This is a genomic window from Candidatus Eremiobacterota bacterium, from assembly GCA_031082125.1.
Taxonomy (GTDB): domain Bacteria; phylum Vulcanimicrobiota; class CADAWZ01; order CADAWZ01; family Ess09-12; genus Ess09-12.
Genome location: JAVHLM010000013.1, coordinates 1 through 174240 on the forward strand (window position 1 = coordinate 1; position 174240 = coordinate 174240).

The 174240-nt window shown below is 55.5% G+C and carries 135 protein-coding genes and 2 pseudogenes; 64 read left to right on the top strand and 73 right to left on the bottom strand.

What is annotated here, in order from left to right; translation table 11 throughout:
- The first annotated feature begins 134 nt into the window (after nt 1-134).
- The 5 genes from RDV48_15205 (at nt 135) to RDV48_15225 (ending at nt 6973) form a co-directional block, all read left to right on the top strand.
- Nucleotides 135-890 carry an NYN domain-containing protein gene (locus tag RDV48_15205; GenBank protein MDQ7824148.1) on the top strand — a complete coding sequence of 252 codons (756 nt, stop codon included), beginning with the start codon at nt 135-137 and terminating at the stop codon, nt 888-890.
- A 12-nt stretch (nt 891-902) separates the two neighbouring features.
- Nucleotides 903-1514, top strand: coding sequence for a phosphate propanoyltransferase (locus RDV48_15210; GenBank protein ID MDQ7824149.1), 612 nt, complete (start codon nt 903-905; stop codon nt 1512-1514).
- A 168-nt stretch (nt 1515-1682) separates the two neighbouring features.
- Nucleotides 1683-4292, top strand: a complete 2610-nt coding sequence (locus tag RDV48_15215; GenBank protein ID MDQ7824150.1) for a hypothetical protein — start codon at nt 1683-1685, stop codon at nt 4290-4292.
- Nucleotides 4293-4402: 110 nt separating this feature from the next.
- Nucleotides 4403-5056 carry a Crp/Fnr family transcriptional regulator gene (locus RDV48_15220; protein ID MDQ7824151.1) on the top strand — a complete coding sequence of 218 codons (654 nt, stop codon included), beginning with the start codon at nt 4403-4405 and terminating at the stop codon, nt 5054-5056.
- Between the two features lie 6 nt (nt 5057-5062).
- Complete coding sequence (locus RDV48_15225; GenBank protein MDQ7824152.1) at nt 5063-6973, top strand: tetratricopeptide repeat protein; 1911 nt, start codon at nt 5063-5065, stop codon at nt 6971-6973.
- Here RDV48_15225 and RDV48_15230 read toward each other — a convergent pair.
- Nucleotides 6954-7433 carry a 3-hydroxyacyl-ACP dehydratase FabZ family protein gene (locus RDV48_15230; protein ID MDQ7824153.1) on the bottom strand — a complete coding sequence of 160 codons (480 nt, stop codon included), beginning with the start codon at nt 7431-7433 and terminating at the stop codon, nt 6954-6956. The two genes, RDV48_15225 and RDV48_15230, sit on opposite strands and share 20 nt — an antisense overlap.
- Nucleotides 7434-7611: 178 nt before the next feature.
- Between RDV48_15230 and RDV48_15235 the strand changes: the two genes are divergently transcribed.
- The 13 genes from RDV48_15235 (at nt 7612) to RDV48_15295 (ending at nt 23011) form a co-directional block, all read left to right on the top strand.
- Entirely contained in the window at nt 7612-8679 is a 1068-nt protein-coding gene (locus RDV48_15235; GenBank protein MDQ7824154.1) for a glycosyltransferase family 9 protein, read from the top strand.
- Nucleotides 8680-8739: 60 nt separating this feature from the next.
- Complete coding sequence (locus tag RDV48_15240; GenBank protein MDQ7824155.1) at nt 8740-9894, top strand: glycosyltransferase family 1 protein; 1155 nt, start codon at nt 8740-8742, stop codon at nt 9892-9894.
- Entirely contained in the window at nt 9895-10854 is a 960-nt protein-coding gene (locus tag RDV48_15245; protein MDQ7824156.1) for a hypothetical protein, read from the top strand.
- A gap of 23 nt (nt 10855-10877) precedes the next feature.
- On the top strand, nt 10878-11885 hold the full coding sequence (locus RDV48_15250) for a PfkB family carbohydrate kinase (GenBank protein MDQ7824157.1): 1008 nt from the start codon (nt 10878-10880) through the stop codon (nt 11883-11885).
- Nucleotides 11886-11927: 42 nt separating this feature from the next.
- The gene (rfaE2, locus tag RDV48_15255; GenBank protein MDQ7824158.1) at nt 11928-12410 is read left to right on the top strand and encodes a D-glycero-beta-D-manno-heptose 1-phosphate adenylyltransferase; all 483 of its coding nucleotides are present in this window, start codon (nt 11928-11930) and stop codon (nt 12408-12410) included.
- A 37-nt stretch (nt 12411-12447) separates the two neighbouring features.
- Nucleotides 12448-14583 carry a glycosyltransferase gene (locus tag RDV48_15260; protein MDQ7824159.1) on the top strand — a complete coding sequence of 712 codons (2136 nt, stop codon included), beginning with the start codon at nt 12448-12450 and terminating at the stop codon, nt 14581-14583.
- A gap of 3 nt (nt 14584-14586) precedes the next feature.
- Nucleotides 14587-15483, top strand: a complete 897-nt coding sequence (locus RDV48_15265) for a glycosyltransferase (GenBank protein ID MDQ7824160.1) — start codon at nt 14587-14589, stop codon at nt 15481-15483.
- A 12-nt stretch (nt 15484-15495) separates the two neighbouring features.
- Complete coding sequence (locus RDV48_15270; GenBank protein MDQ7824161.1) at nt 15496-16554, top strand: glycosyltransferase family 9 protein; 1059 nt, start codon at nt 15496-15498, stop codon at nt 16552-16554.
- Nucleotides 16539-17468 (top strand): glycosyltransferase family 2 protein, encoded by a 930-nt coding sequence (locus tag RDV48_15275; protein MDQ7824162.1) that lies wholly within the window; start codon nt 16539-16541, stop codon nt 17466-17468. Before RDV48_15270 ends, RDV48_15275 begins: the two co-directional genes overlap by 16 nt.
- Entirely contained in the window at nt 17465-18529 is a 1065-nt protein-coding gene (locus tag RDV48_15280) for a glycosyltransferase family 9 protein (protein ID MDQ7824163.1), read from the top strand. The genes RDV48_15275 and RDV48_15280 overlap by 4 nt, the downstream gene beginning before the upstream one ends.
- Nucleotides 18504-20291 carry an aspartate--tRNA ligase gene (aspS, locus tag RDV48_15285; protein ID MDQ7824164.1) on the top strand — a complete coding sequence of 596 codons (1788 nt, stop codon included), beginning with the start codon at nt 18504-18506 and terminating at the stop codon, nt 20289-20291. Before RDV48_15280 ends, aspS begins: the two co-directional genes overlap by 26 nt.
- Before the next feature lie 126 nt (nt 20292-20417).
- Nucleotides 20418-21194, top strand: coding sequence for a hypothetical protein (locus RDV48_15290; GenBank protein ID MDQ7824165.1), 777 nt, complete (start codon nt 20418-20420; stop codon nt 21192-21194).
- 68 nt (nt 21195-21262) lie between these two features.
- Complete coding sequence (locus RDV48_15295; GenBank protein MDQ7824166.1) at nt 21263-23011, top strand: PEGA domain-containing protein; 1749 nt, start codon at nt 21263-21265, stop codon at nt 23009-23011.
- A 943-nt stretch (nt 23012-23954) separates the two neighbouring features.
- Here the strand turns inward: RDV48_15295 and RDV48_15300 are convergent.
- Both RDV48_15300 and RDV48_15305 read right to left on the bottom strand, forming a co-directional pair.
- Nucleotides 23955-25385, bottom strand: coding sequence for a histidine kinase dimerization/phosphoacceptor domain -containing protein (locus RDV48_15300; protein MDQ7824167.1), 1431 nt, complete (start codon nt 25383-25385; stop codon nt 23955-23957).
- A 104-nt stretch (nt 25386-25489) separates the two neighbouring features.
- Nucleotides 25490-25912 carry a hypothetical protein gene (locus tag RDV48_15305; protein ID MDQ7824168.1) on the bottom strand — a complete coding sequence of 141 codons (423 nt, stop codon included), beginning with the start codon at nt 25910-25912 and terminating at the stop codon, nt 25490-25492.
- A gap of 161 nt (nt 25913-26073) precedes the next feature.
- Between RDV48_15305 and RDV48_15310 the strand changes: the two genes are divergently transcribed.
- From RDV48_15310 to RDV48_15325, 4 genes are all read left to right on the top strand, one after another.
- Nucleotides 26074-26481, top strand: coding sequence for a type II secretion system protein (locus RDV48_15310; GenBank protein ID MDQ7824169.1), 408 nt, complete (start codon nt 26074-26076; stop codon nt 26479-26481).
- A 75-nt stretch (nt 26482-26556) separates the two neighbouring features.
- On the top strand, nt 26557-28290 hold the full coding sequence (locus RDV48_15315; protein ID MDQ7824170.1) for an NAD+ synthase: 1734 nt from the start codon (nt 26557-26559) through the stop codon (nt 28288-28290).
- A 51-nt stretch (nt 28291-28341) separates the two neighbouring features.
- Complete coding sequence (locus RDV48_15320; protein ID MDQ7824171.1) at nt 28342-28881, top strand: hypothetical protein; 540 nt, start codon at nt 28342-28344, stop codon at nt 28879-28881.
- A complete protein-coding gene (locus RDV48_15325) occupies nt 28878-29375 on the top strand; it encodes a hypothetical protein (GenBank protein MDQ7824172.1) in 498 nt (165 codons plus the stop codon). Before RDV48_15320 ends, RDV48_15325 begins: the two co-directional genes overlap by 4 nt.
- An 8-nt stretch (nt 29376-29383) precedes the next feature.
- Here the strand turns inward: RDV48_15325 and RDV48_15330 are convergent, their stop codons facing one another.
- The 11 genes from RDV48_15330 to RDV48_15380 all read right to left on the bottom strand — a co-directional run bounded on the left by RDV48_15330 (nt 29384) and on the right by RDV48_15380 (nt 40972).
- Nucleotides 29384-30463, bottom strand: coding sequence for a tetratricopeptide repeat protein (locus tag RDV48_15330; GenBank protein ID MDQ7824173.1), 1080 nt, complete (start codon nt 30461-30463; stop codon nt 29384-29386).
- Between the two features lie 46 nt (nt 30464-30509).
- Nucleotides 30510-31046, bottom strand: coding sequence for an O-acetyl-ADP-ribose deacetylase (locus tag RDV48_15335; protein ID MDQ7824174.1), 537 nt, complete (start codon nt 31044-31046; stop codon nt 30510-30512).
- 189 nt (nt 31047-31235) lie between these two features.
- On the bottom strand, nt 31236-33785 hold the full coding sequence (locus RDV48_15340; GenBank protein ID MDQ7824175.1) for an HAD-IC family P-type ATPase: 2550 nt from the start codon (nt 33783-33785) through the stop codon (nt 31236-31238).
- Between the two features lie 124 nt (nt 33786-33909).
- Nucleotides 33910-34485: a hypothetical protein gene (locus tag RDV48_15345; protein ID MDQ7824176.1), complete on the bottom strand. Its 576-nt coding sequence runs from the start codon at nt 34483-34485 to the stop codon at nt 33910-33912.
- Nucleotides 34485-35651 carry a double-cubane-cluster-containing anaerobic reductase gene (locus RDV48_15350; GenBank protein ID MDQ7824177.1) on the bottom strand — a complete coding sequence of 389 codons (1167 nt, stop codon included), beginning with the start codon at nt 35649-35651 and terminating at the stop codon, nt 34485-34487. The genes RDV48_15345 and RDV48_15350 overlap by 1 nt, the downstream gene beginning before the upstream one ends.
- Nucleotides 35652-35665: 14 nt before the next feature.
- On the bottom strand, nt 35666-36598 hold the full coding sequence (locus tag RDV48_15355; protein ID MDQ7824178.1) for a hypothetical protein: 933 nt from the start codon (nt 36596-36598) through the stop codon (nt 35666-35668).
- 30 nt (nt 36599-36628) lie between these two features.
- A complete protein-coding gene (locus RDV48_15360) occupies nt 36629-37243 on the bottom strand; it encodes a hypothetical protein (GenBank protein MDQ7824179.1) in 615 nt (204 codons plus the stop codon).
- A gap of 15 nt (nt 37244-37258) precedes the next feature.
- Nucleotides 37259-38134, bottom strand: a complete 876-nt coding sequence (locus RDV48_15365; GenBank protein ID MDQ7824180.1) for an ankyrin repeat domain-containing protein — start codon at nt 38132-38134, stop codon at nt 37259-37261.
- Nucleotides 38135-38229: 95 nt separating this feature from the next.
- A complete protein-coding gene (locus RDV48_15370; GenBank protein MDQ7824181.1) occupies nt 38230-39228 on the bottom strand; it encodes a WD40 repeat domain-containing protein in 999 nt (332 codons plus the stop codon).
- 189 nt (nt 39229-39417) lie between these two features.
- Nucleotides 39418-40353, bottom strand: a complete 936-nt coding sequence (locus RDV48_15375) for a YiiX/YebB-like N1pC/P60 family cysteine hydrolase (protein MDQ7824182.1) — start codon at nt 40351-40353, stop codon at nt 39418-39420.
- A 190-nt stretch (nt 40354-40543) separates the two neighbouring features.
- Nucleotides 40544-40972, bottom strand: a complete 429-nt coding sequence (locus RDV48_15380) for a pyridoxamine 5'-phosphate oxidase family protein (GenBank protein ID MDQ7824183.1) — start codon at nt 40970-40972, stop codon at nt 40544-40546.
- Nucleotides 40973-41326: 354 nt separating this feature from the next.
- Between RDV48_15380 and RDV48_15385 the strand changes: the two genes are divergently transcribed.
- The 3 genes from RDV48_15385 (at nt 41327) to RDV48_15395 (ending at nt 44358) form a co-directional block, all read left to right on the top strand.
- Entirely contained in the window at nt 41327-41764 is a 438-nt protein-coding gene (locus tag RDV48_15385) for a RidA family protein (GenBank protein ID MDQ7824184.1), read from the top strand.
- A 63-nt stretch (nt 41765-41827) separates the two neighbouring features.
- A complete protein-coding gene (locus RDV48_15390) occupies nt 41828-43072 on the top strand; it encodes a terpene cyclase/mutase family protein (GenBank protein ID MDQ7824185.1) in 1245 nt (414 codons plus the stop codon).
- Nucleotides 43073-43083: 11 nt separating this feature from the next.
- Entirely contained in the window at nt 43084-44358 is a 1275-nt protein-coding gene (locus RDV48_15395) for a prenyltransferase/squalene oxidase repeat-containing protein (GenBank protein ID MDQ7824186.1), read from the top strand.
- A 52-nt stretch (nt 44359-44410) separates the two neighbouring features.
- Here the strand turns inward: RDV48_15395 and RDV48_15400 are convergent, their stop codons facing one another.
- Both RDV48_15400 and rnhA read right to left on the bottom strand, forming a co-directional pair.
- Complete coding sequence (locus tag RDV48_15400; GenBank protein ID MDQ7824187.1) at nt 44411-45439, bottom strand: tetratricopeptide repeat protein; 1029 nt, start codon at nt 45437-45439, stop codon at nt 44411-44413.
- Nucleotides 45440-45645: 206 nt separating this feature from the next.
- Nucleotides 45646-46143, bottom strand: a complete 498-nt coding sequence (rnhA, locus tag RDV48_15405; GenBank protein MDQ7824188.1) for a ribonuclease HI — start codon at nt 46141-46143, stop codon at nt 45646-45648.
- Between the two features lie 125 nt (nt 46144-46268).
- On the opposite strand from rnhA, the gene RDV48_15410 reads away from it, so the two are divergent.
- The 8 genes from RDV48_15410 (at nt 46269) to RDV48_15445 (ending at nt 53343) form a co-directional block, all read left to right on the top strand.
- The gene (locus RDV48_15410; protein MDQ7824189.1) at nt 46269-46871 is read left to right on the top strand and encodes a hypothetical protein; all 603 of its coding nucleotides are present in this window, start codon (nt 46269-46271) and stop codon (nt 46869-46871) included.
- Nucleotides 46872-46873: 2 nt separating this feature from the next.
- On the top strand, nt 46874-48115 hold the full coding sequence (locus tag RDV48_15415; GenBank protein ID MDQ7824190.1) for a serine/threonine-protein kinase: 1242 nt from the start codon (nt 46874-46876) through the stop codon (nt 48113-48115).
- Between the two features lie 166 nt (nt 48116-48281).
- Nucleotides 48282-49136 (top strand): hypothetical protein, encoded by an 855-nt coding sequence (locus tag RDV48_15420; protein ID MDQ7824191.1) that lies wholly within the window; start codon nt 48282-48284, stop codon nt 49134-49136.
- Nucleotides 49137-49163: 27 nt separating this feature from the next.
- On the top strand, nt 49164-49631 hold the full coding sequence (gene gspG / locus RDV48_15425; protein ID MDQ7824192.1) for a type II secretion system major pseudopilin GspG: 468 nt from the start codon (nt 49164-49166) through the stop codon (nt 49629-49631).
- Nucleotides 49632-49769: 138 nt separating this feature from the next.
- Nucleotides 49770-49934, top strand: a complete 165-nt coding sequence (locus RDV48_15430) for a hypothetical protein (GenBank protein MDQ7824193.1) — start codon at nt 49770-49772, stop codon at nt 49932-49934.
- 201 nt (nt 49935-50135) lie between these two features.
- Complete coding sequence (locus RDV48_15435) at nt 50136-51335, top strand: transporter substrate-binding domain-containing protein (protein MDQ7824194.1); 1200 nt, start codon at nt 50136-50138, stop codon at nt 51333-51335.
- Nucleotides 51336-51473: 138 nt separating this feature from the next.
- Nucleotides 51474-52565, top strand: a complete 1092-nt coding sequence (locus RDV48_15440; protein ID MDQ7824195.1) for a type IV pilus twitching motility protein PilT — start codon at nt 51474-51476, stop codon at nt 52563-52565.
- Between the two features lies 1 nt (nt 52566).
- On the top strand, nt 52567-53343 hold the full coding sequence (locus RDV48_15445; GenBank protein MDQ7824196.1) for a class II aldolase/adducin family protein: 777 nt from the start codon (nt 52567-52569) through the stop codon (nt 53341-53343).
- Here the strand turns inward: RDV48_15445 and RDV48_15450 are convergent.
- Nucleotides 53340-53777: a hypothetical protein gene (locus RDV48_15450; GenBank protein MDQ7824197.1), complete on the bottom strand. Its 438-nt coding sequence runs from the start codon at nt 53775-53777 to the stop codon at nt 53340-53342. The genes RDV48_15445 and RDV48_15450 overlap by 4 nt on opposite strands.
- Before the next feature lie 330 nt (nt 53778-54107).
- On the opposite strand from RDV48_15450, the gene RDV48_15455 reads away from it, so the two are divergent.
- The 4 genes from RDV48_15455 (at nt 54108) to RDV48_15470 (ending at nt 59017) form a co-directional block, all read left to right on the top strand.
- Nucleotides 54108-55196 (top strand): hypothetical protein, encoded by a 1089-nt coding sequence (locus RDV48_15455; protein ID MDQ7824198.1) that lies wholly within the window; start codon nt 54108-54110, stop codon nt 55194-55196.
- 76 nt (nt 55197-55272) lie between these two features.
- Nucleotides 55273-55869 (top strand): hypothetical protein, encoded by a 597-nt coding sequence (locus RDV48_15460; protein ID MDQ7824199.1) that lies wholly within the window; start codon nt 55273-55275, stop codon nt 55867-55869.
- Nucleotides 55866-57812, top strand: a complete 1947-nt coding sequence (locus tag RDV48_15465; GenBank protein ID MDQ7824200.1) for an OPT family oligopeptide transporter — start codon at nt 55866-55868, stop codon at nt 57810-57812. The genes RDV48_15460 and RDV48_15465 overlap by 4 nt, the downstream gene beginning before the upstream one ends.
- A 65-nt stretch (nt 57813-57877) precedes the next feature.
- Entirely contained in the window at nt 57878-59017 is a 1140-nt protein-coding gene (locus RDV48_15470) for a hypothetical protein (GenBank protein MDQ7824201.1), read from the top strand.
- 49 nt (nt 59018-59066) lie between these two features.
- Here RDV48_15470 and RDV48_15475 read toward each other — a convergent pair whose 3' ends face one another.
- Both RDV48_15475 and RDV48_15480 read right to left on the bottom strand, forming a co-directional pair.
- Nucleotides 59067-59894 (bottom strand): hypothetical protein, encoded by an 828-nt coding sequence (locus RDV48_15475; protein ID MDQ7824202.1) that lies wholly within the window; start codon nt 59892-59894, stop codon nt 59067-59069.
- A gap of 22 nt (nt 59895-59916) precedes the next feature.
- A complete protein-coding gene (locus tag RDV48_15480) occupies nt 59917-62751 on the bottom strand; it encodes a sugar phosphate nucleotidyltransferase (protein ID MDQ7824203.1) in 2835 nt (944 codons plus the stop codon).
- Between the two features lie 495 nt (nt 62752-63246).
- On the opposite strand from RDV48_15480, the gene RDV48_15485 reads away from it, so the two are divergent.
- Nucleotides 63247-64839, top strand: coding sequence for a hypothetical protein (locus RDV48_15485; GenBank protein MDQ7824204.1), 1593 nt, complete (start codon nt 63247-63249; stop codon nt 64837-64839).
- Between the two features lie 2 nt (nt 64840-64841).
- On the opposite strand, the gene RDV48_15490 is transcribed toward RDV48_15485, so the two are convergent.
- From RDV48_15490 to RDV48_15505, 4 genes are read right to left on the bottom strand one after another with little or no spacing between them, the layout of a single operon-like run.
- Complete coding sequence (locus tag RDV48_15490; GenBank protein MDQ7824205.1) at nt 64842-66194, bottom strand: hypothetical protein; 1353 nt, start codon at nt 66192-66194, stop codon at nt 64842-64844.
- Nucleotides 66195-66243: 49 nt separating this feature from the next.
- On the bottom strand, nt 66244-66858 hold the full coding sequence (locus RDV48_15495; GenBank protein MDQ7824206.1) for a hypothetical protein: 615 nt from the start codon (nt 66856-66858) through the stop codon (nt 66244-66246).
- A 21-nt stretch (nt 66859-66879) separates the two neighbouring features.
- Nucleotides 66880-69096: a transglutaminase-like domain-containing protein gene (locus tag RDV48_15500; GenBank protein MDQ7824207.1), complete on the bottom strand. Its 2217-nt coding sequence runs from the start codon at nt 69094-69096 to the stop codon at nt 66880-66882.
- Nucleotides 69097-69108: 12 nt separating this feature from the next.
- Nucleotides 69109-69627: a hypothetical protein gene (locus RDV48_15505; protein MDQ7824208.1), complete on the bottom strand. Its 519-nt coding sequence runs from the start codon at nt 69625-69627 to the stop codon at nt 69109-69111.
- Between the two features lie 478 nt (nt 69628-70105).
- Between RDV48_15505 and RDV48_15510 the strand changes: the two genes are divergently transcribed.
- From RDV48_15510 to RDV48_15525, 4 genes are read left to right on the top strand one after another with little or no spacing between them, the layout of a single operon-like run.
- Complete coding sequence (locus RDV48_15510; protein ID MDQ7824209.1) at nt 70106-70681, top strand: sigma-70 family RNA polymerase sigma factor; 576 nt, start codon at nt 70106-70108, stop codon at nt 70679-70681.
- Nucleotides 70678-71253 (top strand): zf-HC2 domain-containing protein, encoded by a 576-nt coding sequence (locus RDV48_15515; protein ID MDQ7824210.1) that lies wholly within the window; start codon nt 70678-70680, stop codon nt 71251-71253. The genes RDV48_15510 and RDV48_15515 overlap by 4 nt, the downstream gene beginning before the upstream one ends.
- Nucleotides 71254-71261: 8 nt before the next feature.
- Nucleotides 71262-72059, top strand: coding sequence for a hypothetical protein (locus RDV48_15520; protein ID MDQ7824211.1), 798 nt, complete (start codon nt 71262-71264; stop codon nt 72057-72059).
- A 3-nt stretch (nt 72060-72062) separates the two neighbouring features.
- The gene (locus RDV48_15525; GenBank protein MDQ7824212.1) at nt 72063-73439 is read left to right on the top strand and encodes an FAD-dependent oxidoreductase; all 1377 of its coding nucleotides are present in this window, start codon (nt 72063-72065) and stop codon (nt 73437-73439) included.
- Here the strand turns inward: RDV48_15525 and RDV48_15530 are convergent.
- Nucleotides 73424-74110, bottom strand: coding sequence for a GGDEF domain-containing protein (locus RDV48_15530; protein MDQ7824213.1), 687 nt, complete (start codon nt 74108-74110; stop codon nt 73424-73426). The two genes, RDV48_15525 and RDV48_15530, sit on opposite strands and share 16 nt — an antisense overlap.
- Before the next feature lie 354 nt (nt 74111-74464).
- Between RDV48_15530 and RDV48_15535 the strand changes: the two genes are divergently transcribed.
- The gene (locus RDV48_15535; protein ID MDQ7824214.1) at nt 74465-75919 is read left to right on the top strand and encodes a PQQ-binding-like beta-propeller repeat protein; all 1455 of its coding nucleotides are present in this window, start codon (nt 74465-74467) and stop codon (nt 75917-75919) included.
- Between the two features lie 13 nt (nt 75920-75932).
- Here the strand turns inward: RDV48_15535 and RDV48_15540 are convergent, their stop codons facing one another.
- The 31 genes and pseudogenes from RDV48_15540 to RDV48_15690 form a co-directional block, all read right to left on the bottom strand.
- Nucleotides 75933-77492, bottom strand: coding sequence for a M14 family metallopeptidase (locus tag RDV48_15540; protein MDQ7824215.1), 1560 nt, complete (start codon nt 77490-77492; stop codon nt 75933-75935).
- Between the two features lie 13 nt (nt 77493-77505).
- On the bottom strand, nt 77506-77958 hold the full coding sequence (locus RDV48_15545; GenBank protein MDQ7824216.1) for a hypothetical protein: 453 nt from the start codon (nt 77956-77958) through the stop codon (nt 77506-77508).
- A 403-nt stretch (nt 77959-78361) separates the two neighbouring features.
- Complete coding sequence (locus tag RDV48_15550) at nt 78362-78613, bottom strand: hypothetical protein (protein ID MDQ7824217.1); 252 nt, start codon at nt 78611-78613, stop codon at nt 78362-78364.
- Between the two features lie 104 nt (nt 78614-78717).
- Complete coding sequence (locus tag RDV48_15555; protein ID MDQ7824218.1) at nt 78718-79422, bottom strand: ABC transporter ATP-binding protein; 705 nt, start codon at nt 79420-79422, stop codon at nt 78718-78720.
- Nucleotides 79423-79424: 2 nt separating this feature from the next.
- Nucleotides 79425-80630, bottom strand: coding sequence for an FtsX-like permease family protein (locus tag RDV48_15560; GenBank protein ID MDQ7824219.1), 1206 nt, complete (start codon nt 80628-80630; stop codon nt 79425-79427).
- Between the two features lie 60 nt (nt 80631-80690).
- Nucleotides 80691-81506 (bottom strand): hypothetical protein, encoded by an 816-nt coding sequence (locus RDV48_15565; protein MDQ7824220.1) that lies wholly within the window; start codon nt 81504-81506, stop codon nt 80691-80693.
- A gap of 313 nt (nt 81507-81819) precedes the next feature.
- Nucleotides 81820-82176: pseudogene (locus tag RDV48_15570) on the bottom strand (arsenical-resistance protein).
- Between the two features lie 46 nt (nt 82177-82222).
- Nucleotides 82223-82609, bottom strand: coding sequence for a metalloregulator ArsR/SmtB family transcription factor (locus RDV48_15575; GenBank protein ID MDQ7824221.1), 387 nt, complete (start codon nt 82607-82609; stop codon nt 82223-82225).
- Nucleotides 82610-82791: 182 nt separating this feature from the next.
- Complete coding sequence (locus tag RDV48_15580) at nt 82792-85002, bottom strand: hypothetical protein (protein ID MDQ7824222.1); 2211 nt, start codon at nt 85000-85002, stop codon at nt 82792-82794.
- Nucleotides 85003-85205: 203 nt separating this feature from the next.
- Nucleotides 85206-85538 (bottom strand): PIN domain-containing protein, encoded by a 333-nt coding sequence (locus RDV48_15585; protein MDQ7824223.1) that lies wholly within the window; start codon nt 85536-85538, stop codon nt 85206-85208.
- An 80-nt stretch (nt 85539-85618) separates the two neighbouring features.
- The gene (locus RDV48_15590; protein ID MDQ7824224.1) at nt 85619-85777 is read right to left on the bottom strand and encodes a hypothetical protein; all 159 of its coding nucleotides are present in this window, start codon (nt 85775-85777) and stop codon (nt 85619-85621) included.
- 13 nt (nt 85778-85790) lie between these two features.
- Nucleotides 85791-86210 (bottom strand): arsenate reductase ArsC, encoded by a 420-nt coding sequence (locus RDV48_15595; GenBank protein MDQ7824225.1) that lies wholly within the window; start codon nt 86208-86210, stop codon nt 85791-85793.
- 11 nt (nt 86211-86221) lie between these two features.
- A pseudogene (arsM, locus tag RDV48_15600) lies at nt 86222-86959 on the bottom strand (arsenite methyltransferase).
- Nucleotides 86960-87127: 168 nt separating this feature from the next.
- Nucleotides 87128-87337 carry a hypothetical protein gene (locus RDV48_15605; protein MDQ7824226.1) on the bottom strand — a complete coding sequence of 70 codons (210 nt, stop codon included), beginning with the start codon at nt 87335-87337 and terminating at the stop codon, nt 87128-87130.
- A 239-nt stretch (nt 87338-87576) separates the two neighbouring features.
- Nucleotides 87577-88269, bottom strand: coding sequence for an aromatic aminobenezylarsenical efflux permease ArsG family transporter (locus RDV48_15610; protein ID MDQ7824227.1), 693 nt, complete (start codon nt 88267-88269; stop codon nt 87577-87579).
- Nucleotides 88269-88706: a nitrophenyl compound nitroreductase subunit ArsF family protein gene (locus tag RDV48_15615; GenBank protein ID MDQ7824228.1), complete on the bottom strand. Its 438-nt coding sequence runs from the start codon at nt 88704-88706 to the stop codon at nt 88269-88271. The genes RDV48_15610 and RDV48_15615 overlap by 1 nt, the downstream gene beginning before the upstream one ends.
- Nucleotides 88707-88766: 60 nt before the next feature.
- A complete protein-coding gene (locus tag RDV48_15620) occupies nt 88767-89003 on the bottom strand; it encodes a thioredoxin family protein (GenBank protein MDQ7824229.1) in 237 nt (78 codons plus the stop codon).
- Nucleotides 89004-89017: 14 nt separating this feature from the next.
- Nucleotides 89018-89806, bottom strand: a complete 789-nt coding sequence (gene arsM, locus RDV48_15625) for an arsenite methyltransferase (GenBank protein MDQ7824230.1) — start codon at nt 89804-89806, stop codon at nt 89018-89020.
- An 81-nt stretch (nt 89807-89887) separates the two neighbouring features.
- Nucleotides 89888-90772, bottom strand: coding sequence for a putative zinc-binding protein (locus tag RDV48_15630; protein MDQ7824231.1), 885 nt, complete (start codon nt 90770-90772; stop codon nt 89888-89890).
- A complete protein-coding gene (locus RDV48_15635; GenBank protein ID MDQ7824232.1) occupies nt 90769-91056 on the bottom strand; it encodes a 4Fe-4S dicluster domain-containing protein in 288 nt (95 codons plus the stop codon). Before RDV48_15635 ends, RDV48_15630 begins: the two co-directional genes overlap by 4 nt.
- Entirely contained in the window at nt 91049-91441 is a 393-nt protein-coding gene (locus RDV48_15640; protein ID MDQ7824233.1) for a hypothetical protein, read from the bottom strand. The genes RDV48_15635 and RDV48_15640 overlap by 8 nt, the downstream gene beginning before the upstream one ends.
- Nucleotides 91441-92136, bottom strand: a complete 696-nt coding sequence (locus RDV48_15645) for a putative zinc-binding protein (protein ID MDQ7824234.1) — start codon at nt 92134-92136, stop codon at nt 91441-91443. The genes RDV48_15640 and RDV48_15645 overlap by 1 nt, the downstream gene beginning before the upstream one ends.
- Complete coding sequence (locus RDV48_15650; protein MDQ7824235.1) at nt 92126-92548, bottom strand: putative zinc-binding protein; 423 nt, start codon at nt 92546-92548, stop codon at nt 92126-92128. The genes RDV48_15645 and RDV48_15650 overlap by 11 nt, the downstream gene beginning before the upstream one ends.
- A gap of 60 nt (nt 92549-92608) precedes the next feature.
- Nucleotides 92609-93706, bottom strand: a complete 1098-nt coding sequence (gene arsB, locus RDV48_15655) for an ACR3 family arsenite efflux transporter (GenBank protein ID MDQ7824236.1) — start codon at nt 93704-93706, stop codon at nt 92609-92611.
- 70 nt (nt 93707-93776) lie between these two features.
- Complete coding sequence (locus tag RDV48_15660) at nt 93777-94127, bottom strand: metalloregulator ArsR/SmtB family transcription factor (protein MDQ7824237.1); 351 nt, start codon at nt 94125-94127, stop codon at nt 93777-93779.
- A gap of 66 nt (nt 94128-94193) precedes the next feature.
- Complete coding sequence (locus RDV48_15665; protein MDQ7824238.1) at nt 94194-95087, bottom strand: hypothetical protein; 894 nt, start codon at nt 95085-95087, stop codon at nt 94194-94196.
- Nucleotides 95084-95593, bottom strand: a complete 510-nt coding sequence (locus RDV48_15670; GenBank protein MDQ7824239.1) for an anti-sigma factor — start codon at nt 95591-95593, stop codon at nt 95084-95086. Before RDV48_15670 ends, RDV48_15665 begins: the two co-directional genes overlap by 4 nt.
- Nucleotides 95590-96162: an RNA polymerase sigma factor gene (locus RDV48_15675; GenBank protein MDQ7824240.1), complete on the bottom strand. Its 573-nt coding sequence runs from the start codon at nt 96160-96162 to the stop codon at nt 95590-95592. Before RDV48_15675 ends, RDV48_15670 begins: the two co-directional genes overlap by 4 nt.
- Before the next feature lie 60 nt (nt 96163-96222).
- Nucleotides 96223-96663: a hypothetical protein gene (locus RDV48_15680; protein ID MDQ7824241.1), complete on the bottom strand. Its 441-nt coding sequence runs from the start codon at nt 96661-96663 to the stop codon at nt 96223-96225.
- Nucleotides 96664-96826: 163 nt separating this feature from the next.
- Complete coding sequence (gene fliF / locus RDV48_15685) at nt 96827-98467, bottom strand: flagellar basal-body MS-ring/collar protein FliF (protein MDQ7824242.1); 1641 nt, start codon at nt 98465-98467, stop codon at nt 96827-96829.
- 577 nt (nt 98468-99044) lie between these two features.
- Complete coding sequence (locus RDV48_15690; protein MDQ7824243.1) at nt 99045-101399, bottom strand: hypothetical protein; 2355 nt, start codon at nt 101397-101399, stop codon at nt 99045-99047.
- A 377-nt stretch (nt 101400-101776) separates the two neighbouring features.
- Between RDV48_15690 and RDV48_15695 the strand changes: the two genes are divergently transcribed.
- Nucleotides 101777-102379 (top strand): Rpn family recombination-promoting nuclease/putative transposase, encoded by a 603-nt coding sequence (locus RDV48_15695; protein ID MDQ7824244.1) that lies wholly within the window; start codon nt 101777-101779, stop codon nt 102377-102379.
- Nucleotides 102380-102397: 18 nt separating this feature from the next.
- Here RDV48_15695 and RDV48_15700 read toward each other — a convergent pair whose 3' ends face one another.
- The 3 genes from RDV48_15700 to RDV48_15710 form a co-directional block, all read right to left on the bottom strand.
- On the bottom strand, nt 102398-102601 hold the full coding sequence (locus RDV48_15700) for a hypothetical protein (GenBank protein MDQ7824245.1): 204 nt from the start codon (nt 102599-102601) through the stop codon (nt 102398-102400).
- 101 nt (nt 102602-102702) lie between these two features.
- Nucleotides 102703-104943 carry a hypothetical protein gene (locus tag RDV48_15705; protein ID MDQ7824246.1) on the bottom strand — a complete coding sequence of 747 codons (2241 nt, stop codon included), beginning with the start codon at nt 104941-104943 and terminating at the stop codon, nt 102703-102705.
- A gap of 585 nt (nt 104944-105528) precedes the next feature.
- Nucleotides 105529-105783, bottom strand: coding sequence for a hypothetical protein (locus RDV48_15710; GenBank protein ID MDQ7824247.1), 255 nt, complete (start codon nt 105781-105783; stop codon nt 105529-105531).
- A 355-nt stretch (nt 105784-106138) separates the two neighbouring features.
- On the opposite strand from RDV48_15710, the gene RDV48_15715 reads away from it, so the two are divergent.
- Entirely contained in the window at nt 106139-106948 is an 810-nt protein-coding gene (locus tag RDV48_15715) for a PHP domain-containing protein (GenBank protein ID MDQ7824248.1), read from the top strand.
- Between the two features lie 57 nt (nt 106949-107005).
- Here RDV48_15715 and RDV48_15720 read toward each other — a convergent pair whose 3' ends face one another.
- From RDV48_15720 to RDV48_15735, 4 genes are all read right to left on the bottom strand, one after another.
- Nucleotides 107006-107596, bottom strand: coding sequence for a Uma2 family endonuclease (locus RDV48_15720; protein ID MDQ7824249.1), 591 nt, complete (start codon nt 107594-107596; stop codon nt 107006-107008).
- 78 nt (nt 107597-107674) lie between these two features.
- Nucleotides 107675-110044, bottom strand: a complete 2370-nt coding sequence (locus RDV48_15725; GenBank protein MDQ7824250.1) for an endonuclease MutS2 — start codon at nt 110042-110044, stop codon at nt 107675-107677.
- A gap of 17 nt (nt 110045-110061) precedes the next feature.
- Nucleotides 110062-110838 (bottom strand): 5'/3'-nucleotidase SurE, encoded by a 777-nt coding sequence (surE, locus tag RDV48_15730; protein ID MDQ7824251.1) that lies wholly within the window; start codon nt 110836-110838, stop codon nt 110062-110064.
- Between the two features lie 47 nt (nt 110839-110885).
- Complete coding sequence (locus RDV48_15735) at nt 110886-111107, bottom strand: hypothetical protein (GenBank protein MDQ7824252.1); 222 nt, start codon at nt 111105-111107, stop codon at nt 110886-110888.
- 148 nt (nt 111108-111255) lie between these two features.
- On the opposite strand from RDV48_15735, the gene RDV48_15740 reads away from it, so the two are divergent.
- On the top strand, nt 111256-116952 hold the full coding sequence (locus tag RDV48_15740) for a tetratricopeptide repeat protein (protein MDQ7824253.1): 5697 nt from the start codon (nt 111256-111258) through the stop codon (nt 116950-116952).
- Here RDV48_15740 and RDV48_15745 read toward each other — a convergent pair.
- The 3 genes from RDV48_15745 to RDV48_15755 all read right to left on the bottom strand — a co-directional run bounded on the left by RDV48_15745 (nt 116921) and on the right by RDV48_15755 (nt 121388).
- Nucleotides 116921-119125 (bottom strand): ABC transporter permease, encoded by a 2205-nt coding sequence (locus RDV48_15745; protein MDQ7824254.1) that lies wholly within the window; start codon nt 119123-119125, stop codon nt 116921-116923. The two genes, RDV48_15740 and RDV48_15745, sit on opposite strands and share 32 nt — an antisense overlap.
- Nucleotides 119115-120137: an ABC transporter ATP-binding protein gene (locus tag RDV48_15750; protein ID MDQ7824255.1), complete on the bottom strand. Its 1023-nt coding sequence runs from the start codon at nt 120135-120137 to the stop codon at nt 119115-119117. Before RDV48_15750 ends, RDV48_15745 begins: the two co-directional genes overlap by 11 nt.
- Before the next feature lie 132 nt (nt 120138-120269).
- The gene (locus tag RDV48_15755) at nt 120270-121388 is read right to left on the bottom strand and encodes an ADP-ribosylglycohydrolase family protein (protein MDQ7824256.1); all 1119 of its coding nucleotides are present in this window, start codon (nt 121386-121388) and stop codon (nt 120270-120272) included.
- 115 nt (nt 121389-121503) lie between these two features.
- On the opposite strand from RDV48_15755, the gene RDV48_15760 reads away from it, so the two are divergent.
- Nucleotides 121504-121989 (top strand): tetratricopeptide repeat protein, encoded by a 486-nt coding sequence (locus tag RDV48_15760; GenBank protein ID MDQ7824257.1) that lies wholly within the window; start codon nt 121504-121506, stop codon nt 121987-121989.
- A gap of 34 nt (nt 121990-122023) precedes the next feature.
- Here RDV48_15760 and RDV48_15765 read toward each other — a convergent pair whose 3' ends face one another.
- Both RDV48_15765 and RDV48_15770 read right to left on the bottom strand, forming a co-directional pair.
- Entirely contained in the window at nt 122024-123067 is a 1044-nt protein-coding gene (locus RDV48_15765; protein ID MDQ7824258.1) for a DHH family phosphoesterase, read from the bottom strand.
- A gap of 12 nt (nt 123068-123079) precedes the next feature.
- Nucleotides 123080-123631 carry a flavin reductase family protein gene (locus RDV48_15770; protein ID MDQ7824259.1) on the bottom strand — a complete coding sequence of 184 codons (552 nt, stop codon included), beginning with the start codon at nt 123629-123631 and terminating at the stop codon, nt 123080-123082.
- Between the two features lie 175 nt (nt 123632-123806).
- On the opposite strand from RDV48_15770, the gene RDV48_15775 reads away from it, so the two are divergent.
- The 9 genes from RDV48_15775 to RDV48_15815 all read left to right on the top strand — a co-directional run bounded on the left by RDV48_15775 (nt 123807) and on the right by RDV48_15815 (nt 160889).
- Entirely contained in the window at nt 123807-125645 is a 1839-nt protein-coding gene (locus RDV48_15775; GenBank protein ID MDQ7824260.1) for a transglutaminase domain-containing protein, read from the top strand.
- Nucleotides 125642-127138, top strand: a complete 1497-nt coding sequence (locus RDV48_15780; protein MDQ7824261.1) for a radical SAM protein — start codon at nt 125642-125644, stop codon at nt 127136-127138. The genes RDV48_15775 and RDV48_15780 overlap by 4 nt, the downstream gene beginning before the upstream one ends.
- Nucleotides 127131-128351 carry a hypothetical protein gene (locus RDV48_15785; GenBank protein ID MDQ7824262.1) on the top strand — a complete coding sequence of 407 codons (1221 nt, stop codon included), beginning with the start codon at nt 127131-127133 and terminating at the stop codon, nt 128349-128351. Before RDV48_15780 ends, RDV48_15785 begins: the two co-directional genes overlap by 8 nt.
- 9 nt (nt 128352-128360) lie before the next feature.
- Nucleotides 128361-129491, top strand: coding sequence for a clostripain-related cysteine peptidase (locus RDV48_15790; protein MDQ7824263.1), 1131 nt, complete (start codon nt 128361-128363; stop codon nt 129489-129491).
- A 107-nt stretch (nt 129492-129598) separates the two neighbouring features.
- Nucleotides 129599-130633, top strand: coding sequence for a hypothetical protein (locus RDV48_15795; GenBank protein MDQ7824264.1), 1035 nt, complete (start codon nt 129599-129601; stop codon nt 130631-130633).
- 198 nt (nt 130634-130831) lie between these two features.
- Nucleotides 130832-139864 carry a hypothetical protein gene (locus RDV48_15800; protein ID MDQ7824265.1) on the top strand — a complete coding sequence of 3011 codons (9033 nt, stop codon included), beginning with the start codon at nt 130832-130834 and terminating at the stop codon, nt 139862-139864.
- A 270-nt stretch (nt 139865-140134) separates the two neighbouring features.
- Nucleotides 140135-157420 (top strand): hypothetical protein, encoded by a 17286-nt coding sequence (locus tag RDV48_15805; GenBank protein MDQ7824266.1) that lies wholly within the window; start codon nt 140135-140137, stop codon nt 157418-157420.
- 27 nt (nt 157421-157447) lie between these two features.
- On the top strand, nt 157448-158971 hold the full coding sequence (locus RDV48_15810) for a radical SAM protein (protein MDQ7824267.1): 1524 nt from the start codon (nt 157448-157450) through the stop codon (nt 158969-158971).
- A 91-nt stretch (nt 158972-159062) separates the two neighbouring features.
- Nucleotides 159063-160889 carry a hypothetical protein gene (locus RDV48_15815; protein MDQ7824268.1) on the top strand — a complete coding sequence of 609 codons (1827 nt, stop codon included), beginning with the start codon at nt 159063-159065 and terminating at the stop codon, nt 160887-160889.
- Here the strand turns inward: RDV48_15815 and RDV48_15820 are convergent.
- Entirely contained in the window at nt 160886-161326 is a 441-nt protein-coding gene (locus RDV48_15820; GenBank protein ID MDQ7824269.1) for a GtrA family protein, read from the bottom strand. The two genes, RDV48_15815 and RDV48_15820, sit on opposite strands and share 4 nt — an antisense overlap.
- A gap of 196 nt (nt 161327-161522) precedes the next feature.
- Between RDV48_15820 and RDV48_15825 the strand changes: the two genes are divergently transcribed.
- From RDV48_15825 to RDV48_15835, 3 genes are read left to right on the top strand one after another with little or no spacing between them, the layout of a single operon-like run.
- Nucleotides 161523-162467, top strand: a complete 945-nt coding sequence (locus RDV48_15825) for a glycosyltransferase family 2 protein (protein ID MDQ7824270.1) — start codon at nt 161523-161525, stop codon at nt 162465-162467.
- A 7-nt stretch (nt 162468-162474) separates the two neighbouring features.
- Nucleotides 162475-163233: an SDR family oxidoreductase gene (locus tag RDV48_15830; GenBank protein ID MDQ7824271.1), complete on the top strand. Its 759-nt coding sequence runs from the start codon at nt 162475-162477 to the stop codon at nt 163231-163233.
- Nucleotides 163233-164267, top strand: a complete 1035-nt coding sequence (locus tag RDV48_15835; protein MDQ7824272.1) for a radical SAM/SPASM domain-containing protein — start codon at nt 163233-163235, stop codon at nt 164265-164267. Before RDV48_15830 ends, RDV48_15835 begins: the two co-directional genes overlap by 1 nt.
- A gap of 48 nt (nt 164268-164315) precedes the next feature.
- On the opposite strand, the gene RDV48_15840 is transcribed toward RDV48_15835, so the two are convergent.
- Nucleotides 164316-165407, bottom strand: coding sequence for an N-acetylneuraminate synthase family protein (locus tag RDV48_15840; GenBank protein ID MDQ7824273.1), 1092 nt, complete (start codon nt 165405-165407; stop codon nt 164316-164318).
- Nucleotides 165408-165564: 157 nt separating this feature from the next.
- On the opposite strand from RDV48_15840, the gene RDV48_15845 reads away from it, so the two are divergent.
- Complete coding sequence (locus tag RDV48_15845; GenBank protein MDQ7824274.1) at nt 165565-167376, top strand: thiamine pyrophosphate-binding protein; 1812 nt, start codon at nt 165565-165567, stop codon at nt 167374-167376.
- A gap of 12 nt (nt 167377-167388) precedes the next feature.
- On the opposite strand, the gene RDV48_15850 is transcribed toward RDV48_15845, so the two are convergent.
- From RDV48_15850 to RDV48_15865, 4 genes are all read right to left on the bottom strand, one after another.
- Complete coding sequence (locus tag RDV48_15850; protein MDQ7824275.1) at nt 167389-168270, bottom strand: NAD(P)-dependent oxidoreductase; 882 nt, start codon at nt 168268-168270, stop codon at nt 167389-167391.
- Nucleotides 168271-168300: 30 nt separating this feature from the next.
- Complete coding sequence (locus RDV48_15855) at nt 168301-168828, bottom strand: hypothetical protein (GenBank protein ID MDQ7824276.1); 528 nt, start codon at nt 168826-168828, stop codon at nt 168301-168303.
- 37 nt (nt 168829-168865) lie between these two features.
- Nucleotides 168866-169708: a hypothetical protein gene (locus RDV48_15860; protein MDQ7824277.1), complete on the bottom strand. Its 843-nt coding sequence runs from the start codon at nt 169706-169708 to the stop codon at nt 168866-168868.
- A gap of 148 nt (nt 169709-169856) precedes the next feature.
- Complete coding sequence (locus RDV48_15865; protein ID MDQ7824278.1) at nt 169857-170591, bottom strand: hypothetical protein; 735 nt, start codon at nt 170589-170591, stop codon at nt 169857-169859.
- Between the two features lie 228 nt (nt 170592-170819).
- Between RDV48_15865 and RDV48_15870 the strand changes: the two genes are divergently transcribed.
- The 4 genes from RDV48_15870 to RDV48_15885 all read left to right on the top strand — a co-directional run.
- Nucleotides 170820-172604, top strand: a complete 1785-nt coding sequence (locus tag RDV48_15870; protein MDQ7824279.1) for a hypothetical protein — start codon at nt 170820-170822, stop codon at nt 172602-172604.
- The gene (locus tag RDV48_15875; protein MDQ7824280.1) at nt 172601-173128 is read left to right on the top strand and encodes a hypothetical protein; all 528 of its coding nucleotides are present in this window, start codon (nt 172601-172603) and stop codon (nt 173126-173128) included. The genes RDV48_15870 and RDV48_15875 overlap by 4 nt, the downstream gene beginning before the upstream one ends.
- Nucleotides 173129-173153: 25 nt before the next feature.
- Complete coding sequence (locus RDV48_15880) at nt 173154-173573, top strand: hypothetical protein (protein ID MDQ7824281.1); 420 nt, start codon at nt 173154-173156, stop codon at nt 173571-173573.
- Between the two features lie 273 nt (nt 173574-173846).
- Nucleotides 173847-174240, top strand: a 394-nt coding sequence (locus RDV48_15885; protein MDQ7824282.1) for a hypothetical protein, incomplete at its 3' end; no start/stop codon positions are given.

A 174240-nucleotide genomic window follows, 5' to 3' on the forward strand; every position in this document is an offset into this window, starting at 1 on the left:
TTGTGTCCACAATCTCCCACAGGCATTTTCATTGCGAGTTATGCAGGGCTCTCTTACTATTCTTTTTGCAAAAGAACCTTTCCCATGCTATAATAGGGAATACTATCCTACACTCTTACAGGAGGTCTTCACCGGTGGAGCATGCAAACACGCTTGCCCTTTTTATTGATTTTGACAACATCGCCCTTGGTTTTGAAAACCGGAAGAAAAAGTTTGATATTGCCAAAGTTCTTGAGCGCCTTGTGGAGAAAGGCAAGATAATCGTCAAGAGAGCCTATTCAGACTGGGCCCGCTACCCTGATCAGAAAAGGGATCTCCATGAAGCGGCCATTGAGCTCATTGAGATCCCGAAACGCTCAAGAGTAGGCAAGAACTCTGCCGATATAAGACTTGTTGTTGACGCGATGGACCTTTCTTATTCCAAGGAGCACATTGACACCTTTGTCATTATGTCAGGCGACAGCGATTTTTCGCCCCTGGTGAGCAAGCTCAAGGAAAACGGGAAACACGTAATCGGCATCAGCCTTAAGGAGTCAGCGTCGAACCTGCTCATCTCCAACTGCGACGAGTTCATCTTTTACGAGGACCTGGACCTGCCCAAGGATATCCCTTCTGGAATAATCAAGGACCTGCCCGAGAACAAGAAGGAGGCCTACCAGCTCCTTATCGACTCCGTCGTCGCCCTTATGAGGGAGAACAAGGAGATCATCTACTCCTCGATGGTCAAGGACACCATAAAGAGAAAGAAGCCGTCATTTACCGAGTCGGCTCATGGGTACAGGACTTTCAGCGATCTACTCAAGGACGCCGAAAGAAGGGGAGTGCTCCAGCTCTCAGGGGATTCCCGCAGCAGGACCCTCATCATCACCGGATTCGGCAAATCCAGCTAGAAAGGAGGCACCATGGATGAAGATCTGAAAATCCCCATCAGCATCAGCGCCCGCCACATCCATCTCACGAAGGAGCATGTGGCGACTCTTTTCGGAAAAGACGCACGCCTCACGGTGAAGGCCCCTCTCTCACAGCCCGGCCAGTTCGCCTGCAACGAGACTGTCTCGCTTACAGGGCCCAGAAGCACCATCCAGAACGTGAGGGTCCTGGGCCCTGAAAGGAAGGAGTCGCAGGTCGAGATATCAAGAACCGACGAGTTCGCCCTCGGGATAGATGCTCCTGTCCGCCTCTCCGGGGACACCTCTGGAACGCCCGGCATCAGGCTCATCGGGCCCGCCGGCGAGGTGGCCCTTGACCACGGGGTCATTCAGGCGAAGCGCCACATCCACATGACTCCCCCGGACGCGCAGCGTTTTGGCGTGGAGGACGGGGAATGCGTGATGGTGAAGGTAGGCGGCGAGCGGGGCATTGTCTATGATGACGTGATTGTTCGTGTCAGTAATGATTTTATGCTTGACATGCATGTAGATACTGACGAGGCAAATGCCGCCGAGCTCCGCCAGGGTGCAGGCGGCATTCTCATCAAAGGCCCCACGATGGTGAGGCCCGACGGGGTCCAGTAACCGGGCGGAAGAAGTCCGGGGTACCGGAAATGTAACAAAATGGCAAGACCTTTCATATAGACATGGGCGTCCCTCCCATGGTACAATGACATATGGCATATTCTTGCCTTTTGGAGTCAAAGAGCAGGCTTCATCCCCGGGGAAGCCTTAGGAGAGGGGGATTTTCTGATGGATTCTTCAGAGATTGGGCGGTTTCAGCCTTCCTTTGTAAGCCATGATCCCAAAAGACAGCCGCCGGCGAAGAGCAGTGGGCCGCCGCCTGGCGACAGTGTGCCCTGTGACGGCTTTGCAGGGTCTGTGCCTTCCGGTAAGGAGTCAAAGCTCCAGCGAGGAGCTTCAGAGGTAAAAATGTCACCGCCTGCTGAGCCGGAAAAGCAGGAGCAGGTCAATCCTCTTCTGTCGGCCCTTGAGATCCGTGAAAAGCTCGAGAGCCTCACGGGTGCCGAGCGGACCGAATTCATCAGGGACTTTCGGGAAAAGAACGCCGGCAAGATCTTTGTCTCCATCGATCTTCACGATCACCAGCCTATCTATCGCCCCGGAGTTCACCCCGCCGACACTCCCGAGTACAACAATTATGTTCTGGGAACGGGCGATGCGGAGAACCGGAGAGAAGTATACCGCGATGCCGAGGCTTATGCCGTTGAATCGATGAAAGGGAAGCCCGACTATCCCCATTTCGGGATCCAGGTCTCCTTTTCAGGCTCTCTCATGGAAAACATGGAAAAGTCCGCCGAGCGCGGGCTCTGGCCGGGCAAGGACTGGAGCAGCCATTACCGGAACCTCCGCAAGGATTCCTTCACCTCGGAAGGGAACCCGCGACTGGATTTCGTCAACATCGGCTATCATCATCCCCTCATGGGGCTTATCGCCACGGGCCACACTGATGGCGGCGTCAACAGCGACAAGGATATAGAGCTCCAGATCAAGATGCACCAGCATGCCGTTGACAAGCTCTTCGGCGGCCCCATTTCCAAGGGATTCTTTCCGCCGGAGATGGCTTTCAGCGAGCGCATGATACCTGCCATCAAGAAGGCGGGCATTGAATGGACCATGGTGGACAACCTCCACTTTGACCGTGCCAACGAGGATTACCACAACACGGCCGACGGCCTCAAGCCGCCCAACAAGGCTGACAGAAGGAACCCAGGCACTCATACCTATGAGACGCTTCCCAATGACCTTGCCAAGGTCCACCTTGTGTCGCCTGAGGCCCTCAAGCCCCACTACGTGAAACATGTGGACCCCATGACGGGCAGCGAGGAGCTCATGGTCGTAGTCCCCGAGGAGCGCTCCCTCTCGTCGTATATCCAGAAGGATCGTGACGGGAGCAAGATCCAGGACGTCATCACCAAGTTCCAGAAATACAATACCGATCCTGCCCATCCCCTCTTCGTGCTTTTCGCCACCGACGGCGACAACAACGGCTCAAACAGCGGGGAGTTCCACAGGAACGTCCCCATAGATATGGCGACGCGGTACCCGGGCCAGGTGGTCTTCACTACCATCTCGGACTACCTGGAGCTTTTCCCTCCCGAGAAGCCGAAACTGGTCTCGGGCCAGGGCGAGCCGAAGCACTACGAAGGAGGCGACGTGATCCATGTAGAGGACGGCGCCTGGTGGGGAGCCAACCTGGGCGATCCCCAGTTCTCGAAATGGATGGACGACCCCGCTTATACAGGCTATTCGCCTAAAAAGAATTCATGGGCCACCCTTACGGCAGCCAAGAACGAGGTCCTCACCGCCGACAGCCTCGAGCCTGCCGGCCTGACAAAAGAAAGCATCGGCAATATCATAGCCGGGAGCGGCACCGATACTGAGAAGGCCTGGAACAATCTCCTCGTGGGCCAGACTTCCTGCTATGAATACTGGAACCCCGACAATGTCCTCTCCTATTCGTCGGTGACGGGCGCCAACAGGGCCGTGGAAGATGCCCGCAAGGTCATCGACCGCCATGGCAAGGACAAGGACGCCGTGGGCCCAAGCATATTCCTTCCCATGCACTACCCTTACAACCCCAAGGGCATGCCTTCGAGCTTCAACGTGGTGAGCTATGTCTATGACGTGAACAACGTGAAGTCCGTGGAAGTGAAATACCGGACCGATGATGACGGCAAGCTCGACAGATCCCAGGATTTCATGTTTGAGGGGACAGGCGTCAAGCCCTGGAAGAGCGGGCATGCCATGACAAAAATGCCTTTCCCGGACCTTCCCAACAAGCCCGATGTGTGGGTGGACCCCAAGGTGAGGGCCGATGAGTACAGGACCAAGGTGGAGCTTGAAGTCCCCCAGGGCAAGGAGGGCGAGCTTGTTCAGTATTACGTCGAAGCCGAGGATATGAAGGGGAATATATCGCGGTCGCCTATCCAGCACGTCTATGTTTCAGCGGCAGGGGCGCCTGCCGAGGTGACCAACGAGGAGCTCCATAACCAGCTCAAGTCGGGCGATCCCGACACACAGGCGACGGCGGTGGCCTTTGTGCTCACCACGGGGAGAAATGATCCCAACATCTTCAACCATGTCTTCTTCCGCCTCGAGCAGGCCGATGAGAAGCTCCTGAAAAGCCTCGAAAACCTGGCCATCAAGGAGAAGATAAAGCTTTCCGCTGATCCGAAATTCAGGGATGAGTACATCACCAGGCTTGACAAGCACCTTGTGAAAGAGGAGAATACGGCGAAGATAAAGTCTCTGCCCCATCTCTCATATTTCATGTCCCATCCTCTCGCGGACATGGCAGGTGATCCCCGCGTGGCGAGGATTCTTGCCAAGCTTTCATGAAATTGGGCGCCGTCAGGGAAAACAAGTGTCGAGGCAAGGGGAGCCCTTGCCTCGCTCAGCGTACACCCCATGCAGGAGGAACCTCCTCAGATGAGAGGATCCTCACCGATGTGCCCCTTTTCTCAGAGCTCGGCAGCAAGGAACTGGAGGATCTTGAGGGAATCGCCGTCTCAACAAGGTTTCACAAAGGGGAGTATATTTTTTTTCAGGGAGAAGAGGGGGGCGCTTTTTTTATAATTATCTCGGGAAAAGTGAAGATTGTAAGGGACTCTCCCAGCGGGAGGGAGATCACCCTCGCCGCCCTTTCAAGGGGGGATTCCTTCGGCGAACTCTCGCTTCTGGACGGGAAGTCCCGCTCAGCATCGGTCGTGGCCATTTCCAAGGCGGAGGTGCTCGTGATTTTCCGCGGTGACTTTGAAGAATACCTGCGCACTCATCCTGAGGTGGCTATAAAGCTTCTCACCGTGTATGCAGGCCGCCTTCGTGATGCCAACAGGCGGATTGAAGACCTGGCATGCCATTCGGTGAGGGGGAGGCTTGCCCAGATGATGCTTGACAGCGTGGCGGGAAATGGAGTGATATGCGAGGAAGGCGTCGTTTTTCAGCTTCCCTCTTCACATAAGGAGATCGCCTCGCAGCTTGGCACAAGCCGCGAGACTGTCTCGAGAACTCTTGCCGCCCTCTGCAATGAGGGATTTATCAGGATGATGAAGAGCCAGGTGACCGTACCCTGCCTGGAATCGCTCAGGTCACTTGTGCTGTGAGGGATCATGGCTGCTTTTGAAGGTCTCAGAGAAATTCACCGGGAGCCCCTGTCCCTTCTTGAAGGGGGGCAACCCCGGGAGGCCGCTGAATATCTTTCACGCCTGCTGAAAAAGAGGAAAATCACTCCCATTGAGAGAGCCTTCCTGTATTTTCACCTTGCGAGGGCTTACGGGAGACTGGCCCGTTTCAATGAAGCCGAGAGATGTCTCCGTCTGGCCATCAGCCACTGCACACCCGGGGCCCCGGAGGAGCTGGTCGCCCTGTATCAGGAGCAGGCTCTCCTGTGGTACAGGAGAAACCATCTCACGAGAGCCCGGAGAGCCCTTGCCAGGAGCGCTTTGCTGCTGAAAGGCCTGGAGAGAACAGCACCCTTTGCAAGATACCTCCATTACCGCGGCCTTTGCTTCTCCAAAGCCTCCCTGAGGGTTGAGGCCATGGAGAGCCTGAAGCAGTCCCTCGCGCTCTACCGCGCACTGGAGCTCCCGGCCGAACAGTCCCAGGTCCTTGATACCATGGGGATGATCTTCACCGAGATGGGGCAGGTCGAGGAGGCCCTCGGCCATTACCAGGAATCACTCCGCCTCAAAGAGCGGGAAGGCGATGAATACGGAATTGCCATCACCCTTGGAAACCTGGGGAGATGCTCTCTTCAGAACATGGAATTCCGCAAGGCGATTGATTTTTTTCAGAAGGACCTTGCGCTCTGCGAAAAGCTGCAGGACTCCCATGGCCTCATGGTGATGTGCAATAACCTCGGGAGAGCTTTCACCTCCCTGAAGGAGACCGGCAAGGCCTCGGGGTACCTAGAGAGGAGCCTTTCAATGGCCCGCGAGGCAGGAAACGAGATATGGAGCGCAATCAATGAAAAGGACATCGCCTATAATCATCTCAGCTCGAGCGAGCTCGGTGAGGCATCGGGGAAGCTGACCGGCGCCCTCGAGACCTTCCGGCGCTTTGATGCGAGGCCGCTCGTGGCCGAGGCCTTGAAAATCCATGCCATAGTGCTCAGGGCTGAAGGCCGCTTTGAAGAAAGCATGAAACGCTTCCACGAAGCGCTTGAGCTCTATCAGGGGCTTTCCATCCCGTTTCAGACTGCCGAGGTCCTTTTTCAGATCGGCCTGCTCTATCACAGGATGAATGACAAGCCTCAGGCAGTGTCCTATCTGGAAAAGGCGATAGAGATAGCAGAAAAACTCAATGCTCAATGGCTTTTGCAGAAATTTGAGAGTCTCCTTGCCGAATTGCACGAGGGAGAATGGCTCAGGCTCTGCCTGAAGCGTTATGTCGGCGAAGATCTCGTCGATACGGTGCTCTCAGAAACTTTTCAAACAGGAAAAAGGATGAGAGCAACGGTACTCTTCCTTGACCTGAAGCCGGGAAGGCTCTTTTTCGAGAGGGCTCTCGCCGAGGAGGTAGTCTCCCTCTTTAACGATTATTTCAGCAGGTTCTCCGAGATTATAGCCAGGGAGAGCGGGACAGTGGAAGGATTCATCGCCCAGGAGATGATGGCCTATTTCGGCGTGACGGGGCACTCCGATGACAACGCCCTTCATGCAGTGAGAAGCGGCTGCCGTATCATGGAGGCCTCTCTTCAGCTTGCCCAGGCCCGTGAGAGAAGGGATCTCCCCGTTCCCGGCATCGCCGTGGGCATCAACACCGGAGAGGTTTACGCCGGCAACGTGGGCACCTATCTCAGAATGCAGTTTAAAGTCACGGGAAGCACCGTGAATCTGGCTTCCAGGATTCTCCACAAGGCCAGGGCGGGGCAGGTGCTTCTGAGCGAAAGCGCGTTCTGCGAGGTGAGAGACCATGTCACGGCGAATCCCCTCAAGCCTCTGGTATTGAAAGGGGTCAGGGAAGAGCAGCCCGTGTGGGATGTTGACTGGAAGAGCACGATTAAATGGGCATCCCCGTGATGATGCCCTCAAATACCACTTTGCCTTTTACCACGCCCTGGGTTTCAAAGATAGCGATCCTGCTCTTCAGCTCCGTGTTCTTTGCTATCAGTATGAGCCTGTCACCGGGAAGGACGGTGCCGCGGAACTTCACCTTGTCGAGGCCACCAAAGCCGAGGAACCTCCTGGGATCGTCGTTGAGGGCGATCTTATAAAAATAAGTGCAGAGCTGCGCAGCGGCCTCGATGATGAGGACCCCGGGGAAAATGGGGCGTCCCGGAACATGACCTTTAACCCAGAACTCGCTGTCAGAGACGTCCTTGTAGCCTATGATGAATTTGTTCTGCCGGTCAATGGTGAAGATCCCCGAGAGCTGCTCCATGTCGAAGCGCTGCTGGTTGATCTTCCGGATCTCCTCGATGGGGATTTCCGTTCTGGATAAATCGAGAGCTGCGAGATCATAAATGAGTCTGGCTGCCATAAAGCCCTACCCTCCGGGAGTCCTGACCCATGCCAGGAAATTGTTTTCTCATGATATTACGGGCTTTTCCCGGGGAAATCCTTCCATGGAGAGGAGTCCGTGCTGATAGGATTCAAGGGCGCAAAGTGAGAATTATCTTCTTTCATGGAAGGGCCCATCGTTGAAAGGACCGGATCACATGGGGAAAAAGATTCTTATTATCCATCTTGCGGGAGGACTGGGCGATCTTCTGCTCTCCACGGCGCTCCTTGAGCCTCTCAGGCATCATTTTCCCCGCTCGTCAGTTACCATGATGGTGCGTGATGAGCTCAGGGAAGCTGTGGAAGGCCATCCAGCCCTCGACGGCGTGATAGGTGTCCCGGGGGGGAACCTGAAAGGGTGGGGAAACCTCAGCCGCCGGGCTGAAGCCCTCAGGAAGGAGAGCTTTGATACAGGCATTGTGCTCTGGAGCAGGGTGGAGGAAGCGTGGCTGCTCTTTCTCTCAGGCATTCCCACGAGGGTCGGCCAGGACTCCAGGCTTTTTTACAGCTTTCTCTATACCCACCGGGTCAGGGTCAGATCGGAGCATCACGATACCACGAGCCACTGGGTTGATATAATGCTTGATTATGCAAGGATACTGGGCTGTGAGGCTGAGGCACCTGAAGTGGCCATCCATGTTGACGGAAAATCAGAAGAGCGGGCGGGTGCCATACTTGCCCGCGCAGGATGGGATGGAAGCTCACCGCTTATAGGCTTTCACGTCGGCAAGGGGCTCCCTCTCGATGAGAAACGTTGGCCTGTCAACTTTTTCGCGGGCCTGGCCGATGCAGTCGCCGGGCGCTTCGGAGGCAGGGTCCTTCTGACCGGCAGCGGCATGGAGAGGGGACTTGTGAATGCCGTGGCCACCCTTATGAAGCAGAAGCCCCTTAATATTGCAGGCGAGACCTCTATCAAGGAGCTCGCGGCGGTAATTTCCCGCTGCCAGGTCTTTGTCTGCCCCGATTCGGCTCCCATGCACCTTGCTGCGGCGATGAAGGTGCCCACGGTAGGAATCTTCGCCCTTGCAAGCGATTTTCCCTCAAGATGGCGGCCTTATGGAACGGAATACGAGGTCGTTCTCCCCCCGGGCAGACGCTGCGCGAAAAAATGCGTGAAAGAGCACTGCAATGACTTCTCCTGTTACCATGACATACCGGTGGCTGATGTGCTTGACGCCATTGAGAGGCTCACGGGCAAAAGGAGGAAATTTAATCAAGTCCCCTAATAATTGTAAGGTGCACCTCGCCGGTCATACTATAAAGGCGCGTCCGGAAGGAGATTTACCTTGAAGATAGGAATTGATGCCTCTTTTCTTGCACGGGACACAAGGGGAATGGGAAGGGCTACCCGCAGCATAGTCGCCCGGATGCTTGGCCTGTTCAACCACGAGTTTTATTTCATAATGGTCAAGCATAAATCTGATGAGAAAAGTATTCAAAAGCACTTCCCCGAGAAGAAGCTCGATTTCATGACCGTAAAGGACTCCAGGATTTCCATGCTCGATGTCATATGGTTTCCCTGGAGCAGGATAGATTTTTTCCCTTCGGCACGGAGAGCCGTGACCATTCATGACCTGGCCCCTTATCGCTATTCGCACAAGAGAAAGGGAAGCGAAGGCTATAACGACAGGAAAAGGATCAAGGAGGCCTGCGAGGCCGCCGACATGATAATCACCCCGTCGGATTTCTCACGGAGCGAGATTTGCACGTTCCTTGAGATACCGCAGGAGAAGATTGAAGTGATCCCCCATGGAGTCGAGGAGATCTTCAAGCCCCAGGAGCTGGAGAGGGAGAAGGCAGCGCAGTACCTTGACCGCTTCAGCAAAGGGCTCCCCTATATTCTCTTCGTGGGCAACGTGGAAAAGCGGAAGAACATTGATGTGCTCCTCTATGCCTTTGAAAAGGCGAAGAAGGAGTATACCTTTCCTCATAAGCTTATCGTGGCGGGAAAATGCCCGGGGACCCTCGTGGGAAGCAACGGCACAACGGGATGGTCCCGGAAGCTCTTGTCCCGTATCGGGATCCCAAAGAAAACCACGAAAAACTCAATTGTATCGCTGGTGGAGAAGCTCTCCGTAAAAGAGGATGTGGTGTGGCTGGGGGAAGTGACTGATGAAGACCTTCTGGCCCTCTACAACCTGGCGAAGCTCTTTGTCTTTCCCTCCTTTTATGAAGGCTTCGGCCTCCCGATCCTGGAGGCGATGGCGTGCGGCGTGCCATGCATAGTCTCGGAAATACCTCCATTCGTGGAAGTGGCCCAGGATGCCGTGGCATACTTTGATCCCAAGAATGCCGCCGATCTCGCCGAAAAAATGTGGCTCATCATCTCAGATTCGGACCTCACGGCGAAGATGAGGAAGAGAGGATTTGAACAGGCTCAGAAGTACCAGTGGGATGTCTCGGCTCACAAGCATATCAAGGTCCTGGAGGAGCTCCGCTAAATGCCCATGCACTTTGAGCCTCTTGATTTCTCGCGGATCCGCACCTACTCGATTGCCGCGAGGAAAAACAAGGTGTCATGTCAGGGGTTTGCCAGGCCCTACCGCGAAGGCTCCACCTTTGCCGATTTTATTGCGACAATCCCGTCGATCCTCGCAGGCGGTGAGTACCGGGAGATCATAGATTCCATCGTGAAGGCCCATCTTTCCCGCCGGCTCGTCCTTCTTACCATGGGAGCCCATGTGATAAAGGTGGGATTATCACCCATTGTGATAGACCTTGTGAAAAGGGGCATCATCAATGCAATAGCCTTCAACGGCGCGGGAAGTGTCCATGACCTGGAGATTGCCCTCGTGGGCGAGACATCGGAAAATGTGGCCGATGGAATCAGGGAGGGCACATTCGGCATGGTCCGTGAAACGGGTGATATACTTAACGAATGCGCCCTCAGGGCTTACGAGGAAAAGAGGGGATTCGGGGAGGTAATAGGCGAGCGCATTTCGGAAGCACCTTTCGCCTCGATGAGCATATTCGCAGAGGCCCGGAAGGCCGGCGTACCCACCACTGTCCACGTCGCACTGGGAAGCGATATCTTTCACACCCATCCCGCAGCCCGCGGCGATGCTATCGGCGCCGCATCCTTCCATGATTTCAGGCTGCTGTGCGGGATCATCTCCCAGGCCACCGAAGGGAGCGTCATCATGAACGCCGGTTCGGCCGTGGTGCTTCCCACCGTCATTGAGAAGGCCATAGCCGCGGCCAGGAACCTGGGCTGCAGGGTGGAAGGCTTTACCGGCATCAATATCGATTTTCTCAGGCAGTACCGCTCTCTCAACAACCCGGTGAACCGGGCGAAGGAGCTTGGAGGAAAGGGGTACAGCCTCACGGGCCACCATGAATTCATGATCCCCCTGATTGCCGCGGGAGTCATAGAAGAGCTCCGCAGGACAGCGGGCAACTGATTCCAGGATCGAGGAGATACCATATGATGCTTATTGAAAGGGAAAGAGCAAGGGAGCTTATTTTCAACTTCAGGGAAATCAGCATGCTGGTCCTTGGCGACAGCATGCTGGATCAATGGATCTGGGGGAAGGTGAACCGCATATCCCCTGAGGCCCCTGTACCCGTCGTGGAGGTTGATTATTACTCCTATTCACCGGGAGGGGCGGCAAACGTGGTAAACAACCTCTGCTCCCTCGGTGCCAGAAGCTCCATTGTGAGCATTATCGGTGAAGACGAATACGGTGTGAGGCTGAGACAGGAGCTTTCAGGGAGAGGCGTTGATGTCACGGGACTGGTAACAGACCCTTCAAGGCCCACAACGACCAAGTCAAGAATTATAGCGAACCATCAGCAGGTATGCAGGACTGATATCGAGAAACGCGACAGGATAAACGGTGGGATGACAGAGAAGCTCGGCGCGCACCTTGAAGAGAGCCTTGAAAAGCACAAGCTCGTGGTGATATCTGATTACAACAAGGGGCTGCTGAACGACGGGCTTGTTGGCAGGATAATGCAATGGAAGGCAAGAACGGGGGGCAAGGTCGTTGTGGGCCCGAAGCCGGAAAACATCGGCATCTTCAAGGGTGCCACCCTCATCGCTCTCAATGAAAAAGAAGCGGTGAGCGTTGCCGGCGAGAAGATTAACGACCAGGAGAGCCTTGGCAGGGTGGGGCAGACGATCCTCAGTGAATTCAAGAACGAGGCAGTGCTGATCACCAGGGGGGAGAAGGGAATGGCTCTCTTTACCGATAAAGGCGAAACTGCCAGCGTATCAGCCCTCGCAAGCGAGGTATTTGACGTGAGCGGGGCGGGCGATACGGTGCTCTCAGTGGTGGCCCTCTCGCTCCGGGCGGGCGCCTCGTTCAGGGAGGCCATGATCCTCTCCAATTTTGCCGCCGCCGTCGTCGTGAAGAAGGTAGGCACCGCCACCGTCTCAATCTCCGAGCTTATCGACGTGATTGACAAGCAGCATCTTTCAACCGCTTTCTGACAGGTGGCCCGGCCCCGGCGGCCAGGAGCGAGGTTTTTCCTTATGGGTAAAGAGAAGCTCAAGAGCCTCGAGGAACTCTCGGAGATTGTGGCCCGCTTCAAAGGTGAAGGCCTGAAGGTGGTCTTTACCAACGGCTGCTTTGACATACTTCATGTGGGCCATGTCAGGCTTCTTGCGGCGGCAAAGACCTTTGGTGACATCCTGATCGTGGGCCTCAACAGCGACAGCTCAGTGAAGCGCCTGAAAGGTGAAAAGAGGCCCATAGTGAGCGGTCCCGACAGGGCTGAGGTGCTCAGTGCCATTGAATCGGTGGATTATGTGGTGCTCTTTGAAGAGGACACCCCTGTAAGAGTGATAGGCGCCTTGAAGCCCCATGTGCACGTGAAGGGCGGCGATTATGACCTCGAGAAAATCCCTGAAGCGGAAGTGGTGCGCTCCTATGGAGGAGAGCTCAGGGCATTTTCCCTCGTGGACGGGCGCTCTTCCACAGATATCATAGAAAAAATCGGGGGGACGCTCATCTGAGGGCCCCCTGCCTTCCCGCAGGCTTCCCATACGGTATATGAATAAAACTGAGAAGCGCATATATGTCCTTGCCAACAGCCCCGGCGAGATAGCGGGGTGGCTCAGGCCTTCCGTAAAGGTGCTGAAAGAGCTTCTCCCCGAATACGGTATATCTGTCGTGCTCCTCCCCTGCGTCTTTGCCTCAGGCGGTGAAAAGTCCGTGGTCCAGGCCATCCCCGGAGTTGACGAGGTCATTCCCCCTGCCGGGTATCCCGCCCTCCTCCTCGACAGGAGCGGCAAGTCCAGCGCCGAGCTTCTCCATCTGGGCGGGGAGATTACCCTCACAGCATTCCTCGCCAGGTCATGGGAAGCCCCTGCATGGGCTTATCAATGGGGTAAGAAAAGCGTTGATCAGTACTTCCACGGCTATTTTGTCAAGACCGAGAGCGACAGGGAGGCCCTTGTCCGGAGCGGCATAAGCGGGAACAAGGCTTTTGTCGTAGGTGATCTCCTCGTGGACTCCGTGAAGGGTGCCCTCAAGGGAGACACCGTTCCCCGCGAGGAAGGCCCGGTTGAAGAGATATGCTTCATGGCGGGAAGCCGCCTCAAGGAGCTCCGCACGCTTCTCCCCTTTTACCTGGAGATTTCAAAGTACCTGAGGGAGAAATTCCCGGCCGTGAAGTTCAAGGCCCTCATCTCTCCCTTTGTGGACTGGCAGCAGTTTGCCGGGGACCGGGAACTTCTCCCTGTGAGGCAGTTCGGGGGGCTGAGGGGAATCATTGACGAGAAAGAGGAATACCTCCGCTCTGATGAGGGCCTGGCCATCCGCCTTGTGAGGGAGAATCACCTTGACGAGCTTGCAGGCTCCGATTTCGTCATCACCATTCCCGGGACCAAGACCGGCGAGGCGGGGTGCCTTGGCAGGCCCATGGTGGTCCTCCTTCCTCTTAACAGGCCTGAGGAAATTCCCTACATAGGGATTGTGGGGCTCCTGGACTGGCTTCCTCTCCTTGGGCGCCTCCTGAAAGCTCCCCTTATCAGGAGAATTGCAAAAACCCTGGGAGCCGTGGCCCAGCCCAATATCCTGGCGCGCCGCGAGATCGTGCCAGAGATCAAGGGTGTCCTCGAGGCCCGCCAGGTTGCCGGGCAGGTAATGACCTTGATGGCTGATCAAGAGGCTCTCGCAAAGATGAGAGGAGACCTCAAGGAGCTTTACCGCCCCTTTGAAGGGGCCACTGAGCGCATGATAAGGATATTCGCAAAGTCAGCGAGACCTGACCTGGACAGTGAGACTCCCTGTTTCTCCCTTGTCATCTGCACAAGAAACAGGAAAGAGCTCCTTGAGGGTGCCATAAAGACCCTTGATGACCAGAAGTTCCCTTCCGCCGGCTATGAGATACTTGTCGTCGATGACGGCTCCGAGGATGGCACCGACGAGCTGGTCATGACGATGAAGACCCGGTGTGCACTCAGGTATCTCAAGCGTACATGGGGCGGAAGGGCTGCCACAAGGAATTACGGGATACAGGAAGCCCGCGGCGACGTCATAATCTTTGTCGATGACGATATTCTTGCGCCGCCGGACTTCATCGCCGAGCATGCAAGGTTTCACAGGATGTTCCCCAGGGCTGTCGTGAGGGGACCTATCATCAATATAGACAGGTACGAGTTTCCCCGCGACATCAAGGCGGGCCTTACCGATTTCTCTCAGGCTTTCTTCTGCACCTGCAACGTCTCTGTTCCCAGGAGAGAACTTCAGGATGTGGGGGGGTTTGATGAGAGCTTCGTAGAATATGGATATGAGGACAATGAGGTGGGCTGGCGCCTCCGCCAGAGGGGGCTCAAAGCCAGGTTCAACACGAAGGCCATCATTTATCATTACAAGCCGCGGAAGAGGGAGGAGGATCTCCCGGCGATGATCAGGACGGCCCAGGAGCTTGCCCGCTCGGCGGTGATGTATTATGAGAAGCATCCCGACCTGAAGGTGCGGCTTGCCACAGGCATCAATTCGCTCTATTTTCTGAAGCAGTCACTTTTTGCAGGCCCTTTTTTCAAGAATCGATGGGTCAGGAAATGGAAAAAGCTCGTGCATGGCGGCACGAACAGCGAAATGCTCGCCGTGGAGAAGAAGATTTTCGGCTATTATTACGCGGAAACCCTCAGGGAGGAACTTAAAAAGAAAGGACTGTTATAAGCGATGAAAGTCTCGGTGCAGATTTGTTCCAGAAACAGGGAGGATCTTCTCAAGAGATCGCTTGTGGCGCTCTTTAAACAGAATTTTCCAAAGGACCAGTATGAGATTATCGTGGTCGATGACGGCTCTGAAGACGGCACCTCTGATATGGTGAGGTCCCTCAGCGGGCCCTGTTCTCTCCGCCTTATCACCCAGGGTCATGACGGGCTCTCAATCGGAAGAAACCGCGGCATTAAAAGCGCCGTGGGCGATTACGTCCTTTTCATCGATGATGACATAATAGCCGACGAGAACCTCATAGCGGAGCATATGCGCTTTCACCGCATACATCCCCGCAGCGTGGTGAAAGGGTGGGTCAATCACACCTCAGAGCTGGACAGGAAGGTGCCGCAGTTCACCATTGCCGATTTCTGCACCGCCTTCTTCTGGACGAGCAATGTTTCCATCGCAAGGAAATATCTGCTTGAAGTGGGCCTTTTCGACGAGGATTTCAGGGAGTACGGGTGGGAGGACCTGGAACTGGGCCTGCGCCTGAGAAACTACGGCCTCGTGAGCCGCTACAACAAGAAAGCCATAGTCTTTCATTACAAGAGCAAGTGGAAGAAAAGCGACATTCCCCGGCTGATAGAGCAGACGAAGGCGAAGGGGAGGACGGCCCTCATATTTCTTGCCAAGCATCCCGGTATGCGCGTGCGGTTTGCCACGTCGCTTTACGGCTCGCGCCTGCTGATGAACGACCTTTTCAACTGGCAGGACAAGGGCATCGATTTCTGCGAAAGGGTGATATCGGAGCAGGACGACGGCAAGGAGCTCACAGGCTTCGCCCTTATGTGTGCAAGAAACCTTGTGAGCTTTTACTACTTCAACGAGATCAAAAAATCCCTTACCCCGGGAGGGTAGGAAAGGGAGAGAGTGGCCATTAACCCCCTGCCCAGGAACATAGCGGTGGTGAGGCTTGATGCCCTGGGTGACACCATACTCACCATCCCTCTGCTGGACAGCCTCAGGAAGCTCGTCCCCGGGGCCCGGATCGTGGTCATCGCCTCACCAAGGGGATACCCTGCCCTCAAGGACAGCCATTCTGTTGACGAAGTCCTTGTCATTGAGCCTGGAGAGCTCACCTGGACAAGGATGAGAACTGTTGCGGGGCAGCTCAGGGAGAGAAACATAGCCCTTTCCATAAATGTGACGGAAAAACTGGGAGGCTACCTCATCCCCTTCATGGCCCCCGTGCCCGCCAGGATAGGCTTCAATCCCGGATTTATCCAGCCAGTCAAGGAGTGCATCTGCCAGGCTCTGCTGACCCATAAGATCCATTATATGAACGATCCCTCCAGGCCCGGGGGGGAGCATGAAATAGAAAGGCAGCACAGGCTTCTTGAGCCCCTTGGCGGGGAGGGGAGCCCCGGTCCCTACCGTATTGCCATTGACGAGGAGCACGGGAAGTGGGCCAGGGAGTTCCTTGGCGCCGCCTGCGGCGGCGCGGCAGTGCCGGTAGCGCTCCATCTTTCAAACAAGTGGCTTGATGACGGCGGGAGCGATGACTTCCTGAGAATTCTTGCCGGGGAGCTGCAGAAAATGAGCCATCTTGTCCTCACCTATGGCCCTGCGGAAAAAGCCTGGGCAGAGCCCTTTGCGGCCTCTCTCGGCCAGGAGCGCCTCACGGTGTTCCATGATCCTTCCTATCTGAGGTGGGCGTCGGTGCTCTCCCTCACCAAGGCGCTTGTCACCATGGATACCTCTGCCGGCCACGTGGCCGCCGGTGTCTCTCTGCCTGTCGTGGATGTCTTTCCTTCCCTTTACTTTGCCCATTGCACGGAAAGGTGGCACCCTTGGAGGGTTGCGCATAGATTGGTCGAAAAGAAATCATTGCAGGAGGTAAGCGGCAGGGAAAAAGAGGAGAGGCAGGAGGAACTGCTTGCCCATATCATGAAAGCCCTTCAGGAGCTTCTGCAATGCCAGAATTCATAAGCGTAGTCATCCCCACCTTCAACAGGAGGGAGACCCTCAGGGTGATCCTCCCTGCTCTTGCCATGCAGACCTATTCCCGTGACCTCTACGAGATTATCCTGGTTGACAACGGATCCAGTGACGGCACCGATGAGATGATCCACGCCCTGAGGCTGCCTAACCTCCGATACATCGTCCAGGAGAACAGCGGCCGCTCGGGAGCGCGGAACAGGGGCATAAGGGAGGCACAGGGCACCCTGGTGCTTTTCACCGATGCCGATATCATTCCCGACAGGCGCCTTCTCGAGAGCCATGCCCGCTTCTACGATTCCCACAGGAATTCGGCCGTGGTGGGCTGCGAGGTTCAGGTCAACACGCTTGAGGAATACGAGGCTGTCAGGGATCACAGAGGCCTCTGGAGAACCCTTCACCCTGACCGCAGAACCAGGCTCTCGTGGCTTTATTTCCTCACGGGGAATGCCCTCGTGGAGAAAGCCACCCTTGTCAGGGTGGGGATGTTTGATGAGAATTTCACCGGGTACGGCCATGAAGACCTTGAGCTGGGCTACCGGATAGAAAAGAGCGGGACTCCCATCCTTTATAACCATAAGGCCGTGAATTATCACTGGCATCCCGTGTCATTCGATGAGCAGTGCAGCAAGATGCACCTGGCAGGCATCTCTACAGTACGCTTTCACCGCAAGCACAGGGACTTTCAGATCAAGCTCCGGCTCGGCATGACGCCTCTCTCCCTGGGCATGCACTCCCTTTTGGCCGGCGACGGCTGGCTTATGAAAGCCTGCGAGCGGAGCAAGGGCTCATCGCCTCTCTGCAAGGACATTGTGCTTCAGCATCATTATCTCAATGGCATCAAGGAGGCGCTCTCCCTGGAGGCTGCTGCCGGGCCGTTTCCCCGTGACGGGAGCCGGGAATGACGGCTTCTGAAAAGGAACAGTTCCAGAATATTCTTGTCATCAGGCTTGACAAAGTGGGCGACCTGCTCCTTTCCACGCCCTTTCTGCGCAACCTCCGGGAATGCTATCCCCACTCGCACATTGCCGTGCTGGTGAAGCCCTATACGAGGGAGGTGCTTCTCGGCAACCCCCATGTCGATGAAATAATAGTCCACCATCATGGTGACTCCCTGATTCGGGCTCTCATGGCGGCATCGCCTCTCAGGAGCAGGCCCTGGGACATGGCCGTGGCTCTCTCTCCCACGGTGATCTCCTACGTGACGGCAATGCTTTCCGGCGCCAGGGAGCGTGCTGGCTATACCTACTCAAGAAGAATCGCTGCCCGGCTCATAGCTGCTGCTACGCTCACAAGCTACAGGGTGCTTGCCATAGATGAGGCTCTCGCCGGTGGTGAAGCGATCCCCCATGAAGTCCGGCAGACCTTTACCATTCTCGAGGAAATGGGGTGGAATCCCGGCGATTATCCCCTGGAAGTCTATCCAGGCAGAGAGGCGGGCGATTATGCCGCCGGGCTCATAGGAAAATCCGCTCCGGGAAAGAAATTAATAGGAATCCATCTCTCCTGGAAGTGGCTCACCCCTCCGTGGACCGCTCATGACATGCTCACCTTCATAAGGAAGGTGGCGGCTGACTATAAGGAATACGGCGTCCTGGTAACTTACGGCCCCGAGGAGGAGCATGTGGCGGAAGAGATGGAGAGGGACTTCCTCAATGAGGGGAATGTGTTTTTCGCAGGGGGCCTGGCCTTCAGGCAGTGGGCTGCCCTTATAGGCCGGTGCAGCATATTTTTCTCGACCGATACGGGCTCCCTTCACTGTGCCGCAGCGATGGGAGTCCCCACGGTGTGCCTTTATGAAAAGAGGACCTTTACCCACTGCTCACAACAGTGGGCGCCCTGGAAAATTCCGGCAGTGATTATAGAAAAGGATGACCCTTCGGGTACCATAGAAAGGCTGATTGAGGGATGCAAAAAATTACTCAAGGAGACTGTAAGCCATGAAACAAGACGCGGAGAAATATAAGAGAACCCATACCTGCGGTGCCCTTGCAAGAAAGGACAGCGGCGGTACTGTCACGCTTGCCGGATGGATCAACCGGCGCAGAGATTTGGGAGGGCTCATATTCATTGACCTGCGGGACCGCCATGGCATGACCCAGGTGGTTTTCAACCCCCAGCAGAATGAGGAAGTCTTCCGGATGGCGGAGAATCTCAAGGCGGAATATGTCATTGCCATAAAGGGCACCGTTACAGATCGCCCCGAGGGGACCTGCAACCGCAACCTGGCAACAGGCGAGATAGAAGTGCATGCCACGGAGCTCTCCATCATAAACCCTTCCAAGGTGCCTCCTTTTAACATGGCAGAGGGCCTGAGCCTTGATGAGACTCTCAGGCTGAAATACCGCTATCTCGATCTCCGAAGGCCCGGCATGGTTGCGCGGATGGTGCTCCGCCACCGCGCCGCCAAGGTGGTGAGGGACTATTTTGACGGCGAGGGATTCCTGGAAATAGAGACTCCCATGCTGGTGAGGAGCACTCCTGAGGGCGCAAGGGACTACCTTGTACCGAGCCGTGTCAATCAGGGGAAATTTTATGCCCTTCCCCAGTCCCCCCAGCTCTTCAAGCAGCTCCTGATGGTGGGCGGGATCGACAGGTATTTTCAGATTGCCCGGTGTTTCAGGGATGAGGATCTCAGGGCTGACAGGCAGCCCGAGTTTACTCAGATTGATATGGAAATGTCCTTTGTCACACGGGAGGATGTCTTTGACACCATAGAGAGGATGCTTTTCCAGGTCTTTGAAAAGGCAAAGTCAGTGGAGCTTCAGACTCCCTTCCCCCGTATCTCTTATACCGATGCAATCAACCGCTACGGCACAGACAAGCCCGATCTGCGGTTCGGTATGGAGATAACGGACATCACCTCTGTGGTGTCCGGTGTGAAATTCGAGGTTTTTGAAAAGACGCGGGAGGGAGGGGGAAAGGTAAAGGCCATCAAGCTCCCCGGCCATTCCCATCTTTCAAGGAAGGAAATAGAGGAGCTGGTGAACATGGCGAAGACAGCAGGCCTCTCAGGCCTGCTCACCATAGCCTTTACGCCGGGCGGGGTGAAGTCCTTCCTCACCAGGTTCATCGATCCTGAATGCATGGAGTCTCTCAGGAAGGCCATGGGTGCCGTTGAGGGCGACCTTCTCCTTATTGCCGCCGGTGAGACAGCAAAGGTTTCCGAGGGCCTTGGAAAGCTCAGGCTTGACATGGCGGCAAAGTATAAGCTGAAGCCGGTGGTTGACTTCAGCTTCCTCTGGGTGGTGGACTTCCCCCTTTACAAGTTCAACGCCGAAGAGAACCGCATTGAGGCGGAGCACCATCCCTTCACGTCGCCGCTCCCGGAGGATGTGCACCTTATGGACACTGATCCTCTCAAGGTGAGAGCTAATGCCTATGATATCGTTCTTAACGGCGTGGAGCTGGGAAGCGGGAGCGTCCGCATCCATAACCGCGAGATGCAGGAGAAGGTCTTCAGGATAACCGGAATCTCTGAAGAGGAGGCTTACGAAAAATTCGGCTTTCTTCTCTCGGCTTTTGAATTCGGCGCCCCTCCCCATGGCGGCATTGCCCTTGGATTAGACAGGCTTGTGGCAATCATGGCAGGTACTGAGAGCATCAGGGAGGTTCTCGCCTTTCCCAAGAACCAGAGCGCCATCTGCCCTCTCACGGGGGCTCCCGTAGAGGCGACACCCGATCAGCTCAAGCTCCTGAAAATATCGGTCTGTGAGCCATCTTCTTAAGAAACAGCGGACGGCTGCCCTTGAGAGCGGCGGCTCCTCGCACCGTTCCCTGGAGGATATCAATCCCGGGAAGAGAACTCTCTCATGTCCCGGAATTGAGGAGCACATGAAAAGGAGGGCATAATCATGAGAAAGGGAAAGCTTGCAAAGCCGCTGCTGCTTTGCTCCATGTTGTGTATATGCGCGTTATGGGTGAGCGGGTGCATAGAGATCAGCCTGAAGACCAAGATAGAACCCAACGGGAAATGCACGGAGAATATTCAGATATCCACAAGCGCCATGTTTGCCGATGGTATCAAGACCGAATTGAAAAAGAAGGACTTCGCGAAAGAGGGATACCAGGTTGAGACAAAGACTGACGGGGACAAGGTGAATATCATATTCAGCAGGCAGTTTAACAGCATTGCTGAGATGTACAGCGCCAAAAGGCTCGATCCGGTATCAGGCGTGGAAGGCGGGAAAGATGAATCGAAGGCTATAGGCGAATTTAAGGTCCAGGATCTCTTCTTTGTAAAGACCATGACCTTCAAGGAGACTACCCCCAAGGTTGAATCCAAAACCCCCAAGGATGATAAGGAAAAGCAGATGGAGGAGATGGGCAAGCAGTTCGCGCAGAACATGTTCTCCTTCAAGAGGGTTGTGGTGATGCCAGGCCCCATAATATCCGGGAATGCCAGCGCGATAGAAAAAGAGACCAACACTGCCACGTGGAACATTCCCATTGACAAGGTGCAGGATGGCTATACCTTTGAAGTGACTTCAAGAATCATCAATTACCCGGCCATAGGTGCCGTGAGTGTCATTCTCATTGTGATCATAGTAGTGGTGATAATGGGTATCGCGAAAAAAGGCAAGGGTGAAGCACCTGCAGAGGTGGCCGAAGCCGAGACGCAGCCCTCCTGAGGTTTTTCCCCGGAGGATTTGGCATGCTGCACAAGCCCCACAAAGATGCTTGATTCAAGGAGGCCGATATGCCCTACGATGAAGATGGAAACCTCATAGATGAACACGGAAACCTCATCCCCGGCTCTGGAGAGCCCCGGGAAGACCAGGAAACCCCGGAGGAGGAGGATTTTGTAAAGGAATTCCAAGAAGGCGACAACTTCAAAGAGGAAGCAAAGGAAGAGCAGTCAGAGGCAGACCTTGACGATGAGCTGAAGGCGGATCTGAAAAAGTCCCTCGAGGAAGCTCCGCAAGGCCCTGAAAAAAAAGTAAAGATCGATACGCTCAAGACGAAGAGCCCTCTCCCCATAATTGGCGCTGCCGTCCTGGTGATCCTTGTCCTTGTCGCCGTGGGCTATATTCTTTATCTCCAGCAGAAGGGGGCCGATCCGAAGAAGCTTACCATCGTGTTCACCCTCTCGCCGCCGGGAACAGAAGTGACGGTCGATGAGCAGAAAGTGGTGCCTGTCACAAGGAAAGACGGCCAGCTCGGGATCACGGGGCTTGAAGCAGGCAAGCACACCCTTGCCTTCAGGAATAAAGGCCATAAGCCCCTCACCATGAAAGACGTGGTGGTGTCGGAAAAGACGGCCACCCTTCTGGGGAGCGTGAAGCTGGAAAAGTACCCTTCAGGCTCTATCACCGTGAAGATTGAGCCTGCCGACGTAAAGCTTTATATTGACGGTGCCGAAGTGAAGGTCGTGAAGCTTGACGACGGCAGCCTCCAGGTGACAGGAGTTCCTGAGGGAAAGCACTCTCTCAGGGTCGAGAAAAAGGACTTGGAGAGCTGGAAAAAGGATGATATCCAGATGGCCAAGGATGACTGCCTTGAGCTTGATCCCTTGACGCTCAAGCAGAGGATATGGAAGCCCATGGAGATAGATGTGTCTCCCGTTGCTGTCAGCGTGTTTGTTGACAGGAAGAAGGTCGGCACCACGGTGAATGCAAAGAATATCGTCATCACTGACTCCCTCGATCCCGGGAAATACCGGCTGGATATCTTTGCCGATGGCTACGAGAGCTGGAGCATGAAGGAAGTGGAGGTCTATCCCGACCTTTCCACCACCGTGGGCCCCGTGAGATTGAGCCTCCTCAAGAGCGGCAAGATCATCCTTGACTCCGAGGAGAAGCCAGATGTAGAGCTGGACGGGAAGAAGGTTGAGCCGGTCCTCCGCTCCGACGGGCGTTACGAGGTGGACAAGGTCAAGCCGGGGACCCACTCCCTCAAGGTGAGCCGCGAAGGCTTTCATGAGCTTATATGGGACAAGATTGCCATGCCCAAGGACCGGCCTCTTGAGCTGGCCAATATTCCATGGAAACAGATGAAGGGAAAGACAGTCATCCTCTCCACTGATCCCGGCGAGGTGAAGATTTACCTGGAAAACGAGCTTAAAGGCACCACGCCTCCAATCCCGGGGACAAGCTTTGTGATAACCGATCTGAAGGCTGAGCGGTATACATTGCGTGCTGAAAAGGAAGGCTATAGCACATGGAAAGACGAATCAGTGATCGTCGAGGATGACAAGCCAACGATCATGCCCCTCATTGCGTTGACCAAGCCTTCCTCCTTAAAGATTACCGGCACCCCTGAAGAAGTGGAAGCCAGGATTGAAGGGCGGGAAGGAACTGTCACCGCTCCGGGAACATTGAGCGATCTTGCTCCCGGCACTTACAAGATTACCCTGAAAAAGAAAGGTTTCAAGGACAAGGTGATGATGGCGACTGTGGCGGCAGGCAAAGAGACGGAGATCACCTATAAGCTGGAAAAGAAGAAATAGGGGAAAAATACCCGGAAGAGAGAAAATCCCATGAAATAAGGCTTCTGACCCCCAGAAAAAGTCTGCATGCAAAACCCTTGACTTTTTGAACAAATGTATCCTATAATGATTGTGTAAATAAGAGTAGATTTACCTTGCCATGGAAAGGTACAATCTCCCTCCTATTTACTCCACTGATCGTCCCCGAAGAACCCTCCATTCTTCGGGGATTTTCACATCGGGGGGAAATATATCCCCGCAGCCATCAGGAAGGCCCGTCACCATGAGGTAAAGTGGCCTTTTGTTTTTCCTCCCAGATGGTCCGAAACAATCCAAATTGACCCACTTTTTCAGAAATCTTGGCAAGATTTGGATACACCCCTACAGGGCAGAAATCTATATTACATGCTATTCTGGAAAAAGCCAGGGGAGAATGTCCCCATCTTGACCCATGACTGGAATTTGTCCCGAAACTATTGACAAGTTCTGCTCTGCGGGAGGAGCTAAGGAATAGTGGCTCATTGACCTCCTCTTCACCTTATCTTCATACTCCATTCACTGTCTTTTCATACTACTTTGTTATAATATGCTCAGAAGATGAAGAAAGGAGGCGATCACCATGATTACAAAAGTGTTTGCGGGAAAAGGTAACGATATCACGCAATGTCCATCAATGTGCGTAATAGAACTTGCTTTGGTTACAATGATGGCAGTTGCACGTTAACTGCATAAATGATCCTGATATGTCGATTGTACTGCGCCCCATTTGTCCAGACAGCTCAGTATCTGCAATGCGGATGGCTGAGCAGCTGGCTTCTCGGGTTTTTGACACTACATTTCATAAAATCACTCAGGGCTTCTTTGGCCCAGAGAGGCTGCAAAAGATTCATGCAATAAGCCGGGGAATAATTCCACAGCAGGAGAGCCCGGGAGCAGCTTCAAAATAAGCGAAGATCTCGCTTCTTCATGCTTTAAACTCCACGATGAACTTTGCCCCCTTCTGCCGCTCAAGCCTTATGGTTCCACCGAGCTGCTCTGCCAGCATGCCGACAAGCTGCAGCCCGAAACCTTCTGGTGCTGCAATATCGATTGTTTCTGAAACACCTATGCCGTTGTCCTCAATGATGAGTGTCCCCTCATTGTCCTTTTTCGAGAGGGAAACAGTGATTATTCCCTTGTCTCTGCCGGGAAAGGAATGTTTCATTGCGTTTGTCAGGAGCTCATTGATAATCATGCCGAGGGGAGACAGGATCTCTGAGTCGAGGACGAGGTCGTCAATGTGCTTTTCAATTGTCAAGAATCTCCTGGCGGGAAATATGCCTACAATTTCATCAATCAAGGCGGAGAGGTATTCCCTGGTGGATATCTTTCTGAAATCAGATGACCGGTAAAGCTTGTCATAGAGAACCATCATGCTCTGGACACGGCTTCTCGCATCCTCAAGGGAGGAAACGGCTGATTGATCCTTGAGTGCCTGCGACTGCAGAGAGAGGAGGCTCATGATAACGTTCATGTTGTTCTTGACGCGGTGATGAACCTCTCGCAGGAGCAGTTCTTTTTCGGCAAGAAGTGATTTGATCTTCTCTTCCGCCTGCCTGCGCTCCGTGATGTTTTCAAAAGTCGCTACAAAATATCCCTTCTCATTGCTGTGAACAGAAACAGACAGGCACATGGCCAGGGGCTTGAAATCGATCTCGAACTTCTCGGAACTGCCCTTTGATGCGACTCTGCCGTAGATCTCAAACAACTCCGGGTTCAGTTCTCTGATCCCGGGGATCACTTCTGTGACGCGCTTACCTATCACATCCTTCAAGCCGGTCAATTGATCAAATGCCTGGTTGACATCGAGATACACAAAATCCACCGGGCGGTCATGGTCATCAAAAAGCATTCTGCAGTAAGCAAATCCATCCAGCATGTTTTGAAAAAGAGAGTGGTAACGCACCTCGCTTTCCTGGCGTTTCCGGTAAGTCTCGATGAGTTCTTCATTCTTCTTCTCCAGTTGCATGTGAGCCTCAAAGAGCTCAAAGGCCATCTCTATCGAAGACTGGAGCACAAAGGCACCGTAATCCTTGAGCACATAGCCGTAGCGGGTGATGCCGTGGACTTTCTCCACTATCTCGCGCTCGGCATGGGAAGTGAGGAACACGATGGGAAGCCTTCGCACTTCCAGGATATGCTTTGCGGCCTCGGTGCCGTCGATCCCTTCGCCCAGATTGATGTCCATGATCACAAGGTCGATAGAGGGATCGGTTTTTATTGCCTCAAGAGCATCTTCACCGGAACAGACAGTTGTCACCTCATAATTGTTTCTTTCCAATATATCTGCTTCGACCCTGGCGGTGACTTTCTCATCTTCAACGATGAGTATCTTCTTGCAGCGATTATCCTTCATCTTTGAGCCTCTCTTCCCTCAGGGGACATCTTCCGTTGTTGCCTCCCTCCCCTGAAGGGAAGGGGGAGCGGAGCGGGAATCCCAGGGATATTCAGCAGATATGGTCAGAATTCACCGGTGCCGTCAACCTTGCTTTTTGTGCTGAAAAGCTTGATGAGGCCTTGGATTATAAGCACAAGACCTGCGATGCCGATGAGCAGGAAGAAGATGAAAATGGCCAGACGGACCACGGGATTCAGTATTCCCAGGCAGAGATAGGGCAATATCCAGAATATGCCGGTGAAGGAGGTGGCCATGCAGATGATGCCGATGCTGATGGAAAAGAAGCTGGCCTTCATTATCTCAAGGGATTTCTTCATCCTGAGCTCTTCATCGTGAAGCTTTTCTTTTTCTTCTTTTTCCCTCTTCAGATATTCCTCAGGAGAAATGCTGGATGGCCTCTCCGGCACATCGGCATTCTCATCACCCTGCATCTTGTCAAAATACCTTTTTGCCGCCAGATCGTCTTCATCATCAGGTTTTTTCATCGCCATGGCACCTGCTCTGGAACTTGATGCTCTCCCGCTGAAGATTGATTATCATAACAGCGGAGCCATGAAGGAATATTCAATATACTGGATGAATTCACCTGTTGGGAAACATTGATAAGACCGGGGAAATTCTGCTATAATAGTATGGGGGTACTGTCATGAGGAGAAAAAGGGCAGGATTCACACTGATAGAGCTTATGATAGTCATTGCAATCATAGGAGTGCTTGCAGCTATCATGCTCCCGGCTTTTATAAGAGTGAGGGCCCAGGGCCTCCTCTCAAGCTGTGAGAACAACCTGAAAAACGTGGCCACGGCCTGTGAGACATACTCCACTGACGCAAAGGGCAGGTATCCTCCCACGACAACGCTGCTGCTGCCGGAGTATGTAAAAGCCCTCCCCAAGTGCCCGAGCACAAAGATAGACTATTCCTATACCTATACGACGGTCCCCGATTTCTATACGGTGTGGTGCACCGCGGGAGAGAGGGCCCATGAGGTAGTGGAGATGACCGACGGCTTCCCGCAGTACACCTCTGATCAGGGCCTTGTATTAAAGAAGTTATAATGCGGACAGACTCTTTTGTAACCGTTCGGGAAAAGGTTGATGGGAGAGTCTGTCCCCTGTTTTCCGAGGTGTCATATGCAGAAAATAAGAATTGCGCTTGCGCAGATGAATGCGACCGTCGGAGATCTCGACGGGAACACTGTGAAAATCATCGAGAACATACGGCGTGCCAGGGAGAACGCCGCTGATATTGTTATCTTTCCTGAGCTCACGGTATGCGGTTATCCCCCCGAAGATCTGCTCCTCAAAAAGGAATTCATAAGCCGCAACCTTGAGTGCATCAGCAGGATTACGGCAGAGACTTCCGGCATTACGGCGATAGTAGGCTTTGTGGATGCCGGAGAGGATATCTATAACGCGGCAGCCTGCCTCCATGATGGTGCCTGTGCGGGAGTGGTGCACAAGTTTTTCCTGCCGAACTACGGAGTCTTTGATGAAAACCGCTACTTTCAGTCAGGCACCGAGTACAAGGTTTTCAGGCTTGGCGACGTAACCTTTGGAATTGTCGTATGCGAAGATATATGGTATTCCGGCGGCCCTGCCCAGGTGCAGGCCCTCCTGGGAGATGCCCAGCTCATCTTAAGCATCAATGCCTCTCCTTTTTACTGCGGGAAATGGAAGATCCGTGAGCGGATCCTCGGCACAAGGGCTTTTGACGGCTCCTTCTTTCTTGCCTATGTGAATGCCGTGGGTGGCCAGGATGAGCTCATATTTGACGGTCAGTCACTGGTGTTCTCCCCTACAGGCGAGCTTCTCTCGCGGGCCTGTTCACACCAGGAGGATCTTCTTTTCTGTGACATCGATATTTCAGAAGCCTTCAGGGACAGGCTTATCGATCCCCGCCGCAGGAAGGCGAAGCTTGAGCTTCGCGGCACGGGACAGCAGTGCGTCCATGCGTCCCTCAATATGGTGGCGCCTGAAAATAAGCCTCCCTGCGAAGCGCGGATCACAGAGCCTCCCGGTGAGGTGGAGGAAATGTACCGATCCCTTGTCCTGGGAATAAGGGATTATGTGAGGAAAAACGGCTTTTCAACGGTGGTGCTTGGCCTGAGCGGGGGGATTGACTCCGCCCTGACAGCCTCTCTCGCCGTGGCGGCCCTGGGTTCTGGCAACGTGGTGGGAGTCTCCATGCCGTCACCATACACTTCGCAGGAGAGCCGTAAAGATGGTGTTGAACTGGCAGGGAACCTGGGAATAAGGCTCATAGAGATACCTATTGAAGAGCCCTTCAGCGCCTTCAAGGAGGTGCTTTCTCCTGTTTTCAAGGATCTCAAGGAGAACATTACCGAGGAGAACGTGCAGGCCCGTGTGAGGGGAACTCTTCTGATGGCGCTTTCAAACAAGTTCGGGTGGCTTGTCCTCACGACGGGGAACAAGTCTGAGATCGCCTGCGGTTACTGCACCCTTTACGGCGATACGGCGGGCGGCTTCTCGGTCCTGAAGGATGTCTACAAGACCCAGGTCTATGCGCTGTCTGAATTTATCAACGGCGAGAGAGAGATAATTCCACGGCGGTCCATCACGAAGGCTCCTACGGCAGAGCTCCGCCCGAACCAGAAGGACACCGACTCCCTCCCTCCCTATGAGCTCCTCGACCATGTGCTCCACCATTACATTGAGAAGGAGATGAGTATTGAGGAGATGGTGCATCTGGGTTTCGAAAGCGCCCTGGTGAAGTCTGTCGTAAGGCTTGTTGACAGGAATGAATACAAGAGAAGGCAAGCGCCTCCCGGCATCAAGATATCGGAAAAAGCCTTCGGGAAGGACAGGAGGCTCCCTGTGACCAACCTGTTCAAGCCCTGGGAATGATGAGGGAATATTTCTGATGCTGCAGAGGTAGGAGAGGTGAGGTGAGGAACGATGAAAAAAATGCGGTCAATTTTTTTGGCAATCTGTGCACTTCTCTCCTTTCTGAGCCATGGAGCCTATGGCGCAGAAGGGTCTGCCGGTCAGGAGGTCCGCTTCAGATTTCTTATGGCGCCTGGAAAGACTCACGCCCTCATCGATTTGGTGAAAGTTCTGAACGACAAGGGCGAAGTCATCGCATCACTCGACCTGGGCGACGGTAATGACACCGCCGGGCAGAACAGGATCTCCCTTGATGATGCAGACCGCTGGGGCGACGCCGTCACCCTTGACAGCCGCACGGCCCGCCCTGTGAACGGAAAAGAGGTGAAGAGCGAGCACTCGGGCTTTCAGCTCTTCCTCCCGGTGCTCCCCAAAGAGGGGAAGCTCAGAATCCGCATCAGCTACAAGGACCTCGGCGAAGATCTCATGCCTGTGGAAATTTTCGACGGAGAGGAATTCAGGAGAATTGCCCAGATCCTCCTGGAGAACAGCGGTGACTGGCTTGAAGAGGAATATGCCATTCCTGCCATTGACATAAAGCAGGTTCATTGAAAGTGCTTCCCGATCTGGTAAAGCTGCTGTGGAAAAATCACCAGGGTGCCCTTGAATCCCTGAGAGAGGTCATGTGTGCCCGCTACTGCCCCATATGCGGTGACAACTGCTGCACGGGGAGGCTCAATCCCTCAATAAGCGACCTCAGGGCCTTTCCAGACCTCAGGAGGGTGCGGTACCGGTGGGACAGGAAACCTGAGGGGCCGTATCTGGTGGACAGAAGGTTTCTTTTTTTCGGCACATGCTATCTTGTGAATGGCTGCCCTCACCTCAAGGGAAACCTCTGTGCCATCCACGAAGAGGCTGCGCGCCCCCGTGAGTGCCACGAGTATCCCCTTTACCTTGATTTCCCTTTCAGCATCCCTTTTTTCAAGCCTTTTATCAGCGTGGAGCTCTCATGCGGCATATTCAGGTATAAGAAAAACTGCGACGAAGTGTCGCAGCTTGGCGAAAGGCTCGGACTGGAAGTGATATTTCATGAGACGCCGCCCTGAGGAGCTTCTCAGCTCCACTTTCCGTGGCATTTCTTGAACTTCTTGCCGCTTCCGCAGGGGCATTCCTCGTTTCTGCCCACCTTGGTGAAGGCATAGGGATTGATTTTCTCAACGAGCTCCCTGAGGGGAGCGCTTCCAGGGTAAAAGGCAAGGACCTTTTTGAAGTGGGTGATGGCCTTCTCTTTCTCATCGAGGGCCAGGAACACCCATGCAAGGGGAAGGTTGAGGTAGGGCATGTCAGGATCGAGGGTCTGGGCTTTTTCCGCCGCCGCCATGGCCCCTTCCCTGTCAGCAAGCTGCACGGCCGTCGAGGCAAGGTTCAGGTGCACAGCGGCCCTGGTGAGCACATCGTTATAGACTTCGAAGGAGTGCTCATCATCTTTCTTGTGCTTTTCGTTGGGAAAGACAATGTACTGGATGGTCCTGTCGTCCTTCGGCTTTCGCTGGTTGAGCTCCAGTGCCTTCTGAAAAAACTCCCTCGCCTTTTCATAGCTTCGCGTGAGGTAGGCCATGGCGCCAAGGTTATTGTAGGTAATATCGATGAACTCGCTCTTCTCCTCTGTGCGGATGTCTCTTGCCGTCTCAAGGTGCCCGGCGGCTTCATCAAACAGCTTCAGTGATATCTCCACGAAGCCGAGATTGTTGAATATGTCGCCGCTCCTGCAGCCGAAGTCTATGGCCTCGAGGTATTCCTTCACGGCATCTTCAAATTTCTTTTCCTTGTAAAGTATTTTCCCTATCCTGTCAGCAATCTCTGCATACTCCTCGCGGTTTCCTTTTTCCTTGAAGAGCTTTTTGCTTTCACCGTATAGCTCAAGTGACGGTCCGTACTCATTCAGAAGCTCCTTGAGGTGTGCCATGCTGCGGAGCTGAGCGGCCATGCCTTCCTTGTCATCCAGCCGCTCGAAGGCAGTTTTGCTGCGGCTGTAATAATCCAGGGCCTCGTTGAACCTTTTCTGGTTCTGGAGCTGCGCCCCCATGGTGGAGAGGAGCTGGGCGTCACGCCTCTTTTTTTCCAGTTCCTCATTCTGGGCTTTTTCAGGTTCTGGTGAGGGGGTGTCATTTTTTTTCTCGACGTCTGTTTCCACGGTGAGCTGTCCTTTCTTTGATATTTGTGTGATAGTGAAGAGGCTTTCAGTCTCCCGCCAGTTCTTTCATGGCATTCTGGTAGGCTTCCAGCGTGGTGGAGTCAAAAAGAACGAAGCGGACCAGCCTTATCTGCTGGTGCTCCCTCAAGAAGTCTCGAACAGCGGCAAGGGCAACTGCTGCAGCCGATCTCACGGGGTATCCATATGCGCCGGTGCTGATCGAGGGAAATGCGAGGGAAGTGATACCTTTTTCCTTGGCAAGAGAGAGGCTTTCGCGGTAGCACGACGCGAGGGTTACGGCCTCACCGGCCGCCCCTCCCTGCCATATGGGCCCCACGGTGTGTATGACAGAAGAGGCCTTCAATCTCCCGCCGGTGGTGATGACGGCCTCTCCCGGCGGGCAATGGCCTATTCTGCGGCATTCCTCCATGATGGCGGGGCCGCCTGCACGGTGGATGGCGCCGTCCACTCCGCCGCCGCCGCGGAGGCCGCTGTTTGCGGCATTCACGATCGCTTCCACTTCTTCCCCTGTGATATCACCCATTGCGAGCTCTATTACGCTCCCGCCCACGGTGGTTTTCATCGGCCTGTCCTTCCATCGTCAATTCAGCTCTGTGAGTATATTCTACGGGACTCATCCATTTTCTTGCTGAAAGCGATAAGCTGGAAGGTGACATTTTTTCTTTTTATGGTACCATGGGCAGGTGACTTATCCACAATTTTTGTGGATAAGTGGATAACTCATGGGAATCCTGGCGGAAAGAGCGTATATTCACGATGCGGCGGCCTTGTCAAAATCCATCTGCAGAAAACGCTCCAGAAGCCTCCTTCTCCAGGCTCCCCTCAGCATCAATGCCCAGAAAACGGTAAGGAGCGCAATAAGCAGATAGTCAAGGGGGGAGAGCCTCAGCACCTCAAGGGGCAGGTGGAGCTGCCTGAAGGCAAGGGAGGCGACATAGAGGACAAAGATTGCCAGGACGAGATATGCGGGCTTTTTGTCGCTGGAAAGCGGGTTTCCTCCGGTGAAGAGAGGGTGGGGAGGCTCGGCAAAGACCACAAGCAGGAGGCCCGACAGAATGGTGAAATGGGTGAGCACGATCTGGGCAACGGCCCTGGCCATCTCGTAAATGGCATCTTCATTTGAGACCCTGTACTTCATTCCCGCCCACTGCATGTAAGCCATGATCTGCTCCTCCATGATACCCACGGCAAATATCTTCATGTGCACAAGGTAGAAATAGAGGGTGTACACGATGAGACCGAAGACCACGATGGAAAAGGTCGCAGGGAGCACGTAGTGGAGAATCGAGTAGAGGAGCCTCTTGCGGGGGAACTCGGGGCGCGCCCAGAGGGCAAAGCAGAAGGAGGGGATACCCACGGTGAGTATTGAGAGAAGGGCTGCCTGCTTGGGGGCATAGGGGAACCCGGCACCGACGAATTCCGCCGCTATAATGATAAGGGCGACGTAAAGCGAGCGGGTCATATAGAGGGAGAGAATGCTTCTCATACCGTTCACGATTCGCCTCCCTTCTATGAGGGCATGGGGGATGGCCTCGAAGGAGTCATTGAGAAGCACAATGTCCGAGACCGAGCGGGCGGCGCCGGTGCCGCTCTGGAGGGCTATCCCGAGGTTGGCCTTCTTGAGGGCAAGCACGTCGTTCACGCCGTCGCCTATCATGGCCACGTAAAATCCTCTTTCTTTCAGGGCGTCAATGAGCATTTCCTTCTGCTGGGGCGTCACCCTTCCGAAGATCACGCCTTCCTTTGCGGCGTGAGACCGCTCGGGAGGGGACATGGCCTCAATGTCAGGGCCGTATACCAGGCGCACCTCGCCCTGGAGGCCTGCCTGGCGGGCAAGGGCCAGCACCGTCTCGGGGCTGTCGCCCGAGATGATCTTGAGCTTGATTTTTGCCTTGGCCAGTTTTTCCAGCGTTTCCCTGGCGCCTTTGCGCAGTTCGTCGGAGAAGAAAGCGAGGGCCCGGGGAGCCAGGGAAGGGGGGAGCAGGGGGTTCTCATCCTTGTCGAAGAGGGGATCGGATGAGCGTGCCTCACAGAAGAGAAGAACGCGCATTCCCATGGTAGCCGCCTCTTTCACCAGCGGCTCTATGGCATCCCTGCCCTTTGTGACATTGCCCTGCAGAGCCTCCCAGGCACCGAGGACATAAACGGTGCCTGGCGCTTCCTGGAGCGCCATGGCGCTCCATTTCCATTCTGACGAGAAGGGGACTTCCCTGTCGAGGGGTTTTACCATGCCTCCCAGGGCTCCCTTGATCGCTTCGGCCGTGGCGTTTGCAAGGGTCATCGATGAGGCGAAGGAGCCCAGAAGGCTTTTCACCTCATCAAGGCTTCCTTCCAGGGGGTTGATCCGCTCGAGCTTTATACGGTTTGCCGTAATGGTCCCTGTCTTGTCCATGCAGAGCACATCGACATGGCTCAGAGATTCAACGGCGTTGCTCTGCTGCACGAGGGCGCCCTTCCCGGCTATTCTCACGGCGCCCAGCGAATAGGCAACGATGACGGCCATAAAGAGCCCGATGGGCACAATTCCTGCTATCACCGCTGCAGATTGAACGCTCTGCACCAGGGGGCTCCCGTTCAGAAGGGCTGAAACGGCCTTCAGGAACCCTATCATGAGGGCCGTGCCCATAAGAATGCGTATCACGAGATTTACGTCCTGCTGGAGGGGCGTCAGTACCTGCCTGTATGACTTGGCGCCCGTGGCAAGCCTGTTCATGAGGCTTTCCATGCCCACCTTCTCTGTTTCTATGACGGCCATGCCGCTTATGCAGAAGCTCCCGGAGAGGACTGTGTCACCCTCCTTCCGGGGCACCGGGTCTGATTCGCCGGTGATGAGCGACTCGTCAACCCTCAGGTTCTCCTCGCGGAGCACCTTGCCGTCAACTACCATCTGATCACCAGGCCTGAAAACGATTTCGTCATCCTGTACCACCGACGAGGGATCCAGCGTCTCCTCCCTCCCGTCGCGGAGAATTGTCACTTTCGGCCGGGTGAGGAGGGCGATCTCATCAAGCTTTCTCTTGGCCTGGATCTCCTGGACAAGGCCGATGACCACATTGAGGAATATCAGTGCCACGCTCATAAGGGCATCGGTATGGAGGCCGAAGGCCATGAGCATGGCGCCGATGAGGAGCATGACAAAATTGAACCCCGTAAGCACGTTGCGGGCTATGATTTCTTTGTAAGACTGGCTGTGGGGAGGCTCGGCGCGGTTTGCCCTGCCCTCTTTCAGCTTTTCAGCCACTTCCTGTTCCGAGAGCCCCTTGTAACCCCAGAGCCCCGAGGCCTGAACAATGTCTTCCATGGTTTCCTCAACGGTGGTAAAGGTAATTCTGCAGCCTTGCCTGCCACCTCAGGATGGTGAGGGGGACCTCCCCTGGTATTTCTCCCCGGCGGTGTGCAACTCCTATTATGGGCCGCACAGACTTTCATACCCGGGGCTGTGGCGGTGGCCAGGGCAGGCCGCAGCCCGCCCGCTCACGGGCCGTCTCATCAGCCAGCAGCGGTGGTGTGGTGACTATGACAGAGCAGAGAGTGCCCCTGCTGTTGAAGTCAACCTGCCATTCAATATCGCCGAACTCATAATACAGGGTTGCCTCTTCATCACAGAGCTCGCGCCAGTATGGCTCACCAAAGGCTGCAACGACCTTGTTCTCCCTTATCCCCGGCAGGAGGGGCACCGGTTTGCCCTTGAGCAGGAATTTCCCTTTGAATGGCTTGAATTTAGGCTCGAAATAGCAGTTATCCCATATGAATATATAGGTGTTCGTGAGGCCATCGTCAAAATCTATGATGATTCCCCTGGAGTAATAGCGCAGCTCGCCCTTCTTGGCCTCAATGGAATTCTCAGAGGGCCCGAACATGGAGAGCTTTTCCAATGGCTCACCGAGCCTGACGCTCATAAGGGTATGGCTGTCACCGTCAAAGCACGGGGTGAGCTTCCCGTCAGCCACCCAGTCATTGGTGGGATCGCGGACAAAAAAGAAAAGCCTCAGAAATTCCATTATACAGGCGCTTTCTGGACCATCTCGAGCAGGGCTTCCACCCTGGTGCGAAGCTGCTCCATGCCCTCGGGGGCGTAATCTGTCTCCACCTTGAGGAAAGGAAGGCTATGGGCTTTCACAATGTGCTCCCTGACGAGGTGTGACTCTATGTTATAGGTATGGCATCCCGAGAGGATGACATCCACGACGGCGTCAGGCCGGTACTCGCCGATGAGCCTGTCAATGACGGCCAGCCTCCTCCTGTTTGGGGTCATCACCGAGCAGGGAAGCTCGAAGTAACGGCGTGCTATTGCAGTGAGGGGATCACCGGTATCCTCGTTCACGAGCTGGAGCTGGGGCTTGATCCCGCTGCATGACTCCTGCATCACCACGGCGGCGCCAGCCTGTTCCAGCACCCTGATGATTTTTTCGCTGTCTCCCGCGATAGGGCACCCCGTCAGCATGACCCTCGGGGCTTTCCTGTCCGCGGCAGGTGTGCCTTTTTCCATGCGCAGCGTGAGCTTCTCGATCATTGTCTCAAGAAATGCAAGGGCCTCGTCTCCACAGGCGCTGGAGACCATGGGCAGAAATTCGTTTATCTCCGCGAGCTGTATATAGGGGGGATTGTGGCGGGCAAACTCAAATATCTTTACGATGAGCTTTCTCCTCTTGTTGGCCTCCTTGATGGCCTCCTCGAGAGCCTCCGCACTGATGGGTCGCTTGAATGTCTCTTCCAGGAAAGCGGCCATTTTTTTGACCTGAAGCAGCCAGTGGTCGAAGGCTTCCTCGTCATCGGGCTTCTGGGTAAGCTCGAGGATAAACATTGGCTTTCTCTCTCCGATGAGCTCGTACATCTTTTTCTTTCCGTCACAGGTGGTCTCGGCAATTACCGCCTCGCTCAGGCCATAGAGGGGGCAGGAGTCGGTAATTATTGAGCCGTAATTGGACTTGATGAGGGGGCAGACAGAGGGGGGGAGCATTGCTTCCGCGGCGCTTATAGGCTTGTTGGAAGAAGTGCACAGGACTGTCGGTATTGCCTTGAGAGCCCATATCAGCTCGAGAGGTGCGTAATAGCAATAATATCCAATTATGGGGAATCCTTCTTTCCTTTTTCTCAGGAGGTACTCCAGGAGCCTCTTGAAGGGGAATCCGACATACTCATCATTTAATAGCGCTTCGGGCAGCATGGCGCCTCCTTGTTTTATTGTTTCTTTTCAGGGACAAAGCGCACATTCACCTTCTCTGTTCCCGTTATCTTCGTGACATAGGCCGTGGAGCCGGTGCTCTTCCTGGAGAAGACTTCGGCATTCTGTGCCGTGCCTACTAAGGAATAGCCCAGTTTTTCCACCATAGCCCTCATCTGGGCCGCCATGGCCCCGGCCTTGGCTTTCGCAGGGGGATTCACTGTCACGTCCCAGTCAAAGCCTTTCTCCGATGATCCGCCCATGGTGACCATCTCCACCTCCATCGGCCCCACCTCGGCATAGACAGAGTCCTCGATGCGGCGATCCTTGAAGAAGGGGTAAAGAGTGATAAGGCGCGAGAGGGTGGGCATGGTGGAGGTGTTGGAGTCTGCTGTTTTCCACAGGATCTTTATCATAGAGAGCGTCGCCCCCCCTGAAAAACTCTCTGCGGGCCTTGTAATGGCCACGGTGTGATCAATGCCGTTTTCCTCGCCGGTGAAGGTCATGGCATCAGCACTCACCGAGTTTTTGCCCGACTCCCTGAAGCCCAGGCCTTTGAGGAGTGAAAGCATTTTCTGCAGCACCTGCTCGCGGTATCCCGTCAGGAAGCATTCGCCGGTGCTCCAGAGGAAAGTATTTCTCCTTATGGAGTAAAGATATCCCACCCCTATGCTCATCTTCGCCACGGGAAGCGACGTGAGAAAGGCCCTCATCCTGGCCGGGGCCTTGATGCCGCTGTTGAGGCCGCAGCGGTCCAGGAGGGTGATAAACTGCGCGTCGGTGCTTATCTCTGAGGCATCCTTGAGGTGAATGAGGGAATCGTCAAAGAGCACTTCAGGGGGCTTTTTTTCCTCTTTCGCGAAGGCAGCGGCCTTGGTAAAGCCCGCCGGGCCGGCAGCCAGAAAGCACACAAGCACCAGGCAGAACGTGAGCAATGAAGCCTTTTTCATGATGCCCTCCTTATCCGGAGCCAGGAGCGGCTATTTCACCTGCTCCTTGTTTCTTTCCTCAAGAAACTTCATGGTTTCCTCGAGAGAGGGAACGCCGAATTCCTTCTGCACTTTTTCCGGCACAAGGGTGCAGTGAGGCTCGAGCGACCATGATCCTTTACCGTCGACAGAATACTGGGTAAAAAAGACCTGGGGATTCTCTCTTGAGCGGAGGTAGCGGTCCAGCGAAGCGGCGGAAAGCCACCGGGCCGGCCCGTAGCCATTGAAGGCCGATATTGTCGAGAGAATATGAGCGACAAGGAAGTCGTCGGGCTTTTCGCCATGCTGGTAAATCATGGCGGCGCAGTAATAATCCATGGCAGTGGAGAGGGCGCCGCTCTGCATCAGCTCCAGGACCCTCTCCCGCCTTTTCCTGTCCCTTACCCTCATGGTGAGCAGCTCCCGGGCGCTCATCTTTGTAAAGTTCTCCCTCTCGGCCTGATCTGCCTTGAAGAGCAGAATGAGCTCGGCGCTGTCCCGCGATGGCGCGCCGTCGCCAGGCAGGGGAGAAGGGGACTGAGCCATGGCAGCCTTCAATGGGCTCAGGGTAAAAAGGAGCAAAAGGGCACCCGCCAGGAATGGCAGGAAAAAGATCCTCTTTCTCATCGCTCACCAGTCCTTTCAGCTCCCTTTCTTGAACTTGAAGCTGATCCTTGCCTTTTCCACGCCTCCGCGGGAGTCAACCCAGAATTCGCGGAGCGTGAGGTCAGGCTTGGCTACAAAGATATACGAGCCGTTCTTGTGGCCCCTGATGGAAATGGCTATGACGTCGCCTTTCCCTTCCACGGCTTTCCGGGAGTTGCCCTTGTCATCCTTGTGATAATAATAAATGTCGTTCCCTACCTTGTAGACGACTACCGGACCTGCTCCAGTTCCTGCCGCTGCAAAATAGTTCACCCCGTTGTCAATGACCTCCCTTGTCTTGCCCTGGGAGATCTCAAGTTTACCGTCGGTAAGAGAAACGTCCCACTTTTTCTTTTCCCACGAGATGGTCTTTTTAAAGTTTGAGGCCTTGGTGGCGGGATCTTCCCAGACCAGTTTCTCATCGCCGATTTTCGCCTTGTGCTTCATGAGTAGGTTAGCCGTATCGGCATGCCTGAAGGCAAGCGCATACTGAAGGGGAGTCCACGCATGGGCATTTTCCTTGTTCACATCGCCTTTTGCCGCGATGAGGAGCTTTATGATCTCATCGAAGCCCAGTGCCGCTGCAAAGTGAAGGGCCGTGTTCCCGGATTTCGCCTGGGCGTTCACGTCAGCCTTTTTGGCGATGAGAAGCTTCACTATGTCCTTGTTGCCGCACATGACGGCTACGTGAAGGGGGGTAAGGCCCAGCTTTGATTCCGCCTGTTTCACAAGGCCGGGATTCTTGTCAAGCATCGCCTTCACCGAGTCGGCATTTCCGCTCACGATGGCATCGTAAATGTCTTCCGCCAGTGCCGCCTGCGATATGAAGATTACCATTGCGAGGACCAGCAATATCCCGAGGTTTCTGTGCATGAGTATTCCTCCTTATAGGTGATTATCTTTGTAAAATTCGGGGAATCACGGCTTCTTCCCTTTGCGTGAATCCAGGCGGCCCCGGGCTCTTTTCCCTATTTGGGGCCGAGGGAGCGCAGCTCCTTTCCCGTGGCCATATCCCAGAGCTTCACCGTGTAATCGCCGCTCCCCGTGGCGATAAGCTTGCCATCGGGGCTTATGGTTACGGCATAAATGGTATTGATGTGGCCGCTCAGCTTTTTCAGCTCTTTTCCCGTGGCCACGTCCCAGAGGCAGACCATCCTTTCGTGGGCTGCCGCAGCGAATTTCCCGTCAGGGCTGAAGCACACGCAATAGGCAGGAGTTGAATTGCCCTCCACCTCCAGGCTCCTCATCTCTTTTCCCGTGGCTACATCCCATAGCTTGAGGGTATAGTCGTAGCTTCCGCTCGCAAGGGTCTTCCCGTCAGGGCTGAAGACCACTGAGACCACATAGTTGCAGTGCCCCCTGAGAGTCCGGAGCTCTTTTCCCGTGGCCACATCCCAGAGCTTCACCTGGTTATCGGTGCTCGCGCTTGCGAGCGTCTTCCCGTCAGGGCTGAAGGCCACGTCGTTCACCGCGTACTGGTGGCCTTCCAGGGTCCTTATGAGCTTCCCGGTCACGGCATCCCAGAGCTTGATGGAAAAGTCCCTGCTCCCGCTTGCCACCATCTTCGCGTCGGGGCTGAAGGCCACGGAGAACACCGGGCAGGGGTGGGCATCTATGGAAAGGACCTCTTTCCCCGTAGCCACGTCCCAAAGCTTCACGTAATAGTCGTATCCGCCGGTGACAAGCTTCTTCCCGTCAGGGCTGAAGGCCAGCGAGACGATATAGTTGCGGTGGCCCCTGAGGGAGCGGAGCTCCTTTCCCGTGGCCATATCCCAGAGCTTCACCTCGTTGTCCAGGCTGCCGCTGGCGAGAATCTTCCCGTCAGGGCTGAAGGCCAGGGCAAATACCGCGCCGGCATGGCCGGCCTCGTTTCCCTGTGCCCATGAGACTCCGCCGCCAAAGAGAAGAGAAAAGCAGAGAATCACAAGAAGCGGTGCGGATTTCCCTGAAAGGGTGATATTTTTCATGACAGCCCACCTCCATCAATGATATATGACAGGTCATATTTTGTGCTCTTGAGTATAATTATAGAAGGGCCGCCATCATTCCTCCGGCAATCTGCAGTTTTAAATGATCGGCACATAGCGAAAAGCCAGAGCGGAGTGGTTTCCGCCCTGGCGGCTGCTTTGCCATGAAGAGATGAATCCTGCGGTGCCTTACAGGAATGAGCTCACATCCTGCTTGGTATACTGGCCCGTCTGGATCTTGTTCCCTATTAGTGTGGTGAGTACCAGGCCGGTGCAGAGGCCCAGGGCGCAGCCAACGGGGCCAAGTGAAGCTCCAATGGTGCTCGCCGCCGCCCATCCTGCAGCACCCCCCGCAAGGGCCCCAAGGGCCACGGGATAATGAGAGGCCTGATTTTTCCAGAAGTTCGACCCGTCTGAGTAGGGTATCTCGGCGTCCTTGATGTACCTGAAGGCATCAGGCGCCACGGCTCTCTTGTTCATGCCGAGGACCTTCTCCTTCAGGGGCACCTCCATCTTGTTGGGCATTGACTGGAGGGCTTTATAGACAAGCTCCGAGCAATAATACTTGTCACTGTTCTCAAAGTCGAATGATGAATCGTACGGCTTCCCGAACTGCGAGCGCATGTAGCCCAGGGCCGCCTCGCGGTCCTCGGGGGTTTTGTAGGGGGGGCGCACAATCTCTATCAGGGCGGGACCCTGGAGGAATTTCCTCACGTCGGCCCTCACCACGCCAGAGTTGTTCTCCCTGTTGAGGGCAGTGGCCTCGAGCATCTTGCCGTCGCCTTCGTACATCCCCACGTGGGTATAGTCCGATCCGAGAGTCACCTTCTCCATGACCTGCCAGGAGGGGTAGCCGTTGTTTGTCTCTATTATGAGATCGCCTGGCTGCAGGAGGCTCATGATCTTCTCGCGCCTCTCGACAGTAATATCCTTGGTGACAGTCGGTATCCTGATCCCCAGGATCTTCACGAAGGTCGAAGAGGCAAAGCCCCTCCCCTCCTCTGAAGCAGAATGAGTAAAGCTCTCCTGGGGATCTTTCTCGTGAGAGGCTGATCCGGGGGGCTGTTTCGGAGTGTAGCGCCGGGCCGCGGTATCAGCCGGAATGCCTATCCTGTCGATTGCCATGCCTGTTATCTCCTGACAAATAAATTGTGCATGCTGCGGGACATTTTGGAAATGCAACCGTCAATTATGCTCTTTGAGTATAACCTTACGCCCTTATTATACCATGGGCTTCCACATGGTTTTCAAGCCCTCAGATGTGATAAATTTGTTAAATTTCCGGCACTTTGCCTGAAAAGCCTCGTGCAGTGCCTCAGGCAGGGGTATAGACCTGGGGCTCCATTTTCCCCTCGCCCCAGAATTCAATGACCTTGGGTATGATACGGATGACCACGTAGTTCGGGTCATCGGGCCCCTTGAACATGCGCGCCAGGTAGTCATTCCAGAACTCTTTCTTGACGGCGGGGTCTTCAAGCACTTCAGCCTTCCCCGCCACCTGGAGGTATGATTTTGTGAAGTCCCTCGCATCGCCGCCAAGCAGGGCATGGCAGTGGGGATCCGCCTGGATCTGACTTACTTTCCGCGAGAGCTTTGAAGCGGTAAAATAGAGGTCCATGCTCTCTTTCGCATGGACCATCACGTACCGCACCCATGGCTTTCCATCCAGGATGGTGGCAAAGCTTGCCATAGGCGAGCTTTGCATCACCTCAAGTATCTTTTTCCTGAGTTCCTCGTTTCCCATTGTCGTTTCCTCCTTTTCAAGATAAGTACGTTAATGCCCTGAAGGGCGGTATGATTGCCTTGCGTGCCCAGGACTGCCGGTCAGAGCGATGCAGCTTCTTCTCCTTTCAGGCAGATTCTCTCCTCAATGATTCGCCGGAAGTGATCCTTCACCTCTCTCGGTCCCTGTTCCCGTGACTCCTACCCAAACCCGCTGCAGCATATTTTTCTTTTATGGAATAACATGGGGAGGTGTACGACTATATATGATACAAGTGCCACTTTACCGGAGGACCTTCGCTCCTGCTCCTGTCAACCTCTTCACCTGGCGCGAAAACCCGGGAGCGGCCCTTCAGAACAAAGAGGAGGTGCAGGAATGGTTATTGAGAAGAAAACGATCCATGTCCCGGAGGCTATGTGCGAGGCCTATCATTATCCCCTTCCCTCAGCATTCAGCCGCGGGATGGAGGTACGCCTGCCGGGAGCACGGATGGTCTTTGTGTCCGGGACGGCAAGCGTGGGCAGGGAGGGGGAGAGCCTCCACCGGGGGGATTTCCGCTCCCAGGCAAGACAGGCTTTTGAAAATGCCAGGGCGGTCCTTAAAAGCGCCGGAGCCGACTGGGCTGATGTCGTCAAGGCGACAATTTTCATCAAGGATATCAAAGAGCATTACATGGCCTTCAACGAGGTGAGGTGCGCCTATTTTAAAGAGATGGGAGTCAGAGAGTACCCCGCGTCCACCTGTATTGAAGCCACTCTTTGCCGTGATGATCTCCTCGTGGAGATGGATATGACTGCAGTTGTAGCTCTGTAGGGGCAGGTTTAAAGCCGGGTGCGGTGAAATCCTCATGAAAGAATGCATAATCACAAGGAGGGAATGATGAAAAGGAATTCTTTGACAATTGCTGCAGTTCTTATTGCTGCCTTTATTCTGGCGGCAGCTCCGGGGGCCTCTGCCGGGCAGGGCAAGGCAGAGCACTGGACCACCATGGTAACTCCGAAGCCTCTCAGCGATAATGTGAATAAAGGCCTCCAGTGGCTCACGGAGCACCAGCTCAAGAGCGGCGGCTGGGGGCAGGGTGAGGAATCTGAATCAATGGGCCATGGGATGGACAATCTCAAGGCTGTCGCCAATGTAGCCGACACGTGCATTGCCACGCTTGCCCTTCTGCGTTCGGGAAGCACGCCGGCGAAGGGCGGATATTCGAAGAATATCACCAGGGCTGTTGAGTATCTGTGCAGCGAGGTGGAAAAGTCTGATGACAAGGGCCTTTCCGTGACAAGTGTGAAGGGGACGCGGGTGCAGGCAAAGCTCGGCCCTTACATTGACACTTTCATGGCGGCCCTCATCCTTTCTGAAGTGAAAGGGAAGATGGCCGACGGGAAAGGCAATGACCGTGTGGCGGCAGCCTTGAGGAAGACTCTCAGGAAGATAGAGCAGAACCAGAAATCCGACGGCACATGGGACAATCAGGGATGGGCTCCCACCCTTTCCCAGTCAATGGCGGGAAAAGCGCTGAACAGGGCAAGCCAGACAGGGGAAAAGGTGAACGAGCAGGTGCGCCAGAAGACTGAAACCTATGCCCGGGGGCAGTTTGATGGCAAGACGGGGGCTTTCAAAAAGGATGGCTCAGCGGGCGTGGATCTCTACTCAAGTGCCGCCAATCTCGGGGCAATGCAGGACTCGGCAAACACCAACCAGATGAAAATGAAAGAGGCCGAGCAGAGGCTCAAAGGCACAAAAAGTGAGAGCGAGCGGAAGGAGATTCAGGGGCAGATTGCCCGATACCAGCAGAATGACAAGGACCTCAGGGCAGCCCAGGAAGCCGTCGTAAAGAGGATGGATGACAAGGCCTTCATCCAGGGCTTCGGCTCCAACGGCGGCGAGGAGTTCCTGAGCTATATGAACATAGGGGAGAGCCTTGTGACAAAAGGCGGCAAGGAATGGACGAAATGGGACAGTTCCATGACAGGAAACCTCAACAACATCCAGAACAAGGACGGGAGCTGGACGGGCCACCACTGCATCACGGGCCGCACCTTCTGCACCGCGGCGGCGCTGCTGGTGCTCATGGTGGACAGGACGCCTGTACCCGTGGCGGCAAAGATGAAGGGGAAATAGAAGGAAGAGTCATGAACACCGCACTCAGGGCGAAAGTGCCTCTTTTGATGGCAGCCCTTCTTCTCCTTGGCATGGTGAGGGTTCAAGGGGCATACGGAGCGTCTCCCGGCGATCCCTCACTTCCGCTTGTGGAGAGAATTGACCGATCCCTGGGGAAGGCCACCCGTTTTATCGTCTCCAGGCAGAGCGAGGACGGGGCGTGGCGATCTGATACCTATGGCTGCTTCAAGGGAGGGCCTGAGCTCACTCCTTACGTGCTCTCGAGCCTTTTCTTTCTTCCCCAGGGAGGCAGGGAGGCAGGGACTGCCTATCAGAAAGGCGTGGCTTACCTGATGAACATGGTAAAAAGCGACGGTACGATCGAAACAGGCCCCGGCGGTCTGATGTTCCCGGTCCATACGTCAGCAATGGCAAGCCGTGTTGTGGTGCTGGCAGGCAGGGATAAGGCCCATCTCATGGGGCAGGCTGCATGGCTTGCCTATCTCAGGGCACGCAGGCTCTCGGGGGACCTGGGATGGACGCCCAAGGACAGTGAATTCGGGGGCTGGGGCTTTTCCCTGGTGCTCCCGAAAAAGCCCGCACCGGGAGGGTCCCGCCCTCCCTTCGTGGAGTCCAACCTCTCGGCCACCCTGTTCGGCCTTGCCGCCCTGCGCTCTGCCAGGGTGCCGGAGAGCGATCCCATCTACGGCGAAATTCTGACCTTTGTGAAGCGCTGCCAGAATTTTTCTGACCCCGGGGAGGAGAGCGATGAAGCCTTTGATGATGGCGGGTTTTTCTTTATCCCTGCCGATGAGGGGCAAAACAAGGCCGGCGTGGCGGGCCTTGACTGTCACGGAAGGAAGCGCTTCAATTCATACGGCTCCATGACGGCCGACGGACTCAGGGCTCTCATAAGGTGCGGCCTCTCAAAAGATGCGCCCCGCGTGGTGGCGGCAAGGAAATGGCTCGAATGGAATTTCTCCGCATCGAGAAACCCCGGCCGTTTCACCGCGGAGCGCGAGGAGCTCCGCAATTCCTATTATTACTATTACCTCTGGGCAGCGGCCCATGCCTTCCAGGCCCTGGAAGTAAAGGAGATTGCCACGAAATACGGCAGGGTGCGCTGGCCTGAAGCGCTAGCAGAGGAGATCATGAACCGGCAGAGAGCCGACGGGTCATGGATCAGCCGCTTTACCGATGCCAAGGAGGATGATCCCCTCGTGGCGGCACCCTGGGCCGCGTCGGCACTTGCCATCTGCCGGTCAATGATGACCGGCGCTCAGGGGACCTTGTTTCCACGGCAATAAAAAATCCCCCCCTTCCCGCTCATGCAGGAAAGGAGGGGATTTTCTCTCTCTTTTACTTGCCTCTCATCTGCTCGAGATCTTCCTTGATAAGCCCCTGGATCAGGAAGAACGGTCCTTTGTCTCCCTGGGCTTTGGCGAGGTATTCCTCGGCCTCGGTATCATTGTTCTTGAGGAAGTAATACTGGGCGATGAAGAAATATGCCTGGTCCTCGCGGATGGACTTGTCACGCTTGGTCTTTGCGGTTTCCATTGCCATATCCTTGAAATCCTTGGGGGTAATCTCGCCAAGGATAAGTCCGAGTGCCTGGGCGGGCCACCCCTTTTCCTTCACCTTGTCATAGTAAGCTTTCATGTCGGAAGTGACATCTTTTCCTGAACGGGCCTGCCCGATATAATTGATTACGTTGTAAATCACGATGTCAGGCCTCATCTCGACGGCCCAGGCGAAGTCCTTGAGCGCGGAGTCATAGCTCTTTTTCTTGAGGTAGGTGATGCCCCTGAGCAGGTAGGCTTCAGCGGCCTTGGGCGCGTAAGATATCGTGTTGCTCGCCGCCTTGATTGCGCCGTTGCTGTCGCCGAGCCTGTAGCAGGCAATGGCCCTCATGATCAGGACTGTCGAGTTCTCGGGCTGCTTGGCCAGGACTCTGTCGTAATCCTGAATGGCTTTTTTAGAGTGCCCGAGGTAGAAATACGCCTGTCCCCTGTAGAAGAGCGCCGTGGCGTTATCGGGGTTCATCTCTATGGCCTTGTTGAGGTCGCTGAGGGCCTGGCCGTAATTTTCCAGCAGAAAATGGGTAAAGCCTCTGAAAGTATAAGCCTTGACATAGGCCTTGTTCATATCTATTGCCGCGTTAAAGCATTTAAGGGCTTCGCCGAACTGCTTCTTCTTGAAGAAGTCGTACCCTCTGTCATAATAGGCTCTTGCGTCTGACCTGGGCGCAGTTTTGATCTCCTTTTTCTTCACTGCCGGCTTGTCGGCCGCCGCTTGATCGTCCTTCTCGATGGCCTTTTCAGCAAAAGCCGCTGAGGTAAGGGACAGAATGAAGGCAAATATCACAAGAATCCCGATGATCTTTTTCATAATTTCCTCCTTTTACGTCACTTTTATTTAATAATGGGGTGAATAGCTGTCCTGGCGCCTCCTTTCCTGATATGATGCATGATTCAAAAGCTCATTTCCATGGGGTTTTTCCGTGCTCCGGGCACACTCAGCTCGTTTCTCTTTATCCTGTCATAATATATTACGCCATTTTTTCCAACATGCCTGCGCGTCATGAAAAAAATGGTTCATACGGTGATGCCATTGATTTCATCTGATTTTTTTTCGCCACTCTCCTCCAGAGCTCTTGCCGCATCTTGCGCGAGCTTGTCGCACCTCTCATTGTATCGGTGGCCTGAATGGCCCCGCACATGAGTGAAGAGGACTTCATGGCTTCCTGTGAGGCAGAGAAGCTCTTCCCAGAGGTCCTGGTTCTTGACCGGTGATTTGTCCGCCTTGTGCCAGCCCCTGGCCTGCCATTGCGAGAGCCAGCTTTTCTGGAAGGCATCGACAATATAGCGGGAGTCAGAGACTATCTCGACAGTGCAGGGCTCCTTTAACGCCTTGAAGGCCTCGATGATGGCCTTCAGCTCCATCCTGTTGTTGGTGGTCTGTCTTTCGCCTCCCGAGAGTACCTTCTCAACGGCACCGTAGGTGAGGATGGCAGACCAGCCCCCCGGCCCCGGGTTGCCCAGACAGGCGCCGTCAGTGTAAATGATGACTTTTTTGCGCTGATTTCCTACCATGACACCCCTCTTGTGATTAATGAGGGATTTGCCATTTTTCCAGGCGATCCCTCCTGGAAAAGGTGAATTGCCTCTCTATAATGAATATAAATAATTTCTCCTGAAATAAAGCGGCGAGGTGAGCAGTGAAATATCAGAGAGTGCTTTTTCTCATACCTGTCCTTCTGCTGGCACTGTACCTTTTATTTCCGGCACAGGGACTTTCGCAGGTCAAGCCAGCGAAAACACCACCGCCCGGGAATGAGGTAAAGCAGTATGACTTCGAGAAGTCGGGATTCTCTGTCACCGTGCCGGTGAAAAGCTGGAAAATCGAAAAAGACACCGATGACTCAAGTTCTCTTGAGCTCACCCTTACAGGAAAAGGTATCGTGGTTCAGATCCTCTCTTTCCAGAAGACTATGGCAACTGTCCCGGAGCTGATAAAGGAGCTGAACAGGACTTTTAAGAAAAATTTCTCTGGCGACGGTGCCCAGGATTATGCCATGCAGTCCCAGAAAGACTGGCGCGCCGGAGCCCTTGCCGGCAAAAGAGTCATAGCGAGATTTCTGCAGGGGAAGGAAGTGTTTTTCAACGACCAGATTTATGCCGAGGGGGACGACAGGGTCGTGGTCTTTACGCTTATTGCAAAGAAACCCCTCTATGATGCAGCTAAAAAGGATTTCGAGAAGATGGCGGGATCACTCATTATGAAAGAGCCGGCAATGCCCGGCTCTCTGCCTGGAGAGTAAGCATGTCAGGTCTGTGGGAAAAGGGGACGGTCATCAAAGACCGCTACCGTATTGAAAAGTTTGTCGGCAAAGGCGGGCAGAAGACGGTGTATCTCGCCACCGATATTTCGGGCCAGCTCGGTGACAGGAAGCTCGCCCTCAAGGAGATGATCGGGAACCCGTCAGACAGCCATAACATTGCCAACATGCATCTCTTTGAGCAGGAAGCCATACTCCTCAAGAACCTCAAGCACGCCGCAATCCCCCGGGTCTATGATTATTTTATTGACCAGGGAAAGTATTACATCGTGCAGGAGTTTATCGAGGGAGAATCTCTCTCCAACCTGCTTCACAAGCACAGCTTTTCCCAGGATGAGGCATTGAGGCTTGTAATCCAGATGGCTGACTGCCTTCAGTATCTCCACAGGCACAGACCGCCCATAATATACAGGGACCTGAAGCCGCAGAACGTCAAGGTGAACAACAACCAGGTACATTTCATCGACTTTTCGGGAGCTCTTCTCCCCGGAATCGGCGAGGAAGCTGAGAAAGCCGTGGTTTTTTCCAGGGGATACACTCCACCAGATGTGAGGAAAAGAAAGAAAATAGATTACACCTTTGACACTTATTCCCTGGGAGTGGTGCTTTTTGAGATGCTCACCCGCTATGACGTGAAATCAAGCTCTGGCAAGCTTCCCGACATCCAGAAGATAAGGGGTGGAATCTCGCCTGAGATCAGGGAGATAGTCAACAAGGCCGTCTATCCCTCCCATTACTGGCAGTACCAGACCATGTGGGAGATGAAGATGGAACTCATCAATGCGAGGAACTCTCTTAAAAAGCTCGCCGAGCTTGAGGAAAAAAAGGAGAAAAATTCTTTTGCCGGCGTTCTTATTTTTTTTCACCAGTTTCACATAAGCCTTGTGCAGCCTATGCTTGCCTTTTTTATTTTTTTCCTGCTGGGGGTCGCCATCGGCCTCCCGCCCCTTCTTTCCTTTTTCAGGCCCGGCGTGTCTTTCGGGATTCTGGATAACAGCAATTTCCTTTACGGTTTAGCCCTCTATATCCTTGTGGTCCAGATTATCTGGGGCCGCTGGTTTGGCGGCAACCAGACCCTTTCACGCTTTTACCGGCGGCTCCATGGAAAGATTCACTGGCTCAGGAAGATCCGTTTCATCACCCTGCTGCAGATAATAAATGTGGCAATTCTGATGGGGTTGATAGGCTTTTTCCTGGTAAGAGGCATCTGGACTGATATCACGTGATCTCCCATTGAAGTTTTTTGAAGTTTATGGTATTATGCTCAAGAGCATACCTCACGCCATCATGGAATTAACGACGGGTGTCAGCATATAATGCGCTTCGGTATATCGGTGCTGACTGCGAGGGAACATGCCCGCCGGGGCATGGACGGAACCCGGCAGGAACGCTATGGAAGAGAAACTTGAGAAAATAAAGATATACGCGGAATGGGGGGCAGGACTTCTCCTTGTGGCTCTCTCTGCCTATTTTTCCGCCACTCTTTTCCTTGCGTTTCTCGAGGGCTCCTATTACACTGACCCCCGCCTGGTGGTAGTGAAGCGGGCTCTTCCTGAAAAGGAAAAGAAAAAGAGCCTTGATGAATATCTGGCCCTTGCAAAACCGCTGTTCCCCGAGCCCAAGGTGACCACGAAACCTGGGGGTGCCTCGCCGCAGGAGGCAGCCCTCGGCCCGCTGAAGCTTGTCGCCACTATTATCGGTGAAGGTACCTCTATTGCCGTGATAAATGCAGGCGGCAGTGATCGCGTCCTTGAGAAGGGCAGGGTGCTCGGAAATTTTACCGTGAAGGAGATTTTCAAGAACAAGGTCATTCTTGCCTCGTCAGGAGCTGATACGGTGATCAGGATGAGGTATGGAGAGCCCGATGAGCCTCTCCCGCAGGCAAGCCCCTCCGAGAGCCAGCAGCCGGTGGAGGTGACGCCCGGGGTGATAAAGAGGGAAATGGGCCGGAGAGAATTTGAGTCCCTGATTGATCCGCCCGACAGGGTGGCGAGGGAGATAGGTTTTGCACCCGTAAGCAGGGAGGGCAAGCCTTACGGCATCCAGCTCACTTTCGTCAAGCCTGAAAGCTTTCTTCAGAAGATGGGATTTCTCCCCGGAGATATCCTCTCAACCATCAACAACAAGCCCCTCTATACTCCTGAAGATGGCATGCAGGCATACCAGATGATGAAAAACGAGGATACTGTCGATTTCAAGATTGACAGGGGGGGAAGATTTTATCAGCTCCAGATTGTATTCAAATAGCTATCAGCGCGAAGGGAGATTTCTTGTATGAGAAGACGGAATATGAGAGGCTTTACCTTTCTGGAGATCATGGTGGTCGTCGCAATTCTGGCCATACTTGCAGGGCTCATCATTCCCCGCTTTGTGGGAAGGGCCGAGGAGGCGCGCAGAACAAAGGCCATAGTCCAGATGAGGGAGATCATGAAGGCCCTGGAGCTCTATAAGCTTGACAATGGCAATTATCCCACCACCGAACAGGGCCTTATTGCGCTTGTGGAACAGCCCACAAGCGAGCCGCTGCCAAAGAAGTGGAGGCAGTATGTGGATAAAGTGCCTGTCGATCCCTGGAAGAACAACTTTATCTATGTCTGCCCGGGCGCCGATCACGGCAGGAAAAACGACCCCAACAGGGAAAAGGTCGAGGGGAAATACGGCTACTATGACCTTATGTGTTATGGTCAGGACGGCGTTGAGGGAGAAGATGACATCGTAAGCTGGAACATGCCCGAAGAGTAAATCAATCCCGCCGATATTTTTGGCAGGTGTTGTTGACAGGTCTCCATAAAATTGTTATACTATCTGAAGTGTTTACCATGCGTTATATAAACTATATATGGTAATCTATAAAATAGAGAGAAAGGGTGGTGAAACAAAGTGGCAACAGCAAAAAAGACGACGACAGTGAAAAAGGCCTCCACAACGAAAAAAGCCGAAGCTCATCATGAAGTGCCTGAGAAGCATCATGAAGCCAAGCACGTTGAAAAAGAGCATGTTGAAGCTCCTGCTGAAAAGAAGGAATCGCGCCCCAGAGTATATTAGTACCTGCGGTACACGAAGATATTGGATTTTGAGAAAAGAACCTGGCGTTCATACCAGGTTTTCTTGTTGTTGGCCTCTCTCCCGGCCTGGCATGCCCGGCAAGAGGAGAAAGGGAGCGCTCCATGGAAACATATACTCGCCGCCATGAGGCGGGAGGGCAGAGTGGCAGGATTTTCTCAGGGAGGTATCTGAGGAATATTCATGGTTACGAAAGCAGGGTGCATAAAGGCTGTCGTGGTGGTTCTCCTTATTGGTGCCGCCGTGGCCGGCATTTATTATTATACCTTACAGAAAAAGCCAAGACCAGTAGCACCGGAGCCCCCTTCGGCCTATGAAGGCCAGGTGAGGATAGGGGTCACGGATCGAACCTCATCGCTTCTTTTCTATGCCCTGGGAAACCTCATGAAAGGCAAAGGCTATGAGGTCATTCTGATACCGGTAAGTGACCCTGACGAGGTGTGGGGCCGCCTGGCGGCAGGAAGCATCGACGTGACATGTGCGCCCATTGACGCCATCGCTCTTGGTTTCGCAAGGCAGAAACCGGGGGCTGTCATCTTCAAAGTGGCCACGAGCTGCGGAGCCGATGCCATAGTCGTAAAGCCTGGAATCACCAGGATAGAGGAGCTTTCCGGAAAAAGGGTGGCCCTTGTTCCGGCATCGACGTCTTCTCTCCTTCTCACCCTTTTCCAGGACAAGGTGGCAAAGACCATCAATGAATGCGACACCGTACATGTCGCAAATGAAAAGGAGGCCCTGGAGATGCTCTCCTCAGGGAAGGCAGACGGGGCGGTCCTCAGTGACCCCACACTCCAGGAAGCCATAAACAGGAAATTCAAGGTGATCGCGTCAACGGCAAAGACTCCGCTGGTGGAGGAATACTGCGTGGCTGGCGGGCCTTTCATGAAAGCCTACCCTGAAAGGGTCGATGACCTGGTGCGGGCATGGTTTGAGTTGCTCGAGATCTACCAGAAGAGCCCCGGAATGGGAAAGCGCCTCGTGAGCAAAGGGTGCGGCCTTGACCAGGAGAAGCTCTCCCTTTTCCTGTCCCATGTCACTTTCGCCACGCTTGATGAGAACAAGGAGATGAGCGAAAGCGAGCTTTTCAGGAAACTGGAGAGGTTCCAGAAATTCTGGAGCCTCGAGGGGGCCCCCAATGCCCATCTCCCCCTCGATCTTAAAAGCTCATTTTCCCTCTCAACGGTGAGGGATCTGAAGGCGGAAGACATTCAGTCGGTATTCATAGAGGATGGGGCAAGCCCCTCTCCTTCAGCAGCACCGACAGCGCTTCCACCTCCGCTTCCCACCAGGAATCCTTCGCCTGCCGTCACTCCCCCGTTGTCGCCGCCGCCTGCAACGCCTCTGCCGCCGGTGGAATCTATCGATGTCCCTCTCACGGAATAAGCCGGAGTCCGGCCTCCATGCCGGGCCTCGGGAATGAGGGATACCTGTCGTGCTGTTACAAAAAGGAGATGATGCCGGGGGGATAGAAATATGTACCACGGTGAAATCGTATACGAAGGCGAGGGTGCTTAATTGACAATTCAGAACATTTCTCCTGACGAACGATTATTGCTTGAGCTCCTCAAAAGAGTCGTGCAGCAGAATGCCACGGATTTGCACCTGTCAGGCGGCTCCCCTCCCATTCTGAGAATCATGGGCGAGCTCGTGCCCCTCACTCCCCTTGGCCCTATAAGCCCTGAAAAGATTCAGAAGATGATTTTCTCCATCATGTCCGGCTACCAGAACGAGGATTTCATCAACAAGAAGGAGCTTGATTTCTCCTATGAAGGCAAGGGACTGGGACGTTTCAGGATAAATGTCATGTTCGAGCGGAACTCCATAGGAGCTGTATTCAGGCGCATTCCCGACGATCCCTATTCAATCGACCAGCTCGGTGTTCCCAAGGTGATGAAAAAGCTCTGTGAAAAGAGAACAGGCCTTATTCTCGTCACCGGTCCTTCGGGGAGCGGGAAGTCCACCACGCTTGCCGCCTGCATCGATTACATCAATACCAACACCAATTGCCACATAGTGACTATTGAAGATCCCATAGAATACGTCCACAAAAACAAGAAAGCCCTCATACGCCAGAGAGAGGTGGGCCTTCACACGACATCATTCGCCTCGGCCCTGAGGCATTGCCTCAGGCAGGATCCCGATGTGATTCTCGTAGGCGAGATGCGTGATCTGGAGACCATGTTCACTACTCTATCAGCTGCAGAGACGGGACACCTTGTCTTCTCGACGCTTCACACGTCAGGTGCGGTTGAATGTATAAACCGCGTCGTTGATGTGTTCCCTGCCGATCAGCAGACCCAGGTGCGCATACAGCTTGCCACGAGCCTTGAGGGAGTGCTCTCGCAGACTCTCATTCCGAAGGCGAAAGGCCACGGAATGGTGCTCTGCGTTGAGGTGATGGTGGCCACGCCTGCAGTAAGAAATATCATCAGGGAGGGCAGGCTTCACACCCTCAGAAACTGCATTGAGACAGGGTCGGAATACGGCATGCAGACCTTTGAGGTCTCTCTCAGGGACCTCTATCTCAAAGGCCTCGTGACCTATGAAATGGCCCTCTCGAGGGCCCTTGACGTTGAAGCTTTCAAAAAGCTGACCGGAATGGGCATGGTCTGAGATGAACCCCCCCGAATCTTTTTCCTCTTCATACCTGGCGGAGCTTATTGCAGCGCGCCTCTCAGAGCTTCTGCAAAAGCCGGGCGTCCAGATCCCTGATGAGGCCTCCCGGCATGAGATAATTCATTCTGTCGCCTCAGCAGTGGCAGCAGCCCTCTGCGAAGAGGAGGAGAAGGCTGCCATTGTGAAAATCTGCCGCCGTCTCCATCACATGGGATATTTTGCCGGGACTTCAGGAAATGTGAGCGTCCGGCTCCCCGGCGGTGATATACTCGTGACGCCCTCAGGCGTCAACAAGAGCTCCCTGGCAAGCAGCGACATCGTGAGGCTGAGCCCCGGCGGTGCGGTGTGTGAGGGCACAGGAAAGCCATCATCTGAGACAAGGATGCACCTTTTCAGCTATGAGAGAAGACCAGATGTGCATGCCATAGTCCATGCCCATCCTCCCTTTGCCACAGGCTTCGCCGCCGCAAGAGTGGCCCTTGACAGGCCCGTGCTCCCTGAGGCAATCCTTATACTGGGGAGCATACCGCTGGTGGAATATGGAACTCCCTCCACATGGGAGCTTCCTGAATCCCTTGCTCCCTATGTGGCCAATCATAATGCCTTCCTTCTGGCCAATCATGGCGCTCTCACCTTCGGTGATGACGTGCACCAGGCCTCGCACAGAATGGAAACGCTGGAGCTTTTTGCCAACGTGATTCTTGTGGCCCGTCTTCTCGGGGGGGAGAAGCTTCTCAGTGCCGGTGAGCTGGAGAGGCTTGCCAGGATCCGCTAGACCTCAAGGGCTTCCATCAGCATGGTCTTCCTGCTCTCCTTGGCGAGCCTTATCACTTCAATGACAGTATTGAATTTGGGGAAGAAGAGGCTGTCAATTCTCACCATAATGTCTTTGCTGCCCAGCACTGCAGACTTGGTGAAACGGAAGCCCTTCTTGGGCGGCGCGAACATAAGGTTTTCCCAGTTCTCGGTGAAGTTGAGCCTGCCTTTTTGATAGGCTATGTTGAGGGGCGTTATCACTATGAACTGGTTCAATCCCCTGCTGATGATCATTGCCAGAAATAGGAGCAGGATGACGCCGAAGGCTACAGGAAAATATCCGAAAAGGTAGCAGTCGGTGGTGGCACCGAAGCCAATCTCCGTAAAGAATCTTATCCTGGAGATCCCGTACAGGATGAGATAGGCAGATATGGAGATGGTGAACGCGCTCATTATGGCCAACTGAATGGTCAGCCCCGATCTGAAAGTCTTTCTTCTCTGCACTGGTTTCTTTAAAGCCATTGCCTCACCGCCACAGCAGGATCTTCCCCGATTCCGCATCCCGGGATTATATATTGAACTCGAAGTTATATATTTCATTGAGAAGGAAAAAAAACCTCCCGCTCATACCGGGCAGAAAAGGAAAACTGCCGGGAACTTCTCGAATATTTATGATAAGCCTTTTTGTGCTCCAGAGCATAACTGGCGCCATCATTATACTTGAGAGCATAATGTGCGTCAGTATGAGCAGTTTATGCATAAAATCGCTTGAGGGGTGTTTTTATGAAGAAAATGAGTCCCTGGCCATGCCAGTATGGGAATTCCCAGGCACGAAACCAGGCTTCTGCCGCGGGGCCGAGGAGAGGACTTGTCACCGCGCAGTGCACTTTTGAAAACGGAGTTTTTTACACTCCTCTTATCGGCGAGAATGATGAAATCGTGATAGCCCTCAGGGAATCCATCATTATGCTGGACAGGCATCTCAAGAGGAAGTGGGAGAAGGATCTCTGTTCTCCCCGCACCCTGGCTTTCTGGGGCAAGGGAAAGCTGGTCATAGGGTGCACAGACGGCCTTGCCCATATTGACAGTTCAAAGAAACTGACCATCCTTCCCCTTCCCGATGAGTTCAAGAAGGGTTCCCTCACTCCCTTCATTCACATAGTGGCAGGTCCCTCCAATAACCTCTATGCCCTCACCGGAGACGCCGTGTTCTGCATGAACGAGGATTTTGAGATTCTCTGGAGTGAGAACCTGGCGGCCCGCTTCGGGCTCTTCGGAGGCTGGAGGATGGCCCTCAGCAAAGGCGGCCAGGTCTTCATTTCCGGGGCCTTTTCCTGGTCCACCGAAGATGAGAGCAAGGAGTATGCAGGTTACCTGGCGGCCCTGAGCGAAAAAGGAGAGTTTCTGTGGCAGAAGAACCACGATCTTGATTCCCTTCCTACATCGAGCGGCATCTCCCTGAGACTTACCACATCGGACTCGGAACTGTGGCTTTCCGATGCCGGCGCTGCCTGTTATGACTTTGACGGGAACCTGCGCTGGAGAGATCAGGACGAGGAGAAAATAGCTTTCGTGCAGGCAATAAGCAATGATAACCAGGCTGTCCTCACGAGAAAAGAGGAAGTGTTTTCCCTCTCCTCACAGAATAATTTCCACGAGCATCATATTGCCATGCTCAATGGATGGCCCCACGAAATGGTAATGGACAGCGAGAGAGTCCTCTATATTCTCACGAGCGAAGGACTTGAAGGGTGGTCATATTCCGGCGAGCAGATTTTTGAGATAAAGGGCATTATCGGTGACAGGATTTCCATCGGCAACGGATATCTTGTAGTCAGCTCCCGGCGCGGCAAGATTACCGTTGTTGAGTGAAATGTGGCTTTAAAGAAAGATTTCCCCGGGGCCGCACTCCCAAAGACGTCATGAAATAAAGTAAGAGGTGAGCACTATGAAAAAAGCTGGACTGATGATCGTCATTCTGGGCTTTCTGATGATTTTTGCGGCAGCTTCGGTAACGCCTGCTGCCGCGGCAGATGACTATCTCTGGACCAATGAATCCGCAATGACCCGTTTCCTGGCAAAGTATTACCATATCGATCCGATCGTGGTAATCTCCCTGGGGCAGCGGATGAATTTCCCTGATGACGTGTCGGTGGCGATATATCTCGCAAAAGCCGCCGAGAGGAGCCCCATGGAGTTTCTGGAGCCGAGGATCTCCAAGAAGAGCTGGATGGAGATAACGGGGCTCCTGAAGCTCGATCCCGTCATACTGTTCACTGCCCTTCCCCCCAAAACGCCGGTCCCAGAGGTGTTCAAGCATGCATACCAGGAGTACAACAAGCACCAGAAGGATTCTGCATATCCGATAATCCTTTATGACAAAGAGTTCAGGAATCTCGTGCAGCTCAAGCTTATGACAGATGCATTTAAAAAGCCGCCGCAGGATGTCATGAAGGCGGTGAGCCAGGGGAAGAGCTTCACCTCCCTTATCCTGGCAGAGTTGAGCAGCAAAGATGACAAGGGAAGCAGGAACGAGGACCAATGAGCAGTTCAGAGCATCACCAGACCCCCGGGGATTTGGATGAAAAGACCGGCGATGCCACAGATGCGGGCGGCGGGGAAAAGAATTTCGTCATTGAAAAAGTCCCCTCAATGGATTTTACCGGCATGTCTCCCGACGAGATAGAGAATTACTGGGTGAAGCATATTTACAAGGGCGACAAGGAGCGGCAGCTCACTTTCAGATCGGTCCTCATGGGCATGCTGCTGGGAGGGATCATGTCCCTCTCAAACCTCTATGTGGGCCTCAAAACAGGGTGGGGCATAGGAGTGGCCATCACGTCCTGCATACTTGCCTTCAGCATCTTCAAGGCTCTCCAGAGGCTTCTTCCGTTCTGGATAAAACAAGAATTCACCGTCCTTGAGAACAACATGATGCAGTCAGCAGCATCAGCGGCAGGATATATGACATCGGCGGGGCTTGTTTCGGCCATTCCCGCTCTTATGATGCTCACAGGCCAGACCATGTCTCCCCTCGAGCTTATCCTTTGGCTTGCCGCAGTGAGTTTTCTCGGGTGTATCATGGCCATTCCCATGAAGCGGCAGATGATTAACGTGGAGCAGCTCAAGTTTCCCAGCGGCATTGCTGCGGCGGAGACGCTTCAGAGCATGCATGCCCACGGCGGAGAGGCTGCCCTCAAGGCCAGGACGCTTGGTCTCTCGGCAATAGTGGGAGTTCTGGTGGCATGGTTCCGTGACGGCAAAGTTGCCTGGATGAAGGGCCTCAATATCCCGGGAATGTTCCCCCTTCCCTTTTCCATATTCGGCGTCCCCTGCAGCAAGCTCACCATAGGATTCGAGGGGAGCCTCATCATGATAGGCGCCGGTGCCATCATCGGCCTGAAGGTCACCATCAGCATGCTGGCAGGTGCCGTGATCAATTATATCCTGCTGGCCCCCTTCCTGATAAAGTCCGGCGTGATAAAGGAGGCGGCAGGCTACAGGGAGATCGTGAAGTGGAGCCTCTGGCCCGGCGTGGCCCTGATGCTTACCTCCTCCCTTGTCACTTTTGCCCTCAACTGGAAGGTTCTGGCCCGGGCTTTCAAGGGGTTGGGCGCCATGTTCGGAGGAGCCAGGAAGGGCGATGAGGATCCCATAGAGCGCGTTGAATCCCCCATGTCGTGGTTCATCATAGGGGTCATTGTAGTGGGTGCTTACTGCGTGTATCTCCAGACCACAATGTTTCAGATACACTGGTGGATGGGTGTGCTTGCCGTGCTTCTCTCCTTTGTGCTCTCCATTGTGGCCTGCAGGGCGAGCGGCGAGACCGATATCAATCCCATCGGGGCCATGGGAAAAATCACGCAGCTCACTTACGGGGTGATTGCACCCGGGAACGTGACGGCAAACCTCATGACGGCATCAATCACCTCGGGAGCGGCCTCACACTCAGCCGATCTTCTCTCTGATCTCAAGAGCGGCTATATCCTTGGAGCAAACGCGCGTATGCAGTTCATCGCCCAGTTTTTTGGCATTATCGCAGGGGCCCTTTTTTCGGTGCCGGTATACAACCTGCTTGTTCCCAACGCGAGTGTTCTCGGCACAGACAAGATACCCGCCCCGGCGGCGCAGGTATGGAAAGGCGTGGCGGAGCTTCTCTCCAAGGGTATTGAATCACTGCCACCCTCGGCCCTTTTCGCCGTCAAGATAGCGGCGGTGCTCGGCGTGGCACTGGCCCTCCTGGAATGGTATGTGCCGAAATCAAGAAAATACCTCCCCTCGGCAGCGGGCCTCGGAATGGCTTTCGTAATTCCCTTCTTCAACAGTTTCTCGATGTTCATCGGCGCCGTCATCGCCTATCTTTATCACCGGTATTATCGCAGCGCTGCCAGGATGTACACCATACCCATAAGCTCCGGCCTTATAGCGGGGGAGAGCCTCATGGGAATTGTCATCGCGGCGCTCACCATGCTCAATATAATAAGATGAAGTGCCCCGCCAGGTTCCGGCGCCTTTTTCTCTTGCTCTGCATCCTCCTCGCATGGTGTATTGTGATGGAGTTCGCGGTGCGGTTCACAGGGAAGCACGATATGAACGGCAACTTCTTTTTCAGGAACAGAAGGCTCAGGCCCTACCGGCTCCCTCTTGTCAGCACTGGTGAGGCCCTTGAGGCATTCCGGTCAGGCCGGAAAACCTATATCATATACGACGCCGCAACAGGATGGGCGATAAGGCCCTCGTATGGAGCGGATACTTCGCTCTATTGCAGCAGTGATGAGGGGATCCGCGTGGGTTCTGAAAAGACGAGGTTTTCCAGGGCTCCCGGCAAAGGGATAGTAAGGATTGCCCTCTTCGGCGACTCCTTCATTCACGGGAACGAGGTGAGCTTCAGCGGCTCACTGGGCTCCCATCTTGAGAAAAAAATGAACACACAGGGGGGCACGGCGGAAGTGATGAACTTCGGGGTGCCGGGATACGGCATAGACCAGGCATACCTGCGCTATCTTCACAAGGGGAGGCAGTTCGTGCCCCCCGTGGTCATCCTTGGCCTTCAATGTGAGAATATCAAGAGAGATGTCAACATGTTGTGCCCCCTTTACAACCCATTCGCCTTTCTGCCCTTTACCAAGCCGAGGTACCTCGCCATGGGGGAAGGGCTCGAACTGCTGAATTCTCCCCCTCTCCCCCAGGATAAGGTGATGCCCCTCCTCCAGAATATGGCATCGTGGGACCTGGCTCCCCATGAGTTCTGGTGGAACAAAGAGGATTATAAGGAGACGCTTCTTACAAAAAGCAGGTTCATCTCATTACTGATAAGCCTCACTTCTTCAGAGGAGAGCTTTTACAGGCTCAGGAATGAACCTGTGGCGGTCTCGCTGAAGATCATCGATCTTTTCAGGAGTGAGGTGGAATCACAGGGAGCCGCTTTCCTGATTGTCCATCTCCCCACAAGGCAGGATATTGACTTCTCAAGGAAGGGCAGTAAGCTTCTCTGCAGGGACTTTATCAAGGCCCTCGAGGAGAAAAACACCGTTCTGAAGCCTGAGGCTCTCCTTGTCAAGGAGAAGACTGCGGACCTTTTCTGCCAGGGGGGCCATTACACTTCAAAAGGAAACGAGATAATCGCGCAGTCCATAGCAGAGCATCTCGAGAAGACAGGCAGCCTCAAATCCCGCGCTCCAAAACAAAACTAGCGCCATCACGGGAGATGGCGCCAGCATTATGGGCATTCAGGCAGTCCTGCTATTTCTTGGCGAGGGGGCTCTCCTCGGAGTTAATCATCTCGGTGATCTCATCCAGGAAATGAGCAATCCAGACATTCAGGCCCGGCGTGTACGACGGCATATCCTCAATGAAGAAATCCTCAAAGATGAGCTTTCTCATCTGGTCATCGAGGCCGTACTGGATATCGATGAGGATGGATATTATGGAGGATACGTCGCCGTCAGGGGCCTTTTCCAGTCGCATGCGGGACCGCAGGAACTGGATGCATTCAAGATAGACCTCGCTGATTTTCTTTGCAAGCTTCTTCGACACCTGCTCCGAGATCCTCACGTCGTCGCGGAGCCTTACGCGGAGGTTCTCCTCGAGGGCTTCCCTGTCTGCCGTAAAGGCTTCCCTCATCAGGTCCTGTGTTTCATCGTGGGAGGTGCTCTCTTCAGCGGGTTTTGAAGTCGAGGGGGCGCTCTCCTCTGCAGAGGGCTCCTCTTCCTCCTCCTCCTCCTCCTCGTTATACTCCTCGCTTTCAAAAGCCTCTTCAAGATTTTCTATCAGGATCTCCAGTGGCTCGGAAACCTCCCTTATCGTCAATGAAATGGTCCTGCAGGTGTCCTTGAGGTAGAGGATGTACTTCAGGTGGCTTTCCCATTCACTTTCCGGGATCTGGAGGAACCTGTCCACGAAGTTGATGTAATCGGTGACAAGTGATGAGACATGGCTGATATAGTAAGAGGGGCGGATAATCGCCAGTGAGTTTATCTTGGTGGTGGCAACCTTCTTGTAGATTTTTGCCGAGATGTCAGCTGTTGATACCTGTTCTGCTACCTTTTTCTTGATTTCTTCCCAAGTCATAATAAAATCACATCCTTTCTCGTTATTGCAATAATTCAACGATCTTGCGCCGTAATTCCTCTCCTTTCATTTCCCTTACGGAGCGGATTTTACCTGCAAGCATTTCATTCTTCAGCTCAAATTCTATCCAGCGGACAAAATCCTCTCTCCTTACGTGATATTCAAGCGACTCAAGCTCCAGGGAGTCAATGGCGTCGCGAAGTTCCCTGAGGCTCCTGGCCTTTTTCCCGAGGTAGCGCCCCGGGATCCAGAAGTGAAAAGACTTCTCAGGGGAGACCAGGTGGACAGGTTCATTGCATTTTCGTTTCCTGAGCGGTGTCTTATCCCTTGGCGGCTCAGGCTCTGGAGAGGCTTCCCGCTCACTGAGCAGGCAGCGGACCTCTCCTTCGAACTTCGCGAGTAGCTCCCGGGCCTCCTTTCGTGAAGGCGCCTCGGTGATTATGTGAATTGACGCTTCTATGGGATCGGGCACAAGGAGCACCCATGATCTGCTGAAATGGATCTTAAGGCCGTCAATGGTCTCAATGGGCTGCTCACGGTTTTGCTCCAGGAGCTTTCTCATGATACGCCCCTTCTCCTGGAAGCTGCATTCCACGCTTTTCTCCTCCTGGAAGAAGGGGGGAAGCTCTTCAACGGCCTTTGAGACAGTGGCATGATGGGTCGCGAGAAACTCAAGGAGCTTCGCAAAGGCGAACATCGCGTCAAAGGCGGAGTGGAACCGGGGATATATGAAGGCGCCCTTCTCGTTGCCTGCAAAGATAATCTTCTTTTCCCCCAGAGCGGCCGCGTGCATGAGCGAGCGGCCGTCAAGCTTCGTGCGGATAACGCTGCCATGAGAGCGGTGAGCAATCAGATCAAGTATGGAAGGAGCGCTCACAGGCACGGCAATTACGGCGTCCTTCACCGATTTGAAGACGAGCGCCGCCATGAGGGAGAGAAGCACATTGTTGGGAATTATGGAGCCCTTTTCATCAATGAGGAAAAGGCACTCGGCATCAAAGTCAACAAAGATGCCCAGGTCTGATCCCAGGGTTGTCACCACTTTGGCGAGCTGGGTGAGGGATTTTCTCCTGTTTGCCTGGGTCTGGAGCTCTTTTGAGGGATCAAGGTAGGCATTGATGGCGACAGTGTCGCACCCAAGCTTGCCGAGTATCACGGGAAAGATAATGGAGGACGTGTTATAGCCGTAGTCTATCACTACCTTGAAACCGGCATTTCTTATCACGGAGCCGACCAGGTTGTGGAAAAAGCCTTCAGTGTAATTATCAAGGGCTCTTGCGGGAAAGCTTATATCTCCCACCTCCTCGAGGGAGGTGCGCCGGAAGTCTTCCCTGAAAAAGATGTTTTCAATTTTTCGCTCCGCGTCCTTGTCAATATTGATGCCTCTCTTGTCATAGAACTCGATGAGGACCGACCGGGGATCTGAGGGGTTTATCCTGGTGTGGACCCCTCCCCTGGCCACGCTGTTTCTGGTGGAGTGCCTTGAGAGGGGCGTGGGCATAACCCTGTGGTCCCAGATATTGATACCCACGGAGGTGAGGCCGCAGATGACCGAGCGGTTGATCAGCCTCGCGGCGGGATGGGCATCCCTGCTCGTGGATACTATCGCTCCCTTTTCCAGGTAAGCCCCGAAAGCAGCGCCCAGTTTCATGGCAAATTCAGGGGTAATCTCGATATTCGCAATGCCCGTGATCCCGTCTTCACCGAAGAGGGATCCCTGCCAGCGCCCCCCCCATATGAGGCTCATGCTCACCGTGGAGCCTGCCTCGATTTTCTTTTCCGGCCATATCTTGACATTTGAGCTTATCTGGGTCCCCTTGCCGATAAAGCACTTGTCGCCTACGATAGCCCCCTCAAGGGTCAGCGCCTTTTCCTTGAGAGTCACCCCGCGGCAGAGGATAGTACCGTTCACCCGCGAGTTTTTCCCGATATATGCATTGGACCATACGATGGACCTCTGCAGGGAGGCGCCCTCCTCTATGATGCAGTTGTCGCCTATGGCGGTGAACTCATCTATGAGCACGTTTTCCTTGATCTTGCAGTTTTTCCCTATTACCACCGGTCCATCGCCGTGGACACTGGAGTGGAGTTCAGAGTTGTCGCCTACCCAGAGGTTTTTTCTGACCTGTTTGCCTGGAATGATGGCCTTGACGTTTTTTGAGAAAGTGTCATAGATGGCCTGGCGGTATTGCTGGAGGTTCCCGATGTCGCACCAGTACCCCTTTGAAATAAAGCCATACAGGGGCTTCCCCTCGTCAAGGAGAACAGGGAAGATATCCTTGCTGAAGTCATAGACCTTGCCCGGCTCCATCGAGTCCAGCATCGCGGGCTCCAGGCAATAGATTCCCGTGTTGATGGTGTCGCTGAATACCTCGCCCCAGCTGGGCTTTTCCAGGAACCGCTTGATACGATGCTCCTCGTCAGTTATCACGACGCCGAACTCAAGGGGATTGGCGACCCTCGTGAGGGTGATGGTGGCCTGTGATTCTTTCTCCCTGTGGAACTGTATGATCTCGCTGAGATCAAAGTCCGTAAGGGCATCACCGCTCAGGATAAGGAAGGTCTCGTCAAGGTATTGACGGACCTTTCTTACGCTTCCCGCCGTTCCCAGAGGCTCATCTTCGACTGAATAGACCATGCTCACGCCGAATTCACGGCCGTCACCGAAGTAGCTCACGATCTCCTCTGCAAGATAGTGGAGCGTCACTATGATCTCAGTGATCCCATGGAGCTTGAGCAGATCGATTATGTGCTCCATTATGGGCTTATTACAGACGGGAACCAGGGGTTTGGGCCTGTTGATGGTGAGAGGGCGCAGCCTTGTCCCTTCTCCTCCCGCCATTACCACTGCTTTCATGACAACCTCCGGGAATTGCCATAGGGTTCTGCCTGAGGCTTCGGCCCCTTACCCCATTGAGGTTTTCTGCCGGTGATGAGGTGCGTGCCTTATGTGAGGATACTGGAGCAAGGGATTACCGCTCTGAGACCGTGAATCTTATATGCCTCTCGATGCTGTTCTCTATGCAAAAGGAAAATCCTTCTCCTTCCCTGCCGTCCGGCTTCTCTTCCGGAGTCCCGTGGCAGCAGTTTCCCGCTGAAAGATAATCCCCGGCAGCGGAATCAGGCGGCGGGAAGGGCATGATTTTAAGGTGGAGAAGGATTTTCATGAAATTCGGAGAAAAGTTTTCTAGTGGTATCTCCCTGTGATAAAGATATATTCAACCCTCTCGAAGGGGAGTAGTGAAAGCCCGTCAAAAACCTGCAGAGACTGCAGGTTTTGCCGCGGGAATACCCCGGCGGGCAGATGGTCCGACAGACACCCGAGTAGCGGGAAGGAAAGGCAGTGGATCCTATGATGAAGATAAAACAGAAAAGAATCTTGCTCCAGATTACCCCTGATATACTTCACGCCTTCCAGAAAAGCATGCTGACCCGTTTTAACCCCCTCATCGCCGGCATGAAAAGAGAATACTGGAACAGGATCAACCTGCCCTCAGGCGATGTCGAAAAATGGCTTGTTGACGAGTTCGTGCCTGCCGGAGATACAAGGTTTTTGGGCGATCTGCTGATGATGGATCCTGATACGCTCTTCTATTACAAGTTTGACAGGAGTGAGCAGTCGCTGGAAGTGGGCATTATGACCAAGGGCGATCCCCAGAACCTTATGACTTTCTGCACTCAGGTGAAGGAAATCCTGGAGGCGGGCAGGGCAAGTTTTTTTAATGACTGGAATGATATTGAGTTCTCAAGCGAGGCCCTCCAGACGATCATGGAGACTTCGATGGTGCTGCAGCCCTCCCCTCAGGAAGTGCAGGCAGCCCGTGCACTCGAGGATGAGAATGCCAGGAAATTCCTTGAGAAGATCAAGGGAGCCGATGCAACGTCCCTTTACAAGCTTGTGGACCCCAAGGAGCTTCCCAGGCTTGCCCCCACCGTGGACATGTTTGAGAAAATGGGCCTTCTCACGAAGGATTTCATCGTGCAATGCAGCAAGACAGGGCAGCCTATTCTCAAGGTCTCCTCCAGGAGCGCTCTTGAGGAGACTCCGCAGGGTGCCAATAAATGCTTTATCTGCGGCAATCCCCTCTCCAAGGAGACCATTGATGAAATAGTCTCCTGTTCAGACTTCGGGAGAAAGCTCGTGGACAGGAATTACTGGTTCCCTGTGAGGGTGCTGAGCGCCCTGGAGAAGTACGGAATCCCGACGGCGGCAGTGCGGGTATGGAACTCGGAAAATGATCTCATCAACCTCTTTTTCACCAAAAATGAGCAGTCATATCTTTTCATGCTCTGCAACAGGAAGCTTACGCTTGATGATGCCTATTACATCAACGGCTATCTTTCTGCCTACGGGATAAGCCATGCCCTTGTCATAAGCACGGAGAAGATCTCTCTCATCATGAGAAAGCACATCGATGAGAATAACAAGGGCACCGCCATCAGCTACATCGATTCTTTCAGTGACTGTGATGATATGGTGGCCTATTTCCTGCTTGAGAGGGAAAAGGTCTATGTCTCAACGATCCTGGAGTCATTCTCACCTCTTACACCGGTGAGAATCCAGGACCTTGTGCTGAAGAGAGTGGGAAAGGATATCCCCTCCCTTCCTCATGAGAGCTTTGTACCCCGCCGCGCTGTCCATGAGGCCCCTCCCCAGGCAGCGCCTCCGCCGCCTCCTCCGCAGGTCCCGCCATCTGTGCCTCAGGCCCAGCATCAGTCTCCGTCTCCCTCCATAGAAGACGAAGAGGAAAAGGATCCGCTTCTGGAGGAGCTTACCTCCATCACGCCGGCACAGAAGCCCCAGGCAGCGCCTCCTCCTCCTTCGCCTCCTCCGCCGGCGACCCAGGAGTCAGTGAGCTTTCCCGATCTCTTCGGCAAGGATGACGGCGACGAGCCCTTCCTGATGGAGGAAGTGTTCCCCATAGACGACAGCATGGAGAAGTAGGGTTACTCTTCGTAGACGAGGCTGAACTCGAAGGGAACAAGGGGGGCAATGTCTATCGAGGATATCTCCAGGGTGGCGCGGCTTCCCCTGTAATGTACAGGCGGGAAGGAAACGCCTTTAATCACCATTCCATGCTTTTCGCTCCAGTGGGAGCTCTTGTCCAGGGGCTGGTACTCAAATCCTTCCTTGTCGATTATCTTCATCTCCCTCATCCTCACGTAATTCACGTTCCCGGTGAAGAGCTCCATGTGGTGGGAGATCAGGATATATTCCGTATCGTAGCGGATATCGTCAATGATCAGCTTCCCGCTCACATTGATGAAAGGGGAACTCACCTGGAAGGGGAGCTCCTTGTTCTGCTCGGAGTCCTTGAGGTCCAGCTCGAAGACCCAGGGCTCCTCAAGGGCAAGGTTGAAGACTTCTTCGATCCTGAGGCGGAGCTGCCTGATGTCGTCAAAAGCATCGCAGAAATAATAGAACCTCGTGTTATATATCCCCCAGGGCCCGCTCCCTGAAGTGGGAAAGAGATACTGGTCCAGCTTGTTCTGAACGGTTATTTTGAAGAACATGGGCCTCAGGATATTGAGGCCGGACTGTTTGAGGCGCAGGGCGAAATCCATGGGATCCTTTGAGCGCCTGAGCACCTCGATGAAGCGGTGCTTCCACTCCTCATCGTCAGTCTCGAGGGTTCTGTGGTAGGAATCACAGTAGAGCATCGTGCCGGTGATTCCCGAGAGGGCTTTCGAGATCCTGAGGACCTGGTTCAGCAGGGGTATTAAAATATGGCAGGGATGAGAGCTCGTGAGCTTTTCCCTGAGAGAGAGATCGGGGGCAAAGACAAATCGCCACTGCCCCGAGCATTCCCAGGTGGGCGGAAGCTCCATTGAAGGTGCCTGGAGCTCTTCCCGCCACCTTTCGATTTTTTCAAGCAGTGTGCCATCAATATCCAGGGGCGGTTCCCAGGGATCATTGATGGTGTTGATTTTTACCAGGGGAAGCTTTCCCTCCTCAACGATCTGGAGCTGCAGAACGGTGAGGGTGAGGAGTTTTGACTGGGGAAGGACAGGCTCGAACTCAAGAAACCATGGGAAGGGCTCTCCGCCTGTGATGCTCTTTACGCTCAACAGGCAGTAGCTGATGCCGTTCTCCTCGTCTGTGAGCGTGGCCTTCGACACCGTGTAGCCCATGGTATTGTCGCGTATCTCGAAGCCTATGACAGTCCTGATGATATCGCATACGAGATTCTTTACCAGTATCTTCACACCGAGATCAACAGCGACCTGCTGGATCTGCTGGAGGGCGCCGAGTGATTCAGCCCTCTTCAGCAAGGCCACGAAATCCTCTTCTCTCTGCATCGAAGGCTCCCCTGTGTATCAAGCGCGACTGTGCTGAGCGGTCACCGCCTCAGTCATTTTTCAGGTTGTCAGCCGGTATGTCAATAATGGTCACGCCGGGGGCGTTCCAGTGCCCGTCATCTTTATGTTCCTTTTCCTGCTGTGCCTCCCGGGCTTCCCGGACTTCCCTTGCAAGGGAATTAATCTTCTGCTGTATGGGGCCCTGGGTACTGCAGACCATCAAGCTGCAGCGGTCCGCAAGCTTCATCAGGCAGAGGGCCGTTGAAACAAAGGCTGCCGATATGCCGAAGAATTTAAGGACGCTGCACAGGGCGTTCTGGCTTTTCTTCTCCTCTTCTTGCGGCGACCTTTTTGAGAGGTTTCTGCCGAGGGCATGGACAAGTGCATAAAGGCCAAGTCCGCAGGCGACGCCGGTTACGATAAGATCAGGAGTCTCGTAGAGCGAGATGAATTTCACCCTGTCATCTCTGAACTCGATGTAACCCAGAGGAGATTTCTCGCGGACTTCCCTCTCGGCCCCGTCCTCGTCGGTCATCACTGAGGTGACCATCCTTCCTACGGGGATAATGGTGACTGAGCTGTACACCCTTGGTTCTCCAAAAATTGTCGCAGTCTCAGTCGCCCTGTGGTGCTGCTGGAGCTTCTCAAGAAAGCCTTTTTTCATGGGGAGGCCATCCTTTCCGGCTTATTTTTTAAGCTTGAATTCCGATTTAACCAGAGTAAACTCAAGCTCCTGGGGAGGCAGAGCTATTTTTACGACATTTCCATTGGGGTCTATGTAAAAGACCATGCCTTTCTTGGACTCGCAGCGGAAGGCATTGACCTCTTTGCCGCCTGCCTCTATCCTCTCGTAGTTTTTCACTTCCAGTTCAATCTCTCTTGTTCCGAGGTCCTCGGGAACAAAGGCGGTGAAGATATATTTCTTCCCGATCTGGAGCTTTGGTATCTGGCCTACCACAAGAGCCCATTGCGAGAGGAACCTCTGGTCAATGAGGTAAGTTCCCTTCGAGTACGGAATATCCCTCGTCTTCTCCGTGTCTGCCACTTTGAAGACCTGGGAGATCGTGTCCTTGCCGAACCGGAAGTGCTGGGTGACCAGGCTCCCTCCCATGCCGCTTTCCATCTGATATTCCAGGGGAAGCACGTTGGGCGTCATATGAAGCTTCCCTTCGGCCTTGAAGGTGTTATCGCCGATAGTGAGCGTTGAGGTGCTGGTGAAGATATAGGTCTCCCTTCCTTCCTGGAAGATGATGTCCTCTATCGCGGCCTTCTCCTCACCGATAATGTTCTCACCCTTCTTGATGGAGAATATTCTTTCCTCGCCTACAGGCCATGAAAGGTCCTTCTGGTAGTAAGAGACGGTCCTGGGGGGCCTGGGGGCGAAATCCAGTGATGTGATCTCGCCTGTCGTGATGTCACCGAATTCCCAGAGGCATATTCTTGTGGCGTCAATGGTCCCCTCGCCCGTCTCAGGGTCAAAGGGGAGCCAGCCATTGTTCTCAAGATAGACTTCAACCCAGTTTGAGGGCACAAAGTCGCCATCCTTGAATGCCATCCCGCCCACCTTTTTGGCGGGAATGCCGAGGGTTCGGCACATCGCCACCAACAGCATCGAGCGGCTTTCAGAGTTGCCTATGCCGTTCAGGAACGAAAAGAGGGCGCTGGGCATGGAGGTGCCGACCTTGATGTTGTCCTTTATCCATTTGCAAAGCCGCGAGGCGGCGGTGAAGGAGTCCTTTGACTTCCACGTGACCTCCATGGCCTTGTTCTTGATATACTCGTTATCGGTCTCGATGCCGGGCTCGGCCTTGAGGTAAGGCGCCAGGTCAGGGGGGATGGCGCGGGGCGGGAAGGGATTGGGCTTGTCCACGACAGGCTTTGAGGTCTTCACCTCAAATCTGCCTGCAGCGGAGAGCTCCGTCGCCTCGCCGGTGAAAATCTGCTCGAAGCCTATCACCTTGTGGCTGGTGCAGGTAATGCCCCGTCCGAAGAACTTGGCCTCCAGGGTGAGGCTCTCCACGCTTCTGGGATCAGGAAAGTAAAGGGGCGAGGGCACGATGTGGGTAGCCCAGAGATCGACGCCTTTCACTTTCTTGAACTCCTGCACCACCGACCTGTTGCTCAGTTCAAAGGTAAGGGTTCCTCCCACTTCCTTCATCCTTATTATCCGCCCGGAGGACTGATCAAACCATACTGTCATAAGGGGGATCCCATAAAAATCGTTGATGGTGTAAATTCTGCAGGTAATGCCTGTGCCATTGTGATCGATTTTTTCCTCCCTCGAGGGGATGACCTGGATATCGCCTGAGGTGCGCAACACCGGGTCATAGACACGGATCTTCGTGGTGCCCTGACGGGCGATGAGGATCAGCAGCAGGTAATGCTCCACAAAAGTGTCCAGGCGGCCCCAGAGGTTGTTCACGAAGAGAAAGCAGGCACTGTCAACGGGGATGATGGAGCTTGAGGCTTCCTTGCCCACGACGTTTTTCTGGGCAATGAGGCCCTTGGAGAAGATGACTTCCGAGAGGAGATCTGTCTGGGGCGTGGTCTGCTTCAGGAGCATATAGGCCGGCGAGAGTTCCTGGCTCGCCACGGAGAAGTCCATCTGGAATAAGGAGTCTTCAATATAGCCCATTCCTGCTTTCAGGCGCGAGAGGGACTGGAACTTTATGAAGGACTCGCCGGCAAGCTGCATTTTTCTCTCTACCTTGTAAACGCTGTACCCTATGAGGGTATCACCTGATTTCACGGCATAATAGATGTCATTGCCTTCTCGCAGAGAGGCGGCAGGGTCCTGGGGCTTTTTTCCTTTTTCCTGGGCAGGGAATGCCGGAACCGTGAGGAGGAGAATAATGCTTAGAGTGAGGAAGAATGCGAGAATTTTCCTGTGAAGTTCCGTCATAAATATAATCCTTTAGAGGGCCCTTTCCTGTTTGAGTTTGTTTTCAAGGCTGAGCGCGAAGCGTTCAGCGAATTTTTCTTTTCCGTAGCTTCTCCTGAGGGAATGAAAATCGTCACTGTGATGTCCCAGCTCATGAAGAAGCACGTGCTCAAGGATATACTTCCTGAAATGCTCCATTCTCCAGTAGCAGTACCAGTGCTCGCCCAGGACTTCCCACCGGGCCCCGAACCTGCTGTATTCCCTGATCATTGAGTCAGGAGGCTTCTCATGATAGATGAACTTGAAATCCCTTGGTATTGAGTATATCGTGATGGTGCCGTCGCAGTATGATGCGTCGGCGTTAGTCACTTTCTGGTGCGAGAGCCTTATGCGCTTGATGCCGTTGGTATTCTCCACCGGGATTTCCATGAGGACCTCTTTGATATCCTGTATGGTGCAGGGATATATATAGCCCTCTGGAAGCCTGTCAACAACAAACTTTATGCGGGCAATCGAGCGCGCTCGACGGTTTCCGTCTTCTCTCTTTTTCATGGAGCCATCACAGTTTTATACTCCAGAGCATACCAGACGACATCATTATGAACTGAGAACTGCTGATTAATTCCAAGTTCCTGCCTACAGGGAACATATATTCTATAATGCGCGTAAGTATGCTTCTGGGAGATTGAATTTGACAGGGAAGGTTCCTAATCCTTCAATGACGCCTATAAAAAGAAATTGTCGGGTGTTGAGCACCCGACCACTGGGACTTTGGGGGAGGAGAAGCCCAAAGTTAATTGCTACTAACCTTACACTCATATTATACGACCTCGGCAGGCCAAAAATCATTAACAGGATGCAACAATTGTTAACATTTTATGGCCGGTATATTAATTTTAGTTCATAAACCGGGAGGCCGGGGGATATTCTCCCGCCCCCGTCACCACAAGAAGAGGAATAAGAAAGGAAAGGAGAAAGTAAGGTTCTGTACAATATTGCGCCCATGGTCCCGTTATCCACAGTGAGGAACATGATGAAAAGCAACGATGACGATGCCTTGATGGAGAGCTTCAGGAAAGGAGACGCCTGTGCCTTTGAGACACTCTACGAACGTTACCGGCAGCCTCTCTTCAGGTATCTCTTCCTCATGCTTGACGACAGGGTTATGGCAGAAGACGTGTTCCAGGAGACTTTTCTCAAGGTTTTTCAGTTCCGCGGGCGCTACCGGCCGGGAGAGAAATTCTCCCACTTTCTCTTCAAGGTGGCGAAAAACAGCGCTATTGATGTGCTCAGGAAGGTGAAGAAGACAGTGCCTTTTGAAAGCGTGACCAATGAGCCAGCCCTTGCCGGAAGCGAGGCCAGATCCCCTGAGGAAGAAGCCATCCTTCAGGAGGAAACAAGGGCCCTTCACGACGCAATCAGGTCTCTGCCGCCGGAGCAGAGGCAGGTGCTCCTCTTGAGGGAATACCTGGACATCCCTTTCAAGGAAATTGCCCATCTTACCGGATGTCCCCTTAATACGGCCCTGGGTAGAATGCACTATGCCATCAGGCGCATCAGGGAGGCATTCAGGAAAATACCATCATCACAGGGGGGAAGAGCATGAACTGCGAGGATTTTGAGAAAATGTGCGTGCTTCATTCTTATAATGAGCTTGATGCCCGTGATCAGGCAATCCTGGAGCGCCATATGGCCGGCTGCCCCCGCTGCAGGCAGTATATGGATGATATGGGAGCCATAAGGAAAGGGCTGAAAAATCTGACGCTCCCTCAGCCTCCTGAGCTGGATCTTGCGGCGCTGAAACGCAGGGCAGATTCGGCAGCTCCTGAAAAGCTCTCCCTGTGGGATATTCTCACTCTTCCCAAGGCGAGGTATCTTGTGCCGGCATGTGCTCTCTTCGTGGCGGCGATTGCTATCGCCTTTGTGCTCACGGTGTCTCTTCATAATGGAGGCACGGGGGGGAGCCTCGCGGATTGCTCATGGACAACCGGTGATGAGAATTCCATCGAAGCGATACAGTCAGAAACAGAAGCCCTGAGGGCCGGGCGCCAGGACCTCTACGAGCTTCATGAGACGGTGCAAAGGAGGTGTGATTCCGATACGGGCCATGAATTGAGAATGCTTGGCTCCTACGAGAGCCAGATTGCCGATATACGAATAAGGATAAATGAATTCTAGGAGGTGTGATGATGAAGAAATACTCCATTGTAATCTGGACGGTACTTATTACCTTGATGCTCTGCTGCCCCCTTTTCCTGGTGGTGCATGGCAGGCTTTCCCAGGAGAAGGCGCTCTCAGGCTCTTCATCCTTTTATGAGCTGGAGGCCAGAGAGAAGCAGGCAGCCTTTCCCGGCGGGGAAACCTCACGGCACGAAGGGGGCGGTCCCGGAGGCCCCGGCGGTGAGGAGCCTTGTGGAATGCAAGGTCCCGGCGGTCCCGGTGGTCCCGGCGGCCACGGTGGTCCCGGCGGAATGCAGGGACCTGGAGAAAGGCCTCCGATGGCACCGCCCACGCTTTCCAATGAGGATCTTGAGCGGGCGGAGAAGTTCGTCAAGGAAAATGACGAGGTGAAGTATAAGGACCTCCAGCAGATGAAGGCAAAGGACGAGATGATTTACAAGCGAATAATGGCTGACATATTCAGGGACATGCTCTTCATGGAGAAGCTCAAGAAGGATAAGCCGGAGCTCTACAAGACCCTTATCGAGGAGCGCCGCCAGGAGTCTCAGTGCCACGAGATCATAAAGAAATTCAAGGAAGAGAAGGACGGCGCAAAGCAGAAGGCTCTCAGGGAGGAGCTCAGGAAAACGCTGGGCACGCTCTTTGAGCTTCGTCAGAAGGCCAAGGACGAGCGTGTAAAGGATATCGAGAAGAGCCTTGCCGAATTAAAGAAAAAGAGCGAGGAAAGAAAAAAGAACAAGGACAAGATCGTGAACCTGAGGCTTGAGGAAATGCTGGGAAGGGCACAGGATCTTGAATGGTAAGGAATGGCTGCTGAAAGAGGCACAAGGATAGTGGTAATCGGGGGAGGCGCCGCCGGCATGTCGGCGGCGGCCTCTGCCCGCCGGGCCGACAGTGAATGCGGGATAACAGTCGTTGAGAGGGGACCGTACGTGTCATCGGCACATTGCGGGATCCCCTATTATATTTCCGGCCTCCTCGAGGATATCAGGGAGCTTACCGTCTATTCCCCCGAATATTTTGAGCGGGAGCGCCGCATCAGGGTCATGACGCATACAAGGGCGACAATGATTGAGCATAGTGCCCGGAGGGTCATAGTGAGGAGCGTGGCACAGGGCAACGAGGAATCTCTCGGTTATGACAGCCTTGTGCTTGCCACAGGGGCCCGCCCCATAGTCCCCTCCCTCGAAGGCGCCGATGGTCTGAATGTATTCACCGCAAGGAACCTGGAGGATGCCGTAAAGATAAGGCAGTATGTGGACAACAACCCTGCAGGGACTGCAGTGATAGTCGGCGGGGGATGGATCGGTGTGATCATGGGCGGGGCTCTCTCCTCGAGAGGCCTGGAGGTTGTATTGCTGGAGCGCACGGATTCCCTTCTTCCCGGTTTTGATCGGAGTCTCAGCTGCGCCTGTGAAGAGAAGCTGAAGGAAAAGGGCGTCAAGATCCGCACTGGTGTCTCTGTCACAGGCCTTGCAAAGGAACGGAGCGGGCTTGTCAGCTCCGTATTCTTCTCAGGAGGCGCTGTGAAAGCTGGCCTGGTCATTATGGCAGCAGGCGTGGCACCCTCCTCGGAGCTCTTCAGCGCTTATGGAAGCAAGCAGAAAGGCGCCATAGAGGTGAATGACCTCATGAAAACCGGCATCGAGGGGATATTTGCATGCGGTGACTGCGCAACGGCCTATCATGTAGTGGCGGCGCGCCAGGTCTATCACCCCCTCGGCACGACGGCCAACCGCCAGGGCAGGGTAGCCGGCGCGAATGCTGCGGGAAGGTACTCCCTTTTCGGGGGCATTGCCGGGACTCAGGCCCTCAAGGTATTTGACCTGGAGATGGCAAGGACGGGCCTTTCTTCCGCCGAAGCAGCAATGTATGGCTTCAAGGCCTTTGACGTGCTCACCACTTCGCCCTCAAGGGCCCGTTATGCCCCTGGCGGATCGCTCATCACCACGATGATCACCGTTGAGCAGGCTACGGGGAGGGTCCTGGGCGCCCAGATGGCGGGCCGGGAGTCGGTGGCTGCGAGGATCGACGCCTTTGTGCCGATTGTCTCTGAAGGCATGACGCTTCAGAGGGCTGTGGAGCTTGATATGAGCTATACGCCCGAGTGCTCGCCTCTCTGGGACCCCGTCATCTACTCACTGAGAGAGGCGCTCCGCCGTCATACTCAGGAGCACCGCTGATAACCGGCTGAAAGTTTACCCGCCCTTTGCCTTACGAAGAAGTGCGGCTTCCTGAGCAGAAAATCCTTGTCTGAGACATTTCCATACTCAATGCAATTTTTTCCCGCTCTTTTCGCTTCATAAAGAAGCAGGTCCGCGTGGACAATAAGGTCAGTTGATGATTTCGTGCAGTCATCATAGAAAGCGACACCACAGCTGATGGAGGCCTTGAATGAGGTTCTTTTTACAGAATCCATATGGGACAGGCCCTGTATGTTCTCGAGAATCCTCTCAGCGACCTTGCTGGCATTTTCCAGAGAGGTATCGGGAAGCATGACCGCAAACTCGTCTCCACCGAACCTTGCGACGATGTCATAACCTCTCAATGCTTCCTTTATGCACTTTGTTGTCTCAATAAGTACCAGGTTTCCCATGTGATGGCCATAAGTATCGTTGATCTGTTTAAGGCCATCCAGATCCAGCATGATAAGGGAGAGATCCCTTGAGTATCGCACGGAGCGGCTCCGCTCCTCCTCCAGTCTGCTCATCAGGTAGCGGTAATTGAAAGTCCCCGTAAGTTCATCAGTGAATACCTGCACCCGCAGTTTTTCAATCTCTGTCTTCAGGTTCCTGATGGTCTCCTGAAGAGAGAGAATCTGATTGTAATCGCCATACACAGTATTTCCCGCCATATGCTCCGCTCCTTACTTACAGGATATCGTTCTGTATCATCTGCTCTCTGCCCTGAACACGGGGGCATGGAGCAGCAGCATGGATTTTGATGACTTCCTGCGAGAGGCTGCCTCTCCACTACGAAGGTATCATCTTGGATTTTCCATGGGAAGGGCTGGTCCGCAAGGGGTATAAATTCACGGTGTGATGCATTTTTAAAGGGTTGAAACGAAAATGGCCCTGGAGTCAATGGAGGAGCATCCATTGACTCAGCCTGGTTCGACTTTAACATATAGTTTACAAAAGGTGACTTCACATTGCTGCTGATTCGTGGTAGAGTAATATAGATAATATCTGACACAGGAGATGACCATATGGAGATAGATGGCCTTGGCTCCCTTCAGGGAGCTCACCTTCCCGGGAAGAAGCTCAAGAACGACCTGCCGGGGACCGCGGTGAATGACACCGTCACCCTTGGGGGCGCTCCCGCCTTTTCTTCTGTCACTTCACAGTCCGTAGCGAACCAGCTTTTCAGCGCCAGGAACATTCTCTGGAGCACTACCTGGAAGAGTGACGGAGGCACGGGCAAGGGCCTCATAAAGCTTCCTGACGGCGATCTCCTCGCAGGGACTTATTGTGACCTCACCAAGATAAGCACCAGGGATGGAAGCGTTTCCTGGACCAGGCCCATAATGGAGAAGAAGAAAATGCGGAACCTCAGTACTTCTCCTGCCCTCGTGGCAAAGGACGGCTCGCTCCTCATCGGCACCACCGACGGTGTCCTCTATTCACTCAATGCAGACACGGGAAAAGAGATCTGGTCGTACAAGAGCGGCGCCTACTCTACAAAACCCATGCAGGCCCCTGACGGCACGATATATGTGCAGAAAGACAAGGATATTGCCGCTCTCACTCCTTCCGGCAAGGAAAAGTTCACCGCGCCCATTGGCCGTGACAGGCAGGAGATCGAGTTCGTCGGTCACGATGGCGCCGTATATATAAAAAGCGACAATGAACTCTTTGCTGTCAACGCCGACGGGAGCAGACGCTGGCAGGACAAGGGCAGCTCCGTCACCGGCTTTGACGGTGATCCAACACTTTACGTGACCGCCTCCAAGGATGTGCCCCATCCCCAGTATAAGAACTCCACAACGGTCCATACTCTCGTAAGCGCAAGGGATCCGAAGAGCGGCGGGAAACTATGGGAGAACGAGTATGATTACGCCACCGTGGGCGGCTATTTCAACGGCAAGGTCCTGGTCTATGAGCATGACAGGGTTTCAGCCCTTGACGCATCAACGGGTAAGGCTGTCTGGGATTCGCCGGGGAAGTGGATGCGGAAGATAAACACCGTCCTCTCTGACGGGACAGTTATTCTCACCACTCATGGCCAGTTTGAGGCCCTCGACGGGAAGACGGGGCGGCAGAAATGGACCATGGACATCAAGTCCCTCCCCCTTGACACGCCTGCCCTCGAGACAAAGGACGGCCACATCATCATAGGCGACGGCAGCAATATCTACCGCATTGACCCCTCTGACGGAGCCCTCATTTACAAGGTCCACCTCGATAAGGACCTCCACGGTATCTCAGTGAGCGGCGACGAGAGGGTGGTCTATGCCGAGGAATCGGGAACGGGCGCCATCCACGCCGTGGATTTCCGCAATGCCGCCGAGATGGCGAAAGACCTCCAGGAAAAGCCTCCCGCGGAAGCAGGCGAGGGCGGGGGAGAAGGAAGCAGCGCCGGGGGGGTCACCGTGGAGGAAGACTACGTTATCATAGACGGCGTCAAGATCCCCAAGAAAAAACAGGGACAGCCAACTGATTAAAAGGGACAGTCAGCTAGTTTTTGTCAAAACCCGGGAGGTCACCCGGGTTTTTTATTTTTATCACAGGGTAGGGGTACCCTTCCCTGAGCCACGTGCCCGCGAAGGCGCTCGGCACTTCTCCCGTGTCGGTCACGAGGCCCCATGACGACTCAGGCTCCAGCATAAGAGGGATGAGTAGACCTGCGCTCTGCTCGAGTCTCACCACGATGTCACCCCTGTGAAGGACCTCTTCACGGCTCAGTGTTTCGCAGTCCACATTGGGAAGCACTGTTTCTTCCTCCTTCCTGGCGGCAAGGTGGAGGATCATGGTGCGCTCCGCCATAACGGGCATATCGCTTTCAACAGAGACAAGATCAATGTGATGCCGCTTCATTATCTCGATGGCGCCCGTTTCCCCGGCGGGAATGACGTAAGCCCAGGGCCTTGCCATGCTCTTCTTGATCTTCACGAGGGGCTCATAGTGCCGGAAAGCCCTCTCTTCAGGCGCCATCGTCGCAAGGTCCAGGATTGGCATGGTAAAGGTGCGGCGCAGGGGATCGGGGAAATAGTCCATCTGGATGAAGGCCCTTCCCTTGAGGAAATCGGGAGATTTGAGGGAAGCCCTCTCCTCTCTTACAAGGCTCACGATCCTCGGGGCCTGCCGGGCAGAAGTTTCCAGCAAAGCCATTATGGCGGCCCTCTGGCCCTTTACCCGCTTCTCAATGTCGCCGGGCCTTTTCCCGCAGTTTCTCCCCTCCAGGATATAGGAGAGGGTGTTGTAGATTCCAAAGGACTGGCGGCCGTCACAGATATCTGTCGTGCTGTGGCGGATCCTCCCTCCGTCAAAGGGCGTGCCCACCACGTACCTTGCATAGGTAAAGCCTTCCCGGCGGACCCCGCGCTCCACCGCGGGGAGCATTACCGATTGGCTGAAAGCGAAGATCCGCGGGGAGATATTCACGTTGCTCACCATGTCGAACATCTCGTCGGCATTCTTGACCATCCTGCGCTTTACCCACTGCTGGCTCCCGGGCCCGTACTCGTGGACGTCAAGGGTCACCTCGGGCATCAGCTCCCAGAAGATGCTGTGGAGGGCCTGCACTTCGGGCTCCGTGAGGATCACGTGGTTCCTGTTGAGGTCGCGGTCATTGGCATTGGTACGGCTCTCTTTCTCTGCGCCATCAGGGTTCACCATCGGGATGATTGCGATATCAACCTTCTCCAGCAGGGCCTGAGGCCCTGTGGCAAGCTCACTTGCGATCATGAGGGCGGCTTCCTTGCCTGAAGGCTCGTCGCCGTGCTGCTGGCAGAGGATCATCACCACCGGCTTCCTTTCCCTGTCAGATGCGAAGGCGCCGGAGCTGAGGAAAAGGGCAGGGATGTCTCTCCCCTTCACTGATTTTCCGATTATCCTCACCGTGAACTGAGGACTCGCTCCGTCAAGCTCTTTTATGAATGGGAGCATCTCGTCGTAAGGGGTGAATCTCTGAAAGGCGTGCCTTTCGACGGGCGTGGCTGCAGGAGCGCCGGCGTTGGCGGCAGGTAATCCTGCGCAGAGGGTGATGAAAAGTATCAGCAGCGTAAAGGTTTTCAAGGCTTACCACTCCTCACAGATAGTCGAAATAGCGCAGCCACCACGAGGCGCCCTGCTCCCTGAAGGGCAGCCCGCCGGTGTAAAGCTCGTAAAGGATATTTTCAGGGATATAGACGTAGCCCATTTCCTCCAGGACCGGTATGAGAAGGGAGAGATGCTTTTCAGGGACTTCGGCGCTGTAGCACCCCACGGTGGCAAAGCCCCCGAAGTTGCTCACCCTTATGAAGATGCCGTCGCCGTCGGCATTCCAGAATTCCCTGGGAACCACGATTTCTCCATGAAAAGAGGCATCCTGTATATAAACGCCAGTCTCGCTGAAGCATTTCGTGGCGAGAAGCTCCTCGACTTTTCCGGCGAGCTTTATGAACTTTTTTTCTGCCCCTTCACGGTCAAATCCGGGCGGGTACTCGCCTGAATCAGGATTGTCGGCGTTCCTCAGCAGATCAAGGTACTGTTCTCTTGTCATCAGAGTGAGCTCCTTGCAGGCCTCAGGGTGGAGATGGCGCCCGGGGGGGCCTTTCATGGATCAAAGGGGTGTACCAAGAGATTCTCGGGAAGGAGCCCCACTCCTCTTCTCTGGCACCAGGCAGAAGCACGAGAGGTGGCAATGGTAAAAATGACATTGAGGCCTCGCAATGCACTTCCAACGGCTAGTTTGAAGGGTATCCCGTGTCTTCGCTCCCGCTGGCGTGAGGGAATTTTGTTTTAGAATTTTTTTCGCCGGTCAGCACCGGGGCAGATCCCTGATGATGCGAGAGCACATATCTGCTGAAGGAAATTCAAGATGAGGTATTCTTTGCAGCGAGGAGTTTTAAAGGCTTATGGGCTCGGGCCAAAGAGTTCCTCGTCAGGCTCAATGCTCCACGTCCTCAGATTTCGTTCAAATTATCTTGTTCCCGGCGTTTTTCTGCCTCGGCTGATTGATTTTCCTTCTGCATATCGCTTTGGGCCACAAGAGCAAGGAGTATTCCGAAAACTCCCCCAAAAAAGCCCAGGCAGGCGTAGACATTAATTCTGAACTTATTAGCAGTCTTATTCTGCATTATGGCGATGCTTCCCAGGGAGCCAGCGACACTCCAGACAAAAATTCCAATCTTTACCAATAAAGAGCTGTCATCCATGTTCCCACCCGCTTATTAGATTCCTGGCAGCATTGAATTTCTGTGGTTTCGTCTTAATGCCCCTGTGCAGATAACTCCACAGCAGTAATACAATCATTCAATCATCAATTGCGGAGCGCTCCCTGCTGTCTTGAAGGAGCATCGATTTCTTCGATCCTGCCGCCAGCGAGCCTCATATGCCGAGTCGCTTCTCCGGCAATATCGTGATTATGAGTCACCATTACTATAGTGACAGAGCCCTCGACAGTAAGCTTCTTGAGATAATCCATCAACTCCCTGGTCATGTCAGGATCGAGATTTCCTGTGGGCTCGTCAGCAAGAATGATCTGGGGATCATTGGCAAGCGCGCGTGCCAGGGCGACTCTCTGCTGCTGTCCCACGCTCAGCTTCGGGGGCCTGTGATTCATTCTGGATGCAAGGCCGAACCTATCCAGCAGCTCCTTCGCTTTCTTTTCCTGCGCATCTTTGGATTTATCGGCCATATAAAGCGGGATCTGGACATTTTCAAGCGCAGTGAGATATGGAATAAGATTAAAGGTTTGAAAAAGGAAACCTATGGTGTTTCTGCGGCATTCGGCTTTTTGGATGGCACTCAAGTCATAAACAGATTTTTCTTTAATATAGATTTTCCCCGAATCAGGCTGGTTGAGGCCTCCCATCGTGAGGAGCAGGGTTGTTTTGCCGCCGCCGCTTGGCCCGGTGATGGAAACAAACTCTCCCTGTGCTATCTGCACAGAGACATTAATCAGGGCATTTACTGTGACTTTATCTACTGTGTAGGATTTGCTTACATTTTCCAGGATTATCATCGTTACACCTCTTGAAATATTTCGACGGGATCAACGTGTGCGGCACGGCTTGCCGGGATGAGGCTGGAGAGCACGGAAACAACCACCGCTATTGAAACGGCCCATAACAGCAGGTTCCCGATAGGGTTTACACTGACTCCTGTTATTTTTGGACCCAGAAATAACGCCATAATTGTTCCGGCAGCGTATCCCAGAATCCCTCCCGTGAAGCCCAGAATGAGCGCCTTGAGCAGGAAAATATGAAGGATGCGGTTCGGTACAGAGCCGACGGCTATCATGATGGCTATTTCTCTCCGCCTCTCATGCACGTTGGAGAACATATAGTTGGCGATGCCGATGCCGCCGACAAGCACGATGACGATGAAGAAGATCATCGAGAATTTATCGAGCATTTCATTGGTCTTCTGCTGAGTTTTCACAAGCTGCGTTATTGTCACCACCTTGGCGTCAGGTAGAAGCTTGTTGAGGCTGTCAAGCATTCCCTTCTTAATCTCGCTGCAGCAGCCGACAAGCTCTATCATATTGATCACTTTTCCCGTATTGAACATATTCTGGACTACATGGAGACTTGCAATTATGCGGGTATCATCGATTGTTCCCGTCTCGGGGTAGACCTCCTTTACCCTGAACTTTCTGCCTTTAATCTCAATGGCCGAATCCTTTTGAAGGCCGAAGAGCCTTGCCGCTTCGCTTCCTACTATCACCTCGTCAGCACCGAGGGCTTCGATGATTTTCCGGCGCATCTGGTTTTCTTTCGTCAAAGGAGGGGGTTTTGGCCCGCAGGCCGCTGGTTCTGTAAAAATATTCGCAGAAGCCTTCCACGAGGGGGGCATTTTCAGCTCATTCTTGGGAAGAACTCCCGTGAAATTTACTGTTTTTCCTTGAAGAGCAATGGGTTTTGTCAGTTTCGGGGAGAGGTTGAGGATTCCCTGGATTGATGATAAGGTGATGGTGTCCACATAGCTTTCCGGAATAACGTCCTCCTCAAAATCCGAGCGGTAGTAATCATTCACCGTCGCGGATTTGGGAATGATAAGGGCATTCGCCCCGAGGTTATCAAGCTCCTCAGCTACTGCCACCTGGGAAGAATGGGACATGGTCCTGGTTGCGACAATAACCGTTATTCCAATGAGAATGGCAAGAAAACTGGTGATAAGCTGATTCTTCTTTTCAAACAGCTCTCTCATAACTATTTTGAGTGTGGTCATCAGATGCTCCTTACTTCATAAATTCAGCAGAATGCACACACGGTGCAGGTGAAATCATTGTCAGCCTGATGAGCAATTGCTGCAGCTCGAAAGCAGGGCATCAATTTTTGCGCTGTCCACGGTGCCTTTAAGAGTTCCCGCCAATGCGCCCTGGTTCAGAATGGTCACGGCCGTCTGCGGAGCTTTTCCCGGAGCCATTTTGAACATTGAGAAGAGAGGCATGTCGTTTTTATCTTCGGGATCCACGCGGATCACCACGCTGTTTTCTTTCTTGCTGGCGTAGCCGTCCACTTCTTTCATGGCTTTCTCAAACTGGGCAGAGTCCTGGCCGGGAAAACAGACAAATATGAGTCTTCTTTCCTGCGCTGATTTGAGAAAAGAGAGGACCTTTTCTGAAAGAAATGATTCTTTTATCGCGGAAACCGAAACGTCTTCAACAAAGCCGTTTATTACTGTGCCTTCCGGTGAAAGAACCAGCAGGACTGGCTTGTTTACCTTGTCTATCTCATATTTCCTCACTACCGGGAGCTCCTTTTCATCGTTTACATTGACAGTGACAAAATGAGCCGTCTCTTTCCCATATTTATTCTCTGCTTCCTTGTACACTGATTTCATTTTGCCGGTGGGCTCGTCATCCTTTTCAAAAAACAATACCACCAGAAATTTCTTCTTTCCCGAAGAGCTTTTAAGCATTTCAGCAACTGAAGAAGTGTCGTCCAGCGGTGCCTTCAGAATATTTTCCTCAACTGTATTCGTTGGATTGCCTGTTACAGAGACATTTTCATCTGCCTTTCTACCGCACGAGGTGAGGGCAATCAGTAGCCCGAAAGCAATTACTGCGAGGTAATATGCCCTTTTGAAAGTTGTATGTTTCATAGGTATTTTCCCTTCATTGATATAATGAGAACCCTGAAGACCTGACTTCCTCAATCCTGCCATTCTCCATTGTCTCTTATTACTTCAGGCCTGCTTTTTTTCGCTGCTTTTGGAATCGGCTGAATCCTCAGGTGGTGGGGGATTCTTCTTGCTTTCTGCGGCCGAACTGCCGCATGCCCCACCTGGCGCTCAGCAACAGCTGGTCTTTTTCATCTCCATTCTCAGTGATTTTTCAAAGCATTTTGTCAGCTTTTAATGCACGCCACCATGCTGTTTAGCTGGTGTGAGCTTTTCCCTGAACCGGTATCCAACGAATCAGGCCCACCATGTATTCAGGGTAAGCCCTCAGAAAGACAATTGCGAGGACAAACATCAGTATGGGACCGATGATCCAGTTCTGCACCAGGGAGAGTGACAGGACCTTCACGTCGCGGAATACTTTCCCCATCTCTTCATACTTCACCTTGGCCAGGGGCGGATACATCATCAGGATGAGGCCGATGGCGATGGAAGTGGTTCCCACCTGGAATGCCGAGAGCACCTTGTTTACCCCGGGGAAAAGAAACCCGGCGCCTACGCCCACGAACATTGCCAGAAAAATCCAGAGGGTGAGATAGGTGTAGAGGAACGAGAGTTTTTTCTTTACTTTGCCGGCATCAGCTGCTGTCATAGATTCCTCCTGCCTGTTTTATTGATGTAAGGCCTGCTGCAAATAGTTATTTATGCAATTGCCCGGTGTGGTAGCCTCTTTTGCTGTTTTGCATCCTGCACAATGGATCCAGCCCCTGTGCAATGATGCACTTCAGTCTATTGTCGTCGTTTTCAAGCTCTTTCGACTGCGCCAGTGACTCTTTAAGCCATTTAAGCAGGGATGGCGGGAAGCAGTCCGAAAGCCTGTAATATACCCAGCGGCTGTCCTTTCTGCTCTTTACCAGGTGAGCATTCTGGAGGACACTCATGTGGCGGGATACGGTGGCCGGGGCGAGTTTAAGCATCTCTGTAATCTGGCAGACACAGAGCTCATCTCTCTTTGTCAGGGCAATAAGCACCCTTAACCGGTTCCCATCTGCCAGGGCTTTGGTGACGGCCAGTGTTTTCTCCATGGATTCCGCCTTTGTTTGCATATTTTGCTAATTAACGAAATAATTATATGATAAAGTGCAGAAGATGTCAAGGAAAATGGGTGGATAACAAAGCGCATTTCCCTCATCCGTGAATCTTCACACCCTTTTCATAGACCAGGAAAGGAGTGCCTTCCGAGAGGGAGCCGAAGGTGAAGGTAAGATCATAGGGCGCCCTGCCCTTCACGGTGAGGGTCCGCAGGCCGTGGAGGAGGTGGAGGTGGCAGGCCCCGCCGGCACCGGCAGCCGGGGGTCTGGCAGCGGAAGCGGTCCCGCTTCAGGATCCTGTGATGATGGGCCGCTTTTTTCAAGGTTCCCTCGGTCTTGAGATAGTCGGCAAGGAGTGCCACGAGAAATTTTTCTTCCGGGAGGATTAGGCTTTCGGCGCCTTCCGGCAGGGCAAGACAGCCGAGAAAGGTATGGGCTGCTAGGTTCCAGACCTTCTGGAGCTCCCGGGGTAGGAAGAATTTGATGGTAATGGAGCCCCCTGCCGCTGGCGAGGTGGCTTTTGACGTGAGGATGTCCACCAGGAAAGTCTCCTCGGGATTCTCGCCCCGGGGAATGGTACAGAGTTCCCGGGCCTTTTCAGCTGCACAGAGGGCTGACTCAGAATCCTGCCCCTGGTTCTGAGGCGCTGCGAGCCTCGCACACAGCCTGGAATTTCTTTCAATTTCATGGGAAGCCTCAGAGGCCATCATCTCATCGAGATCGCTGAAATACTTCCAGGGCTCATCGAGGCGCCTGTCGCGGGATACCATGAGCTCCTCGTCGTCTGAAGCGAGAGGCCACGAAGATTTGAGAGAGGGGCCTTTATACCAGGACCCTGCCCTTATGCAGTCCTGCACCTCCTCCGAGAGGCCGTGGAACCTCTCGTCGGTGACGTAGCGGAAGCCGGGAAGAAGAGTATAATTGTGAGGGACAAGGCAGTCATATTCCACAATCCTCGCACAGCGCTGAGACTCTTCCCGCAGGTCAACAGTGGGCACACTCGCGGCATAGGCAATCCATTGCGATTCATTTTTCCCGTCCACGAGGGGGAGGATGAGGCGTGCCTGCTCCCTGGTGATGACGCCCTTCATGAAGGCGTCTTCGGTGAGGGAATGGCGCCGGAAGCCCTCGGCGAGCCTTATGAGCTGGCGGGTCTGGGCCATCGAGAAGCCGCAGCGCTCCCCTGCGTAGTCCTCGATGAACTCATAGCCGAGAAGGTGGTGGAGCTGCCTCTCGTCCATCGCCCGGAGAAGCATCCCCGCGGCTACGTCGAGCCTCTGGCGGATAGAGGCGGCCCTCCGGAGCCTCCCCGCAACCGCCCTGGCGGAGACCGCGCCGGCATCTTTTTCTGGCCGGCACTCTTCCAGCCATGAGGGAAAGAAGATGCTCCAGGGTGATGCCCACGGATCGCACCCGGGGCATTCATGCCCTTCACCGCCCTGCCCGTTTAGTTCGTCGGGATCGCTGATGCGCCGGTTTCCTATCCTTCTCTTCATGAGGGGCACCCGTGAGAAGAGGGGGCGATTTCCCTTGGCATCAAGGGCCGGAAGCTCCGGGGCGGCTTCCCCTGAGGCAAGGAAATTCGCAAGGAGAGCCTCGACAAATCCTGAGACAGGCCCGTCATAGTGCTCTTTGTCCCGGAAGAGGGAGAGGGCGAAGTCCCAGGTGAGGGCAAGTGAGGGCGGTACGCTGAAATACATCATTGTGCCTTCGGACCCGGCTTCGGGACCATCGCCGGAAGGGGTCGCCGATCCGGCCTTCCCTTCGGCGAGAGCCCTTTTCACTTCCCTCTCGAGGCCGCACAGGGAGCGCTCCCGCGCAATGGCGAGCCACCAGGACTCATTCTCAGGCGTGATGACTCTCGAGAGATGCCTGAGGGCGCTCTTTGCGATCCTGCCCTCAAGATAGGCCTCCCGCGTGAGGGGGAGCGCCCTGAGAAGCTCGAAGTTGTGCATCAGCTCCGACGCGGTGCGCCCCGAGAACGAGAGATGCTCCGTGGCGAAGGTGCCCATGGAGCGGTATCCTAACTGATCAACCCCTTTCGTTTTCAGAGTGACGATAAGGCCGCCGAGAGTAAGATCAAGTGCCAGGCGGCTGCGGACTGCCTCGCAGAGCAGAAAATCAATGCGCGCTGCCCTATTCTCCCTGTCGATTGAGCCGAAGGAGATATCCTCTGTGAGCTTTTCCGCTTCGGGGATGAGGCCCTCCCTGGTGATCTTGACTATGTGCTCGGGCCTAAAGAGGGTTCCCCCCGGGAGCTCATAAGGCTCGGGGATGAGGAGCATGTCCTCGTGGTCCTTAAGACAGCAAGGCTCTGCGAGGTGAAGAAGCTCTTCTTCATCCGGTAGGAACAATGAGTGAATGGTGTGGGTCTCAAACGTATCCATGTAATAATGATACCATATTGATAGAGAAAAAGCAAAGAGGCCCCCCCTATAGAAGCTCATTCTGAAGGTGTTTTTATGCCATCGAAGGATGCCCCGTGAAGGGCGGAAAAGAGGCGCGGATGATAAAAATGACCCTGAAGGCTCTTAAAGAATCGCCACGGCCTGTTTCTGCCCTCTCCCGGCCATTGCCCATACCGGTGGGGTCAGCGAGTGGCCCTCTTGCAGCTGCAGAAAAAATTTTTCCGATGGGGAATCCCCTTTAAGGTCCGAGGTGAAGCGGTAGAGCGGGGAATAAATTCTGGATTGCTGTTGACAAGGGGGCACTCATGGAGTATGGCAGTGGCGGCGGCAAAGGCATCGGCAAGAGAAATCCTGTAATCGGCTTTGAGTTCTCCCGCTGCGAGCGCTTCTTTTTCTGCCGCAGGAATGAGAGTGACAGGCCAGTTCTTCATGGCGGTGAGAAGAGAATGTGCTTTTGCTGAGCCTTTCTTTCGCTTGATGAGGTAGTAAAGCTCGCAGAGGTTCACCCAGCTCACAAGGAGCTCAATCTCACCTCGGCTTGCATCGATGAGGAAGCCTTCGCCTTTTCCGCAACACGGCGGACATCGGCATGACATCACGTGCCTCTGGGATTCCTGGTGCTGCACTCACAGGTGCCGGCCTGCCTTTCAGCCATTATTCTTTCCATAATCAGGGAGCGTCCGGCATTTTCGATGACATCGCGGATGATGTCTTCTTCTCGGTATTCAAGGCAGTAACAGACTAATTCATTCATTAACTGGTCCCCACTATCCAGGAAGCGATTCCGGGAGGCTTTCCACGTAGGCTCTTATCTCGTCGCGCACCTCGCGGAAAACCTTGAGCCGATCCTCATGAGAGCCTTCAGCCTTCGCGGGATCCCTGAAACCATGGTGTAATACTTTCACCTGCGCGGGGAAGAAAGGGCACGAGGCCCTGGCATCGTCACAGAGTGTGACCACATAATCTACTTTGACGCCCTCTTTCAGGAGCTCGAGAGAGGTCTTTGAACGCTGGCCGCTTATGTCAATCCCCGCCTCCTTCATCACCTCGACGGTGAGGGGATTGATGCCGTGAGCCTCGATGCCTGCAGAATAAGGCTCGAGGATACCGCCTTTCAGGTGCCTTGTCCAGGCTTCGGCCATCTGGCTCCGCGCCGAGTTCCCGGTGCAAAGATAGAGTATTTTCATCGCATTCCTCCTCATTTTTCCGGCTTGTATGCACGGACCTTGATGCTCACTATGGAGTCGGCAGCCTTCCTTATCTCATCCATGGGGATCTTTGCATCTTTAATAATTGCCTGCACCGTGGGATCACTGGCCATGTAGTCGAGGGGGAATACGCACTCTTCAAGCACCGCCACCTCGATGAATCCAGCATCTCTGATGGCGGCGAGATAAGCCTCCTTCAATGAGGCTCCCGCAATGCAGCCGATATAGGCGTCCACTGATTTCCTTATGCTTTCGGGGAGCTCTCTCAGGAGCACGATATCAGAGATCATGAGTCTCCCGCCCGGTCTGAGAACCCTGTGAGTCTCGCGGAACACCTGTGTCTTGTCTGGCGAGAGGTTTACCACGCAGTTTGAGATCACCACATCAACGAAGTTATCGGCAACGGGGAGGTGCTCGATCTCTCCCAGCCTGAACTCTATGTTACCCAGCCCCGATGCCTTGGAATTTTTCCGGGCATTTTCCACCATCTCGGGCGTCATATCGACGCCGATGACTTTTCCTGTGCCGCCGACCTTCTTCGCCGCGAGAAAACAGTCAATCCCCGCTCCGGCACCGAGGTCAAGTACATATTCTCCTTCCGCGAGAGAGGCGAGGGCAACGGGATTTCCGCATCCGAGCCCGAGGTTGGCCCCCTCCGGAAGGGAGGACAGCTCTTCACTGCTGTACCCTATATTTTTGCTCAGGTCTTCCGCCAGTGTGCTGGTCCCGCAGCACGATGACTTCGGCCCTCAGCAGCTTCCAGAATCCTGCGCGATGGCCCCGTATCCTTCCCGTACTGCTTTTCTGATGTCTTCCTGGTCCATGATGTCCTCCTTTGTGACTTATTTCAGCAATATCAGTGATCCTGATTGATCCGACATGTCTTCCTTCCGTGGTTACCTCTTCTCCCGGTCTGCCGGCTTACCCTTATGGAGGCCGGTGGAGTCTTCAGCAAGCCGGAGGGTGAACCTGCCGTAGCCTTCAATGCGCATGAGAAGCTCTCCCTTTGCCATGTCATAGGTATTCCATATCTCTTTGTGGATATAAAATTTAAGCTCCCCTGAAGAGTACTCTTCAAAGTCGCCAGGATTTTCCGGTTTTCCCATCAGACCTGATGGCGCCTTGAATATCTGTCATCACCCGAGGGTCACATAGCGCTCCGTGATGTTCATTATCCCGCCATGCTCCTGCATATACTCCTCAAGCCAGAGCGAGTCAAAGGTGAGCGATTTGTCTGGCATTGTTGCACCTCCTTTGTCGGATAGGCCCTTTTCGCGATATTCCAGCTTTATACTCCAGAGCATACCTGACGACATCATTGTAATTAACAATGTGCGTCAGTATATCAGAATAATCCCCCGATATGCTTGAGGGAGAGGTAGATGCCTGCCAGAATGAAGACGCCCCCCGTGATGCGCCGCGCCCACCCCTCGATTTTTGCCAGGCTGTTGAAAGCTTTCCCTACGGACTGTGCGGAAAAAGCGATAAGAAAGGCAAAGCCAATGACGGGCAGGGCTGTCCCCAGGCCGTAAAGTGCGGGGTACAGCACCTTGGAGGCCGCGCCGAGGCAGAGGGGGATGAGGCTTCCGAAGTAGAGGGCCGCCGAAACGGGGCAGAAGGTAAGGGCAAAGACGATGCCCAGCAGCGCCGCTCCCCAGATGCCGCTTTTTTCCACTTTCTCCTTCAGGGAATCGCTTATGCCACGTCCCTTGAACATGCTGAGATTGATCACCTCGAGAAGCACGAGCCCTACGAGCACGAGGAGGGGGCCTGTCACCTTGTTCATCCATTCCTGCAGAAACATTGAGACTTCAGGTATGGACAGCAGGCTTGAGACGATGAACATGGTGAGGAGCACGTAAGTAAAAGCCCTTCCCAGTGTATAGAAGAGCCCCGCGAGAATGACATTCCTCGTGCTGCCTACGTTCTTGCCGATAAAGGAGATGGCGACGATGTTGGCGGCGAGCGGGCAGGGGCTTATGGACGTCAGAATCCCCAGCCAGAGGGCCGAGAGCACTCCTGCTGCGCCGGATTCCATCACGAGCCTCCCTTGAAGGCTTTAATCTCATTTTCAATATAGGCGCTGAATTTCGCCTTGTCACTGTGGAGATTCCAGATCTTATCGAGATTCTTCCAGCGCGTCTGCGCCCCGTTTTTCGTCTCCACCAGCACGACCTGCTTGGTGAAAATCTTGTATTCCTTGATGAAATGCTTGTTGGCGGGCTGGTCTACATTCACCATCTGCCAGGTGATGAGCCCCTTTTTCATGGCATCGGCGAATTTTGAAGTGAGCGTCTCGCTTGTATAGGCTTCAAGCTTCTTGCATGTCGGGCAGCGGTAATTGTTGTAGAAGTAATAGACAATAATCTTTGAATTGGAAGGGGCGACGCTCTTTGAGGGCTTCTGGGCCCATGCCGCGGCGGTGATGGATAAGAGAAGTGATACTGAAAGAATGAGGATCAACAATTTTTTCATGGAGCTCTCCTTTGCGTGCAGAGTAAGGAACAGGCCTGCGACACCACTCTCTTTACTCTCTCAGGCTGAGAGGATCTTCTTTATCTCTTCAGCGTCAGGGATCCTTCCCGCGACCTTCACGATGCCGTCCACGACAAGTGCAGGCGTGGCAAGGATATTATATCCAAGGATCCTGCCCATGTCCTTCACTTTCTCAATCTCACACTCGATGCCGAGGCTTGTCGCAATCTGCTTTGTTTCTTCATAGAGCTTCGTGCAGTTGGGGCATCCCGGGCCCAGAACCTCGATCTTTTTCATTGTTTTTTCTCCTTTCAATTCTTTGGTTTGTTTGCGGTCACCATAATGCTCCGCGCAGAGTCGCAGGCTTTCTGAGCCTCCGCCTGCGGGACACCGGTGCGCTCCACGGCCTCGTAAGGCAGAGGCGACTCATTGACCAGCTTTATTGACGTAAAACCGGCTTTCTCAACAAGCTTCATATACTCGTCCCTGAGAAGGGCGCCGGCAATGCAGCCTATATAGAGCGTGACCGACTCCCTCACCTGGGGTGAAAGATCTTCCACGAGCACAATGTCGCTCACATAAAGGGCCCCGCCCGGCTTGAGCACCCGGTATGCCTCGCGGAACACCCGCTCCATGTCCGGCGAAAGGTTGATCACGCAGTTTGAGATAAGCTTGTCGGCGTAATTGTCTGCCACGGGGAGGTTTTCAATCTCGCCGAGGCGGAACTCCACGTTGCCATACCCTCCACGGCGGGCATTTTCCCGTGCGCGCTCAAGCATCTGCGCCGTCATATCGACGCCGATCACCCTGCCTTTCGGTCCTGTTTTGCGGGCTGCAAGGAAGCAGTCAAAGCCTGCACCCGAGCCCAGGTCGATGATGACCTCGCCTTCCTTTATGGCGGCGTGAGCCGTAGGATTGCCGCATCCCAGGCCCAGGTTTGCGCCTTCGGGCACGGCCTCCATTTCATCCCTGGAGTAGCCTATCTTTTCCCCGATCTCCCCCGTGGAGGTGCAGCTGCACCCGCAGCCACAGGAGCCGCCGCTCTCCGCAATCTTTCCGTATTCCTCACGCACCGTCTGCCTGATTTTTTCTTCCTTCATATTACCACACCTCTTTCTTTAATATTCCCGATATAACCGCAGCAAGTTATTCGAGCCACGCATTTCTATGAGCTTTAAAGGCTAGTGTCGGCCTGCAATTTCCCTCTGCGCTTTATCTATCATATTCTTGAAATAGGCTTCGCTTTCCAGCAGGAGCTCCCGGTCCTCTTCAAGCTGAGTGAGGCGCAGCTCAGCGATCCATCCCCGCCGGTAAGGGTCTTCGTTAAGAAGCTCAGGATGCTCCTTCAATGCCTCATTGATGCGCACGACAACTCCTGAGACCGGCGAGATGACCTGCAGCACGGACTTGCTCGATTCAAAGTCGCCGGCCTCGTCGAACTGGGAGATTTCCTTCCCGGGATCGGGATGGCCCACGTACATGATATCGCCGGCCCTGGTCTGGAGATAATCACTGATGCCTATGAGGGCTGTCGAGCCTCTCACGAAAGCCCAGCAATCGTTCTCATTGAAGAGGTATCCCTCTTTCGGGACTTTCAGCACGAACTTATCGACCATGGCCTCTAAGAAGTCGAGCTCCCGGCGGTTCCAGTCTTCAATACCGGCCTCGGTAGCTTTTTCGGATTTTTTCTCAGAGCAGTGACTCATAATGAGCCGTGATATTTCACCTGCCACCTTCAGGCCCCCGGGGCCGGGCTCAAGAGAAGCCTCGGGCCTGCTGCCGGTGCTTTTCACCACATCAGGGACATAGAGCTTCAATGCAATGCCTGCCTGAAGAGCCGCCGCCGTTTTTGTCGCGCACCTTGTGCCGCAGCCGTCTATCACGATCAGCTTTTTCTTTTCGGCACTCTCCTTGTACCGGCCGGGGTCCTGCGAGCATACCATGGGGCAGAGAAGCTCCAGCTCCGGCAGGGCAGTACAGGCATTGAGTGCCGCCGCTCTTGTGATCTGCCCGAGAGACTTGTCCAAGCCGTTGCAGGGGAGAAGGGCAAACTCGGATCCGCTCATTTCGCTTCCTCCTCCTTGCGTATTTGTTTAATGAGTGCCGTTGTCTCCTGCTTATTGGGGAATGAGAGGGCGTCGGGCTCGCAGGTCTTTGCGCAGGCACGGCAGAACACGACGCAGTTCTCTTTGTTTTTCACCACGAGCTTCCTCTCACCCTCGTTGCGCTCAAAGACCTTGTGGGGGCAGAACTTATCGCACTCCATGCAGAAATTGCATTTTGTATAGTCTATAACGGGATACCAGGGAATCCTCTCCCTCGGCACTCCCATGAAGGTGCTTTCAGACATCTTTCGCCTCCATATCGGCAAGCTTTTTCTCCACCGCATTAAAGGCCTGGTCGGTAGTCATATCCCTCACGTCGAGAGGCGCCAGGTGTTTTTTCACATCGAGCCCCATTTCGCTGAAGGCATCCCTGAAAAGCTTGTACTGCATCGAGGGAGCGCATCCGCCCACCACATAGGTCCTGCCGGGCTGGATAAAGTCTTTCCAGAAACGGTCGCCGTCCTCTTCGCAGAGCTGGGGATGGATGAAGGCATACTCGACGGGAAGCTCCACCCGGACCCTGTTAATAAAATCCCACATATCCATTTTAGAGAAACCGGGGCATTTACCGGTGCAGACACACATGATGAATCCTGGTTTTTTGTCTTCCATAACATCCGGGTCTTTCATTATTTTTTCCGTCCTTTCATATATTCCCGCAGGAGCGCCTCTCCAAGGGAAGCACTGCTTATTGCTTCAGGAATGGCGTTATAGATCCCTGCCTGTCGCGCGAGCTCCTGTCCCCTCTCTCCGTCAGAGAGTTCTCCATTTTTTGACACCAGCGAGAATATGCCGTCGAGAGCCACAAGCTCGAGAGTCTTTCCCTGAACCTTCACTGAAACGGTGCGGGGGCCTGAGGAACTGCAGGAGCATTCGGGGAGGGGAGCACCGCCTGCTGTTCCTGCGCGGCCTTCCTGCGCGGCCTTTGCCAGCACGAGATCCACTTTGCGGGCTATCTCCAGGGCCACCTTTTCGGCAAGCTCCCAGTCCTTTTCCGTGAAATCCCTTCTCGAAGCAGGAGCTTTTTCTCCAAGTTTTTCAAGAAGCTCATCGATAACCACCACGTCATCGACCTTGCCGCTGTATTTTTCGGTGCCTTGCTGGGCGCATCGCTTACCGCAGCCATCGACGGCGATGGTGGGATAGCGCTCGACAAAGGCGCGCTCTCCCCCGTCGCCGGCAAGGAAGAGAGGCAGGCAGATGGTGACAGTCTGCAGTGGCCTGAGCTTTTCCAGCACGATGCGGACAGCGGCCCGGGAGAGCGTTCCCTCGGCGATCTCTTCACCGCTGCAGGAGATAAGCCCTACTTTCACGTCATTTCCCATGGTCCTTCCCCTCCTCTCCCAGGATCCGCTCTATCTCTTTTTCAACTTTGTCGGCAAGAGCCTCCACAAGCTTTTCTCCGCCCTCGCCGATGTGGAGCACCGATTCCGGTTTATATCCCCGGTGCTCCTTGAGGATATCCATCACTCGGAGCTTGCTTTTCACGAGGCCTCCCGCGAGGGTGATATTCTTGCGGGCACATTCCTTGGGGCACCCGTCAAGGGCGATGCAGGGGTTCTCCCTTACCAGGCGCACCGCCTCATCATCGCCCGATACCAGAAGGGCAAGGCAGGTGGTGGTGCTTGTTTCCTTACAGCGTTTTTCGACAATATCATAGGTCGCCTGGCGGCCTACGGTGCCCAGGGGCTTGCCGATGCCGCTGCAGGGGATGACCACTACTCTGGGCATATTCATTTCAGTCTTCCTTTCTTACCTCTTTAAAAATCGGTGGAGCATAGAATGTGGGGCTCCAATCTATGATGAGCAGCAGGGCGTGACGGTCATGTCGTCATCTTCTCCGGCGAACCACTTCTTCCTGAACCAGAAGGCCACGTTCACCAGCGAAATAAGTACGGGCACTTCCACGAGGGGGCCTATGACGGCGGCGAAGGCCTGACCTGAGTTGATGCCGAAGACTGCAATGGCCACGGCGATGGCAAGCTCGAAATTATTGCTTGCCGCCGTGAACGAGAGTGTCGCAGTCCTGGTATAGCCGGCTTTGAGCTTGTATCCCATAAAGAAAGAGATAAAGAACATTATTACAAAGTAAATGCAGAGGGGCACCGCTATTCTCAGCACGTCAAGGGGGAGCTGCACGATATAGTTTCCCTTGAGAGAGAACATCACGACTATGGTGAAGAGCAGTGCTATCAGGGTGATGGGGCTTATCTTCGGGATGAACTCCTTCTCGTACCATTCCTTGCCCTTTGCCTTGATGAGGCTGAAGCGGGTAATCACCCCCGCGATGAAGGGGATTCCAAGGTAGATGAAGACAGACTGGGCGATCTGACCGATAGAGATGTTGACGACAGCGCCTTTCAGGCCCACAAGCGGGGGGAGTATGGTGATGAAAAACCATGCATAGACCGAGAAGAAGAGAAGCTGGAACACTGAGTTGAAGGCTACGAGCCCGGCGCAGTACTCGGTGTTGCCTTCGGCAAGCTCGTTCCACACGATGACCATGGCGATGCAGCGGGCAAGGCCGATAAGAATGAGTCCTACCATATACTCGGGATAGGGGCGGAGAAAAACAATGGCCAGGACGAACATCAGTATGGGACCGATGATCCAGTTCTGCACCAGGGAGAGTGACAGGACCTTCACGTCGCGGAATACTTTCCCCATCTCTTCATACTTTACCTTGGCCAGGGGCGGGTACATCATCAGGATGAGGCCGATGGCGATGGGTATGGAAGTGGTGCCCACCTGGAATGCCGTGAGCACCTTGTTCACTCCGGGGAAGAGGTACCCTGCACCTACGCCGATGAACATGGCAAGAAATATCCAGAGAGTGAGATAGGTGTCCAGGAATGAAAGCTTCTTCTTCGCAGGACTGGTGCAGCATTGTGCCATACATTCGCCTCCTGTCGTATGATGCTATTTATTTACATATCTGCAAATATAGATATAAATTCAAAAAAAATTATTCGCTCTGGCAGAGAGAACTCCTGTCAACGGTTTTAAGGCTCTTGAGGTCAGTCCCGGTCTGGCGGTCTTCCTCGAGCCATTTTCCAAGCATCTGGAGCATTCCCTTTACTTCGCGGTTTTTTGTCCTGTCATTCAGAAAGCAGTTGATCCACTTCCCCTCACGCACGGTGTAGATAAGGTCTGCTTCCTCAAGGATTCTCAGGTGCCTTGACGTAGTGGACTGCCCGACGCCAAGGATCTTCTGGATCTCGCATACGCAGGCTCCGTCTTTGTGCTGCAGAATCTTTAATATCCTGATGCGGTTCCTGTCTGCCGCGGCTTTCAGTATTTTAACAGCTATTCTCATATCGCTCATGATAGATATGATATCACGGCTGAAAGGGATTGTCAACTGCCCGGGAAGGTGCGCTGCTCAGCAGGTGAGGGCCGGTTTTTTCATTGATGAGAAAGGAATCGAGAGCAGGAGGCCCAGTCCCAGGGTGCGGAGCGACATTTTCAGGATTTCCGATGCATAGGCTCCCACTGAGGGCACAAAAGCAAGTAGTACCGAGAGTGCCACGAGCCCTGAAAAGGCAATAAGTGCTCTCAGCAGTGGTGAGCGGATCAGCGCGGGAGATATTCTCTCGCCAACAAGGCATGCCATGCTCGAGAATCCCAGGGCAAATCCCGCTGACGAGAAAACCGCAAGGATCGTCAGCATGATCAGGGATGCCGTGCCCCCCAGAAGAGATGCCGGGACAAAGAGGAGGAGCCCTGCAAAACCAAGCAGGAGCACCAGGGCAGGCTTTTTTGCACCCCAGAGCGAGAGGTTTTTCAGCGAGCCGAATGTTGAGAGGAGGAGCACCAGGGCAAGGAGAGGCTCCCATAAGGTCACCATAAAGCGGAGGAAGGGTGGAAAGTGAGATATATCTATAGTCCCCAGGCTCACGATCCTGCCTGAGACCAAGGGCTCGGCCCTTTTTTCCAGGATGCTGAAGAGGGTGACAAGATCGCCTTTCACCTCCGCATTTCCTGCGATGGTGAGGCGGCTCCCCACTGCGATGCAGTGCCCCGCAACCTCGCCGCTCACTGTGCCTTCGTTCAGGATCAGCAGCACGTTATTCACCTTCTGGCCGCTTTGCAGCCCGCATGTGCATCCCATGCGCACCATGTCACAGCGCCCGCCGCACTCCCCCTTGCAGCAGGGGCAGGAGGGAGGGCAGCTGCATCCTTTCTCATGGCGCGCGCTGCAGCTTTCAGAAAAAGAGGCCGTGGCACAGGCAAGGAGGGCCAGCAAAAGGAGCAGAAGTATTTTCAACGCCTTCATGAGGTCTTACCCCCTGTAATGCCATTCCGGAAGGGAATGGCAGTTTTCCCCCGCCTCACTCTTACGAGGATGAGGTAGAGAAGGAAGAGCGCCAGGCTGTAAAAGACGAGAAAAAGGCCGTTCTGTGACAGGAAGGCTCCCGCCATGCCGGGGAACAGGAGCTTTCCCGGCATGCCCTGGAGGAGCGGGAACCCATGCCCTGCCTGGGAAAAGAGGAGAGACAGGGCAAAAAGGATAAGGAAGAAAGCGCATTCCACAGAAAGCACGGGAAGGATGCTCCGCCAGAGGGATGCCGAAGGGATGGCACTCATGACCCTGGCGGTGAACTGCAGGGGCAGAGGGATCTCGGATTTCACCGCGTGCTCGATGTTTTTTGAGAACTCATAATATTTACGGCATTCCTCGCAGCCCTCCAAATGGTCATTGATTTCCTTGAGGTCCTCGCCGCTCAGGGTGCCTTCCAGACGGGCCGTCACCTTTTCAATCCATTCGCCATGATCCTTCATATGAGGACCTCCTTTGCGATCCCGGCAAGCTTCTGCCTTCCCCTGAAAAGGTAATTCTTTACCTGTGCTGCTGTGGTCTCCATAACACGTGCAATGTCATCATAGGTGAGATCCTCCACGAACCGGAGAATCAAGGCAGTCCTGTACGGTTCATCAAGCTTTGACAGGAGCTCCTGGGCCGATATGTTCCCAATCACTGAGTCCTGCCAGTGGCAGCCCTGCAGTCCCTCACCGGGGCCTTCTGCACTCTCGAGGGGCTCCTCTCCCTTTGCCCGCTTTTTTGCAATGAAATCACTCGCTGCATTTGCCGCTATTTTGAAAAGCCAGGGCGTGAAAGGCCTCTTCCTGTCATATGCCTTTCTTGAGCGCCAGGCCTTGATAAAAGTCTCCTGGGCCACCTCAAGGCTCCCTTCATAATCACCTGTCATACGGTAAACAAGCTTCATCACCGGTTTCTTGAAGCGCTCTACAAGCTCCTGGAAATCATCGGGATCTCCCGATACAAAGAGCCTGCCCATAACCTCCTGGTCGGGGGAGAGGCGAGTGGTGTTCTCCTGTGCTTCTGTCATTTCATGGACTGTCTGTGGATAGCTGCCACAGGCTCCTCCCCCGGCCGTACATCAAGGTTTTTATTTCGGCTGAGCGCAGCGGCACGGTGCGCATTTACATGGGCTGCATCTGCATGCAGCTCCCTGCTGCTTCGGCTGGGCGCAGCGGCATGGCGCGCATGTGCATGGATTGCAGCAAGTGCAGCACGCAGCTCCCATCTGTTTCTGACCCTGTATGCCAGGGGCGCACTGTGTTCCCGCCGGGCAGCAGCTTTTGGCCTGGTTGCCCGTGCAGCCTTTGCATGAGCAATTTCCGGGCTTGCAGTCCTTGCAGCTCTGCGGAGGGCAGCTGCAGCCGGGGCCGCAGGGGCATTTTGTCCCTGCAGATGCCTGGGGGCTCACTGACTGCGATGCCTGAGTGGCTGCCGCCTGCTTTGCCTGGGCAATGTCGGCGAAGCCGCCCGAGATGGCGATGCAAAGTAATGCTGCAAGGGCTATGGTGAGTAGTTTCGTTCTGTGCATGATATCACCTCCTTTCATCTCTCATGGAAGACTACCGCTCAGGCGGGGAAAAAGTTTCAACGGGACCGGGAAAAATAAAACAGGCGCGCCCGGGGGTGACGCGCCCGCTTTCAGCACGGGGAGAGGTGGATGCCGCCGTGCCATCTTGGGGGAGGACAGGGGATCAGGGATTTTTTTCTGAGATAATGGTGCTCTTGAGCATCCTGGCGAAAGCCGCGGGGTTGTGGGCTGCCAGTTTCTCCAGTGAGGCCGAGGTGCCTACGAGGGTTTCACGAGGCAGCGATGCCCGGCCGGAGCGATCGTTGATCAGATCGGTGATGTCGCTTGCGGTGGCCGTGGGCCCCGGTGCAAGGACGAGCCGGGAGCGCTCGAGCTGGAGCTTGTTCTGCCCGAGGAGAAAGAGCACAAACCCTATGATGAGTGTAATGACCGGTATGAGCAGAAGGGCAGGCGGGAAGGAGAGAGCCGCGTGGCCGCTCCTTTTTCCTGTCTTGAGGGAGGTACCGATGGGGAATATCACAGCCTGCATGCCCTGATGGGGTATGGGGATGCTCACGACGCTCACAGAGTCGCCGCGGCTTCCGTCGTAACCTATGGCGTTCTTTACCGTCTCGGAGATCTTTTCCACGACAGCGGGCTTGAAATTGTCCACCACCACGCTGGCGGTGATCCTCTCCACTCTCCCCGCAGGGATGGTGATGAGACTCTCCACCGTGTCAATGTCTGACATTCTCACAATCTCTTTTCTCCGGTAGTTCATCCCCTTCCCTGAATTGATGGGGCCTGATGCCACCTGGAGAGCGCCGTTCCTGTCACTCTCAGCTTTTGAATCATAGGATTCCTCAATTATCTTTGTTTTCTGATCGGCTGTGCCAGTAGTGTTTCCAATGCCGCCCACCCTCTTTATCTTTCTCGTGGATGTTGAGAAATCAAGCGTCGCATTGACGGCCACTTTTGTCCTTCCCTGGCCGAAAGTCTTGTCAAGGAGATCCTGCACACTGGCCTCGAGATCACCTTCGAAAGCAGCCTTCTGCTGCCGGAACTGCCCACAGGCCTGGGCCTGCTCGCCCGGGCCCTGTGACAGGGCGGCGCTCCTGTTGAGAAGAATGCCCTTGTCATCGACTATCTTGATTTTTGCAGGCCTGAGGTTCTCTACCGATGAAGAGACAAAGTCCTCAATGCCTTTCACCTGGGCCGAGCTTATGGCTGCCCCCGGCTCGGGCTGCACCATGATGGCCGCCTGGGGCTCGCGGCTCTCGGTATCAAAGTAATCCTTCTCGGGGATCACGAGAAGCACTGATACGTCGGCCACGCCCTGGAACTGCCTGATTATCTCGGTGAGCTGCTCCTCCTTTTCCCTGTGACGGATATACCTTTTGTCGCCATCTGTCAGGGGCGTCAGCGAGGAGCCAGTGTCGGCCTGCGCGGCCTGCTTTCTCGGGAGCCCGTAGCACTGGAGCTCCAGGCGCGTCTTGATGAGCATTGCCGGAGGCACAAGAATCGCGCTGTCACCTTTGCCCGTGGCGTAAGGGATACCCAGCTCCGAGAGCTTGAGAGTGATCTGTTGCGTATCCCTGGCGGTGAGCTTGAAATCATAGAGTGGCACATATGCCGAAGCTTTGCCATAGAGTGAGACTGCAAGGATTACGATGATAAGTGCCGCCGCTGCGATCATGATAAGCCTCTTGGTCGCCGCGGGTATTGATTCTATGAGCTTCAACATTTTCGCCCATGAAGGTGCCGCGGTGCTTCCCTGCTGCTCCCTCGTGGCGGTTCTCATTCCTGTCTGTATGCCTGTCGCCATCTCCTCCACCTCTCTTTGTTTTATTTTTCCCCAGGTGTATCGGGCTTTCTATCATTACTGCCCAGGCTGATTCTGTACACACCTTGATAAGGCCTCAATTGTGCAGGTTTTTCTTCTGACGCACATTGTAAATCTCCTTATTTACAATGATGCCGTCAGTGATGCTCCTGAGTATGAGATCCTGATGGGCACTGTCATTCCTGGGGGTATCGTGCGGGCTTTGTGGTTCTCTCGGCGGGGTCAGGAATTGACCATCAGGCGCTGTTCCGGGAAAATAATTAGACCTGGTTGTGACACGAGCACACCGGCCTAGATTTTTTCCATCCCTCCTGATAATTCCTTACTCTCAGTATGACAGATATTCATTGCCATATTGTTGCCGGGATGTAACAACTATATTGACCTTTTGTTAAGAGAATGTTAAAACGGCGCCGGGCCTCCTCTCCTCGGGCGGTTTCGGCGTCTTCTTCCCGAGATGGTGGACCGGGGGTGGTACCCGGGGGATCAGGGCGCGGGCAAAAGTCCTGCAGCAGAGGTACTCCCATGACCTCCAGGCAAAATTCCTGACGACTCAGTTTCACCGGGATTTAAGGCACTCATTGATTCTCCTGCCGCGTGGGAAGATGATGGTGAGGCCGTGAGGAGCCCTGCCCCTGATGACGAGGTGGCCCTCGTGGACGCACCTGAGATGGTGAGCCATACAGAGGGTGATTCTGTTGTGAAGCTTGTCGCTTCCCCCGTGGGAGCGGAAGATAATGTGATGAGACTGAAGGTTGCGCCGGCACCGGCAGCCCGGGGCCTGGCACTGGTAATTATCACGGGCCAGAGTGCGGTGGTGGAGGTCCCTCTTTTCGGGGAGGTCCCAGGCGGAGAGGAAGGCGTCAAGGAGCGCCTCGATGAAGAGGGGGAGTTGCTGACCGTCATCGACGGCCTCTTCTGGTCTGCCGGTGGCCCAGAGCCTCACGGCATGGTTCCAGAGAGGTATGAGGTCCCGTTTCATGAAGAAGCGAATGAGGGCGCCCCTCTCCTTGGGGTTTGACCCGAAGGTTCCGTCTTTGTGGGAGTCCCCAGAGAGGATTGACAGAATTTCGGGGAGTTCGGGGTGCTCACCGCCCTGGGTGACCTGCCAGATGACGGCTCCCCCGGAACTATGTCCCCCTTCCCTTGTTTTTTGCTGTGCGGAAATCTGGACTGCGACATCCAAACCCTTATCCCCACTGGGTTCCGTGGCATTAGAGATTGCGGGGGAAACCCTTCTGACGGACCTCCCCATGACGGCCACCTCGAAGGCCTCGGGATGGATGTCCCACTTTTTGTGGACAGCCCTCTTTGCGAAGCGGAGGAATCCCTCGACCGAGGCCATGAGGGTGGCGACAGGGACTTCCTGGGCGTAGGAGAGCCACGCCCCCTGGACGCGGGTCCCCTCAATGAAGACCCTGGTAAGATGTCGCGCCTGCTCGGGGCTGAGCTTGCCCACCTTCACGAGGTCCAGCATATCGGGATACTCCAGATACCACCTTTCCTGTTTGATGAGAGAATACGCGGTGCTGCGGGACATCCCGAGGCGCTCCCTGGTGTAGTGGCCCAGGCTCAGGAAGAGCATGTCCCTGTAGAGGCCGAAATTGTTGAGAGTCCGAAGGAGCCTCCCCTGGTAGAAGGAGAGGGAGTGGCGCAGGGAAGCCATCGACCTCAGGCGGGCGACCGTCTCGAAGGGATCGGCGGGAGGATGCACCTGGGTCCCGTCCGGGGTCCCGACGGCGGTATCGGCATCGGAGCAATAGCCTGCGGGAGCCTGGAATTCAGAAGGAAGATCCACCGTGACGGGCTTCCAGGGGAGAAATGCCCAGAGGTGCGACACCTCTTCGAGATCCTTGTGGACCTGGCGGGCAAGCTCCTTGTCCCGCTCGCCGAAGGAGGCCTCGTCATCGAGGGAGCCGATGGCACCCGCCAGGGCGCCAAGGAGAAGGGCTTTCTTCTCGATGGCGGGATCGGTTCCGTTCTCCTTGGTGCCGGAAGCATCAAGGCTATTCCGAGAGTATGCCCCCTCGCCGTGGGTGACGCAGGCTCCCTGGGAGTCTTTCCCCTGCGAGCGGCAGAGAGAAGCTCCCGCGGCCTCCCGAGCCTCAGGCTTCCCTGTCCCGGAATCGGAATCCTCCGGAGACTGCACCGTTGTGCCAGGATCCCCGATACCCCCGAGCGGCGCCGAAGCGGCGAACTCCGCAAGAAGGGCCTCCACGAACGACTCCGAAGGGAGCTCCGCCTCCTCACACCTGCGGAAGACCTCGATGGCCCGATCCCATTTCGCGCCAACGGAAAAAGGAACCCGCACGCTTACCGCGAGGCTCCCTGTATCCTCTTCGTCATCATCTTTGGCCCCGAATGTGTTGATGCCGGCCTCCCCGGCACCGGCTTTAAAACGCTTCACCTCCTCTTCTAGATCTCTTATGGTGGACTGCATGGCTTTTGAAAGCCACTCCGCCTCGGTCTCAGGAGTGACGACCTGGAAAAGATATCGCAGCGCGCTCTTGCGGAGCCTCCCGCTCTCAAGGGCTTCCTTGATGAGGGGGAGCTTCTGAAGCTCCTTGGCGTTCCTCATCAGCTCACAGCCGCTCCTGGAAGAGATCCCAAGCTCCTCGCGCACAAAATCGCCGATACGGACGTAGCCGAGCTTATCGAGCCTCCCGTTAAGGGAATGAAGAGCCTCCCCTATGAGAAGGTCGAGCCTGTTGCCGGCAGAAGAGAGGCACCAGAGGTTCCAGTCCAGGACCTCCCCGGTGAGATCGCGGAATATATGCCGGCAGTTCGACCGCGAGAGCACCTCGTCGGCGCCGTGCGTGACCAGCGGGAGGCCGGGGACTGCCTTGAAGACCTGCCCGCCTTCCATGGTGGCCTCATAGCCGGGATACTCGCGGATCACCTCGGGAAATGGCATAACTCCTCCTTTCATTGGATTTTTATTGTTAATGGGTTTCTTATGTATCCCATATTAATTATACCTCAGAATAGATGGCATGTCAAAATAGCCACATGCTAAAAAGCCTGTCATTATTGAGATTGACGGTCATTACAGGATGCCCTCCCGAGAGCCTGAAAGGCTTGAAATGCGTTTTTATTGCCCGAAACCTCAGAAAGCCCCTCCAGCGCAGAGAAAAGGCGCCCTGCGGCAGTGCAAAGACCGCGCCATGGTGTTCACATTCTTTTAACAGAAAAACCTTTTCTTGTCACCTTTTCTCCATATACCGGCAATCTCTCCCCGCTATAATTATGTCAGGACGGAAATCCGGCAGAGACGGGAAAGGCGGTGAATCGATGGACCCGCGGGAAATAAGAGAGCTGACCACTATAAGCCTCAGGAAGTCCATCTCGATATCGATTCTGAACTTTCGGCTTTTCAGCGAGGAAGGGGATTTACACAATATATACCGGTATGCTAATATTAAATCAAAGAGAGAGCTCACGGACCTGAAGGAGCTTCACTTCATCGAGCTTCCGAAGTTCAAAAAGGATAAGCCGCGGTACTTGCGGACTCGCTTTGAGAAATGGCTCCACGTGCTGAAGTTCGGCGAGCACTATGCCTTTGACTCCGGGAAAGTCCCCGAAGTGCTGAGGAACGAGGAGGAGATGATGATGGCCATGCGTGAGATGAAGAAGGCGTCATCGGACAGAATGGTGAGAGAGATGATGGAGGTCTGCGAGAAGGCCCTTCTAGACGAGGCCACGCTGCGCATCGAAGGTGAGAGGGAGGCCATGGAACGCGGCATTGCTCAGGGTATCAAGCAGGGCAGGCAAGAAGGCCGTGTAGAGCAAGCCCGTGAGATTGCCATCAGGATGAGAGAGCGGGGCTCAGACGCACTGACCATCGCCGATCTCACGGGTCTCTCTGTCGATGAGATAGCAAAGCTCACCTCCTGATCGGACCGGCCTTATCCCCTACCGGCACCGCACATTCCCCCCGGGTGGTTCTCCAGCACTCCCTGTGCGCGCCTCACCGTCGCCGTAGGTCACCCGTGGCATACCAGGGCCTGCCTGGAAGTTCTGCCCGTTCGCTATCACCGCCTCGCAGCCGGGATATTCACATAGTCCTCCTTTCGTCTCATTGTTTCTTCCCATGGTGATGGCGAAAATTTTTATCAATTCCTGGTATTGTCTCCCGGATATTCCATTCCTCTTCCAGGGTCAAGGGTTTCATGAATACTGCGGGTTATCCCTGTCCGCGCGGCACGCCTTTCTTGCGGTCAGCGGTATTCGTAGATGAAGCACGCGCCGGGAACATGGTACCCATCGGAGAGCATGCAGCGGATCTGGAACCGCGATCCCCTGTTTCCCTCGGGAACAGTATATCTGCAGCTCCCCGAAGCCTGGCGCACACCTTTGCTGTAATCGGTCCCCACGCTCCCGATGCGGATCATCGAGGCGGTTCCGCTGCCCGGCGCGACACCCTCCTTCTCCTGGTCGATGTTGACGGTCGCCCCTATGTATGCGCCGTGGGCAGTGCTTCTCTCGGTGAAGCTCACGGCCATCTTGAAAATGAGGGTCTCACCGGGAATCATCTCGGCAGGCGGGGTGCTCCAGGCACCTTGCCAGGAATAGGTCTCATAATTGATTTCGGCATTGTTCCTCGCGATTTTTCTCCCCTCTCCTCCATAAAGCTTCGTATCGACAAGCACCCAGCCGCCCTTCGTTCCTGTATTCCGGCTGTCTCCAGGCGCGGCGCCCGTGGAGGTTGATGCGGGCGCTCCTGTGGAAGAAGAAGCAGGTTCCATCGATTTCACCTCGATAGAGAGGCGATCCATCTGCAAATTCTTTGCGTCATCGGTGACAGTGACCTCGAGAATGGCCTGGCCCAGTTTTGACCAGGTAATATCGACCACCTTCTCTGTCGGTCGCAGCGGTCTGCCGTTGAGAGCCCACGCGAACCGGTAGTCTCCCACGCCTCCCTCGACAGAGACTTCATACCGCGAACGTTCTCCCACCTTCGCGCCCCGGGGGCCCTTGAGCCTGGCAATAAGGGGCTTCGCATCAACCGTCACGGTGATAGAATGCTCCGCAAGTTTCTTCTCCTTTTGGAGGAGAATCGCCCTGAGCTGCCGCGCACCTGCCGTGGCCCAGGTGACTGATATCCTCCTGTTGTCTATAACCTGCTTCCTGCCGTCAATGAACCATTCCATGGCCTGTCTGCGTTCTGAGCCCGCCGCGCCTGCACCCTGAGGGCCTTCCAGGGCAAACTCATATATACACTCGGTCCCTGCGACGGCCTTCAGGGGACCGTTGATTTTGCCTCTCAGCAGAGCGGGGAGCGCCTGGGTGGCGGCAGGCGAGGGAACGGGCGTGGTGGTGATCGGAGGCGGTGATTTGCCGGGCTTTGCAGAAGGCCTTGCCGCTCTTTTTTCCGCCGTGAACTGCAGAGCTGCCGCATTGCGCCACCGGGGATCCCGTGGAGAGGCTCCTCCCTCGCGCACAAACTTGTCGAACTCGCTCCCTGACTTCGTGGAGCCCCGGTATTTCTGGTATTCCTTGATGGTGAGAGGCCTGATAACGCGGTCTGCATTTTCGGATATATAAGGTTTCCCCGTTTCGAGATCCTCCAGGCCTCCTGGATTCTGCAGCACGAATTGCGTATGGCCGCCAATCGTGGTCGCCATGTCGTACGCGCCTGTCATATCAGTCCCGGTCCCTGCAATGACATAAGGATCGCCGATATGCCCCCGATTGACATCACCTACCGGATCGCGGGTTGCCTGCACAAGGTTGACAGGCCCCCTCTCCTCGGTGCGCATCCGGTGGACAAGGGTCGTGTTGTCTTCATACCGCTTCGCAGTCTCCAGGTCTACGCCGGGGCTTTGGACAAGCGTAGTCCTGGCAATCTTTTCAGGATGAAAGGAAAGACAGATCTGCGCTTTCCCTGCGCCAAGGCTGTGGCCCGCCACTTCAAGCTTTCCATTACGGCCATATTTCTCCACCCAGCCATCGTAAAGCTCCCGGTGGTTCATGTATTGAGTGGTGCCGATGGTCTTCCCTGCCTCCCATTCCTTCTTATCGCTCTCCCTGTCCTTCTCATCATCGGTGCCGCGGAATGCGATGATGTACCCGCCGTTTCTGTCATCTCTGAGCACAATGGCTGCTGCTCCGTCACGGGCATGAAGGCTCTCGACCGGAGTAAGGTTCTCGGCGCGCAGCCGGCGGATCAGGCGGGGATCAGTAAAACTGCCCTTTACTCCGTATGCATAGGTATGGGCGATTCTCTCCTTACGGGCGCCCGGGTGCTCTCCCTTAGTCTTCAACCTGACATTGGCGTTTTCATCCGCCTGGGCGGAGTCACCGGCCGGCACGCTGTCCAGGATCTTCTGCCATTGCGCCGGGGTATTGACTTCATCCTTTTCCGCTCCACAGGCCTGCATCGCCTGCATGGAGAGGAGCAGGGCGATCAGTGCGGTAAAGCATAGAAAGAGCCTCGTTACCCGAACCAGTGTATTCATCAGAGAACCTCCTTGTGAGTGACATCTGGAAGAACATGGACAAACAGCTCCCCTGGTTTATGAGAAAAGAAAATCCGTGTAAAAGAATCACGTGCTTTCACCCGTCTGTTCACGAACGGCCGGCAGTCACCTTTGACGGTGGCTCCTGCCGCCTGTCGTAGCGCCTGTGGCCTCCCACCTGCGGGGCAGTCTCCGGGAGACTGTCCCCGCGGGAGGAGGGCTGAAGGACAGGAAGCTTGATTCCAGCGCCCCCGGCCTCCGCAGAAATTATACCGCAAATCTCCGGAAAAGTCCAAAGATTTCCTGGCGAAGAGCAGTGAAGGAGGCCTAAAATCTAGAAAATTCCGGGAAGCGGTGCGTCAGTGCGAAGAAAAAGGCGGGAGCGAGAGCGAAACACCCCTGTCCTTTACGCGCAGGACCGGAGCCCATCTTATGTCTTCAGTTGCATCCGAGAGCCACATCGAGGAAATAGCAGTCGGCATAGGGGGCTTTGTTGCGCATATGTACTGATGCCAAATCTATGATCGGAAAAAACAATCATTTTTCCAGGCAATTGCTTCGTTCAGAGGTACCGATCCGAAGCCGCTACTTCTCTTCCCCATCTCGGTTTTTTGCATGGCTGATTTTCCAGATCATATCTTTACACTTTTTGCATGTCACTTTCTCTGGGCGTTCTGTGGCTATTCCTTCAACCTCTGCCCGGTGAGCGGCTTCGCGATATCGCGGATTACAGGCAACCGTGCCGTCTTCATTCAACCAGGCCTGCCGTTCCAACCATCCGAAATCGCCTCTGAAGGTGAGCATGGTGATCAGTTCCTTTGCCATCAGTCCGAGAGCCATACGAATAGCTTCTGAGAGAACATGGGAAGGGAAGTTGCTGCTGCTCGCTCTGCCGCAAAGATTCCTGTCCACGTCACTTTCAGCGAGGGAAGATGAAGGTAAGATCGTGGGGTCCGGAGGCCCTCCAGAAGGCGAAGGAGCTGAGGTCCATGAAGAGCCACTTTCAAGGTCCATAAGAGATCACAGGCGATTCTTGCCATCAGCATTAGACAAAGAAAAGAGGCTTTACGGCAGCAAAGGATGCCTGTAATCATCCTGCAGTGCGAAAAGCGGTCGGGCATTCTCACGGTGCATCAGAGGATTCGCGCAGCCTCCGGAGAAATGCATGGGAAATACCGGTGAACAAGGAGCCCCCATGACGGAGCATCACGACTGGCATATGCACACCACCGTCTCCGACGGCAAGGACAGCCCCGCCCTCATGCGTGAGGCGGCGAAGGATCTGAAGCTCACCTCAATAGCCATCACTGACCACGACGCCCTTGACGCCCACGTGATGCTTTCAGGAGAGCCCATGGACGGCATCGAGGTCGTAAAGGCAGTGGAGATTGACTGCAGCTTCAACGGCAGGAATATCGAGATCCTGGGGTACTACATCGATGTAGAGAATAAGGATCTTGCGGGGTACCTCGCGGCGGTGCAGAAAGAGCGCCGCGAAAGGGCACTGCGCTATATCGACTGCGTCAACGATCATTTCGGCAAGGTCGTGATAAAAGAGCAGGACGTGATGCCCGAAGGGCGCGTCACCATACTGAAGCCCCACATCCTTCAGCCCCTCGTCAGCAATGGGCTCTTCGCGAACTACGGCGAAGCCAAGAAATTCCTCAACAGCAGTCCCGTGAAGGGCTTCAAGCGCGCCACGGCCCCCGAAGCCATAACAATGATAAAGGGAGCCGGCGGCATGGCGGTCCTCGCTCATCCCGGTGTCTATGACATCCCGCCCCTTGAGGCCTTTGCCATGATAAAGACTCTCAGGCAGGACGGGATAGACGGCGTCGAGACTTATTATCCATACCATCTTCACATGCCTGACCGCTATGATTCTCCCGGTGAGGAGAGGCAGTTCGTGGAGAAAGTGGAAAGCCTTGCGAAGGATCTCGGCCTTAAAGCCACCAGGGGCTCAGACAGCCACAGCATCAGCGATCTTGTGAAATATAACAGCTGAAAGGGAACAGAGGGTTACCCCGGTCACGCTCCCGGTCAGGGGAAAAAGGCGCCTCCGTCAGGGCCGTTCCGGAGCTTCCGAGAAGAGAGATGCAAGGTCAATGGCAAGGTCCGGAAAGAGGCCGGCTTTTACAGTATCCTCGCTGGAGTAGACGGCAGGCCTTCCGTATTCACCGCTGTCGTTGAGCGTGAAGACCATCACGGTCCTGTCATCCTGGTGAACCACCCAGTACTCGCGGACGCCGTGCCTCTCATAGAGGGCGAGCTTCTTCACATAGTCCCTTGAAGCGCTCCCCCGTGAGGCGATCTCTATGATGAGATCGGGGCTCCCGAGGCACCCCAGGTCATCGAGCTTGCCGGGGTCGCAGATCACCGATATATCGGGCTGCACCACCGTTCCCGCCTCGTCATCCTTCTCGCCCCGCGCGGGCAGCCTCACATCGAAGGGAGCGCAGTATACCCTGCAGGCATGCCCTCTCAGGTGATTATGGAAGGCCGTGAACAGTCCGCCCAGCAGATCCTGGTGCCTTCTTGAGGGAGCGGGCGTCATCTGATAAAGAATCCCTTCGATGACCTCGTACCGCTCTTCGCCGGGTATATCGCAGTAATCTTTATAGGTATATCTGTCTCTTCTCGCAAGGGGCTCCATGGACCGAGGCTCCTTTCCTCTCTCATCTCATTATACCATCAAGGGGGAAATCACGCCAGCAGGGAAGCATCGCAACAGCTAGGCCAGGGTGACGACGGTGACGCCCCAGCTCCCCTCGCGGGCTTCTCCGGGGCGGAAATTCAGGACCTTGGGGTGCTTCCTGAGGAAAAGGTGCACCGCTTTCCTGAGCGCCCCTGTCCCCTTTCCATGGACTACCTGGAATGACGTGATTCCCGCTGCCAGGGCATCGTCCATGTACTTTCCGAGCCGGAAGATCGCCTCGTCCACATAGGCGCCGAGGAGCTCAATGCGCTCGGGAAAATCACTTCTTTCCGGGGTATCGCTCTGCAAGGGCTTCTCATCCCTCTTCCTGGTCCCGCCCGGGCGCCGGATACTCCAGAGGGGAAGCTTCATCTTTATCTTTTCCACCTGCAGGTACACCTCATCCTCCCTGATGTCAATTATGGCGGCCTCCTTGTTCATTGAAGGGATGAAGACCACGTCGCCGGCCTTGAGAGATTCGAGAGCTCCATGGAGGCCAGGCACCTCCTTCTTCTTTCTGAATCCCTCGAGGCGCCCGAGGATGGCGTCAAACCTGCTGAAGGTCTCCTGTGCAATAGTCTCGGCATCTTCCTTTGACGGCTTCGTGCTCTTTGCCAGCAGGCTCATACGTTTCCTGAAATCCTTGAGGCTCTGTTTTATCTCGTTTTTCGCCGAGCCGATGATCATCTCGGCCTCTGAAAAGGCCTCGGTAAGGATCTCCGACTCCTCCGTCTTTACCTGCGAGAGCTCTTCTTCATACCTGCTCTTGAGGGCCTGGGCCTCTTTCCTGAATTTCTCCTTTAGAAAGAGCTCCTGCTCCATCTTTTTCTCCTTGGCCTCAATATCCTCAAGGAGCCTGTCAAGCTCGACGTAATCGTGGGTAATGAGCTCCTCAGCGCGCTTTACCAGCCCGCCGGGGAGGCCCAGCTTTCCGGCGATGGTGAGGGCGCAGGAGCGTCCAGGGATGCCCACGATCACCCTGTACGAGGGGAGGAGGGTCTCGCTGTCAAATTCCATGGCGGCGTTCCTTGCCAGGGGGTGGTTCGCCGCAAAATATTTCAGCTCTCCGTAATGGGTTGTCACTACGGACCTGATGCCCCTGGAGGCCAGGTGCTCCAGGATGGCTATTCCCAGCGCCGTGCCCTCCTTGGGATCGGTCCCCGCACCCAGCTCGTCGAGGAGGACCAGGGAGCGCTCATCAACACTTCTGATGATGTGGATTATCTGGCTCATATGGGAGGAGAAGGTGCTCAGGTTCTGCGTGATGCTCTGCTCGTCTCCGATATCGGAGAATATTGACGAGAAGATACCTATCTCCGTGCCCTCGTCGGCGATGAGGGGCATTCCCGAGAGGGCCATCATCGCGAAGAGCCCGACGGTCTTGAGCGTGACTGTCTTTCCGCCCGTGTTGGGCCCTGTGATAACGAGAGCCGAGTAGTCCCTTCCCAGCTCGATGTCAATGGGGATGGCTTTTTCTCCCAGAAGGGGATGGCGCGCCTTTTTCAGGTTGATGTACCCCGAGCTGTTGAGGGCAGGGAGGACTGCCTTGTGTTTTTTTGCAAAGAGCGCCAGGGCGTTCACCATGTCCAGGTGGGCAAGCACCTCGTGGTTTTTTGCAAGGGCTCCGCTGTTTTGCGCCACCATCGCGGAGAGGCTCCTGAGTATGCGGCTGATCTCTTCCTTCTCCTCGTTCTTTAACTGGCGGAGCTCGTTGTTGGAGGCCACAACTTCCATGGGCTCCATGAAGACCGTGGCGCCGCTCGTGGAGCTGTCAAGGACAAGCCCTTCAAAGACACCCCGGTATTCCTGCTTGACAGGAATGACATAACGGCCTTCCCGCATGGTGACAAGGTGCTCCTGGAACATTTTCTGGAGCCCGTGATCTCTCAGCAGCGAACCTATCTTGTGATGGATCCTCTCCTCGAGTCCTGCCATGCGGTACCTTATGTCGGAGAGCTCGGGGCTCGCAGAGTCAAGGATAAGCCCCTGGTCGTCAAAAGTCCTGTCCAGGGCCTCCCTGAGGGGAGGAATGAGGGTCAGCTCCTGGAGCGTTTTCAGGATGAAGGGGAGGTGAGCCCATGTGAGAAGGGATTTTTTGAGGGCGGTGACGACGGCGAGATTTCTCCTGAGGCAGATGAAGTCCTGGGGGCCGAGCACGATATCCTTTGTGGAGGCAAGGATTACATCCCTCAGGTCGCTGAGGCCCGCCATCTCGGGAGAATAGCCCTCCTCGAACAGCTCCAGGACCTGGCGGATCTTGTTCTGCAGCTCGTATATCCCGTCGGGAGCATCCATGGGCTCGAGGCGCAGGAGGGCCTGGGAGCCAGGCTCCCACTGGGCATACTTCGAGACAAGGGCTTTTACCTCGCTGAACTCAAGAACTTTCTGGGCATGGCCGTCAACCACGGGATTTCTCCCTCCCTTCAGGATTCTTTAAGGATACGGGGGAGATCCCATTCCTTGAGGCTGCCCATGGTGGCATGGCATGTAAGGTCAAGCTGCAGGGGTGTCACAGAGACATAGTTCCTGGAAAGGGCATCGAAATCAGTACCCTTTTCCTTGTTGCCTGAGGGATTGCTGTAGTTAAACCAGAAATAATCATGGCCGCGGGGATCCCTTCTCTTCAGGAAGCTCTGGACATAGGAGCTCCTGCCCTGGCGGGTGATGGCGATTCCCTTTATATCGTCAAGTTCCACGCTGGGCACATTGACGTTCAGCAGGGTCCGCGGGGGAAGCCCGTAAGACAGGACGAGGGGCACGAGCCTTAAGGCTATGACAGCTGCAGTATCATAGCGCGGATCCTGGAATTCGCCCACCGATACGGCCATAGAGGGAATTCCCCTGAGGGCGCCCTCCATTGCCGATGAGACCGTACCGGAGTATGTGATGTCATCACCGATGTTGGGACCCCTGTTGATGCCCGTGATGATGATGTCGGGCCGCTTTTTTTTCATGAGGTGAGTGAGGCCGAGGAGGATGCAGTCCGTGGGCGTGCCTGTCGATGAGTATATCTGGCAATGTTTCTCCCTTACGACCCGGTGCATCCTGAGAGGGTGGAAAAAAGTGATCCCATGGCCTATGGCGCTTCTCTCCTGGTGGGGAGCGACGGCGATGACATTGCCAAGCCTCTTTGCTTCATCAATAAGTGCGATGAGTCCCGGGGCGTTTATCCCGTCATCATTGGTAATAAGTATATCCATCCTTCACCTGACACGTCCTCAGAGGCACAGTGAATTCAGGGCGTCTGTCAGCCGCGGTTCTGCTTGGGGCAGTAAGTGCCGCGCTTCCCCTTTTCAAGAAGCTGCTCCGCTTCGTGAATGAGCTCCTTTACCTTTTCGCTCCTGGGATCACTGTCGGGATCGAGGGAGTGGCAGTAGGAGATAAGCGCGAATATGCTTATCGAGAGCAGGATACCTATCCCCATCGCCCCGAGGAACCAGCACATCTTCTTCTCGCTGTTGTCGTTCAATGTCCATACCCCCATCTGTGATGTCTCTCACATGTTCTCGCAAGGCGAGGAAAAACCTTCTCCCGTGAGAGGCTCCCGGGGGAATTTCTTTGAAATATTTACCTTGCTACGCCTTCGTGATATAATGAAATTTAATGGAGCATGCCCTATGGACAGCAAAGTGATGAAAATTCACAAGATACTCAGGGTGCTGAGCGGATCGTTCACCCCCATGGAATTGAGCATCCAGCATGACTATGGCGCTGAGACCATGGCATGGAAGTCCCTCACCCACCTCTTTGGTGTGCGCTTTAAAAAGGGGGAGACCGTGCCTTCCCTCCTTTTTTTCGTGAAGGGGAAAGATCCGCTCTACTGCATAGAGGCGAATTCTTTCAATTACAGGGCTTTTTTGAAGGATGATTTCTCGACCCGCAGGGAAGCGAACTTCCTCAGCCTTGTGAAATTCTTCAATTATCATGCCGACGAAGCTTACGTGGACTGGCCCCTCAGGGATTGCATGAAAGGCGGCCTCAACCTGCTCCCCCTTTTTTCCGATCAGAAGAAATTGACGGAATACTGTTATTCGTCCAGGGAAAAGGTGCTGGAGAAGAAGCCCGAAAAGGCTGAGGCCCCTAGAGAGGACAGCCTGATCGCGGTCTTCAGGAGAAAGCTGGACATCTTCGCCACCCGCAGGAAGGAAGCCATGAAGTTCTTCTCCAGGGGGCAGGCCCTCCTGGCAAAGATGAGAAAGAGCGAAGAGGAACAGGAGCTTAAGGGTGATGAGCACCTCTCGGTGATGCTGAAGGCAGCCGATGAATTCGAGCGCTCCCTCCAGGTTGACCCCTTCACGCTCCATTCCTGCATAGCCCTCGGCGAGATATACCAGGACCTCGAGGAATATGAGAAGGCCCTGGAAAACTTTCTCAGTGCCGTTGAGATGAATCCCGATTTCGACGGTCAGAAGGAGGTGGCATACCTTGTCTACTCGATGGGGATCGCCTCCATATACAGGGCCATGGGAAACAAGGAGGGCGAGCGCTGGGCACTTTCCGAATATCTCGGTTATTTCCCCAGAGGAAAGGATGCGGCGGCAATTGCCGAGTTTTTCTCCCAGTGCGACTCCGTGAAGAGCGACTGGTACCAGTTCTACAGCCATGGAATCGATCTCATCCACAAGAAGCAGTATCAGCAGGCCCTGGACATCCTCGGCACCTCCATCTCAATCTATCCTGTATTCAGGTGGTGCCATCACTGGAAAGCCCAGGCCCTCATCGAGCTGGGGAAGGTGAAGGAGGCCTTTGACTCATTTATAATCGCCAACAAGTATTATTATAATGTATTTACCGACATGGATCTCGCAAAACTTTTCCAGGGCCAGGGAAAGCACGAGCAGGCACAGGAGTATCTGAGAAGGGTTGTGCAGATTGTCCCCCGCTTTGCTCTCCCCCATATGCAGCTCGGCAGGTTCCTTTACCACGTTGACAGGGATGAGACAGAAAGCTTTGAATCCCTGATGAAGGCCGTGGAAATCAACCCGAATGGTGATTTTGTCGCCGAAGCCGAGCAGATAGTGAGCCAGATAAGCGAAGCGCAGAAGGAAAGAAGGGAAAAAGTAATCACCTCCCGCAAGGAGTGGCATAAAGGCGACATCATTGAGAAAAATTACGAGGTTCTTGAAAGTCACAAGGGGGGAATGGGCATTGTCTATATCGTGAAGGATCTCTCAAGCGGGCAGGTATATGCCCTCAAGAGCTTCCAGGAGCAGTTTCTCTGGAATGAGAGGATCCTCAAGATGTTTATCAAGGAGGCCGAAATCTGGGTCAAGCTGGGAAGCCACAGGAACATAGTGCAGGCCCGGACTTTCAAGAACCTTGACGGGAAGCCCTACATTTTCCTTGAATACATCGACGGCACAGATCTGGAGCACATGCTCTACGAGGGTGTATTCGACGTGCAGATGGCCATGGAATATGCCCTGCAGTTCTGCGAGGGGATGAATTACGCCTCCAAGAAACTGGGGATAGTGCACCAGGACATCAAGCCCTCCAACTGCCTCATCACCAATGAGGGAGTGCTCAAGATAACAGATTTCGGCCTGGTGAAGGTTTTCTCTGAGGACGCCGGGGAGAAAATAGAGAGGATAAGGTCAAAGAAGAACGATGATGACCCTATCTCCAGCGGCGGAGCCGTGGGGACATTTCCTTACATGTCACCCGAGCAGTTTTCAAGAGCCACGGGGGTGAGCACCTCGTCAGACATATACTCCTTCGGCGCCATGTTCTTCGAAATGCTCCTTGGCACCCCTCCATTCGGCGATGAAAGCATTGAGGAGTGCATCCATGGCCACCTCAATAAGGCTCCCGCCGATCCCTGCAGAGTCCGCAACGATATCCCCCATGAAGTCTGTGAGATCATCCTGAGATGCCTGAAAAAACACCCCCATGAGCGCTTCGGCGATTTCGAGGAGCTGATTCTGGCCCTGAACGTGGCATACGAGAATATCTTCGGGATAAGTTACAGCTTCAGCGGAGCCGCCGGAGAGACCACCATCGATGAGCTTATCCACCGCGGCGAATCGCTTATGACCCTCATGCGCTACAAGGAGGCCCTGGAGATCTTTGACGAAGGCCTGGAGCTTGAGCCTGAGATGGCAAAGCTCATCGTGGCAAAGGCGGAATGCCTTTACAGGGTGGGCCAGACAGAGGAGGCAATGAAGTATTTTGATATTGCCGTGGCAAAAGAGCCCGAAAATGCAGATATATGGCATAACCGAGGGAATCTGTATGCCTCTATGAAGAATTACAGGGAAGCCCTTTACTGCTATGACAAGGCGCTGGCCATTGACTCCGAAAGAGCCGAGGTATGGTCAATGAAGGGCGTCCTCTACGATCTTCAGGGCTACAGGAAGGAGGCTCTCAGGTGCTATGACCGCGCCCTCAAGAGCAATCCGAGGCTTTCCGAGGCCTGGAACAACAAGGGAAACCTCCTTAACAAGATGGACAAGATACAGGAGGCTATCGAGTGCTACACCAAGGCCATTGAGATAAATCCGCGTTACCTGATGGCATGGTTCAACAAGGGAGTGCTTCTGCAGAAGATAAATTCCCACAAGGATGCCATTGAATCCTTCGTGAGAGTCACCGAGATAGATTCCACCTTTGTAAATGCCTGGGTGGGCTGCGGCGTCTCCTCATTCAAGCTCAACGATATCGAGAAGGCGCTTGAATACTACGATATGGCCATTGAACTGCAGCCCGGCAACCCGCAGTTCTGGATCTTCAAGGGAAACTGCCTCTATGAGATGGGCCGGCTGGAGAGTGCCACAAGCTGCATAGACAGGGCTCTCAGGCTGAACCAGGCTGATATAAGGGCATGGATAAGCAAGGGAGTCATCATGGGAGAGCTCCATTATTTCGATCATGCCATCAAATCATATGAAAAGGCGCTGGAGCTCAATCCCCATAATGATTTTGTCATCAAGGCGCTGGAGAGGCTGAAGTCAAAGGAGAGCAGGGTCCAGCAGTTCCTGCTGGTCGCGGCGGGCTCCCCGGTAATTGCAAGATTCCAGGATGAGGAGCTTGAAGTGTGCGAGGGTGACTGCGAAAATATCCTGCACCATCACGATTCGCTCCTTGAGATGTATCCTGACGATCCGATAGTGAAATACAGGAAGGCCCTCGTGCTGCTCCTCACGGGAAGGGACAGCGAGGCGCTGGAGCTTTTTGAGCATATCCAGGCATACTGCTCCGAAAAGCCTATCCCCAATCTCAAGGAGGAGCGCGTTAAGTATGCCCAGGTGCAGCATGAGAAGACTTCCAGGAAGGGCGGTATCCTTGAGCGCCTTACGGGCAAGGAGAAATTCACCCATACCCAGTGGTTCAGCGAAGGGATGAAATTTTATCAGAGCGGGGACCACGTGCAGGCGGTAAAGAGCTTTGAAAACTGCCTGCGCACCCATCCTGAGGTCATAGATGCCTGGAAATTTGCCGCCCTCTCCCTTATCGAGCTGGGATATTCCGATGAGGCTCTGGATACCGTGGCCAAAGGAATAGCAAGGGCGCCTCTCTCTCCAGAGCTCTGGGCAGTCAAGGGAGCCATTCATGAGAGGTCCCACAGGATATCTGATGCCATAGAAGCTTATGACATTGCCCTTCTCATTTTTCCAGGCTACTTTGAGGGATGGCTCAAGGCCATACTCTGCCTGGAAGGGGTCACTCACTACAGCCTGGCCAAGGAATACGCGGTAAAGGCCCTCAGGTACGCCGAGGCCCGCCATGACAGGAAGGGCCCCCGCGATCCCCTCCTTTATCAGACGATAAGCAAGTTTTCATCGGTCCTGGAGAGGTACGAGATCTCGAAGAAATACCAGGATGTCGTCTTCTCCGGGGGCCAGGATGATTACCATCTGTGGATACTTCGCGGTGATGCCCATTTCCGCCTTGGTGAGTTCCCTGAGGCGGTGAAATTTCTCAGGCGCGTCATCGAGAGTTATCCCGAAAACAAGGGGGCGCTCCTGCGCCTTGCCCTCTGCTACCGCGAGACCGGTGAATATGACGATGCCCTTGCCACCCTGCAGAGACTCATTGAACAGGCCCCCTCTTTTGAGTACGGCCTCTTTTACATGGCCATCATGCTGGGGGAGCTGAACGAGAAGGAGGAGGGGAACAGGTTCCTGAATGAGGCAATTGAGAAGGCGCCTCATCTTCCCCTGCTCTGGGAGGCACGGGGAATCTTCCTGTTCCTCCAGGGCAAGGAAAAAGAAGCCCTCTGGTGCTTTGACAAGAGCCTTGAGCTGAATCACTGGGACGTGACCATATGGCTTAACAAGGGCATCGTTCTCAACAAGGCGTGCAAGCCCTCAGATGCCGTCTACTGCTTTGACAGGATATTGAAAATTGACAGGGAGAACTTCCGCTCCCTCTTTTTCAAGAGCCTTTCCCTGCTGATGATGAAGGAATGGACTGCAGCCATTGAATGCTGCAACAAGGTCCTGGAGATTAATCCCCGGGTCGTTGACCCATGGATTTTCAAGAGCGTCGCCCTTTACAGGACCGACAAGTTCCAGGAGGCCCTCCATTCTCTTGACAGGGCCCTTGAAATAGATCCTGAAAGGGCGGAGATATGGAACAACAGGGGTGTGCTCCAGAGAAAGATGGAAAAGCTCGAGGACGCCATCAAATGCTACAACAAAGCCATTGATATTGATTACAAGTGTGTTCTTGCCTGGTATAACAAGGGCTGCTGGCTTTCAGAGATAAACAGGCTCGAGGAAGCCATTGAATGCTATGACTCCGCTCTGGAGGCAGAAGCACGCCACGCCCTCTCGTGGAGGGAGAAGGGTCACTGCCATTTCGAGCTGAAAAGATACCAGGAGGCCCTTCGATGCTATGAGATGTGCCTCAAGCTTGACCCGGCCTCTGCAGAATGCTGGAACAGCAAGGGGCTCACGGTGTTCCAGGGGGGGCGCCTGGAGGAGAGTCTCTTCTGCTTTGAGAAGTCAATCGAGCGTGACGGGCAGAATGCCGATGTGCTCAACAACAGAGGGGTGGTGCTTGGGCTTCTTAACAGGCGCAAGGAAGCCCTGGAGGTCTTCTCACGCGTCTTCGCCATTGATGATGAGCATCAGGGCGCCCTCTACAACAGGATCCTTATCCTGGCCAAGCAGAATTTTTCTGAGGAAGCTGAAAACGAATACAGGCGCCTCAGGGAGATACATCCGGATTTCGTACGCCCTCTCCCGGGGCTTGAATCCAATGACTTCATCATATCGTCTCTGAAGCGCTCATCGGCATCCCACATTCTGATAGAGTACAAGCTTGATTACAAGCTCTATATCAGAAAGCCCCCTCATTTCTTCCTTGTCTGACTCCCAGTCCCGCCTCTGCGAGGAAGCCTTCAGGTGTCTTTGAGGGCAGGGGACAGGCCCTGAGCACCTCTTTTTGGGAGGGATCGGCCAAGCTGCCGATGCCCTGCGCTGCGAAGAGGTAAGTGATCAGGCCCAGGAAGAGGAGGCATACCGCAAGAGCAAGGAGGGGAACAGTGGGGATGTTGAGAGAGCTGAAGGCGGGATTGTTGAGAAGCGACGGCATGAAGGTGAAGGGAGCCGTAAGGGGCGAGACTGCCCATACGGCGAAGAGAGTGAAGAAGCAAATGCCGAATGCCGTCAATATCTTGGGAAGATTAGTGTTCTTCTTCGCAAGCAAAAGGGTGACCATGATAAAGAGCAACAGCGCAGGAGTGAGAAGTACCGAGATCGCCATGAAAAGCGGCGCTATGAGGGGAACTATGAAAAACGCCAGGAAGATGTACTTGAGGCCCTTGCTGTGAGCCTCATTGCTTGTGGCTGAAGTCGCCGAGGCCCGGAAGCCGAGCACCGCCGACGCGATAAGGAGCAGAACCGAATAGAGGTAAAAGCTCACGACCTCCATGAAATGAAGGTTCCCCGTCACCACGAAGAAAAGGAGCACAGGGAACACGACAGTCATCTGGATAAGGGGGAGAATGAGAGCTCCCAGAATCTTGCCGGTGAAAAGCCGGATCGGCGTCATTCCAGAGAGGGCCAGGTCGTCCCACACACGGCGCTCCTTTTCGCCCGTAACCGATGAGACGGTGAAGCAGCAGCCCCTTATGGAGATATAGAGGAGGAAGAGCCAGATTGCCCCGATGAGCCCGCACCTTATGGTTTCCTGGTTTACTGCGAGATACTCGTCGCGGGAAAGTGAGGCTGTCCGAGTATTGGAAGGTTTTTCAGTGAGCATGGCGCTCCCGGTGCCTGCCACCGGAGAAGAGCCGTAGTGCTGCGCATGGGTCCGGTAAGCCACAGGCTCCTCTTTCACAAGCTTTTTGGGAAGAGGGATACCTGCGGACTTGTACATGGTCCACCGGAGACACCCGATAAGGGTATGCCTGCTGAGGGTGAACACCGTTCCCTGGTATGTTCTGATGACAGGCTTTATTGAGAGCTGAGATGAGTTCCCCGGGTCTGATGATGCCGGGGCGCTCACCACGAATGAAGTGTTCCGCGGCTGAGCCCTGGGATTCTCGAAATTGCAGAGGGCCCATGAGCGGGCATAAAGATAGGGCGCCAGGAAGAGCACGATGAAGACCAGATAACCGGGAAGCCTTCCGGCGCCGTGGCGGATCTGGTAGGATATCTCCCGGAGAAATGCGGGGTTCCTCAAGTATTGGACGGCACCCGGAAAGGCGTCATAGAACCATTTCGGCCCCCAGCCCTTCAGGAAGACATCGGTCGCCTTTCTCCTCAGGTAGACCCATGAAGGCCCGCCCTGCTCGTAAACGGTCACGGAGAAGTGCCATATCATGCAGAGGAAAAGGGGAACAAGCAGGAAGAATGACCAGGGAAGGATCATCCAGGCACCGTTCATCGCCTGGGGAAGGACAAGGGCATAGAGGGCCACGAGGGGGCTCACGGAGCTGAAGACAGGGGGCATGGAGCCTGTCACAAAGACTGCCGAGAGCACAAGGTCCAGGAGGGGAGTCCCCAGAACCCAGAGAAGCTTCAGTATCCACCCCAGCACAATGGCCTGGGAGCTGCTCCGCGAGAGGGAGGAGATCAGGAACCCCCCAAGCAGGGAGACGCATCCCGAGAGAAAGGCGATGAGCAGTACTGCCATGGCTCCGGAGAAACCGTATTCCGACGTGAGGCCCAGCAGCAGTATCGTGGGAGAGACGGCAAGGAGCAGGCGGCAGAGCGCCATGAACTCCGGCAGCAGCTTCCCGGAGATTACCGCGCCAGGATCCAGGCAGGTGAGCCTCAGGCTGTCGATGGTCTTCTTTTCTCGCTCGCCGCTCATTGAGGTAAGGGCTGTCGAGCCTATCAGGAGCACAGAGAGCAGAATAAGCGCCGCCGAGGCCACGGTAAAAACCGTGCAGCTGCAGAGCTGCATGAGTCTCAGTGCCAGGGCGGGGACGGCGAAGCAGCACGCGATACGCAGGATTGAGAGGCCTGACAGCCATGCGAGCCTGGGCTGTGCGAGCTTTTCCGAGGTCAGGTAAACAGGATTTTCCTTATAGGCCATGATTTTTATCCTCCCATCCTCCGTATGCCTTGGTGATGTTGAGATAGGCTGTCTGCAGAGTCGGATGCTCCTCGTAGAAAGAGCTTATGGGGAAGCCTTCGTTTACAAGGCTCCTGAGAAGGTTCACCGGCGTGTCCCCCCTGTCATCCCTGAGGTGAAAGAGTATGGTTTCGCCGTCCCACCTTATGTCCTCGACAGCCCCGTTTTTCCTGAGCTTCTCGAAGAGCTGATCCTTGCTCGAGGTGGCGGAGAGGCGTATCCGCCTGCTGCCCCGCTCGTCAATCATTCTCCTGGTGCTTTCCGAGCAGATGAGGCAGCCTTTCTTGATGACGCCGATGGTGTCGCTTATGTCGGCCAGGTCATCAAGGACATGGGATGAGATGATTATCGTCACCTCCCTCGAGGCGAGGCCCCTCAGGAGCTCCCTGAGCTCGAGGCGGGCGAGGGGGTCAAGGCCGCTCGCAGGCTCATCGAGGAGCAGGAGCTTCGGCTTGTGGATCAGGCACCTCCCCAGGCTCAGCCGCTGCTTCATTCCCCTGGAAAGGCTCTCAACGACGGCCTCCTGCATCTCGGTCATTCCCACAAGGTGCATGGTCTCATCTACTGCGTAAGGGCGAAGATTGTCGGGGATAAAATATGCTCTCGCAAAAAATTCAAAATACTCCCTCACCGTCATGTCTTCATAAACCCCCAGAAAGTCCGGCATAAAGCCGATGATGGAGCGGATTTTCACTTTTTCTGAGAGGGGGTGGCCGCATATCGTCACCATCCCCGAATCGCAGGGGATCAGGGTGGCAAGAATTCTCAGGAGCGTTGTCTTGCCTGCCCCGTTGGGTCCCACGAGGCCGAGAATCTCCCCCCTTGAAAGCTCAAAGCTTATGTCGTTCAGGGCAATCACAAGGCCGTAGCGTTTGACAAGGCCTCGCACGGAAACGGCAGGTCCGTCTCCCGGGGGGGGCTCACCATCGCTCTTCTCTCTGTGGTAAGGACGTTCATCCAGTTTTTTCATCATGGTACTTCCTGACATGCTATTCCCTCAGATTTGTTTTTTCTACGCTTCAGTCGCCGGCCGGGAAGAGTTATTTCTATTATAGCAGAAAAATTTTCTCCGTAACAGACTCCCGCCTCCCCCCGCCCTGCAAGATCAATAAGGAGGGAGCAGTCTCCTGAATCCGTGGAGAAGCACGATAAGGGCAAAGAAGAGATTTCTTGGGAGAATCCCCCACAGAGGGAGAGAAAGGGGCCTGGCCTTTCCAGGGGCCTCGCAGGCATCGCCGAGTCTCTCCCCAAGTTTTCTCATCCATGCCGGTGAGCGGGGCCACTCGAGCAGATCCTCAATCCATGGTGAGGGAATTCCCTCGAGGCCCACGTGGGATCCGATGATGCCTCCGAGTATGGCTGCTGTGGTGTCCGTATCTCCTCCGCAGCGGATAATCCCCGTGATCCCGCCCTTGAAATCCTGCTGGTGGCTTAGCCAGGCATGGATCACCACGGGCACCGTATGGCAGATATAGCCGCTCACCCCTTTGGGGGGGCATATCAGGGAGGCGAACTCTGCGGTGCTGATGCCTTTATCCACGCTTTCCAGCCCCTTCTCAATGAGGGGGAGGAGTTCCCCGCCCTCTTCAGTGATGACATTTTCCAGTGACGAGCGGTACGTGGCTGTTGATACAGGCTCTTTCCGCCCTGAAGCGAGAGAAGAAGCGCAGGCTACTGCCAGGGCTCCCATATGAGCCCTGGCGTCACGGTGGGTGATCCCGGTGGAGAGCTCGGTGAGCTTTCTCAGCCTCCGATAGTCATTCCCGCAGAATACGCCAATAATGGGGCTTCTCATCGCCGGGCCGTTCCCTGCCGAGCTGACGCCGCTCCTCTCGGGTGAGATCCCTGCAATCAGCCTGAGCCCCGACCTGAGGGTCGCGAAACCCACACCGGCAGGGAGAAGAAGGAGCCATACCTTGATGAGCCTCGCCAGTTCATGGATGAAAGCTTCCTCGCTTGCTCCCGCGGTGAGAAGGGCCTGGGCAGTCATCGAGGCATGCTCAGAATCGTCGGAGCACATCCCTTTCCCCAGCAGAAAGGAGTACCGTTCAAGGCTGGGGAAAAGGCGGATCTGTCTTTCCCTTGAGAGGCCCTCCATGGGGAGGCCCATGGCATCGCCTACTGCAGTGCCGATCAGGCAGCCCCTGAGTGCGTCAGTTTTTGCCGAGAGAGCTTCCTCTTCCACCTTGTTCTCCCCTCCAGAAGAAATATTCCATTTCTCCACAGGCCCCTCCTCTCCCGTCCCGCCTGCAGGACCCTGTCAAGTGACTTTGCCCCATGGGAGGATTTGCAGCAAAATATGAAGAAACCTATTTTTGAATTCCAAGTGAGGTCATGAAATGAACGAAGAGGAATTAACAATAAAATTACATCACCGGAGGGCCACGACTTTTGTCAAGGAAAAGAAGCTGGCCGAGGCTATCCGTGAGCTCCAGGAAGTCATCAGGATCAATCCCAAGGATTTCACCTCTTATTTCATGATGGCCCAGATTTACTTTGCCTCCAAGAAATATGACGTGGCAGACAAGTTCTGCCAGCAGGCAATCATTGTGAACCCCCAGGATGTGCGTCCCTGGCTCATACTCGGGAACATCTACATCGCCCGCCAGGACTATGACACTGCCATTTCCCAGCTCCCCAAGGGCATCCAGACCGATCCAAAGAACTACCAGCTCAAATATCTCCTTGGTTACAGCTATGCCAAGAAGAAAGATTACCCCAAGGCGAAGCAGTATCTTGAAGAGGCGCTGACAATAGAGCCTGGAAACAAGCAGGCCCAGCAGGCACTTGAAGTGGTGCAGAAAGCCCTCGCGAATCCCCAGTAGGACCTTCCTTCACCCTGCGGCTTTTTCCATTATGCTATGACGGATCGATGTCGAGAAACCTCATCTCTTCCTTGAGATGCTTATTGTTTTTCGCCCCTGCCTTGTGGTGGAGCAGCACCCTGTCCATTATGAAGCGCTTTATGGCTTCATCGGTGGCCGGAAGGTATTCCGGGGGGATGTTCTTCAGGGGCACTTCTGCCCTTGAAGCAAAGCGGTGGCCTCCTGCCCTGCCGAATTTCTGAAAGGCCCTTGTGGCGATTTTTCCCACATCCTTGCGCTCCTTCCACGATCTCATCGTGATGATGACACATTTCTGGTGCAGCTGGGAGACGATGCTCCAGTAAGTGCCCCGCACCCTGAGCAGAAAGTCGGCGATGACGGCGGAGAACTCACTCCTCTCAATGATGCCCAGGTGAACATATGCCATGGTGTGGGAGAAGGTCACCTCCTGGAGGGCCTTGATAAAATATTTCAGCTGCTTGCGGAGTATTTCGGACCCTTCGATTATCCTGAGGGTCTCGACCTTTATCCTGGGGAGGAGATGGCTGAGGACATTGAGATCTTTATCGTTGCTGATCCTTCTGAACATGTCCGTGTCCGTCTTTATGGCATAATAGAGGGCTGTGGCAAGCCGGGGCGTTATGGGTATCCCGGCTTCTATAAGATATTCCGTGAGGATGGTGGCCGTTGCCCCGTAGGAGGGCCTTATGTCCCTGAATGGAATGGATGGGTCGTGTTCATCGGGGTGGTGGTCGATAACGGCCGTTATCTTGAGGCTGCCTGTGGCGGGATTATGGGAAGGCTGCCCGTCAAGCATCACAAGCTTTGAGTACCAGGTCAGGTCAGTCTGGCGCAGGTACAGGTGCCTGAGCCTCAGAAGCCTCAGCATGGTCTGGTTGTCGGGACGGCGGGTCTCGCCGATGTGAATGGTGTCAATATGGGCTGTCCTTGGCTTCAGAATGGCCTGAAGCGCCATAGCGCTCGCTATGGCGTCGGGATCGGGCACTATCAGGATGGCCACTCTGTCCCTTTTTTTGAAAAGCCTGAAAAGATGCTGCAGTTTTTCCTTCGTGGGCATTGTCCTCCGCGATCAGGCCTTCACTGTTTTCCCGTCAAGAACAAAATGGCTCCCGCCAAGGTGGTGAATCGTTCGGTATTCTTCCCTGTCGAGCTTCCATATCTCCTCGAAGGCCTCCTTTTCCACGGAAACAGCCTTGACATGGGCAAGGAAAAGGTTATAGGTCTCTATCAGGGAAGGGTCGTTTATTATTTCGCATTCAAGGTGGCCGATGCACTCCCTGATAAGGGGAGCTTTCACCGCTGATGCCTTTTCGGCCGTGAGGCCGTACTTCTCGAATTTGTCAAGATCGGCTCCTGTCACGGAGCCGCAGGCGTTCACGACGGTGAGAAGGCCCGCCGGGGGAATGTTCACGGTAAATTCCCTGTGTTTCCGTATCCATTCAAAGGAATAATTCCCCTTCCCAATGACGGCACCTATTATTGGCGGATCGTGCCTGACGGGCATAATCCAGGCTATCGGCAGGCAGTTTACCCGGTTTTTTTCCGTCTGGCAGGCTACGAGGACCAGGGGGCCGTGGTTGATGAGCCTGTTCGCATTTCTCAAGGGGATCTTCACTTTCATGGCAGCACCTCCCTTTTCGGTGAAAGGACTCACATCACTTTCTCTATGGAATGGAAATCTCCTTCAGTCCAGGTTCTGATGCTTCCGGGCCGCCTGGAGCCCATGGCATAAAGAGCCTGGAAGGAGGTCCCGGGGCTCATGGCATATATTATTCTTTCAGGACGGCAGCTTCAGCATGAATAAATTCCACAGGACAGCAGAGAAGGGGCAGGCATCGCTCATCATTATTGAGCTCATGCTCTTGATGATCATATTCGCATGCATTCCGCCCGGTGAAGCAGGCCTGCAGCGCCGGCCTCCCGAGGCAGGCGAGACATTTCGCTCCCATCTCACCTTGATGGTGACGATTCAGAACATGAGCAGCAGCGAAAAAGTGAAGGGGCACCTTCTGCTGCCTCTTCCTTCCAGCTATGCTCCCTTCCAGCAGGTGGAGCACCTGGAGTCCAGGCCCTGCCCCTGCTTTGTGACGGCTCTCGAAGATAACAGGCCTGCCGGAGTGTATGAGGTCCGGCTTGATCCCGGCGCCGAAGAGAAGATTCTGCTTTCTTTTGATGCCGCTGCGGCGAGTGTGAGGATTCCTCTCTCTGAAGCTTCTTCCCGCAGAGACAGCCGGCCGCCGGAGGCACTGTATCTCAGGCCTGACGGCGAAGTGCGGCCTGACATCCAGGCGATCAGAGCCCTTGCCCTGTCGGCAGTTGAAGGGGAAAGGAACCCTTATTACCGGATGGTGAAAATCTATGATTACATGAGAAAGAATTTCACTTTCAGGGAAGGGAACATGCGGCGTTCCCTTGAGGAGATCCTGAAGGACCGCACGGTCCAGTGTAGTGACGCCATCATCCTTTTCGTATCGCTGTGCAGGGCTGCGGAAATTCCCGCCCGCATCGTGGGAGGGCTTTATATCTCCCACGAGAAAGTTTATTTCCCCCAGACCCATTCGTGGGCTGAAGTCTATCTCCAGGGCCCGGGGTGGGTTCCTGTCGATCCTACCCTCGGGAGGTTTGACAACCGCTCAAGGCTCCTCTCCCTCGGGGGGAGGAACTGCTTTTACCTGCAGCTCTTCAGCAACCAGGCTGATCTTGGAGTATTCACGGCCGAAGGCGGCCAGGGGGCCATTCCCCGCATGAGGGTCCAGATGGCCCTCTCTTCAGCTTATCTTGAGCACAGGAAAAAAGGAAGATCGATCGGCCTTGTTCCCGCGACGAGTGGCAGAGCCTCTCCTGCAAGATTCAGGGAGGAATGCTGCCCTGCCGCAATGAAGGCCTATGAGAGAGGGCTGACGCTTTACCGGCAGGGGAAGCGCAATGATGCATACCCGGAGCTCCAGGCGGCAGCCAATGATTCGCCGAGGTTTATCAGGGCGCACCGCCAGCTTATCACCTGTGCTTTCGAGCTCTCAAGGGGCCGATCCCTGTCAAGGCACTATGAGGCCATGGCATCGGCCGATCCTTCCAGCGTCTATGCCAGATACTACCAGGGCCTCTGCGCACTCCACATGGAGCACTATGGCAGGGCTGAAGATCTTCTCCTCGGGTGCGAAAAGGATGGCCTTGTCTCATCGGACATTTACCACAGCATCGCTTATCTCTACCTTTCCACAGGACAGCTTGAAAGAGGCGAGTCCTATGCCTCCCGGGCCCTCGGGGCCGAGGGGGACCATTTCCCTGTGCTCGTGAATCTTCTCAGCATGCTCCAGGATGCCGAGGAATGGGAGAAAGTAGTGTACTGGTCCAAAAAAGGGCTTGTGGAATACCCCGGAAACTTTCTGCTGATGGGCCAGGCCGGTTATGGCCTCATTATGCAGGGGAAGCCCTCTGAAGCTCTTTATTTCCTTGAGGGAGCGGCACAGAAAGAGCCCTCCATGGGATGGTTCCATGCTCTGATAGGATGGGCTTACAGGGATCTTGGCGACAGGGAGAGAGCCCGGGAGTGCCTGGAGAAAGGGCTGGCTCTCAGGAAAGGAATAGCTGACGACCGGTTTTACCGGAATATGCTCGAGGAGCTCAGGAAATGACAGAGATTCTTGTCAAGGCGGGAAGAAGGGAGAAGTCCGCCCTTTACGGCAATATCGGGGCTGAGGCACCTCCTCCTCAGCTTTCACGGCACGCCATTGAACAGAGTGCCCTCCATCTGGTGCTCTCGCCCTTCGTGCATTTCTGGAAAAAAAGGGAGAGGGCTTTTGCATTTCATTCGCTGCTGCTGAAAAGAATCTATGGAGACCCTGCCCTGTATGTGCTCCTCCAGTTTCTCTCCAGGGAGCCCACCACAAGGAGCCTTGAGCACCTGGAGCCCCATGCGCGGAATGCCCTGGCCAGGTATATTCCCGCCTTGGTGGAGAGCTCTTTTCTCGTCACTGCCTCCCCTGATCCGCTCAGGATTCTGGATGCTTACAGGAGCCATCCTTCAGTTTCCAGGCCTGATTTCCAGGTGATGTACCTCCTCCTCACCCATCTCTGCAACCTTAAGTGCCATTACTGCTTTTTCGTGCCCACGCCCTCGAGGGCCTACGCTCACCCCTCCATGGACAGGGATACAGCAAGGCTCAGCGTGGAGCTTTTCGACAGGGTCCTGGGAAGGAGCCCCGTGAGCCCTGTGGTGATTCTTTACGGCGGCGAGCCTCTTTTGAACTGGGACACCCTGGCTTATGCGGTGAAGCTCATCAGATCAATGGAAAGGAGGGGCGCTTTCGGCGGCCGCGAGGTCACGATAGAGCTTTTTACCAATGCAACCCTCGTTACTAACGCAATGGCAGGCTTTTTTAAGAAGCATGGAGTTCTTCCCCTTGTGTCCCTTGATGGCTTCAAGCATCATCACGACAAGATGAGGTTAGAGTCCTCGGGGAAAGGCTCCTATGAGAGGGCTCTTCGCGGCTTCAGCATGATGCGCCGCCAGGGCATAGAGCCTGCAGTGGGCTGTACCCTCGGCCCTCACAATATCGATGACCTGGAGGAAATCGCCTGCTTTTTCAAGGAAACCCTCGGTGTCGGCGACATCAGGATTTTCGCCGTGAGGGGCCTGCCCGGAGACAACCCCTATGAGCTTCCCCCCCCGGTGATGACAGGAAGGCTCATCTCGCTCTGGAAGTCACCATGGGGACCGCATCTGGAAGAGATTCTTCCCTCCGGTATCCTCTCATCTCTTGCAGGGGAGAGGTGCACCTTTCACTCCTGCGACACGGCGGTGCAGCTTTCGGTAATGCCCGACGGGAGCGCGGGTCCCTGCATCAACCTTGCGGAAGAGTTCCAGTGCCTCTGGGGAAACGTGAGGGACGCCGGCATCGCCGAAGCCATGCTGAAGGGCGGGATGAGCACGCGGTGGAGGAAGCGCTCGCCCCTCAATGATGATAAGTGCCTCCCATGCATAGGGCTCGCCCTCTGCGGCGGGGGATGCGCCCACGATGCCTGGTCCAAGACAGGATCCCCCGATGAGAAGGATGAGCGGCAGTGCCGCACGATCCCTCCTCTTGTGAGATGGGCTGTCGAGGTCTCGGGAGGCAGCGGTGAGTGAGGCAGGGAATCCCACGGGAATCTTGACGCTCTCACCCTGTGTCTTTCGCCGCTTCGGCGGCGGGATGACTATCCTGTACCACTCTCTCTCGCTGAAAGTCATGGTCGGCGGAGAGCTTCTTCGCCAGCTCTGCTCTCTCCTCTCCCGGTCCGGCGGGCATCCCGTCAGAATGCTCCCCGGTGAGCTCAGGGAAGGAGGGGGCCTCGCCGCTTTGCTGAACGACGGATTTCTCACCGTGGCCGGCGGAGATCCTCTTGAGCCTCTCAGAGCTCTTGAAGGGGCCCTTCACCCCGCCGTGAGGAGCCTCCGAATTCTTTCCCCCGGGCCTGCTGACCTCTCTGAGAGCCTTGAGCTTTTTGCCTCACTTGCTCCACGCTCTCTGAAAGGCCGCAGAATAATCATTGATTTCGGGGGAGGCCCCCCAGAGTGGCCTCTCATTGAAGGAATAGCGGCGCTTGTAAAAAATGAGTTTCATGGAGCGCTTGGCGACGTAGCCCTGGAAATACGTGCAGCTTTTAAAGGCATCGATAAGGAAAAGGGACGGCTCCTCACAGCCAATGATATGAATATCCGCCATCTCTGGCAGGGCGCCGGGGAAGAGCACCTCTCCAGGAGCCTTAAGGCCTTCGCCTCCATGGGCCTGCGCCCCCATGTGGCGCTTCCCGTGGATTTCACCAATGTGACGCGGCTTTCCGAATTGTGCCGGTTTCTCTCCCATGACCTTGAGTGCCGCGATATCTGGCTCCTGCCCTCGTTTCTCCAGCGCGGCGGCCCCGTGCCGGCCAGATTCGCCGCGGGAAAGATGATAGAAGCCTTCTGCCTTCTGAGGAGGTCCGGTGCGAGAGAACACACCATTCTTGAAAAAATTGATGCCTTCGTGAACGAGGTGCCGCTCTTTCACAGCGGTGAATGCGGTCATGAGCAGCTCATCCTTGCTCCCGGCAGAAATAAAGTTATGAACAGCCCATCAGAGAAACATTCTTCACCGGGAGAATGCCTGAGGTGCCCTGCTGCCGGTCTCTGTGGAATGAGCTGCCGGTGCCTGAGCGGTGCCACCTCGATGGAATGCACCGGGGCATACTATCTCTTCAATATGACAGTGCTGGAATGGATGCTTGATGAGCTGGCCATGAATATGAATCCCATCGCCGGGACATTTCCTGTCTGGCCTGCAGCGAAGGCGGCGAAAAGCCGCCGCCAGTATCACTCTTGAAAGCAGGGCATGATGAAAGAACTCTCGGTGCTGATATATCTTGCGGGAAATAACGATCTTTCAGCAGCGGCGTCCCGCCACTGGGGGCTCCTCAGGGACCTTTCCATTCCTCAGGGTGTGGCCCTCTCGGTGCAGTATGACACGCAGGGTGGAGGGGGAAAGACTTTCAGGCTCGGCGCCGACTCTTCCGGCAGGAGGATTGTGACACTCAAGCCGAGAGACTCTTCTTCGCCGGACCACCTTGCCGAGTTCCTCTGCTGGTCCATGGCAAGGGCCCCGGCAAAAAGACAGGTGCTTCTCCTTTTCTGCCATTCCGACGGGTTTATCGGTCTTCTGGAGAGTGATGCCTCGGGGCGCACCATGGCGCTCCCCGCCTTCAGGGGAGCCCTGGAGGGCACCCTGGCAAAGACAGGAAGACCTCTGGACATGCTGATTTTTGACTGCTGTTTCATGGCCATGGCAGAAGTGGCCTACGAGCTGAAAAAGCTCTGCCCCCTGATACTTGCCTCCCAGGACGAGCTGCCTGGTGACGGGCTCCCCCTTGTTTCTCTGCTTGAGGTGCTTTTCCGCCCGGCAGGCAGGGAGGCCCGGGGAATGAGGCAGATAGCGGCATCCCTTGTGAGATCCCTCGCAATGGAGGCCCTTTCAGGAGAGGGAATGACCCACCGTCTTTTCGTTCCGCAGTTCTGCGCCATTGAAACGGCACCTTTGACCGAACTGGCCCGCCAGTTCAGGCTTTTTACCGCCGGCCTCTGTGAAAACTTAGAATGCTGCGGCGCCGTTGCTGAGGCGGGCCGCCGAGCCCAGCGTTCTGGGAATTTCGCGTGGAACCGTGAGCCGTACCGATCTTTTGTAGATGTCTGGCATTTCTGCACCCTGCTCCTGGAGAACCTGTCGATCCCGGAAGCGATCAGAGAGACAGCGGGAAGGATTGCCGTGCTTGTGGAGAGCCTTGTCGTGGAGAATACCCGGTGGGGCGATGAGACAAGGAATTCCCATGGCCTTTCCTTCTATTTTCCCCGGACCTCCCGGGCGATTCCCGGGGGAGCAGCAAAAAAATACGGCTATGGGGACCTTCTGTGGGAGAGGGATACCTCGTGGGGCCGGAGCGGGATTAATTCTTTCGGGCTATGGCATTAATAAAGGAATCATGGTACAATGAAGGGAGAGTGACTGGCAGAGTTTTTCGAAGACCAGCATTGGTGAGTATAATCAACGAAGCATAAGACGGAGCATCATACATAGTGGTGAATACAAGCATCAGGGGCTGCAGCACACTCGCTGCAATAGTAATGTTCGTTTTTCTTCTGCTAGGGGGATACCCCCTGGAAGCTTCTGGTGTCCCTTATGAAATCAATCTCTCCTCCAGGCTCCTCATCAACTCCTATAATATTCTCGCTGACGGCTGCGAGGTCCCCGATTATGTCACTCCCATGAGGCTCGACCTGCAAAGCGACAACGGCACATTCTGCGCTCTCGTCATCAGGGAAAAGGTGGATAAGGCCTCGCCGCTCTATCATATTATCTCATCCATGAAGATGGGGGCGGCAGAGAAAAAGCAGCTTCTCAGGAATATCACCGATGGCACCCTGATCATCTATTTTGATGCCGGGGCCAGGCCTGACCGCCTTCTCAACAACAGGATGATCTTTGAAGCAGAGCTTGAAAGAGCGGGATTCAGCAAGTCAGACATCAAGCCCGACTTCATAGTGCTCTCCCATTCCCACAATGGTGAAATCGTGGCCCTCCAGGAGGCTCTTCCCAATACTCCTGTCTTCGTCACCCTTGATATGAAGAATGGAATCGTGCTGGAGGACAGGACCATACCGATCAAGAACAAGGTTATTCTCAAGCCGGGAGTGACACCCCTCACCGATCACATATCCCTGATCTCCACTGTCTTCCAGATGGCACCGCCGACCAAGGTCATACAGAAAGGGCAGATATTCAATCGGAAAAAAGATTCCTCCGACCCTCCCGAGTATGAAAGTGCCCTTGCGGTAAATACCAGGGACGGAGTCGCCCTCTTTGGCACCTGCATGCATTGCTCCTTCCTGGGAGTGGTGAAAACAGCAATGAAGTTCTACCGGAAAGATATTATACTGTACTGCGGCGGATTTGAGAATGATTCCTCGGCGATCCCGAAGGCATTGAAGCTCTCCCCCTCGATGGAGTTCTACCTCCACCACTGCGCGCCTGTGGAGTCGCTGCAATGGAAATATGGGGAGAGCCGCATACACAGAATAAGGCTTGGCGAGAGGGTCCTCATCAATCCCTATTGAATGAATGTCCCGGGGCAGAAAAGCTGTTAACACATTGTTAACAAAAAAGTTACTTTTTGGAAATCTCCCGCCCTTTACTTTTTTTTACAATTCAGTGATAACATGATAAGGACTAGTGTGCCCTTAAGTATTCTTTTGGTGAATATAATACACTGCCGCGGCTGTCCTTGCATGCGGCGGTGAAGAGGGGGAGAGAGTATGTCAGACACAAGAATAGATCTTGCGACTCAGTTCAATTATCAGCAGATCCGCCCCAAGGATACTCAGGAGAAAAAGGAAGCGAAACCTGAGCATCTCGAGGAGAAGGCCGGCACCGAGAAGCCTGCCGAAGGCGAGGAAGGACCGCAGACAAAGAAGCTTGTTACCCCTGAGCAGAAAGAGGTGAAGGGCCCCCAGGAGGCCGTCCAGAAGAAGCAGGCCCGGGAGGCCGAGGAGCAGCAGGCCAAGAAGCTCGGCGATGAGCAGGAAGAGTTCAAGGCCGGCAACCAGGAGGAGACGCAGACTCCCCAGGCGGCCAAGGACATGACGGGAGACCTGGCAAAGCTGGTCCAGAAACAGGCCTTTGCCTCCAAGGATTCCAAGATCATCACTGCTGAAGAAGCCACCAGGGCCGAGGAGCAGGCAGAGGGACCTGAAGGGGCGAAGACCGGCGGGACACTCGGAGAGAAGCTCTCAAAGGCCAAGTCCGCAGTGGCCGACTTTTTCATGGAGAGCTGGACAGAGATCGCCGGCAAGGAGCATGACACAACCCAGAACCTCCTGGACCGCGAGCAGGAGGAACAGTCAAATATCCGCCAGGAGAGGTGGGCCCTCCCTGAAAACAACAAGAATCTTGAGCACCAGCTCCGGGCTATGATGAGCCAGGAGGGCGGCCAGCTCATGAAAAAGCAGATAAGCGATGACAAGTCCTCCGCTTCCGATAGTGCCCATGATCTCAAGGAGGAGGATGACGGGAAGGGCAAGTCCGCGGGGACCGGAAAAGGCCCTCTGTCAGGCATGGCTTCCAGAACGCCTTCCCAGGCCGACAAGAAGCCTTCCGGGAAAGCCCAGGGAGGGAATCTCCAGCATTTTCTTGCCGGAGACAACAGGTCCTATCTCTCAGGCCTCGGGGGGACAAGGCAGGGGCCCCAGGATTCCAACCTCCCTCAGAAAATAGTGACGGTAAGGGACAAGAAGGAGCCCAACCGCCAGCTCCTTGCATTCACCAATACAAGGCAGCGGAAGGAGACGCTCTTTTCTCCCCCCTCATTCAACGCGTTCTCTTCCCCGGCTCTGAAGCCTCAGGCACAGGAGCCTTCCACGCCCGGCGTGCAGGCGCCGTCAACTGAGACGGTGAAGCCGCCGCCTTCAGGCCTGAGAGCTTTCCAGAGCGCTGGAAAGCCCACGGGCGCCCCGGCCTCCCCTGCAGCGGCTCCCCCCGCGGGAGGACCTTCCGTGGCACCATCGCCGGTGAAACCCCAGGAGGCCCAGCCGCAAGCGGCTGCGGCGCCTCAGCAGACTGCAGCGACAGCGCCTGCGGACAAGACTGCGGCACCTCAGCAGACTGCGGCGACAGCGCCTGCAGACAAGACAGCGGCGCCTCAGCAGACGGCGGCGACAGCGCCTGCCGACAAGGCAGCGGCACCGCAGCAGACTGCGACGACAGCGCCTGCAGACAAGACAGCGGCGCCTCAGCAGACTGCGACGACGGAGCCTGCGGACAAGACAGCGGCACCTCAGCAGACTGCTACGACAGCGCCTGCGGACAAGACTGCCGCTCCTGAACAGACGGCGGCGACAGCGCCTGCGGACAAGACTGCCGCTTCTGAGCAGACGGCGGCGACAGCGCCTGCGGACGAGACTGCCGCGCCTCAGCCTGAAGGCGATAAGAAGCCGGCCGACACTCCGCCGGCAGCTCCCGGTAATTATCAGCAGGCATCATGGTACACCGGCCTCTCAGCGCAGGAAAAGCAGAAGGCCGATTCCCTCGTGGGAGGCATGAAAACCCAGGAGGAGCGCGACCGCTTCATGAGAGTAATGGGGGGCCTGGAAAAGCCCGAGGACCAGAAGCGCCTTCTCGCCCTCGGAGGAGTGGGGAAGGACGAGACCCTCAAGACAAGAGAGGGTGACCAGACAGGACCGCCCCATAGGCCTCAGGGTCCCCAGGACCAGAAGCCGGGGCAGCAGACGGGCACAGTCCAGGGTCCTCAGGGGCCCCAGGGACAGAGGCAGGGCCCGCCCTCCGACCGGCCGCAGTCGCCGGCTTTCAACCAGCAGGAGTTCTCGGCGACCCTCAGGATCCTGGACACGACAAAAAAGGAAGACCGCGGCGAGGTCCTTAATAACCTTGCCTACATACAGAAAAACGCCACGGATCCCTCGGTCCGAAGCCGCACCCTCGACATGATCGAGAAGGCCAAGCCTGAGGACAGGGCCACCGTGGCCGGCGGCCTCTCTTGGGGTCTCAGAGATGCGGGGCGGCCCGAGGACCGCGCCATGACAAAGGAAGAGCTCGACAAGATCACTCCTCAGCAGAGAAAGCAGCAGGCGGAGCAGGAGCGGATAACGAGAACGGAGGCGCAGAAGAAGTTCCTTGGCCAGCTTGAGAAGCTCCCCGAGGACCAGCGCAATGAAGTCCTCGACATCATGGGCGGCAAGAGCGAAGTCACCAACAGGACCGGCCTCGGGCCCGAAGACAGGAAGAACTTCATCGACAGGTTCAACAGCCTCAACGATGAGCAGCTCAAGTCCACCATGGACTTCATGAAGAGTGATTACTACAAGGGCCTCCAGGGCGACAAGGCCCCCTATGACTCCAGCAAGTCCCGCGCCGACGCCCTCATGCTCGCCTCGTCCCTCGATCCCAAGATGGATGCCAAGGAGAAGGCGGGCCTGATCGAGTCCACCCAGAAGGTAATCGGCAACACCGATCTTGACAGGAGAAACATCACCAAGCTCATGACAGAGGTCTCCCCCGAGGTGGCCAAGAGGGAGATGGAGCTCTTCAAAGATCCCGACAAGAATACTTACGGCACCATCAAGCCCCAGAAGGCTCCTCCCGATCCGACGCCCAAGAAGGCCGGCGAGACCGATGACCAGTACAAGGCGCGCCTTGAGGAAGAGAAAAAGACTGCTGAACAGAACAGGAACAAGGAGGTCCTGGCGGAGTCCTATGCCCGCCTCAAGCTCAACACCGCCACGGTCCCCGGGCAGACCGACCCGGCCACGGGCAAGCCCAGGACCCTCAACGAAGAGGAGGTCAAGAAGGTCGCCACCCAGTTGGTGGACGACTACCGCGGCAACAGGGACACCGTGAGCCCCGACAAGTCCCTCGTGGCCCTCAGGACCATCGACAAGTTCTCCTTCAAGCAGGGAGAGTCCCATTTTGATTCCAAGACCAGGGAGATGACGCTCCCCTCGAGCATGCTCATCGGCTCCCTCACCAGGGAGGAGAAAAACAAGCTCCAGCACGAGATGTTCCATGCGCAGATGAAGGGGCAGGTGAACCCCAGGATCTCCGGCGCAGAGGACAGCAATGCCTATGCCGCGAGCCTTACGAGGGAGTACGAGGCTGCCTGCAAGGACAAGGACAAGACCATCGCCACCTTCACCGAGGGATTCAAAAAGATGGGCTACGGCGACGAGGAGGCACGGAAGATGGCCGCGGCGTCGCTGCGTGATCCCGACGAGTACCAGGCCGTCAAGGGCACCATGCTGATGGGCCAATATCCTGACGGCAAGACAGGCCTCCAGCACCTCCAGGAGCTCAAGGAGGGCAAGGGGAGCCAGGACTTCAAGTTCCTCGCCGACGGCCTCCCCAAGGACGCCATCGAGAACTTCAAGGACGCCCAGGGCGGGAAGCTGCCAACCGATACCAAGATGAGGCAGGCAGAGGCGGGCCGTTTCAACGAGGAGCAGACAAAGAAGTTCTTCGAGGTCTCCGGCAGCTATTATGACCGTCTCCAGGGTAATCCCTCGGAGATGGACAAGTTCAGGGCCAACGCGAGGACTGAGCTCGAGAGGCAGGGCTTCTCAAAAGACGAGATTGACAAGAAGCTCGAGGAGATGTTCAAGGGCAAGGACCAGTTCGCTTCGGGCCTTGCCCAGCTCACCCTCTCCCAGGGCAAGGGCGAGAAGAAGGAAGAGTTCTCCTGGATGAATCCCTTCTCCATCTTCGGCGGCGGCAGCAGCACCTCCCTCCAGATAAAGCAGAAGGGACTTGACAGCCCCTTCGGGAGCACCCTGCCGCCCGATGTGGCGTCAGGGATCAGGAACTGGGCAACGGAGACCGAGAAGGGAGCCCCCGGTGACATCACCAGGAAGGATCCCAACCTGGCCTTCCACATGGTGGACTATGTCTCAACTCACCGGAGCGAGATCAACGGCGACAAGGAGATACTGAGGAAATACGGCATTCCCGATGAGCTGCGCAACGATCCCGAGTTCAGGAAACGGCTCAATGCCGGAGGCTACTATGCCGCCGCAGCCGACGGCATGTGGAAAGAATACGGCAATTCGGAAGGAAGCTTCTTCGGCTTCTTCAGCTTCGGCGGGGACTTCGGCAAGCTGATGGATGCCTCCGACATGTCCTCCCTCTCCTACGAGAACGAGCGCATGTCCAACAACATGTCCCAGAGGCTCATGGAGCACTATGAGAAGAGATGGCACGAGCTCGGCGTCCACTATTTCCCGAACCAGAATCCCAATACCGGCAGCATGGTGGATATTACCCACACCACGGGCCTCGAGACACAGAACACAGGGAGGATGAACACCTCGAGGGCACCGGTGGGCGCCATCGGGACCCAGGGCACGGGTCCCATCACTGGAGGCTTCAACCGTCCCCCGGTGGGGACAGGTGTCGATTCTCCCCATGTACAGCCGGGCACCAATTATGGAGTTGGAGTGCGGCCTGACATGGTGAAGCCCGATGTGGGCCCCATCACGCCTCCTTACTACCCGCCTGTCGATCCCTACAAGCCCCCGGTGGACCAGTGGAAGCCCACGCCTCCTGAGACGCCTACCTGGCAGGATCCCCAGGAGCAGATAGAGCTCTCCGACCGGACCGAGAAAGTGCTTGAGCGCAAGCGCATCCAGGCTGAAGAGGAAGCCAAGAAGCAGCAGGAGGTTGAAGCCCAGCAGGCCGAGGAAGCAAAGCAGGCCGAGGAGGCCAAGGCTCAGCAGGTCAAGGCCGATGCCGATGATATCTGGGGCGGCGTAAAGTCCCTGCTGGGGAACAACTCTTCTGATTCCGCCAACAAGCTTGCCTCCTATCTCATGACGGCAGGGTCAAGTCCCGAAACAGCCAGGGAGCTTCTCAAGAACTTCATGACGCTCCTTGACAGGAAGGACGGTCCCAAGCAGGCAGCCCAGTTCCTTCAGACCTGCTCGGCGTCGCCTGCCGGCGTGGGAAGTCTCGTAAAGTTCCTCACGAGCGCCTCGGGCGACTCCCAGGGAAGCGCCATGGCGGCGAAGTTCCTCGAAGCGGGCTCGACAACTTACGAGGGCGCCTCGGCCCTTCACAACATGATGCATGGCCTTGCCTCGCAGCCCGAGGAAGCCCGTGAATTCGCAAGGATGCTGAACATGTCCTCCAATTCGCCCGAAGGCTCGGCTTCCCTGGCGAAGACCTTCCAGAACCTCACCAAGTTCCCCGGGGGCTCAGAGAATATCGCGAGCTTCCTGAACTCGGCATCTTCCACTGCCCAGGGAGGCAAAGATCTCTCCCAGGCCCTTGCCAACATGTCCTCGACAAGGGAGGGCGCCCAGGCGCTGTCCACCCTCTTCAACAGGCTGGCCTCGCAGTCTCCCGCTTCGCAGAACAACCTGCTCAACGCTCTGAAGCAGATGTCATCGTCGAAAGAGGGGGCCCGCTTCCTGAGCCACGCCATGGCGAACGGCTCGTCAATCCCGGAAAGCGGGAAGTCCATGGCCAAGCTCATCCAGATGGCATCGAGCTCTCCCGAGGGGACGCAGTCCCTCTTCACGGCGATGAAGAACATGTCGGCCACCACTGACGGCGCCAAGAATATCGCCATCTTCCTCCAGAGAGGCGCTTCGACCGGCGAGGGCTCCGACGCCCTTGCAAGGACACTCAGGAGTCTCACGTCAAGCTCTTCGGGTGTCCAGGACTTGGCATCGATATTCTCCAAGGCGGCACAGACGTCGCAGGGCGGCTCCTCCCTCTCGCAGGCCCTCCTCTCGATGGCCGACGGGAGAGGAAACGGCGAGGCCCTCATGGCCTTCTTCCAGAAAGCTTCAGTAACGCCGCGTTCTGCCGGGGATCTGAGCAACGCCCTGATGAGCATGTCCTCATCACCCCAGGGCGCCACCAACCTTTCGCAGCTGATGGCGCGCCTTTCTTCATCAAAGGACGGCGGAAGGCTCCTGATGCAGTCCATGTCCAACCTCTCGACGTCGCCGGCAGGGGCTCGGTCGCTGGCAAGCGCCTTCAGCAACATGGCGTCGGCGCCCAACGGGAGCACCTTCTCAGCGCAGTTCCTCGCAAAGGCATCGTCAACGCCCGAAGGAGCGAGGCAGCTCATGTCCACCCTGTCGAGCATGTCGTCGTCACCTGACGGCGCCCGCTCCCTGGCCCACTTCCTGGAGGCAACGTCAGGCACCAGGGAAGGCGCCGAGAGCCTCGGAAACCTTATGAAAAATATGTCGGGAAGCTCAGAGGGCACAAGGACCCTTGCGAACCTCCTTGCCCGGTGCTCTTCCGGGGAGGAGGGAGGACCGGCGCTCTCCCGGGCCCTGCTGAACATGACTGATGCGCGCGGCGGAAGCGAGCAGGTGGGGAAGTTCCTCATGGCGGCCTCGTCAAGCCCTGAAAATGCCCTGGCCCTCTCGCGGGCCCTGGCCAACATGTCCTCTACAGAGGAAGGAGCCCGCAACCTTGCGCAGTTCGTGGCCCGGTCGCCCAAGACCTCTGAAGGCCAGCAGATGGCGATGAAGGCCTTCGGAAACATTGCCCAGTCACCTGAAGGAGCGGCACAGCTTTCCAAGATGCTTGCCAACATTTCCCGCTCCGGAGAAGGCTCCGAGTATCTCGCCCACTTTGCCAATGCCTCGTCGGGATCTCCGGAAGGCTCATCGTCCCTCCTCTCCATGATGCAGCGCATGACGTCCACTCCGGACGGGGGGAAGGATGTGGCACTCTTCCTCGCAAGGAGCACGGGGACTCCCCAGGGAGCCCAGAATGTGGGAGGGACCATTCAGAACCTCTGCTCCACCCGCGAGGGTCTTCAGCAGTTCCTGCAGCTTATGAGCAGCACTGCAGGCAACCCCACTGCGGGGAAGGCACTCTCGCAGGCCCTTGCAAACGTGGCCTCCACACCCGGCGGCGCGGCAAGCATGGGCAGCCTTATCCAGAATGCCCTTGCTTCCAAGGAGGGCACGCAGTCCCTGATGAGCTCTCTCATGGCCATGTCATCATCAAAAGAAGGAGCTCTCAACATCTCGCAGTTTGTGGCATCATTCTCTGGGACTCCTGAAGGGTCGGCAATCCTCATGGATGCTTTCTCCAAGATGTCCTCGACACCAAAGGGGATGAACGATCTCACGATGCTCCTCGACAGGGGGACATCAACACCTGAAGGGGCAAAGCTCCTGAACCAGACCCTGCTGAACATGACCTCCTCGAAGGATGGGGCGGAGAGCTTTGCAAAGCTCATCGCAAGGACCTCCTCCTCCTATGAAGGCGCTAAAGCCCTTAACCACGCACTGGTGAACATGTCTTTCACCTCTGAGTCCGCGTCGGGCCTCGGGGAGATCTTTATGAGGGCCACGTCCAGCACCCAGGGAGCGCAATCCATGGCCGATGCCCTCAGGAACCTGAGCTCTACCAAAGAAGGCGCCGAGAACATGGCACAATTCTTCCAGAAGTGCTCCGTGAGCTCCAAGGGCCTCATGGAGATGCAGCAATCTCTGCTGAATATCTCGTCGCTCCCTGACGGCTCCGAAAGCCTTGCGAAATTCTTCGGCAAGGCCTCGGGAAGCGAGTTCGGCGGCAAGGCCCTCATGGAGGCCTTCAAGGGGATGGCAGGCACGCCTGAAGGGGCTCACAACCTGTCGGTTCTGCTGCAGCAGGTGAGCTCATCACCCAGGTCGTCCCTCGATATGGTGGCCTTTCTGAAGAACTCCTCCAGGAATCCCGAGACGATGGCCGAGTGGCCGCGCCTCCTCGGCGAGATGTCGAAGGATCCTGCCAACGTGGGAGCTCTTTCCAAGTTTGTGACCAACATGAACAGGACAGCCGACGGAAGGGAAGCCCTCATGGAGCTCTTCCTCAAGTCCTCGGGCACCACCGAGGGAGCAAGGAATATGGCCCGCTTCTTCGACCAGGCTTCCACCAATCCTGACCTGAAAAGGCAGCTTGACAGCCTCCTCCAGGATGCGCCTCAGGCAAAGTCCACAGCCCTTCTCGATAATGTCAACAAGGGGCGCCGAGAGCAGGTGCTGAGCGGAACGAAGAGCTCGGAATCGGCGGCTGTCGTGCGCGGCCAGGAGTCGGCAAACCGCTTCAAGAACGACGTGAACATGGCGATGCTTCAGCGTCCCGTGCTGGGCAGGAGGGATGTGAACCTGGAAACGGAGAACAGGCTCATCCAGGCCCATGCCCTCGAGGCGGACAACATCAAGGCCGAGATGCAGGCAGAGAAGGCCATGACGGCCGGTGAGAAGGCCCTCTCCACGAGCGTGATGGGCGAGCGGGGCATCTCTTTCAGGCAGATAGCCACGGGAATTCCTTACCAGCAGGTAGCGGCGGAGATGGCTGCGGGGCCTCAGGCTGCAAAGATGGCATCGACTGACAGGTCGATAAAGAAGGTCTCGGAAATGCAGGAAACCGACGAGGCCGACGAGACCAAGGAAGCCGAGGAAGGCGGCGGTGTCTCCGAAGGGGGCGAGACCAAGGCCAAGAAGCACCCGCAGTTCAGGCCCATCGACGTGTACCCCGAGTCGGTGCTCCGGTACCTGAACTTATGCCCCGAGTGCGGCAACAGGACAGGCGAGCGGCAGATTCTGTGCATGAAGTGCGAAATTAATTTCGAGAGAGAGATTTACATGCAGTCTGCAGTGAAATTCAGCCGCGGCGGCTTCTACTTCAGGACCCACGAGGACAAGCTGGAGCTCTCCGGCGGGGCCAAGGACATGTTCAACACCCGCGAAGTCGAAGGCGATCAGGTTGCAGTGCTCCGCACGCCTCCCAAGTATCCCAAGTTCCAGGAGTTCCTTGCACTCTCAAGGTAATAGCACCGGGAAGAGATTCCTCAGAGAGCGCCTGTCATCCAGGCGCTCTTTTTGCTTGATTTTTCAGCAAAAGCATGGTATACTTATATCAACAGCAAATAATGATAACAGTATTATATGTAAAAAAGATATGGCAAGATTCTCTTTACTATTTACCGAATGAAGTGATAAATTGAAATGGGGGAATATGCCATTTTTTATTGTTTCACCATATAAAAAGAATGATTCCTGGGAGCTTGCGGGCATTCAGGATCTCGAGGAGGGCATGCAATGAGCGACAACAGGATTGATTCCATTCACCAGTATAATGTGCCGCCCCTCAGGCAGCAGGATTCTGCGAAGCTCCCGGCGGGGGAGCCTGATGAAGCGTCAGGCAGGAGCACCATAGGAAAAGGCCTTGAGACCTTGAGAGCTTTCAGGAAGGCGGGGCAGGCTTCGGCGTCTGCTGATTCTATGGAAGAAACGGCTTCCGAAGGAGTCCGCAGGGATGGGCCTTCGGGCAAGGCCGCAGAAGGTCCGGTGGCCAGGAGCAGGAGCGCAGGCACTCAGGCCACTGCGAAAACGCGGGGCTACCTGAAGAATCTCGCCTCACTGTGGGACCAGGTGGCCAGGGGGTGGACAGAATTCCTGGGGAAGCCCGCGGCGAAAGAGGCTGCCCTGCCGGGCCGGCAGAGAGAGGAGGAAGCCCGGGGAGCGAGGGGAAGTGAGAGGGCCGCTGCAGAGGAAAAATTCAAGGAGATGGCTTCCCGGGAAGGGATGGAGCTCTTCAAAAAACGCCTTAAAGACGAGGAAAAGGCTGGAGCCTACGGGAACCAGGTCCTTCAGCAGGAGGCCGGTGAAGGAAAAGAAGGGGCAGGAAAGCCAGCGATGGCAGCTTCGGGTCATTCTGGAAGAGCGGGAATGGCTGAAGAAAGGGGAGAGCCGGGCAGAAGCCCCCTGGAGGGCGCCGGCTCCACGCACCGTGAGACTGCTGAAGATTTTGAAATAGCAGCGGGAGCCCCTTCGGGTGAGAGTGCCCGCGGAGCTGCCATTCTGGAAAAACTCGCTCAGGACAGGGGTGCAGGGAAGGCCGCGGGAAAGACCTCCCTTTACTCCGAGATGTGGAGGAGAATAAGGGAGGGAGGAGAGGCGAAGGAGCCGCAGGGAGCGGAGAGTCCGGCGGCTGAGGCGCCTTCCCTTCGGGATGACAAGGCTTCAGGAGGGCAGCAGCATGAGCCTTCCATAAGCCGCTCTGCCGATAAGGCCTCAGCAGCGCTTCGTGGGCATGGCATGGAAAGAGAGCCCGGCACAATGAGATTTGCCTCACTTGCCACCTCCCTGAGTCAGATTGACGTCGCTACTGCGAAGGAATTCCTAAGGAGACTGGGGGAGGTGCCCCAGGAAGAAGGCGACGAGCTTGCAGCTCTCACCAGAAAGCTTGGTTCCTATGGTGTCCAGTCGCTGCAGCAGGACCTTGTCGAGGCTATTGTGAGGCTCCCTCAGGATGAAAGCGTGAAGATGGCGTCCTTTGCACTGAACTCACCCCTCATGGGCTCGCTTGAGAATCCGGTGGATAAAGGATCTGCCCTCCTGGCAGCCTCCATGGTCCTGCCGCCCCCCGGCACCGCGGAGCATGACACAGAAACCTTCCGCACCGCTCTTGCAGGGGCATTTATAGAGCTTACCGGAGGAAGGGAAAACGACAGGGAAGTCCTCCTCGCTCTCATGAAAAAGGCCGGGCCGGAAGCTTCATCAAGGGCACTTGAAAAAATGGCGGAACAGGTTGCTTTAGAGCACATGGAAGATGGGGCAGTGCTCCAGGAAGCCTACATGAGCCTCCTGCTGTCCAGTGCCAAGGTGCGGGAGGGGAATAAAGAGGTCAATGCAGACGCCGGGGCTGTCATGCAGGTTGCCGCAATGGGTAATGAAGCCGTAAGGCAGGCAGGCCCGAGAATATCCCGGGAGTTCCTCCTTCCCCTCTTCCGCACCATCCAGGATGTGACCTTTGAGGGGAACAATGCTCCCCGCTATGAAAGCGGTTCCCGCTCTCTTGCTCTTCCCGCCTCTTTGCTGGCAAAGGAATCAATGCCTTCTCCTGAAGAGCAGGCCAAGATATTCAAGACCCTTTTTCTTGCCCGCTGTGATGCAGCCTTCTCTCCCGGCCTATCGGGAGCTGCGGAAAGCTATGCTTTCAGCGACAGGCTTACGCAGATCTTCGAGAGGACAGAGACCGGGACCGATAAGGGGAAATCCTTCCTGAGGGCCGTTGAAACGAGATACCGCGGCCTGGGATATTCTGAAGAGGAATCCAGGGTTACCGCGTCTCTTCTCACCAGGAATCCCGCTGAATTTGCCTCCCAGGGGGCTGCTCTGATAATGAGCCGCGACGGCCAGGGAAAATCAGGGCTTGAGGCGACAGATGAAAAAGGCAGGAGGTACCTCCTCGATGCCTTTCCTGCGGGCTCTGTGAAGTTCATCACCGACTGGATGGCCGGGAGGCTGCCGGAAAATGAGGATATCCTTGCAGCAAGCCCCGACAGCCAGGCCCTCAGGAAGTCTTATGACGAGAGAGTGGCAAAGCTCCGAGAAGGCGTCATGGTGCCGTCTCAGGCTCCCGGGGAGGGAGGACGGGCGGCGTCGAAGCCCCTGCAGGCCCAGCCTCTTCCAAAGAACCTGAACAGCCTGGTGAAAGGCCTCATGGAGACTGAGCGCAAGCGGATCGACAGGCTGGTGAAGAACATCGAGGGCGATGAGCTCAAGAAATTTTTCGGCATCTTCGACACCCTTGAGGCGAGGGAGAGAAAGCCCATGTTCAGGGACCTGGTGAACTCCCTGGCAAGCCTCAAGACCAAGGAGCAGAAGGATCTTGTAAGGTTTGTCACAAGGGATGAGCTTACCGGCCCCGACAGGAAGGAGATTCTCTCCGTCACGAGGGGGCTCAGCGCCTCCAAGAAAAGCCAGGAACGGCAGGAGTTTCTCTCAACGATCAACGGTCTTCCTGAAGGGAAGCTCTCCGGCATGCTTGACTGCATGCGCCAGTCCCCCTATTATGCCAGCCTTGACGATTCAAAGGACAAGGCCGATGCCCTCATGCTTTTCTCGTCATATACGCCCTCCAGAAAGCCTCTTGAAGATAAGGAGATAGCCCGGAGAGAGCGCGGCGTCCAGGCAACGCTTGAGGGCTTTGAGGGGCACGATGCCGACAGGAGAGCCATAGTGAGGCTCATGGCAGCAGCCCCGCCGGAGAGCGCCGGGAGCACCGCAATGTTTTTTGCCAATCCTGACAGGAACTCCTGCGGAAGAAGCACCTTCTCCCAGGTTTCGGCGGAAAGGTCTTCGGAGATAGTTACGGAAGCCTATACAAGGCTCCGGCTTGCAACGGCCACCACCGGAGAACAGCAGGCAGCTCTTCCCCGCGAAAGATCGGAAAGCCTCGCAGGTACCGTCGTTGACGGTTTCCGGGCATCGCGGGGAAAGCTTTCCGGTGAGTTTCTGCTGCAGTCGGCCCGTGAGATTGAGAAGGTGCATTTTACCGATATCCGATACCCCCGGTATGATGCCCAGGAATCCACTCTTGCGCTCCCCCTTTCATCGCTTGCGCCAGGTGACCCTGATATGGAGACGCAGGCGAACCTGGTTTACGGCTTTACGCGCCCCGCGATGGAGCGCCAGGTCACAATGGCACTTGCCCCTGAAAGGAGCCCTCAGGCCCTGCAGGCATCGGGACCGAGGCCTGCCTCTCCGGTGCAGGTTTCCGCGCAGGGCACATCGGGGCAGGTGTCGGCGCCGGCCGCCCGGCAGCAGCAGCAGCAGCCTGCCCAGGCCGGCCAGAGACCGCAGACAGAGACGGAGGTCCTCAGCCAGAGGCAGAAGGATCTTGAGGATTCTCTCTCCGAGGAGAAGCGCTGGTATACCCTCTTTGCCTGGGGCTATGCCCTTCTCGGCTTTCATAATGAAGGCCAGGCGCTTGAATCAGAGTATCTTTCGACGACTTCCAATATCATGTCTCAGATATCGGCAGTGGTCACGCAGATCTCCCAGATGCAGCAACAGATGGCTGAGTATGCCGCCAAGTACCAGCAGATGTACGATGCCCTTCCGCAGCAGGTGAAGGATTTCCTGAAAAACGGCGGCGGGACCCTTCCCCAGGGCGGTGTCACCACGCTGCCATTCCCCGGCCCCTCAGGGACCTCTCCGGCTCCCGCAAGGCCGTCAGGCAAGACAGCGGCCTCCATCACCCGCCGGGAGATGCCCATGGTACCTCAACAGGCCCCCCAGGCACCGGCGGCTTCACATGCCAGGAAGGAGGCCCCCGTTCAGCGCCAGGAAAGCCCTGCCGCGCGGCCTGAGCCTCTGACCCCCCGGCCTGAGCCCATGATGACCCCGCAGCGTGAGGTTCCCCGTGAATTCTCTTATGATTACGCCGGGAGAACGAAGCCCGGAGCTTCTGAGGCAGGCAAGGCAGAGACCCAGGCGCCTCCCCCTGCAGAGAGAAAGCCTCTTGATCTCTCGGCTGCTCAATGGTACAAAGAGCTCACGCCGGCCCACAAAAAAGTCATAGATGCCCTTGGGAAGGATCTTGAAGGCGCCGACAGGGAGAAGTTTGCCGAAGTGATAGGCGGGCTTGCCATGAGGAACCGCGAGGCGACCCTTGACTTCGCCATGCAGTCGGATCTGATAAGGACCATGAAAGATCCCCTTGAAAGAGCCCAGGCGGTCCTTATCTCAACAGCATTCACCTCCGACAGCTCGATGCTGCCGGGAGCCCAGGAGCGGGCCCGCCGTGATGGCCTCATAAGCTCCGTGCTTGCCGCCACGTCGGGGAGCGCCATTGACAGGCGGAACCTCACGGGCCTCCTCGCTTCCGCACCGGCGGAAGATGCCCGCAGGACCATGGAGTTTCTCCAGAAGCCCGATGAAAACACAATATGCGGGGCTCCCTTCAACGCTGAAGCAGGTGAGAAAAAGAGGGAAGTCCTCATTGAGGCCTATTCACGACTCAAGCTGGGCAACGCCATAGGTGAATGCGGCATGGAGCTCACTTTTGACGAGCAGAAGGATCAGCTTGGTGGAATGATAGGGATGCTGAGGGGGGCAAAAGACAGGATATCAAGCAATTTCACCCTTTATACTCTGCGCGAGGCTGAAAAAATAAGGTTTGAAGAGACTGGAAGCCCGTCCTTCGACAGGCAGACCCGGCAGCTTTCCATTCCTTCCTCCTTCATCGCTCAGGGCCAGGAGCTCGGCGTGAAAGAGAGGACGCAGCTTCTCCACGAGACTTTCCATGTCTCGTTCCAGGCCATGCTGGACGGTCAGAACTCCGGCGCCTCCGAGAGACACGCCTTCATCTCTAAGGCGGCAGATCTCTACAGGCAGGTGCAGAACAACACGTCACCTTTTAAGAGTGACCTCACAAAGAGATACCTTGAGCTTGGCTTCGGCATCGAGGAGACAAAGGACCTTGTAAAGCAGGCCACCACTTCGGGGGCAGAGTTCACGGCGGCCCTGGGCACCCTCTTCTTCGCCCGCGACAGGGAAGGAAAGACGGGATTGGAAAAAGGTTACGGGAGCTTCCTGCCCGATGGCTCCGCTGAATTCATGGGCGCCTGGATGGGGGGAAAACTCAGGAGTGATGAAGAGTTAGTCAAGGCAGTCTCCACGAGCAGTCCCCCGGCGGGTAAGCAGGGGAATGCCGACATGGCTGCCCGAATCGACGAGCATTCAAAGCGCTGCGAGAAGCTTCTTGCCTATAGCCGGAATTCCTATACCGGGGCGGACTGGTACAAGGAGTTTGATTCCCTGTCCGCACCGGAGGCCTCGGATACCGTGGGCAGGAATCTCAAGAACAAGGTCAGGCACATGATGAATTACCTCTCTTTCGAGGAGCAGCGGACCCTGGACAGCACCATGCAGAATCTCTCAGTCGAGTCACGGGCGAAGCTTCTCAATATTATCTTCAGTGAGTTCAACAGCCCCGACCTGAAGACCGAGGGGAAAGAAGCCTCCGCCAGGTCAAAGACCGTGGCGGGATTCTCAAAAGGCCTTGTCTCGTCGCTTGCAGAGATGAAGCAGCCCGAAATAGACAAATTCATAAGGGCTTTCGGCAGTGCCGACAAGAAAACCCTGGAAAACCTTCATAAGACTTTCGCCGTGCCCTTTGAAACAGGAATGGGAGGCGCTCCCGCCGCAAGGTCTCAGACAGGCGCTCAGCAGCCCCGGGTGCTGAGGCCTTCATCTCCTGCAGGGGCTGAGCCCGGCGCACCGGCAGGCGCGGAAAGGCCCGGGGCTTCCGGTGCCGCCCGGCGTCCCGTGGAAGCTCCGGGCAGTGCGGGAGCGGGCAGGGCTGAAGACCCGGGAAGGAACAGAGGCTCTGGAAGAATGCTCAGCAGGGGCGAGGAAACTGAGATCAACACGCGTTTCCTGAATTTCGTCTCTACCGTGCCCGCAGAATTCAGAGACATGCTCCTTTCAATCACCGGAGACCTCAACCCTGCCATGAAGTGCCAGGTCATGCAGCAGCTTATGCAGATGACACCGGAGCAGCAGAGGAGCGCCTACCGCTATATCAGCAGCTCAACGGTCTTCAAGTCTCTTGAGAAGCCCGAGGAGAAGGCCGCCGCTCTTCTTCTCGCGAGCCGCTTCCAGCCGGGAACGACAGTGGCGCAGATGGATGAGCTTATGAGGGCGCCTCTCTCCCTGCTCAGATCGCAGGATCAGAAGGAATCCCTCACCGGGATGAGTACCATGATGAAGCTCCTTGACTGCAAGGACCCCGCCCGCTTTGAGAGCACACTGGAGTATATGAATAAGGGCCTTGCGGGGATTACTGCCAAGCCGGGGACCGATGAATACAATCGCCAGCGCGACCGGGTCATGGCCGTGGCGAATATGCAGCTCAACCTCAATAACACCGAGGGCATCCCCAAGGACAGGATTGACACCTTGGCTGAGAGCTATATAACCGAGGTCTATGCTGATTATCCCGATTCGGGCATCTCTGAGGTCCTCCAGATGAAGCGGTTGGCCTTTGTCCCTCCGGGCGAAAAAGAGGGGGAAGGCAAAGGGCCACGGTATGACAGCGACACAAATACTGCATATGTTCCTGAATCGGTGCGCGACTCGCTTCTGAGAGGCGAGCGCCTCAACAACCTGCAGCTTCAGTCCTGCCGCCATGAATCCAACCACGGAGGCAATGATGCCTATTTCAATCCTATGAATCCCTCGTCCATGGAGCAGATGGCCCTTGTACAGAGCAAGGAGGCCCAGCAGATTTTCGGCAGGCTTGACGAAGAATCTGATGAGTTTGACAGAGATGTCCAGAATAATTTCTGCACGATGTATGAGCAATATTACCGGGACCTCGGGGAGACCGACCCTGAAAAGCTTTCAAGCGTGAGCCAGAATGCCCGGTCAGGCGATTTCATTGAAGTGATGACCATGATAAAGACCATAATGCGGGGTGAGAATTCAAGTGATCCGGTGCAAAGAAAGGCATCACAGGACTTCATCGCCAAGATGGTGCTCCCCAAGGAGCAGGGAGGAATGGGCCTCACCGGGCAGCAGGTGCAGTTCTTCCGCGATATGCGCGACGGGAAGCTCCGGAGCAACGAGCAAATCATGACAAATATCGCCTATGTGGGCATCGGGCGGCAGATGAGCCAGCACGAAGCCATGGTTTCCTCTCTTCATAGCTCATTGAGCTCTTCTCAGAATGCCCCGCAGAGGCAGCAGTTCACCGATCTGTCCATCGAGCGCCTCAGGAGGCTCGAGTATTCCGATGCAGAATGGCAGGGCCTCACCCCGCAGCAGCGGGAGGAGAGGCTCCGCCAGTACAGGTCGGAAGCCGAGCAGGCCCTCTCCTCGCCCGAGCGCCTCAGTCCCTTCATTGACAGGGTGCTCCTCGCCAAGGACAAGAACGGGCAGAGGGGTATCGATGACCGCTCCACGATGAATTTCTTCAACAGCGTGAGCGCAGGAGAACAATCCTTCGGGAGCCAGTTCAAGCAGTGGGTCGAGTCATTCAAGCGCCAGGGAGAGGAGGGAACCCAGGGGCAGGCCTTTGATACGGCATGCCAAAGGGCCCTGGATACGGCAAAATTTGCCCGTGATAACCCCGACAAGATCCGTAACGCACCTGCCGAGCTTCAGGGCCTTGAGCTCAATGAGGAAGCTCTGGGCCTCTCGGTGGATATCCAGGATGCCATTGTGGAGAACTACCGTGAGGGCAATACCGGCGGCCTCTTCGGGACATTGAAGAGCTGGTTCTTCGGCACTTCCCGCGAGAGCACAAGGAGGCTCAGGCATACCACTCAGCTCCAGACCTATACGATGCAGCAGATCAACTCCAATCAGAAATACCGCTGGAGCAAGAGCACGGTTCATGGCGAGGGTGAACAGGGCGGCCAGCAGCAGAATTTCTGGGGCACCGTGAACAGCAACGCCACTGCCGGCACGGGACAGACGGGTCCCAAGCCGCCGCAGCATGGCACCGGAACATACGCAATTCCAGCCGCGCCTTCAGTCATCCCGACGTATATTCCCCCGCAGCCCGCGGTGCAGACCCAGGTCCAGAATACCACTGCCGGCAATGGTTCTCGCCCTTACCTCTGGGATTTTTCCCATCATATAGGGGATACGGGCAACCAGGGCTATGGCCAGCCAAAGACCGATCCCACTCACGATACCACCCCGAAGCCAGGTCCCGGCAATGATGGCTTTGCTGGAGGTGTGGTAAAGCCGGGCCCCCAGCCGGGCACGGTCACCGTGACTGACGGCGCCACAATTTCCTCACTGGGAATAGATGTCAGCATTCCGAGCACCATCACCATAAGCACCGGAGACCAGTCGGGAATAGGGGTATTGAATCCTGCCACCGGCGGCCAGGGAGGGCAGGCCGGCACCGGCGGAGCCCCCGGCGTCACCCCGGGAATGCCCGGCATCGCCTCTGACGGCACGGTGCCCACGTTTATACAGCCTCAGCCTAGCACCGTGCTGGGAACCAACACAATTCCTGGCAGCGGAACAGGGGGAGTCGCGGGCGGAGGCATGGGGCCAATCGACCAGAACCCTGTCACGCCGCCCATCCCCAAACCCATCACCGATCCGACTCCGGGAGGCGGGACAGTCACTCCCGAGCCGGTGACACCCAAGCCTGTCGATGACACGACGCTCTCTCAGCCAGCGCAGCAGGCCCTTAACGAGCAGAGAACACGGGAAGAGGCCGAGCGGCTGAGGCGCCTTGAGGAAGAAGCGCGAAAGCAGGCCGAGGAGGCGAAGAGGCTCCAGGAAGAGATCAAGCAGAGGGAAACCGAGGCGAAGCGCCTCGAGGAGGAAGCCGCGCGGAAGCTCGAAGAAGCGAAGAAGCTCGAGGAGCAGAAGAAGGCCGAGGAAACGAAGAAGGCCGAGGAAACGAAGAAGGCCGAGGAAACGAAGAAGACCGAGGAAACGAAGAAGGCCGAAGAAGCGAAGAAGACCGAAGAAGCGAAGAAGACCGAAGAAACAAAGAAGACCGAAGAAACAAAGAAGACCGAAGAAGCGAAAAAGGCTGAGCAGGGCGCGAAGCTCAAGGAAGAGGGCCTTAAAAAGGCGGTCATCGATACGGAGACCGAGGAAAAGGTAAAGACCGAGACCACCTTAAAAAAAGAGGCCGACACCAAGACCAAGGACGCCCGCACGCTGAGGGAGGAAGCTAAAGCTCTCCAGGATGAGGCCAGCGCCCTCAGGAAAGAGGGAGCGGCCAAGAAGCAGGACTTCGTAAAGCTTCTTGACAAGATGGAGAAGTTTGAGGACTCTCAGAAGAGGGCTGCCGACGCCATCCTCAAGGACGTGAAGGTAGACCTGGGCAAATCAGCGCCGGAGGCCTACAAGACCCTGTCAGAGCTCGTTGAGACGGGCGCCTTTGCCACCTATAACTCCAAGGAGATGCTCAAGACCTTCGTGAGCCTCCTCAACCGCTCAGACGGTCCCGCCTATGCCGCCGAGTTCATTATCAACTGTGCTTCCACTCCGGCGGGGACCAGGAATCTTGTCAAGTTTCTGATGGAGGCCACGACAGACCCCGAAGGAAAGGCTGCCGTGGCAAAGCTCATGGAATACGGCGCCTCAACGAGGCAGGGAGCCGAAGCTTTGAAGCAGGCCATGAGCACTCTTTCCCTCCGCCCGGACGACGCCCACCAGTTCGCCCAGCTCATGGCCATGGCCTCAAGCTCGCCTGAAGGCACCCAGGCCCTCTCGCGGGTGCTTCACAACATCTCCAGGATGCCCCAGGGCACCGAGGTGCTGGGAAACTTCCTGAGCGCCGCGTCGAGCACCGGGCAGTCCGGCAAGGTGATGAGCCAGGTCCTTGCCTCCATTTCGACAACAGGCGGAGGCGCCCAGGTGCTCTCCGATCTTTTCATCAAGCTCTCTGCCCATTCTCCGGCACTGCAGCATGACCTGCTCGGCTCAATCCTCAACATGTCGAGCAGCCGCGAGGGCGCCCAGTTTCTGAGCCACGCCATGGCCTCTACGTCGGTTGTCACTGACGGGAGCAAGGCCATGACAATGCTGCTCCGCCTTGCATCAAGCTCACAGGAGGCTTCGGCACAGCTCCTCCCCGCTCTCAGGAATATGGCTTCGACGGCCGAAGGGGCTAAAAACGTTGCCACCTTCCTCCAGAGAGGCTCTTTGACAAGGGAGGGCGCCGGGGCCCTGGGCGAGACCATAGGGAACATTGCGGCCAGTGATGACACAGGAGGCGGCTCCCGGGATCTCGTGAGAATCTTCAGCGGCGCCTCTCTCTCCCATGAAGGCTCCCTCTCGATAGCAAGAATATTCCAGAGCATGGCGAGGACCCCCGAAGGCCTCCAGCACTTCGGCCGGTTTATTGAAGGCGCTTCCAGGACTCCCGAGGGATCGCGGGAGCTGGCCTCCACCTTTGCGGCGATGTCGTCGTCGAAGGAGGGCGCCGCAGTCCTCTCGGGGCTTCTCATCAAGATGTCGTCCCATTCGCAGGAGACAGGCACTTCTCTCATGACGACACTGCGCCAGATGACTTCCACCGCAGAAGGCACAAGGTTCATCGGCCAGGCCATGGCCCAGGCCTCATCGGTGCCTGATGGCTCAAAGGCCATGGCAAAGCTCATAGGCGCCGCTTCGGCGGCGCCCGGTGAAGGCGAATCCTTTTTCTCGACCCTCAGGACCATGGCCTCGACAGCTGATGGAGCCCGAAATGTGGCCACTTTCCTCCGGAACGGCACTTCCACTTCTGAAGGTGCGGCAGCACTCGGCCTCGCTTTCAGGAACCTTACTTCCACCCACAGGGGTGTCCAGGAGATGACAGGGCTTTTTTCCAGGGTATCCCTGTCGCCGGAAGACGGGGGAGCCTTGGCCGGGAGCCTCAACGCGATGGCGCAGGTGAAGGGAAATGAAAAGGATATCCTCGCCTTCATAAGAAATGCATCGACGATGGCCAGGGAAGGGAAAGCCTTTGCCCTCACTCTCCAGAACATGGCATCCACCCCTGCGGGGGCCCATGAACTCTCGTCCCTCATGGGGAGGCTCACGAAAACGGGAGAGGGAAGCCAGGTCATCCTTGAGAGCATGGCGCGTCTCGCCTCCACTGATGAAGGCTCCAAGGCGCTTTCGACAGCACTTTCCCACATGGCCTCGTCTCCCCAGGATGCAAGAGGCCTGTCACAGCTTATCTCGGAAGGCCTTGGGACATCCCGGGGCGCCAGTTTGCTGATGAACGTTTTCTCGGGGAAAACCGGCCAGGGAGGCCAGGGAGCCTTGCTCATGTCGGTGCTGGGAGGGCCTGAAGCCCAGAAGCAGGCTGCAAACTTCGTCAGCGCCGCTACGTCGGGCAGTGAATCCACAGCAGAATTCATGGCTTTCCTCGGCGCCGCAACCCGCAATCCCGGCGAAGCAATCCTGGCCTCAAGGTTCCTGCACACGGCAACAACGAGTGCCGAGGGCTCAATGGCCCTCCAGCGCTTCATATCGGAAGCCTCGTCAAAGCCGGCAACCCTCAGGGATTTCTCGGCGATCCTCAACAATACGGCCACTGCATCGGAGGAATCGGCAACCCTCCTGGGAAAGACCCTTCAGAACCTCTCAAGGACACCGAAAGGTCTCGAGTCCCTCACCTCCCTTCTTGTAAACTCGTCGGCGTCGCACGATGAAGGCCTGAGCCTTACCCACACGCTGGCCCATGTAACGTCATACCGTGAGGGAGGAAAGGCTGTCGCCGACGTGATGATAAGGCTTGCCGCCCACTCCCCCGAAGGGGAGAAGGCCATGGTGAAGTCCTTCCTCGCCGTTGCTGATACGGAAAACGGCGGCGAGCTGCTGAGCCACCTGCTCTCCCACACGTCAAGGGTCCAGGACGGCGCAAGAGCGATGGCAGGCTTTATCAAGGGGGCCACTTCCTCGGGCGAGATGACAAGGCAGCTTTTCCAGGCCATGCAGACCATGGCGGGGACTACCGACAGCGCCAGAAATGTGGCGGTCTTCATCGGGAGGGGCACTTTCTCTGAAGAGGGCGCAGCCTCCCTCGCGCAGGCCCTGGCGGCGATGTCCTCCCAGAAGGATGGGTCCCGTGACTTCGCCGCCCTTTTATCGAGGATCACAGGCACGGCCGAGGGGAGCGCCGTCACCTCGATGGCTCTCCTCTCCATGGCAAAATCCAGGGACGGCGACAAAGCCCTCCTCACCTTCCTCAGGAACGCCACGGCCAGCGAAGAAGGTATTGCCGAATTCTCCTGTGCCCTGAGAAATATCTCCCAGACCTCCGAGGGAGCCCGCAACCTCTCGGAAATAGTCTCCAGGCTTTCTTCAAGAGAATCGCAGTCCCTCATGGAGGTCTTCTCACGGATCACCGCGTCACAGGAAGGCTCGAGGTCCCTGCAGACAGCCTTTGCCTCCATGGCATCGTCGTCAAGGGGAAGCGAGAACCTCTCGGCATTCCTCACCGAGGCCTCCAGAACTGAGCAGGGCTCAAGGATGCTCATGCAGCTTTTCTCAGGGAAGGCAGGCTCGGAAGGAACCACGAGCGGCCTGGTGCTCCTGTCGCTTCTGGGGCGTCCCGAGGGGGCAGGCCAGGCATCGGCCATCATCGCGTCGGCCACGAGGACCGCAGAAGGGATGGGAGAGTTCATTAAATTCCTTGGCAATGCCTCGAGGGATTCGGAAGAAAGCTACGTCTGCGCAAAGTTCCTGAGTTCCGCCTCGTCACAGGGCGAGGGTGCTGCAGCCCTGAGCCGCATCATCGGCGGGCTTGCCCTGAAGCCTGACCAAGCAAGGGACTTCACCTTTATCCTGAACCGTGCCTCCCTCTCCAATGAGGGCGCCGCCCACGTGGGAAAGACTCTCCAGAACTGCGCCGCGTCGCCCGAGCAGGCTGATAATCTTGCGCTCTTCGCAAGGAACGCCTCTAGGACGCCCGACGGGGTAAGGGATTTTGCCCAGCTTCTCTCAAGGATCTCGGCATCACCGGCAGGACAGAACTCCCTGGCAGGCCTTTTCTCCTCTATGGCCCGGCAGTCTTCCCCAAGCCAAGAGAATATCGGGAGGGCTTTCACGCAGATGGCCTCGGGCGGGGAGAGTGCCCTTCACCTTTCCCAGGCCCTGGCCAACACCTCGATTAATCGGGAAGGGGCCCTGGCCCTCTCCCGCTCCATCGGGTCAATGGCTTCCACAGGCGAGGGCTCCAGTACCCTTTTCAATGCCTTGCGCCAGATGGCTTCCTCGTATGACGGATCAAAGAATATCGCCCTTTTCCTGGAGAGGAGCGTGGGAACTGACGAAGGAAGGGAGACTCTTGCAGCAACCTTCAGGAAGGTGACCTCGTCGCCCGACGGGGTGAGGGAGATGGCCGCCTTCTTCTCAAGGGCCTCGACATCAGCCGAGGGTGGTATAGCGCTCGGGAAGTTCCTCCTCTCCGTCGCGGGAGGGAAGGAAGACAGCGGGACGCTGCTGCAGTTCATCTCCAGGGCGTCACAAGATGAGAAGGCCTCGGGTTCTCTGGCCTCGGCATTCAGGCAGATGACCGCACAATCGGAGGGAGCCAGGATTTTTGCCAAGGTAATGGAAGCGGTCACCCCGTCGAAGGAAGGGAGCAGGACTCTCATCGAGTCATACCGCCGCCTCTCTTCGTCGAGGGACGGGGCCCGCGAGGTGAGCCATGCCATGGCGGGCCTTTACGATACTGCTGAAGGTGGAAAAGTGATGACAGGCCTTCTGAAAGACAGCATTGCAGCTCCCCGGGGAAGCGAGATGCTCTTTGACACGATGAAGCAGATGCTCTCCACCACCGAGGGCGCCAGGAACCTTGCCCTCGTGCTGGAGAAGGCCTCGCAGCCGAAGGAAGGCGCCAGTGCCCTTGGAAAGCTTTTCCGGAGCGTCATCGGGAATGACCAGTCTCTCCATGATGCCTCGTCGCTGCTGGCTAAAGTATCGGCGTCGCCTGAAGGCTCAAAGGCACTTTCAGCGGCTCTTGTCAACATGACAGGAGTGAAGGGAAATGAAGAGATCCTCCGGGCATTTATCCAGACGGCTTCGGCCTCGCAGAGCAGCAGGGCTGACATTGAGAAGGCTCTTGTCTCCATGAGCGCCACGCCCGAAGGGGCGCAGAATCTCTCCAGGGCTGTGGAGAGGCTTGTCTCCACCAGGGAAGGCACCCAGTCATTTCTCTATTCGGCAGCCCACCTGTCTCAAGGGCAGGGAGGGAAGGCCCTGGCCCTGGCCTTCGCCAACATGGCTTCAGCGGAACCCCATGGCGCCCAGGTGCTCTCAGGATTCCTGGAAAAGGCTTCCTCTTCCAGGGAGACCATGCATGCCCTTACCGGGAGCCTCAATGACATGTCTTCGACTTCGGACGGCGCAAGAAACATTGCCCGTTTCCTCAGGGCCGCCACCCGGTCAGGGGAGGGCGCCGCCACCATGGCGTCATTCCTCAGGAACATCCAGAAAAGCGGCGAGGGGATGAAGACTTTTACGGCTATACTGGCCCGCTGCGCTTCGACTGAGGAAGGCGCTCAAGATGTGACAGGCCTTTTCCAGAACCTCTCGGATTCAAGAGACGGAAAGGAAGCACTCTGGAGAGTCCTGTCGGCTTCTTCGTCACGGGGTGAATCGGCACTGAACCTGGCAAAGACCTTTGCTGTCCTGTCGTCATCCCAAGAGGGCTCCCGGGCTGTCGCATCGCTGTTTTCCAGTGCCGGGACGCTGCCCCAGGGCGAGACGGTGGCTCTCAGGACCATGGAGAACCTCGCATCCACGCCCGAGGGCGCTCTGAGCACCGCACGGATGCTGGCTCAGGCAGCACGCCACGAGGGAGGGGCAGAGACCCTGGCCTCCTTTGTGCATGCCGCTTCTTCGACGCCTGAAGGTGCCCAGTCTCTTCGCAGCCTTGTGGGCTCCCTGGTGGCCACGGACAACGGGATGAAGGACTTTTCCCTCTTCCTTGCCAGAAGCTCTGCTATTCCTGGAGGTGCTGAGTCCCTTGCCGGCGCCGTCAAAAATTTCTGCGCCACTACCGAGGGGCTGTCGCAGTTCCTGGGCCACGTGGAGTCATCTTCTCGAAATGTCACGGCAGGCAGGGCTCTTGCCCAGACCCTTGCCCAGCTCTCCTCTGTACCGGGGGGAAACGAGGAGATGGCCATGCTGATCCGCCGTTCGGCTCTGATGACGGGAGGCACCAGGGCGATAGGCCAGTCTCTTACCCAGATGGCTTCGTCGGACGAGGGCGCCCGCAATGTTTCCACTTTCATGGCGCAGCTCTCTTCATCTGAAGATGGAGCGGCCGTGCTCCTCAAGACCCTCTCGAGCGCCGCTTCCTCCAGGGAAGGCTCCCTCTCCATGGCAGGCCTCATTGCGAAGGGCGCTGCCACCGAGGAGGGGGCACGCTTCATGGGAGAGGCCTTCAGGAACCTGTCGGCCACCAGGGACGGTGCCGAAGGCCTCGCAAAGCTTATGACGGGCATTGCATCTTCCCGTGACGGGGCCCAGGCCCTGAACCGCGCCCTTGTCGCCATGACATACACGGAAGAGGGAACAGGCGCTTTCGCCCAGTTCTTTGCCCAGGCAACGCAGGATTCCGGCGGGGTCCGCGTGATGACCGACATGCTCAGAAGCCTCACCGTCACCGGAGAAAGTGCCGGCCATATGGCGATATTTCTCCAGAACTGTTCAAAATCACCTGATGGCCTCGTGGCTATCGAAAAATCACTTCTCAACATCTCTTCAATGCCCGAAGGCGCAGAGGTTCTCGCTTCGACGCTCGGGAAGGGATCGGCCCATGAGTCAGGGGCCAGGGCTCTCGCCGAAACCTTCAGCAACCTGGTCCAGAGCCCCGAAGGCTCCCACAGTGCGGCAATTCTGCTGCAGCAGGCCTCCTCCTCGCAGAAGACGGCAGCTGACTTTGCCCGGTTCCTCAGGAACACCACTTCCGATCCTGATGCAATTGGCAGATGGCCCCGGATACTGGGCGAGCTCTCGGCTGCGGAGACCAATGTAGGCGCCCTTGCGGTAATGGTGAAGAACGTGAACAGGACGACCGAGGGAAGGGAAGCCCTGCTGGAATTTTTCACTAAAGCCTCGGAATCAAACGAGGGCGCCCGTAATGTGGCGAAGCTCTTTGACCAGACCTCGATGAGCCAGGAGCTCAGGAAAAACATCAAGGCCTTTGTGAATGACGCAGCATCCCTCGAAAACGGGAAGACCCGGGTGGAAAAGCTCATCGGCAATATTGAAAGGGGGCGCCGGGAGCAGGTCCTGAGCGGCACAAGGAGCTCGGAATCGGCGGCCGTGGTGAGAGGCGATGAGGCGGCAGGCCAGTTGAAGACCGATGTGGCCGCAAGCATCTTCCAGAGGCCCTTCGCTGCGAAGATGGAAGGCATTCCCGCCTCCGATCAGCACCTCATTGACTACGTGGAATCGGAGGCAATGGTGAGAATGGCAGAGCACGGCATCGAGAAGGCGGCTTGGGAGAAAGCCTCCGACAAGGCCATGGCCACAAGCCTCCTTGGTGATCGCGGCATTTCCTTCCGGCAGGTGGCTTCCTCCATCCCTTACGAAACAGGTGAAGAGGCGGTAAGCGGGAAAGAGGCGGCCGAGATTACCATCTCGATGCTTGCCCCCTCAGCCGGAGGAATCGAGAAGGCTGCGAAAAAGGCGCCTTCGCAGGCTGCCGGCGGGACTGGCGAGGCGGAACAAGCCCAGGCTGCCAGCGGTGATGAGAGCGCAGTGCCGGCAAAGAAGCATCCCCAGTTCAGGCCCATTGACATTTATCCTGAATCGATCCTGAGGTATTTCAACCTCTGCATCCAGTGCGGGAGCAGGTGCGGCGCCCGTGAGGTCATGTGCCTCAAGTGTATGGCGAAGATGGAGCGCGAGGTCTATATGGTGTCGGGAGTCACCGTCACCAGGGGAGGCTCCTACGTGACATCGTCAGAGGACCTCGTAGAAGTCTCATCGAAGGTGAGCGACATTTTTGACAATTACGGCGAAGGCATCGACCAGGTGGCCGTGATGAGAAGGCCGCCCCAGTACCCGAAATACCAGGAGTTCCTGGCAGTCGTGGGGGAGAGGCACGATTAGAGCAGCGGCCCTGGAGGGGCGCGACCTATGAAGAACAGCATTGTGTGGCTCTGCAGCTCCATAGGGGTCTCCTTCGGGTACCCGGAGCCGGAGCTTTACAGCATTGCTTCATTTCTCGGCAGGCAGGGCTTTCAGGTTCTCCTTGACCACCTCAGGATCGAGCTGTACCTCAGGCTGAAAGCGCTCTTTGAAGGCCATCCCTCCCTGGGCCTGCAAGCTCCTTCAAGGGGAAAGCTCTCCACGCGCCTTGACTTCGAGAGAGTGAACGGCCTTATGGAGGATTACCTCCATGGATGCCTTTATAAGCTCATTACCGGCAAGGATTTCATCGCGGACTTCCATGCCCGCCGGATGGACCGGGATCTTCTGCAGGCGGTCACGGCGCTGGTGCAGGACGGAGTGCTGGCGTGGAAGAGGGAGGTCCTGGCCGCAGGCCCCTCGATAGTGCTGATAGCCGTCTCACCGCGGAAAGTCCGGGAAGTTCTCAAGCATCATGAGTTCCCTTTTGTAGCAGAGATCAATTTCCCCGCATATCTTTTTAACGAGCTCCACGGCGGAATTTCCTCCCTTTTTCTTCTTTATGCAAATATCTCCGTGGAGAATCTTGCCCTCGAGCTCAGGCAGCCAGGGCGCAGGGTAAATTTTGACATGGCCATCTGCAATGAGCCCTACGGCCCTCTCGAGGCGGTCCTGAAGGCATACCGCGCAGGCAGCGACCTTCCCACCAGCCTTCCGGGCACGCTCTGCCCCTCAAGGGACAATGGAAGCCTTAAAGTGAATCCTCACTGCTACGGGAGCACCATGGAATATGTAGTTCCCGACTATTCTTACCTTTCAAGAAGTCTTTACCGCCAGATCTCGGGAGATTCCCTCCAGGTGATTGTGAACGGCTCGATGGGATGCCCCCTTGCATGCGCTTTCTGTAATGTGGAGCATCTCTACGGCCCTTACCGCCAGCGCAGTGCCGCGGACCTCGTGGAAGAGCTCCTCACATGCTCTTATAATTTCGGCATCAGGAGAGTGAGCTTCAATGACAGGATAATGAACGCCGACCCCGACAGGCTTGAAGAGCTCTGTAACGGCCTCATAGGAGCTGGCTTCAGGGGAACGTGGTTCTGCTATGCCGCGGTGGATATTCCCCTGGAGATGCCGCTGCTGGAAAAGATGTGCAAGGCAGGCTGCAGCGCCATAACTTTCGGGATAGAATCTGGCTCTTCAAGAGTCCTCTCCCTCATGGGGAAGAGTTATGGAAGGGATGATGCGTCCCGGGCGGTGAAAAGAACCTTTGCGGCGGGGATTCCCGTCATCGCTTCCTTTATGACCGATTTCCCCGGTGAGACCGAAGAGGATTTTTTTGAGACCCTCTCTTTCATCGAGGCCCATGCTGGCGAGATCGGGAATATCAGGCTCAACCAGTTTCAGCCTTATGCGGGCTCCCCTGTATTCCGCCGTCACGGCAATTACGGCCTCACCGCTGCCGATCTTGACAGGCCCTTTGAGCCAAGCCCACGGTTTGCAAAGCTCAGGGAATTTGTGGACTCCGGGAGCTGAACTTCGGCACTTTACTCCGCCGTTCCCCTGTGATAAAATAGGAAAAGCTGACCTTACGCGCTGCTGCGCGAGGAAGGTGATGTATCCCCGAGTGAAGTGGCTGAAGCTATCCGGTGCGGCTTATTTCAAGGACCTCCTGGCGGTCCTGTTTTTCACAGGCATGTCGCTTCTTTTCACCTATCCCGGCATTGAATCATTCACCACCGATTTCATCGGCCACGGCAAGGACCTCACCATTACCATCTGGGGGGCATGGTGGTTCAAGTATTCCCTGCAGGCTCTTCACCAGTCCCCCTTTTTCTGCGATTATGTCTTTTATCCTCTCGGGCAGTCTCTTGGGCTCCAGGGCTTTTCCCTGGTGAATGTCTCTTTTTTTTACCTGCTCCAGGATTTTTTCTCACTTTCTGTCTCGTGGAACATCCTGACCATCGTGGATATGACCCTGCCGGCCCTCTCCATGTACTTTCTGGGAGTTTATCTTTTCAATTCCAGGGCGGCGGCGATGTTTTCAGCCATAATCTTCGCATACTGCCCCTGGATGTCGCTCCACGCAACGCAGCATATCTTTGATGTATCGAGCTATTTTACCCTTCCGCTCTTTATCCTTGCCCTGATAAGGCACAGGCGGGAGGGGGGGCGCAGGTGGATTATCTGGGCGGGTTTCGTCTGGAGCCTCTCCCTCTATTGCTGCTTCACCACCCCGGCTTTCCTGGGCCTTATCTTCATGGTATATACTCTTTGGTCTATGGCGCAGCAGAGGGGCTCAGCGAGAAAAATCGCCGGTGATGCCCTTGCCGTGCTCCTGGTATTCCTGGTCTTCTCATCGCCCGTACTCTATAAGGCATTCTCCCAGCTCGCCATAGAAGGCGGCGGCAATGTGCACTGGATCAAGGCCGACGAGTTCTCCTTTGACCCGGGGGCGCTTTTTTTCCCGGGCTCGAACCACTTCCTCGCGGGGGCGTTCGTGAAAAATCCCTTCCAGTCCGCTGAGAACCTCGTGGAGACCACGAGCTTTTTCGGGTACTCGGCCCTTTTTCTCCTCGTGCTCGCCTTCATAAACAGGAAAAAACTTGGGGATTTCCGCTTCTTTTTCTGGTCATTCCTGGTGTTTTCTCTCCTCTCCCTGGGGCCTTCCCTTCATCTCTTCGGATGGACAGGCGAGAGGCTCATGGGAGCCTTTCACCTGGGCGGGGCGAAGATATCCATCCCCCTTCCTTATGCCGCTTTTTATTTTATCCCGCTGCTCTCCCAGCTCAGGTGGCCCGTAAGGCTCCTCATCGTGATGATATTCTCAGCAGCCGTGCTGGCAGCCTGGGCCCTTAATGAGCTCTTGCTGAAAAAAGCATCGACTCCCGGGAAAAGGCTCATCCTGTCACTTCTTTTCTGCTCCCTCATCGCCGTGGAGTTTCTTCCCATACCCTTTCCCACCACTTCCTCCCATGTTCCGCCGGAGCTTTCAATGATCACGAGGGATCGCGAGGACTGCACGGTGCTTTTTGTACCTCTCCAGTTCATGAGCGGCCTCTATAAAGTGGGCTTTCACACGGGCGAGGACATGTATTACCAGATTTATCATCACAAGAGGCTGCTGTCAGGCTACATACCGAGGGTGCCTCTCAAGAAGCTCACTACCTTTGCAAAAACCAGGATCCTCGAGACAATTCTGCTCAACCAGCACCTCGATCAGCCCCAGGTGCCCAGCAATATTCTGGACTACCGGGAAGAGCTCAAAAAGCTCGGTGAGCTTGAGAGGACCGACCATCTTTACCGCAATGAGATAGTCTCCTTCTTTCACCTCAGGTACGTGGTGGTGATGGAGCCCCAGTACCTCAGGCACACGGCGGATTATGTCGAGAGGCTCTTCGGGGAATACAAGGCCGTCGATAAAAGGCACATAAGAATCTACCGGATACCTTAGCCTTGTGGAGGGGGCCCCGGCTCCACGCTGTCATGCTCCCGGAAGCTCCAGTACTTGTTGACAAAATATGAGATGACGGCACAGATAAAGATGCTGATGAGACCTGCCCGGTAGGCGTCAATATGGGCCATCTCGACGAAGAAGGCGGTGATCAGGAGTCCCAGGAAGGCCGAGACCACGTAAAAGGAGGCAAACTTCGCATACTCTGCCGCGAAGGGCCCCTTGGACCTGAAGGTCCAGTATTTGTGCCACAGGAATGCGTGGGTGATGGCCACCACGTTGCTCAGCACTGACGAGGCGAGGTAATGGAGCTTGAAGAAATAAAGGAGCGCCGCGTAGCTTCCATAGCCCACAGCGGTGTTCAGTATGCCTATGGCGGCGTAACGGAGGGCTTCTTTAAGGTTCTTTTCCTGGTTTCTTGCTTTCAGAGTATCCAATTCCCCTTGAGTTCCCTTCCTTCCCATTATAGCTGAAAATCGCTTTTTATCAAGGGCAGGCTGCCTCCCCTGCGGAATATTTAAAGGAACGCCGCGGATCGGCGCCGGTGAAGCAGGAATTGAAAGCACCGCTGATAGAATTTACCAATCGAGGCCCTGTGGCAGTCACTATAATGAATACTCAGGGTTTTACGCCATGAAGCTTATCAGTGTCTTCACCCCCTGTTACAATGAGCAGGACAATGTGGAGTCCATTTACAGGACGGTGAAGGAGATATTCCAGTCAATGCCCCAGTATCGCTATGAGCACGTGTTTATCGACAACGCGTCGCGGGACAGGACCGTCGAGATACTGAAAGATCTGGCCCGCAATGACCGCAGTGTCAAGGTGATAGTCAACACGAGGAATTTCGGCCATATCCGGTCGCCCTACCATGGCCTGCTTCAATGCAGCGGCGATGCAGTCATTTACATGGTCGCCGATTTTCAGGATCCCCCGGAGCTCATGCCCGAATTCCTGAAAAAATGGGAAGAAGGCGCCAGGATAGTCATCGGGGTCAAGGAGAAAAGCAAGGAATCGCCTGTCATGTTTGCCGTAAGGAGGCTTTATTACTCCCTGATCGGCAAGCTGTCAGAAATAGAGCTTATCAAGAATTTTTCAACCTATGCCCTTTATGACAAAGAGGTCCTCGAGGTGCTGAAAAAAATCAACGATCCCTTCCCTTACCTGAGAGGGCTCATCTGCGATCTCGGGTTCTCCAGGGCCGAGGTGAAGTACACGCAGAACAGGAGGGAGAGAGGCATTACCAGCAATAATTTCTATACTCTTTATGACAATGCCATGCTGGGGATCACGAACCATTCCAAGGTGCCTCTCAGGATTGCCACATTCAGCGGGTTTGTGCTCTCCATAGTATGCCTCCTCGCGGGCCTGGGCTACCTGGTGTATAAACTCATCCGCTGGAATGATTTCCAGCTTGGATTGGCACCGATGATAATCGGACTTTTCCTGTTTTCATCAATGCAGCTGTTTTTCACGGGCATTCTCGGCGAGTATATCGGCGCCATCCATACCCAGGTGCTGAAAAGGCCCCTGGTGATAGAAAAGGAACGGATAAATTTCGACTCTGATCCGGAGTAGGTCTCTCATGGAGAATATTTTCAGTGTTTCCGGGAAAGTTGCTCTCATCACGGGAGGGAGGCGTGGCCTCGGGAAAGCCATGGCCCTGGGCCTTGCCCGGGCAGGGGCTTTGGTTGCCGTCGCTGCCCGGAGTGACAATCCAGGCGATCTGGAGAGGGAAATCGGCGATGCCGGGGGCAGGCTCTTTTACCTCCCGGCAGATCTGCTCAAGCCCGATGAGCGCATGGGCCTTGTTGACCGCGTGGCTGCCCATTACGGACGCCTGGACATCCTGGTGAACAACGCGGGCCTGCAGCACCGCGCCCCGGCACTTGATTACCCGCTTGCCCAGTGGCATGATGATTTTGAGCTAATGCTCACGGCAGTGCTTGACCTGTCGCAGCAGGCGGCAAAGGTCATGATACCCCGGGGTGGCGGCAAGATAATCCATATTGCCTCCATAAGCAGCTTCCAGGGGGCGCGGCAGATCGTGGGATATGCCGCGGCGAAGCACGCCCTTGTGGGCCTCACCAAGTGCCTTGCCAATGAGTGGGCATCTTCTCACATAAACGTGAATGCCATCGCGCCGGGCCTCTTTGTTACCGAAATGGCCTCCCACGTAAGCAGCGACCCTAAAAAATCAGCGGAGCTTCTTGGAAGGATACCATCCGGCAGGTTCGGCGAGCCTGAGGACATGATCGGCCCCGTGATATTCCTCGCAAGCGACGCGAGCAGGCATGTCCATGGCCACGTGCTCCTTGTCGATGGCGGATGGATGGGACGGTAATGGATACCTCAAAGGAAGCAAGAAAGATCCAGGCAAAGGACCTGCGCTGCAGGGAGCGGCAGCCTCTCGAGGAGGTCATCCCGCTTCCGGCCCCTTTCGTGGTCTATGTCGAGCCCGCCAATCTCTGCAATTTCAAATGCATCTTCTGCCCCACGGGCGATAGCGAGCTGATAAAGAAAGTCGGGCGTCCCAGCGGTGTGATGTCCATGGAGCTCTTCAGCCGCATCGTGGAGAACCTGAAGGAGTTCGGCGTGAAACTGAAGCTCCTGAGCCTCTACAAGGACGGCGAGCCGCTGGTGAACAGGCATTTTCCCCTGATGGTGCACATGGCGAAAGAGGCAGCCATTGCGGAAAAAATCTGGACCAAGACCAACGGCGCCCTGCTGAACCCCGCCCTCAACGAGGAGATCATCGATGCCGGCCTTGACATGATCTGCATCTCCGTAGAGGCCGTCACCGCCGAGGGCTACAGGAAGGTCTCAGGAGTCGATATTGATTACGATGCCTTCCGTGAGAACATAAGGGATCTTTACCGGCGCCGCGGGAAATGCGAATTGTATATCAAGATTCTTGATTACGGCCTGTCAGAAGAAGAGCTTGACAAATTTTATTCCGATTTTAAGGGAATAGGCGATTTCGTGGGCGTGGAAAAGCCCATGGGCTGGTCATATTCCAGCATCAAGGACTTTACTCTGGGCACCAATCCCGACACGTACGACGGCCTTCCCTTCACCCCCAAGGAAGTCTGCGCTTACCCATTCTACGTGCTGGCCATCAATTTCAACGGCACCGTCTCCCTCTGCGGCAATGACTGGTCCCACAGCACCGTCGTGGGCGACGTCACCAGGGAGTCCCTCAGGGAGATCTGGCACGGCAGGCGCCTCTTCAGGTTCCGCAAGATGATGCTTGAAGGGAGAAGGCATGAGAACCGCGCATGCGGCGACTGCTATTACCTCAAGATAGTGCCTGACAACATCGATGATCACCGCGCCATGATCCTGGAAAAGCTCGAAAAAGCAAGAAGGGAAGAGTAGCACGCAGGCTCCTCTTCCCGGATGATCAGCGGCGCGGCATGTGCCGGCTCAAATCCCCCTGTTATAAATAATCGATTTCAGTGAAGGTGTGCTCGCGTAAGGGCTGTCTATCATGTCAATCATGATGGGCTGATCCTTGGCGCATGGCTTCAGCAGGATCTCTCCCGACATCAGCTCCCTGCATGAGATCTGACCTTTCTGCAGGGGGATCGCAAGGTAGACGTCCTCTTCCATGTTTTCGTAAAGTATCACATAGCCTTCGGGCATGTCCTTCTTCGCATAGACGCCTCTCACCAGGGCGTTCAGGTAGGAGATTTCCTTGTCGGAGTTGACGACTCTCGTGGTGGGGCTCCCGCCGCACATCTCCCTGGCCTTGTGGTACGCCTTGAACCACACATCTATCTGCTCGGCGCTGGAGCAGTACGGCGACATCTTTACACCGTCAAATTCCACATCAATGTGCCTCTCAAAGGTCCTGGCTCCTTTTGCATAGGCTATCATCATGGAAGAGGTCCAGTCAGAGAATTCATGGGTCGAAAAACCAATCGTGTGGTGGGGATAGCGGTTCAGAAGAAAATCTATCTGGTTGAGCTCCAGGTCGCGGTCCTCGGTGGGATAAAGTGAGACACAGTGGTTTATGGCCAGGGGGACGTGCCTGTTCTCGAAGAATGACACGAGGTCATCAAGGTCCTTCAGAGAGGTGCCGCCTGTGGAGGCAATGACAGGCTTCTTGGTCCTGGCGATTTTTTCTATGAGGGGCCAGTCATTGATGTCGGAGCTGGCGACTTTCAGGATGGGGATGCCCAGCTCGGTGCACAGGTCCACAGATTTTTCATCGAAGGGCGTGGCCATGGGAGTGCAGCTGCTTTTCCTTATGGAGTCAACGAGGACGGCATATTCATCCTTGGTGAGCCTTGTGTCAAGGGTCTTCTTGATGTAGCGGATGTCGGTCCTGTCACGGAAATCCTTGTGGATGAAGGCGTCAACATCTCTTATCTGGAGCTTTATCGCCCCCCTCACGTTGTTGAAGCGCACCATCTGGGAGTGCTCCATGATGATTCTCAGGCCCCTGTCAACCTTGCCCAGGTGGTTGTTTGCCATCTCGAGCACGAAGAGATCTTCGAAAATGTCTCTGTTCATTGTTATCCCCCCTGCAGTATTCTCTGGTAAGTAATTATAAGGCCGTCACTTCAGTTCCTGCAAGACGACCGAGATGCCCCGGGAGAAGGAATTAGCGGGCAGCCTCAGGAAAAGAACACAGGTCCATGGAAGAAAAATCTTTTGCGGGGAATCACCCATGATAAAGGTCTCTGACTTCATAGTAAAGCGCCTCACGGAGCATGGGGTGCGTCATGTTTTCATGGTTTCAGGCGGCGGGGCCATGCACCTGAACGATTCGGTTGGCAGGAGCAGCGATATTGAGTATATCTGCAACCACCACGAGCAGGCCTGCGCGATTGCCGCCGAAGGATACGCGAGGGTATCGGGCAGGATTGGCGTGGTAGTGGTGACGAGCGGGCCCGGGGGGACCAATGCCCTCACGGGGGTGATTGGCCAGTGGCTTGACTCGGTGCCGGCCCTCTACCTTTCCGGCCAGGTGAAGCGGGAGACCACCCTGGCCTCCTGCAGGGAGATCGGGTTGCGCCAGCTGGGAGACCAGGAGATAAACATCATTGATATGGTGAGGCCCGTCACCAAGTTCGCCGCCATGGTCATGGAGCCGCAGCAGATAAGGTACCTCCTCGACAAGGCCATTGCTGTCGCCATGGCCGGCCGCCCGGGACCCGTATGGCTCGATATCCCCCTTGATGTCCAGGGAGCCCTCGTTGACGAGGAGTCCCTTGAGGAATATGATCCGGCGGAAGCCGTCCCCCCGGCTGATGAGGCTGCCATAAAAGAAAAGCTCCGTGAGGTTCTTGAAGCCCTGCGGGCATCTCGGCGGCCTGTTCTTCTCGCGGGAAACGGGATCCGCATCGCAGGCGCCCAGAAGATCCTCCATGAGGTGATTGAGGCCCTTAAGATTCCCGTGGTGGTCTCCTTTAACGGGAACGACCTTGTTGCTGCCGATAACCCTTATTTTGCAGGAAAAGTGGGGACCATAGGGGACAGGCCCGGCAACTTCGCCCTCCAGAACTCGGACCTCCTCCTCTCGGTGGGCTCGAGAAACAATATAAGGCAGGTGAGCTATAACTGGAAGTCGTACGCGAGGGCCGCGAAAAAGGTCATTGTGGACATCGACGGGGCTGAGCTCAGAAAGCCCACGGTAATCCCAGACATTGCCGTCCTCTGTGACGCGGGGATATTCCTGTCAGGCCTCCTGGATGCAGCCAGACAGGAGGCATTGCCTGATTACAGGGCCTGGGTGGAATGGTGCAGCCTGAGAAAGAAGAAGTATCCTGTGGTGAATGATGCTCTCGAGAGGCCCGACTCCCCCGTCGATCCTTACTATTTCATTAAAACCCTTACGAAGTGCATGCCTGAAGACTCCGTGATGGTCACGGCCAACGGCACGGCAAGCCTTGTCGGCTTCCAGGCTAGCGCCGTTAAGAAGGGGCAGAGGACCATATGGAACTCGGGCTGCACCTCCATGGGATACGATCTCCCCGCGGCAATCGGCGCTTCCATTGCTCTTGGCAGGGGCGAAGTGGTGTGCCTTGCCGGAGACGGGAGCATCCAGATGAACATCCAGGAACTCGAGACCATCTCCCACTATGGGCTCCCGGTGAAGATTTTCGTCCTCAACAACAGTGGTTATATCTCCATCAAGCAGACCCAGGATGCTTTTTTCGCGGGCCACTATGTTGCATGCAGGCCTTCCTGCGGTGTCACATGCCCCGATATGACAAAGATTGCCTCTTCTTACGGGATAAAGTCCATGGTCCTGGACCGCCATTCCACCATGCCGGAAAAAATAAGGGAGGTCCTGGGATACGGGGGGCCCTGTATCTGTGTCGTCGAGCTGCCTGAAGATTATCTCTTCAGCCCCAAGCTCTCGTCGGAAAAGAAGCCCGATGGAAGAATCGTCTCAAAGCCCCTTGAGGATATGTACCCCTTCCTGCCGAGGGACGAGTTCAGGGAGAACATGCTCATCCCTCTCCAGGATGAATGAATGCCGCGGCGGTCATTTGTCAACCAGCAGCTTGTTCCTGTCTATTGAGTCGCGGTGGGATTCATACCAGGAAAAGAGGCATTTTATGGACTCTTCCGCGGGGCTGAAGGGGAAGGCCCCCAGCTCCCCGAGAAGCCTGGAGTTGTCTCCGCTGTATTCCCGGCCCAGGCCGGTGAGCACTGCCCTTATGGGCAGTTCCTTCCCCGAGACCTGGCACACGATCCTTGCACAGGTTTCAAGGTCAACGGCCTCTCCCGTGCAGACATTATATACCCTGTGCCGCGGATCATGTTCAAGAAACCATGCGATGATTTTCACCAGGTCATCAATGAAAAGATAGTCAAAATAGACATTCTGCTTCATAGTGATGGGAAGGTCATGGAGGGCTTTGCAGCAGGCATTTGAGATGAAGCGGATCTCCCAGTCCTCGTATTTCCCGTAGACGCCGAAAAGCACGAGGTGCACAATCGACAGGGCGCCTTCCAGGTATTTTCGCATGACATACTTTGAGAAGCCGTAGCCATCGGCAGGGACGGAGCTGTCAAAATATTCCTCCTTCATGAGGGGGACCCAGTGAGGCCTGCTGTACTCGGCGCCGGAGCCGAAGTTGATCATTTTCCCGAAGAGGGGAGCGTTCCTCGCAATGTTGAAGAACATCAGCAGGTTGTGTTCCAGGACCTTCGACAGGTCCTTGCGGGAGTTTCTGGAGGCATTCCATGTGGCTGCGTGGATCACCGCGTCAAACTTGTGCTCCGTAAGGTAATCCCTTACCTTCACGCAGTCGAGAAGGTCCAGCTCTTCGCTCGACGGCGCCATGACGGTATGACGTGAGCCGAGCTGCTCACAGAGATTCCTGCCGATAAAGCCTCTTCCCCCGGTGATGAAGATTTTCATGATCTCCTCTTTTCAGTGGCCTATAGTGCGTCAGCGGTTCCGGCCTCCCCCGGCCTGGGTCATAAAGCCCGTTATCTCCTGGGCAGGGATGCCCGTTATTTTCGACACCTTGTCCGCAAAGGCCGCCTGATCCGGTGCCGCTGCGGCCTTTTTTTCATTGAAAGTGGAAAGCAGAAGCTGCTTATCCTGTGCCGAGAGCTTCCTTCCCAGCTTCTCCTCGAGCCTGGTGACAAAGCCTGTTGCGGCGCCTTCCCTTGATTCGCCTACCTTGGGAAGCAGCTCTTTCACCTCCTCCGCCTGGCATCCGAGCTGCCCCGCGACCTGCACCGCGAAGTCGTCCTGGAGGGCTTTCAGTCTCGTGATGAGATCGCGGGAGGCAGCGCCTATCTGCTGGCGCTCACCGGTGGTGAGCGCCCTTCCAAGCCTTGCCTCCAGTTTTTCCAGCAGGGGGAATTTTTTCTGGCCTGCCACCGGTGCCGTTCCCTGGGCTGATACCATGCCGGTGGTGAGAAGGATGGTTAAAGCCGCTAAAATCAATGCCATTCCCTTTGTCTTCATTGCCATTGCTCCTTTCAGCATTTATTCAATGCGGGCTTCAAGAGGGCTCCTTCCGGAACATGGAAAGAGCCTTGTTGATTGCTCCCTTTATTTCTTCAACGCTCTGGGGCAGCTCGTTCCGGAGCAGCTCCCCGCCTTCAGGGCTGAAAAAGAAGACCGCGGGAGATCGTAGAGCTGCAGGATGTGCCGGCAGCTCTGCAGCACCGGCCACGGCGAACAGTATCTCATGCTGCCTGAGAAATGAGGCCAGCCCGGCGTTGAGAGGATTAAGAAGCTGCCGCGATGCCATTTCCATAAGGTCCGGAAGCTCCCCGGGAGTTCCCCGGCTCTCTTCCATCACTGCCACCATGAGCAGGGTGCGGGTGCGTCTCGCTTCCGCGAGCCCTTCCCGGAAGGATTCGAAGTGGAATTTCACTGGCACAGGCGGCTCTGGAGGAGGGGTATGGACCAGAAGGTCCAGGAAGGGGCGCTCATAGGGTTCCCTTTCAATCCCGATGCCTTCGCAGCAAGGATGGAGATCGTCGTGGTGAGCGCTGATTCCCCTTGTGGGGCTCTGAGCGGGATAATCGGCGTTCACACCTCTGGTGAGGGAAGCTCTCTGCGGGGTAGAAGCTTCAATGCCTAATGTGGTCATGGGTGCCTGAGGCCTGCAGTTCTCATGCCACCTGCCATCCTCGAGGAGCCTGCGGAATTCCTGCACCATGGTCCTCAGCTGCTGATCAGTGACATGCTCCAGCAGGGCTCTCTCGGTCTCCGAGAGCACTATGCCAAGGTCATCCACGGCCTTGTATCTCACTCTTATAAGCTGCTCTTCAAAGGCGCTGTTCTCTGCGGCAAGCAGCATGATGCGCTGGATGGCATAAGGCAGCTCTGTGCTCATTGCATTTTCCCCCCATGGACTCCGCTCTTTTAGAGATTCTCCCTTTTTTCCCGTTGCCCTCTGTGTCTCTCCCTCAATGAACTGCAGGAGCGCAGGTCCCTGCGACGGGATAAAAGGAACAGGGGGTGTAAGGCACCGCAGAGGGGTGTTATTTTTCCAGAAGGTGCGAGATCACTGTTTCCACCGTGAAGAATGTCCCGAGGGCTATGCATGCGGGAAGGCCCCCGCCAAGGGAAACAGCGGCGGCAGAGCTTCCGATGCCGATAGTAAGACCACCGGCCAGGGCTTTTTTCACGTCTTTGTTTCTGAAGCCCTCCAGGAATTCCTTTCCGCCTGTTATTATCTCTGCGGCGCCATGGCCTACGCCAAGGGCCGTTCCCGCTGCGGTGGCAAGGGGAGATGAGATTGCCGCCGCGATTGCCGAGCCGGCAATTCCCTGCAAGGCCCCCGACTGCATGGCCAGACGTGCCGCATCTACGGCTACCTCCCCTGAAAGCATCAGATGACCTGCCGATTCGATTCCCGCGAGGAGATCCTTCTTTTCCCTTGCCTCCCGGAGATCCCTCGCTCCCTCTATGGCGAAGTAAATACCTGACGCGATGCTCCCGGCGCCTGCTGCTGCTGCGAGAATTCCCCCCGTGCCGGCGGCTTTGAAGACCTCCCCTGCAATGTGTGCAGCCTCCATGGAATCATGGAGCGCGTGGTGCTTTTCCCTCAGGCGGTCCTCAGGCTTCACTTCCTGAGCGCCTGAAAGCTCTGCGAGGTCCCGGACAGAGGAAGGCGGGGGAGAGGATTCACCCTTCAATTGACGGGCGCCGGCGAGTATGCTGCTCCAGTCTCCCGCGATATGCGGTGTGATGCCGTGGTGAGAGATTCTGTCCATGGCTGCTCCGCTGCAAAAAATAATCCGTGGGAGCCGTCAATGCTCCATGTTCTCTCACCATTATACTTTATCGCCGGACCTCCTGCATAGCAGAATAATGTAAACTTTTCGCCAAGTGAAATGTTGTCCATCTGGTAACTAATTTGTTACATGAGATGGCTTTTGCCGCGCCCCGGGATGAGGTATGATAGAGATGGCTTCATTCGCGGAAATGAAAGGAACAAGGCCATGGTTGACAGGCTGGGAGGACTCCCGGGGAGCGCCGGTGCGGTAAGAGCGCTTAAAGCGCTCCCGGCGCCACCATGCAAGGCTGGCGAGGATAAGGAAGCCCTGTCCGAAGACGGTACAGCCGGGCAGGACAGCTATGTCCCAGTGAGAATAAGGCACCACGACCAGTCAGTGGAAGAGCCCCACGTGGCGGCCATCCCAAGGAAGAGAATCGAATCCATCCTCAATAATGAGCGCTTTCTCGTCTCCGATGGGGAATCGGTGGGATTCACCGCGGAAGAGCGCCGTGCGATCCTGGAGAGCTCCATCCCGCCTTTCAACGCGAAGCTGAATGTGTGCCTCCACGCGGAGAGCGCCGTGAGCCTTTATGAGGGTCTCCTTGGCCGCCACCTCCCGTGGCCCACGGGATTTTTCACCCATTACCTCGGTGAGACACAGCAGGCCCGGGAGCTTATGACCGCTTCACCGGAAGACCAGGAGAAAGCGACGAGATACGAGCAGTTCATCAGTGACCTCTCCCGGTCCAATGAGGCCTATCGGCAGGACGGTACAAGAGTCTTCATCAACATAGCCCCTGCAGGGCACCCTGCCATGCCGACCTTCAACGCGGCAAGACTTGAGATAAGCATGGCGCCCTATCCCTATCGGCAGAACATTATCGAGATGGAGCGCCCCTTCGAGGACCGCGACTCGGTAGCCCACGAGACAGGGCACCTGGTGAATGCGGCGCTGCGCCCCGGCTGGGACGAAGCGAAATACTCCTTTGACAGCGATTTTGAAGTGTGCGCCCTCCGGGAGGTCTTCGGGGATCTCACGGCCCTCTTTACGGCTCTCGGTGATATCGAGACCTGCAGGGAAGTGCTGGATGAGACGGGCGGCGACGTGACAAGGAGCAACAGGGCTTCCCGGATCTCCGAGCGGGGAGGCGACAGCCTCTACTTCCGCTATTTTGACGGCACAGGAACACCCCGTAATGAGCGGTACCTCAGGAACCTGGCAAATGATTTCCGTTATGTCCCCCATGGCGAGGCAGAGCCTTTTTCCATAGGCACAGCTCCCGTGGGCAGCCTCTATGATGACGTGTACAGTTTCTCCCAGGTCTTTTCAGGGGCCGTCTATGACCTCATGACCGCCCTTTATCTGAATTCGGGCGGCGGTGCCGAGGCGCTGAAGAAGTCGGCTCTTAAGGCTGCGGAGCTTTTTTCCAGGGCCGTGGAGATCTCGCCATGGTGGAAGCCCGATTTCTCAACACTGGCCGAATGCATGCTTGAGGCCGATATGATGGATTCGGGGGGGAAGAACCTTGCGCTGATGAAGGAAGTCTTTCAGAAGCGATCCCTCCTTACCGATGAAAGAATCGCCCGGGCCGGGCAGTCCCTTCGGGAGCTCCCTTCGTTGAATATTAAAGAGATTTCCCAGGCACCCCGGGATGCCGCGAAAATCCTTGCCTCACAGGGCATGCTTCCCGGTGATGAGGGCCTCGAGGTGACCCAGCTCTTTCGGCATAGCAATGCAGTGGGCGAGACCTTCATAGCCTGTTCCTTCGAGAAGCCCTTTAAAGGTGCCGTAGATGAAACTCCCCTTGACCTTTCTACCGCCATACTTTCTGACATATGCGATCTCACCCCCGATATCCGCGAGAGAGGAAGCCTTATTCTCAAGTTCGACAAAGAGGGGAAATTGGTATACCGCCGTTCAGAAGGATACCATAAGGCCGATATGGCGCAGCATTACCTGAAAATTGCACGCCATACCCCGGATACATCTCCTGGAGGTACTTCATGAAAAGCATGCCTGTTTTCCTGTGTGCAATAGCGCTGTTAATTATCTGCAGCCCGGCGGGCTTCACCTCTGCCCGGGATGGAGAGCTCAGGCACTTTCCTCTCAATTCCCTCAAGGAGGTAATCACCTCCGAGGGCATTACGCTTGACAGTAATATCTCAAGCGACGGGAAAGGCTCACTTTGCATCAAGGCGGGGAAGCCTTCCGTCATAAGGCTTTTTGAGGTGAAAGGCCTTGCCGTTGACGATGCCACACTTCTCTATGAGGCAAAGGTCCGCACTCATGACCTGAAAGGCCCGGCTTATCTTGAAATGTGGTGCACCTTCCCGGAGAAAGGCGAGTATTTTTCGAGAGGGCTCGATAAGCAGCTTACCGGCACCACGGAATGGACAAAGCTTTCCGCGCCCTTCTTTCTCAAGAAAGGCGAGAAGCCGATCCTTGTGAAGCTTAATCTCGTAGTCGGCGGGAGCGGAACCCTGTGGATTGACGATATCCGCCTGGTAAGACAGCCGCTCCTGAAGCAATAACCATACACAGAAGAGGGGGATTTTTATGATGCAGGGCATTGGAACGCCAGGGGCAGGGGCCCCGATGAGCTTTGACGGAGACTGGCAGAAGCTTTACAGGAACCTCAGCGAGAAGGGCAAGGTCTTCGAAGCCGACGGTAACAGGAATTTCACCGCCAGCAAGAAGGACGGCTACGTGGGCATCTCCCTTGGAGTTGACACGGGCGAGAACATGGATGTCCGCCTGGCGCCATGCTCGAGGAAGTTCATCCCCGCCAACGGGATGGAGGGCACAAGGGTATCAGATGAGGGCGAGGAAAAAAAGGTATATTTCTACAAGGTCGATGCCCCTTACATTCCCGAAGGCGCCGAGGCGACGCTCCGCTTTGAGATCCTCAAGGACGGGGAAAAGGTGGAGGATCGGGAGCTCACGGTGAAGATAAAGGGCGGCGGGGAACAGGGCTGAAAGGAACTGCCTGCGGTGTGAAGCTCAATGAAGACGGCACGATTTCCATCAGCCGCGATATAGGGCCTTACCACGTGGCGCACAAGGTGAAATTCAGATAAGCTTTTTCTCCCCGCTCCTCCCCGTGACCTGTTGTGGCAGATACTCAAAGGTTAAGAATAATTTCATCTCCATGTAACATCGGTGAGTTTTTTTAGAGAATTCTGATATAATCCTGAGAGGGACCTGCGGTATGATAAGGGTGGAAAAAGAAAAGCGAGGAGGGAAAACAAAATGTTCGGATCAATCGGCAAAATATTCTCAAGCATAGAAAGCATCGGGCAGAATCTCGTCGGGAACGTGACCTCAGGTATCGGTGGTATGGTCAGGGAGGCCGGCGGGCAGCTGATGGAGGCCGGTGGAGAGCTGATGTCGCAGATGAATCCCACGGATATTGTGGATATTGATTTCACCCAGATAGGCAGCGAAGAGTCCCAGGGCGGTCCCGGTGGCCCTGGTGGCGGCCCCGGCGGTCCCGGTAACGGTCCCGGCGGCCCCGGCGGCCCTGGTGGCCCTGGTGGCGGTCCCGGTGGTCCCGGCGGCCCTGGTGGTGGTCCCGGCGGCCCTGGTGGTGGTCCCGGTAGCGGCCCCGGCGGTCCCGGTGGTCCCGGTGGCGGCCCTGGTGGTG

Coding starts and splice junctions, on each gene's coding strand:
- RDV48_15840 (MDQ7824273.1), bottom strand. CDS start 165,407: ATGAACAGAGACATTTTCGAAGATCTCTTCGTGCTCGAGATGGCAAAC.
- RDV48_15715 (MDQ7824248.1), top strand. CDS start 106,139: ATGACGGAGCATCACGACTGGCATATGCACACCACCGTCTCCGACGGC.
- RDV48_15690 (MDQ7824243.1), bottom strand. CDS start 101,399: ATGCCATTTCCCGAGGTGATCCGCGAGTATCCCGGCTATGAGGCCACC.
- RDV48_15760 (MDQ7824257.1), top strand. CDS start 121,504: ATGAACGAAGAGGAATTAACAATAAAATTACATCACCGGAGGGCCACG.
- RDV48_15420 (MDQ7824191.1), top strand. CDS start 48,282: ATGGAAGAGAAACTTGAGAAAATAAAGATATACGCGGAATGGGGGGCA.
- RDV48_15555 (MDQ7824218.1), bottom strand. CDS start 79,422: ATGATAATCCTGGAAAATGTAAGCAAATCCTACACAGTAGATAAAGTC.
- RDV48_15505 (MDQ7824208.1), bottom strand. CDS start 69,627: ATGAAAAAGAGAGAAGACGGAAACCGTCGAGCGCGCTCGATTGCCCGC.
- RDV48_15515 (MDQ7824210.1), top strand. CDS start 70,678: ATGAACTGCGAGGATTTTGAGAAAATGTGCGTGCTTCATTCTTATAAT.
- RDV48_15750 (MDQ7824255.1), bottom strand. CDS start 120,137: ATGATGAAAAAACTGGATGAACGTCCTTACCACAGAGAGAAGAGCGAT.
- RDV48_15260 (MDQ7824159.1), top strand. CDS start 12,448: ATGAATAAAACTGAGAAGCGCATATATGTCCTTGCCAACAGCCCCGGC.
- RDV48_15800 (MDQ7824265.1), top strand. CDS start 130,832: ATGTCAGACACAAGAATAGATCTTGCGACTCAGTTCAATTATCAGCAG.
- RDV48_15710 (MDQ7824247.1), bottom strand. CDS start 105,783: ATGGCTCTCGGACTGATGGCAAAGGAACTGATCACCATGCTCACCTTC.
- RDV48_15445 (MDQ7824196.1), top strand. CDS start 52,567: ATGAACCCCCCCGAATCTTTTTCCTCTTCATACCTGGCGGAGCTTATT.
- RDV48_15845 (MDQ7824274.1), top strand. CDS start 165,565: ATGATAAAGGTCTCTGACTTCATAGTAAAGCGCCTCACGGAGCATGGG.
- RDV48_15670 (MDQ7824239.1), bottom strand. CDS start 95,593: ATGAAGGATCATGGCGAATGGATTGAAAAGGTGACGGCCCGTCTGGAA.
- RDV48_15535 (MDQ7824214.1), top strand. CDS start 74,465: ATGGAGATAGATGGCCTTGGCTCCCTTCAGGGAGCTCACCTTCCCGGG.
- RDV48_15560 (MDQ7824219.1), bottom strand. CDS start 80,630: ATGACCACACTCAAAATAGTTATGAGAGAGCTGTTTGAAAAGAAGAAT.
- RDV48_15565 (MDQ7824220.1), bottom strand. CDS start 81,506: ATGAAACATACAACTTTCAAAAGGGCATATTACCTCGCAGTAATTGCT.
- RDV48_15720 (MDQ7824249.1), bottom strand. CDS start 107,596: ATGGAGCCCCTTGCGAGAAGAGACAGATATACCTATAAAGATTACTGC.
- RDV48_15810 (MDQ7824267.1), top strand. CDS start 157,448: ATGAAGAACAGCATTGTGTGGCTCTGCAGCTCCATAGGGGTCTCCTTC.
- RDV48_15300 (MDQ7824167.1), bottom strand. CDS start 25,385: ATGAAGGATAATCGCTGCAAGAAGATACTCATCGTTGAAGATGAGAAA.
- RDV48_15650 (MDQ7824235.1), bottom strand. CDS start 92,548: ATGAATATGCCCAGAGTAGTGGTCATCCCCTGCAGCGGCATCGGCAAG.
- RDV48_15350 (MDQ7824177.1), bottom strand. CDS start 35,651: ATGCTGCCCGAAGCGCTATTAAATGATGAGTATGTCGGATTCCCCTTC.
- RDV48_15210 (MDQ7824149.1), top strand. CDS start 903: ATGGATGAAGATCTGAAAATCCCCATCAGCATCAGCGCCCGCCACATC.
- RDV48_15610 (MDQ7824227.1), bottom strand. CDS start 88,269: ATGGAATCCGGCGCAGCAGGAGTGCTCTCGGCCCTCTGGCTGGGGATT.
- RDV48_15370 (MDQ7824181.1), bottom strand. CDS start 39,228: ATGAAAAATATCACCCTTTCAGGGAAATCCGCACCGCTTCTTGTGATT.
- RDV48_15390 (MDQ7824185.1), top strand. CDS start 41,828: ATGATGAAAAGGAATTCTTTGACAATTGCTGCAGTTCTTATTGCTGCC.
- RDV48_15605 (MDQ7824226.1), bottom strand. CDS start 87,337: ATGGGAAAACCGGAAAATCCTGGCGACTTTGAAGAGTACTCTTCAGGG.
- RDV48_15850 (MDQ7824275.1), bottom strand. CDS start 168,270: ATGAAAATCTTCATCACCGGGGGAAGAGGCTTTATCGGCAGGAATCTC.
- RDV48_15340 (MDQ7824175.1), bottom strand. CDS start 33,785: ATGGAAGACATTGTTCAGGCCTCGGGGCTCTGGGGTTACAAGGGGCTC.
- RDV48_15400 (MDQ7824187.1), bottom strand. CDS start 45,439: ATGAAAAAGATCATCGGGATTCTTGTGATATTTGCCTTCATTCTGTCC.
- RDV48_15380 (MDQ7824183.1), bottom strand. CDS start 40,972: ATGGGAAACGAGGAACTCAGGAAAAAGATACTTGAGGTGATGCAAAGC.
- RDV48_15855 (MDQ7824276.1), bottom strand. CDS start 168,828: ATGAAGACAAAGGGAATGGCATTGATTTTAGCGGCTTTAACCATCCTT.
- surE (MDQ7824251.1), bottom strand. CDS start 110,838: ATGGATATACTTATTACCAATGATGACGGGATAAACGCCCCGGGACTC.
- RDV48_15305 (MDQ7824168.1), bottom strand. CDS start 25,912: ATGAAAAAACCTGATGATGAAGACGATCTGGCGGCAAAAAGGTATTTT.
- RDV48_15275 (MDQ7824162.1), top strand. CDS start 16,539: ATGCCAGAATTCATAAGCGTAGTCATCCCCACCTTCAACAGGAGGGAG.
- RDV48_15490 (MDQ7824205.1), bottom strand. CDS start 66,194: ATGCAGAGAGAAGAGGATTTCGTGGCCTTGCTGAAGAGGGCTGAATCA.
- RDV48_15455 (MDQ7824198.1), top strand. CDS start 54,108: ATGAAGAAAATGAGTCCCTGGCCATGCCAGTATGGGAATTCCCAGGCA.
- aspS (MDQ7824164.1), top strand. CDS start 18,504: ATGAAACAAGACGCGGAGAAATATAAGAGAACCCATACCTGCGGTGCC.
- RDV48_15680 (MDQ7824241.1), bottom strand. CDS start 96,663: ATGCACAGAACGAAACTACTCACCATAGCCCTTGCAGCATTACTTTGC.
- RDV48_15365 (MDQ7824180.1), bottom strand. CDS start 38,134: ATGCACAGAAACCTCGGGATATTGCTGGTCCTCGCAATGGTAATCTTC.
- RDV48_15865 (MDQ7824278.1), bottom strand. CDS start 170,591: ATGGACAGAATCTCTCACCACGGCATCACACCGCATATCGCGGGAGAC.
- RDV48_15740 (MDQ7824253.1), top strand. CDS start 111,256: ATGGACAGCAAAGTGATGAAAATTCACAAGATACTCAGGGTGCTGAGC.
- RDV48_15250 (MDQ7824157.1), top strand. CDS start 10,878: ATGATGCTTATTGAAAGGGAAAGAGCAAGGGAGCTTATTTTCAACTTC.
- gspG (MDQ7824192.1), top strand. CDS start 49,164: ATGAGAAGACGGAATATGAGAGGCTTTACCTTTCTGGAGATCATGGTG.
- RDV48_15215 (MDQ7824150.1), top strand. CDS start 1,683: ATGGATTCTTCAGAGATTGGGCGGTTTCAGCCTTCCTTTGTAAGCCAT.
- RDV48_15830 (MDQ7824271.1), top strand. CDS start 162,475: ATGGAGAATATTTTCAGTGTTTCCGGGAAAGTTGCTCTCATCACGGGA.
- RDV48_15805 (MDQ7824266.1), top strand. CDS start 140,135: ATGAGCGACAACAGGATTGATTCCATTCACCAGTATAATGTGCCGCCC.
- RDV48_15315 (MDQ7824170.1), top strand. CDS start 26,557: ATGCAGAAAATAAGAATTGCGCTTGCGCAGATGAATGCGACCGTCGGA.
- RDV48_15335 (MDQ7824174.1), bottom strand. CDS start 31,046: ATGAAAACCACCGTGGGCGGGAGCGTAATAGAGCTCGCAATGGGTGAT.
- RDV48_15290 (MDQ7824165.1), top strand. CDS start 20,418: ATGAGAAAGGGAAAGCTTGCAAAGCCGCTGCTGCTTTGCTCCATGTTG.
- RDV48_15825 (MDQ7824270.1), top strand. CDS start 161,523: ATGAAGCTTATCAGTGTCTTCACCCCCTGTTACAATGAGCAGGACAAT.
- rnhA (MDQ7824188.1), bottom strand. CDS start 46,143: ATGGTAGGAAATCAGCGCAAAAAAGTCATCATTTACACTGACGGCGCC.
- RDV48_15460 (MDQ7824199.1), top strand. CDS start 55,273: ATGAAAAAAGCTGGACTGATGATCGTCATTCTGGGCTTTCTGATGATT.
- RDV48_15545 (MDQ7824216.1), bottom strand. CDS start 77,958: ATGACAAGAGAACAGTACCTTGATCTGCTGAGGAACGCCGACAATCCT.
- RDV48_15295 (MDQ7824166.1), top strand. CDS start 21,263: ATGCCCTACGATGAAGATGGAAACCTCATAGATGAACACGGAAACCTC.
- RDV48_15860 (MDQ7824277.1), bottom strand. CDS start 169,708: ATGAGCACAGAGCTGCCTTATGCCATCCAGCGCATCATGCTGCTTGCC.
- RDV48_15645 (MDQ7824234.1), bottom strand. CDS start 92,136: ATGGGAAATGACGTGAAAGTAGGGCTTATCTCCTGCAGCGGTGAAGAG.
- RDV48_15640 (MDQ7824233.1), bottom strand. CDS start 91,441: ATGAAAGACCCGGATGTTATGGAAGACAAAAAACCAGGATTCATCATG.
- RDV48_15695 (MDQ7824244.1), top strand. CDS start 101,777: ATGGACCCGCGGGAAATAAGAGAGCTGACCACTATAAGCCTCAGGAAG.
- RDV48_15770 (MDQ7824259.1), bottom strand. CDS start 123,631: ATGAAAGTGAAGATCCCCTTGAGAAATGCGAACAGGCTCATCAACCAC.
- rfaE2 (MDQ7824158.1), top strand. CDS start 11,928: ATGGGTAAAGAGAAGCTCAAGAGCCTCGAGGAACTCTCGGAGATTGTG.
- RDV48_15450 (MDQ7824197.1), bottom strand. CDS start 53,777: ATGAGCGCGTTCACCATCTCCATATCTGCCTATCTCATCCTGTACGGG.
- RDV48_15500 (MDQ7824207.1), bottom strand. CDS start 69,096: ATGACGGAACTTCACAGGAAAATTCTCGCATTCTTCCTCACTCTAAGC.
- RDV48_15705 (MDQ7824246.1), bottom strand. CDS start 104,943: ATGAATACACTGGTTCGGGTAACGAGGCTCTTTCTATGCTTTACCGCA.
- RDV48_15355 (MDQ7824178.1), bottom strand. CDS start 36,598: ATGAAAAAGGCTTCATTGCTCACGTTCTGCCTGGTGCTTGTGTGCTTT.
- RDV48_15520 (MDQ7824211.1), top strand. CDS start 71,262: ATGATGAAGAAATACTCCATTGTAATCTGGACGGTACTTATTACCTTG.
- RDV48_15870 (MDQ7824279.1), top strand. CDS start 170,820: ATGGTTGACAGGCTGGGAGGACTCCCGGGGAGCGCCGGTGCGGTAAGA.
- RDV48_15635 (MDQ7824232.1), bottom strand. CDS start 91,056: ATGTCTGAAAGCACCTTCATGGGAGTGCCGAGGGAGAGGATTCCCTGG.
- RDV48_15280 (MDQ7824163.1), top strand. CDS start 17,465: ATGACGGCTTCTGAAAAGGAACAGTTCCAGAATATTCTTGTCATCAGG.
- RDV48_15375 (MDQ7824182.1), bottom strand. CDS start 40,353: ATGGCAATCGACAGGATAGGCATTCCGGCTGATACCGCGGCCCGGCGC.
- RDV48_15230 (MDQ7824153.1), bottom strand. CDS start 7,433: ATGGCAGCCAGACTCATTTATGATCTCGCAGCTCTCGATTTATCCAGA.
- RDV48_15235 (MDQ7824154.1), top strand. CDS start 7,612: ATGGGGAAAAAGATTCTTATTATCCATCTTGCGGGAGGACTGGGCGAT.
- RDV48_15780 (MDQ7824261.1), top strand. CDS start 125,642: ATGACAGAGATTCTTGTCAAGGCGGGAAGAAGGGAGAAGTCCGCCCTT.
- RDV48_15345 (MDQ7824176.1), bottom strand. CDS start 34,485: ATGGAATTTCTGAGGCTTTTCTTTTTTGTCCGCGATCCCACCAATGAC.
- RDV48_15775 (MDQ7824260.1), top strand. CDS start 123,807: ATGAATAAATTCCACAGGACAGCAGAGAAGGGGCAGGCATCGCTCATC.
- RDV48_15475 (MDQ7824202.1), bottom strand. CDS start 59,894: ATGACTTGGGAAGAAATCAAGAAAAAGGTAGCAGAACAGGTATCAACA.
- RDV48_15875 (MDQ7824280.1), top strand. CDS start 172,601: ATGAAAAGCATGCCTGTTTTCCTGTGTGCAATAGCGCTGTTAATTATC.
- RDV48_15245 (MDQ7824156.1), top strand. CDS start 9,895: ATGCCCATGCACTTTGAGCCTCTTGATTTCTCGCGGATCCGCACCTAC.
- RDV48_15385 (MDQ7824184.1), top strand. CDS start 41,327: ATGGTTATTGAGAAGAAAACGATCCATGTCCCGGAGGCTATGTGCGAG.
- RDV48_15595 (MDQ7824225.1), bottom strand. CDS start 86,210: ATGAAAATACTCTATCTTTGCACCGGGAACTCGGCGCGGAGCCAGATG.
- RDV48_15630 (MDQ7824231.1), bottom strand. CDS start 90,772: ATGAGCGGATCCGAGTTTGCCCTTCTCCCCTGCAACGGCTTGGACAAG.
- RDV48_15580 (MDQ7824222.1), bottom strand. CDS start 85,002: ATGGATACGTTTGAGACCCACACCATTCACTCATTGTTCCTACCGGAT.
- RDV48_15665 (MDQ7824238.1), bottom strand. CDS start 95,087: ATGAAGGCGTTGAAAATACTTCTGCTCCTTTTGCTGGCCCTCCTTGCC.
- RDV48_15575 (MDQ7824221.1), bottom strand. CDS start 82,609: ATGGAGAAAACACTGGCCGTCACCAAAGCCCTGGCAGATGGGAACCGG.
- RDV48_15835 (MDQ7824272.1), top strand. CDS start 163,233: ATGGATACCTCAAAGGAAGCAAGAAAGATCCAGGCAAAGGACCTGCGC.
- RDV48_15360 (MDQ7824179.1), bottom strand. CDS start 37,243: ATGAGAAAGAGGATCTTTTTCCTGCCATTCCTGGCGGGTGCCCTTTTG.
- RDV48_15435 (MDQ7824194.1), top strand. CDS start 50,136: ATGGTTACGAAAGCAGGGTGCATAAAGGCTGTCGTGGTGGTTCTCCTT.
- RDV48_15530 (MDQ7824213.1), bottom strand. CDS start 74,110: ATGGCGGGAAATACTGTGTATGGCGATTACAATCAGATTCTCTCTCTT.
- RDV48_15510 (MDQ7824209.1), top strand. CDS start 70,106: ATGATGAAAAGCAACGATGACGATGCCTTGATGGAGAGCTTCAGGAAA.
- RDV48_15620 (MDQ7824229.1), bottom strand. CDS start 89,003: ATGAAAAAGATCGAGGTTCTGGGCCCGGGATGCCCCAACTGCACGAAG.
- arsM (MDQ7824230.1), bottom strand. CDS start 89,806: ATGAAGGAAGAAAAAATCAGGCAGACGGTGCGTGAGGAATACGGAAAG.
- RDV48_15745 (MDQ7824254.1), bottom strand. CDS start 119,125: ATGGCCTATAAGGAAAATCCTGTTTACCTGACCTCGGAAAAGCTCGCA.
- fliF (MDQ7824242.1), bottom strand. CDS start 98,467: ATGGCGACAGGCATACAGACAGGAATGAGAACCGCCACGAGGGAGCAG.
- RDV48_15880 (MDQ7824281.1), top strand. CDS start 173,154: ATGATGCAGGGCATTGGAACGCCAGGGGCAGGGGCCCCGATGAGCTTT.
- RDV48_15465 (MDQ7824200.1), top strand. CDS start 55,866: ATGAGCAGTTCAGAGCATCACCAGACCCCCGGGGATTTGGATGAAAAG.
- RDV48_15485 (MDQ7824204.1), top strand. CDS start 63,247: ATGATGAAGATAAAACAGAAAAGAATCTTGCTCCAGATTACCCCTGAT.
- RDV48_15470 (MDQ7824201.1), top strand. CDS start 57,878: ATGGAGTTCGCGGTGCGGTTCACAGGGAAGCACGATATGAACGGCAAC.
- RDV48_15615 (MDQ7824228.1), bottom strand. CDS start 88,706: ATGAAAAAATTGTTGATCCTCATTCTTTCAGTATCACTTCTCTTATCC.
- RDV48_15765 (MDQ7824258.1), bottom strand. CDS start 123,067: ATGCCCACGAAGGAAAAACTGCAGCATCTTTTCAGGCTTTTCAAAAAA.
- RDV48_15415 (MDQ7824190.1), top strand. CDS start 46,874: ATGTCAGGTCTGTGGGAAAAGGGGACGGTCATCAAAGACCGCTACCGT.
- RDV48_15225 (MDQ7824152.1), top strand. CDS start 5,063: ATGGCTGCTTTTGAAGGTCTCAGAGAAATTCACCGGGAGCCCCTGTCC.
- RDV48_15265 (MDQ7824160.1), top strand. CDS start 14,587: ATGAAAGTCTCGGTGCAGATTTGTTCCAGAAACAGGGAGGATCTTCTC.
- RDV48_15790 (MDQ7824263.1), top strand. CDS start 128,361: ATGATGAAAGAACTCTCGGTGCTGATATATCTTGCGGGAAATAACGAT.
- RDV48_15590 (MDQ7824224.1), bottom strand. CDS start 85,777: ATGAATGAATTAGTCTGTTACTGCCTTGAATACCGAGAAGAAGACATC.
- RDV48_15480 (MDQ7824203.1), bottom strand. CDS start 62,751: ATGAAAGCAGTGGTAATGGCGGGAGGAGAAGGGACAAGGCTGCGCCCT.
- RDV48_15395 (MDQ7824186.1), top strand. CDS start 43,084: ATGAACACCGCACTCAGGGCGAAAGTGCCTCTTTTGATGGCAGCCCTT.
- RDV48_15310 (MDQ7824169.1), top strand. CDS start 26,074: ATGAGGAGAAAAAGGGCAGGATTCACACTGATAGAGCTTATGATAGTC.
- RDV48_15495 (MDQ7824206.1), bottom strand. CDS start 66,858: ATGAAAAAAGGCTTTCTTGAGAAGCTCCAGCAGCACCACAGGGCGACT.
- RDV48_15525 (MDQ7824212.1), top strand. CDS start 72,063: ATGGCTGCTGAAAGAGGCACAAGGATAGTGGTAATCGGGGGAGGCGCC.
- RDV48_15550 (MDQ7824217.1), bottom strand. CDS start 78,613: ATGGATGACAGCTCTTTATTGGTAAAGATTGGAATTTTTGTCTGGAGT.
- arsB (MDQ7824236.1), bottom strand. CDS start 93,706: ATGGCACAATGCTGCACCAGTCCTGCGAAGAAGAAGCTTTCATTCCTG.
- RDV48_15660 (MDQ7824237.1), bottom strand. CDS start 94,127: ATGAGAATAGCTGTTAAAATACTGAAAGCCGCGGCAGACAGGAACCGC.
- RDV48_15320 (MDQ7824171.1), top strand. CDS start 28,342: ATGAAAAAAATGCGGTCAATTTTTTTGGCAATCTGTGCACTTCTCTCC.
- RDV48_15675 (MDQ7824240.1), bottom strand. CDS start 96,162: ATGACAGAAGCACAGGAGAACACCACTCGCCTCTCCCCCGACCAGGAG.